Raw genomic sequence first — 217653 nt, 5'->3', positions numbered from 1 at the left:
ATCCAAGAAGCATCACAAACCCCGGGCCCAACTCACTAGGCACGATCCACGTATACGTTTTCCCTGGCTCGATCAGAAATGCGCCGCTGCGCAGCGTCAGGCTCTCGCCTAGCAAGAGTTCGATGGTGCGGGACATCTACGCCCCTTCAGCAGCGGGCGTCGCTTCGGGCATCGGCGCGACATTTGCCACGTCGATGACAGGCCGTCCATCAGGGTGCGGCCAACTCGGATCAGGAACGCGCAGCCACGGAATGTCTGGACGCATCCGCTCCACTGTGATCTCGCCGGCTCGGTGCCGCTCGATCGCCGGACAGTGCTTTTCAGGGATCTGCTTCCATCCGTGGACGGTCGGAGCACGAAGGCCGCAAATCCGAGCAACTTCTGTCGGGCCGCCGAGTTCTTTGACAGTAATCATCCGTCAATCTTAGACATACCTAATAAAATTAGCAAGGACAGCCTAAGAATCCATTGATAGGATTGCCTTATGAGCACACTAAAAGAGCGGTTTGCACTTCTCGCCAGAGCAAACCCGGCAATCACCCAAGCAGACCTCGCACGCGCTACCGGTGCAAAGCCGCCTTCGGTCAACGCCTGGTTCTCGGGCAACACCAAGTCGATGCGCGCAAGTACCGCGGCCCTCGCGGCGAAGCTGTACGGCGCAGATCCGCATTGGCTTGCAACAGGCGAAGGCCGGCCCTGGGCGAACTACAGTACTACAACACTGCCATCGCTTGGCGCGACGTCGGAGGAGCATCATTCCAAGCTGCGCCTTGGACTCCTGGCCGTCGACGAAGCGATACGCCAAGCGTCAACGCAGTCCCGCGAGGAGTTGCAACACCTCTTCAAACTCTATCTGACCGACCCGACTAGGTATGCGCGCCTGCTGGAAGAGATCGAAAGCGTGCTGAGGCAAGGAGGGCCTCAGAAATAGTTAGGTGAGCCTATTGACTTGATAAGTAGGCATGCCTAACATACGCTTCATCAGCCCATCCCGGGCTTTATGGAGCGATAAATGCAAGCCACACTTACACGGTCACAGTCTCTCCCCAGCAAGGCACCGCAGCCCACAGGCGCCAAGCCCCTCCCCTCTACAGCCGACAAGGGCCCAACCCCTATCGAGAACGAGGCCGCCTCTCGCAATCACCTGATCCCGGAATATCGAACACCGTTCGACCCCAAGGAAAGTGCAGCCCTCCAGGCGATCGCACGCATGCGCGCGGTCGCAGTCGCCTGGTGGTCGAAGTTCGAGGTCCTGCGCGAAAACAACGACTGGGGCGTCGACGGAAAGGGGACGCTGCCGCAGTGGGCCCAGGATCTCATCGGCACATACCAGCAGCAGCACGCGGCACACGAGGAGTTGGTCAAGTGGACAGACATGGCGAACCGTGCCACGCGCCTGAGCGAAGGAAAGCATGTTGGGGTGTTCGAGGTCTGGACGAAGCGCGGCCATCGACTCGACGGTCAGCATCCGTTCTGGGCCGAAGCCGAAAGCGCCCGCGAACGGTTGAGCGCTCGCTTTCCCGACGCTTTCGTAACCCGCGTACATCCCAGGAGTCCGGTGTTTTCAGGCAACAACGCTGACCTGCTGGATACGCTGATCGGGCGCGTGTTCTGGTGTGGCGTGGCCTTCGGTAGCGGCGACGGCACGCCGGATCACCACAGCGTGCAGGACAGCACCGGTCGCACTGTTACGGCCACAGCGGCCGAGCTCATCGCGCACCCGGTGTTCCAACAGATGACCGCTGACGGTCAACAACAGATTGCCATGCACGAGGAGCATGCACAACGTCGCCGCGAACGCCATGCCGCGGCAAAGGACGAATGATGGAAACGGCGCTCGCAACCGCTGGGCGCCGGCTCGCGCCGGACAGCCCACTGACACCCGTCAGTGACAGCTTCACCCAGGCCGAAGGCCAACTACGCGGAGTTCACCTGCTGCAGCATCACTGCTGCAGCTACGGCGACAAGATCACGGCCACCGACGTGATCGAGGTCGACTTCGATCAGCGCGTGATTCACGAAGGCCTCTACATCATCGCCCACCCGAACACAGCAATGGACTGCGGCTGGTTCGGCGCTCGCATGTTCCAACGCCTGCCCCAATCGGGCCTGCACATCTTCGAGGGCGATCAGTGGATCAAGATCCACGAAGGCCACCGCGACATGCAGGTGATCGGCCGCATCCTCAATGTCTACCGGAGGACGCGATGAACGCAATTGCCGAACGCATTCAGCGAGCCCCAGCACGGCGAAACCAGATCACGAAGCCGAGTCGTTTGATCGCCGTCGAAACGCGACCTGGCAGTCCGATCGATGTGCGACACGCGGACGACGTTGAACCCGACTTCCGCCAGTTGCATGGGCGCCACCTCATTCGTAGTGAGTGGGGCCAGAACCACCCGACCTATCCCCGCATCGTCGTCGGAGACGTTCTCGATGTTGATTTCGATTGCAAGCGGATCGACTGCGAGGGCTTATTCCTAGTGACAGGTGCCATGAAGGCCGGCCCCATCGATCCGCGCACCGGCAAGGTCTACAGATGGTTCGGCGCGCGGCATTTCTGCTGGCACGGAATGCTGCAGATGAACCCCAACGACTTCCCGACCGAGGCGGCCAGAGCCGAATACGTCAAGGTCACGCCCGAACTCGAGATCGAGGTGGTGGGCTACGTCTATCAGGTATATCGGGCCATAAAGGGCGGGGGCTATCAATGACATTCGCCTTGTGCAATCGAGCCGCCCGTGCGGCCAATCCCCAGGACCGCATCACGCGAAACGCGAACGGCGACTGGATGGTCGACGGCGAGATCTGCCGCTGCAGCTTAGGCGCCCACGAAGACATGGCGCGTGCGCGCCTCATGGCGAAGCAGTTCCAGGAAGCGGATGCCGCTGGCCGTGAGCGGCTATTGAAAGAGTGGTCGTGAGCGCAGTGGCGACCACGATCCCACTCGACGTGCTGATCAGCGCCCAGAGCACACTGGACCTGGTCAGCAGCTCGGCCGATGTGGCACCACTGCTGCGCATGAAGTGCGCTGAGCAGGTCGGCATGCTGCGGCACTACACGAAGGTCGCGCTCAGTGGCCTGACTGTAGCCATCGAGCAGAAGGCGGCCACCTCATGATCGCGCTCACCCTGCTCTACCGGGCTTTTGCCGCAGCACGCCGCGCCAGCGTCAGCGGCCTGCTGTTCGTTCTGTTCTTGCTCGGCCTGATTGCGCGCGCGTTCTGGAGGTGGGCATGAGCACCATTGGCAGTCGCATCAAGGAAGCGAGAGGCGCGCTCGGCTGGAGCCAGGTCCAGTTGGCGGACGAAGTCGGCGTAACCCAGAGCGCGATCGGCAACATCGAATCCGGCCTGCGCCAGCGTCCGCGGGAACTAGTGTCGCTCGCAAAAGCATTGCGCGTCTCACCAGAGTGGCTGGAGACGGGCAAAGGGCCCAGGACAGAGCGCGCCTCGCTCAAGCTCATGGGTGCCGATGCCGAGCCGTCAGTACGGGCGCTGGTGGAGTACCTGGCCGAGATCGCCGCTCAGCAGCGGCCGACTCTTCGAAAGAATTTGGCCAACCTGCTGGTCGATCTGGTCGAGCATCCTGAAGACACAGCGCTCATCGAGCAGACCATCGGGGACATTGAGCGGTTCTTCGGGGAGCAACGTCGGTAGTACCTCAAGCAAGCCCGCACAGGGGGCACGCAGCAGCGGCGGTACTCACGTTGTTGCGCGTCAGGCTTGAGGTATCATGCGCGCATATCATTAACGATATACAATGGCGACGATCTCATTTTGTGACGAGGCCGATGAAGAATTGTCTGCCCTATACGCTACGCACGCTGCTGCGGCAGCGTTGATTGACGTTCTCATTGACGAACTTTCCAACGACGAAAGTGCCCTCACTTCGCTGAGCAGCGACACGCCAAAGTGGCAAGCCTTCTATGAGCCGCCCTATGAGATCAAGCGCTTTCAGGCCTGCTGGGACGCTGGTAAGCGCATCTACCTTCTGAAGGTCTACGACAAGGACGGCCATCTTTGCCCCTTCAGAATTTTGATCGGGCACGACATCGACACCGATGATTACTTCGTACTTGCAACCCCACACCGGAGTGTTAGCTATGACACAACCGCACCTGACTTCTCTGAACTCATCGCCCGCTACAACGGGCTGCGTATTCCTTCCCTCTGGTAGGACAGGAAATTCGATCGCTGGTTTTGTCGTTTTCCCGGTAGTGATCTACACAGAGGATCACTGGATCAAAGATGTACCAAGGCGCGGTGTCAGGGCGGCTGACCGCATGGCGAGGTTGGAAGCAGACCCATTAAAGGCAGAGGCTCTGCGTGGAGCAAGAACGCGCCTAGGGGAATTGGTTGCAGGGGCGAATGAGGGGCAAGAGAGTTTGTCCAGCTTACGACTGCGAGCTGGCTTGTCACAAGCTCAACTCGCAAATTTGATGGGCACCAAGCAGAGCAATATTTCTCGCTGGGAGAAAAACATCTCTGATCTTCGAGGCCGCACCATAAAAAAGCTTGCTTCAGTTTTAGGAGTAAGCAATGAGCAAATACTTGCCTTAATCGATGTTGCCAGTGAGGAGCCAGACGGTGAAGACTGAACGCTTCGTTCTATGCGAATACTGCGATGACGTTCGGAATGAAGTCGACGGCAAGATGTCGCTCATCGGATGCTATCAAGGTGGTGGCCTACAGATCAACGCAGCAGCGCCAGCCGTTATCCCCCGGTTGTTCGTCCTTTGCCATGTGGGCACGCCAAAGCAAAAGCCTTTCGAATCCCTAGTCATCGCGGTTAAGCACGATGGTAGGGAAATCGCACGAGCCGAACTCCCGCGGGACGGCTTGGCAGAAGCGGCCGCGAGATTCGTGTCCGATGAAACCCGACGCGGGTACATGCTGATGGTAGCCCTATCGCTCCCACCGTTGACGGTCGAGAAAGATGGACAGATTGACGTATTCATAATCACTGAAGAAGGCGAGCTTCAAGGCAATAGGCTTGACGTGAGAATTGTGGCGCCTAGCTAATCGCTGTATGAGGCGCTCGCCACTCATGTAGCCGGTCCGCGACACACTACAGAGCCCGCCTCGAGCGGGCTTTTTCATGAGCGCTACCGTCCCGATAATCGCCGCGATGCCATCAAAGCAAACCCCGAAGTCCTGCTCTTGCAAAGCCTGCCGGATGCTTCGTGGCGCTCCGGACACTCAGATCCAGATGAAGCTTGAGGAGCGCGCCTTCCGTCACGAGCAAAACCGTCGCGCGAAGCGAGGCGAGGAGGATGTCTTGCCTGCCGGAGTTCGCACCTTCCAAGGTTAGCCCCTCGCCCTATAGCCGCTTACTGCTGTCGACGGTCGCTGGCATCGCTTTGAACGAAGTCAGGGCTTCGATCTTCAGTTCGAGCCGTTTGATCGTCTCTTCGAGCGCAACTCGCTTGGCGTTTCGAACTTCAAGAGCCTTCTCCAGTTCCGACATGAAGATGATGAAGACTGCCGAGCACAGGTTAAACGCGTGTACCACGAGCATAAGGATCTCGCCCCTTCCGGGTGCTGCCTTGAGCCACCAGAACTGAGTGATACCAAGGACAGAGTTCACGATCATCACGACGACGAACGCCCTGCCCGTCCAGCGCTTCCAAAAGCCAAACAACCAGGCACGCTTTGCCTCATCCAGTGCAGCGATCGAGATAGAGATGCCAACGACGGCGAGGACTGAACTGATGACGAGAGTCGAGACAGAGAGATCCATGGTGGCGCCTGAAAAGTGATTCGACGTCACTATATCGGCAGCTCTCTCAGCCGCTATCGCTACCTACCACCGCCCATCCAGCACGATTTCCGACACCTCCAGTCGCTGCGGCTCAGATTCAAAGCCGAACTGGAACGACACATACTCGGCGCACTTCGCGAGCAGCGCTTCGCCACTGTGGCTGTAGAGGTCTGCACCGACGGTGAGCTGAAGTCGTGCGGAGAAGTCTCGTGGCCACCGCGTTGTTGCCTGAATGTGGTCCACGTGCCGCTTCGTGACGAAAGCAATCGCGATCGCCGCGGTCTCGCCCCAGCGCCGCCTGCGAAAGGCCGGAGCGATCCATGCCTGGTCCAGTTCGACTTCAAGCTCGGCTTCGCCTTTCGGTCGAAGGAAGGCATCGACGACCCATTGCAGGCTGAAAGACACGAAGCCGACGGCATCGCCGCCGGCGCGATCTGTCACGACCGCCAGCAAGTCGGTGGTCACGTATGCACGCACGGCGGACTGCGCGGAGAGGACTACGCCGCCATGTCCCAAGTAGAGGTCGAGGCTGGTCCCGAGTTCGCGCAGGTTCGCCTCTCGTAGAGGAGCGGCGCTGAGTGGGCTGAGCCCCTCCTCCGTCTTGTAGGTCTCATCGGCATCGTGCAGCTTGCGTAGCTGCCGCGCCCAGGTACGCATCCGCGCGCACTGGCGAGTGACGATGTAGACCACACCCTTCGCTTCCTCCAGCGGCTCGTCATCGTCCCAGGCCACGGGCGTCACGGCATCTGGGTAGACAGGATCGATCGGCTTGGTCAGCCGAAGGAACAGAGGGTGGCGACGGCCGCGAGGTTCAGGCATGCGCTTTTCTAGCGCGGATTCTCGGAAAGCTTGAACACGGGCTTTTCGGTTGTGATAACTCAACTCAGGCCGGACTCTCGCCGTCGCCGGTAGCCTTCCAACAAGGGATGACGAGCATACAAATTGTTGCAGTGAGCACGACAATCACCGAAGGAGGGCAACCATGAAAACACGTGAACGTCTAGTCTTTTTCTACGACTTAACAATTTCTTCTAAAAGCAAAAATGCAGCGATTAGTAGACCATCTTGCGTTAGCTTCAAAGAAGCAATTGAAGCGATCAATAAGGGAAAGCCGACTGGAATAAGTCTCCACAGGCGATCAAACGAACTCATCGAGATAACTGACTGGAGGTACGACTCCGCAAGTCATACATATCAGATTCTGGTGAATCGCGCCGATTTAAGCATTGCCGACCCAGCATTTAAGCACTTCAAAACAAAGGCCGTCCGTCCTGGCGGGAAAACCAAGGAAGAAGGCATAGATGTATCGACTCATATCGTAGTGCGGGTTGACAACAATAGCCAGACGGCCTTAGTAATGGTGACCTATGGCGCCGGTATTACAGCGTCCATCATCGAAAAGCTTTTTAAGCAATTAATGAAAGCAGTGAAAACCGTGAAGCGCCACGCAGCTCTCTTCCACTTCGCCGAACCAGGCGGATCTATTGGAAAAGATGGAAATCCAGTGACATATGAAGTCGACTATGAATTCTCTGCTGCGGGCCACCAGAGCCAAACACTAAAGGACGACATTAATGCCGGCCGATTCATTTCGATGGATTTAATAACCGATATTTCCGAAAAATTCGATAACAGCGGAAATCTCCAAGTCAAAAAGCAAGTGCTCAAGATAAAACCCTTCGACGCCTCCAAAGTCTCGTTGGCTGGCTTGGTGAACGCGGTCAAGGAAGCTCGCAAAACCAAAGTACTTCATGCAGCACGAATTCGCTTTAAGGACTCGGATGGAAAGCCTAGAGAGGAGCAGTTTTCAATCGACGCACTTGAAAAATCGTTTACTCGAAAGCAGCATGTAAGTTTTGATTCGGATCTTCCATCGCAATCTACCAAAATTGACAAAACAATTATTGACGGAATGCTGGAGTTAATTTAATATCTCCTGCCTTAAGGACGCAAGGTTATGATTATTGAACTGACGCGGCCATTCTCGTATCTTTGGATACGGCATTCCTCAAAGCGACTAACAGTCGTTAATTGGTTCATCCCCTCCGGGTGCTCATTGGCCGCAATTTTTATTGGCTGGCTGCTTCCCGGAAGCATTGACGTTTTTGGCCCGACAGGCATTCTTTCGAAAATCCTAGCTTTCGTACAGAGCCTGCCTGGTTTTTACATTGCGGCGCTTGCAGCAGTTGCGACGTTCAACAATCCTCACATGGACAGAGCAATGCCAGGAGAAGCTCCAACACTCAGGATTTTGCACAACGGGGAATTAACGCCGCAGCCGATTTCTTTGACGCGCCGTAGGCTGCTGTGCGTGATGTTTGCCTTCCTTACTGTTGCAAGTGTTGTGCTGACGGTTATGGCCATTGGTTCTCTGACGGTTGCCCCCCTCATCAAAGATCTGCTTCCCACCCAACTCTATGCTCCAGCAAAGCTAGTTTTTTCCGGTCTCTATCTGCTGCTTTTCTTTCAGATGCTCTGCGTGACCATGTGGGGGCTGTTCTATATCGGGGAAAGAATGCTCACCCCTGACTGACTTCCCCAAAAGGCCTATCGTCCGCATCGGGTAAGCAGTCGCACTCCAAGCCCTTCTCGGGCGGGCTTTCCTATTGCCGGGACGACATGGCGCCTTTTCGGTCACGACGGAATCTGTCGCCACGCGCTTCGATTCCGGATACGCTCAGCCCCCAGGAAAATATCATGTCGAGGTGAGGATGCTCATTCTTCTCAACACGGGCTGGGTCGCGCACAGGTTCGGACAATGGCGCTGGGTGATCCACGCTGTGGCGGGCGTCGTCTTTCTGGCCATTGGCTGGGCTGCGGCCAACATAGTCCTTGTTGTCCAGTCCCTTGCCCCTCCTGCAGACTCCTCGGCCGCAGGCTGGACCTTTCTCACCTTCGCAGCCGCAGGATTCATCCTCCTTCTCTACAGTATTTGGCTTTCATACATCGATTCGACGCGTCAAGCGTATCGAGTGATCGCGGAGCGTTATCGCCGTGATGGCTGGTGACACGCATCCATTCAAAGCCAAGCCCGTCTCGCGCGGGCTTTTTTATGCTGGCCGAATAGGCACATCCTGCACAGTGCTCTTCATAAGCCAGCCTCGCGACGCAGTCGATCCATTTCCTCTTCGCACGCCGCTCCGGCAAGCCGAATCAGTTCCAGGACTTCAGGCAGTTTTGCCGTGAGCTTTTCATGCGACTGCACTTTAAGTTCAGGAGCATGAATCCGCATGAATGCTGAGGCGGCAGTCCACGCAGAGTGGAGTTCGCTGAGGCCACGGGGCACAGAGGACAGATAGAGAACAACCCTCGCCGATGGAATTTCGAGCACCGGCAACTTGTCGAGCGCATCCTTGCAATCGACCAAATTTTCAAGCTCAGCAGCACTCACCTCGTACAAGCGCCCTTCTTCGTACTCTCGCTGCAGCAGGTTGACCATCGCGATCGCGCGGGCAAGAAGAGTTTTCACTATCGAGAGCCGATCGACTGCGCTGTGCGCAGCACTTTCCCTCTGCGCTTGGACAGCAGCTCGATGCTGCCGATCTGAAATCAAGAATGCGCCAACGATCGCGACTATCGCGCCTACGGCCTGGACCCAAGACGCCATGTTCGGATTTTTGTCCGCCCAGACAACCAGGCTCGTCCAACTGGTGGCGGTCGTGATCGCCAGCGCGACTGCAGACCACAGCGTCAAGACCTGAAACGGAGACATCCGATCCTCCCTCCTCGAGTTTGACCTGATGCTACTGTCCCCGCATCAACGTCAGTCGCCCTTCCCTCGTGTTGCCCGCAACAGCTGGTGCCGGGGCCGGGGTCGAACCGGCAGGCCTTGCGGCATCCGTTTCCCCGGAGACATCACACAGGATCCAAGCTCCGCCAAGCGCGGCGACCGCCCTCAGTAACAAAGACTGAGTAGCGCTTCCCGACCGTATCGGCAGCTTCGCAAGCGATCTCTCGAACCCGCTCGATAGTCACATTGCCCGTGCCGTAGTACTCCGCGGGCGGAAGCCTGTACACCACACCGCTGTCTGCGGTTATCACATCGACAAGGTTGCGCTGCGCCATCGCAGCATGCAAAGCGGCGTAGTCCTCCCAAGTCGCGTTGTCGTGCAAGACCATCCTGACGGTAAATGCGGCCATCACTCCTCCTTCGCTGTGGAGCGATATTGCAACCGGCAGCTCCACGGTTCAGATCGCGGAGAAACCCTCGCCACCGGCGCCTCTCCCTCGTGTTGATGGCAATATCACGGGTGTGATTGACTATCGCATTCGAAAGCACTTCCCCGCTCTACCCGCCGTCAGGTGGCGCGCCGAAAGGATTCTCAAGAATCGAACCGAGGAACAGATTGACCGGGCGGCCGAGGCCGTTGAAGAGTGGATCGGCGAGTTGAGAGCACAACGGCATGCTGAAGCAACCGAGGAATTCATCAAATCCGAGGCAGCTCGCATCTACTACCAGGGAGGTTGGGAACTGCAATACCTTCCCGGTGGAACGGAGGATCCTGACGGCTACCCCATTCCCTACTCTGAGCAGGACATTCGTCATCTTCTGGAGAACTGGCCGAGTTGGGCAGACGACCGCCCTTCATTCCCCAAGGATGACATGGCCGACTTCGACACGCTTGAAGAAGTTCTGAACTCCGAATATCCATACGGTCCAGTGGAGGGGTTCGAGTCTGCGGTCGATGCGGAGTTCTATGCAGTCTTGGCGCTGACGAAAGTCACCGAAGCAGAGTGGCGGCTGCACATCAATGAGAAGCAGACTGAGAATGGAATCCGTATCCATGCGGGTGAACTCCCTTGGAAAGTCTCAGATGCTGTCGCGGTAGGAGCACTCCTCGTAGAGGCGATGGAGATCATTTGCCATGCGGAGCGCAATCTCTCGGACGCGCAACTGAGCAAGATGCGCGCAGACATGCACGCAAAATTAGAAATGCAGATTCGACAAGACGCGCGAACCGAGATTGGTAAAGCTGGCGCAGCCGCCAAGCTTGCAAAAGACCCGAAGCAGTTTGAGAAGGCGGCAGTACGCGAATGCTGGAATGCTTGGCAAGCAGATCCTTCACGATACAAAGGCGTAGCCGCATTCGCGCGCGACATGCTGCAAAAATTCGAGCGCTTAGAAAGCCAGCCAGTAATTGAGCGCTGGTGCCGGGAGTGGAAAAGCGCCGTTATCACTAAGCCCGCAGAGTAACTACCGGGCCGGCAAGCTGCCTACTTAGCTGCCGTAGTGCTATAGATTAAATAGCACCACAACGATCAAATTGCCCCATACCGCAGCACATCGGATGCACCGCGGGTTGTCGAAGAAATCGACCACAAGGACATCGACACGTTCAAGATCTTCAACAAAGGGACCTGTCGTTCACGCAATATGGCTCTACCCCAACGCCGCCCTCTCGATCAAGGACTCGCAGATCTATGGACTTCCCGGCTATTCCAGCCTATGAACAAGATGCTCAGCGCTTATTCACAACCTTGTCCACATGCGCTGGGGGATGAAGCACGATAGCATTCATCGAACCGATTTGGACTACCAGGTGCCCTAACAGCACCCCAAAAGGCAAGGGCCGCGAGCGGTTCACGCAAGCGGCCCTCTTGAGCACCCGAACCCGAAGGAACTGGCACCCGTCTGGCAGGACAGGAAAAGTTTAACCGGGTCCGGGAAATTTTGGCCGCTTGACTTGAAAGCACTTATGACCCGTGATACTGAATCCGTACCGCCAGCCGACAGGCTGCTGCGCCTCCCTGAAGTCCTCACCAAAGTACCGGTCGGCCGGGCGTCTTGGTGGAAGGGCGTCAAGGACGGTCGCTACCCCGCTGCCATCAAGCTCGGCCCGCGCACGAGCGCCTGGCGAGCCTCCGACATCGACAAGCTGATCGCGTCCCTCTAAGCGGGGAAATCAATCATGAGCACAACCATGGCGGGACACCGTCAGCGGAGCGCTGGGCGCCTCAGGCAATCCCTAGTGAAACATTTCACCCTGACTTTGCCGGCGAACACGGGCAACCTGCAGGGCATGAAACCTCTCGCAGTGAATCGGTCAGGGCTTGCTCTCGTTGCCACGCCCGTCCTCGTACAGAACATCGTGGCAGATCCTGGCCAGCGCGAGCATGCCCACGAACAGCAGGCAGCCGAGCAGCAGCATGTCGTTTTCGCTCATCCAAGTTCGAACTGCAGGTCAACCCTTAGAGTTGCGGGTGCGGCGGAGGACCTTCCGAATTGGCAATGGCTCGGTCTCACTGCTCGACTGAGACGATTCGGTCAGCACTTTGCGTTCAATGGGTCCATCGGGACCGAGCAGCACGCGCCGCTTTTCACCAGGCGCCGCCGAGTCTGCTTCGGATTGCTCGGGCTTGCGGGTGCGACTAGCACTTCCTGCTCGCAATCCCTTCAACATCACCTCCGCCGCTTTGATAGTTTCCGGCGATCGCACGCGCTTCGCTTCATCAGCTTCTGGGACAGGCGCATGGCTCAAGGAGTCCTGCCTCTCTTCCGCATCGAGTTCGGAATACAGCGAGCTAAGGTCCAAGGCTGCTTCTTCGGCTTCGCGGTACGCGTCACGCAACTCACTGAACGTGCCTCGGTGCTTTTTCAGAGCATCGTTGGCCAGCGCGATGACGACTTGCAAACCCTTCTGCAATTCCTCAAGAGTCATGTCAGGAGACCTGCGCCCCAACTCTTTGACGGTGTCGCAAATCTCGGTCAGACGGACTTGGACTCGATGCCGATGTACCCGCTCGGCAGCCAGGTCGTACTGCAACTGGCTCATCATCGGCAAGAGAACCTTCGGAACATCAGAAGCGTGCTGAAGGCGCGCAATCAGTTCGCTATTGAGGCTCTTGCCGCTCGCTGTAGCCGCTTCCTGAATCTTCGCATGCAGGTCCCGCGGGAGCCGCAGCGCCGTCTTCATGTAGTCGTCTTGGTAGGAGGTGGCCATTCAGAAATCTTAGCCCTAATTTGAAGTCATCTATTGCCTTCATTTTCAAGGCATCGTACATTTCATCAACGCCTTCATTTTAAAGACATGGCCACTCAAAAAGATTTCGTGAAAACAGCGCTCCGAGTGCCCCGAGATCTCCACGCCGCGCTCCACGAATCGGCCTCGGAGAGCGAGCGCACTTTCAATGCCGAGATCCTGCACCGCCTGCGCTCGACCTTCAAGGGAAAGCGCATCCGGCAACCTAGCGGAGATCGCCTTTCAACTGCTACCTTAGAAGAACGGTCCGACGAGCGGCAACTCGCGGCCGTGCAGTCCAGCAAGTAACCCAGGAACCCTAGCAATGTCCATCAACATCGCCATCAACTCGCGCCAGGTCGGCGACGAACTCACCCCCACCATCAACGGCCGCGAGCTCCACCGAGAGCTCGGCGTCGGCAAGGACTACACCAACTGGGCAAAGGCCCAGATCAAGCGCGGCGGCTTCGTTGAAAACAGCGACTATGTGGTTCTCGCCCAAAAGGGCGTAAACCTCGCCGGTGGCCGCCCCTCCGTGGAATATCACTTCACCGTCGAGGCCGGCAAGCACATTGGCATGCTCTCTGGCACTGCCAAGGGCCGTGAGGTGCGCGAGTACTTCCTGGAGTGCGAGCGCCGCGTGAAATCCGTGGCTGTCCCGGCGGTCCGCGATGCGCGCACCGCCGCGCTGATCGATGCGCTGGTGCGCCAGGATGCGATCGAGCAGGAACAGACGCGCCAGGCCACCGAGCTTGCCCGCCTGCAGGAGAACGTGGCCGTCATCGAGGCTCGCACGCAGCCCGAGAACAAGCACTTCACCGTCCTCGGCTACTCCAACCTGATCGGGCGCCCAATCGACGCCCGCACGGCAGCAAACCTCGGCCGGAAGTGCGCGGCGCTGTCGCGCGAAAAAGGCTTGGTCATCGGCGACGTGCGCGACCCGCGTTTCGGGACTGTGCACAGCTACCACGAGTCCATCCTGCAGGAGGTGCTAGCCCCGTCAACTGCGAACTGAACCCACAAAAGGCGAAGCCCCGACGGCGGCAACCGTTGGGGCTTCTGTGACCCGAGAACCCTAGCAAGGAACCTGAATCATGTCCAAGGTTAGCACGCACCAACCCAAAACAGCAACTCCTGTCACTAAAACCGTGACTGCTGTTGCCACCGCCGGAACAGCCGTCGCCGGCACCACCACCGCCCCTACTACCGAACCAACGGCAGCAACGGCTGTGACCAGCGTTCAAGAGAACACGGCCCTACTCGATCTGCTTGATCAGGCCGAGACCATCGCAAGCCTCCTCGCCCACAACTTCGGCGGTGATGGCTCATTCGACGAACCAGGCGAAGCCCCCGGCTTGGTCGGCATGGTGCAGTGCGTTGCGAGCCTGCTGGTTGCAGCCAATGAAGTGGCTGTTGGCTTCGCGCTCACTGATGCAGCACAGGATGCCATCCTGCAAGCTCGTTCCCTCGCGGAGCATCTGGAAGCTCAGTCGCAAGAAGATCTCTACAACGGGAAGCGTGGATTCCGCCTCGGCGATCGATTCATTTCGATGTGCTACTGGACAGTCGAGAAGCTCGCGAAAAGCGCACATGAGGTGTTGGCATGAGCTCGGCCAACCTCCGCAAGCGCACGTTGCACCTGGTGCCCAAGCCCGCGACGAAGATCGACGCCGACATGGTCGCCTTCACGGTGATGGAGCACATCGACGCAAGCTTTCCAGCAATGTGGAGTGCAGCCCCCGTCGGTGGTCGCGCGAGTATCCGGAACGCCATCGTGCAAGCCGTTGTGGTCGAGGCAACCCGTGGCGGAACGTCGGCATGATGGAGCTCATCCACGAACTGCTGCAGTGCAGGCACAGCGACCCGAACAGAAGTCGCTCTGGAGCCGGCCGGTGGCTGACCGTCAATGTGCCGGCCGAGCTGTGGGCCAAGATTCAGGCCACCGCCGAGTTGGCCGAACTCGGCGAACCTCGATCCTCGGCTCCCGCACACAAGCAACGAACGCCAGCCGCCCAGCCTTTGCAGGCGGCCCTCGTACCAGACGCCCTCTTGCGCATCGGTGTTGTAGAGCAGCTCACCGGGCTTGGCGAATCGACGATCCGCCGGAAAATGGCGGTGGCCGATTTCCCGCAGCCGATCAAGAACGGCACGCGCTGCACCCGCTGGCGCGCCGGCGACGTGACGACCTGGTTGCGCGAACAAGGAATTGCAGCGTGAACATGGCCCAGGCCTCTGTGACAGGAGGTCGCAGCTTGCGGTGAACCTTCGGATGGCCTTGATGGCACTACCCTGCTCGCCTAGGCAAAGCAGCGCGCACAGCAACTCAGCCTGTTCTCGGAGGACGCGTGATGTCAGTAGCCGTTCGCCTTATTCAACGCAACGAGATCAAGCGAATCGATTTCGGCATTCAGCGCCAAGGTCACGGCCTGACCGATGGTGTCGCGGGTCACGTTCGTGAGCACGCCCCCAACCAACTGAAAGCGTTTCCCGCCAAGCAGCAGTACCTCGCCGCCCCAACTGCCGGTGTAAGCCCCGTCTTCCATTCCGTATTCAACCTGGTAGGTCACGATCCGGCCCGTGCCGGCCTGGGTGTGATCTCCGCCGATCTTGAGGGTGCGCATGTCGGTCTCCTCATTGTGAAGCGCGGGGTATCGCGCGCCTCAAGCCTCCAGGTCGAACTGCCCCTGCAGCGTGCGGATGAGCTGAGCAATATCAGCGCGGTGCGTGCCGCGGTCGCTGACCGCGCGCACCGTCCAGCTGGGGCCGTCATCTCCACTGATGCCGGTGCCGACCACGCCACCGCGATGCACATCCGTCTGCTGGCCTCGAAGGCCTGGCAAGGCTTCGATTCGCTGTATCAGCATCTGCTGAAGCTGCTTGGCGGTGCGGGTCGGTTTGGGCATCGCTCAGTCAGTCGTCTCGAGCGCGACGCCGACAAGGTGATCTACCCACTCGAGCGCCTGCACTTCAGTGAGGCCGCCATTGAGCAAAGGCGTGACGTCGACCTTTTGCGGGTGCGACACCTTGCCCGATGGTGCTTTGACGCTGACGGACACAGCGCTTTGTCCTGGCAGAAGGGATACGTGAATCTCGTGCTGATTGACGAGGCTCCGTCTATTCGGTGCAACCACTTTTGTCTCCTCGTTGGAAAGGTCGCATTTTGAACCTCCTCGACACCTCCCCCGACCGCGTGCGCGCACGCGAGATTCAGGCCGTGCAGATGGCCGCCCAGCTGTGGTCGAATCGGGCCGCGCGCGCAGGCAATTGGGTTCCCTCCGTCCAGATCACATTGGGCCCGGTGCTCGCATTCGGAGCGGCCACGTGCCCGCCAGTGCACCCCAAAACAAGTACGATCAAAGCGGGGGAACGGATGGGGGAACATTTTGCATGCCAACCGAGGGAATCGAATGCTGACGCGGCCTGCAGCCTGACCTTCAATCCCCTCCGGGGCCAACTTCCAGTCCCAAGCAACTCCAAATCGTTGTGACTCGAGGCAAACTTTGGCCATTCGAGGTGCGTTAAGAAGATTTTTTCTTGGCCAACCTGACGTAGATTCCAACGGCTAGCCAGTGCCCGGCACAAATTCTGTGCAGTCGGATCACTTTTCTGGAGGCTGCTCAGCCATCTTCAGACTACGCTTCCAGCTCGCTTTGAAGACTTTGCTGCTTCGCGGCAACCGGATTGCTTCGGCGATGCGCCGGCACGAAGGCCGTTGGACCGAACGCTGTAGAACATAGTTGGTGTTGATCAACGTCGCACTCTTGAGAGCTCGGTTGAAATAACAGTTTCCGAACCCTCGACAGACATTGATCGCGAACTGGCGCGGTTGGCTCTGTGACCGCTGTCTGGTCACACTGGAAGATCGATCTGCTGGCACCACTGGTGCTCGAGAGCCTGCTCTAGTCCGCGACACGCAGTGTGCGTTTTCGCTCCCTCTCTTCAGCTCTTGCTCTACAAGGGTTCGGTACGTTCCTCGAGGACGTACCCCTCGCCTCGCACCGTATGCAGCAGCTTCGACTCGAACGGGGCGTCAAGCTTGCTGCGCAGGCGAAGGATGGCTACGTCGACCACGTTGGTCTTGGCATTGAATTCCATATCCCAGACGCGCCTGGCGAGCAGGGACCGTGAAAGTACCTTGCCCTGGTTGCGAAGCAACACCACCAGCAACGTGAACTCCATCCTGGTCAGTTCGAGTTCGGTCCCATCGCGGGAGAACTTTGCGCGCCGCTCGTCGAGCTCCAGATCGGCCAGGCGAAGCACTGGTTGATGGCGTGCACCGGTGCTGCGGGCCAGCGCCTTGACGCGGGCAAGCAGTTCGGAAAACTGGAACGGCTTGACCAGATAGTCGTTCGCTCCAAGCTCCAGGCCCGCTATGCGAGCGGCAACGCTGTCGCGTTCGGTCAGAACCAGGAGAGGTGCATCCGTCTTGCGCCGGATCGTTCGAACGGCATGGACTCCGTCCTGGCCAGGTCGCATCGAGTTCAGGAGGATGAGCGCGTAGTCCTGTGCGATGACCGGGTTCGCGGTTGCGCTTTCGCTGTTCACGATGTCCACGGTGAAACCGTTTCTCTCCAGTCCTTCGTTGAAGGTCTTGCACTGGGTCGATTGATGGTCGATAAGCAAGACCCGCATGGGGTCCATGTCCTCGTCGAGCTCTGCGCTGCGTGCATGGCTGGTGCCGAGAAACGAGCCGCTCAGTGCGGTTTCGAAAGGAAGCGGGGAAACATACAGTCGCACAAGTTCTCCTGTTCCAGCGCCCAGGTGGAGCCGTTGCACTTTTATATGCATCGAGGAGTTATTGATCTAATTCATCATTTCTGCCGATGAGGCGGCGTTGCCTCTCTGCGTTCGCAAAGACGGTGTTCGAATGCCCGACCTGGGCTTACGTGGTCTGTGCGTAGATTTCCAGGCTCGCTTGCCCACCTCTGTTACCCAAGTACATCAAGGTGTTCGACGGCAGCGTCTCGTCCAGCAGCTTGCGCGCCGTCTCGATGCCTGCCACCGGCAGCAGCTTCGCATCGAGCAGACCCACCTGCACCAGCACGCTGGCCTGGTCCCAGTAGATGTGCTCGTGATAGAGCTTGTCGCCGCGGAACTTGATGACCGCGAGCAGCGGCACTTCCACGCGCTTGCCCGTGGGCGCCACGCCCGGGAGCATCCACGGGATCTCGGTGGTGTGCGTGAAGCAGAACAGCATCTCGTCGACCACCTGCGTGGCGCCCACCGTGCGCGAGATCGGCACCAGCGAGGTGTCGGGCGGATTGCTGTTGACGAAATGGTTCGTATAGAACGCGTGCAGCGCCTTGTAGCCCACGCCGCCGGTCATGGTCGGGATGTGGTTGACGTACGGCTCGGCCACCATGGTCGACATGGTGTCGTCGACGTTGCGGGTGGCGAACTCGTATTCGCAGTGCTTGTCCCACAGCGCCGAGAGGTCGTAGTGCGGGCCGATGGCGTCCTTCAGCGTGGCGATGCTGCGCTCGTGCGCCATCAGCGCCGAGGGCTTGTGGAAGTGCTCGCCGCCGGCGCGTGCGAAGGCGTGGTCCATGCCGGGATACACATACAGCGAGACGCCGGGCCGGCCCTGGAGCGTGGCGACGATGCGGTCGCGCGCCTCGGGCGGGCAGAACTTGTCGAGCTCTGCGATGTGCAGTGTGAGCGGGCGCTTGATCTCGTCGGCCTCGTCGAGCGTGGCGTCGATGCCCACGCCGTAGTAGCCGACGGCGACATCAGCATCGGTGCGGCAGGCCGCCAGGTAGGCCAGCTTGCCGCCGAGGCAGAAGCCGAGTACGCCGACTTTGGCGTCCTGCACTTCGGGGCGCTGGCGCAGCGCACTGATCGAGGCCTGCATGTCTTCCATGCCGCGGGCCTCGTCGAAGCCCTTGTAGAGGGCAAAGGCACGCTGCCAGTCGTCCGGCGAGTAGCCAAGCTCCACGTTCGGCTCCTGGCGCCAGAACAAGTCGGGCACGAGCACCACGTAGCCTTCCTCGGCGTAGTAGTCAGCTACCTCGCGCATCGTGGCGTTCACGCCGAAGATTTCCTGCGCGAGCACAAGGCCCGGGCCGGCGCCCGAGCGTGGCACGGCGAGGTAGCCGCTGAAACTGCCGCTGCCGTCGGTGGCCTGGATGCGGATGTGGTGCGTGGCGTCGGGCGCTTTTTCCTGCATGTGAACTGCTCCGTTCAAGGGTTGGATGATGGTGCGGGCCATGCGCTCATTGCACGCATTCCGGATGTCGCGTGGTCACCTGGTAGTAGCCCGAATGAAAGACCAGCGGCTCGCCGTCGAAGCGGTCGTAGCGCTCGACTTCGCCGATGAAGATCAGGTGGTCACCGCCGTCGTACTGCTTCACGTTGCGGCAGATGAACCGGGCGATGACGCCACTCAGCAACGGCACGCCGGCCGTGCCTTCGCAGCAGTCCACCCCCCCGAACTTGTCCGCCTGCGGCGTCGAGAACTGGCGCGACAGGTGGTGTTGATGTGCCGCCAGCACATTGATCGCGAAGTGGCTGGCGCCGGTGAAGTCGGCCACGCTCGGCGCCTGCCGGGCCAGGCTCCACAGCACCAGCGGCGGGTCCAGCGAAACCGAAGAGAACGAATTGGCGGTCATGCCCACGCGACGGCCGTCGAGGGCCCGGGTCGTGATGACGGTCACGCCGGTGGTGAACTGTCCGAGGGCCTTGCGAAAGTCGCGTCGGTCGAAGCGGTCGACAACCGCCTCGCGCGCCCGGGCTTCCAGAAAGCGGTCTGCCTCGACGCCATCGAACCACCAGGGCGCGAAGACGCGCGGATCATCGAAGCCGTTGACGATGGTGCTCGCAACCGCGGGCATGTGGGTGGCGCTCTGCAGCAGCTTCAGCAGGTGCGGCTTCGGCGGCGCGAGCAGGCTGTTCGTCCAGTCGGTGGCCCAGCGGGCATAGCCTTCCCAGTAACGGTCGAAGGTCTCCTGCATCCACGCGGCGTCGAACGGTGCGTCGCCGCGTTCGAGGATCCGCTTCAGGTAGATGTCCGCGCTCTTGGCCGCGTTGTTGGCGCCCTGGCCGGTAATCGGATCGTTGAGCACCACAGCGTCGGCCAGCCCCAGCACCTTGCGCCCCGAAGGCAGCGTCGCCACCGGCTTGCGCACCGTCGGCGCGAAGCGGCCCGTGAGGATGCCGTTGTCGTCGGTCAACTCGATGTCCGTGCAGCGTTCCGCTTCCCACGGCAGGAAGGTGTCGAGAATCCACTTGCTGCGCGCGAGGTGTTCCTGCGGCGTCTTCACATCGGTCCAGCAGTCCATCGGGCCGCCCGGCACGCCTTCGAACACCATGATCTCGCAGGGCCCCGTGGTGGTCAGCGCCGGGAACACGAAGTACTCGCCCACGCCGGGAATGAGGTTGAAGCACACGGCCGAGTGCGGCTCGCGCGGCTTCATCCCCTTCACGTAGGTCAGCGCCAGTGCACGCTGAGGTCGATCGAATAGCGAGCGCTCCGTGTCGCGCTCGAACAATTGCGAGATCTCGCCCTTGCCGCTTGCAACGACCACAAGATCGTGCGTTGCAGCGCAAGCTTCCAACGCATCGAGCCCCACGTCCTGCAGCACGAGCCGGCCGCCGCGCTTCTCGAACTCCGCCATCCAGGCGGGTATCTTGAGCCGCTGGTCGATCGACTGCGCAGCTGCGTCGAGCCTTGCGTTCCATTCGATGGCCTTGCCGCCTTCCGGGTTGCGCACCGTCATGCCGATGCCTTCCACCGGTGGGCACTCGCCCGCCCACCAGTCCAGCGCCAGCTCGCGCTCGGTCTGCAGCGCGGTCTCGAACATGCACTGGCTGGACATCACCGGTCCCTCGAAAATCTCCCGCGCCGCGCGGTTCGAAAAAACCGTCACCTCGTGCCCCGCGCGCTGCAGGCCGAGCGCGAGCTGCATGCCGGACTGTCCGGCGCCGACGATGGCCACGCGTCGCTTCATGCGTTCACTCCAGACTACGCGACGGCCGCGCAGGTTTCGATGTAGCGGTCGGCCTCCGCGGGGTCCGCGAACCACGGGAAGAAGGTGCGCGGGTCGTCGAAGCCGTTGGCGAGGGCACTGGCCAGCGGCGGCATCGCACCGGCGGTGCCGAGCAGCTTGAGCACATGGGGCGGCGGCGGTGCGAGCAGCATGTTGGTCCACTGCGTGACCCACTGCGCGTAGCCAAACCAGTAGCGGTCGAAGGTTTGCTGCATCCACGCGGCATCGGCCACGCCGTCGCCGCGCGCAAGAATGCTCTTCAGATAGGTGTCGGCGCACTTGGCCGCGTTGTTGGAGCCCTGGCCGGTGATCGGATCGTTGAGCACCACCACGTCGGCCAGACCCAGCACCTTGCGGCCCGAAGGCAGCGTCGCCACCGGCTTGCGCACCGTCGGCGCGAAGCGGCCCGCGAGGATACCGTTGTCGTCGGTCAGCTCGATGTCCCTGCAGCGCTCGGCCTCCCATGGCGTGAAGGTGTCCAGGATCCATTGGCTGCGCGCAAGGTGTTCCTGCGGCGTCTTCACGTCCGCCCAGCAGTCCATCGGGCCGCCGGGCACGCCTTCGAACACCATGATCTCGCAGGGCCCCGTCGTCGTCAGCGCCGGGAACACGAAGTACTCGCCCACGCCGGGAATGAGGTTGAAGCACACGGCCGAGTGCGGCTCGCGCGGCTTCATCCCTTTCACGTAGGTCAGGGCCAGTGCACGCTGCGGCTTGTCGAAGCTCGACTTGTGGGCGTCGCGCTCGAAGAGCTTCGAGATCTCGCCCTTGCCGCTGGCCACCAGCGTGAGGTCGTGGCTTTGCGTGCAGGCCTCGAGCTCGTCGATGCCCGCGTCCTTGAAGACGAGTTCGCCGCCCTTCTTCTGGAACGCGTCCATCCAGGCCGGGATCTTGACGCGCTGGTCGACCGACTGGGCGCTCGAATTCAGCCGTGCGACCCAGTCGATGGCCTTGGCGCCACGTTGCTCGGGATGCGGCACGGCCAGCCCGATGCCGTCCACCGTGGGGCAGTCGTGCGCCCAGTGGTCCAGGCCCAGGTCGCGCTCGATCTGCAGCGAGGTGTGAAACATGCACTGGCTCGACATGACCTTGCCTTGGCGGATGTCCTCGCCCGTGCGGTTGCTGAACATCGTGACCTCGTAGCCCGCCGCGAGCAGTCCGAGACCCAGTTGCAGGCCCGACTGGCCCGCGCCGACGATGGCGATTCGCTTCATTGCTTGCTCCTTGATGCTCCGTTCGGAGCTAGTCCATCAACTTGGGAATGGCGGGCACGGCCTGCTCGGGGCCCATGGCGGCATAGCCGCCGTCCACTGCGTAGTCGGCGCCGGTCACGAAGCTCGCGTGGTCCGAACACAGGAACAGCACCACCTGCGCCACCTCATCCGGGTCGCCGACACGCCCGAGCAGATGGAAAGGCGCGGCCACGCGATCGGTCTTGGCGCGGTCGCCGCCGCTAAGGCGCTCCATCACGGCCGACCATGTCCAACCCGGCGACACGCTGTTCACGCGGATGCCGTCCGGCGCCAGGTCCATCGCCATGTTGCGGGTGAGCTGCGCCATGGCGGCCTTGCTCACCGGATAGAGCCAGCGCCCCGTCTGCGCCACGCGCGACGAGATGCTCGTGAAATTGACCACCGCCCCGCCACCGGCCGCCACCATGTGCGGGTGCACGGCCTGCAGCATCGCCACCGCGCTCGCCACGTTCACGTTGAACGACGTGAGCCAGTCGGCGCGCGGCGACTTGAAGCCGTCGTCCACGTAGGAGCACGCGAGGTTGACGAGAAAGTGCACGCCGCCATGCCGTGCCGCGGCCTCCGCCACGCAGGCCTGCACCTGTGCGTCGTCGGTGATGTCGGTGCGCACGAAGCGCGCGCCGGCGCCGAGCGAATCGGCCAGAAGCCGGCCGTTGTCGGCATCGATGTCGGCGATGACGACCTGCACGCCGGCCGCGTGCAGCGCGCGCACCACGCCGGCGCCTATCAGTGTGGAACCACCCGTGACGATGGCGCTCCTGCCTTCGAGTCCCTTGAACATGACGCTTGCTCTCCTCGGTTGATCGGACAGGCCGGCTGGCCTTTGGAGCGAACGTTATGAGCAAGCAGGCGTTCGGCGAGTCCCGCAAACGCAGGCCCTGTCCCTGGCGCGCAGGTTTTTGTCGAGGGGTGATCCGAATTGTGGGTGGGGATGGTTTTTGCTAGGGTGACTTCGCCCCATGGAAACCGCCACGACCCCACCGCTGCCGCTGCAGCGCTACCGGCTTTTCGAGAGCCACGACATGGACGAGGCCCGTGAAAGCGTGGCCCGCGTGTTCTGCCCGCACGGCCTGGTCATGCTGCGACCCCGCACCGAACTCGACGCCTGCCACCACAGCGCGCGGCTGCATCGGGACGTGAGCCTCAATTACGTGCAGTACGGCCCCGGCGTGCAGATCGACCCCGGCTACCTGCAGGATTTCTTCCTGTTGCAGATCCCGTTGCGCGGTGGCGCCGAGATCCGCTGCGGCGCGCAACACGTGGAAGCGACGCCCCGCCTCGCATCGCTGCCCTCCCCCACCGAGCCGCTGTCGATGCGCTGGGCCGACGACAGCCCGCACCTGATCGTGCGGCTGGCCCGCTCGGCGCTGCTGTCCCGGCTCGAGTCCTTGCTCCAGGCGCCCGTCAAGCAAGCTCTGGTGTTCGACCTCGGCGTGCCGCTCGACAACCCCGCGCTGGCGCCGGTGGTGCATTTCATCGACTATCTGCGGCTCACGCTCGACGCCGGCAGCGCGCTGCAGGCCGGCGGCCCCTTGGCCGAGCATGCCGAGGCGTACCTGATGGCAAGCCTGCTGATGTCGGCGGGGCACAACCATTCGCGCGCCCTGGCCGGCGAAGCGCAGCGCAGCCTGCTGCCGCGCGTGGTCCGCAGGGCGCAGGAATACATGGCAGCCCATGCCGATGAGCCGCTGTCGTTGGCCGACGTCTGCAGCGAAGTCTGCTGCAGTGCACGCGCGCTGCAGCTGGCGTTTCGCCAGCACGCGGGCCAGGGGCCGATGGAGTTTCTGCGCGAGATCAGGCTCGACCGGGTGCGGGCCGAGTTGCTGGCATCGACCAGCGTCGCCGCAGTCGGCGTGCGAGAGGTGGCGCAGAAGTACGGCTTTCTTCATTTGGGCCACTTCGCGGCGCAATACCGCGCCCGCTTCGGCGAGCGGCCGTCCGAGACTCGGGCATCGCGCGCCTTCTGATGCGGGTGAGGCGCCGACGCTTGCCCGGTGCCTGCCTCCCCCGCCCTGTTCGATGCCCCCGCTTCGTCGAGGGCCTGAAGCGCCGCATCACCAGTCTGTCCCGAGTTGTGCAACAACGCCTATCCCGATCTCAAATGTCCCATTGACAGAACATTAAAACTGCAAAAACATCAAAGGCATGTCGCAAATGCCTTTGCCCAAATATCACCAGATCTACTTGGTCCTGCGTGAACAGTTGCACGAAGGGCGTTTCGCGGAGGGCCTGCCCGGCGAACTCGCGCTCATGGCGCAATTCGGTGTGGCGCGCGTCACAGTGCGCCGCGCACTCGAACAGCTGTCTTCCGAAGGCCTGATCGCGCGCAACCCCGGCCGCCGCACGCGCGCGCTGCCACCGCCGGTCAGCGGCGAAGGCCCCGGCACCCAAAGCATGGAACGCGCCAATCTGCGCGGCCTGCTCGAGAACCTGGTCACCATGGGCCTGCACACCTCGGTCAAGGTCATCGAGGTCGCGACCATCACCGCCTCCACCCAGGTGGCCGAGGCGCTTCAGCTGCAGCTCGGCGACCCGGTGCAGAAAGCCGTGCGCGTGCGTTCCACCAAGGAAGGCCCGCTCTCGCACATCACCACCTACGTGCCCGACACGATCGCGCGCCGCTTCGGCCGCCGCGAGCTTTCGAAGAAGCCCATCCTCGTGCTGCTCGAGGAGTCGGGCGTCAAGGTGGGCCGCGCGCACCAAACCATCTCCGCGCGCCTGGCCGACAACGTTCTCGCACAGCACCTTCATGTCTCGGTCGGCTCGGCCCTGCTCGCGGTGCGCCGCCTGATCTACGACGAAGACGAGCGGCCCGTGCAGTGGCTGCACGGCCTCTACCGCCCCGACCGCTACACCTACGAAATGCAGCTCTCCCGCGTGGGCAGCATCGACGCCAAGGTGTGGGTCAGCAAAGACGTGTCAGCCCAGTTCAACTGAAGAGAAACAGGAAAGCCCACCATGCAGAACCGCCGCAGTTTCGTGTCGCAGTCCGCCGCCCTGGCGACCGCCGTTGCCTTCCCGCTCGTGGCCGGCGCGCAGCCCAAGACCGTCAAGGTCGGCGTGCTGCATCCGGTCACCGGTGCGCTGGCCTATTCGGGCCAGCAGTGCCGCCTCGGTGCGCTCATGGCCATCGAGGACATCAACGCGGCGGGCGGCATCAAGTCGCTCGGCGGCGCGAAGCTGGAAGCCCTGCTGCGCGATGCGCAATCGCAGCCGCAGGCCGGCTCGGCCGAGGTCGAGAAGATGAACGAGGCCGGCGTCTCGGCCATCGTCGGCGCCTATGCCTCGGCCATCTGCCTCGCGACCACGCAGGCCGCGGCCAAGTACAACCTGCCGCACGTGGTGGACGTGGGCGTGGCCGACCAGATCGTGGAGCGCGGCCTGAAGAACACCTTCCGTTTCGGCCCCGGCTACAAGAAGTCGACCGAGGTGGCCATGGCCAACCTGCTGGTGCTCAACAAGGCCGCGGGCAACCCGGCCAAGACCGTGATGATCATTCACGAGGAGTCGCTCTTCGGCGCCGGCACCGCGCAACTGCTCTCGCGCGAGTTGCCGGGCTACGGCTTCGAGGTGAAGGAGGTGGTCAAGCACGCCAACCCCACGCGCGACTTCAACAACATCGTGCTGCGCATGAAGTCGATCAACCCCGACATCGTGATCCCGGCCAACTACTACAACGAATACGCGCTGCTGGTGCGTACCATGCAGCAGCAGAAGGTGGTGCCCAAGGCGATCTTCTCGGTGCTGGGCGGCGCGGCATCGAGCTACAAGTTCGTGAAGGAATTTCCGGACGCAGCCAACGGCATCATCGACTGCAACCACTGGTTCAACCCGAAGGACAAGCGCGCGCAGGACCTGCGCAAGCGCGTCGAGGCCAAGGGCCAGTTCTTCAGCTACGAGGTCTTCATGACCTACACCGCGATGTGGCTGCTGGCCGATGCGCTGGAGCGCGCCAAGTCGACAGAGCGCGCCGCGATCGTCGACGCGCTCGAGAAGAGCACTTTCGGCAACCACTTCATGCCTTATGGCCCCACGAAGTTCGTCAACGGCCAGAACGAAGGCGCGCAGCCGCTCATGACGCAGGTGGTGAAGAACGACATCAAGGTCATCATTCCGCGCGACTATCGCGAGGTCGATCCGGTGTTTCCGTTGCGCGCTGTCTGATCGGAAGGCGGGATGTTCGATTTCGGCATTCTTTTCCCGTCGGTCCTGAACGGGCTGACGACGGGCGCGGTGTACGCACTGATCGCGCTGGGGCTTACGCTGATCTACGGCGTCCTGCACATCATCAACTTCGCGCACGGCGCCAGCCTGATGCTGGCGCTGTACGCGGTGTACTTCCTCAAGGAGCGCCTGGGCATCGACCCCTACCTTGCGCTGCCCATCGTGGTGCTCGGCATGTTCGCGCTCGGCTACGCGCTGCAGCGCGTGGTCATCAACCGCGCGGGCCACGGCAAGGACGAGAACATCCTGCTCGCCACGCTCGGCATCGCCATCGTCATGGAGAACCTCGCGCTGCTGTTCTTCAAGTCCGACACGCGCAACATCGACACCGCCTACTCGCTGAGCACCGTCGCCATCGGCCCCGCGATGATCGCCGTGCCCAAGCTCGTCGCATTCGCGGGTGCGCTGGTCGTCTCGGGCATCCTGTTCTGGATCATGGGCCACACCGACCTCGGCCGCGCGATCCGCGCCGTCGCCAAGGAGAAAGAGGGCGCCAAGCTCATGGGCATCGACGTCGACCATGTCTACGCGATGAGCTTCGGAATCGGCCTCGCGTGCCTGGGCGCGGCCGCGTGCTTCCTGCTGCCGGCGTATTACGTGAACCCGCAGGTCGGCGGCGGCTTCGTGCTCGTGGCCTTCACCATCGTCGTGCTCGGCGGCATGGGCAGTTTCGTCGGAGCGCTGATCGGCGGCTTCCTCGTCGGCGTGGTCGAGTCGCTCGGCGGGCTGTACCTGGGCGAATCGCTCGGCCAGATCGGCATCTTCGCGATCTTCATCGGCGTGGTGCTCTTCAGGCCACAGGGCATGTTCGGAGCCAAGGCATGAGCGCGGGCCTGAAGCAACTCGCGGGCATTGCGCTTTTTGCCGTGCTGGTCGGCTGCGTGCCGTTCGTCACCACCTCGGGCGTCAGGCTCAACTTCGTGATGATGGCGCTCTACGCCACGCTCATCGCACAGGCCTGGAACATCCTGGGCGGCTTCGGCGGGCAGTTCTCGTTCGGGCATGCGCTGTTCTTCGGCACCGGTGCGTACATCCAGGCGATCGCGCAGCTGCAGGGCGACATCAACGCCTGGGTCGCGCTGCCGCTCGCGGTGATCGGTGCCGCACTCGTCGGCCTCTTCATGGGCGCCCTCACCTTCCGCTACGGCCTCAAGGGCTCGTACTTCGCGCTCGTCACGCTGGCCTTTGCCGAGGTGTTTCGCATCCTTGCACTGTCGGTCGACTTCACCGGCGGCGGCGTCGGTCTCATGGTGCCGCTGCGCGAGTCGGTGGCCAACCTGCAGTTCTCGACGCGCGCTGGCTACCTCTGGGTGGTGCTCGCGATGGTCGTCGCGGCGCTGCTCGTGACCTGGTGGCTGCGAAACGGGCGCTTCGGCGCCTACCTGCAGGCCGTGCGCGACAACGAAGATGCGGCGCGCGCCGTCGGCGTCAATCCGTTCCGCGTCAAGCTGGCGGCCATCGGTTTGTCGGCGGCCTTCATGGGCGCGGCCGGTGCGTTCTACGTGCAGGTGTTCCAGTACATCGATGCCGGGATCGCCTACGGCCCGGCCGTGTCGATCGAGGCGCTGGTCGCGGCCATCGTGGGCGGCATGGGCACGACGTGGGGGCCGGTGCTCGGCGCCGTCGTGCTGCACCTGCTGTCGGACTTCACGCGCAACCTCTTCGGCGAACTGCCGGGCATCAACATGGTGATCTACGGCACGGTGCTGGTGCTCATCGTCATCTTCGTGCCGCGCGGCATTGCGGGCATCGGGCTGTCGGTGCGGCAGCTGTGGAAGGCGAAGGGAGGCCGCAATGACTGAAGCCCTGCTGGCCATCGATGGCCTCTCGCGCTCCTTCGGCGGCCTGAAGGCCGTGCAGAACGTGAGCCTCTCGGTGCGCAAAGGCAGCCTGAGTGCGCTGATCGGCCCGAACGGCGCGGGCAAGACCACGCTGTTCGCGCTGATGTCCGGCTTCCTCAAGCCCGACACCGGCACCGTGCGCTTCGCGGGGCAGGACATCACCGGCCGCGAGCCGCACCGCAACGCCGCGCTCGGCATGACCCGCACCTTCCAGATCGTCAAGCCGTTCGCCGCGCAGACCGTGCGCGAGAACATCGCCGTCGGCGCGCACCTGCATCTGCGCAGCCGCGCCGAGGCGCTGCAGGACGCCGAAGCTGTTGCGCTGCGCGTGGGCCTCGCGCCGCAGCTCGACAAGCCCGCCTCGGACCTCACCGTGGCCGGCCGCAAGCGCCTCGAACTGGCCCGCGCGCTCGCGACACGGCCGCGCCTGCTGCTGCTCGACGAAGTGCTCGCCGGCCTCAACCCGCAGGAGATCGCCGAGATGATGCCGGTGGTGCGCGGCATCGCCGACAGCGGCGTCACCGTGCTGATGATCGAGCACGTCATGCAGGCCGTGATGCACCTGGCCGAGCACGTGTGGGTGCTGGCGCAGGGCCAGTTGATCGCAGAGGGCACCCCGGCGCAGGTGACCTCCGACGACAAGGTCGTCGAAGCCTATCTGGGCCACGGCACCGCGGCGCGGCTGCGCAAGGCCGCATCGGGGGTTGCCGCATGAGCGCACTGCTCGATATTCAGGGCCTGCGCGGCGGCTACGGTCGCGTCGAGGTGCTGCGCGGCGTCGACCTGCACGTGAACGCGGGCGAGATGGTCGCACTGCTCGGCAGCAACGGCGCGGGCAAGTCCACGCTCAACAAGATGGTCTGCGGCCTCTGTCCGGCCTGGGGCGGCACGGTGCGCTTCGACGGCAAGGACCTGAGCGGCGCGCACTACCGCGACGTCGTCAAGGCCGGCCTCATCCAGGTGCCCGAGGGCCGCAAGGTGTTTCCCAACCTGAGCGTGCGCGAGAACCTGGAGCTCGGCTCCTTCACGCGGGCACGCGAGCGCCGTGCGGCGAACCTGGAGAAGTCGTTCCACATCTTCCCGCGGCTGCGCGAGCGCATGGACCAGCACGCCGGCACCATGAGTGGTGGCGAGCAGCAGATGCTGGCCATCGCGCGCGGCCTCATGGCCGAGCCGGTGCTGCTGATCCTCGACGAGCCCTCGCTCGGCCTTTCGCCGCTGCTGGTCGAAGAGATGTTCTCGCTGATCCGCGAACTGCGCGACGGCGGCCTCGCGGTGATGCTGGTCGAGCAGAACGTCGGCCAGTCGCTCGAAATTGCCGACCGCGCCTACGTGCTGGAAAACGGCAGCGTGCGCTTCTCGGGCCTGCCCGGTGATTTGCTCGGCAGCGACGAACTGCGGCGCGCGTACCTGGGGCTCTAAGCCCTCAAAAAAACACCCCCATCTCCCTGGAGACACAACACATGAAAAGACGCGACATCCTCCTCTCGTCGCTGGCCGCGGCATGGGCCGGCGGTGCCTTTGCACAGATCGGCAATGCGCCGGTGCGCATCCTCGTCGGCGCACCCGCGGGCGGCTCGACCGACACGCTGGCGCGCTCGCTCGCCGTCAGCATGGGCCCGGCACTCGGCCGCACGGTCATCGTCGAGAACCGGCCGGGCGCGGGCGGCAACATCGCCGCCGATGCGGTGGCCAAGGCCGCGCCCGACGGCAACACACTGCTGATGAGCTTCACCAGCCACGCGATCAACGCCACGCTCTACCCGACGCTGCCCTTCGACCCGGTGAAGGACTTCACCGCGCTCACCTGCGTGGCGACCTCGCCTTCGATCCTCGTCGCGCACCCGTCGGTGCCTGCGAAGGACGTGCGTGAACTCATCGCACTCGCCAAAGCAAAGCCGGGCCAGCTCAACTTCGCGATCGGCGCGGTGGGCTCGTCGCTGCACATGGCGGGCGAGGCTTTCAAGATGCAATCGGGTGTGGACATCGTGAACATCCCCTACAAGGGCACCGCACCCGCCGTGCAGGACGTGCTCGCCGGCCAGGTGCAGCTGATGTTCGCGGCCGTGGGCAACGTCAAGGCACACATCCAGGCCGGCAAGCTCAAGGCGCTGGGCGTGACCACGGCGAAACGGCTGCCGGCCTTTCCGAATGTACCGGCGATTGCCGAGGCGCTGCCCGGCTACGAATCGAGCGCGTGGTTCGGCCTCTTCGGCCCTGCCCGCATGCCTGCCGACCGCGTGAAGCAGATGGGCGACGCGGCGCGCCATGCGCTGCAGCAGCCCGACATGCGCCAGCGCCTCGATACCGAAGGCGCGATCCCGGTCGGCAACTCGTCCGAACAGTTCTCCGCCTTCGTGCAGAGCGAGATCGTGCGTTGGGCCGAGGTCGTCAGGTTCTCGGGAGCCAAGCCGGAATGACACCGATGGCTCCAACCCGCGCGCCAGCCCTGACCCTGGCCCAGAAGCTCATCGCACGCGCGAGCGGACGCGAGCGGGTGTCCGTGGGCGAGATCGTGACCTGCGGCGTCGACATGGCGATGTTTCACGACTCCTCGGGCCCGCGCCGACTGCAGCCGATGCTGGAAGAGCTCGGCGCGCAGATCTGGGACCGCTCGCGCGTGGTGCTCGTCATGGACCACTACGTGCCCGAGCGCGACGACGATTCGCGCCGCATCGTGCGCATCGCACGCGACTGGGCGCGCGACCAGAAGCTGCCGCACGTGTACGACAGCCAGGGCATCTGCCACGTGGTGGTGCCGCAGCATGGCCACATCCGACCGGGCATGCTGTGCGTGGGCGGCGACTCGCATTCGCCCACGGGTGGCGCTTTCGGCGCCTACATGTTCGGCATCGGCAGCACCGAGATGCTGGGTGTGATGGTCAACGGCGAGATCTGGCTGCGCGTGCCCGAGACCATTCGCATGTGGTGGGACGGCGCGCTGCCCGCGGGCGTGACCGCCAAGGACATGATGCTGCACATGATCGGCCGCTTCGGCATGAACGGCGGGCGCTACCAGGCGGTCGAGTTCGCCGGGCCGGCGGTCGCTGCGCTGTCGATGCAGGAGCGCATGACGCTCTCCAACATGAGCGCCGAACTCGGCGCGCAGGCCGGATTGATCGCGCCCGATGCGACCACGGCGCAATTCCTGGCCGAGGCCGGCGCGCCGCCGGTGGACATGGCGCCCTGGTTCACCGACGACGATGCCGCGCTCACGGACTACCGCTTCGATGCCTCCACGCTCGAACCGTACATTGCCGCACCGCACAGCCCGGCCAACGCCCACGGCGTGAGCCGGTACGCGGGCACGCACGTCGACGTGGCCTACATCGGCGCCTGCACCGGCGCCAAGCTCGACGACCTGCGCGCTGCCGCGCAGGTGCTGCGCGGCCACAAGGTGGCGAGCGGTATCCGTCTCATCGTGGCGCCCGCCAGCCTGCGCGACCAGGAGCAGGCGCGCGAGGAAGGCGTGCTGCAGGTGCTGATGGACGCCGGCGGCGAACTCTTCCCGACGGCCTGCGGCGCTTGCTCGGGCTACGGCGACCCGATGGGCGACGACATCACCGTCATCTCGACCACGGCGCGCAACTTCAAGGGCCGCATGGGATCGCCGACTGCGCAGGTCTATCTGGGCTCGCCCTACACGGTGGCGGCGGCCGCATTGCGCGGCTGCGTGACCGATCCGCGCGAGGTACTTGCATGAGCGTAACCAAAGCGACGCACCGCGTCTGGCGCCTGGGCGCCGACATCGACACCGACCTGCTCGCGCCGGGCCATGCCATGAAGCACGGCATCGACATCATCGCGAAGCACTGCCTGGAGGCCATCCGCCCCGACTTCGCCGCCGGCGTGCAGCGCGGCGACGTGCTGGTGGCAGGGCCGAACTTCGGCATCGGCTCCTCGCGCGAGCAGGCCGCCGCCGTGCTGGTGCACCTGGGGGTGGCCGCCGTCGTCGCGCCTTCGTACAGCGGCCTGTACTTTCGCAATGCCTTCAACGTGGGCCTGCTGCTGCTGACCTGCGCCGAGGCCGAGACCTTGAGCGAAGGCGAGCAGATCGCCCTCGACACCACGGCTCCCGAGATCGTCGCACCCGGCCGCAAGCGCCTGGCCTGCGAGCCGGTGCCCGGATTCCTCATGGACATGGTCCGCGCCGGCGGATTGATGAACCAGTTGCGCCAGCGCTCTGGCCGCCCCGCCTTCAAGAAAGCCCCCGATGCATGATCCTTCTTCCGCCACAACCATCGACCCCGTCACGCTCGCCGTCCTGCGCGGCCGCCTCGAACAGGTGGCCGACGAGATGGACGCCACGCTCTACCGCAGCGCGTTCAACCCCATCATTGCCGAGGCGCACGACGCCTGCCACGGCCTCTACGACGCGGCGAGCGGCGACACGCTGGTGCAGGGCAAGTCGGGCCTGCCGGTGTTCGTGGGCGCCATGGCCTTCGCGGTGCGCGCCACCGCCAAGGCAGCCGAGCCGCGCGGCGGCATGAACGACGGCGACATCTGGATCAGCAACGACGCCTACGACGGCGGCACTCACGCCAACGACTTCAAGCTGGTGAAGCCGTTCTTTCGCAACGGCAAGCTCTACTGCTACATGGCCTCGGCTGCGCACTGGCACGACGTGGGCGGCGCGGTGCCCGGCAACTACAACCCGGCCGCCACCGAGTGCTGGCAGGAGGCGGTGCAGATTCCGCCGGTGCGCATCGTGCAGGGCGGCGTGCTCGATGCGGACGTACTCGCGATCCTGCAGGCCAACACGCGCCTGCCCGACAGTCTTTGGGGCGACCTGAACGGACAGCTCGCCGCACTGGAGCTCGGCGAGAAGCGGCTGAACGGCCTGCTCGACGAGTATGGCGACGACCTGGTGCTCAACGCGCTCGGCGAGCTGCGCAGCCGCGCGCTGCGCCTGATGCGCTCGCACATCGCCTCGCTGCCCGATGGCCGCTACAGCTTCCAGGACGTGCTCGACAACGACGGCATCGTGAACGAGCCGCTGACCATCGCGCTCGACATGACGGTGGCCGGCGACCGGCTGCTGCTCGATTTTTCGCGCACCTCGCCGCAATGCGCGGGGCCTGTGAACATCTCGCGCGCCACGGCGGTGGCCGCCTGCTACGTCGCGCTCAAGCACTTGTTCCCCGATGTCCCCGCCAATGCCGGCGTGCTCGATGCGGTGGACTTCAACATCCCCGACAAGCTCGTGATCAGCTGCGAGCGCCCGCGCCCGGTCGGCGGCTACACCGAAACCATCCTGCGCATGATCGACGTGATCTTCAGCGCGGCGGCGCAGGCCGACCCGACGCGCGCGGTGGCGCAGGCCTACGGCACGATCAATGCCCTGTCGATCGCGGGCCACCGCAGCGACAAGGGTCGCGAAGGCCAGCGCTGGGTGATGTTCAGCTTCTTCGGCGGCGGTCATGGCGGCCACTCGGGCGGCGACGGGCTCTCGCACGGCAATGCGCCGATCTCGACCGCGACGATTCCTCCGCTGGAGATTCTCGAAGCCGCCTACCCGGTGCGCTTCACCGAATGGTCGCTGCGCGCCGATTCGGGCGGCGACGGCCGGCATCGCGGCGGCCTCGGCGCCGTCTACGAAATCGAGCTGCTGGAGAAAGACGCCGAAGTGTTCGTCTTCGGCGAGCGCGGCACCTCGCCGCCCAAGGGCATCGCGGGCGGCGGCGAAGGCGCAGTCAACGTGTTCAGCTACGAGAACGCGGGCGAGTGGCACACGCCGCCCATGGTGTCGAAGATGCGCGGCATCCAGCTCGTGCGCGGCGAACGCGTGCGGCTCGAAACGCCCGGTGGCGGCGGCTGGGGCCACGCGGCCGATCGGCCTGCGCAACAGCGCGAGGCCGACAGCGCGATGGGCTATGTGACAACCGGCACCCCCACCGGCGGCAGCAAGAAGAAGGCGTCCGAATGACTTCCACTGGTAAATCCCTTGTCGTCGGCGTCGATGTCGGCGGCACCTTCACCGACCTCTTCGTGCTCGACGAGACACACGGTACGGCGCGCATCGTCAAGGTGCCCTCCACGCGCGGCGAAGAAGCGCGCGGCTTCATGAACGGCGTGGCGCGCGTGGCCGACTCGGCCGCGGCCATCGCCACCATCGTGCACGGCACCACGGTGGGCACCAACGCGCTGCTCGAACGCAAGGTGGCGCGCACCGGCATCATCACCACGCGCGGTTTTCGCGACGTGCTGGAGATGCGCCGCCGCGACCGGCCCGAGACCTGGGGCCTGCGTGGCAGCTTCACGCCGGTGGTGCCGCGCGACCTGCGCCGCGAAGTCGACGAGCGCGTGCTCGCCGACGGCACGCTGCACACCGCAGTCGATCTGGACCAGGTGCGCGCCGAAGCCCGCTCGCTGCTCGAAGCCGGCTGCGAGGCCGTGTGCGTGTTCTTCATCAACACCTATGCGAACCCCGAGAACGAGCGCCTCGCCGTCGCGGCAGTGCGCGCGCTCTGGCCCAACCCGCACGTCACCTCGGCCAGCGAAGTGCTGCCCGAGATCCGCGAGTTCGAGCGCTGCTCGACCGCCACGCTCAACGCCGCACTGCAGCCCGTGGTGGGCGGCTACCTCGAGCGGCTCGAATCCGACCTGCGCGGCCAGGGCTTTGCCGGCGAGCTGCTGGTGGTGCAGAGCAACGGCGGCGTGATGTCGCGGCAGACCGCGAGCGACCTGCCGGTGCGCACGGCGCTGTCAGGCCCGGCGGCCGGCGTGATCGCCTGCGCGGCCATTGCGCGCGCGGCGGGCTTTCCGAACGCGATTACCGGCGACATGGGCGGCACCTCGTTCGACGTGTCGCTGGTGGCGAACGGCGAAGCCGCATTGGCCGCGCAGACTGCGATCGAGTTTGGCATGGTGATCCGCTCGCCGATGATCCAGATCGAGACCATCGGCGCCGGCGGCGGCTCCATCGCCTCGGTGGATGCGAGCGGCATGCTGCAGGTCGGCCCCGAGTCGGCCGGCAGCGTGCCGGGTCCGGCCTGCTACGGGCGCGGCAACATGCGCCCGACGGTGACCGATGCGAACGTGCTGCTGGGCCGCATCGCCGCCGATCGCCCACTGGGTGGAGGACTGCTCGCGGCACTGGATGCGCAGAAGTCGCGCCAGGCGATCGAGGAGCACGTCGCCCGGCCACTCGGCCTGGGCGTGCACGCGGCCGCGGAAGCCATCCTCACCGTGGCCAATGCGCGCATGGCGGGCGCGATCCGCCTCGTGTCCATCGAACGCGGCCACGACCCGCGTCGCTTCGCCTACATGCCTTTCGGCGGCGGCGGTGCGCTGCATGTGTGCGCGATGATGCGCGAGGTGGGCGTCGCGACCGGCATCGTGCCGCGCTACCCCGGTGTGACCTCGGCCCTCGGCTGCGTGATCGCCGACATGCGCCACGACGCGGTGCAGACCCTCAACAAGCCTTTGACCGAGCTCGATGTGGGTGACCTGCAGCGCCGCATCGACGAACTGGCCGCGAGCTGCCAGCAGCGCCTGGATTCATCGGGCGTGCGCTTCGACCAGGTGCGCGAGGTCATCGCACTCGACATGCTCTACGCGGGCCAGACGCACACTCTGCCCGTGGTGCTCGCCGACGCGGGCAAGGCGCCGATCACGGCCGCATCGATCCGCGCCGCATTCGAGGCCAGCTACACCGCCGCATTCGGCCGGGTGCTCGAAGGCATTCCGATCCGCGTGATGAACCTGCGCTATGCACGCATCGGCGTGCGACCGAAGTTCGACCTGAAGGTGCTGGCACCCGAGGGGCGAGGCAGCATCGTGCCGCTGGGCACGCAGCGCGTGTTCCACCACGGCCAGTGGCACGAGGCGGTGCGCTACGCTCGGCTCGACCTGCCAGTGGCTGCGCGCATCGAAGGCCCTGCAATCCTCGAACAGGCCGACACCACCGTGTGGCTCGAACCCGGATTCCACGCCGAGGTCGACGCGCACGGCAACCTTCTGGTGAGGCTGTCATGAGCACAGGCAAGAAATCCGTTGCAGCGAAGACCGCGCTGGTCGTCATCGACCTGCAGAACGACTTTCTCGATGCCAGCGGTGCCTATGCGCGCGGTGGCGACACCAATCCGCCGGCGCTGCTGCTGCCGGTGCGCGTGGCCGAGGTGGCGCGTGCGCTCAAGGCGGCGGGTGGCCTCGTGGCCGCAAGCCAGTTCACGCTGTGGCCGAACGCGGCCGGCGAACCGATGGTGTCGCCGCACCTCAAGGCGATGCGCCCTTATCTGAAAAAAGGCGACTTCGCGCCCGGCAGCTGGGGCCAGGCGAACGTCGACGCGTTGACCGGGCTGGTCGACGTGACGGTGAGCAAGGTCGCGTACTCGGCCTTCTTCAACACACAGCTCGACTGGGTGCTGCGCCACGCCGGCATCGACACGGTGGCGGTCTGCGGCATCGTCACCAATGGCGGCGTCGCGAGCACCGTGCGCGATGCGCACATGCGCGACTACCGCACGCTGGTGCTGTCCGATGGCTGCGCGGCCTTCGGCGAAGAACGCCACCAGACCTCGCTGGCCGACATGCGCAACGTGGCCGAGGTGACGGACTGCACAACCTTCATCGCATCGCTCGCATGACGACAAAGCCTCCGCGCCACATCCGTCGCGCCGCGCAGGTCGAGGCCGAAGTGCACGTGCCGGTGGCCATCGTCGGCGGCGGCGCCTGCGGGCTCACGACCGCACTGATGCTGAGCGATGCGGGCGTGGCCTCTGTGGTGCTGGAGCGCGACGCGCTGCCGAGCGGATCGACCGCGCTGTCCTCCGGCTTCATCCCCGCGCCCGGCACTCGCGCGCAGCGAGCGCATGGCGTACATGACGACAGCGCCGGGCGCTTCGCCGCCGACATCCAGGCCAAGGCCCATGGCCACGCCGCACCTGCGCTGGTCGAGGCCTATGCGGCGTCCATCGGTCCGGCGCTCGATGCGCTGCAGGAACGGCACGGCCTGCAGTGGATGCTGCTCGACGGCTTTCTCTATCCGGGTCACAGCGTGCATCGCATGCATTCGCTGCCGCAGAAAACCGGTGCGTCGCTGATGGCGGCCTTGCAAGCGGCCGTCGAGGCGGCGGGCATTCCCGTGCTGACGCAAGCGCTGGTCGACACGCTGGTGCTCGATGCCGAAGACCGCATGATCGGCGTCGACTACTTGCGCCCCGATGGCAGCCGCGAAACGCTGGCCTGCGATGCGCTGCTGCTCGCCTGCAATGGCTTCGGCGGCAACGCGGAAATGGTCCGCGCGCTGCTGCCCGAGATGGCCGAAGCCACCTTCGGTGGTCACGTCGGCAACGACGGCAGCGCGATCCTGTGGGGCCAATCGCTGGGCGCACGTCTGCGCGACCTCGGCGGCTACCAGGGCCATGGCTCGTGGGTCACGCCGCAAGGGGCGCTGATGTCGTGGGCCGTGATGATGGAAGGCGGCGTACAGCTCAACTGCGAAGGCCTGCGCTTTCACGACGAGACGCAGGGCTACTCGGAAGCCGCGGTGCACGTGCTCGCGCAACCGGGCGGCATTGCCTGGAACGTGTTCGACACGCCGCTGCTCGCACTGGCGCGGGGCTTCCCCGACTTCTGCGAGGCCGAAGCGGCGGGCGCGTTGCGCCGCTGCGAATCGGTGGCTTCGCTGGCGGATTGCATCGGCTGCGAGCCTTCCGTGCTGCAAGGCACGTTCGACGCCATGCGCGCCAGCACGCCACCGCCCGATGGCCGCGTGTTCGCACGCGCGCTCGAAGCGCCGTACTTCGCAGTGAAGGTTACGGGCGCGCTGTTCCACACCCAAGGCGGCCTCGACACCGCGCCCGACATGCGCGTGCTGCGGCACGACGGCACGCCCTTCACCAACCTGTTCGCCGCCGGTGGCGCGGCGGGCGGTGTTTCTGGCGATGAGGTCTGGGGTTATCTCTCCGGCAACGGCCTGCTGAGTGCGGTGGCCGGAGGCTACATCGCGGCGCACACTGCCGCTGCATTGATCCATTCGACGAAAGCGTCTCCATGACGAACCCTTCCTTCAAGACCCGGCTCGCACGCCACGACATCGTGCTTGCGCCCGGCGTGTACGACGCGCTCAGCGCCCTCGTGGCCGAGCAGGCCGGCTTCGAGGCGCTCTACCTCTCGGGCGCCTCCATCGCCTACACGCGGCTCGGCCGCTCCGACGTCGGCCTCACCACCTACACCGAGGTGGCCGACACCCTGGCCCGCATCACCGAGCGCGTGAGCCTGCCTGTGATCGTCGATGCCGACACCGGTTTCGGCAACGCGCTCAACACCCAGCGCACCGTGCGCGGCTTCGAGCGCGCGGGCGCGGCGATGGTGCAGATCGAAGACCAGACCTTTCCCAAGCGCTGCGGCCACCTCGACGGCAAGGCCGTGGTGCCCGAACGAGAGATGGTCGGCAAGCTCAAGGCCGCGCTGGACGCGCGCACCTCGAGCGACACGCTGATCCTCGCGCGCACCGATGCGGTGGCGGTCGAAGGCCTGGAGGCCGCGCTCGACCGCGCCGAAGCCTACCTCGCCTGCGGCGTGGACGCGCTCTTCATCGAGGCGCTGCGCTCGCCCGAGCAAATGGACGCGGCCTGCCGGCGCTTCGGCGACCGCGTGCCGCTCCTGGCCAACATGGTCGAAGGCGGCAAGACACCGATCCAGGACGCGGACGCGCTGCAGAAGCACGGCTTTCGCATCGCGATCTTTCCAGGCGGCACGGCGCGCGCGGTGGTGCACACGCTGCGGGGCTACTACGCGAGCCTGCATCAGCACCGCACCACGCAGCCGTGGCGCTCGCAAATGCTGGACTTCGATGAGCTCAACGAAGTGGTCGGTACACCAGATTTGATACGCAACGGGCAGAAGTACGAATAAGCTAAGCCGCTGTCATGCATTTCTGAACGTAGCGCGCAATGGCTTCCACGCTACGAAATTCGTCTACGGAGCGTGCTGGCGTATCGGCGTACTGGCCGTTCCACATGCGCGCCAGTGCCCGCCCTGGACCAATCTCGATCACGCATGCCACTCGTCGCCCGGCGACGCTTTCCATGCATTCGTCCCACCGCACTATGTGATCGATCTGCATGGCCAACGCGTGCTTGAGTTCAGGCGGCTCGGCAACGCGGCCCGCCGCATCGCTGAAGAGAGGAACTCCGGCAGCACGAAACGCCAGCGGCGCAATGTGCGCAGCAAAGCCCTGCGCCGCCGCAGCCATCCACCGTGTATGTGATGCCACCTGCACATTGAGAAGCAAAGCGTGCACGCCCTGGCGTTGCGCCGCTTCGATTGCGAGCGGCAGCACGACTTGCAGGCCCCCGAGCACAACGCTGTCGATGCCGTTTCGTATGGCGACGACCAGATCGAATTCTTCGCACAGCCGTTCGAGCAGCGATTCGGTCACCCCGCTGACGCCCATCAGGCCTGTGGAATTCGACTCCCCAGCACAGTCCATCAGCGCTGCGCGGCGATGCGCCAACTCAAGGGCCGTGTTTGCATCGAAAACGCCAGCCGCCGAAAACGCCGCCAGTTCGCCAACACTGTAGCCAGCCGCCGCCGCTGGCGCTGGAAGACATGGGGCAAGCTGGGCCCATGCAGCCAACGCCAGGCCTGTCAGCAGAACCTGGGCATTCGCATTGCGCCCCGCCCAAACGGGATCTTTTACGCATGCTCTCCAGTCATCGATGCCGAGTAACTGCTGCATGGCGTGCACCGTTTCATCATTCGCGAGCCAAGGCAGCATGTCGGGATGCTGCATGCCCTGGCCCGAAAAGACGACGGCGTAGCTCATTCCGCCACGCCGCAGATGCGCTGCATCCAGCACGCCGCGGCCAGGGTATCCGCAGCGCCACCAGGCGACAGACGAAGCGCGACGAAGTCACGGTGAACCGCATGTGCGGCTTCCATGCCCCCCTGCCCTGCTGCACCGCCCTTCGCAAGAAAATCGCGCGCTGCCTGCTGTGCGTCGCGCAGGCCCTGAATTCCGCCGCGGTGCGCCAGGTTGCTGTCGTCCAGTACAGCCATGACGGCGAACAAGGTATCGACACGCGCCTGCTCCGGGCTCAGACCGCGCCGCACCGCACGAAAAAGTGTCGGAACCGCCGTGTCGAACAACACCGGGAATCCAAGCGCGGCCTCTTGCGATGCGCTTCGCAATCCATGGCGGCGGGCCGCGATGCCGCCTGGCAAGGTGGAAACGCGGTCGCTGCGGGCCTGCAACGCATCGCCCCAATGTCGACGCAATGCGATCCGCAGTGCGGCTGGACGCGCCGGCTCCCCATCGCGTCGCGCCGCACCGGCGGCGGCACAGAGCAGGCCCAAGGTAAAGACGGCGCCGCGGTGTGTGTTCACGCCACCCGTCGCCTCCAACATCTGAGCCTCTGCGGCAATTCCACAAGCTTCCAGTGCGTTGAAAGGTGCATGCGCCTCGCCCAACTCAGCGATCTGCACGAAGTAGTGCCGCAGCGCAATGAGGCTTCGCATGAAGGTGTGTGCGTCCATGTCGTCATGACTGCCGTTGTCGACGAAGGACACCAGTCCTGGCTTCGGTGCCAACGCCAGCTCGTCGTACAGCGCCAGCGTTGCCGCGCAACCGATTGCGTGCGATGAAGGCGGTGAAGAGAACGCTGTCGAGACGCGGGCGAGAGGTAACGCAGTGCTCATGCCGCAAGCCCCATCTCTTGACTGTCTTCGGGCACGAAGGCGTTTGTCTCCAGGCGGGCACCGCACACGTGCTTTACGAGCACGCTGCGCGAATGTCCGGCCCGCCAGGCGCTCCACTCGCGCCAATTGACCGCGCTGCCATCGCGAAAGACAAGTTCGCCATCAAGCCGCAACCGCCCGGGCGCCTGGGCCTGCAGACAGGCAGCCACGGAGTCCGCGTGGCGTGCATCGTCGACCGCGATCCACAAGTCCAGATCGGATCCCGGGTGCACGTACCGCAAGCCCGTGAGTTGTTGCCAACCATAGCTGCCGTAGGCGCGCACCTGCACGCGCCCCACTTCGAGCGCTGTCGCCAACCTGTGCCAGGCCGCGCGCGCATCGCGCGGCAGCAAATGCAGCACCTCGTTTGCGCGCGGAAATTCACCGAAGCACAGGATGGCCGAACGCGGCACCTGCAAGCCGAGCCGGCGGCGGCCCCAGTGAGTTGGCGCGGGAAGGCCGAGCGATACAGTTTCCTCCTGCGCGGTCGCAAGCTCGTGTTGGCGTGTCACGACGAGCGGAAGGCCTCGATCTGCCCAGTGCGCGATGCACGCCCTGCCCTCGCAGTCCCATGGGCGGGCCAGCGCTTGCGTCCAGCCCTGGCCGGAAAGGTGAGCGAGGCGATGGCGGCGCAGCAGCTTCATGCCAGCACCTCAGGCAGCATCGAGCACACGTTGCGCCACGTCGGCGGCGAGCTTGCGGCCGCCGCGCAAGGCGCCATCCTTGGCACGTCGGTCTTCACCTGTCGCTTCGGACAATGCAGCACGCAACGCCACCTGCAGATTGCCCTCCCAGAGGGCGCGCACGCCGCCCATGGCCACGTAGTTGCCGACACCGGGTGCAAACACAGGATTCGATTCGGAAAGCTCAGTGAGCATGGCCTCGGGCAACTTGGTCACTCGTGCCATCGCAGGGATGCGCATGACACGGATTTCCGCCTCAGGCAGCGCATCGCAGGCATCGGCGATCAGGCCCGAGGTGATGAAGCCGCCCGACAACGCCTGGTCGTACACCAGTCCAATCACTCGATGCCCATTCCGCCGCGCAAGGTCAATACACATGCCGAGGTGTGCCATGGCACGATTGATACCGAGCAATTCGTCGCGTCGGCGCAGCTGCTGGCCCTGGGTATCGATGAGCAGCAGGATCGGTCGACCCGGATGCTGCGAGATCGTGTCAAGCACCACGCGGGCTTGCGCCAACGCGAGCCGAACGCCGATCGATGCGTGATTCGTTGTCCCGATGACCGTGAGCAACTCGCCCTCGAACAAGACCTCCCCTTGAAGAAAATCGCCGGCCTCACGCATGCCGTGGAAGGGGCCAAAAAGTTGCGTGACCAACGTGTTCCATTTCATCTTTGTGCCTCCGTGGCCACGCGCAAGGCATGCATGGCGGCCACGTCAATGTCGGGAATGCGCTGCGCATCGGCCACGCCCAGGCGCTGCCAGAGCGCCATTGCGTCGTCCAGGTCATCGCTGGGTGGCGGCATATCGCGCAAGCGCGCGCTCAGCAGCGCGTGTTCGGTCTCGAGCAATGCCGACGTGACCGGCTTCGCAGCCGAGAGCGCGCAGATGGCCGCCTCGCGGAAGGCCTGCACATCGTCTTCAACGAGCTCGTCGCAATCGCCTGTCAGCCAACGGTGTTTGCCGCCGGTGGTACGCCACACCAGGGCGCGGTCGCGCGAATCGAACTCCTCCACACCGAAGGAAGCCTCGATCACCTCGGGGCCGGACATGGCCAGCCGGCCGCTGTCGCTCATCACGATGTAGTCAGTGCAGCGCGCGACGATGCCCATGCCACCGAAGCAGCCGTTCGCGCCGCCGATCAGCGTGATCACGGGGATGCCCGCCGCACGCACGTCGAGCACCGAGCGCATCACCTCCGACACTGCAATCAGGCCGGCATTGGCTTCGTGCAGCCGCACTCCACCGGACTCGGCCAGCAGCAGCACGGCCGTTGGCCGGTCGCGCAGTGCGCGCTGCAACAGGCCCACGAGCTTGGCGCCATGCACTTCGCCAACGCCGCCGCCCATGAAGGCGCCCTCCTGCGCGGCAACGAAGACCGTGCGACCGGCCAATGAGGCGCGGCCGATCGCAACGCCATCGTCGAAAGCACAGGGCACACCCAGTTGGGCAAGGTGCGGGCTGGTCAGCCGCTCGGACGGCGGCAGCCACTCGTGGAAGCTGCCCGCATCCAGCAGAAGGGCCAGGCGCTCACGCGCCGTGCATTCGGCATAGCTGAGGCTCATGACGATGCTCCCGGCAGTTCGGCCACTGCCTGGCCGAGCCGCAGGCCCACCACTGCGGGGGTGGCGCCCATGTCATTGATCGAGATGCGGATGCCTCCGAGCGGATGCCGTTCGTGAAAGTCCGCCAGCACTGCCCGCCAGATGGGTTCGAAGCCGCGCGCCGAGGTCTCGATGCGCACGGTGCAGTCATCGCCGGCAGCGCTCTCGAGCATCACCTCGAGGTTGCCCGAGCCGACCACGCCGACCAGGACTGGCGAAAAGGTGTCCGCGATGCGCTGCCCGGGGAAGGAAAAGTCCAGGATTTCGAGTCCTGCTGGAATGCTCATGATGGTTGTTTCCTACCAGTTCCTGAATCGTTGGGGCGGCTGGTACAGCCCGCCCGAGGCGCGCACGATGTCGCGCATGCTGCGCGCGGCCAGAAGGTTGCGCGTGGCGTCACGCGGGTCGATGCCCAGATCCTCCGGCCGGCGAATCACGCCGCGGTCGCGCAGGTTCTCCACCGCGCGCTTGTCGCGCCCCAGCCCGACCGCCGTGTAGCCTGCTACGCCTCGGATCGCCTGCTCGCGCTCTGCATCGTTGCGGCACAACAGCAGGTTGGCGATGCCTTCCTCGGTGAGGATGTGACTCACGTCGTCGCCGTAGATCATGATCGGCGGCAGTTCCATGCCCGACTGTTCCGCCAACTGCCATGCGTCCAGCCGGTCGACGAAGGCGGGCTGCATGTGCTCTCGGAAGGTTTCGACCATCTGCACCACCAGCTTCTGGCCACGCGGCGTGCCGGCCGCGCCGCCGCGGCCCGCGCGCGCTTCCTGGCCCGCCTTGAGCCAGGCCGGGCTCGTGTGGCGTCGACCGCGCGCGTCGGCGCCCATGTTGGGCGCGCCGCCGAAGCCCGCAATGCGTCCCAGCGTGGCGGTCGAGCTGTTGCCGTCGAGGTCGATCTGCAGCGTCGACCCGATGAAGAGGTCGCAGGCGTAGTGCCCTGCGGCCTGGCAGAACGCGCGGTTGCTGCGCAGCGACCCGTCCGGGCCGGTGAAGAACACGTCGGAGCGCGCGCGGATGTAGTCCTCCATGCCCAGCTCGGAGCCGAAGGAATGCACCGATTCGACCCAGCCTGCCTCGATCGCCGGGATCAGCGCGGGATGCGGGTTGAGCGCCCAGTGCTTGCAGATCTTGCCCTTGAGGCCGAGCGACTCGGCATAGGTCGGCAGCAGCAGTTCGATCGCTGCCGTGTCGAAGCCGATGCCGTGGTTCAGGCGCTGAACGCCGTATTCGGCGTAGATGCCCTTGATCGCCATCATGGCCATCAGCACCTGAATCTCGCTGATCTGCGCCGGGTCGCGAGTGAACAAAGGTTCGATGAAATTGGGGCGCGGCGCTTTCACCACGAAGCTCACCCAGTCCGCCGGTATGTCGATGCGCGGCAGCTTGGTGGTGCGGCCATCGACCAGCTCGTTAACCTGCGCGATCACGATGCCACCGGAAAAAGCGGTGGCTTCGACAATGGCGGGAGTGTCCTCGGTGTTGGGGCCGGTGTAGAGGTTGCCCTCGGCGTCCGCGGCATGGGCAGCCACCAACGCCACGCGCGGTGTGAGGTCGACGAAGTAGCGCGCGAAAAGCTCCAGGTAGGTGTGGATCGCGCCGATCTCGATGCGCCCGGCCGACACCAGCTTGGCCAGGCGCGCGCCCTGCGGCCCCGAGAAGCTGAAGTCCAGCCGGCTCGCCACGCCGTTTTCGAACAAGTCCAGGTGCTCGGGCAGCGCGAGCACCGACTGCACCATGTGCAGGCCGTGCACCCGCGCCGTGTCGACCTGCACCAGCGCGCGGGCCAGGAAGTCGGCCTGCTTCTGGTTGTTGCCTTCCAGGCAGACCCGGTCGCCTGGCTCCAGCACGGCCTCCAGCAGCGTGCCGATCGCTTCGGTGGCCACCAGCTTGTCCTGGCGCTGCGTGCCAAGTGCCTGCGCGGCGCGGGCCAACCGGTCCGCGCGGTTTTCGGTCCTGGTGTTCCAGTTCATGCGATCCATTCGTCCATTCCTCAACCCATCACCGCCTTGACGGCAAAAAACAGCACGGACGGGCCCAGGAGGCAGCCCAGTCCGGTATGGAAAGTAGCGACCAGCGCACCGTAGGGCACCAGCTTGCGATCGGTGGCCGCGAGGCCGGCCGACACGCCGCTCACAGTGCCGGCAAGGCCGCCGAAGACCATCGCCGAGCGCGGCGTCTTCAGGCGCAGGAAGCGTGCGGCCATCGGGGTGCCGACCATCACGAGGATGGCCTTGACCAGGCCGGTCGCGATGCTCAGCGCCATCACGTCGGGGCTGGCACCGATGGCCGCCCCCGTGACGGGGCCCACGATGTAGGTGACGGCCCCGGCGCCGATCGTTGTCATGCTGACCGCGTCGGAGTAGCCGAAACTCCAGGCGATCGCCGCGCCCACTACAAAAGGCAGCAGCGTCCCGAGCAACAGCGAGATCACTCCGATGAGCCCCGCCTGGCGAGCTTCGGTCACCTGCACTTCAAAGGCCGTGGCAACAATCGCGAAATCGCGCAGCATGGCCCCGCCCATCAGGCCGATGCCTCCGAACAGCGACATATCGGCCAGGCCTTTGTGGCCCCCGGTCCGGGTGCCGCCCCAATACGCGAAGATGAGCCCGATCACGATGGCGATGGCCGATCCGTGCACGCGCCCGAAGGTCAGGCGGCGCGAGATCTGGCCGGAAAGCAGCACGATCAGCCCCACGACCATGAAGGCGCTGACCAGGCCGTTCTGCAAGGCCGCTTTTTCGAGGATTTCAAGCATGGCGCTCATTCCGCCTCGTTGAGAAGAGGGTTGTCGTTGCGCACCGGCTCGGCCTGCGAGCTGGCGACCGGATGCTCCATGCGATTGATCAGCGAGATCGCCACCGCGCAGACGGCAACGGCCGCCAGCGCCGAAAGTAGTGCGACGGGTCCACCGCGCAACGCGGAAACCATGTCCTGCTGCGCCGCCATGGCGACCACCACCGGGATGTACATGGCACCCCAGTACTCCACGCCCAGTTCGGTCAGCTTGGGCAGGATGCCCTTCCTGTTCATGTAGATGCGCGCCGTGATGAGCAGCAGCATCGCGATGCCCACGCCGCCGACGTTGGTCTTTACACCCAGCGCCTGACCCAGCAGGTCGCCCAGAAAAATGCCCAGCAGATGGCACAAGGCCAGCAGCGCGGTGCCGTAGATGATCATGGGTTATGTCTCCGGAGTGACGGCGCGCGAGGGGCGCTGTTCCTGGAGACGTACGGTATCGGCTTGCCCGGCCGCAATCAATTAACGGCAGTCGACGACAGTTACTCTCAGCGAAACGATCGAGGACGCCAATGCGGTGCCGCGCTCAGGCCAGTTCGGCCCTGGCGCTCCTGCATACCGCGAGCAGCGCAAGCAGGTTCGGGTCGCGCTCGCGTGTACGCAGGAAGCTGACTCCCAAGGTCTGGCGCATCAGGTACTTGGGCGCCAGCGGAATCAGTTGGACCTTCTGCGAGAACAGGTCGCGCACGCGCCCTGGCAGCAGCGTGTAGCCAATGCCACCGCTGACCAGGTTCATCAGTGAGAAGATGTCGCCGGTCTTCATCACCACGTTGGGAGTGAAGTTCGCCACGCGAAAGGCCTCCACGAACCCGTTGTAGGTAGCGAACCCCTCCTTGAGGCTGACGAATTTTTCGTCGGAACATTCGCTCAGGTCGACGCAATCGAGCGCGGCGAAGCGCGATCCCATCGGGGCTGCGAAGTAGATGTCGTCTTCGAACAGCGGCTCCGAAACGATGTCGCCAACCTCTTCCGGGACCGCCATCAGCGCCGCATCGACAGCGCCGTCGCGAATTTTCTGCAGCAGATCCGCGTTGGAGCCGAGCACGAGCTCGGTTTCAAGGCTGGGCTTGCGCACCTTCATGTGGATGAGGACCGCGGGCACAGTGCGGATGGTCAGCGAGTAGAGCGACCCGATACGGATGCGATCGGCCGAGTAGCCGGCGACCTCGCGCGTGGAGCGGATGCCCGCGGACATGGTCTGCAGCACCTCGCGCGCCACTTCGGCCAGCGCATGCGCGGCCTCGGTGGGATGGAGGTTGCGGCCCTCATGGCGAAACAGCGCGCAGCGCACGCCGACTTCCAGAGAGTGCAAGGCACGGTGCACGCTCACCGTGCTGACCTCGAGCCGCTCGGCCGCGCGCGCGAGATTGCCGGTTTCCATGAACGCGATCAGCGTCTCAAGCTTGCGGAAAGTGATTTCTTCGTCGACACGGGCGTGCATGATGGTCTCGCAGATCAGTCCGCATCCTAGCCCTTCGGTGGGCTCGGCCGGCATGGCGCTCTAAGGACGCGGGCGCGCAGTGAACTTTCTGGCCCCCTCGGAGTACGCACCGGAGGCAAAGTTGATGGCATGGCCGCGCCGAGCCGCCGCGCACGCCTTGGCGAACAGTTCGTCGCTCATCTCCTTCCACCATGACTTGGTGATGGCCACCGAGGTGGGTGACCAGGTCGCGACCAGCGCGCAGATCTCCGCGACGCGTGCGTCCAGCCGTTCGTCCTCGACCACCTCGTGGACCAGGCCCAGCGCCAGCGACTGCTGCGCCGGCACGATCTCGGCCAGCAACACCATCCGTTTCATCGCGGCCTCTCCGATGATCGGCCACAGCAACGCGCTGCCCACGATGGCCGCCGAGCCCACCTTGAACTCGGTCATGCCGAAGCGCGCTTGCGTCGATGCGATGCGCAAGTCGGACATGAGCGCGATCTGCAGGCCCGCGCCAGCCGCCACGCCGTTGATGCGCGCGATGACGGGCTTTCTCAGTGCACGAAAAATCTCGTACAGGTCGAGGTAGCTGTCGATGCGCGCCGCGGATCCGGCGGCGTCCATCGCTGCGCTTTCGTATTGGTCCTGGCCTGCGCAAAAGGCCTTGCCGCGACCGGTGATGACGATCGCCCGCACGGCATCGTCGGCATCTGCCGCCACCAGCGCCGCGCGAAAGAGTTCGCGCTGCTCGCGATTGAATGCGTTCATCGCCTGTGGCCGGTCGAGCGTGATCGTCGCAATCGCGTTGTCGATGGCGAGCGTGACGCAGGGCGGCATGGAAATCGTGTTGGTCATTGATCGTCTCGTTGTTGTCTCGGGCTCAACGTGAAGTCGCCCGGATGGGCTGCACCACGCGTTCCCACTTGGTTGATTCCTGCTGCAGCAGTTCGCGCGCCTGCGCCGGCGTGCTGTGCACCACTTGCACGCCCAGCTGCGCAAAGCGGCGCTGGGTTGCCTCGCCATTCAGCACCTGGTTGAGCGCGGCGTTCAGCGCCGCGACAACATCGTCGGGGGTGCCCTTCGGCGCAAGCACGGCGTATACCGACGCGGCCATGAACCGGGGCAGGCCTTGCTCGGCGAACGTCGGCACGTCGGGCATCACGGACAGCCGCTGGGCGCTGGCGACGCCCACGGCCACAACGCGCCCCGTGGCGAGGTTGGTCAGCGCAGTCGGAGAGGTCGTCAGCATGATCTGGATCTCGCCGGCGAACAGGTCGGCCATCGCGGGCGCGGAGCCCCTGTAGGGCACGTGCAGCAGGTCGAGGCCGGCCTGCTGCCTGAACCACTCGGTGACGATGTGTTCGGTGGAGCCATTGCCCGACGAACCGTAGGCGATCTTGCCGGGGGTCTTGCGCGCCTGTGCTCCCAGTTCGGCGTACGAAGTGATTCCGCTCTGCTTCGACACCAGCATCACCAGCGGCAGTTCGCCGACGGTAGCCACTGGCTTGAAGTCCTTGGCGATCTCGTAGCCTGTGGCTTCGGGACCGACCATTTTTTCCGACATGACATACGAGGTGGTGGGCGCCATGAGCAGCGTGTAGCCGTCGGGCGCGGCGCGCTTGACGAACTGTGCGGCGATGGCGCCGGAGGCACCCGTCTTGTTGTCGACGACAACCGATTGCTTCAGCTGAAGTGACAGGCCCTGGGCGATCGCGCGCCCGACCACGTCGACGCCGCCGCCCGCCGAAAAGCCCACGATCAGGCTCAGCGGCTTCTCGGGAAATGCCGCATGGGCGCCGGCGCCAAGCAGCAAGACCGCGCCCACTGCAACCGCGCGACACCAGGAACTCAGATCTGCTCGAATCATGTTCTTCCTCTCGAATGAAAAAGGGCAAGGCGATGGAGATGCGGTAGCCGCCGCAACTGCGAGGCTTCAGTGTTTGGCAGCGCGAAAGTCGGTGGTGGCGGCATCCCAGACACCGGCCACCTGGCGCGAGAGTTCTTTCTTCTGGATGCGCTGCGTGGGCGTCTTGGGGAAAGCGTCGATGAATTCGATGTAGCGTGGAACCTGAAAGTACGGCAAGCGCTGGCTCGACCAGCGGATCAGCTCCAGCGGCTCGATGCGCACGCCATCGCGCAAGCGCACGAAGAGCTTGAGCTCGTCTTCGCCCAGATCGCTGGGCACGCCCACCAGCGCCACTTCGGCGATGGCTTCGTGTTCCGCGAAGACGCGCTCTACATCCCACGCGGAAATGTTGATGCCTCGCCTGCGCAGCATGTCCTTCTTGCGTCCTGCGTAGTAGAGATTGCCATTGGCGTCCGCGTGCGCGAGGTCGCCGGTCATGAAGAGATCGCCGCGGCGCGCGGTGGCGTCGGCTTCGGGGTTCCTGAAGTAGCCCAGAAAGCCGAGCCGGGCATCCCATGCGCGCACTGCAACTTCGCCTTTTTCGCCGGCCGCCACCGGCGCGCCGTCATCGTCGAGCAGGGAAATCTCGTAGTACGAGAGCGGCTTGCCGATCGAGCCGGGCGTGCCGTCCACGTTCGCCGTCACGAAGGTGATCAGTTCGGACAGGCCATAGCCCTCGCGCATCGTGACCCCGAAGCGATCGGCAAATTCGGTCCAGATGTGCGCGGGACAGCCGCCGCCCCAGGCGAAGCGCACGCCGTGCTGGCGGTCGTCGGCGCGCGCGGGCTGCTTCATCAGCATGGGCAGCACGCTGCCCAGGTAGTGGATGTGTGTGGCCCTGTGCCGCCTCGCGTCGTCCCAGAAGCGCGACGCACTGAACCGCTCGAGCATCGCCAGCTGGAAGCGGCCGATCAGGGCCGCGATGGCGACAGCGACGCCGGAGCCGTGGTGCAGGGCCTCCCAGAACAGGAAGACATCACCGGGCCCTGCTTCGGTCAGGCGAAGCACCGCCATCGGCCCGGCGCGCAGATGTCGGTCGGTCTTCAGCACCCCCTTGGGCGCGCCCGTGGTGCCCGAACTCGGGCTCAGCGCAATGACATCGTCGGCTGCCACGGCCAACGCCGAATCGTCCTCGGCCAAGGTGGCATACCCATCGAATTCGCGGTCTGCGCCGTTGCGCCAGATGAGCTGCGGCAGCGGCGCCGCGATGCCCTCCAATGCGGCCTCGAAGGCCGTGTCGACAACCAGGGCTCGAGGGGCGAGCTCCGTGAGCAGGTGTTCGAGTGGCGCGCCGATCAGGTGGACATTGATGGGCACCCTCACTATGCCCAGACGGGCCAGCGCAAAGATCAGGTAAAGGTGGTCCGGATGACTCGCAAGCATGACTGCCACCCGGTCGCCGCGCGCCAGCCCTGCGCGCCTGAGCATTGCGGCGACCTGGCTGACGCGCTGGTCGAGCCGGCGAAAGCTGATCTGCTCGTCCCGGAACGTGCAATAGATCTCGTCCGGGTGATGCCGGGCGCGCCGTGCCAGCAGCGCGCCGATGGTTTCATCGCCGACCTCGTTCATTGCGACATGCGGAAGAAGCTTGTTTTGCACGGACATCCTGTTCCCGGTGGTCACCGCCGGTCGTTATTTAATTGCAATGCAATTTTGTAAATCGACCTGCAATTTTTCAAGGATCTGGCTTTGTCACGCCTTTGTCAAGAAAAATCGCGTACGTGGATGTGCGTACCCAGCCCGGCTGACGGGAGCGCACAAGCCGCCGTGTCAGGCGGCACCAGAAGGAAAAAGGGAGATCAGATCGACGCTTCGCGCGCCGCCTGCTCGAGCTTGGGCAGGATCACTTTGTGCGCCTTCGCGAGATCGAAGCGCGTGTGCACGGTCGACACGTTGATGGCCGCGACGATGCGCCCCGCATCGGTCACAGGAACGGAAACCGAAACGCCGTCTTCCGAAAAATTCTTCTCGGTGAACGAGTACCCGTTCTCGGCCGCCTCGCGGAAGATCGCCAGCACCTCGGCGTTGCTGCGCCTGCCGAAACGCGAGCGCACCGCTGGCGCCAGCGCATCGAGCATGGCCGCCAGCTGCGCCTGCGGTGCGTGCGACAGCAGCACCTGCCCGGACGACGAGGTGAGCGCCGGGAAGCGGCTGCCGACCGGCAGATTGATGGCCGTAATGTGCGCGCCGGGAATGTTCTGCAGCACCACCACGTCATCGCCGTCGAGTTCGACCCATGACACCGTTTCCAGCGTTTGCGCGGCCAGGCTCTGCAGCAGGGGATATGCAAGCTCTCGCTGCGAATGATGGCGGTGCATGCCGCGCACCAGGCTGAGCAGCTTCAACGCGGGAAAGTATCTCTTCGACTCCGCGTCCTTGTTGAGATAGCCGAGCTGATGCAGCGTGTAGACGTAGCGCTGGGCTGCGCTGCGGCCCATCTGCGTGTGGTCGGCGATGTCGCCGATCGACAGTGGCGTGATGCGCTCGTTGAAGAGCTCGAGTACGCGCATGCCCTTGGCCATCGAGCCGATGAACAAGCGAGGATCGGGACCGAGCTGATCCCAGTCGGATTCCGACGATGCCGCACGGGCGCGCGAGGGGGGAATCTGAGGAGTATCCAAGGGGACTCAGCTGCGGAGAACGAAGAAATCCGAGATGCTGAACATGGCGCGCCGAGGCACTGAAGAAGCCGTCGCAATGAATTTGCCGGAAGGTGCATCGTAACTCAAGACAGTCCGCCGGGCGTTCGTTCGAAGGATCGGCATTCACGCTGGAGAGGTCGTGATGTTCATCGAACCGCTGCTTGCTTGCGCCATGCCGTCCGAACCAAAGTACAGGACGCATCGATGCGCAGGGCCAGGTGACTGCCGACATGAATTTCTCGTGCCCACATCGCATCGCGGCTAGCGGACCGCATTCCGATCGGTAATCATCTTCGGGGTGATGAAGATCAGCAATTCGCTCTTCTTGACCTCGCGGGTGCGTGATCGGAACAGCACCCCGACATAGGGCAATTCACCGAGTACCGGTATCCGTGACTCGTCGTTCGTTTCCGACAGCTCGAAGATCCCGCCGATCACGACAGTCCCTCCGTTTTCTACGAGCACTTCGGTCTGAACGTGCTTCGTGTTGATGGCATAGCCGGCAGTGGTCGACTGGCCGACGGAATCCTTGTTCACGTCCAGCGTCAGGATGATGTTTCCTTCAGGCGTGATCTGCGGTGTGACCTCGAGCCTGAGATTCGCCTTCCTGAAGGAGACCGAAGTCGCGCCGCTCGACGTGGCAGACTGGTAAGGAAGTTCGGTCCCTTGCTCGATCAAGGCCTTGGTTTGGTCGGCCGTGACGACCCGAGGGCTTGCCACGACCTTACCCTTGCCGTCTTCTTCCAGCGCGGATATTTCCAGATTCAGGATCTTCGACATGCTGGAGTTGTAGAGCGAAACCGCGAAGGTTCCTGTGGAAGTGCCACTGGAACTGCTGGCCGGCAGGTTGACGAAGTTGCTGCTGGAGGTCGACGAGTACGACACGGTGCCATCGCTGCTCGTCGTCGCCTGGGTGCCGATCGAACTGTTGCTGCCCTTGGACGATCCACCCAGCTTGACGCCCAGCGATTTGCTGAAGGTGTCCGATGCCTCGACGATGCGCGCCTCGATCAGTACCTGTCGCACCGGCACATCGAGCTTCTGGATCAGCTCGGCGACCTGCTGCAGACGCGAGGGGATGTCCGAGACAAAAAGCTGGTTGGTGCGCGCCTCGGCGATCACACTGCCGCGCGGACTCAGGATGCGTGTGGGCGTGCCTGAGCCGCCCCCACCGCCACCACTGCCGCTACCCGTCAGGCCTTGCACGAGGGTCGCGGCCTTGGTGTAGTTCAGCTGAAACGACTGGGTACGAATCGGCTCCAGGCTCTGTATGGTGGCCTGCGCTTCGAATTCGAGCTTTTCCTTGGCGTTGATTTCGTCCTTGGGTGCGATCCACAGCACGCCGCCGTTCTTGCGCACGCCCAGGTTCTTCGCCTGCAAGATGATGTCCAGGGCCTGGTCCCAGGGCACGTCCTTCAGCCGCAGCGTCAGTGCGCCGCTCACCGAGTCCGAGGTCACGATGTTGAAGTTCGTGAAGTCGGCGATCACCTGCAGCAGCGAACGGATGTCGATGTTCTGGAAGTTCAGCGAGAGCTTTTCGCCGCTGTAGCTCACGCCCTGCGTGAGCTTGGTCGGATCGATCTTGCGCGGGCGCACTTCCACGACGAACCGGTTCTCGCTCTGGTAGGCGCTGTGCTCCCAGTCGCCCTTGGGCTCGATGGTCATGCGCACGCGATCATCCGCTTGCTGCACCGTCACCCACTGGACGGGGGTGCCGAAATCCGCCACGTCCATGCGGCGGCGCAAACCTTCGGGCAGCGTGGACTTGGTGAATTCGACGACCAGGTTCTTGCCTTGCTGCCGAATGTCGACGCCCACCTGGCTGTTGGCCAGATCGACGATCACGCGGCCGGCGCCATCCGAGCCCAGGCGGAAGTCAACGTCGCGCAGCGGCAAGGTATCCCTGCTGCGGTTCTCCGCAAAGGTGGAAGACATGGGCGCGTTGAGCGCCGCACCGGCGACAGGATCGAGTGACACGAGCAGCGATTGGCCCTGAACCTGGGTCGTGTAGGTCGTTGCCTGTTTGAGATTCAGCACCAGGCGCGTGCGCTCGCCGGCCTGCGCCACGTTGACTGAGCGCAGATTGCCCTGGTTGATTTCGATGGGCGCGCGGCCAACGCCGTTCGTGACTCCGGGAAAGTCAAGGGCGATGCGTGCAGGCGACTGGATGGTGAAACCCGTCGGCGCCGTGACAAGCGGCCGGGAAAAATCGATGCGGATGACCTCTGCACCGGATTGCACCGAAGACGTGACCGATTCGATCGCGTTTTGCGCCTGGGCTGCCGCGGCGCCTCCCCACACGCACAGCAGCAGACATGCGGTACGCAGCCATCGCGCGATGGCAGATTGTTGTTCGTTCACGTTGGGCCTTTTGTTACTGCAGCGATCGGGACGTCCGGCGCTTTTGCATCGGGTGAGCTCAACCATTCCCGTTCCTCGGGCTGGTTTGAAAGGTTGATCAGCGGACCTGCGCGGTCTTCATTCGGCCGCCTGCAGGGCCTGCTCGGGCGCAGCGCGTGTGGCGCTCCTGCGTGACACGAGGCCACGCCCCCACTGCAAGAGGTCGTCGACGTAAGTGAAGATCACCGGCACGACCAGCAAGCTCAGCGCGGTGGACGTCAGCAGACCTCCGATCACGACGATCGCCATCGGCTGGCGAAAACTGGGCTCCGCACCCAGCCCCAGTGCGTTGGGCAGCATGCCGGCGCCCATTGCGATGGTCGTCATCACGATCGGGCGAGCGCGCTTGTGGCAGGCATCGATCAGCGCGTCGAACCGGCCCATGCCTCGGTCGCGGCGCGCCACGATGGCGTACTCGACGAGCAGGATCGAATTCTTCGTGACGATGCCCATCAGCATCAGAACGCCGATCACCACAGACATCGAAAATGCCTGGTGCGTGAGCCATAGCGCGAACATGGCGCCGCCCATCGCCAGCGGCAAGGCACTGAGGATGGTGCCGGGTTGCAGGAAGTCATGGAACAGCAGCACCAGCACCGCATAGATGCAGAAGATCCCGATCGCCATCGCGACGCCGAAGCTCTGGAACAGTTCGGACATGCGCTGCAATTCGCCTTGTTCCACCTGGTGCACGCCAGCCGGCAAAGACTTCAGTGCGGGCAACGCCACAGCTTCGCGCTGCACCTCGCCGATCGTGCGTCCGTTCAACTCGACACTGAGCGTCACGTTGCGCGAGCGATCCAGTCGGTCGATCTGCGACGGGCCACTGCCCATCACGATCTCGGCCACCGAGCCCAGGTCCACGTTGCCGCCGCTGCCCTTGACTCGCAGCTGCGCGATGGCATCGAGGTTGCCGCGCACCGACGGATCCATGAGCACGCGGATCGCGATCTGGCGCTCCGGCAGGTTGAGTTTGGGCAGCGAGTTCGAATAGTCGCCGTAGGTGGCCAGGCGCACTGCGTCGGCCAGCGCTTCCGACGTGACACCCAGCGCAGCTGCACGAGCGGTGTCGGGGTGCACCTGGATCTCCGGGCGCTGCAACGAAGCGCTGGAGGTCACGTTGCCGATGCCCTTGAGCGTGCGCAGTTGCGACTCTGCCTGCGCCGCCGCGCTGGCAAGGATCTGCGGATCGTCACTCGCCAGCGTGATGTCCAGCGACTCTCCGTTGGCGCCGGCCCCGACTGTGATACGGGCGCCGGGAAGCGCTCGCAGCATCTCGCGCATCTTGGCCTCGACACCCGATTGCTTGAGTTTTCGCTCGCCACGCGGCACCAGATCGACGGTGAGCGTGGCACTGGTCACCTCGGTCGAGGCGTTGGCGCTCATGCCGCCACCGCTCGTGGCCGTGCCGACCGAGGCAAATACGCCTTTCACCTCGGGCAGTGTGCGCAGCATCTGCGACGCACGTTGGCTGGTCGCCGCGGTGTCCTGCAAGGTGCTGCCCGGCGCGAGCTTGATCGTCAGGGTGCTCTGCGCCTTGTCCTGCGCCGGGATGAAGGCGGTCGGAATGAAGGGGATGATGAGCAGTGCCAAGCCAAAGAAGGCCATGGCGGCCAGCACCGTGGCCTTGCGCCGCGACAGGCTGGCTCGGACCCAGCCGAGATAGCGGGTCATGGTCGGACCGTCGGTCGAGATCTCGTGATGCCCCGGCGTCTTCGGCTTGAGCAGATAGGCCGCCATCATCGGCGTCAAAAGCCGCGCCACCAGCAGCGAGGCCAGAACCGCCACCGAGGCGGTCACGCCGAACTGCCGGAAGAACTTGCCGGGGATGCCTCCCATGAAAGCCGTGGGCAGGAAGACCGCGACAAGTGCGAAGGTAGTGGCGATCACGGCCAATCCGATCTCGTCGGCCGCCTCCATTGCCGCTTGATACGGCGTCTTTCCCATCAGCAGGTGGCGTTCGATGTTCTCGATCTCGACAATCGCGTCATCCACCAGGATGCCGACCACCAGCGACAGCGACAGCAGCGTGATGACGTTGAGCGAATAGCCCGCCAGCGCCATGAAGCCGAAGGCCGGAATGATGGACAGCGGCAGTGCGGTGGCCGAGATGAGCGTGGCGCGCCAGTCGCGCAGGAACCACCACACCACCAGGATCGCCAGGAATGCACCTTCGTACAGCAGGTGCATCGAGCCTGTGTAGTTGTCCTCGATCGGCGTCACCGTATTCGAGGCCTCGGTGATGCTCGCCTCGGTGATGCTCGCCTCGGGGTGCGCCTTGGAGAAGCGCTCGATGGCGCTGCGCGCGGCCTCGGCCACGCCCACGTCGGAATAGCCGCGCGAACGCGTGACCTGGAAGCCGATCACCGGCCGGCCATCACGAAAGGCCATGGTCGTGCGGTCGGCATGGATGTCGCTGACCCGCGCGATCTGGTCCAGCCGCACGTAGAGTCCATTCGAGATCGGCACGGTGATCGCGGCAATCTCCTCGGCCGTGCCGGCGGTGACGATGGTGCGCGTGGACTGCTTCTGCCCGCCCACGGCCCCCTCACCGCCCGAGCTTTCTTTCTGCACCGCCTTGAGCTGCGTGGAAACGTCGGACGGCGTCACGCCCAGGCCCGCCATCAGCGTGGGATCGAGGTCCACGTGGACCTCCCGATCAATGCCGCCAACGCGCTCGACCTTCGCGACGCCCTTGACGGCCAGCAACGCCTTGGTCACCGTGTTGTCGACGAGCCAGGACAGATCCTGGTCGTCGAGCTTGGTCGATTCGACGGTGTAGGTCAGCAACGCCGAGCTTGCCGAGGTCTGCTTCGAGACCGTGGGCGAAGCCATGCTGGCAGGCAGATCGGCGCGCGCGCTGTCCACCGCGTTGCGGACCTCGCTCAGCGCTTCTTCGCTGTTCTTGTCGATCTCGAAGCTGACGCTGATGCTCACCGTGCCATCGGTGATCTTGGTGGTGATGTGGTCCAGCCGCGTCAGGGAAGCCAGCTTGTCCTCGATCTTGCGCGCCACCTCGGTCTCCAGCTGCGATGGCGCAGTGCCTTCGAGCGTGGCCGAGACCTGGATGGTCGGCAAATCCGTGTCGGGAAAATCCTGGATCTGCAGGCTCCTGAAGCCAATCAGACCCAAGGCCGTGAGGAGGATGAACAGCAGAACAGAGGGAACCGGATTGCGGATCGACCAGGAGGAAAAGTTCACTGCGAGCCCCCTGTCTGCGCTTTGGCTGCGCCGGCCACCGTGACCTGTACGCCCTCCGACAGGAAAGCGCCTCCGCCGGCAACGACGCGCGCATCGCCGGAGAGCCCGGACAGCACCTCGATGCGGTCGCCCTGGCGACGTCCGGTGGCGACCGGATGGCTGCTCACCTTGTCACCGCTGCCGACCACGTACACATACGAGCGGCCGTCGCGCATCACGATCGCCGACTGCGGCAGCGTGAGCGCGGATTTGGCGTCGAGTTCCAGCGTGCCGTTGGCGAACATGCCCGAGCGCGACGCACTGGCGGCGGGCAGGCTCGCGTAGACCGTGCCACGGCCAGTGGTGGTGCTCAGCGTCGGGCCCACCAGCCGGACCTTGCCCTCCACCTGCTCGCCACTGGGCAATGTGACCCGTGCGATCTGACCCACACGCACGAGAGCAACCTGCCGGGCATCGAGCTCCGGGCGCCATTCGACCTTGGCCTGCCGCACCAGGCGGAACAGCTCCGCGCCCGCACTGACCACATTGCCCAGCACCGCCGACTTCGAGGAAACGATGCCGTCGTCGGCAGCGACGATGCGCGTCTGGATGAGCTTGAGCTTGCTGCTGTCGAGCTCGGCCTGCGCGGAAGCGAGCGAAGCGCGCGAGGTGGCCTCGGTGATCCGGTACTCCTCGATCTTCTGCGCCGACAGCGCGCCGCTGCTTTCGGCGATCTTCGCGCGCCGCGTGTTGGAGACAGCCTGGTCGAGCGAGGCGCGGGCCTGTGCGACAGCAGCCTCCTGCTTGCGCACTTCGGCTTTGACGGTCGCGTCCGCCAGCCGCGCAAGAAGCTGGCCGCGCTTGACGCTCGCCCCCACATCCACCAGCAGTTCAGCGATGCGCAGGCCACCGGTCTCGGGGCTGACGATGACCTCCTGCCAGGCCGAGACCGGCCCACTCGCCTGCAGTGTCTGCGGCCAATTCTGCGTCTGGGGCGCGACCACCTCGACCGTCAGCACGCTGGGGGCCCGGGCGTCGGCACCGGGCACGCGGGCGTCCCCGGCCGGGCGGGCCAGCCAGGCGACGAGCCCCAGCCCGAGCACCACGGCGAGTGCCGCAGTCCCGATAAAGAACTTTCGATTCACGGTAAACCTCATTGATTGTTTGTCTGCTGCGGCGGCAACGCGGGCGAATCGGGCTGCCAGCCGCCGCCCAACGCCTTGTAGAGAGCGATCCAGTACTGGACGCGGTTGCGCTGCAGCGCGATCTCATCGACCTGGGCGGACAGCGCCGAGCGCCGCGCCTCTTCCAACGTGAGCAGGCTTGCGCCGCCGGCACGCCAGTTCACCTCCGTCGCTTCGAAGTAGCGGCGATATTCCTGCGCCGCCTGCCCGGCCTGGTCTGCGCGTCGAGCCGTGCTGTCCAGGCGGACCAGCGCCTGCTCGATCTCCTTCACGGCGTCGCGCACACTTTGCCGGTAGTCGGCCAGCGCCGACCTGTAGCTCGCTTGCGCGCTGTCCACTGCCGCGCGGCGCTTGCCGGCGTCGAAGATCGGAATCGACAGCGACGGGCCCAGGGACCAAGTGGTGACCGACGAAGAGAGGTTGGAGGCCGAGACCGTGATCGATCCAGTCAGCGAAAGGCTCGGGTACAGATCCGCCACTGCGGCGCCAATCTCGGCGCTCGAAGCCGCGAGCTCCCGCTCGCTCGAGGCCAGGTCGGGTCGCTGGCGCAGGGCCTGAGCGGGCACGCTCGGAACTGCCAGCGCGGCCGGCTGCGGCACCTGTGCGCCAGCGTGCGCCATCAGGGCTCGCAGCGCGGCCTCATCGAAGCCAGTGAGATTGACGAGCGACTTCACCAGCAGTTCGCATTCGGCGCGCTGCGACAGCAGCGTGGACGTGGTGCTCGCCAGGCTGGCTCGCGCGAGCGCGCCATCGGAAGGCGCAGTGAACCCGGCGCGCACCGCAACGGCGGTGGCCTTCTCGGTCTCGGTCATCGAGGCCAATTCGCGCTCATAAGCCTGGGTCAGCAGACCGCAGGCGCGGTACTGCACATAGGTGTCGGCCACCTCGGCCGCCAGCGAGACCCGTGCGTCATGCCAATCGTCCACGCGCGCATCGATGCGCGCCTGCGCCGCCTGCGCATTGCGACGCACCTTGCCGAACAGATCCAGTTCCCAGGAGGCATCGAGGTCGGCGCTGCGGCTGGTGGCAAGCACTGGCGCGCCGCCTTCGGTCGTCTGCTGCCTTGCGCGCGATAGCGAACCGCTGCCGCTCAGGCTGGGCAGGCCGCCCGCTCGCGTCGTGGTCAGTGTTGCGCGCGCCTTCTCGATCTTCGTCCAGGCTTTGTCCAGACTCGGACTGTCGGTTTCCGCCTGCACGATCAGCCGGCCAAGGACCGGGTCGTCGAACTGGCGCCACCAGTCGACCATCGCGCTGACACTGCCATCGTGCGGCACCACCGCCTGCCAGGTCGACGCCGCCGAAGGCGTCAGGGGGTGATATTCCGGACCGGCCGCACAGCCGGCCAGCATGACGCCAAGAGCGAAGAGCGCCAGTGTGCGCACCCGCCTTCGGGGAGAGAGAATTTGAGAAGCATGCATAGGGTTCTTCGTTCGAACCCATCGTAGGAAGAGCCTCTGTTGGATGCGGTTCGGGAGAGTTAAGCTGGGTAAAAAATGGCCGTGGTTCGCCATCGACGCAGCATCTGATGCCAAACTGTTGTCTCTTGCCCAGAACCAAGCCATGCACCGAGTCCTGCTGATCGACGACGACGTCGAACTCACCACCATGCTGTCCCAGTACCTGGGGTACGAGGGCTTTGATGTTCGCGCCGTGCACGATGGCGGCACCGGTGCTGGCGAGGCAGCCACCAACCTCTATTCCATCGTGGTGCTGGACATCATGATGCCGCGTCTGTCCGGCATCGAGGTGCTTCGGCGCATCCGGGAGCGCAGCGCAGTGCCCGTCCTCATGCTGACTGCCCGCGGAGACAATGTCGACAAGATCGTCGGGCTGAACATGGGCGCCGACGACTACGTGTCAAAGCCATGCACGCCGGCCGAGCTGGTTGCGCGCATACGCGCAATTTTGCGGCGCACGGAAACAAGAGCTGCCGCCGAGCCATCGTCCGCGCCGCGCGTGCTCAAGGCGGGAGAACTTGTGTTGTGGCCCGGCAGCCGCCGGGCGACGTGGCACGGCGAGCCACTCGAACTCACGGGTACGGAATTCAGCCTGCTGGAGGTGCTTGCAAGCCATGTGGGCAAGCTCGTCAGCAAGCAGGACATTTCGCTGCAAGCCTTCGACCGTTCGCTCGTACGTTTTGACCGTCGTATCGATGTGCACATCAGCGCCATCAGGCAGAAGCTCGGGACCCGCTCGGACGGCCAATCCTGGATTCAGAGCGTGCGCGGCTTGGGCTACCAGTTGCTGGAGGGCTGATGCCACTCAGGCCAACAGTCGGAAGGTTGTTCTGGAAGCTCTTGCTTGCCTTGTCGCTGAGCATGATCCTGTCGATGCTCGGCACTGCCGCCTACCTGACGTTCACCAACCACCCATTCCCTCCGCCGCAGCCGGACGGCATGCCGTCCCTTGGCTACACGCCCATCGTCCCGCTGCTTTCCGGGCTCATTGCCATACTGGTGATCGGCCTCGCGCTTTCCTGGTACCTGTCTCGCCCGCTGCGCCATTTGCGTTGGGCGCTTCACCGCGTTGCTCAGGGTCATCTCGACACCCGCATATCACCGCTGATGGGGCGCCGGCGCGATGAGATCGCCGATCTGGCGCGGGACGTCGACCGGATGGCCGAACAGTTGCAACTGGTCGTGGAATCGCGACGTGTTCTGCTGCACGACATCTCTCATGAACTGCGTTCCCCGTTGACTCGAATTCAAGCCGCCATCGGTCTGTCACGACAAGATCCCGAGCTGACCGAGGCCATGCTTCTTCGCATCAAGAACGAAAGCGAGCGACTTGATGGCCTGATCGAGGAGTTGCTCACACTGCATCGCCTGGAGGCTGGTGCGTCTGTCGCGCCACTTGAGCGGGTGGATCTGATCGAGCTGCTGGACGACATCACGGAAGATGCCGACTTCGAAGCCCGCGCCACGGGTCGCCGCGTGAGCACCGATGCTCACGGAAGTTTCGTCGTTGAAGTGCATGGCGAGTTGATCTATCGCGCTTTCGAGAACGTCATCCGCAACGCCGTCAAGTACAGCCCGCCGTGCGGCATCGTGGAAGTCAATGTGCAGGTCGATTCGCAGACAGGTGCTCTCGTCATCGCGGTGGCTGACCGCGGCCCGGGCGTGTCGCCCTCGTTGTTGGAAAAGATTTTTGAGCCCTTCTTCCGTGCCGAAGAAGGCGAGCAGGTGCACGGCGTGGGCCTCGGCCTGGCCATTGCTCGTCGCGCGATGCAGATGCACAACGGAAGCGTCACGGCATCGCCGCGCGAAGGCGGAGGCCTTTTGGTGAAGCTGATCTTGCCCTCTCCCCAAGGAGCGTCCGCCCCCTTCGAGTGAGGCAGGTGTCACGCGACTCTGCGGTGCCCGCATGGCCATGAAGCTTCGCCGGATGGATGGCACCTCTACATAACTTGTGTCGGCCAAACGGCGGCACGCGGCCCCGGCGGTCAGATCAGGTTGCCCTGGCCGTCAGCCACTTGTCGGAAGTCAGGGGTACGCCGACGATGCGGATTTCGCCAATGCTTCCCAAGAAGCCGGTCGACATGTTCCCGGCCCACTGACCGCAGCCGATGGCAATTTGCTCGGTGGGGCTCACGTATTGAATGCCCTGCATGTTCGTGTTGTTCCGCAGGACGGGCGCTCCTTCCACGTACATGGTGGTCGCATACGACGCGGACGGGTCGTTCACGATGGCAATGTGCAGCCACTGGCCGGCCGACACGCCTCCAGACCAGCAGGTCAGATTGGTCGCCTGGTTCACGGGGACGATTTCCCACTGGAATTCCATCAGGTTTGAAAAGGCGAACATCAGTGCGCAATCGCCCTCGCCCGATCCGAAACCAGGCAGCTGCGACCGCGCGCCCAGGCGGTACAGGATGCCCATCCATCCATTCGTCGTCGCATCGAAACCTGGATCGATATTGACGAATGCCTCGATGGTGTAGCCCGAGGGGAAGGTTTCCACGTTCAGCGCCGAATTCTGGTCGGTGGTGAAGTAGGAAGATCTGGTCTTCGTGGCATTCAGGAAACGCAGGCTTCCGGGCGCGGCCGACAGCGGATGATGGCTTGTCGACCACACCAGATCACCGGGCGAGCCCATCCACGTGTTCACCGAAATCGGGTTCTTTCCTCCAGCCGAACTGTCCTGGATTTGCTGCCCGGGCTGATAGGGAAAAAGATCCCCGTCGGCTGCCGACGCATTGAAGAAACGCCAGTGCGCCAGCGTGCTGCCGACCTTCGGGTAGTCCTCGGTGCTCGACGGAAGACTTGCGGCTTTCTGCGGCGGCTGGCTGTAGTTCGTCAGAATGATTTTCTTGGCCGCGTCTGTCAGGCCGGAGTCCGACGAACCGTCCGCAACGGTGAAGTTCGGATTGAAGGAAGCAAACCTCCGGACAAAATCCAGGTCCAGCGAGAAGGACTGGTTCGAGTCGGACAGCCAGGCGGCGTCGAACTCGTTGAGCGTGGCCGCCGGCTTCAGGGGAACCCATGGAGAGAACGAGCTGGCAATGATCTTCTTGTTGGTGAGATCGAACTCGAACATCCGCATGAGACCGTTGCCGCCCATGTAGGCCATCTGGTAGTCCACCACCATCAGGTAGACATCATTGCCGCGGGAATTCTTCTTCGTGCTCGTGCAGGAGCCGTGGTAATGGCCGCTGACCGCCATGAAGACCTGGTCGTTGTCCTTGATGAGCTTGTCCCACATGTAATTCGAATAGGCGGTATCGGCTGCGGTCTTCCCGTCGCTGCCGATACCGACCAACTGGTGATTCACCAGGATGACGGGGAGCGTCTTGTTCGCCTGGATGACCTGGTTGGCCCAGGCGATTGCATCGTCAGATGCTCGCCACGACATCGACAGCACAAGGAACTTGTTTCCTTCGGCTTCGAAGACGTGATATTCGTGGAAACCGGAAGCGTGCCTTCCGCCGAATGTTGCCTGCCTCTTCGCGCGCTCCGCGGGGAACACCTGCAAGTAGGGCTCGAACAGGCCCACGCGATGACTGCCGCCGTCCTGGTAGCCGTCGTTGTTGGCGAATCCGGTGACGCCGACTCCCCAATCCGGGCCCCATTGCATATCGGAGCCGATGGCTCCTACGTCATGATTTCCCGCGCAGATTGAATAAGGGCATTGGGCCGCCTCGAGCACCTGCATTGCCTGGCTTGCAAGCTCCCATTCCTTCGTGACCTGGCCATTTCCGAGTTGGCCATTGCCAACGAGATCGGTCGAGGCGCTCCAGGGGGTCGATTTTTCCGATGTGTAATACCAGGACTGGTCAACGATATCGCCAAGATGGATGGTGAATGGCATTTTCAGCAGCTTGGCGTTTTGCGCAATCCATTGCGTTTGGGTTTTGAATGGATTGTCGTATTTCGGATCTATTCCCGAATACAGTTTTTGATAGAGCTCGCCCATTTTTTCCGATGCATACCTGGGATAGAACTGGGTATCAGGAAGCACGGAAATGGTGAAGCTTGATATCTTTTGAGCGGCGGTGCCAGGACTGGCTGGGGGCGACGAATTGCCCGGCGACGCACCTGCCGATGTCCCGTTCCCTCCTGTTGCCGGAAAGGCCGTGGCGCCCGCGCCATTGCCGCCGCCGCCGCACCCGGGCAGCGCGATTGCCATGCCGGTAACCGAGCCGGCCAACATGAGCTTCAGCAGTTCCCGGCGCCTGTTTTCCGGAACGGAAGCCAATTGATCGAGGCCGGCATTTTCTTCAGAAGAGTAATTTTCAGTCATGGCATAAAAGTCAGGAACGCATCGAAGCTCTTCCGCGGAATTGCGAACGACTTCGAAAAGCGGAACTTTATTTGCCAAATATGATGTTTTCGTGAATTAATTACCATGCAAAATGAACGAATTCACGAGTCATTGACTCAATTTTCCGTGAAATCGATCTCGGCAATTAACCCGCCAATTGCCGGCAGGAATTAATTCTGACCTGAGCCTGACTCGACAGCCCGGCTTGATCGCGCTCACCGACCATTCATGGTCGATGCATCACTCAAACAAGTGCAGCTCCCGCAGGGTCCGGAGACCGGTCGCAATACTCGATCAGCAGTTCGGTGAGGACCCGTATCTTCCGTGCGGGATGCTGACCTGGCGGTCGGATGACATATGCACCTGCGGCGGGTGGTGGATGACGCGTCATGACCGGCACGAGTGCCCCGGAGGCCACATGTTCATTCAGGAATCGCGCAGCGGGACGCAGCCGCGCTGGAACGGCATGCCCAAGAAATCGCGAACGGACTCGTCAGCGGCCGCAACGTGCTGGCCTGCACCCGCCCCCTCAAGCCGCTGCCGCTCGACAGAGGCATCGATCCCCAAGCCTTGGCGCGCGCTGGCGGCGATCTGCTCGCCAGAGTGCTGGCAATGGTGCCATTGCAACGCGTGGGCATCGCCGGAGGTGACACCTCGAGTCATGCAGTGCAGGCGCTCAACGCCTGGGGGCTTTCCTACGTGGCAGACATGGGCGCCGGCACCTCGTTGTGTCGCCTGCACAGCGACGACGCCGCGCTCGACGGGTTGGAAATCATGCTCAAGGGTGGCCAGATGGGCTCGGACGACGTGTTCGAGCGTCTGGTGCGCGGCTCCGCCTAGACCTGACTCCCGGCGTCCGATGGGCTGTCGCTTTGCGCATCCTATAAATGCGGGATCCCGAAGAAGCTCTCTTCAGGTCAACTGCGCCTTCGGGAAGTTTGACGGAAGCGAAGCAATGCCTAGGCCCCCCATTCACAACGCAACGATCACCTTGAAGCTGCCATCCGACATGGAGACCAACGCCGAGATCAGGGCGTTGCGCGCCGCCGGCATACCGGTCGACGCGCTCGGCAACGCGGAGCGGGGCTTTCTCTTCGTGCGCTTCAGCGACGGATGGAGAAACCGCGCCAACATCTTCCGATGGTTCGCCGGTGACATCGGACAAGACCCTCGCAACAGCGGCATCAAGCCGGGTCCCCGGCGGCGCAGAGCGGCATTCTCAAGCTGCATGCCCAATCATCGCTAGACGCCCACCCGCCGATTGCTGCGGGCGCGCCTCAGACGGCGCCGTGGGCTTCGACGTAGAGCGCATAGAGCGAATGGCTGCTCGCCATGTAGAGGCGATTGCGCTTCGGGCCTCCGAATTCGAGATTCGGGCAGCGTTCGGGCAGGCGGATGAAGCCGATGGGCTTGCCCTGCGAATTGAAGATCTTCACGCCGTCCATCTCTTCCGACTTGCCTGTCGGCAGGTAGGCCTTCATGCCACCACCGATGTCGGTGGGCTCGGATGCAATCGCGCCCGAGTAACCCCAGCCGCACCAGAGATTGCCGTCGCGGTCAACGCGAAAGCCGTCGAGGGAACCCGGCCCGTCGGCGTCGATCAGCTTGGTCTTGTTCGAAACGCCTGTGCCGTCCGGTGATACGTCGTAGCTCCAGATGCTGCGGTTTGGCGTTCCCTTCCATTCGACGACGTAGAGCTTCTTCTCGTCGGGCGAGAACGCCAGGCCATTCGGATTGACGAGATCGGTGATCACCGCGGTGAGCTTGCCGTCCTTCGCGATGCGGTACACGTTGGTCGTCGCCTGCTCCGGCACGGCCTTGAAACCTTCCCACTCGCCATTGATGCCGAAGGTGGGGTCGGTGAACCAGACGGTGTCGTCCGACTTGACGACGACGTCATTCGGCGCGTTGAGGCGTCTGCCTTCGTAGTTGTCGGCCAGCACCGTCATGCGCCCGTCCTTCTCGGTGCGGACCACGCGCCGCGTCACCGAGTGCTCGCAGGTGATCAGCCGCCCCTGGCGGTCGCGGGTGTTGCCATTGGCGTAGTTGGCGTTGGTCTTGTGCACGGTGAACCTGCCGGTCTTCTCGTCGTACTTCATCAACCGGTTGTTCGGGATGTCGCTCAGGAGCAGGTAGCCGTGCTCCGGGAAGTAGACCGGACCCTCGGCCCAACGCATGCCGGTACCGAGTTGCTCCACCGTGCTGCTGTAGATCCGGTACTTGGCGAAGCTCGGGTCGAGGATCATCACGGACGGATCGGGGTAGCGCTGGTTGGGCTTGAAATCGAAGGCTTGCGCGCCGGCCAGGCCGCTGAGCGCGGCGGCACCGGCGCCCGCAGCCGTCCTGAGCAACTGGCGTCGTCGATGGTTGATTTCGTTCTGCATCAGAGAGGTCTCCTCATGTGGTTGCGAAAACTCAATCGGCCACCGCGCCCGACTTCTTCACCAGCTCGGCCCAGCGCGGAATTTCCTTGGCCATGAAGTCGCGCAGTTCTTCGGGCGTGCTGCCCACGATCTCCATCGCCAGCTGGTCCGAGAGCTTGGCCTGCACGTCTGGCTGCCTGAGCGCCTTCACGATCTCGGCATTGAGGCGCTGCACGATCGGCCTGGGCGTGCCTTTGGGCGCATACACCGCCTGCCACGACGACATCTCGAAGCCGGGAATGCCCGACTCGATCATGGTCGGCAGCTCGGGCACCAGCGCGATGCGCTTGCCGGTGGTCACGGCCAGCAGCTTGAGCTTGCCGCTCTTGACCAGTGGCAGCGCGGCTGTCACCTGGTCGAACATGAAGGGCACCTGCCCTGCGGCCACGTCGGTCAGGGCCGGCGGCGTGCCCTTGTACGGCACGTGGGTGAGCTTCACGCCGATGAGGTCGGCGAACATCTCTCCGGCCAGGTGAGTGGAGGTGCCGGCACCGGAAGAGGCAAAGGTGCGCTTGCTCTCGTCCTTCTTCAGCAGGGCCACCAGTTCGGCCACTGAGCTCACGCCGAGTTGGCTGTTGACGATGAGCACGTTGGGCAGGCGCGCGACCAGCGAGACCGGCTCGAAGTCCTTCATCGGGTCGTAGGTCAGCTTCTTGTAGAGGCTGGCGTTGATGGCGTGCGTGCTGATGGTCCCGCCGAAGAGCGTGTAGCCGTCGGGTGCGGCCCTGGCCACGTAGGCGGCGCCGATGCCGCCGGCCTGCCCGGGCTTGTTGTCGACCACCACCGATTGCTTGAGACTCTCGCCCAGCTTCTGGGCCAGCGTGCGGCCCACGATGTCGGTGGAGCCGCCGGGGGTGAAAGGCACGACGTAGACGATGGGCTTGGCAGCCGGCCATTCGGGGGTCTGGGCCAATGCGACAACGGGGGCGAGCGCAGCCGAAAGCAGCGCCGCGGCGAGGCGGATGAAACGCATGTCTTGTCTCCTTGAATTCTTATCGATGGGCTCAGCGGCCCTTGGCCTGGCGCCAGGTTGCGAAGTCAGTGCGGCTTTGCTCTTCAGTGGGCGGATAAAGGCCGAGGATGGAACGGCCTTCGAGCACCTTTTCCTGCACGAAGTCTTCGAAGACCGTCATCTCGGTCGCTTCGGCCGCGACCTCGTCGGCCATATGGGCCGGGATGACGATCACACCTTCCGCATCGCCCACGATCACGTCGCCCGGAAACACCGGTGCATCGCCGCAGCCGATGGGCACGTTGATGTCGATGGCCTGGTGCAGCGTGAGGTTGGTCGGCGCGCTGGGGCGATGGTGGTAGGCCGCAAAGCCGAGCTTCGCGATGTCGGGGCTGTCGCGGAAGCCGCCGTCGGTCACCACGCCGGCCACGCCGCGCTTCATCAGCCGCGTGACCAGGATGCCGCCGGCCGAGGCGGCGCGCGCATCTTTGCGGCTGTCGATGACCAGCACGCCGCCTTCGGGGCACTGCTCCACCGCCTTGCGCTGCGGATGGTCGCGGTCGAGGAAGACGCTGATCGGGTTCAGGTCTTCGCGCGCCGGCATGTAGCGCAGCGTGAAGGCCTCGCCCACCATGTTGGGCAGGCCCGAGTTGAGCGGCCGCACGTCCTGGATGAACTGGTTGCGCAGGCCGCGCTTGAACAGGGCCGTGCACAGGGTGGCGGTGCTCACCTTCATGAGCTGCTCGCGGGTGGCGGGATTCACGTGTCGTCTCCGTTCTCGAAATGAATTGGGGCTGGAAGGCCGATCAGAAGATGTCGGGCTCCGGCACCGGCTTGCCGAAGCTGGTCTCCAGGAAGTCGAAGTCGCAGCCTTCGTTGGCCTGCTTGATGTGGCGGCCGAACATCCATCCATAGCCGCGCTCGTAGCGCGGCGGCGGCGGCGTCCACCGGGCCTTGCGGCGGGTGAGTTCCTCGTCGCTGATGTCGAGGTGGATGCGCCGCGCCGGCACGTCCACGGTGATGCGGTCACCGGTCTGCACCAGCGCGAGCGGCCCGCCGATGGCTGCCTCGGGCGAACAGTGCAGCAGGCAGCCGCCGTAGCTGGTGCCGCTCATGCGTGCATCGGACAGGCGCAGCATGTCTTTCACGCCCTGCTTCAGCAGCTTGGTCGGAATCGGCAACATGCCCCACTCCGGCATGCCGGCGCCGCGCGGGCCGGCGTTGCGCAGCACGAGGATGTCGTCGCCCGTCACGTCCAGCTCGGGGTCTTCCACAGCCTTCTTGAGCGCGGGGTAGTCGTCGAACACCAGCGCACGGCCGGTGTGCTGCAGCAGATGCGGTGCGCAGGCGCTGGGCTTGATCACCACGCCGTCGGGCGCAAGGTTGCCCCGCAGCACGGCCAGCGCGCCTTCGGCATAGATGGGGTTGGCGAGCGGCCGGATGACGTCGTCGTCGTAGACCTCGGCGCCTTCGATGTTCTCGCCGAGCGTGTGGCCATTGACGGTGCGCGCGTCAGTCCGCAGGTGGCCGCGGATGCGCTCCAGCATCGCCGGCAGGCCGCCAGCGTAGAAGAAGTCTTCCATCAGGTAGGTTTCGCCGCTGGGCCGGATGTTGGCGATGACGGGCACGCGGCGGCTGAAGGCATCGAAGTCGTCCAGGCTCACCGCGTGGCCGGCGCGGCGTGACATCGCGATCAGGTGCACGACGGCATTGGTGCTGCAGCCCATGGCCATCGCGCAGGCGATGCCGTTCTCGAAGTTGGCGCGCGTGAGCATCTTCGCGGGCGTGAGGTCTTCCCACACCATCTCGACGATGCGGCGGCCGCAGTCGGCGCTCATGCGGATGTGGTTGGCGTCCGCCGCTGGAATGCTGGAGGCACCCGGCAAGCTCAGCCCCACCGCCTCGGCAATGCCCATCATGGTGGCGGCCGTTCCCATGGTCATGCAGGTGCCGTGGCTGCGGGCGATGCCGGCCTCCATCTCGGCCCAGGCCTGCTCGCCCAACCGGCCGGCGCGGCGCTCGTCCCAGTACTTGAAGGCATCGGAGCCTGAGCCCAGCACCTTGCCCTTCCAGTTGCCACGCAGCATGGGGCCGGCCGGCAGGTAGATGAAAGGAATGTCCATGCTGAGCGCGCCCATCACGAGGCCGGGCGTGGTCTTGTCGCAGCCTCCCATCAGCACCGCGCCGTCTATCGGGTGGCTGCGCAGCAGCTCCTCCGTTTCCATCGCGAGGAAGTTGCGGTAGAGCATGGTGGTGGGCTTGACCATGCTTTCCGAAAGCGAAATGGCCGGGAGCTCGAGCGGGAATCCACCCGCCTGCAGCACGCCGCGCTTGACGTCTTCCACGCGTTGCTTGAAGTGCGCGTGGCACTGGTTGGCGTCGCTCCAGGTGTTGACGATGGCGATCACGGGCTTGCCCATCCAGTCGGCATAGCTGTAGCCCATCTGCAGCACGCGCGAGCGATGGCCGAAGGAGCGGAAGTCGTCGGGCGCGAACCAGCGGGCGCTGCGAAGGGATTCGTAGGGGCGTTTCATCAGGGTTGTCTCCAGGGCGCGCTGCACCATGAGTGCCGCCTTGCCTATCGCAAGCCGGGAATTAAAACATTAATATATCAGTCGGGTCAATGACACAATCGACAGCGATGAGTGCCCCTCCCAAGATTCGACTCGACCGTACCCGCCTGGCCGCGCCCCAGGTGCTGGAAAAACTGCGCGAGGCCATCCTCTCGCTGGAACTCGCGCCCGGTACCGTGCTGGTGCGGCAAGAGCTGGCCGACCGCTTCGGCGTGAGCCAGACGCCGGTACGCGAGGCGCTGCTGCGTCTGAGCGAAGAAGCACTGGTGGATGTGTTTCCGCAGCACGCGACGCTGGTCAGCCGCATCGACATCGCGGCGGCGCGCGAAGCCCACTTCCTGCGGCGGTCCATCGAGCTGGAGCTGGTGCACCAGTTGGCACAGCAGGAGTCCCCTGGGCTGGTCGAGCAGATGAAAGGCGTCATCGCCCAGCAGGCGGCGCTTGCAACGTCGCAGCGCTACGGTGACTTCGTCAACGCCGATCGGGCGTTCCATCGCCTGATGTACGAAGCCGGCGGCGTGCTGGGCCTTTGGGATCTTGTGGGCCGCGTATCCGGACACGTCGACCGGCTGCGCCGCCTGCACTTGCCTACCGCAGGCAAGACCGAGGCGATCCTGCGCGACCACCGAGCCATCGTGCGCGCCATCGAGGCACAGGACCCGGCCGCCGCCCAGGCCGCGCTTCGCAAGCATCTGTCAGGCACGCTCAGCGCGGTGAGCGAGATCTGTCGGCAGTACCCCGACTACGTGCTCGCCTGAACCTTCGGACGCTCGACTTCGGCGAGGCCCCTCCCCCGTTCAGAAGTCGAACCGCAACGCGCTGGATGCGACTACGGCTCGGATCTGTGCAATCGCATCGACACCGAGAACCGGTCGGCCGGATGGACCGACACGGACACTTCGAAGGTCTGCCCGTCCGCATCCATGTAGCGCCGCACGATCTTCAGCGCAGCCGCATCTTGCTCGATGCGCAGGGCCTTCGCCATCGCTGCGTCCCTGACGGTGTCGGCCCGTACATCCTGGTGGATTTCGGCGATCTGCCGGCCGTAGCGCTCGGCGATCAGTGAGCTGACGAGGGTGTCGGGCGACTCCTGGACGAGCGCCCCGATTTCCGAATACGCGGGGTCGACATACACATCGGTCCATCCGATGGGGTCGCTCTCTCCATTGCCGTCCAGGCGCAGGCTCGAGATACGCAGCCAGCGCACACCGGGCGCACACCCCAGGTCCTTCGCCACCGCGGCAGCAACGGCAACCTCTTCGATCGATTGCACCTGCCGCAAGTGCTCGGTGCCGAACTGCACCAGATCGTCCACCGACGCGAGCGAGGGACGAAAGGTGTCGCGCGGCCTGGTCGCCTCGACGCGCGTTCCCACGTTCTTGCGGCGCGACACGAGGCCCAGGCGCTGAAGCTCGGCCAACGCTGCCCGCACGGTGTGCCGACTGGTCTTGTAGTGCTCGCAGAGTTCGAGCTCGGTCGGAAGCAGCGAGCCGACGACGAAATGACCGCTCGTGATGGCGTCGGTCAGGTGGCGCGAGATGTCGCGGTGATGAGGCTTGGATGACGAAGACATGTTGCCCTCAAGGATCGCATTCATGGCGTCGAGGGTAAACCCCGACTCGGCAAATATGTTCGGACATATTAAAGTTGGATATGTCCGAACATATCTGCATTCGCAGCTTCCACCTTCAACGGCTCCCATGAACACCACCCGCACCTCGATTCCGATGGCCAGTACCGTCGTCGACTCCATCCTGTTCCGCGATGCGTTCGGCACGCAGAAGATGCGGCAGCTCTTCTCGGACGGCGCGTTGATCCAGCGCTACATCGATGCCGAGATCGCGCTCGCCAGGGCCGAGGCGCGCGTCGGCGTGATTCCGGTTGAGGCGGCCGAGGTGATCGCGCGCGAATCGAAACTCGAACGCATCGACTTCGAGCACATGCGCGAGGAAACCGACATCGTCGGCTACCCCATCCTGCCGCTGGTGCATCAGCTGGTCGAGATGTGCGGCGAGGCGGGCCACTACGTGCATTGGGGCGCGACCACGCAGGACATCATGGACACCGCCGTGGCGCTCCAGGTGCGCGACGCGCTCAACAGCATCGACGAGGACATCCGCGAACTGCGAGGCATCCTGGCATCGCTCGCGAAAAAGCACCGCGACACGCCGATGGCCGGCCGCACCCACCTGCAGCAGGCGCTGCCCGTGACCTTCGGCTACAAGGTCGCGATCTGGCTGGCCATGTTCGACAGGCACCAGCAGCGCATCGCCGAGCTTCGGCCGCGCGTGGCGGTGGTCGAGTTCGCCGGTGCCGCGGGCACGCTCGCCTCGCTCGGCGACAAGGGCTTCGAAGTGCAGAAGGCGATGGCCGAGGAACTGAAGCTGGGCGTGCCCGCCACCACCTGGCACGTGGCGCGCGACGGCTTCGCGGAGGCTGTGAACCTGCTTGCGCTCGTCACGGGCTCGCTGGGCAAGATCGCACTCGACATCATGATCATGGCGTCGACAGAGTTCGCCGAGGTGTACGAACCCTTCGTCAAGGGGCGCGGTGCATCGAGCACGATGCCGCAGAAGCGCAACCCGATCTCCAGCGAGCTGATGCTGGCGGCCTCCAAGGCGGTGCGGCAGCACGCCGGGCTGATGGTCGATGCCATGGTGCAGGACTTCGAGCGCGCCACGGGCCCCTGGCATGCCGAATGGATCGCCATCCCCGAGAGCTTCATCCTGACTTCGGGCGCCTTGCATCAGGCCAAGTTCGCGCTGGGCGGCCTGATCGTGGACGAGGCACGCATGAAGCACAACCTGGGCATCAGCCGCGGCCTGATCGTGGCCGAGGCCGTGATGATGGGCATGGCCCCGCACATCGGCCGCCAGCAGGCGCACGACGTGGTCTACGACGCCTGCCGCGCCGTCAACGAGAACGGCGGCACGCTGGCCGAAGCCCTGTCCGCGCTGCCCGAGGTCACGAAGCACTTCGACCGCGCGGCCATCGATCGCATGACCGATCCGGCCAACTATCTCGGCCTCGCGCCGCAGATGGTGGACCGCGCCATCGCGCTGTCCGCCGAAGTCGCCGCCTGAGCCGCGACCCATCACCAACCCCGAGGAGACAAGACAGATGATCGACATCAAGAAGCTGGCCGCCCGCGCCCTGCTGGCAGCGACGTTGGCAGTCGGCGCGCACGGCGCCTGCGCCCAGACCTACCCGGCGCGACCCGTGACCTGGATCGTGCCTTTCGCGGCAGGCGGCCCCACCGATGCCCTGGCGCGGGCCATGGCGGAGAGAGTGGCACGCGAACTGGGCCAGCCGATCATCATCGACAACGCACCGGGCGCCGGCGGCACCGTGGGAGCCGCGAAGGCATCGCGCGCCGCGGCCGACGGCTACACCATGCTGGTCGGGCACATGGGCTACATGGGCGCCGCGCCCGCCCTCTACAAGAAGCTCGCCTACGACCCGGTCAAGGACTTCGCGCCGGTGTTCCGCTTTCCTGATACGCCCTTGGTGCTGATGGTGCGCAAGGAGCATCCAGCGAAGGACATCAAGGCGCTGGTCGACTTCGGCAAGGCCAACCCGGACAAGCTCTTCATCAGCAATGCCGGCGTCGGGTCGAGTTCGCACCTCATCGCGGCCTTGTTCGCCGCCTCGGCCGGCATCCGGATCTCGCAGGTTCCGTACAAGGGCGCGGGGCCGGCGCTGATCGACGTGATCGGTGGACAGGTCGACGGCATCTTCGACCAGACCAACACGGCCATGCCGCAGATCAAGGAGGCCAAGGTCCGCGCACTGGCCGTGACGTCCAAGGTCAGGCTTGCCCAACTGAAGGACGTGCCCACGCTGAGCGAAACCGTGCTCCCGGGCTTCGAGGCTTCGACCTGGTACGGCATCTACGCGCCCAAGGGCACGCCGCAGGCGGTGCTCGACAAGGTGCAGCAGGCCTACTTGAAAGTCATGAGCGACAAGGCGTTCACCGACCGCCTGGCCGAGCAGGCCATACAGATGCTGCCGCCGGAGCAGTACACCGGCGCCGCGCTCGGCAAGCACACCGAAGCGGAGGTGGCACGCTGGAAGGCCGTGGCGGCCAAGGCCAGCATCTCGCTGGACTGATGCGATGACTGCCACGCGCATCGAGCACGATGCATTCGGGCCGGTCGAGATTCCGGCTGGCCGGTACTGGGGTGCGCAGACACAACGCGCCGCGGGCGTGTTCGACGTGGGCACCGAGCGGTTTCCCGTCTGCCTGCTGCACGCGTTCGGGCTCCAGAAGATCGCGGCAGCGCGAGCCAATGCACGCTGCGGCGCACTCGATGAGGCACTGGCCGAAAAGATCATTGCCGCCGCTGAAGAGCTGTCGCGCGGCCTGTTCGACGATCACTTCCCGCTCACGATCTGGCAGACCGGTTCGGGGACCCAGACGAACATGAATGCCAACGAGGTCATCGCGAACCGTGCCAACGAGTTGCTCGGGCGGGCACTCGGCACGAAGTCGCCGGTGCATCCCAATGACCATGTGAACGCATCGCAATCGTCGAACGACAGCTTCCCGACCGTGATGCACATCGCAGCCGCAATGGAGTTGACCGGACGCCTGATCCCCTCGCTCGTCGTGCTGAAGGACGCGCTGGCGGAGCGCGCGAGCGCCTTCGCCGATGCGGCCAAAGTTGCGCGCACGCACCTGATGGATGCCGTGCCGATGACGATGGGCCAGGCGTTCGAGGCGTTCGCATGGCAGGTGGGCAATGGAATTGCGCGACTGCAGGACGCCTTGCCGCGGCTCCTGGCTGTTGCCCAGGGCGGTACGGCGGCGGGAACCGGGCTCAACGCGCCACCGGACTTCGACGTGCTGTTCTGTGAAGAGATCGACAAGCTCACGGGCCTCCAGTTCGAGCCTCATCCGTGCAAGTTCGAGGGCATGTCGGGCCACGATGCGCTGGTGGAGCTGTCAGGGGCACTGAATGTGATCGCCACATCGCTGATGAAGATCGCCAACGACATCCGCTGGATGGGATCGGGGCCGCGCTGCGGCATCGGCGAACTGATGGTGCCCGATGACGGGTTGACCTCATCGATCATGCCCGGCAAGCGCAACCCGACCATCGCGGAGGTGGTGGCCCAGGCGGCCATGCAGGTCGTCGGAAATCACGTGACGGTGACGATGGCCGGCGCCTCGGGCAACTTCGAACTCAACGTGGCCAAGCCGGTTCTGATCCACAGCGTGCTTCAGTCCATGCGTGTGCTGGCGGACAGCTCGCGCGTCTTTGCGAACAAGCTGGTGGCCGGCCTGGACATCGATCGCGAGCGCCTCGCATCGAACCTGGGCAATGCGTTGCTGTCCGTGACGGCGCTCAACCCGGTGCTCGGCTACGACAAGGTGGCGCACATCACGCGAACCGCTGTGGAGCGCCGCATTGCTCCACGCGAGGCAGCCATCGAACTGGGCTACTTGAGTGCCGAGGCGTACGACCACCTGGTCGATCCGCTTCGCATGGCCAGAGGAAAAATCTAGCGCATTGGCGCGGGAGCGTGCGAGCCGCGGCCGCATCTTTCGGATGCTGGCTGTCGGACGAGTCCTGCTCACTCGCAGCCCGTTTGGGTTCAAAGTCGGTGTCTCAAAAGTCCGTCGGATCGGAGATCGAGGAGACGTTGATCCGCCACGGAGGAGACACCATGGAAGCGCCAAAGGAACCACCATCGATCTCGCCGCTCGCGGCGATCGCCTATGGCGTCACAAGCCAGCGGCGATTGCCGGTTGCATCGCGGCGCCTGCGGATTCGGCCAGGCGCTGCGCCACGGCATTCAGGAGCGCGCCAGCAAAGCCGCCACGCGCCCGTGCATCGGTGCGGGCGCTGGTCACGACCCGTGGCCGTGAACTCCAGGCAACGCTGCAGCCGGCATCGACCAGCGCATTCACCAGGGCGACGTCCTCGCTGCACGCGAGGTGCCTGAACCCGCCGACGCGAAGATACGCCGCCGCCGAGACGCCAAGGTTTGCGCCATGCACATGGCGATGAGATTCGCAGTCGAAATAGGTCTCCTGGAAATGTGCCTCGAGCAGCGCTGCATGGCGGCCGTGAGGCGACCAGTCCAGCACGGACACCGTTCCGCATACGACGTCTGTCTGAAGAGATAGTTGGGCCGCCAGCCAGTCTTCGGAGACCAGCGTGTCGGCATCGGTGAACGCCAGCCATCTCGCGCCCCTTGCCAGCAGAGCCTTCGCACCCACGGCCCGGGCCATTCCGACATTTCGCGCGCGAATGGTGACGGTCATGGCGCCACAGCTGGACGCCAGGATGCCTGTGGCGTCCGCGCAGTCGTCCAGCGCCACGATCGTCTCCACGGGCTCTCCCATCAGTGCGGGGTGCTGCGATGCGATGCGCACTGAAGACAGGCATCCACGGATGAGTTGCTCTTCGTTGTGCGCCGGGATGACGATACCTAGCATGGTCGAGCCCTCGTGCCGTTGTAGATCGGATTGCCTGCCAAGCACCGAAGATAGAGAGCCGCTCGCACACGCCACGTCAGGAGAAGCGCGGCGGGCCTGTAGGCGACAGACATCCGGGTCCGACGAAGAAAAACAGCCGCTCGAAGCGGGCGGCTGGACTACGTGCGGGCCACTGCACGGGTGCTAGAAGTCGATCTTCCAAATTCAGGAGCGCACCCATGGCAGCATCAAAGAACGGCAAGTCAAAGGCGGCAGGCTCGCCGACTTCGCCAACCCCGGCGTCAGCGAAGGAAGTAAAGCCCAACCTGCATCAGCAGAGCCACGAGACGCAACGGTACGGGGAAATCATCAAGCTCCCCAACGGACTGTCGGAGAAGGTCTGCAAGCAAAGCGTGGCGCTGCTAAACCAGTGCCTGGCCGACACGATCACGCTGCGCGACATGTACAAGAAGCATCACTGGCAGGTAGTGGGCCCGACCTTCAACCAGTTGCACCTCATGTACGACCAGCACTACGAAGGCCAGGTGCTGCTGGTGGACATCGTTGCCGAACGGATTCAGCTGCTTGGCGGCGTTGCGCTCGCCATGGCTCCCGACATCGCCGAAGCCACCAAGATCGCCAGGCCGCCGCGCGGGCGCGAACCGGCTGCCGTGCAATTGCGCCGGCTGGCCGAAGCCCATGAGCAGATCATCATCTCGGCGCGCGACGCGGCCGAGCAGGTCGACAAGTCCGGCGACGCCGGCAGCAACGACGTGTTCGTCAGCAATGTGCTTCGCACCAACGAACTGCAGGTGTGGTTTCTGACCGAGCACCTGGTCGCCGCTTCGCCGGTGACTGCCTGACGCCGACCGGTGGTGCCAAAGGCTCCGTGCGTTAGCCGCTGCTTCACATGTCAGAACCCGCGCTCGCCGATGCCTTGCGGCAACTGCAGCTTCGCTACGGTTGCGACCTCGCGCTGAAGCATCTGGTCGACGCGGGCATCGACGTGCTTCCAAAACCGGGCGCCGGCCGAACCCTGGCGCGCTGGCGTGTGCTGGCCGATGTGGCAGCCCATGACCTTTCGTTGGTGAAGCTGTTCGAAGGGCATACCGATGCTCTCGCCATCCTCGCCGAACTCGGCGCCGCGTCGGCCGCACCCGCGGGTGCGCGCTGGGGCACCTGGTGCGCGGAGCCGCCCGACGCGCGCGTGGTGCTCGACGCGGCAGAGGGCCATCGCGTTCGCCTGACCGGCACCAAGGCCTGGTGCTCGGGCGCCGCAAGCGTGAGCCACGCCGTCGTGAGCTGCTGGAACGCGGCCGGCGAACCGTGCCTTGCGGCTGTGGCCATGGATCAGCCCGACGTACGTGTGACCAGCAATGGCTGGCATGCCGTCGGCATGGCAGCGAGCGCCAGTGTCGATGTGCGGTTCGACCGCGCGGTGGCCACGCAGATCGGGCGGCCCCGCGACTACGTGAACCGCGCCGGCTTCTGGCAGGGTGGCGCCGGCATCGCGGCATGCTGGTTCGGCGGCGCGTTCGGCATTGCGCGCGCGGTTCATCAGCGCGCGGGACCGGCGCCGGACGCCCATCGCCTCGCGCACATTGGCGCCATCGAAGCGGCCTTGACCGCGGCCGCTGCGCAACTGCGAGAGGCCGCAGCCTGGATCGACCGGCACCCTGAAGACAACGCACAGCGCATCGCCTTGCGCGCACGCCTCGCCGTCGAGCAGGCGGCCAACGACGTCATGCACCACGCCGGCCGCGCGGTCGGCGCCGGCCCGCTGTGCCGTGACCCGTACTTCGCCCGTGCGATGGCGGACCTGCCCGTGTTCCTTCGCCAGAGCCACGCCGAGCGCGATCTTGCGGCGCTCGGCCAGCTCGCCGTGAACGAGAAAGAGGAGCCTTCGTCATGGGCGCTGTAGCACGCCGCGCCATTCGGGGCGAGGGCACCACCGAGATCGAGTGGAGCCGCTGGCCCGGCCTTGCACGCCTGCCCGCGATCGCGCCGCAAGAGCTGGTTCCGCAAAGCGCACGCGCCGTGGTCGTCGCGCCCCACCCCGACGACGAGGTGCTCTCGGTCGGTGGCCTGCTCGCGCTATTGGCCGACTGCGGCAGGCACGTTGAAGTGATCGCCGTCACCGACGGCACTGCCAGTCACCACGGCTCGACCGAATGGCCCGTCGAACGGCTCGCGCGGACCCGGCCGCGAGAGAGCCGAAAGGCACTGCACTGCCTGGGCCTGGCCATCGAGCCCGCACGGCTGGGCCTGCCCGACGGCGGCCTGAAGGGGCTGCGCGCCTTGCTCGCGGCCGAGCTCGTGTCCCTGCTCCGGCCCAGTGACGTGGTGTTCACCACATGGCGCCAGGACGGCCATCCCGACCACGAAGCGACTGGCGAGGCCTGCGCACTGGCGGCCGCGAGCACGGGCGCCCGGCTGGTGGAAGTGCCCGTCTGGGGCTGGCACTGGTCCCGTCCCGGCGATGCGCGCGTGCCCTGGCAGCGCGCCTTTCGGCTCCCGCTGAGCGATGAGGCCGTGCGGCGCAAGCGCATGGCAGTCAAGGCTTTCACCAGCCAGTTGCAGCGCGATGCGTCCACCGGCTCGGGCCCGGTGCTTCGCGCCACCACCGTCCAGCGCGCGGCGCGCCCCTTCGAGGTGGTCTTCCTTTGAGCAGCGGCAATGAATGACCAGCGGCCCTATTTCGAATCGCTCTACGCGGCCAGCGAAGACCCCTACGCGCTGCGCCACCGCTGGTACGAGGCTCGCAAGCGGGCGCTGCTGCTGGCCGCCTTGCCGCAGGAGCGCTACCGAAGCGGCTACGAGCCCGGCTGCGGCATCGGCGAACTCACGCTCGCCCTTTCGCAACGCTGCGACCACCTGCTGGCAAGTGACTTTTCGGCGCATGCCGTGGACATTGCGCGCAAGCGCACCGGCGGGCTCGCCAACGTGCACGTCGCGCACCACGTGCTGCCTGCCGACTGGCCGCGCGAGGTCGGCCGCTTCGACCTCATCGTGCTGAGCGAACTGGGCTACTTCCTCGACCACAACGACATGCACCTGCTGGCCGCCCGCTGCCAGGACACTCTGGAGGCCGATGGCACCCTGGTGGCCTGCGACTGGCGGCCTGATTTCGCACAGCGCAGGCTTCCCACGCAGGAAGTACACGGCGCGCTGGCCTCGCTCGGCCTGGCACGCCTGGTGTTCCACGAGGAAGACGATTTCGTGCTCCAGGTCTGGACACGCGATGGCCGCTCGGTAGCTGAGCGGGAGGGCATCCGGTAATCGGCGGCGTCGTTGTCCGGTATCGCAGCCCTCTGCTCCAGCTCGGCGAGTTACCTTTTGCCTGGCAACCGGAAGTGCCGGTGGACGAGGGCTCGAAAACCGAACATCGTCCTTCTCGCTGCTTCGAAGAACACCCGCATTGGCGGCGGAAAGTCATTCGCCCTTTGCCGTTGGCGCGGGCGCTTCCGTGTGCATGACACATCGCCAGGCATCGCCGTCACGGATCCACGTCGACGTGTCCGTCATGTGCTGCTCCACCTTTTCGGACTTTCCTCTCGGCGACAGAATCTGATGGACTTTGTAGCTCAGGACAGCGGCTCCATCGCTGGGGAAGGTGGCCTCCATCTCGCTCAGCGAGAACGATTTGACGACCATGGTTCCTTGCTCTGCCATTTTTCGGTAGCCAGCATGGTCAAACTTCATCGAGCCATGAGAGCTCACCATGAAGGCTGGCTCATGCAACAACTCGATGGCCGTGTCCGTGTCGGTGTCCACCATCGACTGCCAGAATTTCTTTTCAAGAGCGAAGAGCTCGCGGCTGTTGTCTTGCATGGGCGTCTCCTGATGCTTTGGGAAGGCAACGATCGAGTCACCATGGATTCTGCGATGCAGGGTCATCTGCAGAGTTGCGGTCAGCTACTTCCTACGAAATCGCGGTGGTGTTTTCGTCGCCCGGTCGAACAACGCCTGGAGTTCCCGAACCGAATAGGGCTTGTGCAGGAGTTCGAACTCCCGGCCAAGGTCACGACATCCGAAAAGACCAGATCGAAGTTGGCGTTCTGCTGCTCCAGAATCTTCAGCGCCTCGGCTGCGCTTGCTGCACGCGTGCCTGGATGACCCAGATAGCCAGCCTTCGCCGGATTTCCGGGAATTCATTGAAAGTGTTTCGCCGTTTCGCTGCTTTTCATGCGCCTGCTCAGCCATGACACTGACTCGCAGAGAGTCCGCGACACGACGGACTCTGGTAGTTCAAAAACGACTGGAGACTAAAAAATGAGCACGATTTCCCGCAGCCGCATGCGCGCGGTCCTGGTTGGCTGCGCCTGTATCTTTGCTATCGCCATTGCGCCGTCTTCGGCGTTCGCCGAAGCCAATGCGAGCGACGCCCCAGTGGCGAAGCCGGAGCTCTATGCAGAACTGGATGCCGCCGGCGTCGGCGGCATTACCCAGTTGGGCAACGGCCAGATCGTGATCGGCTACCACCCCTTCTACTCACCGACAGTGCAGGTCGCCTTACTGAACAAGGACCGCAAGTCCACAACGCCCTATCCAAGTGCCGAGTGGCAGAGTTGCAAGAACACCGACGGCAGCTGGAAAAAGGAGTTCGACCACTGCCTCGACTGGGTGCTTGGCCTGCACACAGACAGCAAGGGAATCCTCTGGATGCTGGATTCGGCCAAATCGGTCGACAAGGCATCAGGGCGTCCCGCTGGCCTGGTTCCCAAGTTGGTGGGGTGGAACACCCGGCGCAACAAATTAGAGCGCGTCATACGAATCACCGATGAGGCGACGGTCACAGAGTCACAGCACAACGACTTCGTCGTGGACGCAAAGCACAACGTGATTGTTGTGGCAGACGAGGCGATCGGCGAAGATTCCAAAGGTACGGGCGACAAGGCGGCGCTGGTGGTCGTCGATCTTGCGACCGGCAAGAGTCGACGTCTTTTGCAAGGGCACCCGAGCGTTCAGCCCGTCAAGGACCCCATCCGGTGGGACCAAGGCACGTCGACCGCCGGGACCTTCGCGCTCTATGTCGGCGTGGACGGCATCGCACTGGATAGCCGCAGCGAATGGCTCTATTTCGCACCGCTTTCCGGCTACAAGATGTACCGCATTCGCATGAGCGATTTGCTCAATCGCAAGCTCGATGCAACCCAGCTGGGCGCCAAGGTCCAGACCTATGCCGACAAGCCTTTCAACGGCGGCCTGTCGATTGACCGTGACAACAATCTGTACCTCACCGAGGTCGGCGAACGCGCCATTGGCATCATCCCGCCGGACACCCGAAAGTACCGTCGCCTTGTCGCTGATCCCGACATGGTGTGGCCCGATGGCGTGACCTACAACAGTGACGGCCACATGTACACCGGCGCAGCACAACTGACATTGACGAGCGCCTTGCAAGCCGACGGCATTGCGAAGAACAAGGCGCCCTATCGGGTCTACCGCTTCAAGCCACTCGCCGCCGGCCAGCCGGGTTTCTGAGATGGTGCGATACCTTCTCGCCTGCCTGGCTGTCTGTGGGGGCGTCGGAGCCCACGCGGCTTGCCTTGACGATGCGGCCGTTGCTGACTTCGTCGAAAAGTACACCACCCGAACCCCCGTCGCCGCGCCCGAGGGTCTCAGCGATGCCGATGCCGCGTGCACCCGCGCGAAGCTCCATGCGCTTCTCGTTCCGCGGCTTGGCCCGGCGATCGGCTACAAGGCCGGGCTGACCAACGCCGCAGTGCAAAAGCGCTTCAACACCGACAAGCCGGTGTGGGGACGACTCTATGAGGGCATGGTGCTGGCCAATGGGGCGGTCGTGGGTGCCACGTTCGGCGCGCGGCCGCTGTTCGAAGCCGACATGCTGGTGCGCGTACGCAGCGATGCCATCAACGTCGCACAGACTCCGCAGGAAGTTCTCGATGCGATCGATCAGGTGATCCCGTTCATCGAATTGCCCGATCTCATGGTGCAGGCACCGCAACGGCTGGATGGCGCGGGACTCGCTGCAATCAACGTCGCCGCCCGGCTTGGCGTGGCGGGTCAGCCGATCGGCATACCGGCCATGCGCGCCGATCGCTATGCGATGCTGGACGCGCTGCGCGACATGAAGATCCGGGTGACCGATGACAAAGGCACGGCACTCGCGGAGGGCCGCGGCAGCGACCTGCTCGGCCATCCGCTCCAGGCGGTCGTCTGGCTTGCGGGAGCGCTCGCAACCGAGGGATTGAAACTGAAGCCGGGCGATCTCATCAGTCTCGGTTCTTTTTCACCTCTGCTGCCGCCCCGATCGGGATCCGGCATTACCGCGACCTATGAAGGATTGCCGGGCAAGGTCTCTGTCAACGTGAACTTCAAATAGCACGTCCATTCAACCAGGCGACTGCAGTATTGGCACCTGCGCCAGACGAGCGGCAATGAAATCGACAAAGCTCCTCACCCGCTGGGGAATGAAGCGGTTACTGGGAAACACTGCGTTCAACGGATAGCGTTCACCACGCCACTGCGGCAGCAGGCGCACCAGTTGCCCCGATGCCAAAGCGTGCAACAGATCCAACTCCGACTTGTAGAGGATGCCCTCGCCCGCCAGCGCCCACTGGTGGGCAATGGATGCGTCATCGACCTCGCGATCGCCTGCTACTTGCACGCCAACCCATTCGCCATCTCGCTCGAAACGCCAGTCGACATATCGCGCGCTGCGCAGTTCAAAGATCAAGCAGTTGTGGCGATGCAAATCTTCGGGTGTTTGAGGCGTGCCAAAACGTTCGAGATAACGTGGGGACGCGCACAACACGCGGCGCGTCATGGCAAGGCCTCGCACGACGGCGTTGGGGTCGGTAGTCGTGCCGTAGCGCAGGGCGACATCGACAGGGTCGCGCAGCACATCGTGCACCCTGTCACTGACCGACAACCCCAGACGCAAAGCTGGATTGGCAGCAAGAAACTCGTCGAACCAAGGCAGCAACACGCTGCGAGCCAGATCCGACGTCGCCGCGACGCGCACCATCCCCGACAACGTGGAGCTTTCCGACAGCACCTGCGCCTCACCTTCGTCGATCAGCGCTAGCGCGCGGCTGGCGTAGCCCAACAGGTTCTGGCCTTGGCTCGTCAGCCGAATGGAGCGCGTGGATCGCTCGAAGAGCCGTGCCCCCAACTGACCTTCGAGTCGCTTGAGCATGCTGCTGGCAGTTGCGGGTGTCACTTTCAGCACCTGGGCGGCAGCGGTGAGAGAGCCGGTGCGCGCGGTCTCGACCAGGAGACGCAGATCTTCGATGTTCTGAATTTTCATCGATCCATTCAACTTGGCGAGACTACGAACTGCTCTGTAACAACGCCGAATGTTATTCGTCCCAAGGGGGAAAGCAATCGCCTAACCGTCACGCCCGGGCTCTTCCAGCGCGCTCGTGGTCCTGCCACGCCAAGGACCTCATCATTCGTCGAGGGTGTCAGCAACCTTTTCCAGCGTCTCGCGGGTCGCGCGCCACCATGTCAGCACCCTCGCACAGCCGGAGGCAGCAACACGCTCTTGCCGAGCATGCCTCCGCTGTCGAGCAGTTCGTGCACGCGGCGCGCGTCTTCAAGCGCAAAGAGTGCCGCCTTCGGCGCACGAACGCGGCCCGCGGCCATCAGGGCAATGGCCGACTCCATCAGCCCGCGCCGTTGAGCGGCATCGGCGTCGATGGAGTGAATCGAAAAAGTGCGCACCGCCAGGCTCTTGCCCAGCAACTTGCGCAGTTCCTCGAACACGTCACCCGCCGGCGGGCCGGTGACGATGTTGTAGGAGACCGCCATTCCGAACGGCGCCAAGGCGCGCAGGCAGGCAATGAAGTGCGCGCCTCCGAGATGGTCGAAGGCCAGGTCGACGCCCCGCCCGCCGGTGAGCTGCATGACCTTCTCGGTCAGTCCCCGGGGGTCGCTCTCGACGACTTCGTGCGCACCATTGGCCAGTGCGAAGTCTTTCTTCTCCGGCGTCGAGGCCGTCCCGATCACATGCAGGCCGCGATCGCGCGCCACCTGCACCAGTGCCGTGGCCACGCCACCCGCCGCACCGGGAATCAGGACGGAAGCCGCAGGCGAGTTGCCGTTGCTCGACAGCATGGCCAGTGCGAGCTGGAGGTTTCCAAGACTGACGGCATCCTCGAAGCGGATCGCATCGGGAAGAACGAATGGCGCGGCCTCGGGCACGCAGATGGCTTCGGCGTAGCAGCCGCCGCGCTGCTTCAGTTCCCGCGCGCTCACGAACACGCGCTGGCCGACCCGCAAGGCCGTAACGCCGGGTCCGACTGCATCGACGACGCCGGCCATCTCGTTGCCGGGAATCGCCGGCATGGGCGGCATCCACTTGTAGGTGCCGTTGCGGATCAGCACGTCGGGGCCACCGGCACCGATGGCCATCGCCTTGACGCGCACTTCGCCCGCTTGCGGTTGCGGCAGGGGCAGCTCCACCAGTTGCAGAACATCCGGGCCGCCGGGGGCCTCGAGTTGAATCGCCTTCATGGTTGGCATCACCGTTGCCCGTCGTGCACGGCCACCTGCTCCTTGGTGAGCCCGCCCAGGCGTGCGTGCACCCGCCCTCCCGTGCCCATCACCAGTGCGAACAGGATCTCGTTCGGACGCGGCGCATCCTGGATGCCCACCTCCATCGAGTTGTAGTGGCTGCGCACGTACGCGGCATGGATGTAGTGCAGCGGCACCATGAGCCGGTAGCCGGTGGCGGCCACCGCCTTGGCCGAGGGAACGATCGCCTTCGGCTCGCCCAGGATGCTGCGCATGGCCCATCCCCCGGCTTCGTGCCAGACCGCGCCGTGCTCCAGCTCTCCGTTCACGCCGACGATCGCGGCCTTGCTGTAGACCTCGATCTTGTCCCGCCCGAGCACCTCGACCAGTTCGGTGGCAAGCAGCGTGCCGAGCGAGCGCAGCTCGGCCATGAAGGGCATCAGGTCCGGCTCGTACCGTCCCGCGTAGGGGTTGTGAATGACCGCGCAGGCGGCCGCCAGCCTGAGCGGCGTCGCGGCCGGCGGGCCGCCCTCGTGGTAGATCGTTTCAATGGAAAGGCTGCGCTTGCGGATCTCGATCAGTGACATGGAATTGACCTCATTGCTTGGGAATGTGTGCATCGTTCACGACGGCGGTCCACCGCTTCAGCTCGGCGGCCACCATCGTGGTCATTTCTTCCGGCGTGCTGCCGCGCGCTTCGCCGCCCATCTCTTCCAGCCGCGCACGCACGCCCGGCGCCTGCAGGGCTTTGAGCGTCTCGGCTTGCAGGCGATCGACGATCGGGCGCGGCGTGCCGGCCGGTGCCATGAAGCCGGCCCAGGAGCGCACGTCGTAGCCGGGCACGCCCTGCTCGGCCACGGTCGGCAACTCCGGCATCTGGCTCCATCGCTGCGCGCCAGTGGTGGCCAGCGCCCGCAGCTTGCCTGCCTTGATGTTGGCCATCACGGCCGTGGGCGGCGCGATGATCATCGGCACCTCGCCGCCGAGCAGCGCCGTGACCGCGGCCGCATCTCCTCGATAGGGGATGTGCAGCATCTCGGCCTTGGCGCTCTTCACCAGCAGCTCACCGGCTAGGTGGTGCGTGGAGCCGATGCCCGCGGACCCGTACGACACGCTGCGCGCGTCTGCACGCGCCGCAGCCAGCACTTCGGAAAGCCCCCGGTATGGCGAGTCGGCCCGCACCACCAGCAGGAAAGGGAAGTAGGTGATCGTGGAGACCATCTGGAAGTCCGACACCGTCTGGTAGCCGAGCTTGTTGTAGAGGGCGCCGGCCACGGCATGGCCGCCCGTGGCCAGCAGCAGCGTGTACCCGTCGGGCTTGGCACGCGCGACCGTCGCCGCGGCGATGGTGCCCCCTGCCCCGGCCTGCGCCTCCACCACGAAGGGCTGCGCCAGCCCCTTGGTCATTTCCGCGCCGACCACGCGCGCGATGGTGTCGGCGTTGCCGCCGGCTGCAAAGCCCTGGTAGACCTTGATCGGCTTGTCCGGGTAGCCCTGGGCCATGCCGTCAAGGGGAGCCGCGCAGGCCATGGCAAGGCCTGCGGCGACGAGCAATCGTCTGCGCCGCATGAGTTTGTCTCCGAATGGTTCTTGTATGAAGGCCGGTGCCTGTGCCGCCACCGCGCGGCCGAAAGACGTCAGTCCTGCTGCACGATCGGGTTTCGCAGCACACCGATGCCTTCGATCTCGACCTCGCACACGTCGCCCGGCTTCATGAAGCGCGGCGGTTTCTTGCTCCAGCCCACGCCTGCGGGCGTGCCGGTGGCAATCACGTCGCCGGGCGTTAGCGTGAAGATCGTCGAGGCATAGCTGATGAGCTTCGGGATGCTGAAAATCATGTGGCCCGTGTGGCTGCTCTGCACGACTTCGCCGTTGAGCCGGGTCTCGAGCTTGAGCTCGCGGCCGGGCGCGATCTCGTCGGCCGTCACCATCCAGGGACCGAAGCCGCCAGTCGATTCGAAGTTCTTGCCCGAGGCGATCTGCTTGGCGTGGAACTGCCACTCGCGAACGCTGCCGTCGTTGTAGCAAGAGTAGCCCGCCACGTGGTCGAAGGCGTCGGCTTCCGCGATGTTGCGCCCGCCCTTGCCGATGATGACGGCGAGCTCGCCTTCCCAGTCCAGCGATTCCGAGACGTGCGGCCGCACGATCGGCTGGTTGTGCCCGCACTGCGAACGCCACACGCGCAGAAAGATCGGCGGCTGCTCCGACAGTTCGCGATGCATGCCGGCGGCCAGCACCTCCTGGTGATGGTCCATGTAGTTGCGCACGGCGCACACGATCTTCTCGGAGCGCGGGATCACCGGCAGGAAGGTGATGTCGGCCAGCTTCGCCGCCACCGGCAGGCCTTCGACGTGCTGCGCCGCCTGCAGGTACTCGCCCGAGGCGATGTAGTCGGCCAGGCCCGCATGCTGGGGCCGCGCCTTGCCGAGGTCGACAACGCCGTCGCCGACGACTGCGCCCCAGGTTTCGCGGCCTTGATGGACAAATGACAAAAGCTTCATGTGAACTCCGGTTGAAATGGGTGTGCGGAAAAGACGGGATGCGTCAGGCGTCAGGCGTCAGGCGTCAGGCGGCAGGCGGCAGGCGCCGCGGACGCAGCGGGCGAACGCGACTCGAACTGCGCCTGCCACTGCGCAAGCGGCATGAAGGTGGGGTCCTTGCGGCAGGCCTCCTCGGTCTCGCGCATGAGCGTCTCGTCGTCCTTCGAAAGATCGAGCGGATCGCCGTGCGGCTGCGCCACGTAGAACGGCGTGTCGACGTAGATCTCCACCGTGTTGCCCTCCGGGTCGAGCATGTAGACCGAGAGCGCGTTGCCGTGATTCAGGCCGCGGATGCTGGTGGCGCCCCGGGCCTCGGCGCGCGCGGAAATATCGCGCAGGTATTGAATGCTCGGCACCACGAAGGAGATCTGCATCACGGTGCTGAACTTCGCCTCGGCCGGGCGGCCCGAGGCCAGCACCAGCTGGTGATGCTGGTCCGGGCTGGCGCTGGTGAACACCAGCTGGTTCTTGAAGGTGCGGCCTTCGCCGCGATCGGTGATCGTGAGGTCGAAGGTCTCGGTGTAGAAGGCCACCATCCGGTCCAGGTCCGTGACGAAGATTCCGAAATGCGAAGGCGTGGGTCGGGCGACCTTGAGCATGCTGTCTCCTGTGAAGGGGCCGGTGGCCCTACGGTTGCGCGGCCTGGGCGGCCTTGAGCGCGGCCAGCACGTTGCGCTGCGTGCTCAGGATGTGCTCTTCGAGCAAGGCGCAGGCGGTGTCGGCGTCGCGGCGCAAGGTGGCGTCCATGATCTTCCTGTGCTCATTCGACTTGCGGCGAGCGGTCTTCCTGTGGCGGGCGGAAAAGCGCCGGTAGCGCTCCGCCTGGTCGAACAGGCTCGCGCCCCAGACGCGCTGGCGCAAGGAGGGGCATGCAGCCACCAGCGCGAGGTGAAAGGCACGGTGCAGCTGCGACCAGTCGTTGTCGAGAATGACGGGCCCGTCACTCAGGCGAGACTCGACCTTCTCCAGGCGGTGGTACGCAGCCAGGATGTCCGCCTCCCAGGCGTCGTCGCCATGGGCAATGGCTTCCCGCAGCGCCGGCACGTCGAGCATGACGCGCATGCGCGTGATGTCGGCCAGGTCGTCCTCGGAGATCGGCGCCACGCGAAAGCCGCGGCGCTCGTCGGCGCGGATCAGCCCTTCCTGCGCCAGCCGGCTGAGCGCCTCGCGCAGCGGGCTGCTCGAATAGCCGTAGGCCGACTGGAGCTCGTCGAGCTTGAGCTTGGCGCCGGCTTCGAACGTGCCGGCCAGAACGTCTTGCCGCAAGCGGGTGAAGGCCTGCTCGACCAGCGGCGGCTCGTAAGCGGGGGAGGTTTCTTGTTTGTGCATGGAATTAATTTTATGCATGGTCTTTCATCCCTGGCCTCCCGCTCGCCTGGTGCCCACGAGCACGAACAGCATGGTCGCGGGCCGGTCGCCGAGGTTGCGCCATGCATGCCGGTTGCCGTGCTGCACGGCCACCTCGTGCTGGCGCAGCAGCACCTGTGCGCCATCGTCCAGCTCGAGCGTGATCTCGCCTTCGAGCACGATGTCGTAGTCGATGCTGTCGGTGGTGTGCATGCCGGGGTGATCGGGCTCGAAGGTCTCCGCCAGGCCGGGAACCAGGCGGCCGAACTCGGCGCCGAAGGCGGCTGCGTCGAAGTCGGCGCGCATCATCACCGCATCGGGCGGGAACGTGACCATCATGAGCCGCGTCCCGCCAGCGGCAGGCACGAAGCCCGCCTCACCCGTGCGGTCGCCCACGGCGCCGGTGCCCACGCAGTCGGAAGCGTCGGTGGCCCACAGCAGCGCCGCGGCAAAGCCGGGCACGGTCGTGAACAGGGCGCTGCGCGGCGCCGCGCCATCCGAAAGGAACTTCGCCTTGCCGTCGGCACCCGTGCCAGCCACTACCCGTCTGATCTTCATGGCGCGCTTTCAGGGATTGATGACGAAGTTGCTAAAGCCGCCGTTGCGGCTCGCGATGCCCGAGATCGCTTCGTTGATGCGGTCCAGCGGATAGCACACGTGCTCGAACACCGAGAGATCGAGCGTGCCCGCCTCGGCCATGTCGGCCATGTCCTGCCCTTCACCGGCCGTGAACCAGGCCGAGCCCTCGATGCTCTGCTGCTCGTCCATCATGGTGTGCAGGTCCATGCCCACCATGCCTGCGATGGCGCCGATGTTGTAGGCGCGGCCGCCGCGCTTGAGGGCACGCACGCCCTGCTGGAAAGTGTCGTGCGGCGCGCCGGGGCCCAGTGCGTCGATGAAGGTGTCCACGCCCAGCCCGTTCGTGCGGGCCTTGGCCCAGGCGTCGATGGCCTCGCCGTCGGCATTGGAGAAGACCTCGATGCGATCGGGTGCCAGCGCCTTGACGCGCTCCAGCAGTTCGCGGTTGCGCCCGGTGCCCAGGATGCGCGTGGCGCCCATGGCCAGCCCGAAGAGCGCGCCGCCGATGCCGAGCGTGCCGCTGATGCCGTTGATCAGCACGCTCCTGCCGGGGCCGACCTGCGCCTTGCGCATCGCGGAGTACATGGTGCCGAGGTAGCCGAAGCGCGCCGCCTGGTTGAAGCTCACGTTGTCCGGCAGCTTCACCAGCGCGTACTGGGGCGCGATCATGTATTCGCACAGGCCGCCGAACGGATAGTTCTTGTAGAGCTTGAGCGAGTTCTGCGAGAAGCCGAAATAGCCGCTGAACGCGTAGTGCGTGCAGTTGATGAGGTCGCCGTTGCGGCAGGCGCGGCAGCCGCCGCAGTAGAGGCTCGGGTTCACGTAGACGCGGTCGCCCGGCTTCCACGTGTGCACATGGGAGCCGACCGCCGTCACTTCGCCGGCCGGGTCCAGCCCGAAGACCGCGGGCAGCGGCGGCAGCGGCAGCTCCGGGAACCAGGTCGTCCAGTTGGCCAGGATGTTGCCGAGGTTGGGCACGATGCCGCACGCACGCACCCTCACCTGCACATCGTTGGCGGCGGGCTGGGGAATCGGAAGTTGCTCGACCTCCATCGGGGCGCCGACCTGGTGCAGTCGGGCGGCTTTCATCGTCGTCATGGCGTCTCCTGGCTGATTGATGTCTATATGCACAAATCTCGTTTTGTGCATTATTTTCGACCGCGAGGCACGGCGTCATCAGTGATAACCCTTTGCGCACGAAATCATGTTTTATGCATAATTCTTGATTTATGCATTCAACACAGACCATGCTCCAACAGAACCCGGAACCCGTCGACGTGGCGATCATCGGCTTCGGCCCCGTCGGCGCAACGCTCGCCGCGCTGCTCGGCCAACGCGGCTTGCGCGTCGCGGTGTTCGACAAGTCGCAGCAGATCTACCCGCTGCCGCGCGCCTTCGCGCTCGACCACGAAGCGCTGCGCGTGTTCCAGGAGATCGGCATCGCCGGCACGCTGGCGCCGCACATGACGCCCTACCGCCCGACGATCTACCAGGGCAGCGACGGCGAACCCATCCAGCACTTCGACATGGGGCCGTCGCCCTATCCGCTCGCGTGGGCGCCGTCGTACACCTTCAACCAGCCGGCGCTGGAGGCCTCGCTGCGCCAGGCCGTCGGCAAGCTCCCCGGCGTGTCGATCCATCTCGGGCACGAGGTGCTGCAGCTGAGCCAGTCGCAGGCCCATGCACAGCTCGACGTTCGCAGGCCCGACGGCACGCAGGTGCAACTGCGCGCACGCTACGTCGTCGGTTGCGACGGCGGCACCAGCCCCACGCGCAAGCAGATGGGCCTGACGCTCAAGAGCCTCGACTTCGACGAGCCCTGGATCGTGGTCGACATGCATGTCGACGAAGACAAGCTCGACCGGCTGCCCGCCACCAATGTCCAGTACTGCCACCCGTCGCGGCCCTGCACCTACGTCGTGGGTCCGGGCACCCACCGGCGCTGGGAGTTCCTGCTGCTTGCCGACGAGGCCGAGCAGCGCGAGATGCCGCACGAGGCCATCTGGCAGCTGCTCGCCCCCTGGCTCACGCCCGCGGACGCACGCATCTGGCGCGCGGCGGCCTACCGCTTCCATGCGGTGGTGCTCGAGCAATGGCGCAAAGGCCGCGTGCTGCTGGCGGGCGACAGCGCGCACCAGATGCCGCCTTTCCTGGCCCAAGGCATGTGCCAGGGCTTGCGCGATGCCGTCAACCTTGCCTGGAAGCTCCAATGGGTGCTCGAGGGGCGCGCCCCCGAAAGCCTGCTGGACAGCTATGGCGACGAGCGTGGACCCCAGGTGGAGGACGTGACGGCGACCGTCAAGCGGCTGGGCCAGATCATCTGCGAGCGCGACCCGGTGCGCGCCGCCGAACGCGACCTTCGCCTGCGCGAGCAGCAAGGTGGAAAGGTACGGATGCAACTGCGCCAGAGCCTGCTGCCCGGCGTGCACCACGGACTGATCGAACGCGACGAGTTGCCCGCGGGCACGCCCTTTCCTCAGGCGATGGGATGCATCGAGCCCGGCGTTGCGCCGCAAATGATGGACGACCTGCTGCAGCCCGGGTTCCTGCTTGTGCTGCGCCATGCGCCCGATCCCGCGGCGCTTCGGGGCCTGGAGACATCGGCGGCGAGCCTCGGCGCGAAGCTGCTGTGCATCGATGCCACGACGACGGCGCCCGGCGTGGTGAAGCTGGCCGAAGCCGACGGCATTCTGGCGGCCTGGTTCGAGCGCCATGGATGCGAGGCCGCACTGGTGAGGCCGGATCATCTGGTCTATGGCGTGGCACGCACCCTCGAAGACGCCGCGGTTCTGATGCAACGAGCCTCCCGGGACATCGGCATCCAGCCTCCAACCCGAGCGAATCCGAAAACTCCCACTGCCCGGAGCGCAGCATGAACGAAGCCACCCCTCCCCCGTCCTGCGACACTGAACGCCTGTTGCTCGATCTCGAAGCACAGCGATGCAACGCCATGAAGCGCGCAGACTTCACGCGCCTGCGCGAGATTCTTCATCCAGACCTTGTTCACGTTCACGCCAAGGGCCAGACCGACAACTACGAGAGCTACTTCCGCTCGGGCGGTACGCATGTCGACTACAGGCAAATCGACCGCTCGGAACTGAAGGTCCAGGTACTGGGTAGCACGGCCCTCATGACAGGCCGGCAGCTGCTCGTGGCCGTGCGCAAGGACGGCAGCGGCACCGTGCGCATCGACTCGCGCGTGATGCAAGTCTGGGCCCGGGAAGGTGATCGCTGGCGGCAGCTGGCGTTTCAGACGACGCCGCTGGAGATGAGCATCTCGTGATTGACGAGGGCTCGATCAGGTAGACAGCCATGAGCGGGCCAGTGGGACATCGTATGCTGTGGCATTCTTCGATTGCACACAGTTTGTAGACAAATCATATGAAACCCAAAGCCGCGATCAAGCCAACGTCGCACGCGAAGCCCGGGAAGACGGCTTCGCCCGGCAAGGTCGTGCGCGCTCGCAAGCCCACGCAGGTGCCCGTGAAGCGCGCGAAGACCGCGCCGGACGCTTCCGGCGAAGCCTCGACGAACCTGACCGACCGGGCCTACGCGGTCGTGCGGCGGCTCATTCTGCAGCGCGAGCTGACCGGCGGCGAAGTACTGGTGGAGGGGCGCCTGGCCGAGCGGCTCCAGATGTCGCGCACGCCCCTGCGCGAGGCCCTGCTTCGGCTCGAGGGCGAAGGCTTGCTGGTGCGGGCCAACGCGCGCTCCTACGCGGTGCGACGCATCACGGCGTCGCACTACTTCCAGTGCCTGCAGGTGCGCGAACGGCTCGAGTCGCAGGCCGTGTCGCTCTCCATAGGGCATGTGCCCGCGGACCTGGTGCAGCGCCTGCGCGACGACATCCTGTCTCTGGATTCGAGCCAGCAGGGCTCGAGCCACTGGCACGCCGATGACGAGATTCACGGCATGTTCGCGCGTGCATCCGGCAATGCGATGCTGGCCGAGACCATCGCCCATCTGCGCGTGCTGTGCCGCCTCTTCGAGGTGGTCGACCCCTTCAATCGCATCGAAGACGACAGGGCCGAGCATCTGGCGATCCTGGACGCCTACATCGCAGGCAACGAGAAGGCAGCCGAGCAAGCGGTCGTCGCCCATCTGCGCAACCTTGCGCGCTATACGCTCTCAAGGCTCAGCAACGGGCTGGTGACCGAGCTGCCGCAGTAGGCCCGCAGCGGCGCACGAGCCGATCAGTGCCGCAGTATCTTGCCGACGAACTCGCGGGTGCGTGCCTCGCGGGGTTCGTCGAAGATCTGTCGCGGCGCGCCGATCTCGACCACGTGCCCGTCGGCCATGAAAACGACCTTGCTCGATACCTCGCGCACGAAGCCCATCTCGTGCGAGACGATGAACATCGTCATGCCCTCGGCCGCCAGGAGCCGCACAGTGTCCAGCACTTCGTTGACGAGCTCGGGGTCGAGGGCCGCCGTGACTTCGTCGAGCAGCAGGATGCCCGGCTGCAGCGCCAGTGCGCGCGCGATTGCCACGCGTTGCTGCTGGCCGCCCGACAGCTGGTCGGGATATGCCTTCAGCTTGGCACCCATGCCGACCTTCTCGAGCAGCTGGATCGCATAGTCTTCGACCTGCTTGCGCGGCCTTCCCTTGACCTTGATGGGTGCGACGGTCACGTTGTCGAGCACCGTCATGTTCTGGAACAGGTTGTATTGCTGGAACACGATGGCCATCTGCGAACGCAGGCGGCGCAGCTGTTCGCGGTCGTTGTAGTCGAGCGCCTGGCCGTCGATGCGCACCTGGCCCTCGATCGGCGGCAGCAGGCCCATCAGCACGCGCAGCAAGGTGCTCTTGCCCGAGCCTGACGGGCCGATGAGGCTGACGATCTCGCCCTTGTCGACCGACAGGTTGATGCGCTCGAGTACGGTGTGTGAGCCGTAGTTGGCCTTCAGGTCAACGATTTCGAGTTGGGGCAAGCTTTTTCTCCAGGTGTTTTCCGAACCGGGCAAGCGGATAGGACAGCATGAAATAAAGGGCCAGCACCGTGCCGTAGACAAGCGTGGCCGAGAAGCCCTTGTTGTTCATCGTCTTGCCGGCAAAGGCCAGCTCGACAACGCCAATTTGCGAGGCCAGCGCGGTGTCCTTGATGAACAGGACGAAGAAACCGAAGACCGGCGGAAGAATGATCTTCCAGGCCTGCGGGACGATCACGAGGCGCAGCGTCTGCAGGTAGCTGAAGTTCATCGCCGCGGCGGCGTCCCACTGGTTGCGGTGCACCGATTCGAGTCCGCTTCGCACGATTTCGGCGATGAACGCGGTGGCGATCAGGCAGACGCTGATCAAGGCCACGGTGAACATGGCGAGGTCGGCGTTGAGCCCCTGGAAGATGAAGAACACCAGCATCAGGGTAACGAGGAAGGGGATGCGCCTGAATAGCTCGATGAAGACCGTCGAAGCAACGCGCAGGGGCCGGCCTGCCGGTCGGGTGTCCAGCCTCACGGCCGCGAGCAGAAAGCCCAGCGAGAACCCGACGACGCAGCCGATGGCCGACAAGGCAAAGGTCACGCCCAGCGCCTTCGCGAAGAAGAGCAGGTTGTAGTAGCTGAAGAAGCGAGGCAGCTCCTGGATGATCTGGTCGAGCATCAGAACCACCTCATCTTGGCGCGGAAGAATCGCTTTCCGACGAAGGCCAGTGACAGCGTGGCGATCAGCGTGATCACGATGTAGAGCACCGCGGCAACCGAGAACACCTCGATCGAGCGGAAGGTCTCGGAGTTGATGTTGTAGGCCCGTCCGGTGAGTTCCTCGACACCGAATACGGCCGCCATCGACGTGCCGAGGGTCATCAGGATGTACTGGTTGGACAGCGGCGGAAACAGCACGCGCACGATGTGCGGCAGGATCACGTAGCGGATGGTCTGGATGCGCGAGAAGCCCAGCGTTTCGGCGGCCTCCAGTTCAGGCAGGCGCACCGATTCGAAGCCCGCGCGCTGGATCTCGGTGAGATAGGCACCGGCATTGAGCGTCATGCCGATCAGCACGGCCTGGTACGGCGACAGCAGGATGCCAGCATCGGGCAGTGCGAAGAAAATGAAGAAGATCTGAACCAGCTGCGGCGTATTGGTGAAGAACACCACGTAGACGCCGACGACGCGGCGCGCCCAGCGCGGGCCATAGGCGCGCACCGAGGCGCCGCCAAGGCCGAGCAGCATTCCGAAAGCAAACGCGAGGAACGCGATCTGCAGGCTCAGCCAGGCTCCGCCGATCAGATAGGGCAGGCGCTCCAGCACCGGTGAGTAGTCGAATTGCATGCCCTCCCCTCGCGGCCTTATTTGTAGGTCGGTGCGGTGCGCGGATCGTGCAGCATCGGGCCGCCGAACCACTTCTTCCAGCGTTCGTCCACGTAGCCGCTCTTGTGCATTTCCTTGACGGCGGCGCTGAGTTTCTCGCGCAGGGCGTCATTGCCCTTCTGCACGCCGATGCCGCAGAAGTAGACCTCGATCGGTGCGTCCACGATGCGCCAGTCGACCTTGTGCTTGGCCGTGTGCTCGGTCATGAAGTCCATCACGTCGATCATTGCATCGGCCCGGCCCTGTGCGATGGCGCGCACCGCATCGGGGTAGTTGTCGAGCAGCAGCAGTTGGGCCTTCGGCAGTTTTTCCTGCACCAGCTTCACGGGCGTGGCGCCGCGCACCTCGACCAGTCTCACGGCCGGGTCGTTGAGCTCCATCCAGTCCTTGTAGGGCTTGGCCTTGGTGGTCAGCACGCCCAGCACTTCGGTGTGCAGCGGCACGGTGAAGTCGATCACCTTCTGGCGCTCGGCCGTGATCGTCATGGCACCGAGCACCGCATCGATCTTGCCGCTGCTCACGAAGGGAATGCGGTCGGGTGAGCCGACCTGCACGATCTCGGTCTTGACGCCCAGCAGTTCGCCGAGCTTGCGCGCGATGTCCACATCGAAGCCGTCGATTTCATTCTTGTCATTGAAGATGCCCAGCGGAGGCAAGGTCGGATTGACGCCGATCACGAGCTTCTTGCTGGCCACGATTTCATCGAGCGTGCGTGCCGAACTCACGGCCGGCAGGCCCATCAGCGCCGAACCCAGCGCGAGCGATCCGGCAACCAGGAGGGTGCGGCGGATGGTGTTCCTTATCTGCTTCATCGAGAAAAACTCCTAGAGGGTGAGGGTTGAACCAGTCGCCGAAGCGGCCCGGATGTCGGGGAAAACGGATGCAAGACGAATGCCAGATCGCATTTTGTCTTCAAAAAATATAAGATATATATATTGAATGTATACAATAAACTTCGAGCGGTCCAGTCAAGTCTTCCAGTTCGCGTTTACCCGTTCATTCCGTCACTTCCTCTCATGACGAAAAGCTCAACTTCTGCGATGCCATCGCTGCGCACCGACCAGGCGGTACAGCGCGGGCCTGCGGTGCGTTTCATGGCCGACGGCTGTACGGTCGACGCGTTCGAGGGCGAGAGCGTCGCGGCGGCGCTGTTTGCCGCAGGACAGCGCGAACTCCGGCGCAGTCCGCGCGACAACGCGCCGCGCGGAATGTTCTGCCTCATGGGCTCCTGCCAGGAATGCCTCGTATGGGTCGGCGGGCGCAAGCTGCCGGCCTGCCAGGTGCCGGCGGCGGCGGGCCTGGAGATCGAATCGCTCGCCTTTCGGGAGCAGCGTCTTGGCTGAAGCGCTCCCTTCCCCCATCGATCTGCTGGTGATCGGTGCCGGGCCGGCTGGCGCACGCGCCGCGCTGCGCGCGCAGGCCTGCGGCCTCGACGTCCTGCTGGTCGATGAGAACTCCGACGCGGGAGGACAGGTGTGGCGCCCCCTGCCCCTGGGCTTTACGCGGGCGGCGGGCGTTCGGCCCTCGACCGAGGCCGTACAGGGCGACGCCCTGCGCGACGAGCTGAGCCGTTCCGGCATCCGATGCCTGTTCGGCCACAAGGTGTGGAACGTGGGCAGCAGCCTTCGCACTGACCTGATCGGCCCCAAGGGCGTGACGAGCTGGCAGCCGCGCGCATTGCTCGTGGCAACGGGCACGACCGAGCGGGTCGTTCCCTTCGCCGGCTGGACCCTGCCCGGCGTCATCGGGCTGGCCGCTGCCACGATCCTCCTCAAGTCCCAGAACATGCTGCCCGGGCGCCGCACGGTGGTGGCAGGCAGCGGCCCCCTGCTGCTGGCTGTGGCAAGCGGCATCCTCAAGGCCGGCGGTGAGGTCGCTGCCGTGCTGGACCTGGCCAGCCGGGCCGACTGGCTGCAGACCTTGCCTTCGCTGACCGGCCGGCCCGATCTGCTGTGGCAGGGCGTGCAATGGAAGGCGCTCTTGCGCAAGGCGCGTGTACCGCTGCTCTATCGCCACGGCATCGCGTCGGTCGAGGCGCTCGGCAACGGATTCCGCGTTCACGCGCAGCAGGTCGACATGACCGGTGCACCGGTTGCGCATGCCGCGCCTGTGGCTTTCGAGGCGGACGCCGTCGCGGTGGGGCACGGCCTTGTGCCGGGCACCGACGTCACCCGGCTGCTGCGCGCACGCCACCGCTACGAAGCGGCGCGTGGCGGCTGGATTGCCGAGGCCGATGCGCAAGGCCGCACCTCCGTCGCCGGTCTGTACATCGCCGGCGACGGGGCTGGCATTGCCGGCGCCGCCGCGGCCGGCGCCCACGGCGAACTGGCAGCCGTGGCCTGCGCCCACGATCTGGGCCGATTGACGGCCGAAGCCCACTCCCGCGAGCGCGATCGACTGCTCGCGCAATGGCACAAGCCAGCCCGCTTCGGGCGCGCGATGGCGGGTCTGATGGCACTGCGTGCAGGCGCCGTCGCGAGCATCGCACCCGACACGGTGGTTTGCCGCTGCGAAGACGTGACGCGAGCCGAAATCGACGCCGCCGCGCGCGATGGCGCCCGCGACATGAACCAGCTCAAGGCCTGGACACGCTGCGGCATGGGCCCCTGCCAGGGCCGCACCTGCGGGGACATCGCAGGCGCCCTGCTCGCCGCTCACGTGGGCAGCCGCGAAGCCGTGGGCTGCTTCACGGGCCGGGCCCCGCTGCGCCCGGTCTCGCTCGCCGAGGTGGCTGGCGACTACACCTACGCCGACATCCCGATCCCCAAGGCGGCTCCGCTGTGAGCGACAACGCGCACTCATCGGCCGCATACGACGCGGTCGTGATCGGCGGCGGCGTCATGGGCTGCTCGACTGCGCTGCATCTCGCGCAAGGCGGCATGCGGGTCACGCTGGTCGATCGCGGGCCCCTGTGCCGTGAGGCATCCGGCGTCAACGCCGGCACGCTGACGCTGCACATGACGCGTGCTGCGCTCGTGCCCTATGCAATGCGCGCCTGGCAGATGTGGATGGACGCCGAGAAATGGCTGGGCATGGGCGTGCTCGCAACCCATGTGCCGGGCCTCACGCTGGCCTTTACCGAGGCCGAGTGCGAGCTGGTCGAGCTGCGCGCCAAGGCGCGCCGCGAATACGGCGCGCCGATCGAAGTCATTTCTCCGGCGCGCGCGAGAGAGATCGAGCCCGGCGTGCATCCCGGCCTGCTGAAGGCGGGCTACTGCGACATCGACGGCTTCGCGAGCGCCTATCTCACGGGCCGCGCCTTCCGCCACGCGCTAACGGCCGCCGGCGTCGACGTGCTCGAGAACACGCCTGTCGAAGGCATCGACTCCGGGGACGCGGGCCACGTAATCCGATTCGGTGGCGCGGCGAGCCGGCCGCCCTTGCAGGCGACTCGCGTGGTTCTCGCGGGCGGGGTGTGGATCGAGAACATGCTCGCCTGGCTCGGCGTGCAGATCCCGATCAAGGTGCTGATCAACCAGCTCATCATCACCGAGCGCGTGCGGCCAGTGATGCGCACCGTGCTCAGCGTCGCCAACGGGCTGTTGTCGCTCAAACAGTTCGCCAACGGCACGGTGCTGATCGGCGGCGGCTGGCAGGGTGAAGGCGACCGCGAGCGCGGTGGCGTCGAGGCCCGTCCGCAGAATCTCGTGGGCAACATGCGCCTGGCGGCCTATGCACTGCCCGCCCTGGCCGAGGCCCGCATCGCGCGCATCTGGCTCGGCCTGGAGGCCGAGACGGCCGACGCCATGCCGATCATCGGCGACGTGCCCGGCGTGCCGCGGGCCTACGTGGTCGGCAGCGCCCACTCGGGCTACACCAGCGGCCCGTTCATGGGCCGGATCATGGCCCAGCACATCCTCGGACAGCAGCCCGAGCTGCCTCTTTTCGATCCCGCCCGCCTGTTGGGCATGCCGATGCCCGGCGCTTGATAACCCGTTCCCATGATTCCCCAACAATCCGCCCCTTTCCACGGCATCTATGCCGCCACCCTGTGCCCGCTGCTCGACGACGGCCGCATCGACGAAGCGACGCTGGCGCGTCATCTCGAGGCCAACGCCTTTGTGCCGGGCATGAAGGGCCTGCTGATCAACGGCCATGCCGGCGAGAACTTCTCGCTCTCGCGCGAGGAGAAGCGCCGGGTGACCGAGATCGCAATCGAGGTTTGCGGCGAACGATCGCTGCTGGTGTGCGGCATCAATGCCGAAGACAGCCTCGAGGCCCAGCGTCATGTCGACGACGCCAAGGCGGCCCGGGCCGATGCCGTGCTGGTCTTTCCGCCGTTCTCGTGGGCGCTCTCGCAAGATTCGCGCATGGCGGTAACGCACCACCGGATTGCCAATGCCAACGCGCAGATGCCCCTGATGCTCTACCAGGCCGGCGTCAACGCAGGCACCCTCGCCTATCGTCCCGAGGTGCTGGCAGAGCTCGCCCAGATGCCGCATGTGGTCGGCATCAAGGAGGGAAGCTGGGAGGCAGCGGCCTACGAGGCCAACCGCCGCCTGGTGAAGCGGGTGGCGCCGCACGTCGCAATGATGGCCTCGGGCGACGAGCATCTGCTGACCTGCTTCGCGATCGGCAGCGAAGGCAGCCTGGTGAGCCTGGCCGCGGTCGTGCCCGAGCTGGTGATCGACCTCGACCTTGCGATCAAGCGTGGCGATCTCGCGCAGGCACGCAATCTCAACGACCGCATCTACCCGCTCGCCAAGGCGATCTACGGCACCGCGCCCGGCGGGTACGCCACGGCGCGCCTGAAGACCTGCCTCAAGCTGCTGGGCCGCTTTCCGAGCGACGCCATGCGCCCGCCGATAGGACCGCTGCCGCGCGATGAAGTCGCGGCGCTGGAACGTGCGCTGGCCGAGGCCGGCGTGCACGCCTGAACCGAACCGACCAAGGAGAGCCCCGCCCATGACCCGCAAGATCATCCGCAACGGCCGCATCGTCACGGCCGTGGACGACTACACCGCCGACCTGCTGATCGACGATGGCTGCATCGTCGCCATCGGCCGCGCACTCGATGTCGGCGCCGACATCGAGGTCATCGATGCCGCCGGCATGCTGGTGCTGCCCGGCGGGGTGGATTGCCACACCCACATGGACAACACCTTCGGCGACTCGACCACCTGCGACAGCTTCGAGTCGGGCACGCGTTCGGCCGCTTTTGGGGGCACCACGACGATCGTGGACTTCGCCTTCCAGCGCAAGGGCGTGAGCGTGCTCGAGGCCATCGAACGGGCCCGCGCGAAGGGCGCCGACGGGGCCTGCATCGACTACGGCTTCCATGTCATCGTGACCGGCGTGGACGACCAGGCGCTGGCCGACATGCAGCACGCGATCCGGCATGAAGGAGTCTCGAGCTTCAAGATGTTCATGGCCTACCCGGGTTCGGTGATGGTCGACGACGCGGCCATCTTCCAGGCCATGCGCATGGTCGGGCAGCACGGCGGCATGATCGCGTTGCACGCCGAGAACGGGACCATCATCGAGCTCCTCATCAAGGAGGCGCTGGCGCAAGGGCACACCGCACCCAAGTACCACGCGCTCACACGGCCGGCGATCATGGAAGGCGAAGCCACGCACCGCGGCATCAAGCTCGCCGAACTCGCCGACGCACCCGTGTACTTCGTCCATCTCTCGGCCAAAGAGGCGCTCAAGCATGTGGTCGAGGCCCGGGACATGGGGGTGCCGGTGTTTGCCGAAACCTGTCCGCACTACCTGTTCTTCGACGACAGCGCCTACGACAGCGAGGACTTCGATCTGGCGCGCTACGTGATGAGTCCGCCGCTTCGCTCCAAGGAGTCGCAGCAGGCCTTATGGACCGCGCTGCGCACCGACGACCTGCAGTTGGTCTCGACCGACCACTGCCCCTTTTGCATGAAGGAAGGACACCTGGGGCGCGTGAACCAGAAGCCATACGGCCGCAATGATTTCTCGAAGATCCCCAATGGCGTACCCGGCGTGGAAACACGCATGGCGACGCTCTACGACGGCGGTGTGCGCGCGGGCCGCATCTCGCTCAACCGCTTCGTCGAGCTGGTGTCCACAGCGCCGTCGAAGCTGTTCGGACTGTTTCCGCAAAAAGGCACGATCGCCGTTGGCAGCGATGCCGATCTGGTGATCTTCGACCCCGATGCGCCGCACGTCATCTCGGCGAAAACGCAGCACGGCAACTGCGACTTCACGCTGTTCGAAGGCCGGGACGTGACGGGGCAAGTGAAGAAGGTGCTGTTGCGCGGCGAGCTCATCGTCGACGGCGACCGATGGCTCGGCAAGACCGGCAGCGGCCGCTATGTGGCGCGTGGGGAATCGGGCGGCTGGTAGCTCCGTGCCCACCTACGACTACGCCTGCCCGCGCTGCGGACCGTTCGTCGAACGGCGGCCGATGGCCCTGTTCGATCGGCCAGCGCCCTGCCCCGCGTGCGGGTCGGAGTCCGGTCGCGTGCTGAGCATGCCGGCTTCACTGGGCACGCGACGAAGCGCGGAAGAGCCGCGACACGCTGCAGCGCAGAGCGATGGTTCGAACTACCGGCGACTCCAGGCAGGCGGAGTTTGCGCCTGCTGCCCACGGGCCAATGCTTGAGCCCTGACAGCGTCGCAGCGACAGGCGACCATGGCGAGTCGGCCCGACTCTTGCAACCGACTTTCGTTGTCGAACCGGAAGGCAGATGCCTGGATTCGAGAGACTCAATGCAGACCATGCTCACCATGAAAAAACACCTCGTACAAATCTTGAAGGCGGCCCTGTGCGCAACCGCTCTCGGCGTTGCCGCAGCAGCCTCGGCCGCGACGCCGCAACCCTTGCTCGACCGCGCGCTTGCCTTGTCCGATGCCTCCGAGCCCAACGTGATCGCCTGGCGCCGGCACATTCACCAGCATCCCGAACTCGCCTACGAAGAGGTCGAGACCGCCAAATACATTGCCGCGGTGCTGGCCAAGATCCCGGGCATCGAGGTGCAGACCGGCATCGCCGGCACTGGTATCAAGGCCGTATTGCGCGGCGGCAAGCCCGGGCCGGTGATCGCGTTGCGCGCCGACATGGACGCACTTCCTGTCGAAGAGCGCAACGATCTGCCGTTCCGCTCGAAATCCAAGGCGATGTGGCGCGGCCAGGAAGTGTCGGTGGCGCATGTCTGTGGTCACGACACCCATGTGGCCATGCTGCTGGGTGCGGCCCAGGCGCTCTCGGCGATGCGTGCCGAGTTGCCCGGCACGGTGGTCTTCCTGTTCCAGCCGGCCGAGGAGATCGGGCCTGGCGACCGTCCCAGCGGCGCATTGGCCATGGTCAAGGCCGGCGTGCTCGACGACCCGAAGGTCGATGTCGTGCTGGGCCAGCACATCGGGGCGCAGTCGCCCAAGGGCTCGATCTCTTATCGGCCAGGCGCGATGCTGGCCAGCATCGACGTGTTCAACATCAAGCTCAGCGGTGCCGGCGGGCACGGAGCCGCTCCCTGGGCGGCCAACTCGCCGATGCTCGCGGCCGCGGAGATCACGCTGGGCCTGCAGAACATCGTCAGCCATCGCACCAACCCGACCATCGATGGCGGTGCCACCGTGGTCACGGTCGGCATGCTTCAAAGCGGCAATCGCTTCAACATCCTGCCCGAGACAGCTGAACTCTCGGGCACGGTGCGCGCGTTGTCGGCGCAGAACCAGAAGGTCGCTCACGAGCAGATCCGCATGAAGGCAGAGCACATCGCGGCCAGCTACGGCGTGAAGGCCGAAGTGCGCATCGACACCGGCGGCGGCTATGGCGTGCTCGTCAACGACGCGCCCGCCACCCTGGCCCTTGTCGACGCACTGAAGGCCGCGGCGGGCAAGGACAAGGTCGCGGAAATCCTGCCGTCGATGGGCTCGGAAGATTTCGGCGCGTTCGGCGCCACGGGCGTGCCGGTGGTCTTCTGGATCCTCAACGCCTCTCCGTATCCGGATCGCGCCGGCCCGACGAATCACTCGCCGCTGTTCACCATCGACGAATCGGCGATGCGCATCGGGGTGCGTGCACTGACCAGTGCGACGCTTGCGCACATGACGCGCGCGGACCGCAATCAGTAACCCTTGGCCGGAAGGGACAGTCTGCAGGTGGTGGCTCCACGCGCGTCACGTCCAGGGTCGCGCCGGCCAGACAGCACCGCATGGTGAGACTTGCATGACGTGCGTGCAGTAAAAAAACGATCAGGTGCGCGCGATGGCGATACCGTCGGCCAGCAACGCCTCGCGGATCCGCCGGGCGAACACGACGGCGCCGGGCTGGTCGCCGTGAAGGCAAAGGGTGTCGGCGGTCACTGGCACATCGACGCCGTTCACGGAGCGAACGACACCTTCGAGCACCATGCGCCGTACCTGCGCGATGGCCTGTTCGACGTCCTCGATCATGGCGCCCGGCTGCGAGCGCGGTGTGAGCGTGCCGTCGTCCTGATAGCTGCGGTCTGCGAAGACCTCGGAGCACACCGCCAGGCCCTTGTCACGCGCGGCCTGGGCCATGTTCCTGTTCGCCACGAAGAGCTGCAGCGTCGGATCGAAATCGAACACCGCCTGTGCCACCGCTTCGGCGAGCGCCGGCTGCCGCACGGTCATGTTGTAGAGGGCCCCGTGCGTCTTCACGTGGTGCAGCGATGCGCCCTGGGACCGTGCAAAGCCCTGCAGCGCACCGACCTGGTAGATCACCAATGCGTAGACCTCGGCCGGAGACATGTCCATCGCGCGTCGTCCGAAACCCTGGCGATCAGGCAGTCCCGGATGGGCGCCCAGCGCCACGCCGTTGGCAATGGCGGCCCGCACTGTCTTCAGCATGGTGTCGGGGTCGCTCGCATGAAAGCCGCAGGCGATGTTCGCGGAGGTCACGTGCGGGAGGATCTCGAGGTCCTGCCCCATGACCCAGGGGCCGAAGCTCTCGCCCATGTCGCAGTTGATGTCGATCGATGGCATGGCTGTGTTTCCTTGTTCCTTGTGGGTGGGGGCGTGCGGTTCGATGCGGGCTCAGGCGAGCGCGTGCGCGGCCATCTCCCGCACCAGCGCCAGCCGGTCTTCGAGATCGAGCCACGCCTGCTCGGCCGCCCGCTGGGCCACCGGAGTGAAGCGGATGGACGCGCCCGGAAGCGCCTGGGCCAGGCGGGGCAGATCGGCACTCGCGACATAGGCAATCTTGGGATAGCCGCCCGCGCTTTGGCGGTCGGCCATCAGCACGATCGGCTGGCCGTCGGGCGGCACTTGCACCGTGCCGAAACTCGTGGCCTCCGAAATCATCTCCAGCGGCTGCGTGAGCTGCAGGCCGGGGCCTTCGAGCCGGTAGCCCATGCGGTTGGATCGCGACGAGATCGCGAAGGGCTGGCTGACAAAACGCTCCCTCGCCTCGGCAGAGAAGGCGCTCCACTGCGGCCCCGGTATGAAGCGAACGCCTTCGGGCGATCCGTCCGGCAGTTCGGTTCCGATGCGCGCTGCCGCCACGAACGGCAAGCCGCTCTGCACCAGGATGCGCTCGAGCACCAATGTGGGCGCATCCGGGTCCGACGGAGCGAGCGGCACCCGGTCGTTCTTGCGCAGCGCCCGCCCCTCGTGACCGCCGAAGTTTCCGGGCAGGTACGTGCTGCGACTGCCGAGCACGGGCGTCGTCGCGAAGCCGCCGCGCACCGCCAGATACATCCGGGCGCCGCTGCTGCGCTCGCCGAAAGCCAGCGTCACGCCGCGGCGCAGCAGCACGGCGCAACCCATGGGAACGGGCCGGTCCCCCGCGGTGATGCGGACCTGCGCACCGCAGACCGCCAGCAGCGTGTCCCGACTGAACTGAACGGCGGGGCCGGTCAGCGTGCATTCGAGCACGGCCGCATCGTCGGCATTGCCGACCAGCATATTGGCAACCCGGTGCGACCACTCGTCCATGGCACCCGTGACTGGCACGCCATGGTGCTGGTGGCCCAGGCGCCCCAGGTCCTGCACCACCGAGAACATGCCCGGCTGCAGAACCTGCATGTGCGCGAACGGGCCCCGGGTCATGACCGGGGCTCCTGCATCTGCGCGAATTGCGAAGGCGAGATCGGATGGAAGCGCACCCGGGCGCCGGGCTGCATCCGCGTCGGCGGGGTCTTCGTCACATCGAACATGCTCCAAGGGGTGCGGGCGATCACGTTCCAGCCGCCGGGCAGCGCCGTCTGGTAGATGGACGTGATGCCGTTGGCGATGGCGACCGACCCTGCCTCCACGAGCAGGCGCGGCGTCGCGCGGCGCGGAACCTTCAGGCGGGGATCGACCGGACCGAAGAACGGGTTGCCCGGCGAGAAGAAGTAGACGTAGAGCGACATCGGCGTCGCGGAATGCAGCCCCACGACTTCATCAGCCGTGAGGCCGCAGCGCCGGGCCACATCTTCCAGGTCGGGGCCGTATTCGCCGCCATAGCAGGCGGGGATGTCGATCACCTGGTCGTTCACTGGCAGCGCGGGAATGTCAGCGCCCAGCAGCCGCTCGATGCGCCGTGCCAGCTGAAGGGACGCCGCCCCCTGGCGTCGCGCGAATGCGAGCGGCTGATAGTGCAAGGCCACAGTCGTGAACGCGGGCACCACATCGAACACGCCGGGTAATCCTGCCGATGACAGGTACGCAGTGACGTTCTGCACGGTGCGACTGGTCTCGGCGCCGACCTGATCGCCCAGGCGCACCAAGAGGCATCGATCGCCCACCGGTTCGATTTGCCAGCCCGTGAGACGGTGCGCAAACCCGCAGGCCCGACCGGGAGGAATCGTCGGAATCGCATCTTGCATGTTGGTTGAAGGTAGTTTCAAGTTGGGTATGCCAGTCAGCCGAGGTGCTGCACCCACTGGGTGCCGCAACGCCTGCAATACGCCTTGCACGCCTGTCGCGCGATGTCGGCGGTGCGCAGCACGATGGGCGTCGCATTGGGCTGGTGCGAGAGCGCCACGCCGAGTGAGGGTGGCGCGGGCAACGGCAGCACCACGAGTTCGCCACGTTCGATGTGTTCCTTGACCAGCAAGCCGGGGATGATGCCGACACCGACGCCTTCCCGCACCAGCGACACCAATGCCGCCAGCGACGGTGAACCGGAGATGCGCAGATCGCCCTGCGCCATGCCCTGGCGCGCCGCGAGCTGCTGCGCGAGATTGACCGCGGCGATGTGCGGTGTCGTGCCGCGCACCTGCGTCAGCAACTGGTGCGAGAGTGTCTTGCGCAGGGCATCGCGCTTGGGGATGAGCCCGCGCCTGGCGATCCAGTGGATCGGCAGCGACATCAGGTCTTCCATGACCGAATAACTGCTGCCGACCTCGTTGCTCACCCGCAGGATGAAGTCCAGGGTGCCCCGCATCAACTGGTCGGCCAAGTCGACAGTGAGGTCGACCGTGAGATCGACTTCGACCTGCGGCAGTTGGGTCCGCATTGCTTTCATGAAGTCGGGCAACCAGGTGTGCACGGCCGTCTCGAGCACGCCGACGCGGATGCGGCCACCGATCGCGCTGCCGCTTGCCGCAGCAGCCTGGATGGCGCGCGTTGCCTCCAGCACACCTTCGGCATGGCGCAGCAGGCGCGCGCCATCCGGCGTGATGCGCATGGTCTTGTGGTCGTAGTCGAACAGCGTGACGCCCAGTTCCTCCTCGAGACTGCGCACACGCATCGAGATGGTCCCGGGCGTGGCATTGAGGTGCTCCGCCACGCGGCGCACGCTGCAGATGCGGGCCAGCATCACGAAGGTCTCGATGAATTTGGTGTTCACTTGCTCCTGATCCAGTGCGCGAGCGCACTACGTTGCAGCCTCATTCCCCGGTGTGGGGCGCGCGCTGTTCAATTTCTCTGAACAGTGCCCGCGCAAATTCCTCGATGGACGCGGTGCACTGCGATTTCTACAGTAAGCAAATTCCTTGCTCACTTCCCTCGAGAACCCGATGAACTCCACGATCTGGATGAATCCCGCCGATCTGCGCCGCGAGATCCGGGAAGGCCGCTTCAGGGGCCCGACCGCAGGCCACAGCCCTGGCTACACACAGGGCAACCTGGCGATCCTGCCGCGCGAATTCGCCGAAGAGTTCCTGCGCTTTTGCCGCCTCAATCCGAAGGCCTGCCCGGTGATCGGCGTCAGCGAGCCCGGCGACTGGCGCGTGCCCGAGCTTGGCGAGGTAGACCTGCGCACCGATGCGCCGGCGTACTGCGTGTTCCGCGACGGCGAGCCGGCCGGCGAAGTGCTCGACCTGCGCGAACTGTGGACCACCGGCATGGTCGGCTTCGTCATCGGATGCTCGATGTCCTTCGAAGAAGCCTTGCTGGAGGCCGGACTGCCGATACGCCACATCGAGCAGGCCACCACTGTGCCGATGTACGACACCAGCATCGCCAACGTGCCGAGCGGTCGCTTCGGCGGCACGATGGTCGTGAGCATGCGGCCGATGACGCCGCAGCAGGCCATCCGGGCGATCCAGATCACGTCGCGCTTTCCTGGCGTGCACGGCGCGCCGGTGCATTTCGGCGACCCGGCGGCCATCGGCATCCGGGACATCGAGCAGCCCGACTACGGCGAGCGCTCCGAGATCCGACCCGGCGAACTGCCGGTGTTCTGGGCCTGCGGCGTGACGCCGCAACGCGCAATTCGCACAGCGCGCCCGAAACTTGCAATCACCCACAAACCTGGGCAGATGCTGGTCTCGGACATCCGCAACAGCCAGCTCGCGGTTTTCTGACCCTTCATCGCTTTCACGCTTCCTCCCCGATTCACCCCTGCAGTACCGGAGATTCATTCATGAAACGCAGACAAGCCCTCATTGGCATTGCCGGCACCGTGGCATTGAACGGCGCCTTCACCCAGGCCCTGGCCCAGAAAGGCGAGGTCGTCATCGGCGTGATCTACCCGTTGACGGGGTCCAGCGCGCAGGTCGGCGTGGACAGCAAGCACGCGATCGACACCGCACTTGAAATCATCAACACCGCCAGCACGCTCGACCTGCCTGGCGCCAAAAATGCTGGCCTTGCTGGCCTGGGGAACGCAAAGGTACGGGTGGTCTACGCCGACCACCAGGGCGACCCGCAAAAGGGCCGCTCCGAGGCAGAACGCCTGATCACGCAGGAAAACGTCTGCACCATCGTGGGTGCATTCCACTCGGCCGTCTCCGCCACGGTGAGCGCCACCTGCGAACGCTACGAGGTGCCCTATCTCTGTGCCGATTCTTCTTCCCCGAGCCTGAGCCGGCGCGGCCTGAAGTACTTCTTTCGCACCTCCGCGCATGACGAGATGTTCAGCGAGGCCATGTTCGATTTCATGGACGCGATGAAGAGCAAGGGCAAGCCGATCGGCAGCGTCGGCATCTTCTACGAAGACACCATCTTCGGCACCGACTCGTCCGCCGTGCAGCGCAAGCTGGCCAACGAGCGGGGCTACAAGATCGCCTGCGACATCAAGTACCGCGCCAACTCGCCCTCGCTGAGCGCCGAGGCGCAGCAGATCAAGACGGCCAACCCCGACGTCCTGCTGCCCTCCAGCTACACCAGCGACGCAATCCTGCTGACCAATGCGATGGCGTCGATCGGCTACAAGCCGAAGAACCTCGTGACGCAAGCGGCCGGATATATCGAGAAGCCCACGCTCGAATCGGTGGGCGACAAGCTCCAGGGCATGATCTCGCGCGCCAGCTTCTCCGCTGACATGGGCGACAAGCGGCCGTCGGCCAAGGCTGTGAATGACATGTTCAAGGCGCGCGCCGGACGCGACCTCAACGACCAGACCTCGCGGGTATTCACCGCGATGATGGTGCTGGCGGAGGCCATAGACCGCGCCAAATCCGTCGAGCCGAAGAAGATCCGCGAAGCGCTGGTTGCCACCGACATTCCCGGCGAGAAAACCATCATGCCGTGGAAGCGCGTGAAGTTCGACGCCACGGGCCAGAACACATTTGCCAGCCCTGTGCTGATCCAGTTCAAGGCAGGCAAGTTCTCGACGGTGTTTCCGTTCGAAGTCGCAACCGCGACGCCGGTCTGGCCGATGAACCCATGACCGCCTCCGCCCTGCCGCAGATCCTGGCCACCGGCTTGTTGATGGGGCTGATCTACGCCCTCATCGCCGCCGGGCTCTCGCTCATCTTCGGGCTGATGGACGTGGTGAACTTCGCCCACGGCGAGTTCCTCATGCTCGCCATGTACGCGACCTTCGGCTTCGCGGTGTTCGCGCACCTCGATCCGGTGCTTTCGCTGCCGCTGGTGGCGGCCGTCATGTTCATCGTCGGCGCGAGCGTTTATGCGGGCGTGGTGCGGCATGCCATGCGCTCCAAGGTCAACACGGGCATGGTCCAGATCTTCTCGACCTTCGGCCTGGCGACGCTGATCCAGGGCGGTGCGCAATTCTTCTTCACACCGGACTTCCGCAATGTCGACCACACCTGGCTCAGCGCGAAGACGCTCGACCTCGGCGGCATCTTCCTGCCCTGGTCGCAGATCTTCGGCGGCCTCATCTCGCTGGTCGCCTTCGGCGGCCTGTACCTGATGATGACGCGCACCGACTTCGGCCGGGCGCTGGAGGCCACGCGCGAGGACAAGGGCGCGGTGGCGCTGGTCGGCATCGACAGCAACCGCGTGTTCGCGCTCGGCTGGGGCCTGGGTGCGGCGCTGGTCGGCGTGGCGGGCGCGGTGCTCGCGACCTCGTACGCCATTCATCCCCAGGTGGGAGCCGGCTTTGCGACCATTGCCTACATCACCGTCGCGCTCGGCGGCTTCGGCAGCGTGTTCGGCGCGCTTGTCGCAGGCATCGTCGTCGGGCTGGTCGAAGCCCTGACCGCCAACATCCTGCCGCCGGCCATGAAATCGATGGGCATCTACGCGCTCTATCTGGTCGTCATTTTTCTTCGCCCGCAGGGGCTGTTCGGGAAGCTTTGATGTCCATGTCCATCCCATCTTCCCCTGCGGCCGTGTCGCCTTCTTCAACGCCTTCGCTGGCCGGCGTCACCCGGCATCGGCGCCGCCAACTCATCGAGGCAGTGGTGGTGTTCGCACTCATCGCCCTGCTTCCCCTGCTGGTGAAGAACGCCTACCTGCGCAACGTGATCGTGCTGACGCTGATGTACGCCGCCCTCGCCCAGAGCTGGAATATTCTCGGCGGCTACTGCGGCCAGATCTCGCTCGGCCACGCGCTGTACTTCGGCGTTGGCGCGTATGCGGTCAGCAAGCTCTACGTGAGCTACGGCGTACTGCCCTGGTTCGGCATGCTCGCCGGTGGCGGGCTGGCGGTGTTGCTGGCCCTGGCGCTCGGCTACGGCACCTTCCGGCTGAAGGGCCACTACTTCTCGATCGCGACCCTGGTGATCGCCGAGATGGGGCTGCTGATCGTCCACAACTGGGACTGGCTCGGCGGCGCCACGGGCATCCAGTGGCCCTTCGGCCCTGACAGCTGGGCCACGCTGCAGTTTGCGCGCGACAAGACGCCCTACATCTTCTTCGCGCTCGGGCTGCTCGTCGTGACCTGGCTGCTGACCTTCTTCATCGAAGGCTCGAAATGGGGCTACTGGTGGCGCGCCGTGAAGGACCATCCCGAAGCCGCCGAAAGCCTCGGCGTGACCGTGTTCCGATCCAAGATGGCGGCCGCCGCGCTGTCGGCCTTCTTCACCGCGATTGGCGGCGGCTTCTATGCGGCCTTCGTGTCCTATGTCGATCCCGACAGCGTGATGCACTTCCGGTTCTCGCTGCTGATGGTGCTGCCCGTGGTGCTCGGCGGCATCGGCACGCTGTGGGGGCCGATCCTCGGCGCTGCGATCCTCGTGCCGCTCTCGGAGTTCACGCGCAGCTACGTCGGCGGCTCCGGTGGCGGCCTCGACCTGATGCTGTACGGCGGCCTCGTCATGGCTGTGGCGCTGCTCAAGCCCGAAGGGCTGATCAAGCTGTTCGCCAGGAAGACCCGGATCCGGGAGGCTGCACGATGAGCATCGACATTCTTCTGGAGACGATCGACGTCACGCGCCGCTTCGGCGGCCTCGTCGCGAACCGGGACGTGAGCATCCGCGTGCACCGGGGCGAGATCCTCGGGCTGATCGGGCCCAACGGCGCGGGCAAGTCGACCCTGTTCAACCTGATCGCCGGCGCCTATCTGCCGACCTCGGGCAGCATCCGCTTCGACGGCCGCGACATCACCGAACTGCCGGCCACGCGCCGCTGCGCGCTCGGCATTGCGCGCACCTACCAGGTCCCGCGCTCCTTCGATTCCATGACGGTGCTGGAGAACGTGATGGTCGGCGGCTTCGTGCGCCACGCCTCATCGAAGGCGGCTCGCCTGGCGGCACTGCAGGTGCTCGACTTCACCGGCCTTTCGCGCACGGCCGGCACCCTCACCGGCGAACTCACGCCACCCGAGAAGCGTCGCCTGGAGGTTGCACGGGCGCTGGCCACCGAACCCAAGCTGCTGCTGCTCGACGAAGTGCTCACGGGCCTCACGCCGAGCGAGGCGCAATTGGGCGTCGAACTGATCCGGCGCGTGCGCGACGCGGGCATCACCGTGGTCATGGTCGAGCATGTGATGCAGATCGTGATGCCGCTGGTCGACCGCGCCATCGTCCTCAACCTCGGCACCGTCCTCGCCAGCGGTAGCCCCGCTGACGTCGTGCGCGACCCGGCGGTGATCTCCGCCTACCTGGGAACACGCCATGCTGCTTGAAGTCAATGGCCTGACCACGGCTTATGCCGGCATGGTCGCCATCGCCGATATCTCGGTGTCCGTGAACGAAGGCGAGATCGTCGTCGTGGCCGGTGCCAACGGCGCCGGCAAGTCGACCCTGCTCCAGTCGATTGCCGGGCTGGTCAAGACGCAGTCGGGCCAGGTCCGCTTCGCCGGCGAGGCCATCGATGCCCTGCCCGGCCACCAGATCGCCGCACGCGGGCTGGCGTTCGTTCCCGAGAGCCGGCGGCTGTTTCCGCGCCTGTCGGTGGAAGACAACCTGCGCCTGGGCAGCTACCTGCATCGCAAGAAGGCAGACCGCGACGCACCGCTGGCCCAGGTGTTCACGCTGTTTCCGCGGCTGAAGGAGCGCCTGAAGCAACGGGCGGAGACGCTGTCGGGTGGCGAGCAGCAGATGCTGGCCATCGGCCGCGCCTTGATGACGCGACCGCGTCTTCTGATGCTGGACGAACCCTCGCAAGGAATCATGCCCAAGCTGGTCGACGAAATCTTCGAGGCCGTCCTGACGATTCGCAAGGCTGGCGTGACTGTGCTTCTGGTCGAGCAGCGCCTGGCTGAAAGCCTGGAGATCGCGGAGCGTGCCTACGTGCTGCAGACAGGCCGACTGATGCTGTCGGGCAAGGCAGCCGAGGTGCGCGACAACCCCGAAGTACGTCGCGTGTATCTGGGCATGTGACCCTTCTTCGCAGCATCAACCGAGGCCATAAATGAACCATCGAGTCACTCGTCGTACCTTTACCCTGCTGGCGTGCGGCGCGGGGGCTCTTTCCACCGCACGCGGTGCAACTGTTTGGCGGATCGCAACGGGATACCCGTTGGAGAACTTTCACACGGCCAATCTCATTGCGATGGCCAAGGATGTTGAGCTCGCGACGCAGGGGCAGCTTCATATCGACGTCTATCCCAAGAACTCCCTCTATGCGCTGAACGCCATTCAGTCCGCCGTGCAGGACGGAAAAGTCGAAGCTGGCGAAGTCATCATGAGCAGTCTTGTCGCCGACCTTCCGATCGCGGGCGCAGATTCGGTTCCATTCATCACCGACAGCTATGCCGATGCACTTCGGCTCTGGCGAATTCAGCGTCCCCTGATCGAGAAAGCCTTCGCAAGTCGGGGATTGGAAGTTCTTTATGCCGTGCCGTGGCCACCGCAAGGCTTGTACTCGACCCGACCGCTTGGCGGATTGGGGGACATGCGTGGCATGCGAATGCGCACATTCAACGCAAACACCGCAAAGATCGCAACGCTCATGGGCACCGAAGCCGTCGATGTTCCGGCTACCGAACTCAACAAGGCACTCGCTGATGGACGCATCGACTGCATGATGACGTCTGCCGTGACTGGAGTGGAAAGCCGTGCATGGCAGTCCATGCACTACTTCTACGAAATCAATGCGTTCTTTCCCAAGAACATCGTGTTTGCCAACAAGAAGGCATGGGACGCCATTGGCGCCCCATTGCGCGAGGCATTGAAGAACGCGAGCGCAGCGGCAGAACTTCGCGGATGGTCCAACAGCACATCGGTTGCCGCTCAGTCCCTGGAAGAATTGAAGCGAAACGGCATGAAGATCGAATCACCTTCCTATTTGTTCGGTCGAGACGTCAAGCGTCTCGGGGAACGTTTTTCGCTGGATTGGGTGAAGCAAGTGGGCGTATCCGCCAACGATGTCTTCATTCCCTATTTCGACAAGCGATAGATATCTCCCAGATCCGTCTCGCGACGCCGGAAATCCAGCTCCTGAAGAACTTCTGCCGTACCGCGGACGAGACGGGTGGCCGGACGCGCGGTTGGTGTTGCAAGCACCAACGCATTCCAGATGCCGGGCGGCCCGATCGGCGCCCGCGGCAGTGCTTCGCCACCGGGCGCACCCAGGGCGCTCTCCGGAAGAATCGTGCACCCGACCCCGGTTGCAACGAGCGCAAGCACGGTGTGGACAGCCCCCACCTCTGCAAGCACCTGGAGCTCGATGCGACGCGGGCCAAGCACGGAGTCGAGCAGGTGCCGGATTGCGTTTGGCGCGCTGGGCAGCACCATCGGGTAGTTCGCAAGTGCCGCCAGGCCGACGCGTGCCGGCAGCTTGCTCTTGGGCGGCGCGACCAGCAATAGCTTTTCGCGCATCAAGGGCTGAAAGCTCAGCTGGGGCGAAGCGGCGGGATCGAACAGCAGCGCCAGATCCAGCCGCCCCGCGATCAGGGATTCGCGCAGTGCGACGCTCAGGCCTTCGAGGATGGTGATGACTGCGCGCGGAAACCTCTCACGGAACTGCTGGATCAGGGGCGTGCTCAAGCCCAGGGCCACCCGCGGCGGCATGCCGACCACGATACGGCCACCAGGACTCTCGTCCAGTTCCTGCAATTCGTCGCGGGCACGACGGGAGATGTCCAGCATCGCGCGTGCGTGAACGAGCAGCGCAGCGCCTGCATCCGTCGTGGTCACGCCGCGTCCGGTTCTCACCAGCAAGCGTTGCCCGAGATCTGCCTCCAGCAAGGCGATCTGCCTGCTCAGGCTGGGCTGCGCCAGGTTGAGCGCCACGGCGCCCCGGCTGAAGCTCCCCGCATCGGCCACGGTGACGAAATACAGAAGCTGACGTAACTCCATAGGAATTCAGCATAGCTGATATAGGCATGCTGTCCTTACGCCGGTTGCTATCGATGGGGAAACTGCCTGCATGACCTCCCCCCTTCCCCCAGGCGCCTGCAACGCCCACTGTCATGTGTTCGGGCCCGGCGCGCGCTTCCCTTACGCCCCGGATGCCGCCTTCGTTCCCGAAGCAGATGCGCCGAAGGAAGCCCTGTACGCGCTGAACGACCGCCTCGGCCTGCAACGCTGCGTGGTCGTGCAGTCGACCTGCCACGGCTTCGACAACCGCGCCGCCGAGGACGCAGTTGCGTCGCGGCCCTCGAACTACCGCGCGATCGCCCTGCTGCCGACCGACGTCGACGACGCAGAGCTCGAGCGGCTCCACGCCGCGGGCTTTCGTGGCGTCCGCTTCAACTTCATGGGCCACCTCGGCCGGCACGCGGACATGGAGGACGTCCTGTCGTTGGCGGGCCGCTTCGCGCCGCTTGGCTGGCATCTGCAGATTCACGGCGATCCCGCGCTGCTCACGAACCTGGCGCCCGCGCTGCGTCGCTCGCCCACGCCGGTGGTCATCGACCACATCGGGCGCATCGACGCGGCGCTGGGTCTTGACCAACCGGACTTTCGGGCGCTGCTGCGGCTGATGGCGGATGAGCGCTTCTGGGTCAAGGTGAGCGGCATGGACCGCATCACGCGGCTGGGCCCGCCCTACGCCGACGCCCAGCCCTTTGCCCGAACGCTGGTCGCCGAGTTCGGCGACCGGGTCGTATGGGGCAACGATTGGCCTCACCCGAACCACGCCGGCCCCATTCCCGACGAGCAGCAACTCGTCGACCTCATTGCCGAGATCGCCCCGACGGAATCTGCGCGCCACGCGCTGCTGGTCGGCAATCCGGAACGCCTTTATCAGTTTGGAGACAGGCCATGAGCCTTCGATTCGAGAATAAGGTAGCCATCGTGACCGGCGCCGGTTGCGTCGGCGCCGGCTGGGGCAATGGCCGAGCCATCGCCGTGCGCCTCGCCCAGGAGGGCGCCAGGGTCCTGGCGGTCGATCGCGACCGTGCCCGGCTCGACGAGACGCTCGAGTTGGCCGGCGACGTCCGCGCGTCGATCACGCCATGGGTCTGCGACGTCACGAACAGCGAGAGCGTGGCGGCCATGGCGGCCGCGTGTCTGGACACGTACGGGACGATCGACGTCCTCGTCAACAACGTGGGTGGGTCCGCGGCGGGCGGGCCGGTGGAGTTGGCCGAAGAAGCATGGGATCTGCAGGTCGACACCAACCTCAAGAGCGTGTTCCTGACCTGCAAGCATGTGCTTCCCACGATGCTGGCGAAAGGCGCGGGTTCGATCGTCAACATCTCCTCGACTTCCGGCCTGCGCTGGACCGGCAGTGCGCAGGTGGCGTACGCCGCGACCAAGGCCGGCGTCATCCAGATGTCGCGCGTGATCGCGGTCCAGCACGCGGCCAAGGGGGTCCGGGTCAACAGCGTCGTGCCGGGGCAGCTGCACACGCCGATGGTCGAAACACGCCTGGCTAAGCAGCGCGCGGGTGGTGACGTCGACGCACTGCTGGCCCAGCGCCAGAAACGCATTCCACTCGGTTTCATGGGCGACGGCCGGGATACGGCGAGCGCGGTACTGTTCCTGGCCAGCGACGAGGCCCGGTTCATCACCGGCACAGAATTGATCGTCGACGGCGGCATGACCGCGCGCTGCGACTGAGATTCGAGCTACCCCAAAAAAACGGAGACATTCATGACCATCCAACGCATCCTGCTCACGGCAGCATTTGCCATGGCGCTGGCGCCAGCTGTCCATGCACAGCCGAAGACGACGCGGATCGTCGTTTCCTTCACCTCCGGGGGACCTGTCGACTCGGTCGCCCGGATCCTCTCCGAACAGCTCGGCAAGGAGTTGGGCCGCACGGTCATCGTCGACAACAAGCCCGGCGCCAACGGCGCGATCGGCGCCGTCGATGTCATGAAGTCGGCCCCGGACGGCGGCACGCTATGGTTCACCAGCGTCGGCGCGGCTGCGATCAATTCTTCGCTGTACGAGAAGCTCCCCTACGACATGCAGCGCGACTTCTCGCCGGTCTCGCTGGTCGTCAACAACGTCGAGCTGCTGGTGACCCAGCAGAGCAACCCGGCCAAGGACGCGGCCGATTTCGTGGCAGCAACGAAGAAGCGCGCCGAAGCAACGCCGATGGGCTCCTCCGGCACGGGAAGCATTCCGCATCTGGCAATCGAGCAGTTGGCCGATTCGAGCGGCGCCAGGCTGCTTCATGTCCCCTACAAGGGTGCAGCGCCGGCCATCACGGACCTGATGGGAGGCCAGATCGGCGGATTCTTCGGCGACGTGCCCGGGCTGCTTGGACATCTCCAAGGCGGACGGCTTAAGGCGCTGGGTGTGGCTTCGAGCAAGCGACACCCTTCGTTGCCGGACGTGAAGACGCTGGAAGAGCAAGGCATCAGGGGCGTCGACACCAACAACTGGTATGCGCTGTTTGCGCCTGCGAAGACGCCGCCCGAGATCGTCGAGGCGCTCAGCAAGGCGGTGCGCAACACACTGGCCAACCCGGGCGTGCGCGAGAAGTTGCTGAAGACCGGCACTGAGCCTGCCGGATCCACGCCCCAGGAACTGGCAACCATCCAGAAGCGGGACACCGAGAAGTGGGCGAAGCTGATCCACACCAAGAACATCAAGGCCGAGTGATGACGACCACCGCTATCCGCGTACCCCTCGTGCAGCCCGGCACACGCCCCGAGCTGGCAGAGATCGAGTCCCGCATCATGGCGCAGCGCGGCCGCGTGTCGCTGCTCTATCAGGTGCTCCTCAACAGCGAGCCGATCGCCTCGGGCTGGGAGCGCATGCTCACGGCGGTTCGCAACCAGACCGGCGTACCCGCCGATCTTCGCGAGCTGATGATCCTTCGGGTCGCCGTTCTCAACGGCGCCAGCTTCGAGTACGACGCGCACGTGCCGCATGCACAGAAGGCGGGCGTCAGCGCCGAGAAGATCGACGCCATCCGGCAGGAGGCGCTGTCCGGCGTGTTCGCGCCACTGGAGCGCCTGGTGCTCGAACTCACGGATGCCATGACCCGCGAGATCGTGGTTCCGGAAGAGCTCATGGGCCGGATCCAGCAGCACTTCGACCCCAAGGGCGTGGTGGAAGTCGTGGCGACAGTGGCGGCCTACAACATGGTGTCGCGCCTGCTGGTTGCCCTGAATGTCGCGCATTGAACGAGGAGCCCGGAATGCAGGATCTGTGGCTTCTCAAGTCCGACACATCCATGGTCGATCAACCGCTCGCGCCGGTCCGCACGCTGCCGCCTGGAGTTCAGCCATGGCAGGCAATGAATGGCGCTTTGGTCTATTTTTACGCGGCAGGGAACACGCCGCCGATGCTCACGCCCCAGGGTGTTGCCGGCGAGTGGAAACGGCTCGCCTGCTTGCAAGAGGTGCAGGGCGCGTCGGCCGGCCAGGTTGCTTCGCACCACTATGTTGTGGAAACGGACGTGCTTCCCGAGTTCGAGGACGACCTCAACGCCTGGTATGCGCAGGAGCACCTGCCCGGACTGGCCGCCGTGCCGGGAACCATCCGGGCGGCCCGGTACATCGACGCCACAGGCTCGCCACGCTACTACGCCTGCTACGACCTCGCGGGCGCCGAGACCCTGGGCAGCCCCCAGTGGCTGGCTGTGCGTGCAACGCCCTGGAGCTCGCGGGTTCGCCCCGCTTTCCGGAACACGGGGCGAACCATGTTTTGCCGGCTGTCGGCCGCACGCTGAGCATCGCTCGCACGCCGAAGCCTATCGCGCGGATGGCCTGGCCAGCGTAGCCAGCTTCTTCCTGGCCGCCTGCAAGAGACTGTTCCGTTCGACAGGCAGTGCCGCCTTGGTATCCCCGAGCGCGACGACCTCATGCACGGTGGTCGCGGAGAGCTTCGAGGACAACGGATCGCGCGGCGACATGCCATTGAGCCTGGTGATCGGGATGACGTGCACCTTGAGATGACGGCCCATTGTTTTCGACAACTTCTGACAAGCTGCCGTCATGGCGGCTTCGTCAGGGACCAGCCGGCCATGCACGACCAGCAGTTCCACAGTGCCTTGCGCGTCCTCTCCCAGCACGAACGCGCGCACGACCGAGTCCTTGAACCTGGAACGCAGCATGGCGCGGATCGGCTCTGCCGCGGCGAACGATTTCAGCGCGATGTTCCGCAGCTCGTTGTGAAAGACGAACGAGCGATCGACCTGAACGGTATCGGCCTGGTCTGCCTTCGCCGCCTGCCGCTTCACTATGCCGCTGCGGACGAGGTGCTCCACAGTGAGGGTGGTCTCGGCCTCCCCCAGCTTCGCTCGCCTTGCAAGCTCGCTCGTCGAGAACTGTTGATCGGGCGCCGCGTACAGGACCGTGAGGAGCTTCTGTACTTCGGGAGAGAAAAGGAAATCCGCGGCACTCATTCTTGCTTTGCTGCTGACACAAAGACCGCATTATCCAAGCGGCATGGAAGCGGTCGGCATCGGCGCTTCATCTATCGCTGGCGCAGCGCCTGAGCATGAAAAGAAAAGCGACAGCGGTCGGCATCGAGGCGGTTTCCCTGAGCGGCTTTTTTCTCCCTGGCCTCTACCAGCGCCGAACCGCTGTCGAGAGGCAGTGTGCGCGCCCCCATCGAAGCCAACGTGAAGTCTGTGCGGGAGTTCCGCGAAACGATACCAGTCGTCCTGTGAGGTGCGACCTTGAGACCTCTGATGAGGCTTCAAGGAGGTCGAAGTAATTCTTTCGATGAGCAATCACAGAAACCAGAAATGGACATTCGATTGCTTCATTGAACATGTCGTTACGCTCGTTTCCGGGCATTGCCGCACAGCGCAATGCATCCGAATTCAAAAGAATTAACGAGGGTCACGCATGCATTTCGACGCGACTGCCGCGCATGGCAGCTCCAACCATCGCCAGATCAAGCGACTCGCTCTGCAAGGCGCTGCAGTGCTCACGCTGTTGAGCATTTCCGGATGGGCTCAGGCGGCCTGCTCGCTGAGCTTCACATCGCCGAGCAAGGGCGCGAAGGTCACCTCGCCCAACATCACGGTGTTTGGGACCGGCGGCGGCGATGCCACCACCGGTGACGCCGGCACCGTGACCGCCACGCTCAACGGTTCGCCGTTCTTCAGCTACTCCGGTTCCTTCACTGCCGTCGTGTCGTTCCTCGAAGGACGTGGCGTGCCTGTCACGCTGCGTTCCGGCCCAAACTACCTGGCGGTCTCCGGCAGCGTCGGTGGATGCAGTGCGTCGGACTACATGACGGTCTACTACGACACCTCCGACGTCATTCCGCGCAAGAACAAGGGCGACGGCACCGAGCGCAACGGACCGCAGTCGTGCACCGGCAACCCCATCAACTTCGCGATGGGCAACAAGGTGCAGGAGGAAGAAGACTTCCGCAGTGCGTCCACGCACTACCCGCTCAGATTCGCACGTATCTTCAACAGCGCCGACGGCTACTGGCGCTACTCGTACGCCATGCGCCTGAGGATCAGTGCTACCGAGACCGTGCTGCTCCACGCAAATGGGCGTGAGTCGCCGTTCGCGCGCAGCGGCTCGACCATCACGCCCGATGTGGACGAGCTCGGCACGCTCACGCAAACGGGTTCCGGCTGGCTTTATGTCGACGTGGACAACACCCGGTACGAGTTCAACACCACCGGTCGCCTGACGAAGCAGACCCATCCCGATGGCTGGTATCACAGCCTCTCCTACGGCACCAATGGCTCCGTGACCGTGACGGACGGGTTCGGCAACAGCATCGGCTACACGGAAGACGCTCACTTCCAGCCGCGTTCGCTGACCACGCCCAACTTCAGCGTCGCCTACAACTACGACACCGCCAACCGGCTCACCTCCGTCACCAAGACCGCCGGCGCCAACGTGACGAGCCGCACGTACCACTACGAGAACGCCGCCAACCCGCGCTTTCTCACAGGCGTGACCGACGAACTGGGTGTGCGCTTCGCCACCTACGCCTACGACTCGCTGGGTCGCGCGACGAGCACCACGCACGCGGGCAATGCCGGGCTCACGCAGGTGGTCTACAACGCCAACGGCACGACGACCGTGACCGATCCGGTGGGCCGGGCCACGACCTATCACTACACCGTCGTCAATGGCGTGAAGCGCATCTCCCAGATCCAGGGCGAACCGGCACCCGGCTGCCCGGCCAGCAACTCGTCGTTCACCTACGACGCCCGAGGCCTGCTGTCGAGCCAGACCAATGCGACCGGCAGCGTCACCAGCTTCACCTACAACACCCGCGGCCTGGAGGCCTCTCGCACGGAAGCGCTCGGGGCGCCCGAGCAAAGAGCGATCGCCACGACCTGGGATGCCACGCTGCCGGTGCCCACCCTTATCGCCCGGACCGGCCAGGAAACCGCGTACACCTACGACACGAGCGGCAAGCTGCTCACCGAGACGATCACCGATACCGGCGGCACGTCAGGCACCGCTCGCACAAGCCAGCGGACCTACACGACCGAAGGCCTCATCCATACGTACACCGAGCCCAACAGTGCTGTCACCACCTACGCGTACGACACTCGCGGGAACGTGCAGAGCGCGACCAACGCGCTGGGCCATGTCACGACCTACGCCTACGACACGGCCAACCGCCTCACGAGCCAGACGGACCCGAACGGCCTGGTCACCACTTTCACGTGGGATGCGTACGACCGGCTCCTCACGCGCACCATTGGCACAGGACCTGGCCAGACCACGACCCTGACCTATCACCCCACCGGCACGATCGCGACGGTATCGCTGCCCGGCGGGCTGGTCACCGGCTACACATACGACACCGCGCAGCGCCTGACCGGTTGGAGCAACAACCGCGGCGAGAGCGGCACCTACACCCTCGATGCCGCCGGCAACCGGCTGACGGAGCAGACGCTCGACACGTCCGGTTCGATCGCCTGGACGACTGCGCGCACCATCAACAAGCTCAACCGCGTCGCCACCCAGACACAAGGGACCAATCAGAACGAGAGCTTCAGCTACGACGCCAGCGGCGACCGCATCGCTCAGAGCAACGGGCTGAACCAGAGCACCAGCTGGAGCCTGGACTCGCTGGCCCGCGTCAAGACCATCACCGATGCGGCCAACGCCAGTGCCGGCCTCAGCTACAACGCACTCGATGCCGTCACCCAGGCCAGCGACTTCAACGCGGTTGCCACCAGCTACAGCCGTGACGCCCTGGGCAACGCCACGGCCGAAGCCAGCGCTGACAGCGGCCCCCGCAGCAGCCAGTACGATGCGCTCGGCCTGCCCAGCCAGATCATCGATGCGCTCGGCCAGGCCACGAGCATCACGCGCGATGCGCTGGGACGTCCGACCAGCCTCGTCTTCGCCGACGGCAAGACCACGACCCTGCGCTACGACCTGAGCGCCAACAGCAAGGGGTACCTCAGCGAGATCATCGACCGCTCCGGCACCACCGAGTACACCCGCGATGCCCACGGGCGCGTCACTCTCAAGAAGCAAACCCTGGCGACAGGCGCAACTACGGGTAGCGTTCAGCAAGTTGGCTACACCTACAACACCGCCACCGGCCAGCTCGCCAGCGTCACGTACCCGGGCGGCGGCGTGCTCAGCCACTTCTACGACACGACCGGCCGCCTCGTGCAGCTCGGCTGGAACGGTGCCCCGCTGATCGATGCCGTCACCTGGAATGCCTTGGGCCAGCCCACGGGATGGAGCTGGGCCTTCACAAGCACCAGCCCGAAGCTCGCGGCCAACCGCAGCTACGACAGCGCCGCGCGTCTGACCCAGACCGAGTTCAGCAGCTACACCTACGACGCGGCCGGGCGCGTCGGCAGCCTTACGCAGAACCTGTGGGGCCCTGCCGACAGCGATCCGGCTCACAGCACCATTGCAGTGGCCGACAACACCTGGATCGTCGGTTACAGCGCGACGGGCCGCATCGTCAGCTTCACTGGTCCTGGCGACAGCGCCAGCTTCAGTTATGACGCCAACGGCAACCGGATGGCGAACACCCGGGTTCTGGCAGGCCAGACCACCAGCCGCGGCTATACCCTGGGGCCGGGCAGCAACCGCCTCGCCGGCTTCAGCCAGACCATCAACGGCACCAGCAGCACCAGCGTCGCCTATGGCTACAACGCCAACGGCGACCTGACGAGCGATGGCCTCAGAAGCTATGGCTACGACGCGGAAGGCCGCCTGGCCACGGCCACCACGGGCGCCAACGATGTCAGCCCGACCACGCGCTACGCACACAACGCCTTGGGCCAGCGCGTGTTCAAGACCGAGCCTCTGTACCCGCCCAGCCAGGGCGACGAGAACGACCCAGGCTTCTGGAACAGTCTCGTGGCGTTCTTCACCAAGCTGTGGAGCCCGACCACGACACAAGCCGAGCAGCTCGGCTTTGCCTATGTCTACGACGAACAGGGCAGCCTGATTGCGGAGGTGGGCAGCGGCGGCACGAACAGCTCGGGCGAGGCGCAGTACATCTACCTGCCGACAGCCAATGGGCCGATGCCGATCGTCGCCGTGGTCAATGGCGCCACGTATGCGGTGCACAGCGATCACCTGAACACGCCGCGCAAGCTCACCGACGCGAGCGGACAGGCAGTCTGGCAATGGGGCTACAGCGCGTTCGGAGAGGACAAGCCGACGCTGGCGAAGAACCGGTTCGCCAATCTGGAAGTGACACCGAACCCGGGCACGACCAGCATCGCAGAAGTGAAGTTCAACCTGCGGTATCCGGGGCAATACGCGGACGAGGAGTCTGGGCTGTTCTACAACTACTTCCGCAGCTATGACGCGAGGACGGGGCGGTACAGCCAGCCTGATCCGATTGGGCTGGACGGGGGGTGGAATCGGTTCGGGTATGTCGATGCGGACCCACTGAGCTTTGTCGACCCGGAGGGCTTGCGAAACGCACGCCCCGCAACTCAAGGAGGCAATGCATACAACCGGCGCCAATGGGAGCGGCATGGGCCAAAGCCTATCCAGACGCCACGAGGCGGAGGGACTCAATCGGCCTGGGAGGCTGCGGCGCAAATGCCCGTACCCGATCCGGAGGCCGGTGACTACCGATTCAGGTGTGTTCGATGGGAGTGTTCGCAGCGGTCTTGCACGCCCGGGAAGTCACCGACCGATTTCCTGCCACCGGCCTATTTCAAGGACTCGCCTCCGGAAGGTTGCCGGTGCACGCAGACAATGCTGGGGCCCGTCTTCAATCCGCCGAGCTTCGATCCGAAATCGGACTTGCCTGGGTTGGTGGACAAGTACAGAAACAGCGATGGTCAAATCCGGCGCATGCTGGATGCCATGCGCCCCTGAGGAGTGAGTGTTGAAGGTCGAACTCGGAATCGGTGTTGCCGGGGTCCTCATCGGTTTGGCGCTGATGGCGACAGGGCAACGCATGTGCCGCACGACCTGCTGGGTCGACAACGTATTCAAGATGCTCCTGCCGACCTCGTATGAATCCTGGGCAGGTGGACTGCCGGTGCTTCTGATCGGAGTGGGCATCATCGGACACGCGATCTACAGACGATTCAGGAGACCCAATTAGGCACGCCGAGATGCGACTGAAGCGCTCGATCACATTTGTCTCTGCAGCTCTTGCCCTGCTATCTCTGGCGGCAGGATGGTATAGCTGGGAGCGAGGCCAGCAGCCGCGGCAAGCCGCGCAAGAGACTGCCAGCACTGGTGACGGGCACAAATTCATCAAGGTGGTAGTCGACAAGAATGTCGAGTCGTGGACGGTAGTGGAGTTGCAGTAAAGACCCCACCACGCGGCATCTTTCCCAAACCCCAACGCATGCATGCAGACCGCGAAGAAAAACTGGTCGCCGCCCGCAAGGCATACACGGACGGCCTGCTTTATCTGGCCTTTGATCTCTATCAAGTGCAGGCAGACGAAGGGCATGTCGAAAGCCAGGTGTTTGTCGCCTGGATGTTGTCTCAGGGGGTTGGCTGCGAGAAAGACGAGAGCCAAGCTGCTGCCTACTACGAGCGAGCAGCAGTTCACGGGCATCCGCTGGGCTGCTTCTACTTCGCCCGTTGGTTGACGCAAGCTGGCGAACATGCGAAGGCCCATCGCTTCTATGCGATGGGCGCAGAAAAGCGACATCTGCCCTCGATGTTTCGTGTCGGCTATTCGTTGGCTCATGGCAAAGGCGTTTCACGCGATCTTCAGCGGTCCTATGAAGTCCTGAAAGAGGCTGCGATGCATGGTCATGCCTTCGCGCTGCGAGAACTGGGTCTTCAAGATCTGCGCGGCAGACGAGGTCTTGTTTGGCAGCCTGTCGGGCTCGTGGAAATTCTTGCCGCAGTGTGCTGGGGCTTCATGGTCTTCATGGCCAATGACGATTCGGATCTTTTGATCTCCTAGACCTTGCTCTGCCGCACAACAATGCTCGCGCAATCATGATTCGCAACGGAAGCTTCAGGTGAAAATTTCCAGATCCGTGGTCAGGTTGTGGGCGCCCTTTGCCTGTGCCTCCCTGCTCACGTTCGTGGCATACAAGACTCTTTGGGCCACTCAGTGGTATTGGGTTTTCCTGTCCCTGCTCGGACTCCTGAGCTGCGGTCTTTCCGCCTTGGTTCTCCGGAAAAGCGGCTTGAAGTACCGGCCAATTTTGGGAGTGGCCGTTGGCCTTCTGCTTGGTCAATGGTGGCTGGTACAGATGCTGATCCTGGATCTTTTTTTCGCGTCGGTGGGTTTGCTCCATAGTCCGTCCTGAACTGCTCTGCGCCTGTTCCCGGAGCTTGGTAGCCCTTTAGCAATCAACACTCTCGTAGCGTCCGCTGCCGTCCCTGAAAACGGAAACCGACAGATGGCGGGCAATCATCAAGAACAACAACATTACTTCTGACTAGATACGGCCCCCGCTTCGGCCTTGAGTACTGGTCAACCGGCGCCTCTCATCCCATCTCCAAATTTCGGCCCAAGTGGTGGCATAGGCTGAGCCTCCGTTGTTCAAAGGAGCTCAACCAACATGCGATACATCACCCGAAAACTCACCGCAGCCTCCATGGCCGCCATCGTTGCCGCATCCACTCTCAGCGGCTGCGTAGTCGCGCCGACGCCCGTTGCCACCAATGTGATCCTGGCGCCAGGCGCACCACTGCCGCCCGGGTATCAAGGCGAGGTGTATGTCGTGAGCGACTGGCAGTCCAGAGGTCTCTATGCGCCTCCACAGGGCTATGCCTGGCGCTATGTCGACGGGCAGTATGTTCTCGTGGCCGTAGCCACCGGAATCATCGCTGCGACTTTCCTGGCTGCATTTTTTGGGCACGGCGGCCATGGCGGGCCCGGGCCAGGTTTTGGTCCTCGCTGAAACAGCACATCTGTTGAATTGCAGGACGGTGAACTTGCTGGACGCACTCCGGGCTTTATGGGCGGCAATGGTCGCCATCGGTCAATTCTTCAACTGGCTCCTGAGCCTTTTGGCGTGACTCAATCTCCTCCACGCTCCTGCGGCTCGCCCAGCGACAGCATCAGCCGGTTGGCCCAGTTGAAGAACGCCGCGCCGTGGATGACGTCGGCAATCGCAAGGTCATCCAGGCCTTGCGCACGCAGCTGCTCGATGTGCTCCGCGCCAAACGCAGATGGCGTAGCCGACAGCGCAACCGAGGCCGCCACGATCGCATTCCAGCGTTCGCCCAGGTCGGCCTTCACGCCCTCGTCCAGCAGGCGCTGCACATCGTCCGTGCGCTGCGAGAAATGCGAGGCGAAGCGCGCATGCACCGAGGCGCAGTAGATGCAGCCGTTGTAGCGCGAGGCTGCGGCGGCTGAGAGTTCGCGCTCGGCGCGCGGCAGGCCGGCTTCGGGGTTGTAGAAGATGTCCTTGTCGGTGCGCGTGCGTGCGCCCAATATGTCCGGGTCGCGCGCCAGCAGACGGAAGTACGGCGACTTGGCACGCGATGCGTCCACCAGCCCGGCGAAATGCCGCTCGGTCAGTTCGGCCTCCGGCAGCGGTTCGAGCCAGGGCAACCATTCGAGCTGTGCCTGCGTGAAGGCATTCGGGTGCGTGTTGTGGGGATGGCTCAGGGCCGATTCGGCAGTCATGGTGTTCCTCGGGTCAGTTGACAAGGGTGACGGGACGTTGCGCCAGCGCCCTGAGGCCGGTGACGACACGGATCTGGAATGCGAGGAAGGCCACGAGCTGCGACAGAGTCACGATCTCGGTGCTCGACCACCCCGCATCGAGCAGCGACTGCAGCGCGGCCGGGCTCGCATCGCGCGGGTGAAAGACGAGCAGATGCGCATGCGCGAGGCCGGCCGAAAGCCGCTCACCAAGCGCCGGACGCTGCACAGTGCCCACCGTGTAAGAAGGACCGGCCACGTCCTCTGCACTGAGGGGGCCTGCGGGATAGCGGCCATAGGGCCCTTGCGCAGCGCCCTGCTTCGTTTCGATGGCAATGGCCTCCGCCAACCCGGCGCGAGCGCCCTGCCCCGCCAGCGCATCGGCATAGAAGCGCGCCACGTCGAGCTGCCCGTGCAATCCGGCGACGAAGGTAGCAACGGCAAACCGGTCCGCGATCTCGAAATTTCCGAACACAGGCGGCGTCGGCGCGAACAGCGAGAGATAACTCTGCTGCGCATGGGTCCGTGCCTGCTCGCGCTGTGCGCGGATGTGGTCGAGGTGGCTGCCCGGCTCGATGCCGACGAGCCGGTCGATAACGTCGGGCACAGCGGACACAGAAGAAGAAACGGTGGCGTTCATGAAATCCAGCCTAGAGAAGTGCAAGGGATTGAAGGTCCGACACGCTCGCACCGCGCGCCCAGCCCAGGGCCGGCGCAACCACGGTGGCGGTCAGTTCGATGGAGCGCAGGATCGCCTCGTGCGGCGGATCGACCGAATGCACCTGGCAGACCAGGTCGGTCACGCGTGCGAGCGTTCTGTCGGCGCGCAGCGAGGCGATCACGTCGTCGGGCGATCCAACGTGAACGTCGTACGCGGCGATCAATTGTTCGAGCGATGCATCAGGGCCGACGCGGTCCGCGAGGCCGACCTGTCCCGAAGCGGCAAAGCGGGCCGCCGAACGGCGCAGACCGATGTCGGCCAGACGAAGCGCTTCCTTGCGCGTCTCCGCGACAAAGACGCTGCGCGAGCCCACGATGCGCGGCGTGCTGCCGGGCGGCAATGCAGCCAGGTAGGCGTCGACGATCGGGTTCTGGATGTCGGCAAGCGACGCGTCGGGCGCGTGCTCGGGACGCGGCTGCGTGCGCGAGAGCATCAGGCCGTCGCCGGCCTCCCCCGCGCGCGTGCCACCGCTCACCGAGAACGTGGCCTGCCAGATGCGGTCCAGTAGCGGCGAGCCCGCGGGGTACAGCGTGTCGCCGCCCTGCAGCGGCTTGCCGGCCCACGCTGCGCGCACCGCGGCAAGCTGTCTCGCGAAGATGGCCGAACGGTCATTGCCATCCAATCCGAAGGCGGCGAAAGATTCAGGCGTGCCACCCGTTCCCACGCCCACTTCGAGCCGGCCGTGCGAGAGCAGATCCAGCACGACCGCATCCTCCGCAACGCGCACGGCGTTTTCCAGCGGCAGCGTGACGATGCCCGTGCCCAGGCGAATGCGCTTCGTGCGCGAGGCCACATAGGCCAGGAAGACGAACGGCGACGGCAGTCCGCCCTCGTGCTCGTGAAAGTGATGCTGCGCCACCCAGGCCGAATCGAAGCCGAAGGCCTCGGCATGGGCGATCTGCGCGGCGGCGAGGCGATAGCGCTCGGCGGCTGTCGCGTCGTCGAGCAGGCGGCTGAAGAAGCCGAGGCGAAGCTGGCGCGGAGTATGGGAAGTAATACCGGGCATCCGGAGAAGGCTGGGTTGTCGAAAGCCTTCGAGTCTTGCCCGTGATGCGGTTCGCAGGGAAATCCGGATTTCGCGCTTGTTTATGCGGTTTGCATGTATCGCCGCCAGCCTTCGCAGCGGGAGCGCGGAAAGCCGTTCACGCCGTCGTCGGGCGTATCTCCGCTGTGCAAACGCGATTCCGGCCTCCCATCTTGGCCGCGTACAGGGCCTTGTCGGCCGACTGAATCAGCTCCTTCGGCGGTCCGTGGGTGACCGAGGGGCTGAGCGCATCCACGCCAGCGCTCAGCGTCACGAAGCCGTCGGGAGCACCGGCGTGCACGATTGCCAGGTCGCGCACCGCGCTGCGAATTCTTTCCGCCAGCACGGCCGCGCCAGCCACATCGGTATTCGGCAGCAGCACGGCCAGTTCTTCCCCGCCGTAGCGGGCAGCGAGGTCTCCCGGGCGGCGGGATGCGAGGCCTGCGATGGTGCGGCCGATCGTCTGCAGGCACTCGTCCCCGGCCGTATGGCCGTAGATGTCGTTGAACTGCTTGAAGCAATCGACATCGATCAGGATGAGCGCCAGGGTGCTCGCGTCTCGCATGGCCCGGCTGAATTCGTTGTCGAGCGTCACGTCGAACTGCCGGCGATTCGCCAGCCCCGTAAGGCCGTCCTCCATCGCAAGGGTGTTCAGGGTCTTGTTGAGCGTCTCCAGCGCGTCGCGTGCGCGCCGCAGTTCGGCCTCGGTCTTGCTGCGCAGCTCCATCTGCTTCACCAGCCGCCATCCCACGAAACCGACGATCGACGCCAGGAGAATGACGCCCCCCGTATGCCAAAGCGTTTCCCGCCACCAGGCGGCCAGGATCTCATCCTTGGAAAGGGCCGCTGCAACGAACAGCGGGTAGTTGGTGAGGCGCCGGAAGCTGTTCAGCCGCGTGATGCCGTCCTGCGCCGACAGGATTTCGGCCGTCCCGACCGGGCCCTGGGCCACGTATGCACGAAAGAGACCGGTATCCAGCATGCTTCTGCCGACCATGTCGGTGCTGTACGGCCGGCGAGTCATCATCGTCCCGTTCTCGAGGATCAGTGCAACGGCGCCTGCCTGGCCTATGTCGAGGCTGTCGTAGAACTTCGTGAAGAAGTCGACCCTGATCGTTGCAAGCGCCACCCCGGCGAAGCTGCCGTCCGCATGATTGATGCGTCGGGAGACGGGTACGAGCAGTCTGCCGGTGGTCCGACTCCTCACCGGCACACCGACGTGCGGTCCGCGCTCCTCGTGCTCGCGGTGAAAAAGAAAGTACTCGCGGTCCGCGTTGTTCAGGTTTTGCGGCGGCGGTGCTTGCCGGGAGTTTGCGACCCAGTTTCCATCCTTGTCGTAGATGTGAAGCCCATCGAGTTGCGGGAGTTCGGCCACCCGCATCGCGAACACCTTGCGAAGCCGTTCGATGGCCTCCGGCCCCGTGCCGTCGTGTTCGATGCGCTCGACCATGCCGACCAATGCGGTGTCAGCCTGCTTGATCGTGTCGTCCGCCTGCTGCGCCATTGCGCGAGCGAGATTCGACGTAGCAACGCTCATCTGCTGAAGCTGGACCGTTCGCGAATGCCAGCTGTTCAAGCCGTCGAGCGCCACGAGGGCGAGGCAAACCACGGCCACGAAGGCCGTCGTTCGGAAGGTGATGGATGGTCGACGAAACACGATGTGCCTTCGAAGCAGTGATGTCTGAAGCCTTGCCCGACTTTGACACAGCTGCGGCCGAATCGTCACCTTCCGCGCAACCTGCAGGCGCAGCCGTCAGCGCGGCTCAGACCGGCCGCACGTCGAAGAACGCCTCGTCGGTGTCTCCCAGGTCGCGAAAGCCCGCGGTGCGCGCCGCGTCGTAGGCCTTGGCCCAGCGCTTGGCTATCGCGATCTCCGCCTTCGACAGATCGCTTTCGCTCGATTCGCTCGCGTTCTGGAATGCGCGCAACGCCTCGACCACATCGACGCCCAGTTGCCGGTCGATCTCGCGCCGGAAGCGCTGCTCGGCGACCTTCACGGCATCGGCTGCCGGGTGCGGGTAGTCGGCTAGCCGCACGGCATACGTGACACGCGCCTCGATCTCGACGTCTTCGAACTGGAACGGCTCCTCGCGGTCTTCTTGCAGCAATGGCGGCGGTGGCGCTTGCTGCGACAGTGCGATGGGCAATGCCGTTGCTGCGACCCGCGGGAAGAAAAGCTCAAACTGGTTCATGGTTCATCGCCCCCAGCGCGTACCACGCTGATCAAGGCTTGCGGCCAAAGACTGGATAAATATACAGTGTTTTGCTATTGTTAACCAGCCTGCGGCTGGTTGGGCAGTCGATTCAGCAACCGTCGTGTATTCGGTTGCACCGCCGCGGCGACCAAATGGGGCGATCAGTCGGACTTCTTTGAAGGCAAGTCGCCCTCACGCAGCTTGCGGCCCACCCACATCATTCCCGTCGCGTAGTCGGCAGCGCCGACCTGGATGCCGCCCACAGTTCGCAGCGCGCCGGTGCCGTCGTCGGTGGCTGGCCCTTCGCCGGTGTATTCGCCGGGCACCAGCACCCGTCCGTCCTTCAGGAAATCGGCGATGCGCAGTTCGCGCATGGCGCGGCCCCAGTGCCATTGCTTCTTGATGTCGTAGCTGCTGGTCTTCTTCGGTGGGTTGGTTTTCTTCATTTCATTCGGCTGCATCAAACACTGCCGCCGAGCATAGCCGCGCCCTACTCGGCGCAAGGCCTGGCCGCGCCCCCCGGCACCGACGGCTGAAGCTTCACCGGCTCTGTTGCTTCCCCTGCCTCCACATAGTTGAGGTCAACAGGGTGAACAATTGCTGCGGCGAACTCGCCGTCGAACTTGACCAGGACGTGTTCCCCGCTGGCGCCGGTGATGACACCGAATTTGCCGTTGAGCTCGACACGGCTTCCGCGTCGCGCGGGCACTTTGAAACGCACACGGATATAGGGCAGTCCTACCCGGAAATACTCGACCATTTGATTCCCCGACTTTCTTGTGGCTCGCATCAGCGGCTGTCTTGACAGGACACACCCACCGGCCGCGACACCTGCGACATGCAGTAATGCACTGTCTCTGCATGGCCACGGGGATACGTGTCGGTCAGAGCCTACGCTTGCTGACAGCCATTGGACATCCGCCAATTGGCTAACACCACCCATGTTTGTGGGTTCCGCCAATCGGTGTAGATGCGAAGCCGCTAGTCGAGCTCGCCGACAGCGTCGTCTTCTTCAGCGAACGCCGATTCGTCGACCTCTTCGCGCGGGCCGACGTTCAGGTCTTCCGACAGGCCGCGCAGCACGGTGTAGCCCGCCTGCAACGCCTCGGCGTAGGTATGAAAGCCCTTGGCCGCCTCCATCAGCGGTTCGAACTCCATCGAGTTGTCGAAGGATTCCAGCAGTACCCAGAAATAGTCGCCCTCGTCGTGTTGATCCACTGTCAGGGCGATGGAGATAAGTTGACCAGCCATTCGCGCATGGTGGCGCGCCCAAATGACAATCCGAAGAAGCAGGTGTGAACGTTCGGCTTCTACGTTGCCTTCTCCGCCAGCCACCACTCACCGGTCAGCCGGCAGCCTCCAGAAACTCGAAGCCCATCGTCCGCGCGTGGTAGTGCAGCCCGCCGTCCTGCACGATGAGAAAGAGCGCGCCGCGCGCGCCTGCGTTGTGGTGCGAATGCGGCGCACCCGGCGGCGTGACCAGCGTGGACCACGGCGCCCACGGGCACGCCGCACCGCCCACCATCGAATGGCAACCTTCGCCCTGCACCACCAGCGTGATGGCGGCGGAATTGTGGCGGTGCGTGCGCTGGTGGGTGTTCGGCTCGAGCGTGTTGAAGCTCAATGTCAGCGTGGGCGTGAGGTTGCGTGCGGCGGCCTGCCGGTCGGACGAGAAGATCAGCGCGCGGCCCGAGGTCTCGTCGCTCGTGCCGCTCGAGAAAATCAGCGCGAACTGGCGCTCTATCTCCGCGGCCGGATAGTGCACGGCGTCGATGGTTGCCTTGGCCACGGGCGCCGGCTGCGCGCGCTCAAAAGCCAGCTGCGGCTCGTTGCCGACGGTCCACAGCAGCACACCCTCGGCGCCCGCCTCGATCCGGTAGCCCGGCGCGCCGGGCAGCAGGAACACGTCGCCCGTGCCAAAGGTCAACCTGTCGACCGCACCCGTCAGGCTGCCGCTGCCGGAAATCACGTACCAGACCGAACCGGTGGCGCACACGTCCAGCGGCAGCAGCGCATCGCGGGCGGCAATGCGAACGTAGCGCGCAAGCATCAGCGGCGTGGTGGCCGGGAAGCCACAGCCCAGCGCCCGCGACTGGTCGCAATCGAACATGCCATAGCGTCCTTCCGGCGGTGGCGCGAAGAGCCGCGCGGGCACCTCGGGCAGCTTCACGTTGAAGGCGTTGCCGGAATTGAAGAAGCGCGCCCTGGCCTGCGCAACGCTGGCCGGCGCGCGCGGATGCTGCATCGGCAGATCGGCCATGTCGACGATGGCGGCGATGTCAGCGGCAGTCATGCTCAGGTCCTCACATAGGGCAACAGCACGCGCAGCAGCACGTTCGCACCGGCTGCCACATGCGCGGGCTCCGCCCACTCATGTTCCGCATGGCTCACGCCGTCGCGGCAGGGAATGAAGATCATCGCGCTCGGGCACAGCGGTGCCATGTGGCGCGCGTCGTGGCCGGCAGCCGAAAGAATCGGCATGTGCGGCTGTCCGATGCGCTCGGCGGCTTGCGCGATCGCCTGCTGCAAGGCGGGATCGAAGCCGTTGGACGGCGCATCGACCAAGGGGGTCACGCTCGCCTGGCACGGCGCGGCAAGCGAGTCGCACAGCGCGGCCAATCGCTGTCCCAGATGTTCGAGCACCGCGTTGTCGGGATGCCGCAGGTCGATGCGCAGCGTCACCCGCTCGGGCACCACCGAGGGCGCGTTCGGCTCCACCTGCAGCCGGCCGATGGTGAATTTCACCGCGTCGTCGTGGCCACCGATCTCGGCATAGAGCGCCGTTGCGATGCGCGTGAAGGCTGCGAGCGCATCGCGCCGCTCGACCATCGCGAGCGTGCCGGCGTGACCACGCTCACCCTCGATCACGACATCGAATGTCTTCTTGCCCTGGATGCCGGTGACGACACCGATCACGCACTCCTGCGCTTCCAGTATCGGCCCCTGCTCGATGTGCGCCTCTACATAAGCCGCCACCGGAAAGCCCAGCGACCGCCGCCGCAGCGACGGGAACGCAGCGTGCAAGGCATCGAGCGCATCGGCGACAGAGATGCCGCTGGCATCGCGCACCGCACGCACGGCCTCGAGGCTGCGCACGCCGGCAAAGGCCTCCGAGCCCATCATGCCGGGCGCGAAGCGCGAGCCCTCTTCGTTCATCCACGCCACGCAGACGACGTCCACCGGCGGATGCACGCCACGCGCGGCCAGCGTGGTCAGCACTTCCAGCGCGGCCACCACGCCGTACACACCGTCGAAGCGCCCGCCACCGGGCTGGCTGTCGAGATGGCTGCCTGCGAGCACTGGTAGCGCGTCGCGGTCGATACCCGGCAGCGCGATGAAGAGATTGCCGGCCGCATCGGTTGAAGGCTCCAGCCCCGCCGACAAGGCCCAGTCGATCATCGTGCGCCACGACGCGATCTCTTCCGCGCTCAGCGCCTGCCGGTCTACACCGCCGCCCGGCGTGGCGCCGATGCAGGCGAGCGTCATGAGCCGGTTCCACAGACGGTCGGCATCGATGCGCCAGATGCCTTGCTCTCCGGCGACTTCTTCGGTGGCGGTTTCGGCGGTCATCAGTCGGTCTTCATGATCTGGCTGGGCAGCGCACGCGGATCGCGCGGCTTCCACTGGCCGGCCTCGACCTGGGCGAAGAACTCGGCCAGCAAGGCGTTGAACGCAGCGGGCTCTTCCAGGTTGAGCGTGTGGCCGGTCTTGGGCATCACGGCGAGGCCGCAGGCCGGCACGGTCTTCTTCAGGAAGATGCCGGGCTGCAGGCAATGGTCGTCCTCATCGCCGACCACCACGAGCGAGGGCACGTTCATCACGCGCAGATCGCTCTCCAGGTCGTAGATCGACGGGCGCCGCGCCTGCACGCCGCGCATGGTGTTGGCCGCGCCCACTGCATCGTGCTCGCCGAGCCAGGTCGCAAACTCCTGCCAGCCGCGCGGGTCCTTGTTCTGGAACTGCACGCGGCTCGCGCCCAGCGAATAGGTGCGGGCGAATTTCTCGGAGCCCTGCGCTTCGAACTGTTTGGCCACTTCGAGCGAGACGCCGCGGAAATATTCCTCGTGCTCTTTCTCCGCGCCGTAGCCCGCGCCGGCAATCACCAGCGACGACGCCCGCTTCGCATGACGCAGGCCGAAGTGCAGCGTCGCAAAGCCCCCCATCGACAGGCCCACGATGTGCGCGCGCTCCAGCTCCAGCGCGTCCATCACCGCGGCGATGTCGTCGGCTGCGGTGGCTTGCGAATAGCGCTCCATGTCGGCCGGCACGTCCGACGGCGGATAGCCGCGTGCGCCGAAGGTCACGCACTGGTGGCGCCGCGCGAAGTAGCGCATCTGCGGCTCCCAGCTGCGGTGGTCGCCGCCGAACTCGTGCACGAACACGATCGGCGTGCCGCTGCCGGCGGTCTCGTAGTAGAGGCGAACGCCGTCGAGGGTGGTGGCGAAACTCATGGCCGGGCCCTCCTCAGAAAAGCGCCGCCGTGGCCGGCAGGCTGCGCGCGCGCTCGACCGCCTGCGGCAGCACGTCGCACAGCGCCTGCGCCCACGCTTTCGGCACGGTGGTGGAGATCTTCACGAAGCGATGTCCGAAGCGCGGCGTGTGATACGTGCCCTGCCGCACCATGATGTCGTGCTCGCCCAGCGCGGTGACCAGCGCCTCGGGCGTCACACCCGCCTTGCTGCACTCGACCACGATGAAGTTGGCCTGCGACGGGAACACCGGTACCTCGAAGCCCGGCAGCTTGGCGAAGGCGTCGACGATCATTTGCTGGTTCTCGCGCTGCTGCGCGATCACTTCGGCCATCCATTCGTCCTTCACGCTCAGGCCCGCGATGGCCGCGCGCTGCGCCAGCACGCTTGCGCCCAAGGGCGCCTGCGAATGCGGCAGGATGCGCGCGAGCAGTTCGGGCGAGGCCACGAGCGCGCCGAGACGCAGGCCCGCGAGGCCGAGCCACTTCGAAAAGCTCACGATGGTCACCGTGCCTTCCGGGTAGAAGCGCGAAGCCAGCGTGTGGCTGTCGGCAAAGTCGCGGTAGGTGCAGTCGTGAATGAGGATGGCGCCGATCTCGCGCGCGCGGTCCGCGAAGGCGCGGATCTCGTCTTCGGTGTAGGTGGTGCCCAGCGGGTTGTTCGGGTCCACGAGATAGATGACGGCAGTGTTCCCGTCGGTCGACGCGGCCAGCGCCTCGGCCGACAGCTTGAAACCATATTCCTGCCCGTAGATCGGAATCTCGGTGATCACCGAGCCGGCCTTGGCGGCAAACTGCAGCGGCCACTTCCAGCCCGGGTCGGTGGTCACAAAGCCCTTGCCCGCCACGCAGAACGCACGGCAGGCCAGCGCCAGCGCGGACACCGCGCCATCGGTCACCACGGCCGACTGGTCCGGCACGCCCAGGTCGGCCACGATGGCCGAGCGCAGCGCTTCCATGCCGAGCGGTGGCGCATAGGCGTGAAAGCTCTCGTCGTCGATGGCGTCGTGCAGCGCCTTTCGCACGGCCGGGTGCAGGGGAAAGTGGTTGGTGTTCTGGCCCAGCCACATCAGGTCGGGGTTGGTGAACAGGCGGTCGAAATACTGGTTGCGGGTTTCGGCGTCGCTCGTCACGGCCGGCACTGCAGCGGCGGGGTTCAGCGCTGCGTTCATGCCGCGAGCCTCCGGGCCTGTTCGGCCTCGACCACCTTCTTGCTGGTCTTGATGATCGAGCCACGCGCCGCGATGCCGCCGTCGATGGTCACCACCGTGCCGGTGATGTAGCCCGCGCGCGGCGAGGCCAGGAACACCATCAGCTCGGCCACCTCTTCCGGCGTGGCCGGGCGGCCGCCGGGGTAATTGTCGAACAGCTCTTCCCAGCGGCCTTCGTCGCCATGGGTGTCGAAGGCGCGGCGCTTCATGAGCTTGACCATGCGGTCGGTCGCCACGGGGCCGGGGTTCACGCCCACCACGCGGATTCCGTCGTCCAGGCTCACGCCGCCCAGGGCACGCGTGAACGCCATCACCGCCGCATTGCCGGTGGAGCCGGCGATGTAGTTGGCGTCCCAGTTCTCGCCGGAGTTGCCGATGTCGTTCACGATCACGCCGCCGCCCGCGGCCTTCATGCGCGCGTAGTAGATCTGGCTGAGCTCCATGTAGCCCAGCACCTTGAGCTGGAAGCCCCGGCGCACCACGGCGAAGTCGAGCGATTCGATGGGGCCGGCAGGAATGTCGCCCGCATTGTTCACAAGGATGTCGACGTGCCCCACTGCTTCGGCCAGCTGCGCCATCGCGCCGGGTGCGGCCAGGTCCATCGGGTGGATGCGCACGTTGATCGGGTAGATCTTCTCGATCTCTTCCTTGGCGGCCGCCAGTGCGGCACCGTCGCGCGCGGCCAGTTGCAGGTGGCAGCCTTCGGCCGCGAACGAATGGGCGGCCGCAAGGCCGATGCCCTTGGAGGCGCCGGTGATGAGGACGGTCTTGCCTTCGAGTTCGAGTTTCATGGAGTGATGTCCTGGGATGCGATCGAAAAAGGGTGGCGTTGAGTGCGTTGAAAGAAGGGGCTCAGGCAGCCCCGTTGTCCTGCTCGGACAGCGCGGCGATCAGGTCGACGATGTCGTCCTCGAGCAGGCTCACGTGGTCGATGGCGGCGTTGAACGCGGCGCCCGGGTCGTTGCGCCGGATGGCGTCGAGGATGGCGCCGTGCTCGCCGATGGTGGCGGTCATGCGACCGGGCTGGAAGGTCACGTAGCGGCGGTACACGCGCACGCGCTTGCGCAACGCGCGCGTCTGCTCGGCGAGGTAGTGCGTGTTGGAGGCCTCGTAGAGCGCGTCGTGAAAGTCCTGGTTCACGTCGTAGAAGCGCGAGTGGTCGCCCGAGGCGAGGATGCTCGTCAGCTCGTCGTGCAACTGGCTCATGCGCTGCTTCTGCACTTCTGTGGCGCGGCGCGCGGCGAACTTGGCGCACAGGCCTTCCATCACCGCCATCATCTGGAACATCTCGATGAGCATGGGCAGCGAGATGCGCGCCACGCACACGCCCCCCTGGCGGCTGCGCAGGTCGACGAGGCCTGTGGCCGCCAGCGCCTTCAGCGCCTCGCGCACCGGTGTGCGCGACACCTTGAAGCGTTCGGCCAGCTCGGCCTCGTCGAGCCGCGCGCCAGGCTTCATGACGCCGCTGACGATCAGGTCTTCGAGCGTGTCCTTCAGCTCGTCGGACAGCGTGGCGCCCTTGCCGCGCTGGCGCTCGCGTCCGCGCAGCGCCGGAGGTTCTGCTGCCATCTCGGGTTCGTTCGGTTCCATGTTCTTGCCTTCCTTGTTGTGCTTGTCTTTGTCGGTTTTCTTCAAACGTGGGGCCTGCTCATCGGGTCGGAATTTCAGAACGGGCGGTCACCGGCCACGGTGGTGCGATGCATCACGCGGCGGTACACGTTGTCGTCGTACGGCGTGGCGCGGTGCATGGTGCAGCGGTTGTCCCACACCAGCAGGTCACCGGCGAGCCACTTGTGGCGATAGCTGAACTCCGGCGAGATGGCGTGCGCGTTCAGCTCGGCCAGCAGCGCGGTGCTCTCGTCGGCGGGCAGGCCATCGATGTGCTTGACCACGTCTTCGCCCACGTAGAGCGAGAGGCGGCCGGTTTCGGGGTGCGTGCGCACCAGCGGATGCACCACGTCGGGCGTGGCCGCCAGTTGCTCGGGCGTGAGCGGGTTGCGGTCGGCAAAAGCCTTGCCGTAGTAGTTGGCGTAGCTGTGCGTGGCCGTCATGTGGCGGATGCGCGCCTTCATGTCGTCGTCCAGCGCTTCGTAGGCGGCGTGCATCGAGGCGAAGAAGGTGTCGCCTTCCACCGGCGGCACTTCGAGCGCGTAGAGCAGCGCGCCCATCGAGGGCTCGGCCTTGTACGAGAGGTCGGAGTGCCAGTTCCAGCCCTCCTTGTGGTTGCCGATGGGCTTGCCGTTTTCCGACACGTTCGACAGCACGTAGACCTCGGGGTGCTCCTTCTTCAGGAACTGCGTGAGCACGTGGCCCAGCAACGTGCCGAAGCGGCGCGAGAAGGCCACGTGCTGCGATTCGTTGATGCTTTGGCCGCGAAACAGCAGCACCGAGCGCTGGTTGAGCGTGTCGCGCAGCACCGCGAAGTCGGCGTCGCTCACGGACTCGCGCAGGTCGATGCCTTTGACTTCGGTGCCGATGAAGGAGGTGAGGTTCTCGAGTTGCATGGTCGAAATGTGTCTCTGGGAATGAAGAGGAAAGTGCCGGCGTTCAGAGCCGGTAGTCGGGCTGGGTGCGCTCCAGCATGCGCAAGAACGCAGGCCATTCGCGCGTGCCGGGCGGCAGGATGTCGCCGGCGAATTCGGTGAACTGGCGCGCGGCCAGATCGCTCACTTCGGGCTGCGGGTACACCAGCGATTCGCCGGGCGCCACACCGCCCTGCGCGAGCAGTTGCACCTTGGCCGCCTTCTCGAAGTAGTACATGAGGATGAAGGCCTCAGGGATGGTGCGGCCCACCGTCAGGATGCCGTGGTTGCGCAGCACCAGCGTGTGGTGCGGGCCCAGGTCGCGCACCAGCCGCTCGCGCTCGCCGGTTTCCAGCGCCACGCCTTCGTAGTCGTGGAAGGCGGTGTGGCCCTGGTAGCGCATCGCGAATTGGCTCAGCGGCGTCAGGCCGTTGGGCATGGCGGCAATGGCGGTGCCGGCCTCGGAGTGGGTGTGCAGCACGCACAGCGCATCGGGCCGACCCGCATGGATCGCGCTGTGGATCACGAAGCCGGCCTGATTGACCTCGGCGTCCGTGTCGTCCACCTTGTTGCCGTCCAGATCGATCTTCACCAGCGACGAAGCCGTCACTTCAGAGAACAGCAGCCCGTACGGGTTGATGAGGAAGTGATGCTCCGGCCCCGGCACGCGTGCCGAGATGTGGTTGTAGATCAGGTCGTCCATGCCGAAGTGCGCCACCAGCCGGTAGCAGGCGGCGAGCTGCACGCGCAGCTCGGCTTCGGTGTCGGGGTATGCCGCGGGATTCGTCTTTGCCATCAGCGCCACCACACCAGTTTCTGGTCGATCCACACCAGCAGGCCGTAGAAGACCATGCTCGCAATCGATGCAACAAGCACCGCCGACCACACGCTCAGCAAGTCGACCTGCTGGGTCGATTCATAGATCATTCGCCCGAGCCCTGCATAGGCGCCCAGCATCTCGCCGACGATCGCGACGATCATGCTGCGCGGCACGCCGATGCGCAGCGCGGTGACCACCGAAGGCATCGCCACCGGCAGGCGCAGGCGCCACACGATCTTCAGCTGCCCTGCCCCGAAGCTGCGCATCAGGTTCACGGCCGCAATGTCGGCCTGCTTCAGGCCGTGCAGCGCGTTCACCAGCATGGTGAAGCCGACAGCCAGCGCCACCAGCGCGATCTTCGAAGCGGCACCGAGGCCGAACCAGATCAGGAACAGCGGCGCATAGGCCACGGTCGGCACGGCATTCACCGCAACCGCCAGCGGCATCACGATGCGCTCCAGCGGCGGCGCCAGCAGCAGCACCACGGCCAGCAGCAGCCCGAGCACGCTGCCCAATGCATAGCCACCGAGCGCCTCGCCCAAAGTGGCCAGCAGCGCGGCCATCAGGCGCCCGGTGTCGGTGAACGCATGCTGCACGATCGTGCCCAGGCTGGGCAGCACGAACGGCGGAATATTGAAGAGCCATATCGCGCCCTCCCACACCGCAAGCAGCACGACGATGCCCAGCACCACCGGCACGACGGGCGATTCCATCAGCTTTCGCTGCGCCACCATACGAGCCTCCTTTCCACGAAGGTGAGCAGCCCGTAGAGCAGCGCACCCATCAGCCCGCAGGCAAACATCACCACCCACAGGCGCACCACGAGGTCGGCGTTCATCGCCTCCATGAGCATCACGCCCAGGCCCACGGTTTCGCCGAACCATTCGCCCACCACCGAGCCGATCAGGCTGAGGCCAATGGCCACGCGCAGCCCGACCATGATCTGCGGCAGCGCCGAAGGCACGGCCAGCTTGAAGAACATCACCAGGCGGTTGGCGCCGAAGCTCTTCATCAGCGCGATGCGCTGCGGGTCGCACGACTTCAGGCCACGCAGCGTGTTCACCGTGACGGGGAAGAAGGTCAGGAAGAACGCCGTCATCACCTTGGCCAGCAGCGAGTTGCCGAACCAGATGACGATGAGCGCGCCGAAGGCCACCACCGGCACCGTCTGCGACACCACGAACAGCGGGAACACCGAGCGCTCCATCCAGCGCGAATAGGTGAACACCGTGCCGCAGGCGCAGCCGAACACCGCGCCCATTGCGAAGCCGAGCACGGTTTCGAGCAGCGTGCGGCCGAAGCCGCGCATGAGCTGCGGCCACACCGACCACGCGTCCTGCGCGATGGCGCTCAGCGCCGGCAGGTAACGCGGCGACGGCGCGAAAGCGTGCACGCAGATCTCCCACACCAGCGCCAAGCCCACGAAGGCCAGCGCGGGCGAGCGCACTGCGCGCTGCAAGAGGGCGTTCACGAGGCGGTGCCCTCCTGCGCGAAGGTCTTCTGGCTTTCTTCCTCGATCTCGGCCAGCAGGCGCTGCTTGATGCGAATGAACTCAGGCGACAACACCACCGACGGGTCGCGCGGGCGCGGCAGGTCGATCACGGTCTCGCTCTTCACCGTGCCGGGGCGCGCCGTCATCACCAGCACCTTGTCGCCGAGCAGGATCGCCTCGTCGATGTCGTGCGTAATGAAGAGCACCGTGCGGCGGTGCCTGGCCCAGAGCTCCAGCAGCCAGTGCTGCATGCGAGTGCGCGTGAGCGCGTCGAGCGCGCCGAAGGGCTCGTCGAGCAGCATCAGGTCGCGCTCGAACAAGAAGGTGCGCATCAGCGCCACGCGCTGGCGCATGCCGCCCGAGAGCTGGTGCGGATAGTGGTTGGCGAAACCCGCCAGGCCGAACTCGGGCAGCATGGCGCGGGCCCGTTCGCGCGCTTCCTTGCGCGGCACGCCTTCCACCTCGAGCGCGAGGATGGCGTTGTCGAGCACGGTGCGCCACGGAAACAGCAAGTCGCGCTGCGGCATGAACGACACCTTGCCGAGCAGTTGGCCGTCGCGCTGCGGTGCGCCACCGAACAGCAGCGAGCCGTCGTCGTCGGGCGGCAGCAGGCCCGCGATCATGTTGAAGAGGGTCGACTTGCCGCAACCCGAGGGGCCCACGAGCGTGACGAATTCGCTCTTCGCGATCCGCAGGTTGACGCCCGACACCGCGACGGTCTGTGCCTGCGCTTCGCCGAAGCGCTTCCACACGTTGACCAGTTCGAGCATGGGCGGCGCCGTGTCGCTCACGGCGGGCGGCATCACTTCGTGAGGCATGAATTTCATGGCTGCGGCGATGCGGCTCAGAACTTCTTGTCGGCGGCGGGCACCTGCGTCCAGAAGCTGGCGTCGTAGGCCTTCGACAGATCGGCCGGCGCCTTCAGCGCCTTGTAGCCGACGAGCTGCGCCTGCATCTTCTCCACCGTGGGCAGGTCGATGGCGAGGATGCCGTCGGTGGTGCCCTTGCCGGCCTTCACGAGCTTCTCGAACTCGTCGAGCATGGCTTCCTGGTGCGCGCGGTTCAGGCTGGGGGCGGCGGCCATGACGATGTCGATGGCTTCCTTCTTGTTCTGCAGCGCGTACTTCCAGCCCTTGATGGTGGCGGTCAGGAAGGCCTGCACCTGCTGCGGCTTCTCGTTGCGGTACTTCTCCGACACGAGCACGGTGTCCTGCTGCACGACCACGCCGTAGTCGTCGGGCTTGATGAGCGTGAGCTTGTCGCCCAGGCCCTGTTCCTTCAGCGTGTTGAGCTCGTTGTAGTAGGTGGCGGCGGCCACGTCGAACTGCTTCTCGACGAAGGGCGCCATGGAGCCCGACTGGGGAACGATGGTGAGGTCGCTCTGCTTCACGCCGGCCGAGGCGAGCATCGAGTACAGCGTGTACTGCGTGCCGGTGAACCAGGTCGCGACCTTCTTGCCCGCGAAGTCCTTCACCTTGGTGATGCCGGAGTCCTTGTATGTCACGTAAGTGAAGGGCGTGTTCTGCACGGTCACGCCGATGCAGACCAGCGGCAGGCCTTTCTCGCGGGCGAGCAGCACGGTCTCGGTGCCGCCGGCCAGGCCGAAGGTGTCGTTGCCCGAGGCGACCAGCGTCTCGACGTTCAGGTTGGGGCCGCCCGGGTTGATCGTCAGGTCGAGGCCGGCCTGGTCATAGAAGCCCTTGGCCTTGGCTACATAGAAGCCGGCGAACTGCGCCTGCGCCAGCCACTTGAGGCGCAACGAGACCTTCTCGGCGGCAGACGCGGGCATGCCCGCCAGAAGAGCCATCGACGTTGCGACGGCGGCCAGGATACGCAAGGACTTGAAAGACATTGGACGGCCTCATGGATACAAAAAACTCTTTAAGCAGTATCCATGCCATGCAGTTTCAGCCTGTTTTCTGGCGCCAGAAGCGCGAATTGGCCCGAAACATGCACCGGAGTGCAGCTTCCGCCCCACTTCGAGCCTTCATGAACCGAATCCATGCGCTGACCGATCTTTCCGCCCGCGAGGCCGCCGGGCAGATGGCGCGCGGTGAACTGCGCGCCGCTGACTACGCGCAGGCGCTGCTGGAACGCGCCAGCGCAATCGCACCCTTCGGCGCCCTGCTCCACCAGGACCCCGCGGCGCTTCGCGCAGCCGCCGCCGCGCTCGATGCCGCACCGCGCCCCGCGCCGGGAACGCTGCCTCTATATGGCGTGCCGCTGGCCTTCAAGGACAACATCGACGTTGCCGGCATGCCGACCACGGCCGGCAGCCCGTGGATGGCGGACCATCGGCCGCGTGTGCACGCCGGCGTGACCCGCCGGCTGATCGACGCGGGTGCGCTGGTGCTCGGCAAGACGAACCTGCACGAGTGGTCGCAGGGCGTTACCGGCAACAACCACGGCTTCGGGCCATCGCGCAATCCGTTCGACGCCACGCGCGTCACAGGTGGCTCCAGCGGCGGCAACGCGGCGCTGCTGGGGCTGCGCGCCGCGCCGGTAGCCATCGGCACCGACACGGGCGGCTCGGTGCGCGTGCCGGCCGCGCTGTGCGGCTTGGTGGGTTTCCGGCCGACGGTGCACCGCTGGCCGGACGAAGGACTGGTGCCGATTTCGCCGACCTTCGACGCCGCCGGCGTCATGGCCCGCTGCGTGGACGATTGCGTGCTGGTCGACCACGCGGTGGCCGGCGGACCGCTGCAGATTGCCCCGACACCGCTCACAGGCGTGCGCCTTGGCGTGCCCGAGGCCTACTTCTGGGAAGAAGTCGATCCGCCCGTGGTCGAGTTGGCCCGCGAGCGCCTCGAGCTGCTGTGCGCAGCCGGCGCCGTGCTGGTGCCTTGCGACCTGGCCGAAGCCGGCGCGTTGTTTCAAGAAGGATCGATGACGATCTCACTGCACGAGATCCTGCCCGCGCTGGCCGCCTACTTCGCGCGACACGACCGCCCCTTCGACGCGCGCGCACTCACCGACGCCGTGGTCAGCCCCGACGTGCACCCGCTGTTCGAGCGCCTCTTCGGCGCAACCGCCATCACACCCGAGGCCTACGCCCACGCACTGCACACCCTGCGCCCGCGCATGCAGGCGGCGTACCGCGATTGCTTTGCGCGGCACGACCTGGCCGCCCTCGTCTTCCCGACCAGCCCGCTGACCGCCGCGCGCATCGGCGAAGACGTGGAAGTGACGCTGTGCGGCCGCCCCACTTCGGCTTTTTCGGCCTACATCCGCAACACCGGCCCGGCCGGCATGGCGGGCTTGCCGGCGGTGAGCCTGCCGATGGGCCTCACCTCCAACGGCCTGCCCGCCGGGCTGGAATTGACCGGCGCGCAAGGCGCCGACACGCCGCTGCTGGCACTGGCGCTCGGCGTCGAAGCCGCGCTGCCCGAAGCACCAATCGCCCCAAGCGTGCAGAAGTTGGCAAGCCACTGAACACGGCGTCGCCAAAACACTACGCCCCTTCGCGTAACAGGCCTTCACGGCTTGATGCGGGATCGGCGATGCTCAAGGCATGCCCGCAAATTCACGACCGCCCCACCGCCCGGGATGGCGCGCCGCCGCACTGATCTACACGGTCACCGGCGCCGTCTGCATCCTGGCCTGTGCCGTCGTGCCCGACAGCGAGGCCGGCATGCTGGTCGCCATCGCAGGCGGGTTGCCGTGGTCGCTGAGCCTGCTGACGCTCGACCTCTCGCCCGGCGTCGCGAACACGGCGCTGATGATGTTGGCCGGCAGCTGGGCGATCAATGCCGCGCTGCTGTGGTGGCTGGCGCTGCGGCGGCCCGGGCACCATGGGCCGTCGCACCCGGCATAGCGCCCCCCTCTGAGGCATCGGCATCCAGCCCCAGGTAGGCGCGCCGCAGCTCCGGACGCGCCATCAGTTCGTCCGGCCGGCCCAGCGCGACGATGCGGCCTTCCTCCAGCACCGCGGCGCGCTCGGCCACGTCGAGCGCCATGCCCACGTTCTGCTCCACCAGCAGCACCGCGATGCCGTCGGCATGAATTCGCCGGATGGCGGTGAACATGTCGAGCACGATGCTCGGCGCCAGCCCCAGCGAAGGCTCGTCGAGCAGCAGCAGCTTGGGGCGCGCCATCAACGCGCGGCCGATGGCCACCATCTGCTGCTGGCCGCCTGAGAGCGAGCCAGCCGGCTGCTCCAGCTTTTCCGTCAGCGCCGGGAACAGCGTGCAGACGTGTTCCATCGAGCGAGCGCGTTCGAGGCGCGCCGCGCGCAGGTAGCTGCCGAGCTCCAGGTTCTCGCGCACCGTCATCTCGGTGAACAGGCGCCGCCCCTCGGGCACCAGTGCGATGCCCTGCGCGCAGAAGCGATGCGGCGCCAGGCGCGAGATGTCCTGCCCCTCGAAGCGCATGCGGCCGGCGCTGATGCGGTGCAGCCCCGCCACCGCATTGATGAGCGTGCTCTTGCCCGCGCTGTTCGGCCCGACGATGCACAGCAGCTCGCCCTTGCCGATGGAAAGCGACACATCCCACAGCGCGGTGGCCTGCCCGTAGGCGACGCGGATGGATTCGAGTTCAAGCATGGGCCAGCTCCCTTTCGACACCCGCCACGGACGACGCGGCAGCAGGCGCGGCAGGCGCCTCCGGCTCCATGGCCTGGCCCAGGTAGGCCGACACCACTTCGGGCCGCTGCATCACGTCATGCGGCGAGCCTTCGGCCAGCACCTCGCCGCGGTTGAACACCACGATGCGATCGCACAGCGCCATCACCGCGCGCATCACGTGCTCGACGAAGACGATGGTCGCGCCCTGGTCGCGAATGCGGCGGATGAGCGCCACGGCCTCGTCGATTTCCGAAGGCGTGAGACCCGACAGCACCTCGTCGAGCATCAGCACCTGCGGCCGCGAGGCCAGTGCGCGCGCGAACTCCAGGAACTTGCGCTGGTGCAGATTCAGTTCCGCCGGCAAAGCGTGCGCGCGCTCGGTGAGTCCGGTGAAGGCCAGCCATTGCCACGCCTCGCCTTCCGCCGTCTGACGGTCGAGCGCGGCGGCGCCGAACATCGCCGGCAGCGCCACGTTCTCCAGCACCGTCAGGTGCGCGAAGGGACGCGGGATCTGATACGTGCGCGCAATGCCGCCCTGCGCAATGCGGTGCGCCGGCACGCCCGAGATGCGTCGCCCCCCGAACTCGATGACCCCGGCGGTCACCGCATAGTGCCCACTCGCAACATTGATGAAGGTCGACTTGCCAGAGCCGTTGGGCCCGAGCAGGCCGAGGATCTCTCCACGCCGCACCTCGAGGCTCACGCCGCGCAGCGCATGCACGCCCTTGAAGGACTTGCGCACGCCCTCGGCACGCAGCAGCACTTCGCCGGTAATGCCGACGGGTTTCTTCACTTCATCAGCCACGGCCACATGCACCGGCGCGGACGAAGCAGCAGGCGCACCGCGCCGCGCGTTCCACCACTTCAGCGCCTGCCCCAGCAGGCCTTCGGGCATGAAGAGGATCACCACGATCAGCACCAGCCCCGTCAGGCCCTTGCCGATGATCGCGCTGTCGCCGCCCGTGAAGGCATACAGCAGCAGCGTGATCGCCGTCGCGCCGACGATCGGTCCGGCCCAGTGGCGCGTGCCACCGAGCACCGACATCAGCACCACCGTGAGCGGCATCGCGATGGTGAAGGTGTCGCCCGTGGTCACGTACGACACGAAGAGCGCATGCACGCCGCCCACCACACCTGCCAGCCCGCACGAGAGCGCGAAGGCGCCGAGCTTGAAGCGGTACGTGGGCACGCCCATCACCTCGGCCACGTCCTCGTCGTCATGAATGGCGAACAGCCCGGTGCCGAAGCGCGAGTGGTACACGGCCAGCGAAGCCAGCACCGTCAACACCGCCACGCCCAGCGCCAGCAGGTAGAAGGTGCCCGAGGCCGTCGGCCCGATCTGCGGCACCGCCACCGCGCTCATGTACACGCCCGGCCCACCGTCGATGGGCGTGTTGAGGATGATGGTCGCCACCACGAAGGTGGCGGCCAGCGTGAGCAGCGAGAACAGCTCCGCGCGCACCGCCTGCACGCGGAACGCCACGGCGCCCAGCAGCGTGCCGAACAGCGCGGCCACCACGGCGGCGGCCGGCAGCGTCCAGAGAAACGGAATGTCGAAGCGCGTCGCCAGCGTGGCCGTGGTGTACATGCCGATGCCGAAGAACGCGCCGTGCCCGAACGAGAAATACCCCGAGTAGCCCGACAGCAGGTTCCACGAGGTGGCCAGCGCGACCCAGTGCAGCACCAGGTACAGAATCGATTCGTAGAACGCCGGCAGTCCGAGCCACGGCACCACGGCAAGCCCCGCGCCGGCCGCAAGAATCAGCAGGAACGAGCGCTTCATGCCACCCTCCCCGGCCGCACCAGCAGCACGAACATCAGCAGCGAGAACGACACCAGCGGCGCCCACGAAGGCGCGGTGACGGTCATGGTCACGGCCTCGGTCACGCCGATGATGCAGCCCGCGATCAGCGGCCCGAGCGGGCGGCCCAGCCCACCCAGCATCACGGCCGCGAACACCACGCCGATCCACGCATAGATCTGCGAGGGCGACAGCGTGTACGCCAGCGCAATGCACACGCCCGCCACGCCGGCCAGCGCCGCGTTGAGACCCGAGAGCATCAGCGCCAGCGCGTTCTGGTTCACGCCGAAGGCCGCGGCGATGGGCGCGTCTTCGGCCGCCGCGCGCATCGCCTTGCCCAGGTCGGTGCGGCGCAGCGCGAACCACACCGCCAGCGAGATGCCCACGCCCAGCGCCAGCGTGATGAGCTCAGGCACCGGCAGATAGAGCGGGCCGATCTGCAGCTTGTGTTCCGCGTAGCTCGATTCGAGCTTGCGGTAGTCGGCCGTCCAGGTCCACTGCAGGAGCGCTTCGATGATCACGGTAATGCCGAAGGTCACGAGCAGCGAGTTGAAGGGGCTCACCCGAAAGCGCGTCAGCACCCAGTGCAGTGCAACGCCCAGCACGAAGAACAGCGGCACGATCACCACCAGCGTGAGCAGCGGATCGACGCCATGGTGGCTCGACAGTTCGTACGTGAGATAGGCACCCAGAAAGGCGAGCGCGAAGTGCGCCAGGTTGATCTGCCGCAGCATCCCCCACGACAGGCTGAGGCCGAGCCCCAGCAGGCCGTAGAGCGCCCCGGTGAACAGGCCCGCCAGGATCGACTGGGCCAGCAGCGTGGCACTGGGGAAGCTCATCAGCTGGTCACCCCGCGCGTCTGCAGCTTCACGCCGGGGGCGGCCCACTCCTTCGGCCACACCACTACCCACTTGCCGTTCTGCACCTGCTTCACCTTGCCCAGGTCGTCGCCGAAGTTGCCGCGCTCGTTGAAGCGCAGCTTGCCCTGGATGGTGTCGACCTTGTTGGCGCGAAGCCAGGTGGCCATGGCCTTGTCGTCGATGCCCTTGGTGGCGACCACGGCGGCTTCGATGATCTGCCAGGCCGAGAACGACGCGGCCGCCTGCGTCTCCACCGCCGTGTCGGGCATGCCGGCCTTGGCCGCGCGTTCGCGGTAGACCTTCACGAACTCGGCGGCCGTCGGGTTGTCGGTGAACGGCGGATGGTCTTCGAAGATGGTGGTGGCCAGCGCGCCGTTGGCCTCGGGCGCCTTGAGCATCGGCGCGGGCGCGGGCACGTGATAGAAGTGATGCAGCGGCGCGTAGTCGATCTTCTTCATTGCGTCGAGCAGCTGGCTGCCCTCCAGGCCGATGGCGCCGTTCCAGATGAAGTCGGGGTTGGCCTCCTTCAGCCGGCCGGCGATGGGGCCGAAGTCGCGGTTGCCGAAGTCCCACTCGAGAAACAGCACTTCCTTCAGGCCCCGCTGCTTCGCCACCTCGCGCGCGCCCAGCGCCACGAAGTGCACCGAGGGGAACTTGCTGGTGACGATGGCGATGGTCTTCGGCGGCTTGGGCGAGGTGGCCAGCGCATCCATCACCATGGCGGGCATCGTCTTCTCGGGGTCGGGGCCGAGCGACCACGCCGGAAACTGCTGGTCGTACTTGGCCAGGCTCGGAATGCCGAAGGTGTGGTGCACCAGCGTCTTGTTGTAGCGCTGGGCCACGCCCATGGCCGAAAGAATCGCGCCCGTGGCATACGGGCCGATGAGCAGGTCGACCTTGTCGGCCGTCACGAGCTGCTCGTACAGCGTGCGCGCGAGGTCGGGCTTGGACTGGTCGTCCTTCAGCACCCACTCCACCGGCCGGCCCAGCAGGCCGCCGCGCTGGTTGAGCGACTCCACGTAGATCTCGCCCGTGAGCTTGTGCACGAGCCCCGTGGCCGAGAGCGGCCCGGTGAGCGCCAGCGTGCCGCCCACGCGGATGGGCTTGCCCGAAGGCTGCTGCGCGGCGGCGGTGCCGCTGAACAGCGCGCTGGTGCCGAGAGCACCGAAAGCGCTGGCAGCCGCGACGAAGGAACGACGATCGATGCTCATTTTTTGTCTCCGTAATTGTTTTGGTTTTGGTCAGCGCGGCATTGGTGCTGCTGCTGCCGCTGCTCAGTCGCCGTCGACGACGGGGTTCGAAAGAAGGCCCACGCCTTCGATCTCCACTTCGCACACGTCGCCGGCCTTCATGAAGATCTGCGGCTTGCGCGCCAGGCCCACGCCCGAGGGCGTGCCGGCGATGATGATGTCGCCCGGCTGCAGCGCGAAGGGCTCGGAGCACACCGACACCAGCGTGGCGACGTCGAAGATCATGTCGCGCGTGTTGGCGTCCTGCAGCACGGTGCCGTTCAGTCGCGTCTGCAGCTTCAGGCCGGTGGCGCCCGCGGGCAGTTCGTCGGCGGTGACGAACTCGGGGCCGAAGGAACCCGAGCGATCGAAGTTCTTGCCCATCATCCATTGCGCCGACTTGAACTGGTAGTCGCGGATGGAGCCGTCGTTGAACACCGAGTAGCCCGCCACATGGTTCAGCGCATCGCCCTTCTTGATGTAGCGCCCGGCCTTGCCGATGACCACCAGCAGTTCGCCTTCGTAGTCGAACTGCGTCGACACGTGCGGTCGCACGATGGGCTGGTTATGGCCGACCCACGACGATGGAAAGCGATGGAACAGCACCGGGTAGGTCGGCGGGTCGAACTTGCTTTCGGCGGCGTGGTCGATGTAGTTGAGGCCCACCGCAATGGCCTTGGAAGGCGACTGCACTGGCGGCAGCCAGTCGATGTCGGACAGCGGCAGGCGCGCGCGGGCCGCGTCGCCGGCCTTCTTCGCGGCGGCCATGGCTTCGGGGCCGGCGCGCAGAAGTTCGTCTAGCGTGGCGGGCAGGCCAGCGGCTGTGAGGTCGACGACCTCCTGGCCGAGGCGCAGGCCGAGGGCCGGCTTGCCGTTGTGGTTGAAGGCGAGGAGACGCATGGAATTCCTTTGTGATTCGGATGCAGAGAAGAAACGGTCTCAGGCCTTGGTGGCCTCGACCTCGAAATTGGTGACGAAGTCCTCGGGCACTTTCGGGCCCCAGGCGTAGAACGAGTCTTCGGGCGGGTGGTCGGCGGCGCGCCAGTCGTAGTCGCCGGGCACGAAGTCCATGTCGCAGGAGTACTCCGAGTAGCTGCCCCACGGGTCGCGCACGTAGTGGAAGTAGTTCGAGCCCAGCACGTGGCGCCCCACGCCCCAGCCGCGCACGTGGCCGGCCGCATACATCTGCTCCATGCCCCGGCCGACTTCGTCGATGTTCGCGACGTCCCAGCTCAGGTGGTGCAGGCCCGGGCCGTTCGAATGCGCCATCGCAATCAGGTGGTGGTCGCTGCCGTGCGCGCCGTGCATGAAGACGATGAGGTCGCCCGAGCGGTCGGTAACGCGCAAGCCCAGCGCGTCTTCATAGAAACGCAAGGCCTCGGGCACCTTGGCGCAGAACATCAGGATGTGCGAGAGCCGGCGCGGATGCACCTTCGGAATGCGCGCGCGGTTCGGCGAGGCGCCCGTGCCCACCGGCGGGCGCGGCGCGACGACAGGCTCGCTGCCCGCATCCGGCGCGCTCTTCGCGGCCACGACGACCTGCACCGGAAAACCCTCCGGGTGCAGCACCCACAGGCCGCGGTCGTCGCCCAGCGGATGCGGCGAGCAGCGCGGCACGCCCAGGCGCTCGATGCGCGCGGCAATGGCGTCGAAGTCTTCCGCGAAGCAGGCGAAGCGCAAGTACTGCAGCTTCTTCACCCCGGGCGCCTGGTACAGCGAGCCCCAGGCATGCGGGTGGCCTGCGGTGTACAGGTCGAGCCGGTCGCCCTCTCTTCGGGGCTCCAGCCCGAAGGCGTCGTAGAAGCGCGTGGCCTCGTCGAGATCGGGCACGGTGAAGACGAAGGCATCGAGCGAATGCACGCTGTGCAACGCCGCGCGCTCGGGGCTTTTCTGGGTGCGAAGCTGGATATCGGCCATGTCGTATGTCTCCAATCGGCTATCCATGTTGGAACAAATAATATATTCTTTCAACGTTAGTCTATTGTTTAGCCATCCATGGATCATTAGGGTTAACAAGTAACATCAGGCCGTTTTTCGCGGTGACGGGAGTGCAATGAACGAAAAAACGAAGGGCATGAGCCAGACACGCCAGGTGTTCACCGAGTTGCGCACGGCCATCGTGGGCGGGCGGCTGCTGCCGGGGTCGAAGCTCAACATCGCCGCGCTGGCCGAAGAGCTGGACGTGAGCGCCGGCGCGGTGCGCGAAGGCCTCGCCATGCTGGAAGCCGAGGCGCTGGTGGTGTCGGAGCCGGCGCGCGGCTACCGCGTGAGCCCTATTTCGGCGACCGACCTCGAAGAGCTGGTGAAGGCGCGCATAGAGATCGAAAAGCTGTGCCTGGCCGAAGCCATCCGCCACGGCGACCTCGCCTGGGAAGGCAGCGTGGTCTCGGCGCACCACCGCCTCTCGCGGCTGGCCGAGCGCGACGCGGCCATGCCCACGATGCTGAGCGCCGAATGGACGGCGAGCCACGCGGAGTTCCACAACGCGCTGGTTGCAGGCTGCCCGAACGGCTGGCTGCTGCGCATGCACCAGATGCTCTACCAGCAGAGCGAACGCTACCGGCAGCTGTCGGCGCCGCTGTCGAAGCAGGCGCGAGACGTGGGAGCCGAGCACCAGGCGCTGCTCGATGCAGTGCTCAACCGCGACATCCAGGCCGCGCAGACACTCATCGCCGAGCACCTGCAGACCACCGGGCGCCTGTTGATGACGGCGCTGAAGGCGAACCCGCCGGCCGACAGATAGGAGGCAGGCATTTCGGTGCGATCATCTCGCCCCGATCTCCTCCACAAAACGCCTCCACGAAGGCTTTTTCCCGATGCCCCAAGACCTGCTGCAAGTCAACGCGCCGCTGATCGGCGTTCCCGGCGGACGCCATCTTCTGGACACCCCGGCCCTGCTGATCGAGCTGCCCGCGATGACCCGCAACATCGAACGAATGGCTGCCTTTGCCAAGGCCCGCGGCGTCAACCTGCGCCCGCACGTGAAGACGCACAAGTCGGTCGAGATCGCGCGGCGCCAGGTGGCAGCCGGTGCCGTCGGCGTGAGCTGCGTCACGCTGGGCGAGGCGGAGGTGATGGTCCAGGGCGGCATTCCGGGCGTGCTCATCACTTCGCCCGCCGTCACGCCGAGCAAGATCGCGCGGCTCATCAAGCTGGCGCAACGCGCGCGTCCGGGCGACGTGATGGTGGTGGTCGACAACCCGCAGAACCTGGCCGACCTGGCGCGCGCCGCAAGCGAACTCACGCACCCGCTCGACGTGCTGGTGGACTACGGCGCCGGCTACAACCGCACCGGCGCCGCCACGCAGGCGAAGGTGCTCGAACTGGCGGCGCTGGCCGCCGCCGAGCCGCGCCTGCGGTTGCGCGGGCTGCAGTCGTATGCGGGCAACCTGCAGCACATCGTGTCTCGCGAAGAGCGCAGCGCGGCGGCCGCCGGCCTGCGCGAAACCGTGGCGGGCATCGTCGCGGCGGCAAAGCGGCAGGGCTTGAACTTCGACATCGTGACGGGCGCCGGTACCGGCACGCACGACCTCGATTCGCAGGAGAACGCGTTCACCGAACTGCAGGCGGGCTCGTATGTGTTCATGGACGCCGAATACACGAGCGTGCTGGCCAGCGGCGAAGAGCCCTCGCCCTTCGACGTCTCGCTGTTCGTGCAGACGGCGGTGGTCAGCACGAATGCGCCCGACTGGGTAACGGTGGACGGCGGCACCAAGTGCTTCTCGACCGACAGCGGCGTGCCGCTGGTGGCCAAAGGCGCCGACGCATCGAGCCGCTACGCCTTCTTCGGCGACGAGCACGGCAAGCTGATGCTGCCCCCGGGCTCGCAGGCGCAGCGGCCCGCGCTGGGCGCGCGCGTGGAGTTCATCACGCCGCACTGCGACCCGACAGTCAATCTGCATGACGCGTACCACGTGGTCGAAGGCGGCACGCTGGTCGCCATCTGGCCGGTGGACGCGCGCGGCAGGCGGTAAGGGATAGGAACGGGCGGCATAAGAAAACTCGAAAAGCGTATTTCACAAGGGCCCCGCCGCGGGGGACAGTCGGGCGCCTGTCCCTTTCTTTCCGGGCGCCCTTCCAGAAGCGCCCCGCCTCCATGGAATCCATCCAAGCAACGACGCGGCCCGCAACGTATACCCCGGGCGTGCAAGCGCCTTCCTCGCAGCAGCTCGCAGCCCGCTTCCGCCCCGTTTTCCAGCGCATCGCCGAGCGTGCGGCACAGCGCGAGAACGAACGCGAGCTCGCCTACGAACCCGTGGCCTGGCTCAACGCAGAGCGCTTCGGCGCGCTGCGCGTGCCGCTCGAACATGGCGGCCTGGGCGGCTCGGTCGAACAGCTCTACGACCTGCTCATCGAACTCGGCGAGGCCGACTCCAACCTGCCGCAGATCCTGCGCGCGCACTTCGGCTTCATCGAGCGGCTGTTCGCGGAGATCGACCCCGCCCTGCACGGCCCGTGGATGCGCCTTGCGGCCGAGGGTGTGATCTTCGGCAACGCCACCACCGAGCTTGGCGAAGGCCCGCTCGGGACGCTGCAGACCACGCTGAAGCGCGACGGCGACGCGTGGCGGCTCGATGGCGACAAGTACTACAGCACCGGCACGCTGTACGCCGACTGGATCTCGGTTTCGGCCCAGCGGCTGAACGACGACGGCAGCAGCGATCGCGTGATTGCGCTCGTGCCGGCCGAAGCACAGGGCGTGGAGCGCGTGGACGACTGGCGCGGCTTCGGCCAGCGGCTGAGTGCATCGGGCACCACGCGCTTTCGCAACGTGCGGGTGAAAGCCGAGAACGTGCTGCTGTACGTGCGCGACCAGCCCACGCCGCTGACCGCGCATTTCCAGCTCACGCACCTTGCCACGCTGGCGGGCATTGCGCGCGCCATCGTGCGCGATGCCGTGGCCTTCGTGCAGCCGCGCAAGCGCGTCTACAGCCACGGCAGCGGCGACACGCCGCGCGAAGATCCGCTGGTGCAGCAGGTCATCGGCCAGCTCGCTAGCACGGCCTTCGTCGCAGCCTCGACCGTGCAGGCCGTGGCGCGCGGGCTGGGCGAAGTCGATCGTTTCCGCCAGCGTGGCGAAGCCGTGCCCGAGAGCCTGCTGTTCGAGGTGGAACTGAACACAGCCAAGGCGCAGGCCGGCATCGTCGACGCGGTGCTGCAAGCGGGTACGCGGCTGTTCGACATCGGCGGCGCCTCGGCGCTGCAGGAAGACCGGCGGCTCGACCGGCACTGGCGCAATGCGCGCACGCTGGCCTCGCACAACCCGACCATCTACAAGGGGCGCGTGGTGGGCGACTACCTGCTCAACGGGGCAAGGCCGACTTTCTATTGGGCGGTGGGAAGCAGCAGCGCTTAAAGTCGCGGGTCTTTCACCGGACCCGTCTTCTTTCATGCGCCGATTGCTGCTCGCCCTTTTCCCCCTCGCCACCGCCATTGCCGGCTGTACCACTCCGGTGACCGGCGTGGTGCGTCTCTACGATGGGATCCTGCGGGCGGCGAGCCAGCAGGAAGCGGAAGCCTACTGCCGCAAGGACGGAAACCCGATCCGCTTTCTGGAGCAGGCCGATGCGCCGAACACGCCGGGCAGCGGCGTGCTCTTCAGGTGCGACTGAAGGGAGTGCGTCAGACGCGCGGAAGCGCCGCCAGGAAGGTGGACACGACAATCGCGGCGGCGCGGTCGAGCTGCAGGATGTCTCCCACTTCGAAAGCGTGCGGCGCTGTGCGTCCACTCGAACCGAGTGGTTTGCGGATCTCGACAAGAACTTCGGCCGCCAGCTCGCGGTCACTGCGCGGCTGGCCGTCGGGGTGCATCACCCATTCATCGACTTGATCGAATGGAATGCTGCGAAAGACCCCCACGATGGGGATGTACTTGTAGCGATCCTCGCCCACCAGAATGGGCACGCTGAGGTTGCAAAAAAACGTGGTCGTCGACATGCAGGATCGCCGTCGCTAAGCAAAGCTTTCAATTGTTAATGAGTGCGCTGTCAGGGGCCATCCTCCATGGATGCCATCAGAGGGAAGACGTGACCTTCTGCACACAAATTGCCTCCATCCTCACCCATTCTCCCTTTAAAACAACTACTTAATTCTTACACAAAGACACCAAAAAAGCACTTTGAATTGCTTTTCGGTTGTTTACACACGAATTGAAGGGCCCGACCAGGGCAAAGGCGGTGCAGCCGCACCTGGAGAAGGCGGGGGGATGCGAGGGTGCGCGAAGAACGGCGTCTGCGGGCTGGGGGATTACCCGGCCGCCCGCGCGCAGGCAAACGAGTCGCGGGGCCTGAAGCCCGAGGGAGCAGGATCAGGCCGGAGCGCTGAAACTCGGCGCGCGCCGCTCGATGTTGGCCTTCACGGCCTCGGCCTGGTTCGGGCTGCCGATCAGGGCCTTCTGCTCGACCGACTCGGCCAGCAGCATCTCGGCCGCACTGTGCGACGCCGACGCATTGAGCAACCGCTTGCCGGCGCGGATCGCGTCGGGGCTCTTGCCCGCAATCTCGTGTGCCATCTGCAGCGCCTCGGCCAGCGGATCGGCTGCGACACGGGTGGCGAAGCCGATGCGCAAGGCTTCTTCGCCCGAAAAGATGCGGCCCGTGAAGGTGAGTTCGCGCACCACGTCGCTGCGGGCGAGTTCGCGCATCAGCACCATGCCGGCCATGTCGGGCACCAGGCCCCACTTGATTTCCATCACCGAAAGCTTGGTGTCGGGCGCGACGATGCGGATGTCCGCACCCAGCGCTACCTGCAAGCCGCCGCCGAAGGCCACGCCATGCACGGCAGCAATGACCGGCACCGGCACCTCGCGCCAGACCATCGCCACCTGCTGCGCGGCATTCGAGATGCCGTGCGTGCGCACCAGCAGGTCGGCGCCGGCAGCGCCCTCGCCCAGCACTCCGGAGCCCGCGCCTTGCTGCTGCATGCGCTCGAAAGACGCCATGTCGAGCCCCGCGCAGAAAGCCTTGCCGCGGCCGGAGATCACCACGGCCCGCACCGCCCTGTCGTCGCGCAGCGCCTCGCCGGCTTCGATCAGCGCGTCGAACATCGCGGGGTCGAGCGCGTTCATCTTGTCGGCGCGTGCGAGCTGCAGTTCCACCACGCCATCGGTGTGGCGGGTCCATTCGATGCGGTCGGTCATTCGATGTCTCCTGGGCGGTTTGCCGCGCCAGTATCGCCGGGTGCGGTGCTCGGCGATGATCGCGGCTGTCGCCTACACAACACCCCTGCCATGCCCCTGGACCGCCGTCACTTTCTTCTTCAATCGGGCTCCGCCGCCGCCGTGGTGGCGCTCTTCGGCCAAGGTTGCGCCGTGCCTTCCTCGCCCACGGGCCGCGGCAACGTGCTGGGCTTCACGGGCGTGCCGGCCTCGTTGCGCGACGGCATCGTCGTGCCGCCCGAATACGAGTGGCAATTGCTCTATCCCTGGGGCACGCCCACCGGCGTCGCGGGCAGCATGCCGGCCTTCGCGCCCGATGCAGGCAACAGCGCCGACGACCAGGCCGTGCAGGCCGGCATGCATCACGACGGCATGCACTTCTTCGCGCTCGACGCAAGCGGCGACCGCGGCCTGCTCGTGATGAACCACGAATACACCGACGAGCAACTGCTGCACACCGACGGCGTCAAGGCGTGGACTGCCGAGAAGGTGCGCAAGTCGCTGCACGCCATGGGTGTCTCGGTGATCGAGATCCGGCGCACCGGCCAGGGGTGGCAGCAGGTGCGGCCCTCGCCCTTTGCGCGTCGCGTGCACGGCAACACGCCGATGCGCATCACCGGCCCCGCCGCGGGCACGCCGCTGATGCGCACTGCCACCAACCCGGCGGGCGACGCGGTGTTCGGCACCTTCGCCAACTGCGCCATGGGCGTCACGCCCTGGGGCACCTACCTTACCTGCGAGGAAAACTTCCATGGCTATTTCGGCGGCCCGAAGGAAGCGGCCCAGGGCGCGACGGCGGCGCAGCGCCGCTACGGCACGGTGGCCGGCTCGCAGTGGGTCGAGTACTGGCGCTTCGACGAGCGCTTCGACCTGAGCCGGCATCCGAACGAGCCGCACCGCTTCGGCTGGGTGGTCGAGATCGACCCCTTCGATCCGACCGCCCCGCCCATCAAGCGCACCGCGCTCGGCCGCAAGCGGCAAGAGAGCGCCACCTGCACCGTCGCCAGGGACGGCCGGCTGGTGGTCTACATGGGCGACGACTCGCGCTTCGAATACATCTACAAGTTCATCAGCCGCGAGAAGGTGCGTCCCGGCATCGATGCCGCCGCTCGTGCCGCCAACCGCCACCTGCTCGACGACGGCACCCTCCACGTGGCGCGCTACGACGCCGGCGGCCGCGGCCGATGGCTCGAGCTCGTGCACGGTCGCGATGGCCTCGACGCGGCGCACGGCTTCGCCGACCAGGCCGAGGTGCTGATCCATGCGCGGCTGGCGGGCGACGTCGTAGGCGGCACGAAGATGGACCGTCCCGAGTGGATTGCCATTCACCCGCAAAGCGGCGAGGTCTACGTCACCCTCACCAACAACAGCCAGCGCGGCGACGCCGGCAAGCCCGGCCCCGACGCGGCCAACCCGCGTGCCAACAATCTCTTCGGCGGCATCCTGCGCTGGCGCGAGGACGGTGGCGACGCTGCCAGCACCGGCTTTGCCTGGGACCACTTCGCGCTCGCCGGCGATCCCGCACAGCCCGGCAGCGGCGCACGCTATCCGTCGGGCGATGCCGACATGTTCGGTGCTCCCGACGGCCTGCACTTCGACCGGGGCGGCCTGCTCTGGATCCAGACCGACCTGAGCGGCCAGGTGCTCGGCAAGCCGCCCTACACCTCGCTGGGCAACAACCAGATGCTGTGCGCCGACCCGGCTTCGGGCCGCATCAAGCGCTTTCTTACCGGGCCCAACGGCTGCGAGATCACGGGCTGCGTGGTCACGCCCGACCGGCACACGCTGTTCGTCAACATCCAGCATCCGGGCGAGGCGCGCGACGACGGCGACACCAGGCACAACAGCGCCTGGCCCGATGGCACCGAGCCGGGCAGCGCGCGGCCGCGCTCGGCAACGCTGGCAATACGCCGGCGCGACGGCGGTATCGTCGGCACCTGAGACATCGGCCAAAGCCCAAGGGAAAAGGAAAAACACCATGAGCATCCGCATCGTCCGCCTCGGCACCCCGCGCGCCACCGGCGAAGGCCTGCGCGTCGGCACCGTGCGCCGCCCGCCGCGCGGCGTTCCGAAGACCGAGTTCGCCTCGCAGGACTGGTACGACGTGTGGTACCCGAACCTCGCTCCTTCCGTCGAGACGATGAAGCAGGCGCAGGAGGCCCAGAAAGCGAACTCGCCTGCGCAATGGAACGCCTTCGTGCGCAAGTTCAAGGCCGAGATGGCCGAGTCCGATGCGAGCCGCAGCCTCGACCTGCTGGCCGCGCTGTCGCACGGCACGGCCCTGTCGGTGGGCTGCTACTGCGAGGACGAAGCGCACTGCCACCGCTCCGTGCTGCGCAGCCTGCTGGCCGAGCGCGGTGCAGACATTGCGGACTGAGCAGGGGCAAGGCGAAGCTCGCATGAACATCGACAAGAAAGACCGGCAGATCCTCGAAGCGCTGCAGGCCGACGCGCGCCAGAGCCTGGCCGCCTTGGGCAAGCGCATCGGCCTGTCGCAGCCGGCCATGAGCGAGCGCGTGCGCAAGCTCGAAGAAGCCGGCGTGATCGAGGGCTACGGCGCGCGCGTCAACCTGCGCGCGCTGGGCGTGGGCCTGCAGGCCATCATCCGCATCGACACCACGCATGCGGGCATCGCCAAATACCTGAAGCTGTTCGACGCCATGCCCGAGGTGCTGAGCGCCGACCGCGTGACCGGCGAAAGCTGCTTCATCGTGCGCTGCGCGATCGCCGAGCCGGCCGACCTGGAGCGCGTGGTGGACGCGCTCGCGGTCGACGGCTCGGTGACAACGTCGCTGGTGCTGTCGAGCCCGGTGAACAAGCACGTCACCGTGCAGGCGGTGAAGCCACCGCGCAAGTAAGGCGTCAGCGCTGCGCCTTGTCCTTCTGGTTCTGCGCCTCGATGCGTTCGCGCGCGGCCAGCCAGTCGGCATCGCTCCACTGGCGCAGCTCGTAGAAGTTGCCGCCGGTGGCCAGCGCATTGCCGCCGTCCATCATGATGCTCTGGCCCGTGAGCCAGTCGCACTGCCCCGGCGCCATCAGGAAGGAGGCGAGGTTCTGCAGCTCGCTCATGCGGCCGGTGCGCGCCATCGGGTTGCTCTGCTTGCTGCGCGCGCCGGGCTCCTCGCCGGGGTTCAGGCGCTTGCTCATGCCTTCGGTCGGAATCTCGCCGGGGCCGACGGCATTCAGGCGGATGCCGTGCCGCGCCCACTCCACCGCGAGCGACTTGGTCATCACCTCGATGCCGGCCTTGCTCATGGCCGAGGGCACGACGTAGGGGCTGCCGTTATCGACCCAGGTGACGATGATGCTCATCACGCTGCGGAAGGCATCGCCCTGCTTCCACTGGCCCGACTTGGCCTGCGCCACCCAGCGCTTGCCCACGGCCTGCGTCACGTAGAAGCTGCCGTGGAACACGATGTTGGCGATGGCGTCGAAGGCGCGCGGCGAGAGATTCTCGGTCGGAGAGACGAAGTTGCCCGCCGCGTTGTTGACGAGCCCCGTGAGGCCGCCGCTCTGGAACAGGCTCTCGACCATCTCGTCGACCTGCTGCGCGATGCGGATGTCCACGCCGAACGTGTCGATGCGCCGGCCCGGAAACTGCTGCCGCCACTCGGCCGCGGTCTCTTCGCAGATCGACTGGCGCCGGCCGCAGATGGCCACGTCGGCGCCAAGGCTCAGGAAGCACTCGGCCATCGCGCGGCCGAGACCCGTGCCGCCGCCGGTCACGAGGATGCGCTGGCCGTTCATCAGGGAAGCTTCGAACATGCTTTGTCTCCTTGGTCGTTGCGGCAGCGGCAAGGACGAGCGCTGCCATGGCGCATGCTACGCGCGCCGCCCCGACGGCGGCTTGCGGAATCTGGCTTCCCGTGCCGCACGGGTGAGAATGGCCGCTGGCCTGTTTTCCGGATCGACGACCCATGTCCAGCCCTGCCCCCACCTCCTCCTTCCTGCCGCTGGAAGGCGTACGCGTGCTGAGCCTTGCACTCAACCTGCCCGGGCCGGCCGCGCTGCTGCGCTGTCGTGGCATGGGTGCCACCTGCCTGAAGTTCGAGCCGCCGGGCGGCGACCCGATGGCGCTCTACAACAAGCCCGCGTATGCCGCGCTGCACGAAGGCGTCGCCATCAAAACAGCCGATCTGAAGACGGACGCGGGCCAGCAGCAGTTGCACGCCGAACTCGCGAAGACGGACGTGCTGCTCACCTCGTTCCGCCCTTCCGCGCTGCGCAAGCTCGGCCTCGACTGGCCCGCACTGCAGGCGCGCCATCCGTCGCTGTCGCAAGTGGCCATCGTCGGCGCACCGGGCGAACGCGCCGAGGAGCCAGGCCACGACCTGACCTACCTCGCCGAAAGCGGGCTCGTCACCGGCACCGAACTGCCGCCGACGCTCTACGCCGACATGGGCGGCGCCCTGCTCGCCAGCGAGGCGGTGCTGAAGGCCATGCTGCTGCAGTCGCGCAAGGCGGGCGGCGTGTACTTCGAAGTGGCGCTGAACGCCTCGGCCGACTGGCTCGCCCTGCCCCGCACCTGGGGCCTGACGCAGCCCTCGGGCGCGGTCGGCGGCGCGCATGCAGGCTACCGCGTCTACCCCTGCGCCGATGGCCGCGTGGCCGTGGCAGCGCTTGAACCGCATTTCGCCAGCCGGCTCTGCGAGGCGGCGCAGATTGCCTCGCGCGACATGCTGGCGCTGGCCACGCACGAGGCGCTGGCCGCATGGCTGGCGACGCGCACGCGCGCCGAACTCGAAGCCATGAGCCGCGAGCGCGACGTGCCCCTGCTCACGCTGGCCGATTGATGATTCAGCGACCGGCGCCGTCGCGCTGACGGTCTTCGCGCTTGAGCGCGAGGTAAGTGTCGAGGTCGACCTCGTGCAGCTGGCGCGGGTACTGCTCGGCCGCCGCGAACCAGCGGCGCTGGCGGCGGTCAGCCTGTTCAGGCCCCGGAGCCGCCAGGTAGGCATCCAGCGTCAAGAAATAGCGCATCGCATTGCGCTCGACCAGCCCGCGCAGGCCGCGGATGTAGTCGGGCTGGCCTTCAGGCGTCTTGCCCAGCACGGTGAAGCCCACCTTGTCGCTGCCGAAGGTCGCCAGGTAGGCCATGGTGCCCAGGCGCACCATGGTGTTGTGGTCATAGCTGTAGCTGAAGTGCAGGAAGCTCTTGCGCTCGTCGAGCGCCACGGCTTCGAGCGTGACGCGATAGTTGCTGGTGCCCAGCGGCCCGGTCTCGGCCGACAGCTCGACCATCAGGTGCTCGGGCGTGGCACTCGCTACCCGGTAGACGAACGGCAGTTCGAAGGCTTGGTCGATCGGCTTGTCGTAGCGCCGCACCACGTAGAGCGTCAACATCTCGCGCCCCTGCGGGCCGCTGGCCGTGCTGCAGCGCCGGTTGTTGATGTGCAGGGTCAGCACTTCGCACCAGTGGGCCGATCCCTTCAGCGCGGTGCTGATTTCCGCGAGCGGATGCTCGACCACGGCGTAGACGTCGCCCTGCAGGCCGTCGGCCGTCTCCATGGAATCGAGCTGCACGGGCCGCCCGAAACTGCTCTTGTCGAGCCTGTCGCTCAAGCGCTGGTGGGTGGCGCGCAGCGCCTGGGCAGAAGAATTCTCCGGTGCGGCGGCAAGCGCCTGCTGCGCCGAGGCTGCGAGCAGTAGCAGTAGCAGCAGCGCTCCCGCCAGGGTGCGCATCGTCCATGAAGCTGACGGGTAGTACGAACTGCTCATGGACCACACCATACAGCGGACCGCTCCACCCTCGCCTTCAGTCGGACTGCGCGGGCTTGCTGCGCCGCACCAACATCAGCATTGCGCCCGCCATGGCCGATCGATACGGGATGTACCTTAGGCTCCTACTCTTTTTCGAGGAACCACAGATGCCACTCGTCCGGATCGATCTTTCCAATGACAGCCCCGAAACCCTGGGCCCGGCCATCGGGGATCTCATTTATCAGGCCATGCGGGACACCATCAACGTGCCGGAGGATGACAAGTTCCAGGTCATCACGCGGCACGACGCCCGCGAGCTGGTCCATCCGGCAAGCTACCTCGGGGTTGTCTACTCGCCGGGCTTCGTGCTGATCCAGATCACGCTGAATCACGGAAGAACGACGGAGATGAAGAAGGCCTTCTACAAGCGAGTGGCCGACGACCTGCACGCCCGGCTGGGCATCCGGCGCGAGGACGTGTTCATCAACCTCGTCGAGGTGGCGAAGGAGAACTGGTCGTTCGGCAACGGCGAGATGCAGTACGCATAGCGACGAGAATCCCGCCGATGAAACGCCAGGGCACGCTCGTTCGATGGGAGAAAGACCGGGGCTTCGGCTTCATCCGCTGCCCAGACATCTCCGCCGATGTGTTCGTGCACCTGCGCGACTTCACCGACCGGGGCACCGCGCCGCAGGTCGGCATGAGGGTGAACTTCGAGGAGATCCACGTGGGCGGCAAGGGGCCGCGTGCGATGTCGGTACAGGCAGCCGGTGCAGCACGGCAGCCGCAATCACAGCCGCAGCGAAGGTCCGCGCCGCCTCGCCGGCAACCTGATCGCCCGATGCGTTCTTCGACAGCTTCTTCTTCGTCTCCTTTGCCGATGGCTCTGCTGCTCGTGGCGTACTGCGCGCTGCTCGGCTACGGCGTATGGACCGCACGCCTTCCACTGATCGCGCTTGGCGTACTGGCGCTGCTCAGCCTGCTGACTTTCTTCATCTACGGCTTCGACAAGAACGCGGCCGAAACAGGCCGCTGGCGCACTGCGGAGAACACGCTGCACCTGCTCTCGCTGATCGGGGGCTGGCCGGGCGCCTGGGTCGCGCAGCGGCTGTTCCACCACAAGGTGCGCAAGACGAGCTTCATGGCGGGCTACTGGGCCACGGTGCTGGCACACATGGCGGCCATGGGTGCCTGGGTCGGCAAGCTGCTGCCAGCGGGTCTGCTGGCGTTCTGAAACTCAGCGCGGCTTGCGGATGCTGCCGCGCACCGGGCCGGCAGCCTTGCGCGGCGCCGCGCCCGAGCCGTTGTCGCGCGGCGGCAGGCCGGTGTGCTGCGTGAGGATGCGGCCCTTCGAGGGCTTCACCGGCGCCAGCTTGACCGGCGCGGACTTGCCGACCGCCGGTGCGACGGTCGAGTTCTTGCGCCGCGCGCTCGTGTAGCCGCCGTCGGTCAGCGGCTGCCACGTCGGGATGAGGTGGTGCTTGCCGTTGCCGATCAGGTCGGCGCGGCCCATGCTCTTGAGCGCCTCGCGCAGCAGCGGCCAGTTGTTGGCGTCGTGGTAGCGCAGGAAGGCCTTGTGCAGGCGGCGGCGCTTGTCGCCGCGCACGATGTCCACCGTCTCGCTCTCGCGCGTGATCTTGCGCAGCGGGTTCTTGTTGGTGTGGTACATCGTCGTGGCCGTGGCCATCGGGCTCGGGTAGAACGTTTGCACCTGGTCGGCGCGGAAGCCATTCTTCTTGAGCCAGATCGCGAGGTTCATCATGTCCTCGTCGCTGGTGCCCGGGTGCGCGGCAATGAAGTACGGAATGAGGTACTGCTTCTTGCCCGCCTCGGCCGAGTACTTCTCGAACATCTGCTTGAACTTGTCATAGCTGCCGATGCCGGGCTTCATCATCTTCGTGAGCGGGCCCTGCTCGGTGTGCTCCGGCGCGATCTTCAGGTAGCCGCCGACGTGGTGCTGCACCAACTCCTTCACGTACTCCGGCGACTGCACGGCCAGGTCGTAGCGCAGGCCCGAGCCGATGAGAATTTTCTTGATGCCCTTCAACGCACGCGCCCGACGGTAGATCTTGATCAGCGGGTCGTGGTTGGTGTTGAGGTTCGGGCAGATGCCCGGGTACACGCAGCTGGGCTTGCGGCAGGCCGATTCGATTTCGGGCGACTTGCAGCCGATGCGGTACATGTTGGCCGTGGGGCCGCCGAGGTCGGAGATGGTGCCGGTGAAGCCCTTCACCGAGTCGCGGATGGCCTCGACCTCCTTGATGATCGAATCTTCCGAGCGGCTCTGGATGATGCGGCCCTCGTGCTCGGTGATCGAGCAGAACGTGCAGCCGCCGAAGCAGCCGCGCATGATGTTCACGCTGAAGCGGATCATTTCCCACGCGGGGATCTTGGTCGCGCCGTCGTGGCTGCCGTTTTCGTCGGCGTAGCTCGGATGCGGGCTGCGCGCATACGGCAGGTCGAACACGTGGTCCATCTCGGCCGTGGTGAGCGGAATGGGCGGCGGGTTGATCCACACGTCGCGCGCCGTGGCCCCCTCGCCGTGCGCCTGCACCAGCGCGCGGGCGTTGCCGGGGTTGGTCTCGAGGTGCAGCACGCGATTGGCGTGCGCGTAGAGCACCGGGTCGCTGCGCACCTGCTCGTAGGCCGGCAGGCGGATCACCGAGCGGTCGCGCGGGGGAACGGCGATCTTTCCGCGGGGCTGCAGCGCCGGGTTGGGCACGAAGGTCAGCGGCTTGATGGCGGGGTTGACCACCGAGCCGGCGGCTGACCCAGCGGCTTCTGCAGCCTTGGCGACGGCGTCGGCCTCGTCTTCCTTCGCGCAGGTGGCGCCGTTGGCCTTGGCCTGGTCGGACACCATCAGGTACGGGTTGACGTGCGCCTCGACGCGGCCGGGTTCGTCGACGCTGGTGGAGTTGATCTCGAACCAGCCCTCGGGCGTTTCGCGCCGCACATAGGCTGTGCCACGCACGTCGGTGATCTGTTGCACCGGCTCCTTGGCGGCCAGGCGGTGCGCGATCTCGACGATGGCGCGCTCGGCGTTGCCGTACAGCAGCAGGTCGCACTTCGAGTCGACGACGATGGAGCGGCGCACCTTGTCCGACCAGTAGTCGTAGTGGGCGATGCGGCGCAGGCTGCCTTCGATGCCGCCGAGGATGATCGGCACGTCGTTCCAGGCTTCCTTGCAGCGCTGCGAATACACGATGGCCGCGCGGTCGGGGCGCGAGCCGCCGACGTCGCCGGGGGTGTAGGCGTCGTCGCTGCGGATCTTCCGGTCGGCCGTGTAGCGGTTGATCATCGAATCCATGTTGCCGGCGGTCACGCCGAAGAACAGGTTCGGTTTGCCCAGCGCCTTGAAGGGCTCGGCGCTCTGCCAGTCGGGCTGGGCGATGATGCCGACGCGGAAACCTTGCGCCTCCAGCATGCGGCCGATGACCGACATGCCGAAGCTGGGGTGGTCGACGTAGGCGTCGCCCGTGACCACGATGATGTCGCAGCTGTCCCAGCCGAGCGCTTCCATTTCCTTGCGCGAAGTCGGCAGGAACTTGGCCGTGCCGAAACGGGCCGCCCAGTACTTGCGGTAGCTGGTCAGCGGCTTGGCGGCGCGCGCGAAAAAGGAGACGTCGACGGGGGCGTTCATCGGTGGGAGTAGACAGCGCCGCGGGAGCGCCGTTGTGGGCAACCCTCGATTTTAGGGTTTTCCATCATGTCTGTCGCGGCAAACATCCTGTGACCGGGCCTCTTTGAAGTCTCAATTGATTGCCAAAGTCAACCTTCTAAATGACAATGGCAACCATGTCAGCGACTTTACCCCCCATCGATCCCGCCGCCGTCAAGGCGATCCGCCAATTCAACCGCTTCTACACGCGCCGCATCGGCGCCCTCGACCCCTACCTCGGCAGCGCCATGTCGTTGACCGACGTGCGCGTGCTGTACGAGCTGGCGCACCGCGAGGTGGCGGTCGCGAGCGAAATCGGGCGCGACCTTGGGCTGGACGCGGGCTACATGAGCCGCATCCTGCGCCGCTTCGAAAACGAAGGCTGGCTCACGCGCGAGCCGCATCCGCGCGATGCGCGCCAGAGCGTCCTGCGCCTGACCGAAGCTGGCCACGCCGCATTCGCACCGTTGCAACAGAAATCGCGCGAAGAAGCCACCGCCCTGCTCGCCTCGCTAGCGCCGCCGCAGCGCCAACAACTGGTGCAGGCCATGGGCACGGTGCAGTCGCTACTCGACCCCGAAGCCGCCCCGGCCAAGACCCAGGCCGCCATCCTGCGCGACCCGGCGCCCGGCGACATCGGCTGGGTGGTTCAGCAGCATGGCGAGGTCTACGCGCGCGAGTACGGCTGGAACAGCAGCTTCGAGGCGCTGGTGGCCGGCATCGCGGGTGAGTTTTTGCTCAAGTTCCAGCCCGAGTGGGAGCGCTGCTGGATCGCCGAACTCAACGGAGAGCGTGTGGGTGCGATCTTCGTGGTCCGCAAGTCGGCTGCGGTGGCGCAACTGCGCCTGCTGATCCTCGCGCCCGCTGCGCGCGGGCTGGGCCTGGGCGGCAAGCTGGTGGACGAATGCATCGCCTTCGCGCGCCTCAAGGGCTACAAGAAGATGGTGCTGTGGACCAACAGCTGCCTAGTGGCCGCACGCGGCATCTACGCCAAGCGCGGCTTCCAGCTCACCAAGTCGGAGCCGCACGAGGGCTACGGCTCGCCGCAGGTTGGCGAGACCTGGGAGCTGAAGCTGTAGCGTCTGCTTATTGCATGAACCAGCCGTGGCTCACGACGAGCGACTGGCCGGTGAGTGCATTGGTCGGGAAGCCCGCGAACAGCAGCGCGACGCGTGCCACGTCTTCCGTGGTCGTGAACTCACCGTCGACCGTTTCCTTCAGCATCACGTTCTTGATGACTTCCTGCTCGCTGATGCCCAGGGTCTTGGCCTGCTCGGGAATCTGCTTTTCGACGAGCGGCGTGCGCACGAAGCCCGGGCAGATCACGTTGGCGCGCACGCCGTGCTTGGCGCCTTCCTTAGCGACCGTCTTGGCCAGGCCGATGAGGCCGTGCTTGGCCGTGACGTAAGGGGCCTTCAGCAGCGAGGCTTCCTTCGAGTGCACCGAGCCCATGTAGATCACGCTGCCGCCACGGCCTTGTGCATACATGTGCTTCAGGCAAGCTTTCGTGGTGAGGAAGGCGCCGTCGAGGTGAATGGCGAGCATCTTCTTCCAGTCGGCGAAGCTGAACTCTTCCACCGGGTGCACGATCTGGATGCCGGCGTTGCTGATGAGGATGTCGATGCCGCCAAAGGCTGCAGCGCCCTCCTCGACCGAGGCGTTGACCTGGTCTTCGTTCGTCACGTCGACGCCCACGCCAATGGCCTGCGCGCCCGCGGCCTTGAGCTCGGCCGCTGTGGCGTCGGCCGCTTCCTTGTTGAGGTCGGCAATGATGATCTTGGCGCCTTCCTGCGCGAACAGGATGGCGATTTCCTTGCCGATGCCGCTGGCCGAGCCAGTGATGTAGGCGACCTTGTCCTTGAGTTGCATGGTGATGTTCCTTGGTAAGAGTCGGGTTTGAAAAGGGCAGCAAGAATCAGGCGAGATAGTCGTGCTCGACCGTGCCGAGTGCGAGCGTCATGTCTGCGATGTAGTGCACGGCCGATTCGACCTTGAGCACCGGCAGGTCGGCCACGGGCGCCAGCGCGTGCGGGTGCAGTTCGAGCGAGCCGGGCCCGCCCCATGCGCCGTGCAGCGTCACGTCGACCATGTGATAGCGCACCAGTTCGCAAATGCGGGCCGTGCCGTCGACGTGCGGAATGATCTTCAGCAGAAAGTTGGGTTGCGCAATGCCCGCAAGGATGGGCTCGGGATCGAGCGCGCGGTGCTTGAAGCCCATCGTGGCCTTGGCCACGCGCACCTTGCCGTAGTCGAGCGTGCCGACCACCACGTCGGTCTCGTAGTCGAGCACCGGCGAGGCCAGCTTCTTAGGAAAGCCCCAGAGCTCGCGGCCGCCGGCAATGGGCGGATGGTCGTTGAGGTACATCGCGTGCACGTACGCGCCCTTCTCCACCCCCTTGGCGGTGCGCAGCTGCACCGGAATGACCTGGCCCGACTCGGTGTAGTCGCCGAAGCCGGTCGAGTCGGGCATGCGAATGAATTCGTACTTGACCAGCGGCTCGACCACTTCGAGCGGCTCGGGCACCACGGCGCGCAGGGCGTCCATGTCGGTGCGGTACGTGAGGATGAGAAATTCGCGCCGCACGAACCGGTACGGGCCGGGCGGAAAAGCAGGACTGGTCAGCGGCATCGCGAATGCCGTTCGTCGCACATCTTCAATTTTCATGAAAACATTTCCTCCTGTTGAAGTGACGGCCCAGTCTCGCGCTGGTTTCTTAGTTGAGGCTGAATCGCACGCGTCAGCGCGACAGGCCCGGCCGCTTGACGCGCCCCGAGCCATGCTCGCCAAGGTCGAAGGTGGTCACGCCGTTGACCGTTGCGTCGGCACGCAGCGTCTCGGGATGGGCCAGCGTGTTGCGCATGTCGCGCGCACCCGAATCCCAGTGCTCTTCCACGGCAGCGCGCGAGAACTCGTAGTCCTTCGATTCCAGTTCGTAGGGCTTGTCGCGGTAGATCAGGTGGAAGATGTCGATGGGCTCGTGCGTGAGCTGCGACTGCACCGCGAGCACACTCGGGTCGCTGCGCAGGCCAGCCGGCAGCTTGGAGATCAGGTCGGCAATCGCCTGCTGCAGATTCATGTTGGCGGCCAGCGCGTCGGTGTTCATGCGGGTGCGGCTGGAGTAGGTGATGTCCTTCTGCCGCTCCATCACGCCCGCCATGGTGCGCGGCATCTCGCCGCGCGCATTGAACAGGTCGACCTGCAACACCACCAGTGGCTCGTTGCGCGGATGCGTGTCAAGCACGTACTGCAGCGGTGTGTTCGACACGATGCCACCGTCCCAGTAGTCATCGCCGTCGATGCTGATCGGCGCGAAGCCCGGCGGCAGCGCGCCGCTGGCCATGATGTGCTCGGGACCGATGAGCTGGCGCGTGTTGTCGAAGTACACCGAGTTGCCGGTGCGCACATTGACCGCGCCCACGCTGAAGCGTGCCTCGCAGGCATTGATGCGGTCGAAGTCGACGAGGCGCTCCAGCGTGGACTTGAGCGCGGAGGTGTCGTAGTAGCTCAGCAGCGGCGCCGCCCCGCCCATCAGGAAGGCCGGCGAATACCGCGGCTCGAAGAAGCCCGGAATGCCCACCAGCGAGGCCATGGTGGCGCTGTACTGGTTCTGCAGTGCCCGGTCGCCCAGCCACGAAGGCAGGCGCTGCGAAGGCCCCGAAGACACAAGGTGCCAGAACTCGCGCAGCCGATCGACGCGCGTTTCCGGTGCATTGCCCGCAATCAGTGCCGCATTGATGGCGCCGATGGAGACGCCGGCAATCCAGTGCGGCTGCAGTTCGGTTTCGCTGAGCGCCGCATACACGCCGGCCTGGTAGGCGCCGAGCGCGCCCCCACCCTGCAGCACCAGCGCCTTGCGAGCGGTGCGCATGTCTTCGCGGCGCGAAGCAAAAGGGTTGAGGGGTTTGGAGGAGGCGGCACGGGGTTTTTTCTTCGGTGGTGTCGTCGTCATGCGTTCATTTGACACCAGCCCCGCGACACCAACCTGACCAGGGGTTGTTGCCCCCGGGACGATGTCACATCTTCGGCAGCATCTGTCCGCGGATCTCGCCGCCCGGGTTGGCGGCGGTATGCACGTTGGCGTACCACTTGCCCGCGGACAGGTCGGCGGCCTGCGCCGGCGTGAGCGTGGCCTGGCCTTCGATCGGGCTTGCCGGGTTGGCAAAGGGCAGCACCACGCCCGCATTGGCGCCCGCGGCGGCCGGGCCGTGGAAGTGCGCCATGGTGGCCGGGCCGCTCAGGCCGGTGTAGGTGATCTTGTACTTGAGCACGTTGGTGTCGCGGTCGAGCCAAGCCTCGGCCATGCCGCTGCCGCGCGTCATGTTGGGCGGGACTTCGCTGGCTGCGTTCATCGCGCCGCTGAAGCTCGCGACGTTCGACTTCGACATCATTCCGCAGCCGACCAGCGCGGCACTGGCCACCCCGGTGATGAGGGCTGCGCGCAAAAAGGTGCCATATTTGGTCATGAGCTTGATCTCCTGAGTTATGAAAGCCTCCACAGCATAGGCAGCACGGCGGGCTTGGCTTGTCGGCCACCACCCCGACTTCGATGGCCGCCAAATGGCTGAAAAGGGCTGCAAAAGGCTGAAAGAAAATGCAACGATGACCCTCAACGCCCTCCCCACCGCCCGCGATGTGGTCGATTTCTGGCGCGAAGCCGGCCCGGACCGCTGGTTTGCCAAGAACGACGCCTTCGACGCCGAATTCGCCACCCGCTTCTCGCATGCCCATCAGGCCGCAGCCCGCGGCGAACTCGACCACTGGGCATCCGATGCCGAAGGCGCTTTGGCCTTGCTGGTGCTGTTCGACCAGTTTCCCCGCAACACCTGGCGCGGCAGCCCGCACATGCTGGCCACCGACGGCAAGGCGCTGGCCGTGGCGAAGCAGGCAGTCGAATCAGGCTTCGACCGGCAGTGCGAACCAGTGCTGCGACGCTTCTTCTACCTGCCCTTCATGCATTCCGAAGTGCTGGCCGAGCAGGAGCGCTCGGTCGAGCTCAACGCCGCGCTCGACGCCAATACGCAGCGCTACGCGGTGCTGCACCGGGACATCATTGCGCGCTTCGGCCGCTTTCCGCATCGCAACAGGATGCTGGGGCGCAGCACCACGGCGGAAGAGCAGAAGTATCTCGACGAAGGCGGCTTCGCCGGCTGAAGCGAGGTTCAGGTGTCGTTGTGCGGCAGCGGCACGTCGCGCGTCGGCGACGGGTTCAGGTCGGCGATGCCCTTCGTGTCCTTCATCGAGCCGTAGGTGCGCGCATAGACCCAGGTGAACTCGGCCCCCAGCAGGAAGATCTGCGCCGAGTAGTAAACCCACACTAGCACCACCACCAGCGAGCCCGCGGCCCCGTAGCCCGAGGCCACGCTGCTCTTGCCGATGTACAGCCCGATCAGGTGCTTGCCCACGGTGAAGAGCAGCGCCGTGACAGCCGCCCCCACCCACACGTCGCGCCACTGCACCTTGGCGCGCGGCATGATCTTGTAGATCATCGCGAAGATCGCTGTCACCATCGCGAAGCTGAAGACGAAGTTGACGGCCTGCGCAGTGGTTTCCCACGCGCCGAACACCGGCGACCACCACTTTCCCAGGGCCGCGAGCGCGGCGCTCGCCACCAGCGACACCATGAGCAAAAAACCGATGCCCATGATCATGCTGAACGACAGCATCCGCACGCGCAGCATGTTGAACAGCCCCTTGTTCTTGGCGCGGGCCGGCGCGCGCCAGATGCGGTCGAGCGCATCTTGCAGTTCGCCGAAGACGGTGGTGGCGCCCAGCACCAGCAGCCCGATGCCGATCACCGTGGCGACGATGCCTTCGGCCGGCTTGTTGACGGCCTTCAGCATGCCCTGCACCGCCGCCGCGCCCTGCTCGCCCATCAGGCCCGAGAGCTGCGCGAAGATCTCGCCGCGCGCGGCCTCCTGCCCGAAGACCAGGCCGGCCACAGCGATCACGATCAGCAGCAGCGGAGCAATGGAGAACACTGTGTAGTAGGCCAGCGCAGCACCCATGCTCGGGGCGTAATCGTTCGACCAGGAGTTGAAGGCCCGCTGGCAGAGATCGAAGAGTGCGCGCAGTTGCTTGAGCATGCTGAAGTGTCCCTGTGGAATCGCCCGGCGCCATGTCGATCCGGCGCCCGGCATGTTGAAAGCGTGCCTACGATAATCGCTCCACATGCACCCGTCTCCCCCCGCTGCTCAGCCCCAGTCGCCACGCGACCTTTTTGTTTCATTCACCTGGCTCGCATTGCAGGGCTTCGGCGGTGTGCTCGCCATCGTCCAGCGCGAGATGGTCGAGAAGAAGAAATGGCTCACGCCCGAGCAGTTCCTCGAAGACTGGGCCGTGGCGCAGGTGATGCCGGGGCCCAACGTGATCAACCTCGCGCTGATGATCGGCGACCGCTACTTCGGCTTGCGCGGCGCGCTCGCCGCCCTGGCGGGCATGTTGACCATTCCGCTGGTCGTCATCCTTGCGCTGGCCGTGCTGTATGCACACTTCGCCGGCAACCCGCAGGTGGCGGCCGCGCTGCGCGGCATGGGCGCGGTGTCGGGCGGACTGATTGCCGCGACCGGCATCAAGCTGGTGCCGCAGCTGCGCAAGCATCCGCTGGGCTTTGCAACCTGCCTCTCCTTCATGGCGCTGGTGTTCGTGGCCATTGCGGTGTTCAAGATCCCGCTCGGATGGGTGCTGCTGGTGGTCGGTGGCGTCGCCTGCGTGTGGACCTGGAAGAAGATCGCGCCATGACCATCACGATGCAATGGCACGACTGGCTGGCCCTGTTCGGGCAATACGCGCTGCTGTCGCTGCTGTCGATCAGCGGCGCCATCACCACAGTGCCCGACATGCACCGCTACCTCGTAGTCCAGCACAGCTGGCTCACCGATGCGCAGTTCAGCTCCTCCATTGCCATCGCGCAAGCAGCGCCCGGCCCCAACGTGCTGTTCGTGGCGCTGATGGGCTGGAACGTCGGGCTCAACGCGGGCGGCGGCATCAGTGCCGGGCCCTCGGCCTGGCTGCTCGGCTTCTTCGGGCTGATGCTCACCATGGTCGGCATCATGCTGCCGAGCACCACCCTCACCTACTTCGCCACGCGCTGGGGCCACCGCAACCGCACGCGCCGCGAGGTGCGCGCCTTCAAGCAGGGCATGGCGCCCGTGGTGGTGGGCCTGCTGATCGCCACCGGCTGGGTGCTGGCGGCGGGAAACCATGCCGGCAATGCGCCTGCCTGGCACCTGTGGCTGCTGACCGGTGTGTCCGCGCTTATCGTCTGGCGCACGCGCATTCACCTGCTCTGGCTGCTCGGCGCCGGAGCGGTGCTGGGCGCAGTGGGCTTCGTCTGATCCTTCGTCTCATCCCTTTCTTCTTCAGGAACACTCGACATGTCGCAACTTCGCCCGCTCGGCCGCTCCGGCCTCCTGGTTTCCCCGCTCGCCTTCGGCGGCAACGTGTTCGGCTGGACCGTCGACGAAGCGGCCTCGTTCAAGCTGCTCGATGCCTGGCTGGATGCGGGTTTCAACTTCGTCGACACCGCTGACGTGTATTCGGCATGGGTGCCGGGCCACACCGGCGGCGAGTCGGAGACGATCATCGGCAAGTGGCTCAAGCACAGCGGCAAGCGCAACCGCGTGGTGCTGGCCACCAAGGTCGGCAAGCCGATGGGCGAAGGCAAGGTGGGCCTGGCGCCCAAGTACATCCGCGAAGCCGTCGAGGCCTCGCTCAAGCGCCTGCAGACGGACTACATCGACCTCTACCAGTCGCACGATGACGATGCCAACACGCCGCTCGAAGAATCGCTCGGCGCCTTCGACGACCTGATCAAGGAAGGCAAGGTCCGCGCCATCGGCGCCTCGAACTACAGTGCACCGCGGCTGGCCGAGGCGCTCGACGTGTCGGAACGCCTGGGCATCGCCCGCTACGAAAGCCTGCAGCCGCTGTACAACCTGTACGACCGCGCCGTGTTCGAAGATGCGCTGGAGCCGCTGTGCATCAAGCGCGAAGTGGGTGTGATCAACTTCTACGCCCTGGCCGCCGGCTTCCTCACGGGCAAGTACCGCACCGAGGCCGATGCCGCCAAGAGCGCGCGCGGCGCCAACACCACGAAGAAATATCTCAACGAGCGCGGCCTGCGCATCCTCGATGCACTCGACAAGGTGGCCCAGCAGTACAACGCCAAGCCGGGCCAGGTCGCCATCGCCTGGCAGATCGCGCGACCGGGCGTGACGGCGCCCATTGCCAGCGCCACCTCCATCGCGCAGCTCGAAGAGCTCGTGGTCGCGACGCAGCTGAAGCTCGACGCGGGCACCATCGAGATGCTCGACCGCGCCAGCGCTGAAGCAAAACCCGCTGCCTGAGCGGCTCCCGGCGATGAGCATGTTCGACACCATCGCAGCGCCCGCATTCGAGCACTTCGTCGACCTGCGCGTCGAGGTGGGCACGCCGCAGGTGCTGGGCAACAGCCCGCGCGGACTGCGCCGCGTGGTGCCGATCACGGGCGGCGACGCCATCGGCCACGGCTGGCGGGCGCGCGTGCTGCCGGGCGGCAGCGACTTTCAGTTGATCGTGAGCGACACGCTTTCCGAACTCGACGCGCGCTACGGCCTGGAGACCGATGCGGGCGATCTGGTCTACGTGCAGAACCATGCGGTGCGTTCGGCCTCGCCCGAGGTAATGGGCAAGCTGCTGCGCGGCGAGCCGGTCGATCCGTCGCAGGTGTACTTTCGCTGCAGCCCGCGCTTCGAGACTGCCTCGCCTTCGCTGAAGTGGATCAACGAACGCATGTTCGTCGGCGCCGGGGTACGCCACCCGGCCGAGGTGGTGATGCGCTTCTTCGCGCTGATCTAGCTGCTAGCCGTCGACCGGATTCAGCGGCGTCGCAAGAATGCGCTGGTAGAAGGCCACATCCAGCCAGCGGCCGAACTTGAAGCCGGCCTGCCGCACGGTGCCCGAATGCTCGAAGCCCAGGCGCTCGTGCAGCGCGATGCTGCCGGCGTTGGCGGCATCGATGGCGCCGACCATCACATGCACGTCGCGCGCGATGGCCTCGGCAATGATCGCCTCCATCAGCGTGCGGCCCAGGCCCTCGCCGCGGTGCGCGCTGTCGACGTAGACCGAGTGCTCCACCGTGTACTTGTAGGCGGGAAAGGCGCGGAACGTGCCGTAGCTCGCGAAACCCAGCAGCTTGCCGGCATCGTCCACGGCGCCGATCACGGGGAAGCCGTTGGCACGCTTGGTGGCGAACCACGCGACCATGTTCTCGGGCGTGCGCGGCTTGTAGTCGTACAGCGCGGTGGAAGTGACGATGGCCTCGTTGAGGATGGCCAGGATCGCGGCGGCGTGCGCTTCTTCGGTGCAGGAGATGAGACGCATGGTGTCCTCGTTGAAATATCGTTCAATATAGGAGAATAATAATCTCATATGAGAAACGATTCATCTCGAGACGACACGCCCGGCCAGAACATCGACATGCTCATCGCCACCCGGCTGCTGGCGCTGCGGCAGGCGCAAGCGCTGAGCCTCGCGGAGTTGGCCGAGCGCTCGGGCGTGAGCAAGGCCATGATCTCCAAGGTGGAGCGCGCGCAGAGCAGCCCCACGGCCGTGCTGCTGGGGCGGCTGGCGGCCGGGCTCGGCGTGCCGCTAGCGCAGCTCCTGACGGAAGAGAAGGAGCAACCGCAGCGCCTGCGCACGCGTGCCGAGCAGGAGGTCTGGCGCGACCCGAAGGCAGGCTACCTGCGGCGGCAGGTCGCGGAGCGGCACGCGGGCAGCGGCATCGAACTGGTCGAGGTCGAGCTGCCGCGCTCGGCGCAGGTCGACTACCCGCGCTGGAGCGGCAAGCCCTATCGGCAATGCCTGTGGATGCTCGAAGGCGCTCTGCGGGTGGACTACGGCGACGAGCGCTTCGAGCTCGCACCGGGCGACTGCCTCGACTTCGGCGTGGACCGGCCGCTGGTCTTCAAGGCACTGGGGCGCACCGCCTGCCGCTATCTGCTGGTGGCGAACCCGGAGTAGCCGCACGCGCAGGGTAGGCAAGCTCCGACACGCACTGGCGGCCGATGCCTGTGCGGCACCTGCCACTGCTCCGGATACTGCAAGGCATCTCAGCTTCCAGAGGAACGACGATGTCATTCGCGCTCTACATGATCGGTTTCGTGATCTTCCTGGGCGGCCTCATCTGGGGCGCCTCCGTCGCCGGCGTGCCGACGCTCTACATCGGCATCGGCGCGGTGATCCTGCTGGGGATCGGCATCTTCAGCGCGGTCGGTCGCACGCGTGGCAAGGACCCGTCCTGAGCGGCCGGGTGCATCACCGGGTACATCAATCGGGTTCACACAGGCTTCACGCCGCGCGCACATGGCGTAGCTAACTTCGCATGCGCACCGCAGACCGCGGTGCGCATCGAATCCAGTTGGCTGCCCCATGCACACTTCTTCCAGCTTCTTTTCTCCCCTCGCCTCCTCATCCTGCGCAGCGCCCCAGCCGGCTCCGGCAGCAAACCCCGGCAGCATCAAGGTCGACCTTCTCGTCGTGGGCGCGAGCTTTGCGGGCCTGGCCTGTGCCCGGGCCGCGGCCCTGGCAGGCCTCAGCGTGATGGTGCTGGAGAAGAAGAGCAGTGCCGGCGCCAAGCTGCACACCACCGGCATCATCGTGAAGGACGCGGTCGACAGCGTGCCGTGGCTGGCCGAAGTGCCTGCGGCACTCGTGCGCCGTATCGAAGGGGTGCGGCTCTATGCGCCCAACATGCGCCATGTCGACCTGCATGCGCCGGGCTACTGGTTCTGGGCCACCGACGCGCCCGCCCTGCTCGACTGGATGGTCGGCTCTGCCTGCGCCAGCGGCGTCGACGTGCGGCTGGGCACGCTGTTCGAGCAGGCGCTGTGGCTCAACGGCCGGTGGGAGGTGCCTGTGACGCAAGGACCCTGCATCACGGCCACCTACCTCGTGGGCGCTGACGGCCCCCACTCGCGCGTTGCCAAGGCGCTGGGCCTGTCGCGCAACACGCGCTTCCTCTACGGCATCGAGCACGAATATCACGGCGCGCGGATGGCGCCCGGCCTGCTGCATTGCTTCATCGACCGCAAGCTCGCGCCCGGCTACATCGGCTGGGCGCTCGACGGCGTCGGCGTTAGCCAGATCGGGCTGGCGCGCCGCATGGTGCACAACAGCGCGGGCGCGCTGAAGCTCGATCCGCTGCTGCGCAAGATTGCTTCGGTGGTCACGCCCGGCGACGCTCCGCCGGTCGCGGTACGCGCGGGAATGATCCCGTGCGGCGGCGTGCTGCCGGTGGTAGCGCGCGAACGGGCCCTGCTGGTGGGTGATGCGGCGGGCATGGTGTCGCCGGTGACGGCCGGCGGCATCCACACGGCGCTGCTGCACGGGGAGCGCGCGGGCGAGGCGGTGGCGAGCTTCGTGCGTGGCGAGGCCGGCGACCCGGCCACGTGGTTCGTTCGTGGCTACCCGGGCTTCCGGCTCAAGCGCGCGCTGCGCTTGGCCTTCGACCATTTCCAGACCGACTGGATGTTCAACCACCTGCTGGGCACGCCGCAGATGCGGCGGGTGGCGGAGCTCATCTACTTCCACCGCAAGGGTGGATCGTTGCCCAAGAGCTAGAAAAAGACGCTCAGGCGCCGCGCTGCCGCATCGCCTCGTAGAGGCACACGCCGCTGGCCACCGAGACATTCAGGCTCTCGACCGCGCCGGCCATCGGAATGCTCACCAGCTCGTCGCAAGTCTTTCGCGTGAGCTGCCGCATGCCTTCGCCTTCGGCGCCCAGCACCAGCGCCAGGGGGCGCTTGAAGTCGCTCTGGTAGATGGTGCCCGGCGCGTCGTCGCTGGTGCCCACGCACCAGATGTTGCGTTCCTTGAGTTCGTTCAGGGTGCGCGCGAGGTTGGTGACCATGAAGTACGGCACAGTCTCGGCCGCGCCGCTCGCCACCTTGGCCACGGTGGCGTTGATGCCGGCCGCGTGGTCCTTGGGGGCGATGACCGCATGCGCGCCGGCACCGTCGGCCACGCGCAGGCAGGCACCGAGGTTGTGCGGGTCGGTCACGCCGTCGAGCACCAGCAGCAGGGGCACGGTGCCGGCCTCTTCGAGGCCTTCGAGCAGTTCGTCGAGCGAGCGGACCTGGGCCACGGGTTCGACCCGTGCCACCACGCCCTGATGGCCGTGGCTGCCGCTGAGCTTGGACAGCCGCAGGCCGTCGGCCTCGACCAGCCGCACACCGGCTTCCTGCGCACGCGCGATGAACTGTTTCATGCGCGCATCGCGCCGGCTGGCGTCGAACATCACTTCGAGCACCGATTTCGGCGCGGTCTTGATGCGCACGCCCACGGCATGGAAGCCGAAGATCACTTTGGGGGAAGACATCCGGCGATTATCCCTACCCCCGGGACCTGGCCATTTCGCGTGGTCAGGCGATCGGCAAACCACTGAGCGCGCGGGTGCGCTCATCGTGCAGTTCCTGCACAGCCAACGCGCTCGGATGCACCTTCGCGCCGTTGCCCACGCTCTCCAGGTACTGGCAGGCCGCATGGCCCTCGGCTGCCTTTTCGTAGCGCGCGATCCAGGCGTCGCGCGCAGGCAGCTTCTCGGGCGACACCGGCCATATGCCCGGCTGGGGCCGCATGTGTTCGCCGATGCCGATGCGCCAGGGCTTGGCGCTCACCCGGGCACGAAAGCATTTCTGGTTGCGGCACATGCGTGCGTAGACCTTGTCGACGCCCATTGCATGAAAGCAGTCGGCCACCGCGGTGTCGGCCGGATCGAAGACATCGTGCATCGCCAGCACCCGGAAGCCCGCGGGCGTGCGATAGATGCGCAGATGCCAGTCGGGGTGCTGCTGCATGAAGCGCCCGATGCGCTCGGCCGCCCGCTTCTCGGGCGCAGGGTTGCCGCTGTGCTCGCCACGCTTCTTGCGCTGGCCGATGACCCAGGCCACGACGAAGACCACGATGCCCGCGATCAGCCCGCCCAGCCAGGTCTTGGCAGCCCAGCCGCCGACCACCCCGGCGATCAGCGCCGGCACCAGCGCAAAGCCGAACACGCTGCCGCGCAAGGGCTCCTCGAAGTCGATGTCGACGAACAGCACGTCGGGCGTGTTGAGGCAGCGCGCGCCGTAGGTGTTGCGCGTGATGACGGTGTCGCCCTGGCGCTCGACGATTTCCTCGCGGATCGGCATGCCGTCGGCGCCGTTGTAGGGCATCTTGCGTTCGCGGCGCTCGAGCTTCTCGCCCTTGTGGACGATGCGGTCGAAGGCATCGCGCGTGCGCTGGTCGGCGTGCGCCTGCGCGGCCAGTGGGCTCTCGTCGGACCAGCCGAAGCGGCGCACGGTGAACTGCTTGCCGCCCACGCTCTCCTGGATACGGCCTTCGGCCCAGAACTGGGGAACGATCATCGACTCAAGCCTTTCCGGCAATCAACAACCAGGCCATGACCGCCGCCAGCACGATGATCAACGCCGGCAGCCATTTGTAGCCGTCGCCATGTACGCGGCCCGGTTCGTCCATCGGGCGGCGGGGCATGTGCTGGGTCAGGGGGCTGAAACTTCCGAGCGCCGGGTCGTCATGGTTGTCGACCAGCCGCTTGGCCGCAGACAGGCTCAGGCCCGTGGCTTCGCGCGTGAGGCGGATGGCCTCGATCTTGTTGCCCTGCGCCAGGGCTGCGAGTGCGATGGAGGGCATGGAGGCGAAGCCGCGGTCCTGCATGGCGGCGGCAGGCGCACCGCGTCCGCGGGCATCGCCTTCCCCTCGCTCCAGCCTGTCGGCGTAGCGATCGACAGCGTCCTTGGCCGACTTGAGGTCCACGCCCGTGCGGTCGCGCACGATCTTGATGGCCTCGATCATCCTGCCGCGCTGCAGCGCCAGGGCGGCGTCGGGCGGAAGCTCCTCCATGAATATCTCCTGTGTGGCTGGCTATTTACTTATGTTTAATAGCTTATTGCGCTTGTCAGGCGGGCGCCAGAGCCACTTTTTCATTAAGTGCGACACGACCGGCCTCGATGGTGATGCGTCGCTCGCATCGGGCTGCGATGCCCCGGTCGTGGGTAACGAGCACGAGCGTGGTGCCGAGCTCGCGATTGAGGTCGAACATCAGCCGCATCACCTGCTCACCGGTGGCGAAGTCGAGGCTGCCGGTGGGCTCGTCGGCCAGCAGCAGCGCCGGTTGCACCACGAAGGCACGGGCCAGCGCCACACGCTGCTGCTCGCCGCCCGAGAGCACCTTGGGGTAGTGCCCGAGCCGCTGGCCGAGGCCGACGCGGCCGAGCATTTCGGTGGCCGCCTTGCGCGCATCTTTTCGGTTGGCCAGCTCCAGCGGGAGCATCACGTTTTCGAGCGCGCTCAGGTTGCCCAACAGCTGGAAGCTCTGGAACACGAAGCCCACGCGCTGCGCGCGCACGGCGGCGCGCTCGTCCTCGTCGATGGCGAAGATGTCTTCGCCGGCGATGCGCACCGTGCCGCGCGTTGGTGTGTCTAGCCCCGCGATGATCGACAGCAGGGTGCTCTTGCCGGAGCCCGAGGCGCCGACGATGGCCGCGGTTTCCCGCGCGCCGAGGGTGAAATCGATGTCCTGCAGAATGTCCAGCGTGCCGGCCGAATCGGTGACGGACTTGAAGACATGCTCGACGGCGACAATTGCATCAGACGGGGGTTGGGACATGGAAAGGCTTTGGTTTTGAATCGACGTGACTTTATCTTGACCACCGCCGCGCTCGGCAGCGCGGGGCTATGGACGACCGCGGCGCAGGCCCAGGCTCAGGCCCAGGTACCGATGGCTGGCAAGCCGGTGATCCTGGTGCTCGGCGATTCGCTGAGCGCAGAGTACGGCCTCAAGCGCGGCGAAGGCTGGGTACCCTTGCTGGAAAAAAGGCTTGCGCAGCAGAAGATCGCGGCCACCGTGGTCAACGCCAGCATCAGCGGCGACACCAGCTCCGGCGGGCGCTCGCGCCTTGCCTCGCTGCTCGCACAGCACAAGCCCAGCCACGTGGTGCTGGAGCTCGGCGCCAACGACGCGCTGCGCGGCCTGCCACTCTCGGACACCGAAAGCAACCTGATGCAGATCACCAAGGCCGCGCAGGCTGCGGGCGCAAAGGTGCTGATCGTCGGCATCCAGGTGCCGCCGAACTACGGCGGCGACTACACGCGGCGCTTCGAGGCGGTGTTCTCCAAGGTAGCGGGCGCGACCAAGTCCGCGCTCGTGCCCTTCCTGCTCAAGGGCGTGGCCGATACGCCCGATGCGCTCTCGCTGTTCCAGGCCGACCGCATCCACCCGACCGCCGCGGCACAGCCTCAACTGCTGGACAACGTCTGGCCCGAGCTGCGCAAGCTGCTGCCGAAATAAAAAAACCGCCGCAGGCGCAGGCCTGCGGCGGCTTCTTGATGGGTACGCCAGGAGCGGATCAACCGTTCTTGGTGGGCAACTCGGGCACCGTGGGTGGATCGCGTTCGAGCGAGGCCACGTCGGTTTCCGGGTCTCCGGGGGCCAAGCCGTCGCTGCTCGGATTGAGTTTGCGGTTCGCCTTTTCCCGGAGCTTTTCTTCCTTCTTCTTCTTCTTGGCCAGCTCTTTCTGGCGCTTCTCGTAGCCGTAATTGGGTGTTGCCACTGCTTCTCCTTGGGCGAGGCAGTCAGGGTGACTGCGCGTGGCCTACTGTAAGCGATAACGGTGCAGTCCCAAGACGGTACCCAATGACGCTCCCAGAGAGCGAGAAGCGATTTTTTACATCCGTGCCAGCGCCTGCTGCAAGTCGGCGCGCAGGTCCTCCACGTCTTCAAGGCCGATCGAAAAACGAACGAGCGTTCCCTTGTAAGGCCAGCACGCCACGGAGGCATCGCGCATCAAGCCGATGTCGTACGGCACCACCAGGCTGATGGGGCCGCCCCACGAGTAGCCGAGGCGAAAAAGCTGCAGGCTGTCGCAGAAGCGGTCGACCTGCTCGGTGCTGTAGCGCTCGTCGAACACGACCGAGAACAGGCCTGCGGCCAGGTTGGTCTCGCCACACAGCGCGCGCCAGTGCACGTGCCCGGGCGAGTCTTCGAGCGCGGGGTGCAGCACCTGCGCGATCTCGTCGCAGCCGTTGAGCCAGCCGGCCAGTTCGCGCGCCGCACGGTCGTGCGCGGCATAGCGCAGCGCGATGCTGGGCAGCGAACGCAGCAGCGTCTCGACATCGCCCACGCCGATGCCGAAGCCCATGCGCATGTGCGTGAGCTTGAGCGCGCGATGCAGCCGCTCGTCGCGCGTGATCACGCTGCCCATGAGCACGTCGCCGCCGCCGCTCGGGTACTTGGTGAGCGCGTGCACCGAGATGTCGACGCCCTGCCCGCTGTCGTTGAAATCGAAAGGCGCAAAGGCCAGGCCCGCGCCCCAGGTGTTGTCAAGCGCGGTCATCACACCCCGCGCGCGGCAGACGTTGACGAGGGCGGGCAGGTCGGGAAACTCCATCGTCACCGAGCCCGCCGCCTCGACCCAGACCAGCCGCGTGCGATCCGACAGCTTGGCCGCGAGGTCGGCCGGATTCATCGCGTCGTACATGCGGTGTGTGATGCCGAAGTTCGCCAGCTCACCGGTGGCCAGCGCCTTGTTGGGGCCGTAGGCGTTGTCGGGAATCAGCACCTCGTCGCCGGTCTTGAGAAAGGCGAACGACACCAGCGAGATGGCCGCCAGCCCGCTGGGCACGAGCAGGCATTCGGTGCCGCCTTCGAGCGTGGCCAGGCGCTCTTCCAGCGTGAAGGTGGTGGGAGTGCCGTGCAGGCCGTAGGTGTAGCCGGCCTTGGTGCGCCAGTCGCGCGCGCGCATGGCGGCCACGTCGGCGAAGAACACGGTCGATGCCTTGAACACGCCGGGCTGCGGCGCGGCGAAGGTGGCGGGCGGGACGTAGGGGTGGTGGATCAGGGTCGTGGAAGGCTTGCTCATGGAGCGATGCTAGCGCGAGCGTCGCATCCGGGGATTTCGCGGGCGCGGTGATTGCGTCGCGTGGCGGCTCGGCAGACACTTCCCGCGTCATGCAGCTGACCCGACCACCCTCCCCCCATCTGCGCCCCTTCGTGCGGCTGCTGTGGGCCTCCGCGCCCGATGGGCCGCACGAGGGGCGGCCGGGCGCGCGCGAACACGTGCTCCCCACAGGTGGGATGCATCTCGTGTTCCGGCTTTCGGGGCCGCCGCTGCGCCTGTTCCAGGACGATGCCGATGCGCGGGGCTTCACGGTGGGCCATGCCATGGTGGGCGGAGCCCGCTCGGCGTTCTTCGTGCGCGACGTGTCGGTGCAAACGCGCTCGGTGGGCGCCATGCTGCAGCCTGGCGCGGCCAAGGCGCTGCTCGGTGTACCCGAGGACGCGCTGGCCGACCGCCACACATCGCTGGACGCGCTCTGGGGCGCGGACGCTGACTTCGCGTTGGAGCAACTCCACGGCACCGACTCGCTGACGCGGCAACTCGCGATCGCCGATGCCCTGCTGGGCGCACGCCTTGCCGCCTCCGCCATGCACGGACTGCATCCCGCAGTGGCGCAGGCGCTGGCGCGCATGTCCGACGCCAGCGCCAATAGCGACGATGCGCAAGCCGGCGCCATCCGCGAGCTGGTGAAGCAAAGCGGCTACAGCCACCGGCGCTTCATCGCGCTGTTCCGCGGCATGACCGGCCTGGCACCCAAGCAGTACGCGCGGATGCTGCGCTTCGACCGCGTGATCGGGCAGTTCGCCATGGACCCCACCCAGCCCTGGGTCGATCTGGCGCTGCAGGCCGGCTACAGCGACCAGGCGCACTTCAACCGCGACTTCCTGGCCATCGCCGGTATGTCACCGCAGGCGTATCGGCGGGCAGCACCAGCATCGTCCCGGCATGTGCGAATCTGACTACTCACCCGCAGGTCAAATTTGTTCAAGACCTGGAAAGCACCGGCCACCAGAATCGCGCCTATCTCATCAAACAGACCGGACAAAACCATGGCCATCCACGAGCTGTTTCCGTACCTCTGCGTCCACGATGCCGGCGCAGCCATCGAGTTCTATTGCAAGGTCTTCGAGGTGAAGGAAATCTTTCGCCTGACCGAGCCGAGCGGCCGCATCGGCCATGCGGAGCTGGACTTCAACAATGGCGCGATCCTGATGATCTCGGACGAATTCGCCGAGTTCAACATCCACAGCGCGAAGACGCTGGGCGGCACGGCCGTCACGCTGCACCTGCACGTGGACGATGCCGACGCGGTGGTGGCGCGCGCGGTCGCCGCGGGCGCCACGCTGAACATGGCGCCGCAGGATCAGTTTTATGGGGAACGTTCCGGCGTCTTTCACGACCCCTTCGGCCATCGCTGGAACGTGGGGCACAGCATCGAGAAGCTGACGCCGGAAGAAATGCAGCGGCGCTACACCGCGATGCTCAGCGACGCAGGGTGAGCCGGCGGCGCTGCTTATTGCCGAAGGGTCGGCCGATGGATCAGACCGACCACTTCTCGATCAGCTTCTCGGCGCCCATGGAGTCGTAGCCTTCGAAGGGCTGATGGATCCACGGGTTGGTGGCAAGAAATTCCACCTGGTAGTCGGGCGTGAAGGTCGACAGCGCTTTGGTCCAGATCACTGCGCTGCGCAGTTCGGTGATGGGCGGGTAGTTGTTGCGCAGCATGTCCATGACGGCATGCAGCGTGTGGCCCGAGTCGGCCAGGTCGTCCACCAGCAGCACGCGGCCTGCGATCTCGCCCTTGGGCGTGGTGATGAAGCGGGCGATGTCGAGGTGGCCCTGCACCGTGCCGGCGTCGGCGCGGTACGAACTGGTCGACATGATCGCCAGCGGCTTGTCGAAGATGCGCGAGAGCACGTCGCCGGGGCGCATGCCGCCGCGCGCCAGGCACAGGATGGTGTCGAACTGCCAGCCCGACTGGTGCACCTTGATCGCGAGCTTTTCGATCAGGTTGTGGTACTCGTCGTAGCTGACGTAGAGATGCTTGCCGTCTTCGGTCAACATGGTTCTTCTTTTCCTCTTCAGTCGGCCAGATAGGGGTGACGCATCATGATCGTGTGGTCGCGGTCGGGGCTGGTCGACACCATGTGGATCGGCACGCCGGTGACCTGCTCGATGCGCTGCAGGTACAGGCGCGCATTGATCGGAAGCTTGTCGTACTGCGTGACGCCGACGGTGCTTTCGCTCCAGCCTTCGAGGGTTTCGTAGATCGGCGTGCAGCGCTCGATCTCGTCAGCGCCCATCGGCAGGATGTCGGTGATTTCGCCGTCGAGTTCGTAGCCGGTGCACAGCTCGAGCTTTTCGAGGCCGTCCAGCACGTCGAGCTTGGTGATGCACAGGCCCGACAGGCCGTTGACCTGCGCCGAGCGCTTGAGCAGCGCGGCGTCGAACCAGCCGCAACGGCGGCTGCGGCCGGTGGTCACACCCTTTTCGGCACCCACGGTGCTCATGTGGTAGCCCGGGGTGCCGGGCGTGGCCCAATCGAGCTCGGTTGGGAACGGACCGCCGCCCACGCGCGTGCAGTAGGCCTTGGTGATGCCGAGGATGTAGTGCAGCATGCCCGGGCCCACGCCCGAACCGGCGGCGGCATTGCCGGCCACGCAGTTGCTGGAGGTGACGTACGGGTAGGTGCCGTGGTCGACGTCGAGCAGCGTGCCCTGCGCGCCTTCGAACAGCAGGTTGGCGCCGTTCTTGTGCGCGTCGTTCAGTTCGCGTGAGACGTCGGCCATCATGGGCTTGAGCAGCTCGGCGTGCCTCATGGCCTCGTTGAAGACTTCGTCGAAGTCGATGGCCGGGGCGCTCAGCACCTGCGTCAGCACGTGGTTGTGCAGGTCGAGCAGCACGCGCAGCTTGGCCGCGAAACGCTCGGGGTGCTTCAGGTCCTGCACGCGCAGCGCGCGGCGCGCGATCTTGTCTTCGTAGGCCGGGCCGATGCCGCGGCCGGTGGTGCCGATCTTCTCGATGCCGCCCTTCTCGCGGTAGGCCTCGCGCGCGATGTCCAGCGCGGCGTGGAACGGCAGGATCAGCGGGCAGGCCTCGCTGATGCGCAGGCGCGAACGCACCTCGACACCGGCCTTCTCCAGCCCTTCGATTTCCTCGAAGAGCTTGGCGGCCGACAGCACCACGCCGTTGCCGATGTAGCACTTGACGCCGGGCCGCATGATGCCGCTCGGGATCAGGTGCAACGCGGTTTTCACACCGTTGATGACCAGCGTGTGGCCCGCGTTGTGGCCGCCCTGGAAACGGACCACGCCCTGGGCGCTTTCCGTCAGCCAGTCGACCAGCTTGCCTTTGCCCTCGTCGCCCCATTGGGTGCCGACGACGACCACGTTTCTTCCGGTGGTTACGCTCATGCTCGTTCCATTACTTCAAAAATTCAGATCGCTCGGACAGTCCACTGGCCAGCTTGCTCGATGAGCTCGCGATCGCAGTGGAATTCATCGATTTCGCTGCCATGGCCCGGCAGCACGCAGACTACCGTTTCGCCGGCCTTGCGCAATTGGGCAATTGCCTGACGCAGGCCGGCCGCATCGCTCCAGGGTGCGCGGATGGCGGCGCGCAGCGGGCGGGCCGGCAGCACGCCGACCAGTTCGCGCACGTCGAGGCTGAAGCCGACGGCCGGACGGTTGCGGCCGAACACGGCCCCCACTTCGTCGTAGCGGCCACCGCGCACCAGCGAGTCGGCCGCGCCGGGCACGTAGATGCCGAAGCGCATGCCGCTGTAGTACGCATAGCCGCGCAGGTCGGCCAGGTCGAAGCTGATCTGGCGGCCGGCCACGCCCTGCAGACCGGCGGCGAGCTGCTTCAGGTCGGCCAGGGCAGCGCCCACGGCGGGCGTGCCTTTCAGGGCCTTGGCGGCCTCGTCGAGCACCGACGCATCGCCGTACAGCTGAACCAGCGCACGCAGCCCCTCGCGCGAAGCAGCGGGGAAATCCTTGGTGAGCGATTCGAGCTCGCTCGCGTCCTTGGCGGCCAGCGCTGCATGCACCCGGGCCAGCGCGGCCGCATCGACCGGCACGCCGGCGAACAGGGCACGCACGATGCGGGCATCGGCCAGGTCGACAATCACGCCGTCGCGCAGGCCGGCGGCATCGAGGCAGTCGAGCGCCAGCAACAGGGTTTCAGTGTCGGCTTCGAGCCCGGCATGGCCGTAGATCTCGGCGCCGAACTGCAGGGGCTCGCGGGTGGCGTGTGGGCGGTCGGGCCGAGTGTGGAGCACCGGGCCGCAGTAGCACAGGCGGGCCACACCGTCACGGTTCAGCAGATGGGCATCGATGCGCGCCACCTGGGGAGTGGTGTCGGCACGCAGGCCCATGCTGCGGCCGGAAAGCTGGTCGACGAGCTTGAAGGTTTGGAGGTCGAGCGCCTCGCCGGTGCCCGAGAGCAGCGATTCGAGGTGCTCGAGCAGCGGCGGCATCACCAGCTCGTAGCCATAGCCACGGGCGGTATCGAGCAGCTGGCGTCGAAGTTCTTCGATGTGGCGCGCCTCGGAGGGCAGCACATCGGCAATGTGATCCGGGAGGACCCAGGCGGACATGGGGATCGGGGGCGTGGTTAAACCGGGATTCTACCGGGACCGCGACCAGCCCAAGACTAGGCCAGGATCCAGAGCAGTAGCAAACCCAGCAGGATGCTGCAAAGTCCGAAGAAACGAAGCTGGCCGTCGCGCAGCTGCATGAGCTGCCCGAAGCCGCGCCGCCACCCTCCTGGTGAGACAAAAGGCAGGATGCCTTCGATCACCAGGACGAGCGCCAATGCGCTCCAGAAAGTGTCGGCGCTCACGGCTCCTGGCGAAGAATCAACGACGAGGGGCGTTGGTGGTAGAGCCCGAGCCTTGCATGGCGCGGAAGAAGTCCGACGATGGGTCAAGCACCATCACGTCGCTCTTCTTGTTGAAGCTCTGCTTGTAGGCATCGAGGCTTCGGTAGAACTGCGCAAATTGCGGATCGCGGCCGAAGGCCTCGCTGTAAGCGGAAGCGGCCTGGGCATCGCCCTCGCCCTTGATCTTCTGGGCGTCGCGGTAGGCGTTCGCCACGATCACCTCGCGTTGGCGATCGGCATCGGCGCGAATCTTTTCGCCTTCGGCCGTACCGGTCGAACGCAGCTCGTTGGCCACGCGTTTGCGCTCGGCTTCCATGCGGCGATAGACCGATTCGGTGATGGCCTCCACGTAGTCGACACGCGTGATGCGCACGTCGACCACGTCCACGCCCCAGGGCTTTGCACCCTTGACCACCGACAGCACTTCGCGCTGCACGTCGGCCATCAGGGCCTCGCGGCGCACCGAGATCAGGTCGCGCACGGTGCGCTTGTTGATGTTTTCCTGGAACGCATTGCGCACCACGCGGTTGAGCTGCATTGCACCGGCGTTCTCGTCGAGACCGACGTTGCGGATATAGGCCTGCGGGTCGCTGATGCGCCAGCGCACGTACCAGTCGATCACCACGCGCTGCTTCTCGGCGGTAAGCATGGGCTCGGTGTCCACGCTCGACAGCGTCAGCAGGCGCTTGTCGATGTACGACACGTTCTGGAACGGCGGCGGCAGCTTGAAGTTGAGGCCGGGCTCGGTAATGACCTGCTTGATCTGGCCGAGGGCATAGACCACGCCGAACTGGCGCTGGTCGACCACGAAGAGGGTCGAGCTTGCCAGCACGAGCAGCACGAGGATCGAGGTGGCGATGAATCCGATTCTGTTCATATTCTTTCGGGCCTTTCTCAACGCACGTCGCGGTCACGCGAGCGGCCATCGCGGCCACGCACATCGGTCGTCGCGGGGGCCACCGGGATCACCGAGGACTGGGCCGGCGCGGTGCCGGCAACGTTGGGACTGGCCGCATCGACCGGGGTGGCGGTGGCGCCGCTGTTGCCGCCCATCTGCATGAGCTTGTCGAGCGGCAGGTACAGCAGGTTCGAGCCCTGCTTGCTGTCGACCAGTACCTTGGTCGTGCTGGCGTAGATCTGCTGCATGGCGTCGGTGTACATGCGGTCGCGCGTCACCTGCGGGGCCTTCTGGTATTCAGCCAGCACCGCGCTGAAGCGGCCTGCATCACCCTGGGCCTGCGCCACGATCCGCGCCTTATAGGCTTCGGACTCTTCCTTCAGGCGCGAAGCCGTACCAGTGGCAAGCGGCACCACGTTATTGGCGTAGGCCTGTGCATCGTTCTTGGTGCGCTCGCGCTCCTGGCCAGCTTTGAGCACGTCGTCGAACGCGGCCTGCACCTGCTCGGGCGGACGCACGCCGCCCTGCTGCAGGTTGATGCCGACGACTTCGACGCCGATCTTGTAGCGGTCGAGGATAGTCTGCATCAGCGCGCGCACGCGCGGTGCGATCTGGTCGCGCTCTTCGGCCAGCGCGGCGTCCATCTTCATCTTGCCGACCACCTCGCGCACGGAGGTCTCGGCCACCTGCACGACGGTGTCGGCAGGCGACTTGCTCTCGTAGAGCCATGCGCGCGGGTCGCTCAGGCGGTACTGCACGGCAAACTTGATCTCGACGATGTTCTCGTCTTCGGTCAGCATGGCCGATTCGCGCAGTCCGGTGGAGCGCACGATGGCATCGCGGCCCACGTCTGCGGAGCGGATCTGCGTGGTCACCACCACTTCGTGGCGCTGAATGGGGTACGGCAGGCGCCAGTTGAAGCCTGCGCCCACGGTGCTCTTGTAGCTGCCGAACTGCGTGACGACGGCCTGCTGGCCTTCGTTCACGATGAAGAAGCCGGTGCCGAGCCAGATCAGGACCGCCACCGCGGCCACGAGGCCGAGGCCGAATCCTGCGTTTTTCATGTCGGGCCTGTAGCCGTTGCCACCACCGCCGCTACTGCCGCCGTTGGGGCGGTTGCCGCCGCCCTTGCCACCGAAGAAGCCACCGAGCTTGCGATTGAGGTCGCGCCAGAGTTCGTCGAGGTCAGGCGGGCCCTGGTTCGGACCTTGTCCACGGGGACGGTTGTCGTTGCTGTTGTTGTTGCCCGAAGGCGGAGGCGTCGGTGCGCCGGGGGGATTGGCATCGGGGGGGCGGTTGCCGGCTGGGCGGTCGCCGTTGGAGGACGACGGCTCGTCGCCGCGACCCCATCGGCCATCGTTCAGGTTGAACATGCCCAGAAACCCTCTCCGCGCTGGCTTTGAATTCATTCGCTTCGTTCTCTTGTCAGTGGCGGGATTGTGCCCAATCAATCGGCTGCATCGTGCAATTCAGCGTTTGCCCCAGGGGTCATCGTATCGGCTACGGAGCCCGACTGCCGGGCGAGCTCGGCCCGCAACAGCGGCACGCCCTCGCCGCTCTTGGCGCTGAGGAAGATGCGGGGAACCTGCACGCCATCGATTTCCATCTCGTCCTGCAGATGCAGCGGATGTTGCGCGCTTTCAAGGGCATCGAGCTTGTTGAATACCAAAAGCTGCGGAACGGTGTCGGCACCGATCTCGCGCAGCACCGCCTGCACCTCGGCCATCTGCTCGGGGTAATGCGGGTTGGAGGCATCGATCACGTGCAGCAGCAGGTCGGCATCGACCGCCTCCTGCAGCGTGGCCTTGAAGGCATCGACAAGGCCGTGCGGCAGGTCGCGGATGAAGCCTACGGTGTCGGAGATCGATACCTGCCGCCTAGCATCGCCCAGGTAGAGGTTGCGTGTGGTGGTATCGAGCGTGGCGAACAGCTGGTCGGCCGCATAGGCGCGGGCCTTGACCAGCGCATTGAACAGCGACGACTTGCCCGCGTTGGTGTAGCCCACCAGGGAGATGTTGAAGGTCTCGCGGCGCTCGCGCTGGCGGCGCTGCGTGCCGCGCTGCTTCTGCACCTTGGCGAGACGCTCGCGCGTGCGCTTGATCGACTCGCTGATCATCCGGCGGTCGAGCTCGATCTGCTTTTCACCCGGGCCGCCGCGCACACCGGCACCGCCGGTCTGGCGCTCCAAGTGGGACCAGCGGCGGACCAGCCGCGTGCTGAGGTACTGCAGGCGAGCCAGCTCGACCTGCAGCTTGCCTTCGTGCGAACGCGCACGCTGGGCGAAGATCTCGAGGATGAGAAAGGTCCGGTCGTAGACGGCAACGTCGAGCTGGCGTTCGAGGTTGCGCTGCTGCGCGGGGCTCAGGGCCTGATCAAAGATGACCTCGCTCGCCCTGTACAGGGCAGCCAGCTCCTTGATTTCTTCGGCCTTGCCGCTACCAACGAACAATGCCGCATCGGGCGCCTTGCGCTTGCACGCAAGACGGGCGACGGGCGTCAGGCCTGCGGTCTGCGCAAGCAGGCCGAGCTCCTCGAGTTCGCTGTCGAAATGGGGCAGCCCGAAATCGACGCCGACGAGAACGGCGGCGCCTTCCTGGCGGGGGATCAGTTCAGACAAGCGGGATCAGAAATTGGGAAAAAGCGCGGCAGCAGGGCTGCCGCGCTCCGCGCGATCAGGCTGCGGCGTCGTCGTTCTCGGCAGCCGAGAAGTTGACGGCACGACCCGGCACGATGGTGGAAATGGCGTGCTTGTAGACCATTTGCGTCACCGTATTGCGAAGCAACACGACGTACTGGTCAAAAGACTCGATCTGGCCCTGCAGCTTGATGCCGTTCACCAAATAAATGGAAACCGGCACGTGCTCACGACGCAGGGTGTTCAGAAACGGGTCTTGCAGAAGTTGCCCTTTATTGCTCACGATATTCTCCGTGTTCAAGAGTAGTTGTTGGAGAGATGACCTTAACACAGGGTTTCTGCGCTGCAGCAATCGGGGTCAAAAGCCTTGAGAAAATAACGGTTCTCAAAAGGCGGAACTTCCACTCCTGCTGCAGCTCATTGGCCGCCATCGGCGGCCAAGCTCCCTCAATCGTCCTTGTCGGCAAATGGATTGTGCGAGCTCTTGAACTCGATGCGCAAGGGGGTACCCACAAGGTCGAATTCCTTGCGGAAGCGCCCCTCGAGGAAGCGCTTGTAGGCATCAGTAACATGCTCCAGCGAATTGCCATGGATCACGATCACCGGCGGGTTCATGCCCCCCTGATGCGCATAGCGCAGCTTGGGGCGGTACATGCCGCCCCGCTTGGGCGCCTGGAACTGCACCGCCTCCAGCAGCAGGCGTGTCAGCACCGGGGTCGACATCTTGCGCGTGGCCGACTTGTGGGCCTGCGCGATCGCCTGCCACACCGGGCCCAGACCCTGGCGCTTGATGGCCGAGATGAAATGCAGCGCCGCAAACTTCAGGAACGGCAACCGGGTCTCGATCTGCCGCTGGATCTGCTCGCGCTGGTAGCTGTCGACCGCGTCCCACTTGTTGATGGCGATCACTACCGCGCGACCGCTCTCGAGGATGTAGCCCGCAATGTGCGCGTCCTGGTCGGTCACGCCTTGCGTGGCATCGAGCAGCAGCAGCACGACATTGGCCGACTCGATGGCCTGCAGCGTCTTGACCACCGAGAACTTCTCGATCGCCTCGAACACCCTGCCCTTGCGGCGCAGGCCGGCCGTGTCGATCAGCTCGAAGCGCTGGCCGTTTCGCTCGAAGGGCACGGAGATTGCGTCGCGCGTGGTGCCCGGCATGTCGAAGGCCACCAGGCGCTCTTCACCCAGCCAGGTGTTGATCAGCGTGGACTTGCCCACATTGGGCCGGCCGGCCACGGCCAGCTTGATCGGCTTATTGACCTCGTCCTCGTCCGTCTCGTCGTCTGGATCAGGCAGGTTCAGCGGCTCGAGAGCAAGCTCGACCAGGTCGCGCATACCCTGCCCGTGCGCTGCCGACACACCATGCACATCGCCGAAGCCCAGCTCGTAGAAGTCGACCAGCTTGGTGCCGTCGTGCATGCCCTCGGCCTTGTTGGCCGCCAAGACGCAGGGTTTGCCAAGGCGGCGCAGCTCGTTGGCGATGTCGTGGTCTTGCGCCGAGAGTCCCTCGCGGGCGTCGACCACGAAGATCACCACGTCGGCCTCGGCCACGGCCTGCCGCGTCTGCTTGGCCATTTCCTTGTAGATGCCGCTGCCCGCGTCGGGCTCGAAGCCGCCGGTGTCAATCACGATGAACTCGTGCTTGCCCAGGCGGCCGTTGCCGTAATGGCGGTCGCGCGTGAGTCCGGCGAAGTCGGCGACGATGGCGTCGCGCGTCTGGGTCAGGCGGTTGAAGAGGGTCGATTTGCCGACGTTGGGCCGCCCGACCAGGGCCACGACCGGCTTCATGGCCGGCCTTTCGATGGCTCGGTATTCATGGTCGGGCCTTGGAAAAAGAAAGAAAAGTTATTCAGGGCGATAGCCAAAAACGCCACCCTTGGCAGTCACCACCACGACCGTGTTGCCGGCCAGTACCGGCGTAATGGTGATGGCCGAGCCATCGGGCGTGATGCGATTGAGCAGCGCACCGTCTTCGCGCGAGACGAAATGCAGCGTGCCGGTGTCTTCGCCGACGATCAGCGAGCGGCCCACGGCCAGCGGTGCGGTGAGGTTGCGATTCTTGAAGCGGCTCATCTGCCAGGCGCGTTCACCGTCGGCACGGCGCCAGGCCACGACGCTGCCGTCGGACTCGGTGCCGTAGACAAAACCGCTGTCGCCGCTCACACCGTCCGCGCCCGAGGCCGGCTTGCTCCAGACCAGCGAGCCGCGCACGGTTTCGACGCAGCCGACGCTGGCGTAGTAGGCGCGGGCGCAGACCGTGTCGCCGAAGCGGCTCACGCTGCCGGTCAGGTCGACCAGGCGTTCCACGTCGTTGGTGCCGCGCGGAGCCGCAATGGGCGATTCCCAGCGCGAGGTGCCGTTGGCGGGGTTGATGCCGACCAACCGGCCGCCGATGCCGGCCACCAGCGTGTCGCCCACGGCGATGAGCACGCCCGACTTGCGCAGCACCAGGTTTTCACCTGCGCGCTGCTGGATCCAGAGGCGACGGCCGCTCTGGCCGTCCCAGGCACTGATGCTGCGGTCGGCGGTCTGCACGAACACGCGGCGGCCTGCCACCAGCGGCGCGGTGAACGCCTGGGCCGAGAGCTTCTGCTTCCACAGCACCTTGCCGTTCTCGATGGCGACCAGTTCGTTGCTGGTGGTGACGACCGCGGCCATCGACCCGTCGCTGCCGACACCGGCTGCCAGCGGGGCACCGGCGCTGGCGCGCCAGCTTTCGCGGCCGGCGCGGGCATCGATGGCGACCACCGTGCCGTCGCTGCCGGCCACGGTAACCGTGTCGCCGCTGACATCGGTGGTGAGCGGGAACTGGACTTCGGGGATGCGCACAGTCCAGGCCTGGCGCACGCTCATCAGGGCCGGGTTCGCGGGCAGTTCAGCCGGCTTCGGCTTGCTGGTGCCCGAACAGGCGGCGAGAAACGCTACCAAAACAAGAGCTGATCCCGCGCGCAGGGCGGTCGATTCAGGCATGAAACGCTTGAAATTCATGATGCGGTCAGGGAGTTTTGGGGGCTGCGGGTGTGACGGTGACGACAGGCGCCAGGCTCTTCGGATCGACACCGACCGCGTTGAGCTTGATTTCAACCAGACGGCGGTAGTCCGAGGTGGCGCCAAGGCCGGTCCACGCCTTGCGGTATTCGGTCTGCGCTTCAGTGCGCTTGCCTTGAGCCAGATAGATGTCGCCCTTGCGGTCGGCTACCAGAGGTTCGAATTCCTTGGGCACGCTGCCGTCGAGCTGCTTGAGGGCATCGTCGTAAGACTTGCTGTCGAGCAATTCGGCCGCAAGCCGCAGTCGGGCGATGGCCTTGTAGCCGGGGTCGATGGCGTTCTGCGCGACCCATTCGAGCTCGGCGCGCGAGCCCGCGGCATTGCCCTTCTCGTACAGCGTCTTGGCGACCAGCAGGCCGGCCTGTTGCGCATAGGCGGTGCCGGCGAAGCGCTTCTTCATGTCGTCGAGCACGAGAGCGATGCGTGCCGGGTCGCCCGCCTGCGCCGTCTTCTCGACCTCGTCGTAGAGCGACGAGGCCTGCGCCGCCTTGTTGCGGCCATACCATTGCCAGCCGTTCCAGGCCACGAAGGCGCCAGCGACGAGCAGCACGACCGAAGTGATCAGGGTGCCGTAGGTATTCCAGAAATGCTTGAGCTGGTCGAGCTGTTCCTGTTCTTCGAGGTCGAGATGGGTTGCCATGCGCTGTCAGTTGTTGGGAGCCGGCGATTGTAGGGTGGCGGCCCAGGCGGCCACTTCAGCAAGTGGCCGGGAGGTTTGCGCGCCGCTTCCGTCGCGCAGCGCCTTGAGAGTCACTTCGCCGCGTGCAAGTTCATCGGCACCGAAGATCAGGGCGTAGGTGGCGCCGCTGGCATCGGCTTTTCTCAGCTGCGCCTTGAAGCTGGCGAGGCCCTCAGCCGTCGTCGCATGCATCTGCACGCTGATGCCCGACTCGCGCAACTGCTGGAGGGTGCGCAGCGCAACGGGCATCGACGCGGCATCCGGCACGACGGCGTAAGCGTCGGGCGCGGGCGCGCCAATTTCAGCGCCCTGCTCTTTCAGCAGATCGAGCACGCGCTCGATGCCGAGCGCCCAGCCAACGGCTGGCGCGGGCTTGCCACCGATTTGCGCGATCAGATCGTCATAGCGCCCGCCTGCGCACACCGTGCCCTGCGAGCCAAGGCGATCGGTCACGAACTCGAAGACGGTCAGGTTGTAGTAGTCAAGACCGCGCACGAGGCGAGGATTGATCGTGAAGCCGATATCGTTGGCCTTCAGGATGGCTTGCAGCCCCTCGAAGTGGGCCAGCGACTCCGCACCAAGGAAGTCGATCAGCTTCGGCGCCGACTCGACCACTTCCTTCATCGCAGGGTTCTTCGTATCGAGGATCCGCAGCGGATTGCTGTGCAGGCGGCGCTTGCCGTCTTCGTCGAGCTTGTCGGCGTGCTTCTCGAAGTGCGCGATGAGCTGAGCGCGGTGCAATGCGCGTTCGGCCGGCTGCCCGAGGCTGTTGAGCTCGAGGCGAACGTCGGTCAGTCCGATGGCTTTCCAGAGTGCACTCGCCAGCAGGATCAGCTCGGCATCGACGTCAGGCCCGGCAAAGCCCAAGGCCTCGGCACCGATCTGATGGAACTGGCGGAAGCGTCCGCGCTGCACGTTCTCGCGGCGAAACATCGGTCCGGTGTACCAGAGGCGCTTGGGGCCTTCGTACAGCATGTTGTGCTCGATCACCGCGCGCACCAGGCCGGCAGTGTTCTCGGGGCGCATGGTCAGGTGCTCGAACTTGCCATGCTTGTCCGCGCGATCCTCGAAGGAGTACATCTCCTTCTCGACAATGTCCGTGACTTCACCGATGCCACGCACAAACAGCGCCGTGCGCTCGAGAATCGGTGTGCGGACATTGCGGTACGCATAGCGCCCCATCAGGTCGCGCACGGTGGCCTCGAGCCATTCCCAGCGCGCCGATTCGGGCGGCAATATGTCGTTCATGCCTTTGACGGCATTCAATTTTTCAGCCATGAGTCTGCGGAGGTGTCAGGCCGCGACAGCGTGTTCGCCGCCGAAGCGCTTTTCGATGTAGGTTTCGACGAGTTGGTGAAACTCGTTGGCGATATTGTCGCCGCGCAGCGTGAGTGCCTTTTCGCCGTCGATGAAGACCGGCGCGGCAGGTGCCTCGCCGGTGCCGGGCAGGCTGATGCCGATGTCGGCATGCTTGCTCTCGCCAGGGCCGTTGACGATGCAGCCCATGACGGCCACCTTCATCGTCTCGACGCCCGGATATTTCTTGCGCCAGACCGGCATCTGCATGCGCAGATAGTCGTCGATCTGCTTGGCCAGTTCCTGGAAGGTAGTGCTGGTGGTGCGGCCGCAGCCTGGGCAGGCCGTAACGCTGGGCACGAACACGCGCAGGCCCAGAGCCTGCAGGATTTCGGAGGCGATCACCACCTCCTGCGTGCGCGACTCGCCCGGCTGCGGCGTGAGCGACACGCGAATGGTGTCGCCGATGCCCTCCTGCAGCAGGATCGACAGCGCCGTGGCCGAGGCCACCGTGCCCTTGGTGCCCATGCCGGCCTCGGTGAGGCCCAGGTGCAGCGCATAGTCGCAGCGGCGGGCCAACTCGCGATAGACCGAGATCAGGTCCTGCACGCCGCTCACCTTGCACGACAGGATGACCTGGTTGCCGGCCATGCCCATCGATTCAGCGAGCTTTGCGGACTCGATGGCCGAGGTGATCAGCGCCTCGTACATCACCTGCTTGGCGTCCCACGGCTCGGCGCGCTGGCTGTTGGTGTCCATCAGGCTGGCGAGCAGTTCCTGGTCGAGGCTGCCCCAGTTGACGCCGATGCGCACGGGCTTGTTCCAGCGCATGGCCGCGTCGATCATCTGGCCGAACTGGCGGTCGCGCTTGTCGCCCTTGCCCACGTTGCCGGGGTTGATGCGGTACTTGCTCAGCGCCTCGGCGCAGGCCGGATAGTCGGTGAGCAGACGGTGGCCGTTGTAGTGGAAGTCGCCGATCAGCGGCACGTCGATGCCCATGCGGTCGAGCTGCTCGCGGATGTAGGGCACCTGCGCCGCAGCTTCGGGCGTGTTGACGGTGATGCGGACCATTTCCGAGCCGGCGATGGCCAGCTCCTTCACCTGGATCGCGGTGCCGATGGCGTCCACGGTGTCGGTGTTGGTCATGGACTGCACGCGCACGGGGGCGTCGCCGCCCACCGTGACCACACGCGAGCCCCAGGTTACGCTGGACTGGCGCGAGCGGCGCGCCTTGGGCGCCGCCGATGGAATGGGATCGGGATAGCAGTCGGTCACGATTTCACCTCGAAGCGCGCCACGCCACCGCCGCGCGTGACAGGCGTCAGATCGTAAGGCTTGCCGCTTACCTGCACATCGACCGCCGACGCACGGCCCACCACCACCGACAGTGGCAGCGCGCCCGACAGGCCGACCGTTTCGCCGGCCTGCAGGCTGCGACGCAGCAACTGCTTGCCGCCGGCTTCGGTCACGGTGATCCAGCACTCTTCACGTGCCACGAAAACGAGTTGCTGGCTACTTGCGCTTGCGGCAGTCGCCACGGGCGCGGCGGGGGCAACCGCAACCGCTGCGGGGGCAGATGGCGCATTGGCAGCGACTGCGGCGGGCGCTTGGCCCACCGGAGCGCTCGGTGCCACAGCCTGCGAGGGCACCGTTTCGGCCACGGCGCCAGTTGCGCTGGCCGAAGCCGGTCCGTTCGCGGGCGCCGATTCGGTATCAGTCTCGCTGCGCGCCGTCAGGCGCGACACGGAAGCACTGATCTGGTCGAACACCGATTGCGGCAACCAGAACAACGCAGCCGCGCCAACCAGCAGCACCAGCACCACGATCAGCAATCCGCGCGAAGGCAGCCCGCTGGAGCGTCCGCTGCTGTTCCAGCGCGGCGTGCCCGAGGTGATGTTCGTCCGAAGGGTTCGGTCGGCCTCGGCCAGCGACACCCTTTGCGTGCTGGGCAGCTTCGCAAGCACGGGCGCCGGGTCGATGCGCAAAGCACGGCAGACACTGCTCGCCAGGGCGCGAGCGAAGACCGGGTCCGGCAACGAGGCAATGTCGTCCGCTTCAAGCGCCATGAGCTTCTGCGGCGGCACCTTGAGGGCGGCCGCCACCATCTCGATGTGCAGGCCATGGGCCTCGCGCGCTTCGCGCAGCAGGTCGCCGGCGGTCTTGTGCGTGATGTCGCCTTCTTCCAGCGGCAGCGCTGCGGAAGTGCCGAACTCCGAAACCCGATCAGTCATTGAAATTCCCGCGCTCGTACGCTGTTGCCTCCCGCGACTGGGGGAAGCGTCGTTGCAGTTGGCCTCCCAACTGCGCGACTGCCTCGCGGTTGTTCAGCTTTCGTTCGATCTTGATGCCGAGCCAGAGCGTCTCGGCGCTGGCCGAGGCACTGTTGTTGACGCGGCGAATGTAGAACTGCGCGCGCGACCATTCCTCGCGCTGCGCCAACACCGAAGCAAGGTTGAAGCCAACCACCGGATTGCCGGCGTCGATCTCGTAGGCCTGCATGAGGCTGCGCTCGGCTTGCACGCGCTGCCCTGCCTTGAGTTCGCACACGCCCTGCGTCATGAGCGTCTTGGCGCGGTCGGCATAGCTCGGCACTGCCAGTGCCTCGGTGAACTGCGCGGCCGCGTCGCCATAGCGGTTCTGCTGGCACAGCAGCCAGCCGTAGTTGTGGCGTGCGTTGGGGTCGCGCGGATTGATGGCGATGGCGCGGCGGAAGCTGTCTTCGGCCATGCCGGCGTCGTCCAGCCGCATGTAGACCAGGCCGCGCAGGTTGTAGGCGTCGGCGTTGTTGGGGTCGGCGACCAGCGCCTGCTTGAGCTCGTCAAGCGCAACAGTGGTCTGGCCATGCTCGAAATAGCCGGCAGCCAGTTCCATGCGCAGGCGCGCGCGGCGTTGCCGGCTGGACTCGTCGGACTCGGTGACCACCTCGGTGCCCTTGCCTGAGCTGGTATCGGCCAGACTGGTGGTGGTGGTGCGCGTGTTCACGCAGCCCGCAAGCAGCAACGCCACGGCGACACCCGCGAAACCTGTAGTCAGCATCCGCTGCACGTTCGCGGTTGTCGTCGAAATGACCATGCTCATCGGTTCAATGCTCCTGGGGGGCGGCCTTGCGGACCGGATGCAAAACAACGGGGCGCTCGGTTGCACGGCGCTGGGCCATGCGCTCGGCCGCGCGGGTGCGGTCCTTGACGTCGCCGGCGAGCTGACCGCAGGCGGCATCGATGTCGTCGCCGCGCGTCTTGCGCACGGTGGTCACAAGACCGGCTTCGCTCAGCGTCCTGGCGAATGCCAACACACGCGGCTGCGGCGAGCGCAGCAGGCCCGAGGCCGGAAACGGGTTGAAAGGAATCAGGTTGAACTTGCACGAGATGCCGTGCGTGCGCACCAGTTCGACGAGCTGCCGCGCATGCTCGGGCTGGTCGTTCACGCCATCCAGCATGCAATATTCGAAGGTGATGAAATCGCGCGGCGCATGCGCCAGGTAGCGCTTGCAGGCCTCGATGAGTTCAGCAATCGGGTACTTGCGGTTGAGGGGCACGAGGTCGTCGCGCAGCGCGTCGTTGGGCGCATGCAGCGAAACGGCCATGGCCACCGGGCAATCGGCGCCCAGGCGATCGATCATCGGCACCACGCCGGAAGTCGACACCGTCACGCGACGGCGCGACAGCCCGTAGGCGTTGTCGTCGAGCATGGTGCGCAGCGCGGGCACCAGCGCCGAGTAGTTCTGCAGCGGCTCGCCCATGCCCATCATCACCACGTTGGAGATGACGCGTTCGTCGCGCTTGAGGTGCTTGCGCAGGAAGTGTTCGGCAAACCAGAGCTGGGCGACGATTTCGCCCGTGCTCAGGTTGCGGCTGAAGCCCTGATGCCCGGTCGAGCAAAAGCGGCAACCGACCGCACAGCCGGCCTGGGACGACACGCACAAGGTGCCACGGTCGTCCTCGGGAATGAATACGGCTTCGACGGCATTGCCGTCACCGACGTCGAACAGCCACTTGATCGTGCCGTCCTTGGATTCGTGCTGCGTGATGACCGGCAGGGCCTCCACGCGCGCGGTAGTCGCGAGCTTCTCGCGCAACGACTTCGCCAGATCGGTCATCTGGGTGAAGTCGCTGGCGCCACGCTGGTGAATCCAGCGGAACAGCTGCGTGGCGCGGAATTTTTTCTCGCCGAGTTTTTCGCAGAACGCAGCCAACCCCTCGAGATCGAAGTCGAGCAGATTGGCCGTGGTCATGGAATCGGTCGAGATACGGCTTCAGCGTGCGTAGACGTTGAGGCCGGCGAAGAAGAAAGCGACTTCGTTCGCTGCGGTTTCAGCAGCGTCCGAACCGTGCACGGCGTTGGCGTCGATGCTGTCGGCGAAGTCGGCGCGGATGGTGCCGGCGGCTGCCTTCTTGGGGTCGGTGGCGCCCATCAGGTCGCGGTTCTTGGCGATGGCGTTTTCGCCTTCGAGCACTTGCACGAACACGGGGCCCGAGATCATGAACTCGACGAGGTCCTTGAAGAAGGGACGTTCCTTGTGCACGGCGTAGAACTGTTCGGCTTCGTTGCGCGACAGATGCACCAGCTTGGCGGCGACGATCTTGAGGCCAGCAGCTTCAAAACGGGAAACGATCTTGCCGATGACGTTCTTGGCAACTGCGTCGGGCTTGATGATGGAAAGGGTACGTTCGATAGCCATTGAAATGCTTCCTGGAGCTTTGATTTTGAAGTGTTTTGTCACAACTGCAACGAATTTGTTGCGTCACATGTCGACAAAGCCTCTGATTTTAACCGGCGCAGCCTTGCGGATTGGTGAAAACCCCGCGAAAGGCCGCGCTCCGACGGCTGGCTTTCAGCGCCCGCGGCGGCGTCCGCCACCTTGGCCGCCCTGACCGCCGAAGCCGCCACTACCGCCCCCGCCTCCACCACCGCGACGCGGACCTCCGCGCTGCTCCTTGCGCTGGCGCGAGAAGCTGTCTGCGCCGATATATCCCAACGAGGTCTTCATCGGATCGGGCTGGTTGGCGCCGCTCGGCTGACGGTCGTCGCCCTGCTGGCGATTGCCGCCGCCCTGGCGGTTGCCACTATTGCCGCTGTTGCCGCGGCGTCCCTGCCCCTGGGGCGGACCGCCGTTGCCACCGCCACGATTGGGGCGGGCACCCCGGTCGCCGCGCGGCGGACGGCCGTCGCCCAGCGGGTTCGGAATCGGCGCTTCACGCCCGCCATCTTCGCGTGCATCGCGCATGTCGCGCGGCGGCTGGCCGCCACCGCCGCCATTGCGGTTGCCCCGGCGCTTCTTGTTGCGCCCGTTGCGGCCATTGCCACCACCGCCCTCCTGCCCCGGGCCGCGCTGCTGCTGTTGTGGACCGGGCCGGGCAGCTGCGCCGCCGGAGGCCTGGAACAGCGCACGGATGTCGCGCTCGTCGAGCTCCATCCAGGCACCGCGCTTCAGGCCGCGCGGCAGCACCATGGCACCGTAGCGGATGCGGATCAGCCGGCTGACCGCATGGCCCACCGACTCGAACAGGCGGCGCACTTCGCGGTTGCGGCCTTCGGAAATGGTCACGCGGTACCAGCAATTCGAGCCCTCGCCACCGCCGTCTTCGATGGTGCCGAACTGCGCCATGCCGTCGTCGAGGCGTACGCCGTCGAGCAGCTTCTGCTTTTCTTCGCTGGTGAGTGCACCCAGCACGCGCACCGCGTACTCGCGCTCCAGGCCGAAGCGCGGGTGCATGAGCTGATTGGCCAGGTCGCCGGAGCTGCTGAACAGCAGCAGGCCTTCGGTATTCAGGTCGAGACGGCCGACCGACTGCCACTTGCCCTGTTGCAGGCGCGGCAGCTTGCGGAACACGGTCGGGCGGTTCTGCGGATCGTCATGCGTCACCACCTCGCCCACAGGCTTGTGATACGCGATCACGCGGGGCGGCGGGGGCGCGATGCGGTAGCGGATCGGCTTGCCGTTGATCTTGACCTGGTCGCCGAACTGGATGCGCTGGCCGATGTGGGCCGGCTCGTTGTTGACAGAAATACGGCCCTGGAGAATCAGCTGCTCCATTTCTAGCCGCGAGCCGAGGCCAGCCTGCGCCAGCACCTTGTGAAGCTTGGGCGAATCGGCCTCGGGCAGCAGCACGCGCTTGAGCGGCGGGACCTCCGGGCTTTCTTCGTCGGCATCGAACTGGCCGGAGATGACGTCCGCGAAGCGGATCGGCTCGGGCGGCAAGGCATTGCGCTGCTCGCGCTCGGCGGCACGGCGGGCGCGGTCGAGGTCGTCTTCCTCCTCGTCGGGCTCCTCTTCGTCTTCGTCCTCGTCCCGTTCTTCGTCGTCACGGTCGTGGATGCGATCGGCTTGTTCGGGCTGGGGCGCTTGGCGGGCGGCCTCGACTGGCGCTGGATTGCGAGCCTCTTCTTCAACTGCAGCGGAGACAACTGATGCTTCCTCTGCACCAACAGCTGCCGGCACGGCCATCTCGGACGCCTCCGCGGCAGGCGACGCCGCTACTTCATCCGCCACAGCTTGCTCCACCGGCTTCTTCTTGCGGGGCGCGCGCGGCTTCTTGGGTGCTTCAGCCTCCGCCGGTGCGGCGGCTTCCTGCGCCGCGACCTCGGACGCTACCGATTCAATAGCATCACCTGCAGCCTTCTTGGGCGCGGCCGCCCTCTTCTTCTTTTTGACTTCGGGCTCGGCCGGCAGCATCGCCGCGTCTTCGGTGTCGGTTGTGCTCATGAGGTTTTTCCGGGAGAGGGAGCGTGAGGGTCGACCTCGTCCTGGGACGGGGCTTCGGGTTCTGGCGACGGCGCCTGGGCGGGCTCGGCGGGGGATTCGGTGTCTGCCGCGTTCTCGGCAAACTGCGCTTCGGCGGCTTCGACCGCCTCTTCGGCGACTTCTGGCGCCATGTCGATGACGGCGGGCTCGGCGGGCTCTTCTGCCGGCTCTTCTTCATCTTGCCGCGAGGCAGCGACTTCCTGCTCCGCTTCGGTCGCTTCGGCTTCGGCGGCGGCTGGCTCCAGCTCCGCCATCGCCGACGCATCCGCATCGCCCTCGGCCAGTGCTTCAGCCTCCGGCGCGGCATCGATAGGCAGCCCCTGCTGCTCACCCGACGCCCGTTCGAGCGCATCGACCAGCGCGGCCTGCTGCGCGGGCGTTTCGATCAATGGCAGCTGATCGAGCGAAGCCAGGCCCAGGTCGTCGAGGAACTGGCGCGTGGTTGCATACAGCGCCGGTCGGCCGACCGTTTCGCGGTGGCCGATGACTTCGACCCAGCCGCGATCTTCCAGCTGCTTGAGGATCAACGAATTGATCGTCACGCCGCGGATGTCTTCCATGTCGCCGCGCGTGGCCGGCTGCCGGTAGGCGATGATGGCCAGCGTCTCGAGTGCGGCCCGCGTGTAGCGCGGCGGCTTCTCGGGGTGCAGGCGGTCGAGGTGGTCGCGCATTTCCGGCCGGCTCTGGAAGCGCCAGCCGCTGCCGACGCTCACAAGCTCCAGGCCGCGTTGCGCCCAGTCTTCCTGCAGTTCAAGCAACAGCACCTTGATGGTGTCCACACCCAGTTCGTCGTCGAACAGCACGCGCATATCGCGCACCGGCAACGGCTGGCTCGAACAGATCAAGGCGGTTTCGAGAATGCGCTTGGCATCCGCCGTATTCATGGTTCGCGTTATCCGGGAAAAGGCGCCTCAGGGACGCTTGTTCAGAAGGATGAAAGGAGTAGGCGCTGCAGGCACGCGGCAAATGCAACGCAAGGCCGGCCTCGGGTGACCGGCGCGGCCCTCGGGCCGTCAGGCGCGATTGTAATCCAGCCCCCAGGACTGCAAAGCCTGAACGAGATCCGGCGGCGGCGGCGAGCGGAACTCCATCGCCTCTTGCGTGACGGGATGCACAAAGGCCAGCCTGAATGCATGCAGCGCCTGGCGCGACAGCCCGGCAGCCGGCGCGCCGCCATAAAGCGCATCGCCCACCAACGGATGACCGATCGACGCCATGTGCACGCGAATCTGATGGGTGCGCCCGGTTTCGAGCGTGCAGCGCACGGCGCAGCCTTCGGCGTTGCTGTCGAGCCGCTCGATCAGCGTGCGCGCCGTCTTGCCCGCATGCCGTTCGAGGTCGACCACGGCCATGCGCAGCCGGTTGCGCGGGTCACGGCCGATGGGGGCGTCGACCTGGCGAGCCGCGGCGCCCTCCCACGGCTTGTGGCCGACGGCCAGGTACTGCCGCTTGACCTCGCGGGCGGCGATCAGCGCCACCATCGCATCCATGGCGGCGCGGGTGCGCGCCACCACCATCAGGCCGCTGGTGTCGCGGTCGAGCCGGTGCACGATGCCGGCGCGCGGTAGCAGCACGGCCTTCGGGTCCAGCGCCAGCAGGCCGTTCAGCAGCGTGCCGCTCCAGTGCCCAGGCGCCGGGTGCACCACCAGGCCAGCCGGCTTGTCGACGATGCGCAGGTGCTCGTCCTCGTGCACGGTGACGATATCCATCGCCTCGGGCCGGAAAGCCTGGCTCTGGGGCGTGGGGCGCAACTCGATGCGGCCGGCCTGCCCCGCCTTCACTGTGGCCGAGACTTTGGTGAGCGTGCGGCCCTGCAGCTCCACAGCCCCAGCCTCGATCAGTTGCTGCAGGTAACTGCGGGAAAACTCGGGTACCAGCGCGGCAAGCGCGCGGTCCAGCCGCTGGCCGTGTTGGGCCGGGTCGATGACGAAAGGCCGCTGCTCGCTGGGCTCGATCGGATCGGCGCCCTCTTCGAGTTCGGCCACCTCGGCGGTCTCGGGGGTATTGCCCAAAGGGTCGGTCGATATAATTGAGGGCAACTGTTTCACGAAAGCCGTATGTGATGTTTCGCGCCAAATTATCGGTCCCCAGCTGGATCGCGCTCAGCGCGGCGGCTCTGCTGGCAGCTGGCTGCTCGTCTACCTCCGTCGACAAGACCGCCAACTGGAGTCCCAACCGCATCTACTCTGAAGCCAAGGAAGAGGCCGGATCGGGCGCCTACGACAAGGCCGTTCCGCTCTACGAGAAGCTCGAAGGCCGCGCCGCCGGCACACCACTCGCGCAGCAGGCGCAGCTGGAAAAGGCCTACGCCCAGTACAAGTCGGGCGAAAAGGCAAGCGCCATCGCCACCATCGACCGCTTCATGAAGTTGCATCCGGCGAGCACGGCTCTCGACTATGCGCTGTACCTCAAGGGCGTGATCAACTTCAACGACGACCTCGGCATGTTCGCGTTCATGACGCGCCAGGACCTGTCCGAGCGCGACCAGAAGGCCGCCAAGGAATCGTTCGAGTCGTTCAAGGACCTCGTCACGCGCTTCCCCGATTCGCGCTACGCCCCTGACGCGCGCCAGCGCATGAACTACATCGTGAACTCGCTCGCGCAGTACGAAGTTCACGTGGCACGCTACTACTACTCGCGCGGCGCCTACCTGGCCGCCATCAATCGGGCCCAGATCGCGCTGGCCGACTACCGCGAAGTGCCGGCACTCGAAGAAGCCCTGTTCATCATGGTGAAGTCGTACGACGCTCTCGGCATGAAGGACCTGCGCGACGACGCCCAGCGCGTGCTGACCACCAACTATCCGCAGAGCACCTACCTCGCGAACGGCTTCAAGGGCAAGGACGACCCTTGGTGGAAGCTCTGGTAAGCCACCAGAGCACGCGCGCTCACGACGCGCTCTTCCTAGTCAGAAACTAGGTCTTGAGCGCGTCCAGCGCGGCCTCGAAATCCGATTCGTTTTCGAGCCGCCGCATCGGCGGCAGCGCCGACAGCAACCGGCGGCCATAGCCCATGGCCACCAGCCGCGTATCGCAGATCGCCAGCACGCCGCTGTCGGTTTCCCGCCGAATCAACCGCCCCGCCCCCTGCTTGAGCGCCACGGCCGCCTCGGGCAGCGAATAGTCGGCAAACGAACTGCGTCCTTGTGATTCCAGGCGCTGTGAACGCGCCTCGACCAGCGGATCGTTGGGCGGCGGGAATGGCAGCTTGTCGATCACCACCAGCTGCAGTGCATCGCCCGGTGCATCGAAGCCCTCCCAGAACGAGGCCGATGCCACCAGCACGCAACCCGCGCGCCCGGCGCTCGCGCCTTCGCGGAAGCGGTCCATCAGCACGCGCTTGGGCAACTCGCCCTGCACCAGCACTTCGGGCCGCACTTGCGCGTCGAGCAGTTCGAACTGCTGCTTCATCGCGTCGCCAATGGTGCGCAGTGCTCGCAGCGTGGTCGTCAGCACCAGCGTGCGACCGCCGAGCTCCGTCGCGCCGCGCGCAGCCAATTCCGCGACGCGCTGGCTGTGCGACGGATCATTGGGCTTGGGAAACGCGCGCGGCACATAGAGCGCGGCCTGCGAGGCATAGTCGAACGGGCTCTGTACGCGCAGCACTTCCGCGTCCTGCAGTCCGCAGGGCTCGGTAAACCAGCGCAGCGTGGGCTCATCGCCCAGCGTGGCCGAGGTGAAGACCCAGGCACGGCCGCTGTCTTCCTGCGCCGCCGCTGCCTCGAGCGCCGGCCGCTCACCGTAACCGTCGAGTTCTTCGTCGTCGTCATCGTCGCCAACATCAGCGTCTGCATCGACGATCTTGAGCACCCGCTTGCGCATGGCATCGGCGATGTCCAGCGGCGACTCGATGAGCCGCAACTGCGTGCCCACATCGACCCAGCGCACCGAATCGACCTCGCACGGCAAGGCGAAGCGTGCGGTGCGTTTCGCGAGTTGACGGGCTCGCTCGTGCAGCCGCACAAAGTCGGGCGAAATTTCGCTGACGGTGGCAAGCCCCTCTGCAGCCAGCTCGAACGCGTGGAGCAGATCATCCAGCGCGCGCTGCCATGCATCGGGATCGATACCCTCGGGCGACGCGCCCAGCCAGCGCAGCTTGGCGCCCGGCCATTGCTTGCCGACCACCAACCGCAGTTCGCGCGCAGCCCGTTCGAGCGCGCCGACCAATTGCTGCCAATCGACAAGGCCTCGCGCATGCTGCAAGCCGGCCGCCAACATGTCGCGTGCGAAATCGAGCGCCTGGCCGCTGCCGAGCTGGGCACCGAGAAACTGCACGCCGGTTTCGTTGAGCTGATGGGCTTCGTCGAACACCACCACGCTCACGGTCGGCAGCAGCTCGGCCATGCCGGTCTCGCGCACTGCGAGGTCGGCAAAGAAAAGATGGTGGTTGATGACCACGATGTCAGCCGCCAGCGCCTCGCGTCGCGCCAAGTTGACATGGCAGGGCTTGAACTGCGGGCATTGCGCGCCCAGGCAGTTCTCTCGCGTGGACGTGATCAGAGGAATGAGTGGCGAGCGCTCGTCGAGCCCGGGCAACTCGGCCAGGTCGCCCGTGCGCGTGGCCTTCGACCATTGCTCGATCTTGGCAAGCGTGCGCAGGCTGCCTCGCTCCGGCAATGAGGCGTCATGCCGCGCCTGGTCGAGCCGGTGCAGGCACAGGTAGCTGGCGCGCCCCTTGAGCAGCGCCGTGCGCACCGGCAGGCCGAAAGCTTCGACAAGACGCGGCAGGTCACGGCCGAACAGCTGGTCCTGCAATGTCTTGGTGGCGGTCGACAGCAGCACGCGTTCGCCACTCAGCAGGGCCGGCACGAGGTACGAAAAGGTCTTGCCCACCCCGGTGCCTGCCTCGACCACCAGCACGCCGCCCTGGTCGATGGTGCGGGCCACGGCCATTGCCATTTCGGTCTGCCCCGAGCGTTCGCGGAACTGGTCGGCGGCACGCGACAGCGCGCCGTCCTGCGCGAAGGCGTCGCGCACCTTGTCTTCGAGCGCACCTGTCACGCCGGCTCTTTCGGATCGAGGTCGTTTTCGAGGCGCGTGATCTGGTCACGCAACGCGAGGCGGCGCTTTTTCAGGCGCCGCAGCAGCAGCTCGTCTTGCGGCGAGCCTTCGGCCAACCGGTCGATGGTGGCGTCGAGATCGGCGTGCTCGATGCGCAGTTCGATCAGCTGACGGGAAAGGGAGTGAAGATTGGAGTCCAACGGTGGGGAGCGCACGCGAAGTTTTTGCGGCGCATGTTCATTCGATAATACGTCCTGACACGAATCTCCGAGCAGACAGAAACACGCGCTTCAGGCGCATATGCCTCATGACCCAAGGCTTTCGACTCGCCGCGGCCACCGGACTCCACAAGGGAGACCGCCCGTACCAACAAGACCAGGTGCTGCTGATGAGCCATCCGCGCGTGCCTGGCTGCGTGCTGGGCATCGTGGCCGACGGCATGGGCGGCCGCAGCGGTGGCCGCAAGGCCTCTGACCAGGTGCTGATGACGGCACGCCAGCTCTTCACCCGCTACCAGCCCGGGCGCGACGACCCGGAAGCCGTGCTGAAGCAGATCCTCGAAGACTCGCACACGGTCATCAAGCTCACCGCCGTTTCCAGCGAACAGGAGCCGCACAGCACGCTGGCGGCCTTCCTCATGACCCCCAAGGGTGACTGCGCCTGGATCCATGCCGGCGACTCGCGCATCTATCACTTCCACGACGGCCAGCTCATCAGGCGCACGCGCGACCATTCGTACGTGCAGGTGCTGATCGACCGCGGCCAGATCACCGAGGCCGAAGCCAACATCCATCCGCAGGGCAACATCCTGCTCGGCTGCCTGGGCATGACGACCACGCCGCCGCCCGTCGACCCCTACTACATCCCGAAGCTGGCGGCGGGCGACCTGCTGATGGCTTGCAGCGACGGGCTCTGGCACTACTTCAGCCCAGAAGAACTGGCGAGCGTGCTGTATGCGCAGCCGCCGCGCGATGCGGTCGAAATCCTGGTGGGTGAAGCGCGCCGCCGGGCCCGGGGCACCGGCGACAACATCTCGATTGCTGTTCTGAGGCTCGATCCGCTACCGGTCGCCGCCTGAGCGGTGCCCGGTCAGGGCGTGGGCGACGAAGCTGCCGGTGCCGGCAGCGGAGCTCCGCGCGGCTTGCTGCGGTTGGCGTTCTGCCGGTCGCGGCTGGCCCTGTGCTCTTCGGCGCGTTTCTGCTTGTCTTCAAAACGCTTGGCGGCCGTAGGCGCCTCGGCTTGACGCTGGGCCGCCTTGGCCTGCTCGTCGGCGTGCGCCTGCTGCTTGGACTGGAACTGACGCTCGCGCTCGGCTGTCTCGGCCGCTGTAGCTGCGCGGCTGGCCGCATGGTCGGCTGCGCGTTGTTCGCGCTCCTTCTGGCCCTGGATCGACTGTTCCTGCTTCTCGCGAGTGTCCTGCGGGCGCTGAGTGCCTGCTTTCTGGTCGAGCTTCTGCAGCTCGGCCGCGCCGCTTCGCTGTCGCAGGATGTCGTTTATGGCGGTTTCCTGCCGCTTGATGTTGTCGGTTTCCTTGCGGCGACGGCTGCGACTCTCGCGCAGGCAGTCTTCCACCGCGAACTTCTTGTAGCAGGCGGCCCGCTCTTCGACGAAGCGCTTCTCGATGGCCTCACGCTCGGTGGAAAGCCGGCGCTTTTCGCCCTCGAGGTCGGCATTGCCCGCGGCGGCGTTGGACTGCGCCCACAGCGGCAGGCTGGCCAACGTCATGAGCAGGGCAAGAGCGAATTTTTTCATGTGAGTCGGGTGTCGACGATGCGGCGTTCCAGGGCGAGAAACTCGCTCGATTGCATTTCGGTGAGCCGGGAGACCGTGCGCGGAAACTCGTGCGACAGCGGCCCCTCGGTGTACAACGCCTCGGGCGGAACCTCAGCCGACATGATGAGCTTGCAGCGCCGGTCGTACAAGACGTCGACCAGCCACGTGAAACGGCGTGCTTCCGAAGCCATGCGCACCGGCATGTGCGGCACATCGGACAACAGCACGGTGTGGAACTGGCTCGCAATTTCGAGGTAGTCGTTCTGCGAGCGCGGACCGCCGCACAGCGTCTTGAAATCGAACCAGACCACGCCGCCGGCCTTGCGCCGAGCACGGATCTCGCGCTGCTCGATGTGCAGCACGGGGTTTTCGTCGGCCGTCTCGGCCAGCTTGTCGAAAGCCTTGCGCATTTCCTTCTCGGCCGCCGCGTCGTTCGGCGTGAGGTACATGCGCAGTTGTTCGAGCGTGCGGCGCCGGTAGTCGGTGCCGTTGTCGACGCTCAGCACTTCGAGCTTTTCGTTCAGCAGCGCGATGGCGGGCAGGATGCGGTCGCGGTGCAAGCCACCGGGGTACAGATCGTCCGGCTTGAAATTGGAGGTGGTGACGAAACCCACGCCGTTCTCGAACAGCGACACCAGCAGCCGATGAAGAATCATCGCGTCGGTGATGTCCGCCACGTGGAACTCGTCGAAGCAGATCAGCTTGTAGCGCTTGGAAATGCGCAGCCCAAGCTCGTCGAGCGGATTGACCGTGCCCTGCAACTCGCGCAGTTCGCGGTGCACCTCGCGCATGAACTCGTGAAAGTGCAGGCGCGTCTTGCGCCGCAGCGGCACGGCGTTGAAGAACAGGTCCATCAGGAAGCTCTTGCCCCGCCCGACGCCACCGTACATGTAGACGCCGCGCGGAAGCTCCGGCCGGTTGATGAACTTCTTCAGCGCATTCGAGCGCTGGGCCTTGTACTCGGCCCATTCGTTGGCGCAGCGATCCAACGCCTCCACGGCGTGCAGCTGCGCTGGATCGCTGTGGAACCCGCGCGCTGCGAGTTCCGCCTCATAGGCCTGTTTGACGCTGGTCAAAAGAAAGATCGCGAGATCAGAAGTTCAGCGTGCGCTTGTCCACGGCGAGTGCCGCTTCCTTCGTTGCTTCCGACAGCGACGGATGAGCGTGGCAGATGCGCGCGATGTCTTCGGCGCTGGCCTTGAACTCCATCGCCACGACGGCTTCGGAGATCAGTTCGCTGGCCTGCGGGCCCACGATGTGCACGCCCAGGATCTCGTCGGTGGCAGCGTCGGCCAGGAACTTGACCATGCCGGTCGTGTCGCCCAGAGCACGCGCGCGGCCGTTCGCAAGGAACGGGAAGGTGCCGGCCTTGTAGGCGCGGCCCGCTGCCTTGAGCTGCTGCTCGGTCTGGCCGACCCACGCGATCTCGGGGTTGGTGTAGATCACCCACGGGATCGTGTTGAAGTTGACGTGACCGTGCTGGCCCGCAATGCGCTCCGCCACGGCAACGCCCTCTTCCTCGGCCTTGTGCGCCAGCATCGGGCCGCGCACCACGTCGCCGATGGCCCAGACATTGGGCAGGCTGGTCTTGCACTCGTCGTCCACGGCGATGGCGCCGCGCTCGTCGAGCTTCAGGCCCACGGCTTCGGCGTTCAGGCCGATGGTGTTGGGCACGCGGCCGATCGACACGATCAGCTTGTCGACTTCCAGCGTCTGGGCTTCGCCCTTGGCATTGGTCCACGCAACGCTCACGCCCTTCTTCGACGACTTGATCTCGCCGACCTTGACGCCGAGTTCGATCTTGAGCTTCTGCTTGTCGAAGGCCTTCTTGGCTTCCTTGGCGATTTGCTCGTCCACTGCGCCGAGGAAGGTCGGCAGTGCTTCGAGCACCGTGACTTCCGCGCCGAGGCGACGCCACACCGAACCCATTTCGAGGCCGATGACGCCCGAGCCGATCAGGCCCAGCTTCTTCGGCACCGCGCCGATGCGCAGCGCGCCGTCGTTCGAGAGGATGTTTTCCTCGTCGAACGGTGCGCCCGGCAGTGCGCGGGCATTGGAGCCCGTGGCCACGATGATGTGCTTGCCGCTGATCGACTCTTCGGCGGCGCCCGCCACCTTGATCTCATAGCCGGTTTCGTCAGTCTTCACGAACGAGGCGCGGCCATGGAAAAACGTGATCTTGTTCTTCTTGAACAGGTACAGGATGCCGTCGTTGTTCTGCTTCACGACCTGGTCCTTGCGGGCCAGCATCTTGTCGAGGTCGAGGCCCAGGCCTTCGACCTTGATGCCGTGGTCCGCGAAGTGGTGGCCGGCCTGGTCGAAATGCTCCGACGATTGCAGCAGCGCCTTCGACGGGATGCAGCCGACGTTGGTGCAGGTGCCGCCCGGTGCGGGGCCGCCCTTGCCGTTCTTCCACTCGTCGATGCAGGCCACGTTGAAGCCGAGTTGCGCGGCACGAATGGCCGCGATGTAGCCGCCAGGGCCGCCGCCGATGACGACGACGTCGAATTGCTTGTTTGCCATCTGATTTTTTCTCCTCAGATGTCGAACAGCAGGCGCGACGGGTCTTCCAGCGCTTCCTTCATGGCAACCAGGCCCAGCACGGCTTCGCGGCCGTCGATGATGCGGTGGTCGTAGCTCATGGCGAGGTAGTTCATCGGACGGATCACGATCTGGCCGTTTTCAACCACGGCGCGGTCCTTCGTGGCGTGCACGCCGAGGATGGCCGACTGGGGCGGGTTGATGATCGGGGTCGAGAGCATCGAGCCGAAGGTGCCGCCGTTCGAGATGGAGAACGTGCCGCCGGTCATGTCTTCGATGCCCAGCTTGCCGTCTTGCGCCTTCTTGCCGAACTCGGCGATCTTCTTCTCGATGTCGGCAAAGCTCATCTGGTCGGCATTGCGCAGGATCGGCACCACCAGGCCGCGCGGCGAACCGACGGCAATGCCGATGTCGAAGTAGCCGTGGTACAGGATGTCATTGCCGTCGACCGATGCGTTGATCACCGGGTACTTCTTCAGCGCATGCACAGCGGCCTTCACGAAGAAGGACATGAAGCCGAGCTTCACGCCGTGTTCCTTGGTGAAGTTGTCCTGGAAACGCTTGCGCAGTTCCATGACGGGCGCCATGTTGACTTCGTTGAACGTGGTCAGGATGGCGTTGGTCGACTGCGATTGCAGCAGGCGCTCGGCGATGCGGGCGCGCAGGCGGCTCATCGGCACGCGCTGCTCCGGACGCTCACCCAGGTCGGGCGCGCCGGTCGGTGCTGCGACCTGCGGCAGCGCCGGCTTGGCGGCCGGTGCCGCGACGGTGGCGGCAGCCGCAGCAGGCTTGGCGCCCGAGGCAACCGCGCCGAGCACGTCACCCTTGGTGACGCGGCCGTCCTTGCCGGTGCCTGCGACGTCGCTGGTCTTCAGGTTGTTGTCTGCCAGCAGCTTGGCGGCGGCGGGCATGGCCACGTCGGACTTCGAACCACCGGTGGCGGCTGCAGCTGCTGCCGGGGCAGGCGCGGCGGCAGCCGGAGCTGCTGCTGCGGGCGCTGCCGCCGGGGTGGCGGCCGAAGCCTTGCCTTCGGTGTCGATCTTGGCGATCAGCTGATCGGCCACCACGGTGGCGCCGTCGGGCTGCACGATTTCTGCCAGCACGCCAGCCGAAGGCGCGGGCACTTCGAGCACGACCTTGTCGGTCTCGATCTCGATCAGGATTTCATCGACGGCGACGGCTTCGCCGGCCTTCTTCTTCCACGTGAGCATGGTGGCTTCGGCCACGGATTCGGAAAGCTGGGGGACTTTGACTTCTACGATAGACATTTGGAGTGAGCTCCGTTTTGTTCTTCAGGGTATTCGTGTGAAAAGAAACTGGTTTTACTTGGTCAGCACGAAGCCCTTGAGCTTGCCAAACGCGCCATCGACGAGCGCCTTCTGCTGTTCCTGGTGCAGGTGCGAGTAGCCCACCGCCGGCGATGCCGAAGCGGCACGGCCGGAGTAGCCGAGCTTCTGGCCGTCCTGCATGTTTTCGTGGATGTAGTGCTGCACGAAGAACCAGGCGCCCTGGTTCTGCGGCTCGTCCTGGCACCAGACCACGTCGACGAGGTTGGGGTACTTCTTGATCTCGGCGGCGAATGCCTTGTGCGGGAACGGATAGAGCTGCTCGACGCGGATGATCGCCACGTCTTCGTCGCCACGTTCTTCGCGCTTCTTGGCCAGGTCGTAGTACACCTTGCCCGAGCAGGCGATCAGGCGCTTGACCTTCTCGGCCTTCAGGCCCTTGCTGTCGGGAATGACGGTCTGGAAGCTGCCCTTGGTGAACTCGGACAGCGGCGAGGTCGCATCCTTGTTACGCAGCAGCGACTTCGGCGTCATGATGATCAGCGGCTTGCGCAGGTTGCGCACCATCTGGCGGCGCAGCACGTGGAAGATCTGGCTGGCCGTGGTCGGCTGCACCACCTGCATGTTGGTGTCGGCGCTCAGCTGCATGAAGCGCTCCAGGCGTGCCGAGCTGTGCTCGGGGCCCTGGCCTTCGTAGCCGTGCGGCAGCATCATCGTGATGCCGTTGACGCGGCCCCACTTCACTTCGCCCGAGGCGATGAACTGGTCGATCACCACTTGCGCGCCGTTCACGAAGTCGCCGAACTGGGCTTCCCAGATCACGAGCGTGTTCGGGTCGTTCGAGGCGTAGCCGTATTCGAACGCGAGCACGGCTTCTTCCGACAGGATCGAGTCGATCACGACGAAGGGAGCCTGGTTGTCGGCCACGTTCTGCAGCGGCGTGTAGGTGCCGGTGTCGAACTTCTCGCGGTTCTGGTCGTGCAGCACGGCGTGGCGGTGCGTGAACGTGCCGCGGCCCGAGTCTTCACCCGACAGGCGCACCGGGTAGCCGCTGGCCACCAGCGAGGCGAAGGCCATGTGCTCGCCCATGCCCCAGTCGACGTTGACGTCGCCGCGGCCCATGGCGGCGCGGTCGTCCAGCACCTTCTTCACGAGCGGATGCACGGTGAAGCCTTGCGGCGGCGTGGTGATCTTCTCGGCCAGGCGCTTCCACTCGGACGAGGGAATGGCGGTGTCGCCGGCGTCGGTCCACTTCTTGTTGAGGTACGGGCTCCAGTCGACGGCGTACTTGCTCTTGAAGTTGGTGAGCACGGGGTCGACCGTGTTCTTGCCTTCGTCGAAAGCCGCGCGCTGCGCCTTGACCATGTCGTCGCCGAGCGTGTCGCCCAGGCCTTGAGCGGCCAGCTTGTCGGCGTACAGCTTGCGCGTGCCGGGGTGCTGGGCGATCTTCTTGTACATCAGCGGCTGGGTGAGCGAAGGCGTGTCCTGCTCGTTGTGGCCCAGCTTGCGGAAGCAGATGATGTCGACGACCACGTCCTTCTGGAATTCCATGCGGAAGTCCAGCGCGAGCTGGGTGGCGAGCACCACGGCTTCGGGGTCGTCACCGTTCACGTGCAGCACCGGTGCTTCGATCATCTTGACGATGTCGGTGCAGTACAGCGTCGAGCGGCTGTCGCGCGGGTCGCTGGTGGTGAAGCCGATCTGGTTGTTGATGACGATGTGCACCGTGCCGCCGGTGGAGTAGCCACGGGTTTCGGCCAGCGCCAGCGTTTCCATCACGACGCCCTGGCCTGCGAAGGCAGCGTCACCGTGCACGATCACGGGCAGCACCTGCTTGCCCAGCGGATCGGCGCGGCGGTCCATGCGGGCACGCACCGAGCCTTCGACCACGGGGTTCACGATTTCAAGGTGCGAGGGGTTGAACGCAAGGCTCAGGTGCACCGGGCCGCCGGGGGTGGTCACGTCCGAGCTGAAGCCCTGGTGGTACTTGACGTCGCCGCTGGGCAGGTCTTCGGGGGCGGTGTGATCGAACTCGGCGAACAGGTCGGCCGGCATCTTGCCGAGCGAGTTGACCAGCACGTTCAGGCGGCCGCGGTGGGCCATGCCGATCACGATTTCCTGCACGCCCTTGATGCCGGCCTGGTTGATCAGCTCGTCCATCGAGACGATGAAGCTTTCGCCGCCTTCGAGCGAGAAGCGCTTCTGGCCGACGTACTTGGTGTGCAGGAAGCGCTCGAGGCCTTCGGCCGCGGTCAGGCGGTTGAGCACGTGCTTCTTCTGCTCGGCGCTGAGCTTGGGATTGGTGCGGGCGCCTTCGAGCCGCTGCTGCCACCAGCGCTTGTGGTTCTGGTCGGTGGTGTACATGTACTCGGCACCCATCGTGCCGCAGTACGTTTCGCGCAAGGCGTTGAGCAGGTCGCGCAGCGACATGGTCTCCTTGCCGAAGAAGGTGTTGCTGGTGTTGAACACCGTCTCGAGGTCGGCGTCGGTGAAGCCGTAGAACGAGGGCTCGAGTTCCGGAATGGCGGGACGCTCGGCGCGCTTGAGCGGGTCGAGGTCGGCCCAGCGGGCGCCGACATTGCGGTAGGCGGCAATCAGCTGCTGGACGGAAGTGCGCTTGCGGCCGAGTTCGGAATCAGCGCCGCTGGCCTGCACGACCTTGGTCGTGCCCTGCTTCGCGCGTTCGGCGAAAGCGTTGATGACCGGCAGGTGCGGGACGTCGCGGGTGTTGGTGCCGTCGGCGGCGGGAACGTTCTGCAACGCGTCGAAATACGAACGCCAGTTGTCAGGCACGCTGCCGGGGTTGGAGAGGTAGTTCTCGTACATCTCCTCGACATAGGGCGCATTGCCGCCGAAGAGGTACGTGTTGCCTTGATAGGCGGTATACGCCGATGGCGTCGATGAATCGCTCATGATCCGCTGACCTTCGCTTCCCTGAAGGAAGCACTAGCTGGTTAAGAAACCTTCCGCGACACGGCTGAACCGATTGGCGGATGCGACTGTGGCTGGGGAAGGGCCTGAGTACCTTGGCATTGTGCCACGTCAACCATATGACGGTTCGACGGGGCTTCGCAACCCCTGACCCGCTCACTCAGCCCGAAGAAAGTAACTGTTTGATCTGCTGCAGCGTGGCGGGGTCGTCGATGGTGGTCAGGTCGCCGGGGTCGCGCTGCTCGCACACGGCCTGGATGGCGCGGCGCAGCAACTTGCCGCTGCGGGTCTTCGGCAGGCCGCTGACGAAGCGCACGCGGGCCGGCCGCGCCAGGGCGCCGAGCTGGTCGGCGACCACCTTCATGATCTCGCCTTCGAGCTTCAGAGCCACGTCGGCGTCGG

232 protein-coding genes and 1 pseudogene (2 of these 233 only partly in view) are annotated in these 217653 nt (G+C 65.5%); 103 read left to right on the top strand and 130 right to left on the bottom strand.

Going from position 1 to position 217653, the window contains the following annotated elements:
- Positions 1 to 39, top strand: the final stretch of a protein-coding gene (locus ACSFCA_RS12435) for a hypothetical protein (protein WP_435459730.1). Its footprint begins 330 nt before the window's first position; 39 of the gene's 369 nt are visible here — the last part of the coding sequence; the start codon falls outside the window, past its left edge; it ends in the stop codon at positions 37 to 39.
- A 97-nt stretch (positions 40 to 136) separates the two neighbouring features.
- Here ACSFCA_RS12435 and ACSFCA_RS12430 read toward each other — a convergent pair whose 3' ends face one another.
- Positions 137 to 415 (bottom strand): YdaS family helix-turn-helix protein, encoded by a 279-nt coding sequence (locus ACSFCA_RS12430; RefSeq protein WP_435459729.1) that lies wholly within the window; start codon positions 413 to 415, stop codon positions 137 to 139.
- A gap of 69 nt (positions 416 to 484) precedes the next feature.
- Between ACSFCA_RS12430 and ACSFCA_RS12425 the strand changes: the two genes are divergently transcribed.
- The 11 genes from ACSFCA_RS12425 (at position 485) to ACSFCA_RS12375 (ending at position 5023) form a co-directional block, all read left to right on the top strand.
- Positions 485 to 931, top strand: coding sequence for a helix-turn-helix domain-containing protein (locus ACSFCA_RS12425; RefSeq protein ID WP_435459728.1), 447 nt, complete (start codon positions 485 to 487; stop codon positions 929 to 931).
- A gap of 81 nt (positions 932 to 1012) precedes the next feature.
- On the top strand, positions 1013 to 1825 hold the full coding sequence (locus ACSFCA_RS12420; RefSeq protein WP_435459727.1) for a hypothetical protein: 813 nt from the start codon (positions 1013 to 1015) through the stop codon (positions 1823 to 1825).
- Entirely contained in the window at positions 1825 to 2211 is a 387-nt protein-coding gene (locus ACSFCA_RS12415; protein WP_435459726.1) for a hypothetical protein, read from the top strand. Before ACSFCA_RS12420 ends, ACSFCA_RS12415 begins: the two co-directional genes overlap by 1 nt.
- Positions 2208 to 2714 carry a hypothetical protein gene (locus ACSFCA_RS12410; RefSeq protein WP_435459725.1) on the top strand — a complete coding sequence of 169 codons (507 nt, stop codon included), beginning with the start codon at positions 2208 to 2210 and terminating at the stop codon, positions 2712 to 2714. Before ACSFCA_RS12415 ends, ACSFCA_RS12410 begins: the two co-directional genes overlap by 4 nt.
- Entirely contained in the window at positions 2711 to 2923 is a 213-nt protein-coding gene (locus ACSFCA_RS12405) for a hypothetical protein (protein ID WP_435459724.1), read from the top strand. The genes ACSFCA_RS12410 and ACSFCA_RS12405 overlap by 4 nt, the downstream gene beginning before the upstream one ends.
- A 5-nt stretch (positions 2924 to 2928) precedes the next feature.
- A complete protein-coding gene (locus ACSFCA_RS12400) occupies positions 2929 to 3120 on the top strand; it encodes a hypothetical protein (RefSeq protein WP_435459723.1) in 192 nt (63 codons plus the stop codon).
- Entirely contained in the window at positions 3117 to 3239 is a 123-nt protein-coding gene (locus ACSFCA_RS12395) for a hypothetical protein (protein ID WP_435459722.1), read from the top strand. The genes ACSFCA_RS12400 and ACSFCA_RS12395 overlap by 4 nt, the downstream gene beginning before the upstream one ends.
- Entirely contained in the window at positions 3236 to 3658 is a 423-nt protein-coding gene (locus ACSFCA_RS12390) for a helix-turn-helix domain-containing protein (protein ID WP_435459721.1), read from the top strand. Before ACSFCA_RS12395 ends, ACSFCA_RS12390 begins: the two co-directional genes overlap by 4 nt.
- A gap of 103 nt (positions 3659 to 3761) precedes the next feature.
- Positions 3762 to 4178: a hypothetical protein gene (locus ACSFCA_RS12385; RefSeq protein WP_435459720.1), complete on the top strand. Its 417-nt coding sequence runs from the start codon at positions 3762 to 3764 to the stop codon at positions 4176 to 4178.
- Positions 4063 to 4599: a helix-turn-helix domain-containing protein gene (locus tag ACSFCA_RS12380; RefSeq protein WP_435459719.1), complete on the top strand. Its 537-nt coding sequence runs from the start codon at positions 4063 to 4065 to the stop codon at positions 4597 to 4599. The genes ACSFCA_RS12385 and ACSFCA_RS12380 overlap by 116 nt, the downstream gene beginning before the upstream one ends.
- Entirely contained in the window at positions 4589 to 5023 is a 435-nt protein-coding gene (locus ACSFCA_RS12375; protein WP_435459718.1) for a hypothetical protein, read from the top strand. Before ACSFCA_RS12380 ends, ACSFCA_RS12375 begins: the two co-directional genes overlap by 11 nt.
- 298 nt (positions 5024 to 5321) lie before the next feature.
- Here the strand turns inward: ACSFCA_RS12375 and ACSFCA_RS12370 are convergent, their stop codons facing one another.
- Together ACSFCA_RS12370 and ACSFCA_RS12365 are read right to left on the bottom strand one after the other, a co-directional pair.
- The gene (locus tag ACSFCA_RS12370; protein ID WP_435459717.1) at positions 5322 to 5741 is read right to left on the bottom strand and encodes a hypothetical protein; all 420 of its coding nucleotides are present in this window, start codon (positions 5739 to 5741) and stop codon (positions 5322 to 5324) included.
- Positions 5742 to 5804: 63 nt separating this feature from the next.
- Positions 5805 to 6581, bottom strand: a complete 777-nt coding sequence (locus ACSFCA_RS12365) for a hypothetical protein (protein WP_435459716.1) — start codon at positions 6579 to 6581, stop codon at positions 5805 to 5807.
- Positions 6582 to 6744: 163 nt separating this feature from the next.
- Between ACSFCA_RS12365 and ACSFCA_RS12360 the strand changes: the two genes are divergently transcribed.
- The 3 genes from ACSFCA_RS12360 (at position 6745) to ACSFCA_RS12350 (ending at position 8770) form a co-directional block, all read left to right on the top strand.
- A complete protein-coding gene (locus tag ACSFCA_RS12360) occupies positions 6745 to 7692 on the top strand; it encodes a hypothetical protein (RefSeq protein ID WP_435459715.1) in 948 nt (315 codons plus the stop codon).
- A gap of 126 nt (positions 7693 to 7818) precedes the next feature.
- Complete coding sequence (locus tag ACSFCA_RS12355) at positions 7819 to 8295, top strand: hypothetical protein (RefSeq protein WP_435459714.1); 477 nt, start codon at positions 7819 to 7821, stop codon at positions 8293 to 8295.
- 178 nt (positions 8296 to 8473) lie between these two features.
- Positions 8474 to 8770, top strand: coding sequence for a hypothetical protein (locus ACSFCA_RS12350; RefSeq protein WP_435459713.1), 297 nt, complete (start codon positions 8474 to 8476; stop codon positions 8768 to 8770).
- An 80-nt stretch (positions 8771 to 8850) separates the two neighbouring features.
- On the opposite strand, the gene ACSFCA_RS12345 is transcribed toward ACSFCA_RS12350, so the two are convergent.
- The gene (locus tag ACSFCA_RS12345) at positions 8851 to 9474 is read right to left on the bottom strand and encodes a hypothetical protein (protein WP_435459712.1); all 624 of its coding nucleotides are present in this window, start codon (positions 9472 to 9474) and stop codon (positions 8851 to 8853) included.
- Between the two features lie 390 nt (positions 9475 to 9864).
- On the opposite strand from ACSFCA_RS12345, the gene ACSFCA_RS12340 reads away from it, so the two are divergent.
- Positions 9865 to 10956: a hypothetical protein gene (locus tag ACSFCA_RS12340; RefSeq protein ID WP_435476785.1), complete on the top strand. Its 1092-nt coding sequence runs from the start codon at positions 9865 to 9867 to the stop codon at positions 10954 to 10956.
- 502 nt (positions 10957 to 11458) lie between these two features.
- Positions 11459 to 11656, top strand: a complete 198-nt coding sequence (locus tag ACSFCA_RS12335; protein WP_435459709.1) for a helix-turn-helix transcriptional regulator — start codon at positions 11459 to 11461, stop codon at positions 11654 to 11656.
- A gap of 288 nt (positions 11657 to 11944) precedes the next feature.
- Here ACSFCA_RS12335 and ACSFCA_RS12330 read toward each other — a convergent pair whose 3' ends face one another.
- Positions 11945 to 12703 carry an Arc family DNA-binding protein gene (locus ACSFCA_RS12330; RefSeq protein ID WP_435459708.1) on the bottom strand — a complete coding sequence of 253 codons (759 nt, stop codon included), beginning with the start codon at positions 12701 to 12703 and terminating at the stop codon, positions 11945 to 11947.
- An 87-nt stretch (positions 12704 to 12790) separates the two neighbouring features.
- On the opposite strand from ACSFCA_RS12330, the gene ACSFCA_RS12325 reads away from it, so the two are divergent.
- From ACSFCA_RS12325 to ACSFCA_RS12305, 5 genes are all read left to right on the top strand, one after another.
- The gene (locus tag ACSFCA_RS12325) at positions 12791 to 13030 is read left to right on the top strand and encodes an Arc family DNA-binding protein (protein ID WP_435459707.1); all 240 of its coding nucleotides are present in this window, start codon (positions 12791 to 12793) and stop codon (positions 13028 to 13030) included.
- Between the two features lie 16 nt (positions 13031 to 13046).
- Positions 13047 to 13736: an antA/AntB antirepressor family protein gene (locus ACSFCA_RS12320; protein WP_435459706.1), complete on the top strand. Its 690-nt coding sequence runs from the start codon at positions 13047 to 13049 to the stop codon at positions 13734 to 13736.
- 79 nt (positions 13737 to 13815) lie between these two features.
- Complete coding sequence (locus ACSFCA_RS12315; protein WP_435459705.1) at positions 13816 to 14328, top strand: hypothetical protein; 513 nt, start codon at positions 13816 to 13818, stop codon at positions 14326 to 14328.
- Positions 14325 to 14543 (top strand): hypothetical protein, encoded by a 219-nt coding sequence (locus tag ACSFCA_RS12310; RefSeq protein ID WP_435459704.1) that lies wholly within the window; start codon positions 14325 to 14327, stop codon positions 14541 to 14543. The genes ACSFCA_RS12315 and ACSFCA_RS12310 overlap by 4 nt, the downstream gene beginning before the upstream one ends.
- On the top strand, positions 14540 to 14938 hold the full coding sequence (locus tag ACSFCA_RS12305) for a helix-turn-helix transcriptional regulator (protein ID WP_435459703.1): 399 nt from the start codon (positions 14540 to 14542) through the stop codon (positions 14936 to 14938). The genes ACSFCA_RS12310 and ACSFCA_RS12305 overlap by 4 nt, the downstream gene beginning before the upstream one ends.
- 134 nt (positions 14939 to 15072) lie before the next feature.
- Here ACSFCA_RS12305 and ACSFCA_RS12300 read toward each other — a convergent pair whose 3' ends face one another.
- From ACSFCA_RS12300 to ACSFCA_RS12260, 9 genes and pseudogenes are all read right to left on the bottom strand, one after another.
- The gene (locus ACSFCA_RS12300; protein ID WP_435459702.1) at positions 15073 to 15342 is read right to left on the bottom strand and encodes a hypothetical protein; all 270 of its coding nucleotides are present in this window, start codon (positions 15340 to 15342) and stop codon (positions 15073 to 15075) included.
- Between the two features lie 39 nt (positions 15343 to 15381).
- On the bottom strand, positions 15382 to 15624 hold the full coding sequence (locus ACSFCA_RS12295) for a hypothetical protein (RefSeq protein WP_435459701.1): 243 nt from the start codon (positions 15622 to 15624) through the stop codon (positions 15382 to 15384).
- Positions 15625 to 15627: 3 nt separating this feature from the next.
- Positions 15628 to 15777 carry a hypothetical protein gene (locus tag ACSFCA_RS12290; protein WP_435459700.1) on the bottom strand — a complete coding sequence of 50 codons (150 nt, stop codon included), beginning with the start codon at positions 15775 to 15777 and terminating at the stop codon, positions 15628 to 15630.
- A gap of 895 nt (positions 15778 to 16672) precedes the next feature.
- On the bottom strand, positions 16673 to 17458 hold the full coding sequence (locus ACSFCA_RS12285) for a winged helix-turn-helix domain-containing protein (protein ID WP_258349695.1): 786 nt from the start codon (positions 17456 to 17458) through the stop codon (positions 16673 to 16675).
- A gap of 145 nt (positions 17459 to 17603) precedes the next feature.
- Positions 17604 to 18887, bottom strand: coding sequence for a dienelactone hydrolase family protein (locus ACSFCA_RS12280; RefSeq protein WP_435459699.1), 1284 nt, complete (start codon positions 18885 to 18887; stop codon positions 17604 to 17606).
- 46 nt (positions 18888 to 18933) lie between these two features.
- Positions 18934 to 19458, bottom strand: coding sequence for a flavin reductase family protein (locus tag ACSFCA_RS12275; protein WP_258355311.1), 525 nt, complete (start codon positions 19456 to 19458; stop codon positions 18934 to 18936).
- A pseudogene (locus ACSFCA_RS12270) lies at positions 19432 to 20667 on the bottom strand (styrene monooxygenase/indole monooxygenase family protein); the annotation flags it as partial. The gene ACSFCA_RS12275 and the pseudogene ACSFCA_RS12270, both read right to left, overlap by 27 nt.
- A 14-nt stretch (positions 20668 to 20681) precedes the next feature.
- Positions 20682 to 21920, bottom strand: coding sequence for a styrene monooxygenase/indole monooxygenase family protein (locus ACSFCA_RS12265; RefSeq protein WP_435459698.1), 1239 nt, complete (start codon positions 21918 to 21920; stop codon positions 20682 to 20684).
- 28 nt (positions 21921 to 21948) lie between these two features.
- Positions 21949 to 22740 (bottom strand): SDR family oxidoreductase, encoded by a 792-nt coding sequence (locus ACSFCA_RS12260; protein WP_435459697.1) that lies wholly within the window; start codon positions 22738 to 22740, stop codon positions 21949 to 21951.
- 178 nt (positions 22741 to 22918) lie between these two features.
- Between ACSFCA_RS12260 and ACSFCA_RS12255 the strand changes: the two genes are divergently transcribed.
- The 15 genes from ACSFCA_RS12255 to ACSFCA_RS12185 all read left to right on the top strand — a co-directional run bounded on the left by ACSFCA_RS12255 (position 22919) and on the right by ACSFCA_RS12185 (position 38884).
- A complete protein-coding gene (locus ACSFCA_RS12255; RefSeq protein ID WP_258349698.1) occupies positions 22919 to 23926 on the top strand; it encodes an AraC family transcriptional regulator in 1008 nt (335 codons plus the stop codon).
- A 187-nt stretch (positions 23927 to 24113) separates the two neighbouring features.
- Positions 24114 to 24896, top strand: coding sequence for a GntR family transcriptional regulator (locus tag ACSFCA_RS12250; protein ID WP_258349699.1), 783 nt, complete (start codon positions 24114 to 24116; stop codon positions 24894 to 24896).
- A gap of 21 nt (positions 24897 to 24917) precedes the next feature.
- Positions 24918 to 26123 carry an ABC transporter substrate-binding protein gene (locus ACSFCA_RS12245; RefSeq protein ID WP_435459696.1) on the top strand — a complete coding sequence of 402 codons (1206 nt, stop codon included), beginning with the start codon at positions 24918 to 24920 and terminating at the stop codon, positions 26121 to 26123.
- A 12-nt stretch (positions 26124 to 26135) separates the two neighbouring features.
- Complete coding sequence (locus ACSFCA_RS12240; protein ID WP_258349701.1) at positions 26136 to 27008, top strand: branched-chain amino acid ABC transporter permease; 873 nt, start codon at positions 26136 to 26138, stop codon at positions 27006 to 27008.
- Positions 27005 to 27985 (top strand): branched-chain amino acid ABC transporter permease, encoded by a 981-nt coding sequence (locus tag ACSFCA_RS12235; protein ID WP_435459695.1) that lies wholly within the window; start codon positions 27005 to 27007, stop codon positions 27983 to 27985. The genes ACSFCA_RS12240 and ACSFCA_RS12235 overlap by 4 nt, the downstream gene beginning before the upstream one ends.
- Positions 27978 to 28739: an ABC transporter ATP-binding protein gene (locus ACSFCA_RS12230; RefSeq protein WP_435459694.1), complete on the top strand. Its 762-nt coding sequence runs from the start codon at positions 27978 to 27980 to the stop codon at positions 28737 to 28739. The genes ACSFCA_RS12235 and ACSFCA_RS12230 overlap by 8 nt, the downstream gene beginning before the upstream one ends.
- Positions 28736 to 29446: an ABC transporter ATP-binding protein gene (locus ACSFCA_RS12225; RefSeq protein WP_435459693.1), complete on the top strand. Its 711-nt coding sequence runs from the start codon at positions 28736 to 28738 to the stop codon at positions 29444 to 29446. Before ACSFCA_RS12230 ends, ACSFCA_RS12225 begins: the two co-directional genes overlap by 4 nt.
- 41 nt (positions 29447 to 29487) lie before the next feature.
- Positions 29488 to 30444 carry a tripartite tricarboxylate transporter substrate binding protein gene (locus ACSFCA_RS12220; protein WP_435459692.1) on the top strand — a complete coding sequence of 319 codons (957 nt, stop codon included), beginning with the start codon at positions 29488 to 29490 and terminating at the stop codon, positions 30442 to 30444.
- Positions 30441 to 31727, top strand: a complete 1287-nt coding sequence (locus tag ACSFCA_RS12215) for a 3-isopropylmalate dehydratase large subunit (RefSeq protein ID WP_435459691.1) — start codon at positions 30441 to 30443, stop codon at positions 31725 to 31727. Before ACSFCA_RS12220 ends, ACSFCA_RS12215 begins: the two co-directional genes overlap by 4 nt.
- On the top strand, positions 31724 to 32245 hold the full coding sequence (locus tag ACSFCA_RS12210) for a LeuD/DmdB family oxidoreductase small subunit (RefSeq protein WP_435459690.1): 522 nt from the start codon (positions 31724 to 31726) through the stop codon (positions 32243 to 32245). The genes ACSFCA_RS12215 and ACSFCA_RS12210 overlap by 4 nt, the downstream gene beginning before the upstream one ends.
- The gene (locus ACSFCA_RS12205) at positions 32238 to 33950 is read left to right on the top strand and encodes a hydantoinase B/oxoprolinase family protein (RefSeq protein WP_435459689.1); all 1713 of its coding nucleotides are present in this window, start codon (positions 32238 to 32240) and stop codon (positions 33948 to 33950) included. The genes ACSFCA_RS12210 and ACSFCA_RS12205 overlap by 8 nt, the downstream gene beginning before the upstream one ends.
- Positions 33947 to 36001: a hydantoinase/oxoprolinase family protein gene (locus ACSFCA_RS12200; protein ID WP_435459688.1), complete on the top strand. Its 2055-nt coding sequence runs from the start codon at positions 33947 to 33949 to the stop codon at positions 35999 to 36001. The genes ACSFCA_RS12205 and ACSFCA_RS12200 overlap by 4 nt, the downstream gene beginning before the upstream one ends.
- Positions 35998 to 36612, top strand: coding sequence for a cysteine hydrolase family protein (locus ACSFCA_RS12195; RefSeq protein ID WP_258349710.1), 615 nt, complete (start codon positions 35998 to 36000; stop codon positions 36610 to 36612). Before ACSFCA_RS12200 ends, ACSFCA_RS12195 begins: the two co-directional genes overlap by 4 nt.
- On the top strand, positions 36609 to 38024 hold the full coding sequence (locus tag ACSFCA_RS12190; protein WP_435459687.1) for an FAD-dependent oxidoreductase: 1416 nt from the start codon (positions 36609 to 36611) through the stop codon (positions 38022 to 38024). Before ACSFCA_RS12195 ends, ACSFCA_RS12190 begins: the two co-directional genes overlap by 4 nt.
- Positions 38021 to 38884 carry an isocitrate lyase/PEP mutase family protein gene (locus ACSFCA_RS12185; RefSeq protein ID WP_435459686.1) on the top strand — a complete coding sequence of 288 codons (864 nt, stop codon included), beginning with the start codon at positions 38021 to 38023 and terminating at the stop codon, positions 38882 to 38884. Before ACSFCA_RS12190 ends, ACSFCA_RS12185 begins: the two co-directional genes overlap by 4 nt.
- Position 38885: 1 nt before the next feature.
- Here ACSFCA_RS12185 and ACSFCA_RS12180 read toward each other — a convergent pair whose 3' ends face one another.
- The 18 genes from ACSFCA_RS12180 to ACSFCA_RS12095 form a co-directional block, all read right to left on the bottom strand.
- Entirely contained in the window at positions 38886 to 39797 is a 912-nt protein-coding gene (locus tag ACSFCA_RS12180) for an acyltransferase domain-containing protein (protein WP_435459685.1), read from the bottom strand.
- Entirely contained in the window at positions 39794 to 40669 is an 876-nt protein-coding gene (gene mdcB / locus ACSFCA_RS12175; RefSeq protein WP_435459684.1) for a triphosphoribosyl-dephospho-CoA synthase MdcB, read from the bottom strand. The genes ACSFCA_RS12180 and mdcB overlap by 4 nt, the downstream gene beginning before the upstream one ends.
- Positions 40666 to 41352 (bottom strand): malonate decarboxylase holo-[acyl-carrier-protein] synthase, encoded by a 687-nt coding sequence (gene mdcG, locus ACSFCA_RS12170; protein WP_435459683.1) that lies wholly within the window; start codon positions 41350 to 41352, stop codon positions 40666 to 40668. The genes mdcB and mdcG overlap by 4 nt, the downstream gene beginning before the upstream one ends.
- A gap of 9 nt (positions 41353 to 41361) precedes the next feature.
- Complete coding sequence (locus ACSFCA_RS12165) at positions 41362 to 42063, bottom strand: biotin-independent malonate decarboxylase subunit gamma (RefSeq protein WP_258349716.1); 702 nt, start codon at positions 42061 to 42063, stop codon at positions 41362 to 41364.
- Complete coding sequence (locus tag ACSFCA_RS12160; RefSeq protein WP_258349717.1) at positions 42060 to 42956, bottom strand: biotin-independent malonate decarboxylase subunit beta; 897 nt, start codon at positions 42954 to 42956, stop codon at positions 42060 to 42062. Before ACSFCA_RS12160 ends, ACSFCA_RS12165 begins: the two co-directional genes overlap by 4 nt.
- Complete coding sequence (gene mdcC / locus ACSFCA_RS12155; RefSeq protein ID WP_435459682.1) at positions 42953 to 43282, bottom strand: malonate decarboxylase acyl carrier protein; 330 nt, start codon at positions 43280 to 43282, stop codon at positions 42953 to 42955. The genes ACSFCA_RS12160 and mdcC overlap by 4 nt, the downstream gene beginning before the upstream one ends.
- 12 nt (positions 43283 to 43294) lie before the next feature.
- On the bottom strand, positions 43295 to 44977 hold the full coding sequence (gene mdcA, locus ACSFCA_RS12150; RefSeq protein ID WP_435459681.1) for a malonate decarboxylase subunit alpha: 1683 nt from the start codon (positions 44975 to 44977) through the stop codon (positions 43295 to 43297).
- An 11-nt stretch (positions 44978 to 44988) separates the two neighbouring features.
- Positions 44989 to 45753, bottom strand: a complete 765-nt coding sequence (gene madM / locus ACSFCA_RS12145; RefSeq protein ID WP_435459835.1) for a malonate transporter subunit MadM — start codon at positions 45751 to 45753, stop codon at positions 44989 to 44991.
- A 5-nt stretch (positions 45754 to 45758) separates the two neighbouring features.
- A complete protein-coding gene (madL, locus tag ACSFCA_RS12140; protein WP_435459680.1) occupies positions 45759 to 46175 on the bottom strand; it encodes a malonate transporter subunit MadL in 417 nt (138 codons plus the stop codon).
- 145 nt (positions 46176 to 46320) lie between these two features.
- A complete protein-coding gene (locus ACSFCA_RS12135) occupies positions 46321 to 47235 on the bottom strand; it encodes a LysR family transcriptional regulator (protein ID WP_435459679.1) in 915 nt (304 codons plus the stop codon).
- 60 nt (positions 47236 to 47295) lie between these two features.
- Complete coding sequence (locus tag ACSFCA_RS12130) at positions 47296 to 48072, bottom strand: enoyl-CoA hydratase/isomerase family protein (RefSeq protein ID WP_435459678.1); 777 nt, start codon at positions 48070 to 48072, stop codon at positions 47296 to 47298.
- A 25-nt stretch (positions 48073 to 48097) separates the two neighbouring features.
- Positions 48098 to 49084, bottom strand: a complete 987-nt coding sequence (locus tag ACSFCA_RS12125; RefSeq protein ID WP_435459677.1) for a Bug family tripartite tricarboxylate transporter substrate binding protein — start codon at positions 49082 to 49084, stop codon at positions 48098 to 48100.
- A gap of 66 nt (positions 49085 to 49150) precedes the next feature.
- Entirely contained in the window at positions 49151 to 50722 is a 1572-nt protein-coding gene (locus ACSFCA_RS12120) for an AMP-binding protein (RefSeq protein ID WP_435459676.1), read from the bottom strand.
- Positions 50723 to 50922: 200 nt separating this feature from the next.
- Positions 50923 to 51744 (bottom strand): IclR family transcriptional regulator, encoded by an 822-nt coding sequence (locus tag ACSFCA_RS12115; protein ID WP_435459675.1) that lies wholly within the window; start codon positions 51742 to 51744, stop codon positions 50923 to 50925.
- 282 nt (positions 51745 to 52026) lie between these two features.
- The gene (locus ACSFCA_RS12110) at positions 52027 to 54126 is read right to left on the bottom strand and encodes a type IV pilus secretin PilQ (RefSeq protein ID WP_435459674.1); all 2100 of its coding nucleotides are present in this window, start codon (positions 54124 to 54126) and stop codon (positions 52027 to 52029) included.
- Between the two features lie 117 nt (positions 54127 to 54243).
- Complete coding sequence (locus tag ACSFCA_RS12105) at positions 54244 to 57366, bottom strand: efflux RND transporter permease subunit (protein WP_435459673.1); 3123 nt, start codon at positions 57364 to 57366, stop codon at positions 54244 to 54246.
- Positions 57363 to 58490: an efflux RND transporter periplasmic adaptor subunit gene (locus tag ACSFCA_RS12100; protein WP_435459672.1), complete on the bottom strand. Its 1128-nt coding sequence runs from the start codon at positions 58488 to 58490 to the stop codon at positions 57363 to 57365. The genes ACSFCA_RS12105 and ACSFCA_RS12100 overlap by 4 nt, the downstream gene beginning before the upstream one ends.
- Positions 58491 to 58498: 8 nt before the next feature.
- Positions 58499 to 59947: an efflux transporter outer membrane subunit gene (locus ACSFCA_RS12095; RefSeq protein ID WP_435459671.1), complete on the bottom strand. Its 1449-nt coding sequence runs from the start codon at positions 59945 to 59947 to the stop codon at positions 58499 to 58501.
- A gap of 142 nt (positions 59948 to 60089) precedes the next feature.
- Here ACSFCA_RS12095 and ACSFCA_RS12090 point away from each other — a divergent pair, with 142 nt between their 5' ends.
- Both ACSFCA_RS12090 and ACSFCA_RS12085 read left to right on the top strand, forming a co-directional pair.
- On the top strand, positions 60090 to 60785 hold the full coding sequence (locus ACSFCA_RS12090; RefSeq protein ID WP_093176767.1) for a response regulator transcription factor: 696 nt from the start codon (positions 60090 to 60092) through the stop codon (positions 60783 to 60785).
- A 26-nt stretch (positions 60786 to 60811) separates the two neighbouring features.
- Positions 60812 to 61861 carry a HAMP domain-containing sensor histidine kinase gene (locus tag ACSFCA_RS12085; protein WP_258349725.1) on the top strand — a complete coding sequence of 350 codons (1050 nt, stop codon included), beginning with the start codon at positions 60812 to 60814 and terminating at the stop codon, positions 61859 to 61861.
- Between the two features lie 115 nt (positions 61862 to 61976).
- Here ACSFCA_RS12085 and ACSFCA_RS12080 read toward each other — a convergent pair whose 3' ends face one another.
- On the bottom strand, positions 61977 to 64268 hold the full coding sequence (locus tag ACSFCA_RS12080; protein ID WP_435459670.1) for a LamG-like jellyroll fold domain-containing protein: 2292 nt from the start codon (positions 64266 to 64268) through the stop codon (positions 61977 to 61979).
- Positions 64269 to 64691: 423 nt separating this feature from the next.
- Here ACSFCA_RS12080 and ACSFCA_RS12075 point away from each other — a divergent pair, with 423 nt between their 5' ends.
- Positions 64692 to 65129 carry a nucleotide-binding domain containing protein gene (locus ACSFCA_RS12075; RefSeq protein ID WP_435459669.1) on the top strand — a complete coding sequence of 146 codons (438 nt, stop codon included), beginning with the start codon at positions 64692 to 64694 and terminating at the stop codon, positions 65127 to 65129.
- 169 nt (positions 65130 to 65298) lie between these two features.
- A complete protein-coding gene (locus ACSFCA_RS12070) occupies positions 65299 to 65535 on the top strand; it encodes a hypothetical protein (RefSeq protein WP_435476765.1) in 237 nt (78 codons plus the stop codon).
- A gap of 31 nt (positions 65536 to 65566) precedes the next feature.
- Here ACSFCA_RS12070 and ACSFCA_RS12065 read toward each other — a convergent pair whose 3' ends face one another.
- From ACSFCA_RS12065 to araD, 4 genes are read right to left on the bottom strand one after another with little or no spacing between them, the layout of a single operon-like run.
- On the bottom strand, positions 65567 to 66673 hold the full coding sequence (locus ACSFCA_RS12065) for an SMP-30/gluconolactonase/LRE family protein (RefSeq protein ID WP_435459667.1): 1107 nt from the start codon (positions 66671 to 66673) through the stop codon (positions 65567 to 65569).
- A 31-nt stretch (positions 66674 to 66704) separates the two neighbouring features.
- Positions 66705 to 67685: a Bug family tripartite tricarboxylate transporter substrate binding protein gene (locus ACSFCA_RS12060; RefSeq protein WP_435459666.1), complete on the bottom strand. Its 981-nt coding sequence runs from the start codon at positions 67683 to 67685 to the stop codon at positions 66705 to 66707.
- A gap of 31 nt (positions 67686 to 67716) precedes the next feature.
- The gene (locus ACSFCA_RS12055; RefSeq protein WP_435459665.1) at positions 67717 to 68427 is read right to left on the bottom strand and encodes a ribonuclease activity regulator RraA; all 711 of its coding nucleotides are present in this window, start codon (positions 68425 to 68427) and stop codon (positions 67717 to 67719) included.
- Between the two features lie 43 nt (positions 68428 to 68470).
- Complete coding sequence (gene araD, locus ACSFCA_RS12050; protein WP_435459664.1) at positions 68471 to 70198, bottom strand: L-arabinonate dehydratase; 1728 nt, start codon at positions 70196 to 70198, stop codon at positions 68471 to 68473.
- Between the two features lie 107 nt (positions 70199 to 70305).
- On the opposite strand from araD, the gene ACSFCA_RS12045 reads away from it, so the two are divergent.
- Positions 70306 to 70995 carry a GntR family transcriptional regulator gene (locus ACSFCA_RS12045; protein ID WP_435459663.1) on the top strand — a complete coding sequence of 230 codons (690 nt, stop codon included), beginning with the start codon at positions 70306 to 70308 and terminating at the stop codon, positions 70993 to 70995.
- 71 nt (positions 70996 to 71066) lie between these two features.
- On the opposite strand, the gene ACSFCA_RS12040 is transcribed toward ACSFCA_RS12045, so the two are convergent.
- On the bottom strand, positions 71067 to 71834 hold the full coding sequence (locus ACSFCA_RS12040) for a GntR family transcriptional regulator (RefSeq protein ID WP_435476761.1): 768 nt from the start codon (positions 71832 to 71834) through the stop codon (positions 71067 to 71069).
- Positions 71835 to 71937: 103 nt separating this feature from the next.
- On the opposite strand from ACSFCA_RS12040, the gene ACSFCA_RS12035 reads away from it, so the two are divergent.
- The 3 genes from ACSFCA_RS12035 to ACSFCA_RS12025 are packed head-to-tail and all read left to right on the top strand — an operon-like array spanning position 71938 to position 75746.
- A complete protein-coding gene (locus ACSFCA_RS12035; RefSeq protein ID WP_435459661.1) occupies positions 71938 to 73320 on the top strand; it encodes a class-II fumarase/aspartase family protein in 1383 nt (460 codons plus the stop codon).
- Between the two features lie 37 nt (positions 73321 to 73357).
- Positions 73358 to 74347 carry a tripartite tricarboxylate transporter substrate binding protein BugD gene (locus ACSFCA_RS12030; protein WP_258349734.1) on the top strand — a complete coding sequence of 330 codons (990 nt, stop codon included), beginning with the start codon at positions 73358 to 73360 and terminating at the stop codon, positions 74345 to 74347.
- 4 nt (positions 74348 to 74351) lie between these two features.
- Positions 74352 to 75746, top strand: a complete 1395-nt coding sequence (locus ACSFCA_RS12025) for a class II fumarate hydratase (protein ID WP_435459660.1) — start codon at positions 74352 to 74354, stop codon at positions 75744 to 75746.
- A 219-nt stretch (positions 75747 to 75965) separates the two neighbouring features.
- Here ACSFCA_RS12025 and ACSFCA_RS12020 read toward each other — a convergent pair whose 3' ends face one another.
- A complete protein-coding gene (locus ACSFCA_RS12020) occupies positions 75966 to 76682 on the bottom strand; it encodes a glycosyltransferase family 2 protein (protein ID WP_258349736.1) in 717 nt (238 codons plus the stop codon).
- Positions 76683 to 76900: 218 nt separating this feature from the next.
- On the opposite strand from ACSFCA_RS12020, the gene ACSFCA_RS12015 reads away from it, so the two are divergent.
- The 4 genes from ACSFCA_RS12015 to ACSFCA_RS12000 are packed head-to-tail and all read left to right on the top strand — an operon-like array spanning position 76901 to position 79940.
- Positions 76901 to 77524, top strand: a complete 624-nt coding sequence (locus tag ACSFCA_RS12015; protein WP_093172770.1) for a Dps family protein — start codon at positions 76901 to 76903, stop codon at positions 77522 to 77524.
- 47 nt (positions 77525 to 77571) lie between these two features.
- Positions 77572 to 78582, top strand: coding sequence for an acyl-CoA dehydrogenase family protein (locus tag ACSFCA_RS12010; RefSeq protein ID WP_435459659.1), 1011 nt, complete (start codon positions 77572 to 77574; stop codon positions 78580 to 78582).
- The gene (locus ACSFCA_RS12005; RefSeq protein ID WP_435459658.1) at positions 78570 to 79328 is read left to right on the top strand and encodes a PIG-L deacetylase family protein; all 759 of its coding nucleotides are present in this window, start codon (positions 78570 to 78572) and stop codon (positions 79326 to 79328) included. Before ACSFCA_RS12010 ends, ACSFCA_RS12005 begins: the two co-directional genes overlap by 13 nt.
- Positions 79329 to 79337: 9 nt before the next feature.
- The gene (locus ACSFCA_RS12000) at positions 79338 to 79940 is read left to right on the top strand and encodes a class I SAM-dependent methyltransferase (protein ID WP_435459657.1); all 603 of its coding nucleotides are present in this window, start codon (positions 79338 to 79340) and stop codon (positions 79938 to 79940) included.
- Between the two features lie 153 nt (positions 79941 to 80093).
- Here ACSFCA_RS12000 and ACSFCA_RS11995 read toward each other — a convergent pair whose 3' ends face one another.
- Positions 80094 to 80492, bottom strand: coding sequence for a nuclear transport factor 2 family protein (locus tag ACSFCA_RS11995; RefSeq protein WP_258349740.1), 399 nt, complete (start codon positions 80490 to 80492; stop codon positions 80094 to 80096).
- Between the two features lie 441 nt (positions 80493 to 80933).
- On the opposite strand from ACSFCA_RS11995, the gene ACSFCA_RS11990 reads away from it, so the two are divergent.
- Together ACSFCA_RS11990 and ACSFCA_RS11985 are read left to right on the top strand one after the other, a co-directional pair.
- Positions 80934 to 82145, top strand: coding sequence for an L-dopachrome tautomerase-related protein (locus ACSFCA_RS11990; RefSeq protein ID WP_435459656.1), 1212 nt, complete (start codon positions 80934 to 80936; stop codon positions 82143 to 82145).
- A gap of 1 nt (position 82146) precedes the next feature.
- Positions 82147 to 83007 carry a 2-keto-4-pentenoate hydratase gene (locus ACSFCA_RS11985; RefSeq protein ID WP_435459655.1) on the top strand — a complete coding sequence of 287 codons (861 nt, stop codon included), beginning with the start codon at positions 82147 to 82149 and terminating at the stop codon, positions 83005 to 83007.
- Between the two features lie 9 nt (positions 83008 to 83016).
- On the opposite strand, the gene ACSFCA_RS11980 is transcribed toward ACSFCA_RS11985, so the two are convergent.
- From ACSFCA_RS11980 to ACSFCA_RS11940, 9 genes are all read right to left on the bottom strand, one after another.
- Positions 83017 to 83934, bottom strand: a complete 918-nt coding sequence (locus tag ACSFCA_RS11980; protein ID WP_435459654.1) for a LysR family transcriptional regulator — start codon at positions 83932 to 83934, stop codon at positions 83017 to 83019.
- Positions 83935 to 84134: 200 nt separating this feature from the next.
- Complete coding sequence (locus ACSFCA_RS11975; RefSeq protein ID WP_435459653.1) at positions 84135 to 85151, bottom strand: zinc-dependent alcohol dehydrogenase family protein; 1017 nt, start codon at positions 85149 to 85151, stop codon at positions 84135 to 84137.
- Positions 85151 to 85729, bottom strand: a complete 579-nt coding sequence (locus ACSFCA_RS11970) for an amino acid synthesis family protein (RefSeq protein ID WP_435459652.1) — start codon at positions 85727 to 85729, stop codon at positions 85151 to 85153. Before ACSFCA_RS11970 ends, ACSFCA_RS11975 begins: the two co-directional genes overlap by 1 nt.
- A gap of 10 nt (positions 85730 to 85739) precedes the next feature.
- On the bottom strand, positions 85740 to 86711 hold the full coding sequence (locus tag ACSFCA_RS11965; protein WP_435459651.1) for a tripartite tricarboxylate transporter substrate binding protein: 972 nt from the start codon (positions 86709 to 86711) through the stop codon (positions 85740 to 85742).
- Between the two features lie 68 nt (positions 86712 to 86779).
- Positions 86780 to 87643 carry a fumarylacetoacetate hydrolase family protein gene (locus ACSFCA_RS11960; RefSeq protein WP_435459650.1) on the bottom strand — a complete coding sequence of 288 codons (864 nt, stop codon included), beginning with the start codon at positions 87641 to 87643 and terminating at the stop codon, positions 86780 to 86782.
- A 50-nt stretch (positions 87644 to 87693) separates the two neighbouring features.
- Complete coding sequence (locus tag ACSFCA_RS11955; RefSeq protein WP_435459649.1) at positions 87694 to 88281, bottom strand: VOC family protein; 588 nt, start codon at positions 88279 to 88281, stop codon at positions 87694 to 87696.
- Between the two features lie 28 nt (positions 88282 to 88309).
- Positions 88310 to 89029 (bottom strand): FCD domain-containing protein, encoded by a 720-nt coding sequence (locus ACSFCA_RS11950; RefSeq protein ID WP_435459648.1) that lies wholly within the window; start codon positions 89027 to 89029, stop codon positions 88310 to 88312.
- Between the two features lie 6 nt (positions 89030 to 89035).
- Entirely contained in the window at positions 89036 to 89587 is a 552-nt protein-coding gene (locus tag ACSFCA_RS11945) for a cupin domain-containing protein (protein ID WP_435459647.1), read from the bottom strand.
- Positions 89588 to 89596: 9 nt separating this feature from the next.
- Positions 89597 to 90706: an alcohol dehydrogenase catalytic domain-containing protein gene (locus tag ACSFCA_RS11940; RefSeq protein ID WP_258349751.1), complete on the bottom strand. Its 1110-nt coding sequence runs from the start codon at positions 90704 to 90706 to the stop codon at positions 89597 to 89599.
- Between the two features lie 149 nt (positions 90707 to 90855).
- On the opposite strand from ACSFCA_RS11940, the gene ACSFCA_RS11935 reads away from it, so the two are divergent.
- The 3 genes from ACSFCA_RS11935 to ACSFCA_RS11925 all read left to right on the top strand — a co-directional run bounded on the left by ACSFCA_RS11935 (position 90856) and on the right by ACSFCA_RS11925 (position 93778).
- On the top strand, positions 90856 to 92484 hold the full coding sequence (locus ACSFCA_RS11935) for a bifunctional 3-(3-hydroxy-phenyl)propionate/3-hydroxycinnamic acid hydroxylase (protein ID WP_435459646.1): 1629 nt from the start codon (positions 90856 to 90858) through the stop codon (positions 92482 to 92484).
- Complete coding sequence (locus tag ACSFCA_RS11930; RefSeq protein ID WP_258349753.1) at positions 92481 to 92891, top strand: nuclear transport factor 2 family protein; 411 nt, start codon at positions 92481 to 92483, stop codon at positions 92889 to 92891. Before ACSFCA_RS11935 ends, ACSFCA_RS11930 begins: the two co-directional genes overlap by 4 nt.
- 98 nt (positions 92892 to 92989) lie before the next feature.
- Positions 92990 to 93778: a GntR family transcriptional regulator gene (locus ACSFCA_RS11925; protein WP_435459645.1), complete on the top strand. Its 789-nt coding sequence runs from the start codon at positions 92990 to 92992 to the stop codon at positions 93776 to 93778.
- A gap of 23 nt (positions 93779 to 93801) precedes the next feature.
- Here the strand turns inward: ACSFCA_RS11925 and ACSFCA_RS11920 are convergent, their stop codons facing one another.
- The 4 genes from ACSFCA_RS11920 to ACSFCA_RS11905 are packed head-to-tail and all read right to left on the bottom strand — an operon-like array spanning position 93802 to position 96725.
- Complete coding sequence (locus ACSFCA_RS11920; protein ID WP_309148836.1) at positions 93802 to 94539, bottom strand: amino acid ABC transporter ATP-binding protein; 738 nt, start codon at positions 94537 to 94539, stop codon at positions 93802 to 93804.
- On the bottom strand, positions 94517 to 95206 hold the full coding sequence (locus tag ACSFCA_RS11915) for an amino acid ABC transporter permease (RefSeq protein WP_258349755.1): 690 nt from the start codon (positions 95204 to 95206) through the stop codon (positions 94517 to 94519). The genes ACSFCA_RS11920 and ACSFCA_RS11915 overlap by 23 nt, the downstream gene beginning before the upstream one ends.
- Positions 95206 to 95874 carry an amino acid ABC transporter permease gene (locus ACSFCA_RS11910; protein WP_435459644.1) on the bottom strand — a complete coding sequence of 223 codons (669 nt, stop codon included), beginning with the start codon at positions 95872 to 95874 and terminating at the stop codon, positions 95206 to 95208. Before ACSFCA_RS11910 ends, ACSFCA_RS11915 begins: the two co-directional genes overlap by 1 nt.
- Positions 95875 to 95891: 17 nt before the next feature.
- Complete coding sequence (locus ACSFCA_RS11905; RefSeq protein WP_093078201.1) at positions 95892 to 96725, bottom strand: transporter substrate-binding domain-containing protein; 834 nt, start codon at positions 96723 to 96725, stop codon at positions 95892 to 95894.
- 204 nt (positions 96726 to 96929) lie between these two features.
- Between ACSFCA_RS11905 and ACSFCA_RS11900 the strand changes: the two genes are divergently transcribed.
- From ACSFCA_RS11900 to ACSFCA_RS11870, 7 genes are all read left to right on the top strand, one after another.
- Positions 96930 to 97256: a (2Fe-2S)-binding protein gene (locus ACSFCA_RS11900; RefSeq protein ID WP_435459643.1), complete on the top strand. Its 327-nt coding sequence runs from the start codon at positions 96930 to 96932 to the stop codon at positions 97254 to 97256.
- A complete protein-coding gene (locus tag ACSFCA_RS11895; RefSeq protein WP_435459642.1) occupies positions 97249 to 98697 on the top strand; it encodes an FAD-dependent oxidoreductase in 1449 nt (482 codons plus the stop codon). The genes ACSFCA_RS11900 and ACSFCA_RS11895 overlap by 8 nt, the downstream gene beginning before the upstream one ends.
- Positions 98694 to 99842 (top strand): NAD(P)/FAD-dependent oxidoreductase, encoded by a 1149-nt coding sequence (locus tag ACSFCA_RS11890; RefSeq protein ID WP_435459641.1) that lies wholly within the window; start codon positions 98694 to 98696, stop codon positions 99840 to 99842. The genes ACSFCA_RS11895 and ACSFCA_RS11890 overlap by 4 nt, the downstream gene beginning before the upstream one ends.
- A gap of 12 nt (positions 99843 to 99854) precedes the next feature.
- Complete coding sequence (locus ACSFCA_RS11885; protein ID WP_435459640.1) at positions 99855 to 100790, top strand: dihydrodipicolinate synthase family protein; 936 nt, start codon at positions 99855 to 99857, stop codon at positions 100788 to 100790.
- A 28-nt stretch (positions 100791 to 100818) separates the two neighbouring features.
- Entirely contained in the window at positions 100819 to 102231 is a 1413-nt protein-coding gene (gene hydA / locus ACSFCA_RS11880) for a dihydropyrimidinase (RefSeq protein WP_435459639.1), read from the top strand.
- Positions 102200 to 102490: an FmdB family zinc ribbon protein gene (locus ACSFCA_RS11875; RefSeq protein WP_435459638.1), complete on the top strand. Its 291-nt coding sequence runs from the start codon at positions 102200 to 102202 to the stop codon at positions 102488 to 102490. Before hydA ends, ACSFCA_RS11875 begins: the two co-directional genes overlap by 32 nt.
- 107 nt (positions 102491 to 102597) lie before the next feature.
- Positions 102598 to 103962, top strand: a complete 1365-nt coding sequence (locus ACSFCA_RS11870; RefSeq protein ID WP_435459637.1) for a M20 metallopeptidase family protein — start codon at positions 102598 to 102600, stop codon at positions 103960 to 103962.
- Between the two features lie 120 nt (positions 103963 to 104082).
- On the opposite strand, the gene ACSFCA_RS11865 is transcribed toward ACSFCA_RS11870, so the two are convergent.
- From ACSFCA_RS11865 to ACSFCA_RS11850, 4 genes are read right to left on the bottom strand one after another with little or no spacing between them, the layout of a single operon-like run.
- The gene (locus ACSFCA_RS11865; RefSeq protein WP_258349764.1) at positions 104083 to 104835 is read right to left on the bottom strand and encodes a LamB/YcsF family protein; all 753 of its coding nucleotides are present in this window, start codon (positions 104833 to 104835) and stop codon (positions 104083 to 104085) included.
- Between the two features lie 51 nt (positions 104836 to 104886).
- Positions 104887 to 105900 (bottom strand): 5-oxoprolinase subunit C family protein, encoded by a 1014-nt coding sequence (locus ACSFCA_RS11860; protein ID WP_435459636.1) that lies wholly within the window; start codon positions 105898 to 105900, stop codon positions 104887 to 104889.
- A complete protein-coding gene (gene pxpB, locus ACSFCA_RS11855) occupies positions 105897 to 106661 on the bottom strand; it encodes a 5-oxoprolinase subunit PxpB (RefSeq protein WP_435459635.1) in 765 nt (254 codons plus the stop codon). The genes ACSFCA_RS11860 and pxpB overlap by 4 nt, the downstream gene beginning before the upstream one ends.
- Before the next feature lie 35 nt (positions 106662 to 106696).
- Positions 106697 to 107626: a LysR family transcriptional regulator gene (locus tag ACSFCA_RS11850; protein ID WP_435459634.1), complete on the bottom strand. Its 930-nt coding sequence runs from the start codon at positions 107624 to 107626 to the stop codon at positions 106697 to 106699.
- 169 nt (positions 107627 to 107795) lie between these two features.
- Between ACSFCA_RS11850 and ACSFCA_RS11845 the strand changes: the two genes are divergently transcribed.
- Genes ACSFCA_RS11845 through ACSFCA_RS11815 form a run of 7 tightly spaced genes read left to right on the top strand, consistent with a single transcriptional unit; the run spans position 107796 to position 114249 of the window.
- Entirely contained in the window at positions 107796 to 108584 is a 789-nt protein-coding gene (locus ACSFCA_RS11845; RefSeq protein WP_435459633.1) for a putative hydro-lyase, read from the top strand.
- A 59-nt stretch (positions 108585 to 108643) separates the two neighbouring features.
- A complete protein-coding gene (locus tag ACSFCA_RS11840) occupies positions 108644 to 109891 on the top strand; it encodes an ABC transporter substrate-binding protein (protein WP_258349768.1) in 1248 nt (415 codons plus the stop codon).
- A complete protein-coding gene (locus ACSFCA_RS11835; protein ID WP_093051966.1) occupies positions 109888 to 110766 on the top strand; it encodes a branched-chain amino acid ABC transporter permease in 879 nt (292 codons plus the stop codon). Before ACSFCA_RS11840 ends, ACSFCA_RS11835 begins: the two co-directional genes overlap by 4 nt.
- A 5-nt stretch (positions 110767 to 110771) precedes the next feature.
- Positions 110772 to 111806: a branched-chain amino acid ABC transporter permease gene (locus tag ACSFCA_RS11830; RefSeq protein WP_258349770.1), complete on the top strand. Its 1035-nt coding sequence runs from the start codon at positions 110772 to 110774 to the stop codon at positions 111804 to 111806.
- Positions 111803 to 112534, top strand: coding sequence for an ABC transporter ATP-binding protein (locus ACSFCA_RS11825; RefSeq protein ID WP_258349771.1), 732 nt, complete (start codon positions 111803 to 111805; stop codon positions 112532 to 112534). Before ACSFCA_RS11830 ends, ACSFCA_RS11825 begins: the two co-directional genes overlap by 4 nt.
- Positions 112524 to 113231 (top strand): ABC transporter ATP-binding protein, encoded by a 708-nt coding sequence (locus tag ACSFCA_RS11820; protein ID WP_093051974.1) that lies wholly within the window; start codon positions 112524 to 112526, stop codon positions 113229 to 113231. Before ACSFCA_RS11825 ends, ACSFCA_RS11820 begins: the two co-directional genes overlap by 11 nt.
- Positions 113232 to 113262: 31 nt before the next feature.
- Positions 113263 to 114249, top strand: coding sequence for a TRAP transporter substrate-binding protein (locus ACSFCA_RS11815; protein WP_258349773.1), 987 nt, complete (start codon positions 113263 to 113265; stop codon positions 114247 to 114249).
- On the opposite strand, the gene ACSFCA_RS11810 is transcribed toward ACSFCA_RS11815, so the two are convergent.
- On the bottom strand, positions 114231 to 115151 hold the full coding sequence (locus tag ACSFCA_RS11810) for a LysR substrate-binding domain-containing protein (protein ID WP_435459632.1): 921 nt from the start codon (positions 115149 to 115151) through the stop codon (positions 114231 to 114233). The two genes, ACSFCA_RS11815 and ACSFCA_RS11810, sit on opposite strands and share 19 nt — an antisense overlap.
- A 70-nt stretch (positions 115152 to 115221) precedes the next feature.
- Between ACSFCA_RS11810 and ACSFCA_RS11805 the strand changes: the two genes are divergently transcribed.
- From ACSFCA_RS11805 to ACSFCA_RS11785, 5 genes are read left to right on the top strand one after another with little or no spacing between them, the layout of a single operon-like run.
- Positions 115222 to 116061: an amidohydrolase family protein gene (locus ACSFCA_RS11805; RefSeq protein WP_435459631.1), complete on the top strand. Its 840-nt coding sequence runs from the start codon at positions 115222 to 115224 to the stop codon at positions 116059 to 116061.
- Positions 116058 to 116858, top strand: a complete 801-nt coding sequence (locus tag ACSFCA_RS11800) for an SDR family NAD(P)-dependent oxidoreductase (protein WP_435459630.1) — start codon at positions 116058 to 116060, stop codon at positions 116856 to 116858. The genes ACSFCA_RS11805 and ACSFCA_RS11800 overlap by 4 nt, the downstream gene beginning before the upstream one ends.
- Before the next feature lie 33 nt (positions 116859 to 116891).
- On the top strand, positions 116892 to 117851 hold the full coding sequence (locus ACSFCA_RS11795; RefSeq protein WP_435459629.1) for a Bug family tripartite tricarboxylate transporter substrate binding protein: 960 nt from the start codon (positions 116892 to 116894) through the stop codon (positions 117849 to 117851).
- The gene (locus ACSFCA_RS11790) at positions 117851 to 118378 is read left to right on the top strand and encodes a carboxymuconolactone decarboxylase family protein (RefSeq protein ID WP_435459628.1); all 528 of its coding nucleotides are present in this window, start codon (positions 117851 to 117853) and stop codon (positions 118376 to 118378) included. The genes ACSFCA_RS11795 and ACSFCA_RS11790 overlap by 1 nt, the downstream gene beginning before the upstream one ends.
- A gap of 14 nt (positions 118379 to 118392) precedes the next feature.
- Positions 118393 to 118926 (top strand): hypothetical protein, encoded by a 534-nt coding sequence (locus ACSFCA_RS11785; protein ID WP_435459627.1) that lies wholly within the window; start codon positions 118393 to 118395, stop codon positions 118924 to 118926.
- A gap of 21 nt (positions 118927 to 118947) precedes the next feature.
- Here the strand turns inward: ACSFCA_RS11785 and ACSFCA_RS11780 are convergent, their stop codons facing one another.
- Positions 118948 to 119601 (bottom strand): hypothetical protein, encoded by a 654-nt coding sequence (locus ACSFCA_RS11780; RefSeq protein WP_435459626.1) that lies wholly within the window; start codon positions 119599 to 119601, stop codon positions 118948 to 118950.
- Positions 119602 to 120049: 448 nt separating this feature from the next.
- Here ACSFCA_RS11780 and ACSFCA_RS11775 point away from each other — a divergent pair, with 448 nt between their 5' ends.
- The 4 genes from ACSFCA_RS11775 (at position 120050) to ACSFCA_RS11760 (ending at position 126495) form a co-directional block, all read left to right on the top strand.
- On the top strand, positions 120050 to 124492 hold the full coding sequence (locus tag ACSFCA_RS11775; protein WP_435459625.1) for an RHS repeat-associated core domain-containing protein: 4443 nt from the start codon (positions 120050 to 120052) through the stop codon (positions 124490 to 124492).
- A gap of 10 nt (positions 124493 to 124502) precedes the next feature.
- On the top strand, positions 124503 to 124724 hold the full coding sequence (locus tag ACSFCA_RS11770; RefSeq protein WP_258349782.1) for a hypothetical protein: 222 nt from the start codon (positions 124503 to 124505) through the stop codon (positions 124722 to 124724).
- Between the two features lie 249 nt (positions 124725 to 124973).
- Positions 124974 to 125546 (top strand): tetratricopeptide repeat protein, encoded by a 573-nt coding sequence (locus ACSFCA_RS11765; protein WP_435459624.1) that lies wholly within the window; start codon positions 124974 to 124976, stop codon positions 125544 to 125546.
- A 607-nt stretch (positions 125547 to 126153) separates the two neighbouring features.
- Complete coding sequence (locus tag ACSFCA_RS11760) at positions 126154 to 126495, top strand: RcnB family protein (RefSeq protein ID WP_258349784.1); 342 nt, start codon at positions 126154 to 126156, stop codon at positions 126493 to 126495.
- Between the two features lie 119 nt (positions 126496 to 126614).
- Here ACSFCA_RS11760 and ACSFCA_RS11755 read toward each other — a convergent pair whose 3' ends face one another.
- From ACSFCA_RS11755 to ACSFCA_RS11660, 20 genes are all read right to left on the bottom strand, one after another.
- Positions 126615 to 127226, bottom strand: a complete 612-nt coding sequence (locus tag ACSFCA_RS11755) for an alkylhydroperoxidase domain protein (RefSeq protein ID WP_093052006.1) — start codon at positions 127224 to 127226, stop codon at positions 126615 to 126617.
- A gap of 13 nt (positions 127227 to 127239) precedes the next feature.
- Positions 127240 to 127884 (bottom strand): CMD domain protein, encoded by a 645-nt coding sequence (locus ACSFCA_RS11750; protein WP_435459623.1) that lies wholly within the window; start codon positions 127882 to 127884, stop codon positions 127240 to 127242.
- A 10-nt stretch (positions 127885 to 127894) separates the two neighbouring features.
- Positions 127895 to 128971, bottom strand: a complete 1077-nt coding sequence (locus tag ACSFCA_RS11745; RefSeq protein ID WP_435459622.1) for a putative FMN-dependent luciferase-like monooxygenase — start codon at positions 128969 to 128971, stop codon at positions 127895 to 127897.
- 136 nt (positions 128972 to 129107) lie between these two features.
- Entirely contained in the window at positions 129108 to 130646 is a 1539-nt protein-coding gene (locus tag ACSFCA_RS11740) for a GGDEF domain-containing protein (protein WP_435459621.1), read from the bottom strand.
- 106 nt (positions 130647 to 130752) lie between these two features.
- Positions 130753 to 131181 (bottom strand): hypothetical protein, encoded by a 429-nt coding sequence (locus tag ACSFCA_RS11735; RefSeq protein ID WP_435459620.1) that lies wholly within the window; start codon positions 131179 to 131181, stop codon positions 130753 to 130755.
- Between the two features lie 164 nt (positions 131182 to 131345).
- Positions 131346 to 131630, bottom strand: coding sequence for a hypothetical protein (locus tag ACSFCA_RS11730; protein ID WP_435459619.1), 285 nt, complete (start codon positions 131628 to 131630; stop codon positions 131346 to 131348).
- Between the two features lie 44 nt (positions 131631 to 131674).
- Positions 131675 to 131944, bottom strand: coding sequence for a hypothetical protein (locus tag ACSFCA_RS11725; protein WP_435459618.1), 270 nt, complete (start codon positions 131942 to 131944; stop codon positions 131675 to 131677).
- A 221-nt stretch (positions 131945 to 132165) separates the two neighbouring features.
- Positions 132166 to 132435, bottom strand: a complete 270-nt coding sequence (locus ACSFCA_RS11720) for a hypothetical protein (protein ID WP_258349791.1) — start codon at positions 132433 to 132435, stop codon at positions 132166 to 132168.
- A 94-nt stretch (positions 132436 to 132529) separates the two neighbouring features.
- On the bottom strand, positions 132530 to 133477 hold the full coding sequence (locus ACSFCA_RS11715; protein WP_435459617.1) for a cupin domain-containing protein: 948 nt from the start codon (positions 133475 to 133477) through the stop codon (positions 132530 to 132532).
- Between the two features lie 2 nt (positions 133478 to 133479).
- Positions 133480 to 134754: a hydantoinase/carbamoylase family amidase gene (locus ACSFCA_RS11710; RefSeq protein ID WP_435459616.1), complete on the bottom strand. Its 1275-nt coding sequence runs from the start codon at positions 134752 to 134754 to the stop codon at positions 133480 to 133482.
- A complete protein-coding gene (locus tag ACSFCA_RS11705) occupies positions 134754 to 135635 on the bottom strand; it encodes an alpha/beta fold hydrolase (RefSeq protein WP_435459615.1) in 882 nt (293 codons plus the stop codon). The genes ACSFCA_RS11710 and ACSFCA_RS11705 overlap by 1 nt, the downstream gene beginning before the upstream one ends.
- Positions 135636 to 135648: 13 nt before the next feature.
- Positions 135649 to 136824, bottom strand: coding sequence for a pyridoxal phosphate-dependent aminotransferase (locus tag ACSFCA_RS11700; RefSeq protein ID WP_435459614.1), 1176 nt, complete (start codon positions 136822 to 136824; stop codon positions 135649 to 135651).
- Positions 136821 to 137654, bottom strand: a complete 834-nt coding sequence (locus tag ACSFCA_RS11695; RefSeq protein ID WP_093176710.1) for an SDR family oxidoreductase — start codon at positions 137652 to 137654, stop codon at positions 136821 to 136823. Before ACSFCA_RS11695 ends, ACSFCA_RS11700 begins: the two co-directional genes overlap by 4 nt.
- 61 nt (positions 137655 to 137715) lie before the next feature.
- Positions 137716 to 138453: a GntR family transcriptional regulator gene (locus ACSFCA_RS11690; RefSeq protein WP_258349797.1), complete on the bottom strand. Its 738-nt coding sequence runs from the start codon at positions 138451 to 138453 to the stop codon at positions 137716 to 137718.
- Between the two features lie 74 nt (positions 138454 to 138527).
- A complete protein-coding gene (locus ACSFCA_RS11685) occupies positions 138528 to 139367 on the bottom strand; it encodes a TauD/TfdA dioxygenase family protein (RefSeq protein ID WP_435459613.1) in 840 nt (279 codons plus the stop codon).
- Positions 139368 to 139410: 43 nt separating this feature from the next.
- A complete protein-coding gene (locus ACSFCA_RS11680) occupies positions 139411 to 140181 on the bottom strand; it encodes a class II aldolase/adducin family protein (protein ID WP_093176833.1) in 771 nt (256 codons plus the stop codon).
- Entirely contained in the window at positions 140181 to 140939 is a 759-nt protein-coding gene (locus tag ACSFCA_RS11675; RefSeq protein WP_435459612.1) for an ABC transporter permease, read from the bottom strand. Before ACSFCA_RS11675 ends, ACSFCA_RS11680 begins: the two co-directional genes overlap by 1 nt.
- Complete coding sequence (locus ACSFCA_RS11670) at positions 140918 to 141676, bottom strand: ABC transporter permease (protein WP_093052050.1); 759 nt, start codon at positions 141674 to 141676, stop codon at positions 140918 to 140920. Before ACSFCA_RS11670 ends, ACSFCA_RS11675 begins: the two co-directional genes overlap by 22 nt.
- Positions 141673 to 142524 carry an ABC transporter ATP-binding protein gene (locus tag ACSFCA_RS11665; RefSeq protein ID WP_435459611.1) on the bottom strand — a complete coding sequence of 284 codons (852 nt, stop codon included), beginning with the start codon at positions 142522 to 142524 and terminating at the stop codon, positions 141673 to 141675. Before ACSFCA_RS11665 ends, ACSFCA_RS11670 begins: the two co-directional genes overlap by 4 nt.
- A 17-nt stretch (positions 142525 to 142541) precedes the next feature.
- Positions 142542 to 143549 carry an ABC transporter substrate-binding protein gene (locus ACSFCA_RS11660; RefSeq protein ID WP_435459610.1) on the bottom strand — a complete coding sequence of 336 codons (1008 nt, stop codon included), beginning with the start codon at positions 143547 to 143549 and terminating at the stop codon, positions 142542 to 142544.
- Positions 143550 to 143686: 137 nt separating this feature from the next.
- Here ACSFCA_RS11660 and ACSFCA_RS11655 point away from each other — a divergent pair, with 137 nt between their 5' ends.
- Both ACSFCA_RS11655 and ACSFCA_RS11650 read left to right on the top strand, forming a co-directional pair.
- Entirely contained in the window at positions 143687 to 145129 is a 1443-nt protein-coding gene (locus ACSFCA_RS11655; protein ID WP_435459609.1) for an amidase family protein, read from the top strand.
- 79 nt (positions 145130 to 145208) lie between these two features.
- A complete protein-coding gene (locus ACSFCA_RS11650; protein ID WP_258349803.1) occupies positions 145209 to 145511 on the top strand; it encodes a hypothetical protein in 303 nt (100 codons plus the stop codon).
- Here the strand turns inward: ACSFCA_RS11650 and ACSFCA_RS11645 are convergent.
- From ACSFCA_RS11645 to ACSFCA_RS11620, 6 genes are all read right to left on the bottom strand, one after another.
- Complete coding sequence (locus tag ACSFCA_RS11645; protein ID WP_435459608.1) at positions 145441 to 146238, bottom strand: ABC transporter ATP-binding protein; 798 nt, start codon at positions 146236 to 146238, stop codon at positions 145441 to 145443. The genes ACSFCA_RS11650 and ACSFCA_RS11645 overlap by 71 nt on opposite strands.
- Positions 146231 to 148042, bottom strand: a complete 1812-nt coding sequence (locus tag ACSFCA_RS11640) for a branched-chain amino acid ABC transporter ATP-binding protein/permease (RefSeq protein ID WP_435459607.1) — start codon at positions 148040 to 148042, stop codon at positions 146231 to 146233. The genes ACSFCA_RS11645 and ACSFCA_RS11640 overlap by 8 nt, the downstream gene beginning before the upstream one ends.
- Positions 148039 to 148899, bottom strand: a complete 861-nt coding sequence (locus ACSFCA_RS11635) for a branched-chain amino acid ABC transporter permease (protein ID WP_176928731.1) — start codon at positions 148897 to 148899, stop codon at positions 148039 to 148041. Before ACSFCA_RS11635 ends, ACSFCA_RS11640 begins: the two co-directional genes overlap by 4 nt.
- Positions 148899 to 150131, bottom strand: coding sequence for an amino acid ABC transporter substrate-binding protein (locus ACSFCA_RS11630; protein WP_435459606.1), 1233 nt, complete (start codon positions 150129 to 150131; stop codon positions 148899 to 148901). Before ACSFCA_RS11630 ends, ACSFCA_RS11635 begins: the two co-directional genes overlap by 1 nt.
- A 63-nt stretch (positions 150132 to 150194) precedes the next feature.
- Complete coding sequence (locus ACSFCA_RS11625) at positions 150195 to 151049, bottom strand: fumarylacetoacetate hydrolase family protein (protein ID WP_258349808.1); 855 nt, start codon at positions 151047 to 151049, stop codon at positions 150195 to 150197.
- 39 nt (positions 151050 to 151088) lie between these two features.
- Positions 151089 to 152066 carry a VOC family protein gene (locus ACSFCA_RS11620; RefSeq protein WP_258349809.1) on the bottom strand — a complete coding sequence of 326 codons (978 nt, stop codon included), beginning with the start codon at positions 152064 to 152066 and terminating at the stop codon, positions 151089 to 151091.
- Between the two features lie 157 nt (positions 152067 to 152223).
- On the opposite strand from ACSFCA_RS11620, the gene ACSFCA_RS11615 reads away from it, so the two are divergent.
- From ACSFCA_RS11615 to ACSFCA_RS11600, 4 genes are all read left to right on the top strand, one after another.
- Positions 152224 to 152892: a GntR family transcriptional regulator gene (locus ACSFCA_RS11615; protein ID WP_176928732.1), complete on the top strand. Its 669-nt coding sequence runs from the start codon at positions 152224 to 152226 to the stop codon at positions 152890 to 152892.
- Positions 152893 to 152965: 73 nt separating this feature from the next.
- Positions 152966 to 154123, top strand: a complete 1158-nt coding sequence (locus ACSFCA_RS11610; RefSeq protein ID WP_435459605.1) for a DSD1 family PLP-dependent enzyme — start codon at positions 152966 to 152968, stop codon at positions 154121 to 154123.
- A 122-nt stretch (positions 154124 to 154245) separates the two neighbouring features.
- Entirely contained in the window at positions 154246 to 155505 is a 1260-nt protein-coding gene (locus ACSFCA_RS11605; protein WP_435459604.1) for an acyl-CoA dehydrogenase family protein, read from the top strand.
- A 34-nt stretch (positions 155506 to 155539) separates the two neighbouring features.
- On the top strand, positions 155540 to 155761 hold the full coding sequence (locus tag ACSFCA_RS11600; protein ID WP_258349812.1) for a hypothetical protein: 222 nt from the start codon (positions 155540 to 155542) through the stop codon (positions 155759 to 155761).
- Positions 155762 to 155771: 10 nt separating this feature from the next.
- Here ACSFCA_RS11600 and ACSFCA_RS11595 read toward each other — a convergent pair whose 3' ends face one another.
- Together ACSFCA_RS11595 and ACSFCA_RS11590 are read right to left on the bottom strand one after the other, a co-directional pair.
- Positions 155772 to 156086 (bottom strand): hypothetical protein, encoded by a 315-nt coding sequence (locus ACSFCA_RS11595; RefSeq protein ID WP_093052086.1) that lies wholly within the window; start codon positions 156084 to 156086, stop codon positions 155772 to 155774.
- Between the two features lie 370 nt (positions 156087 to 156456).
- The gene (locus tag ACSFCA_RS11590) at positions 156457 to 157287 is read right to left on the bottom strand and encodes a crotonase/enoyl-CoA hydratase family protein (protein ID WP_435459603.1); all 831 of its coding nucleotides are present in this window, start codon (positions 157285 to 157287) and stop codon (positions 156457 to 156459) included.
- A gap of 90 nt (positions 157288 to 157377) precedes the next feature.
- Between ACSFCA_RS11590 and ACSFCA_RS11585 the strand changes: the two genes are divergently transcribed.
- Genes ACSFCA_RS11585 through ACSFCA_RS11575 form a run of 3 tightly spaced genes read left to right on the top strand, consistent with a single transcriptional unit; the run spans position 157378 to position 160163 of the window.
- Positions 157378 to 159246 (top strand): PhoX family protein, encoded by a 1869-nt coding sequence (locus ACSFCA_RS11585; RefSeq protein WP_435459602.1) that lies wholly within the window; start codon positions 157378 to 157380, stop codon positions 159244 to 159246.
- A 37-nt stretch (positions 159247 to 159283) separates the two neighbouring features.
- Entirely contained in the window at positions 159284 to 159682 is a 399-nt protein-coding gene (locus ACSFCA_RS11580) for a DUF488 domain-containing protein (RefSeq protein WP_258349815.1), read from the top strand.
- Between the two features lie 22 nt (positions 159683 to 159704).
- On the top strand, positions 159705 to 160163 hold the full coding sequence (locus tag ACSFCA_RS11575; RefSeq protein WP_258349816.1) for an Lrp/AsnC family transcriptional regulator: 459 nt from the start codon (positions 159705 to 159707) through the stop codon (positions 160161 to 160163).
- A 4-nt stretch (positions 160164 to 160167) separates the two neighbouring features.
- Here ACSFCA_RS11575 and ACSFCA_RS11570 read toward each other — a convergent pair whose 3' ends face one another.
- Complete coding sequence (locus ACSFCA_RS11570; RefSeq protein ID WP_435459601.1) at positions 160168 to 161070, bottom strand: SDR family oxidoreductase; 903 nt, start codon at positions 161068 to 161070, stop codon at positions 160168 to 160170.
- A gap of 152 nt (positions 161071 to 161222) precedes the next feature.
- On the opposite strand from ACSFCA_RS11570, the gene ACSFCA_RS11565 reads away from it, so the two are divergent.
- Positions 161223 to 162098 (top strand): CoA transferase, encoded by an 876-nt coding sequence (locus ACSFCA_RS11565; protein WP_435459600.1) that lies wholly within the window; start codon positions 161223 to 161225, stop codon positions 162096 to 162098.
- Positions 162099 to 162102: 4 nt separating this feature from the next.
- Here ACSFCA_RS11565 and ACSFCA_RS11560 read toward each other — a convergent pair whose 3' ends face one another.
- Positions 162103 to 163023, bottom strand: a complete 921-nt coding sequence (locus ACSFCA_RS11560; protein WP_435459599.1) for a hypothetical protein — start codon at positions 163021 to 163023, stop codon at positions 162103 to 162105.
- A 149-nt stretch (positions 163024 to 163172) separates the two neighbouring features.
- Between ACSFCA_RS11560 and ACSFCA_RS11555 the strand changes: the two genes are divergently transcribed.
- Entirely contained in the window at positions 163173 to 163553 is a 381-nt protein-coding gene (locus tag ACSFCA_RS11555) for a tautomerase family protein (protein ID WP_093176684.1), read from the top strand.
- 17 nt (positions 163554 to 163570) lie between these two features.
- Positions 163571 to 164239 (top strand): DUF1294 domain-containing protein, encoded by a 669-nt coding sequence (locus tag ACSFCA_RS11550; RefSeq protein ID WP_435459598.1) that lies wholly within the window; start codon positions 163571 to 163573, stop codon positions 164237 to 164239.
- A 3-nt stretch (positions 164240 to 164242) separates the two neighbouring features.
- Here ACSFCA_RS11550 and ACSFCA_RS11545 read toward each other — a convergent pair whose 3' ends face one another.
- On the bottom strand, positions 164243 to 166645 hold the full coding sequence (locus tag ACSFCA_RS11545) for a YgiQ family radical SAM protein (RefSeq protein WP_435459597.1): 2403 nt from the start codon (positions 166643 to 166645) through the stop codon (positions 164243 to 164245).
- 146 nt (positions 166646 to 166791) lie between these two features.
- Between ACSFCA_RS11545 and ACSFCA_RS11540 the strand changes: the two genes are divergently transcribed.
- Positions 166792 to 167742, top strand: coding sequence for a bifunctional helix-turn-helix transcriptional regulator/GNAT family N-acetyltransferase (locus ACSFCA_RS11540; RefSeq protein WP_435459596.1), 951 nt, complete (start codon positions 166792 to 166794; stop codon positions 167740 to 167742).
- 7 nt (positions 167743 to 167749) lie between these two features.
- Here the strand turns inward: ACSFCA_RS11540 and ACSFCA_RS11535 are convergent, their stop codons facing one another.
- The 4 genes from ACSFCA_RS11535 to ACSFCA_RS11520 all read right to left on the bottom strand — a co-directional run bounded on the left by ACSFCA_RS11535 (position 167750) and on the right by ACSFCA_RS11520 (position 171127).
- Complete coding sequence (locus tag ACSFCA_RS11535; RefSeq protein WP_258349825.1) at positions 167750 to 168532, bottom strand: 3-hydroxybutyrate dehydrogenase; 783 nt, start codon at positions 168530 to 168532, stop codon at positions 167750 to 167752.
- Positions 168533 to 168578: 46 nt separating this feature from the next.
- The gene (locus ACSFCA_RS11530; RefSeq protein WP_435459595.1) at positions 168579 to 169328 is read right to left on the bottom strand and encodes an acetoacetate decarboxylase; all 750 of its coding nucleotides are present in this window, start codon (positions 169326 to 169328) and stop codon (positions 168579 to 168581) included.
- Positions 169329 to 169401: 73 nt separating this feature from the next.
- Complete coding sequence (locus ACSFCA_RS11525) at positions 169402 to 170532, bottom strand: patatin-like phospholipase family protein (RefSeq protein WP_435459594.1); 1131 nt, start codon at positions 170530 to 170532, stop codon at positions 169402 to 169404.
- 145 nt (positions 170533 to 170677) lie between these two features.
- Positions 170678 to 171127: a CHRD domain-containing protein gene (locus tag ACSFCA_RS11520; RefSeq protein WP_081269127.1), complete on the bottom strand. Its 450-nt coding sequence runs from the start codon at positions 171125 to 171127 to the stop codon at positions 170678 to 170680.
- A gap of 136 nt (positions 171128 to 171263) precedes the next feature.
- Between ACSFCA_RS11520 and ACSFCA_RS11515 the strand changes: the two genes are divergently transcribed.
- Positions 171264 to 171815, top strand: a complete 552-nt coding sequence (locus ACSFCA_RS11515; protein WP_435459593.1) for a DUF924 family protein — start codon at positions 171264 to 171266, stop codon at positions 171813 to 171815.
- 8 nt (positions 171816 to 171823) lie between these two features.
- Here ACSFCA_RS11515 and ACSFCA_RS11510 read toward each other — a convergent pair whose 3' ends face one another.
- On the bottom strand, positions 171824 to 172747 hold the full coding sequence (locus tag ACSFCA_RS11510; protein WP_258349829.1) for a YihY/virulence factor BrkB family protein: 924 nt from the start codon (positions 172745 to 172747) through the stop codon (positions 171824 to 171826).
- Positions 172748 to 172832: 85 nt separating this feature from the next.
- On the opposite strand from ACSFCA_RS11510, the gene ACSFCA_RS11505 reads away from it, so the two are divergent.
- Genes ACSFCA_RS11505 through ACSFCA_RS11490 form a run of 4 tightly spaced genes read left to right on the top strand, consistent with a single transcriptional unit; the run spans position 172833 to position 175499 of the window.
- A complete protein-coding gene (locus ACSFCA_RS11505) occupies positions 172833 to 173402 on the top strand; it encodes a chromate transporter (protein ID WP_093078117.1) in 570 nt (189 codons plus the stop codon).
- On the top strand, positions 173399 to 173998 hold the full coding sequence (locus ACSFCA_RS11500) for a chromate transporter (RefSeq protein ID WP_435459592.1): 600 nt from the start codon (positions 173399 to 173401) through the stop codon (positions 173996 to 173998). Before ACSFCA_RS11505 ends, ACSFCA_RS11500 begins: the two co-directional genes overlap by 4 nt.
- A gap of 39 nt (positions 173999 to 174037) precedes the next feature.
- Positions 174038 to 175009 (top strand): aldo/keto reductase, encoded by a 972-nt coding sequence (locus ACSFCA_RS11495; RefSeq protein WP_258349830.1) that lies wholly within the window; start codon positions 174038 to 174040, stop codon positions 175007 to 175009.
- Between the two features lie 13 nt (positions 175010 to 175022).
- Positions 175023 to 175499: a DUF3237 domain-containing protein gene (locus tag ACSFCA_RS11490; protein WP_435459591.1), complete on the top strand. Its 477-nt coding sequence runs from the start codon at positions 175023 to 175025 to the stop codon at positions 175497 to 175499.
- Positions 175500 to 175502: 3 nt separating this feature from the next.
- On the opposite strand, the gene ACSFCA_RS11485 is transcribed toward ACSFCA_RS11490, so the two are convergent.
- Positions 175503 to 176024, bottom strand: a complete 522-nt coding sequence (locus tag ACSFCA_RS11485) for a GNAT family N-acetyltransferase (RefSeq protein ID WP_435459590.1) — start codon at positions 176022 to 176024, stop codon at positions 175503 to 175505.
- Positions 176025 to 176072: 48 nt separating this feature from the next.
- Between ACSFCA_RS11485 and ACSFCA_RS11480 the strand changes: the two genes are divergently transcribed.
- The 3 genes from ACSFCA_RS11480 (at position 176073) to ACSFCA_RS11470 (ending at position 178262) form a co-directional block, all read left to right on the top strand.
- On the top strand, positions 176073 to 176663 hold the full coding sequence (locus ACSFCA_RS11480; protein WP_435459589.1) for a helix-turn-helix domain-containing protein: 591 nt from the start codon (positions 176073 to 176075) through the stop codon (positions 176661 to 176663).
- 110 nt (positions 176664 to 176773) lie between these two features.
- A complete protein-coding gene (locus ACSFCA_RS11475; RefSeq protein WP_177206563.1) occupies positions 176774 to 176944 on the top strand; it encodes a hypothetical protein in 171 nt (56 codons plus the stop codon).
- 127 nt (positions 176945 to 177071) lie between these two features.
- Entirely contained in the window at positions 177072 to 178262 is a 1191-nt protein-coding gene (locus tag ACSFCA_RS11470) for an NAD(P)/FAD-dependent oxidoreductase (RefSeq protein WP_435459588.1), read from the top strand.
- A 10-nt stretch (positions 178263 to 178272) separates the two neighbouring features.
- On the opposite strand, the gene rlmB is transcribed toward ACSFCA_RS11470, so the two are convergent.
- The 4 genes from rlmB to ACSFCA_RS11450 are packed head-to-tail and all read right to left on the bottom strand — an operon-like array spanning position 178273 to position 181308.
- Positions 178273 to 179019 (bottom strand): 23S rRNA (guanosine(2251)-2'-O)-methyltransferase RlmB, encoded by a 747-nt coding sequence (gene rlmB, locus ACSFCA_RS11465; protein WP_007828317.1) that lies wholly within the window; start codon positions 179017 to 179019, stop codon positions 178273 to 178275.
- 43 nt (positions 179020 to 179062) lie between these two features.
- Positions 179063 to 180046, bottom strand: a complete 984-nt coding sequence (locus ACSFCA_RS11460; RefSeq protein WP_258349836.1) for an inorganic phosphate transporter — start codon at positions 180044 to 180046, stop codon at positions 179063 to 179065.
- Between the two features lie 4 nt (positions 180047 to 180050).
- Positions 180051 to 180542, bottom strand: coding sequence for a hypothetical protein (locus ACSFCA_RS11455; RefSeq protein WP_435459587.1), 492 nt, complete (start codon positions 180540 to 180542; stop codon positions 180051 to 180053).
- A gap of 55 nt (positions 180543 to 180597) precedes the next feature.
- Positions 180598 to 181308 carry an ABC transporter ATP-binding protein gene (locus tag ACSFCA_RS11450; RefSeq protein ID WP_093052161.1) on the bottom strand — a complete coding sequence of 237 codons (711 nt, stop codon included), beginning with the start codon at positions 181306 to 181308 and terminating at the stop codon, positions 180598 to 180600.
- A 36-nt stretch (positions 181309 to 181344) separates the two neighbouring features.
- On the opposite strand from ACSFCA_RS11450, the gene ACSFCA_RS11445 reads away from it, so the two are divergent.
- On the top strand, positions 181345 to 181989 hold the full coding sequence (locus tag ACSFCA_RS11445; RefSeq protein WP_435459586.1) for an arylesterase: 645 nt from the start codon (positions 181345 to 181347) through the stop codon (positions 181987 to 181989).
- Between the two features lie 58 nt (positions 181990 to 182047).
- Here the strand turns inward: ACSFCA_RS11445 and ACSFCA_RS11440 are convergent, their stop codons facing one another.
- Together ACSFCA_RS11440 and ACSFCA_RS11435 are read right to left on the bottom strand one after the other, a co-directional pair.
- Positions 182048 to 182251: a hypothetical protein gene (locus ACSFCA_RS11440; protein WP_093052173.1), complete on the bottom strand. Its 204-nt coding sequence runs from the start codon at positions 182249 to 182251 to the stop codon at positions 182048 to 182050.
- Between the two features lie 114 nt (positions 182252 to 182365).
- Entirely contained in the window at positions 182366 to 183559 is a 1194-nt protein-coding gene (locus tag ACSFCA_RS11435) for a PLP-dependent transferase (protein WP_435459585.1), read from the bottom strand.
- Positions 183560 to 183648: 89 nt separating this feature from the next.
- On the opposite strand from ACSFCA_RS11435, the gene ACSFCA_RS11430 reads away from it, so the two are divergent.
- Together ACSFCA_RS11430 and ACSFCA_RS11425 are read left to right on the top strand one after the other, a co-directional pair.
- Positions 183649 to 184497 (top strand): AraC family transcriptional regulator, encoded by an 849-nt coding sequence (locus tag ACSFCA_RS11430; RefSeq protein WP_258349841.1) that lies wholly within the window; start codon positions 183649 to 183651, stop codon positions 184495 to 184497.
- 90 nt (positions 184498 to 184587) lie between these two features.
- Positions 184588 to 185037 (top strand): VOC family protein, encoded by a 450-nt coding sequence (locus tag ACSFCA_RS11425; RefSeq protein ID WP_093052182.1) that lies wholly within the window; start codon positions 184588 to 184590, stop codon positions 185035 to 185037.
- Positions 185038 to 185077: 40 nt separating this feature from the next.
- On the opposite strand, the gene ACSFCA_RS11420 is transcribed toward ACSFCA_RS11425, so the two are convergent.
- The 20 genes from ACSFCA_RS11420 to ACSFCA_RS11325 form a co-directional block, all read right to left on the bottom strand.
- Positions 185078 to 185602 carry a phosphoribosyltransferase gene (locus tag ACSFCA_RS11420; protein WP_081269111.1) on the bottom strand — a complete coding sequence of 175 codons (525 nt, stop codon included), beginning with the start codon at positions 185600 to 185602 and terminating at the stop codon, positions 185078 to 185080.
- Positions 185603 to 185619: 17 nt separating this feature from the next.
- Positions 185620 to 186951: an adenylosuccinate synthase gene (locus ACSFCA_RS11415; RefSeq protein ID WP_258349843.1), complete on the bottom strand. Its 1332-nt coding sequence runs from the start codon at positions 186949 to 186951 to the stop codon at positions 185620 to 185622.
- Between the two features lie 23 nt (positions 186952 to 186974).
- Positions 186975 to 188135: an ATP phosphoribosyltransferase regulatory subunit gene (locus ACSFCA_RS11410; RefSeq protein ID WP_435459584.1), complete on the bottom strand. Its 1161-nt coding sequence runs from the start codon at positions 188133 to 188135 to the stop codon at positions 186975 to 186977.
- A 56-nt stretch (positions 188136 to 188191) separates the two neighbouring features.
- Entirely contained in the window at positions 188192 to 188380 is a 189-nt protein-coding gene (locus ACSFCA_RS11405; RefSeq protein ID WP_435459583.1) for a DUF2065 domain-containing protein, read from the bottom strand.
- A 16-nt stretch (positions 188381 to 188396) separates the two neighbouring features.
- Positions 188397 to 189296, bottom strand: coding sequence for a protease modulator HflC (hflC, locus tag ACSFCA_RS11400; RefSeq protein WP_093176659.1), 900 nt, complete (start codon positions 189294 to 189296; stop codon positions 188397 to 188399).
- Between the two features lie 17 nt (positions 189297 to 189313).
- Positions 189314 to 190690: an FtsH protease activity modulator HflK gene (hflK, locus tag ACSFCA_RS11395; RefSeq protein ID WP_435459582.1), complete on the bottom strand. Its 1377-nt coding sequence runs from the start codon at positions 190688 to 190690 to the stop codon at positions 189314 to 189316.
- Positions 190691 to 190764: 74 nt separating this feature from the next.
- Positions 190765 to 191934, bottom strand: coding sequence for a GTPase HflX (gene hflX, locus ACSFCA_RS11390; protein WP_258349846.1), 1170 nt, complete (start codon positions 191932 to 191934; stop codon positions 190765 to 190767).
- A gap of 55 nt (positions 191935 to 191989) precedes the next feature.
- Positions 191990 to 192235 (bottom strand): RNA chaperone Hfq, encoded by a 246-nt coding sequence (hfq, locus tag ACSFCA_RS11385; protein WP_012747311.1) that lies wholly within the window; start codon positions 192233 to 192235, stop codon positions 191990 to 191992.
- A 164-nt stretch (positions 192236 to 192399) separates the two neighbouring features.
- A complete protein-coding gene (gene der, locus ACSFCA_RS11380) occupies positions 192400 to 193743 on the bottom strand; it encodes a ribosome biogenesis GTPase Der (protein ID WP_056598124.1) in 1344 nt (447 codons plus the stop codon).
- A gap of 57 nt (positions 193744 to 193800) precedes the next feature.
- The gene (bamB, locus tag ACSFCA_RS11375; protein WP_435459581.1) at positions 193801 to 194943 is read right to left on the bottom strand and encodes an outer membrane protein assembly factor BamB; all 1143 of its coding nucleotides are present in this window, start codon (positions 194941 to 194943) and stop codon (positions 193801 to 193803) included.
- Positions 194944 to 194950: 7 nt separating this feature from the next.
- Positions 194951 to 195643: a YfgM family protein gene (locus ACSFCA_RS11370; protein WP_435459580.1), complete on the bottom strand. Its 693-nt coding sequence runs from the start codon at positions 195641 to 195643 to the stop codon at positions 194951 to 194953.
- A 6-nt stretch (positions 195644 to 195649) separates the two neighbouring features.
- Positions 195650 to 196960, bottom strand: a complete 1311-nt coding sequence (gene hisS / locus ACSFCA_RS11365) for a histidine--tRNA ligase (protein WP_435459579.1) — start codon at positions 196958 to 196960, stop codon at positions 195650 to 195652.
- Between the two features lie 15 nt (positions 196961 to 196975).
- On the bottom strand, positions 196976 to 198253 hold the full coding sequence (gene ispG, locus ACSFCA_RS11360; RefSeq protein ID WP_093052209.1) for a flavodoxin-dependent (E)-4-hydroxy-3-methylbut-2-enyl-diphosphate synthase: 1278 nt from the start codon (positions 198251 to 198253) through the stop codon (positions 196976 to 196978).
- Entirely contained in the window at positions 198250 to 199209 is a 960-nt protein-coding gene (locus ACSFCA_RS11355) for a helix-turn-helix domain-containing protein (protein ID WP_426392633.1), read from the bottom strand. Before ACSFCA_RS11355 ends, ispG begins: the two co-directional genes overlap by 4 nt.
- Entirely contained in the window at positions 199202 to 200056 is an 855-nt protein-coding gene (gene pilW / locus ACSFCA_RS11350; RefSeq protein WP_258349852.1) for a type IV pilus biogenesis/stability protein PilW, read from the bottom strand. Before pilW ends, ACSFCA_RS11355 begins: the two co-directional genes overlap by 8 nt.
- Positions 200057 to 200060: 4 nt before the next feature.
- Positions 200061 to 201209, bottom strand: coding sequence for a dual-specificity RNA methyltransferase RlmN (rlmN, locus tag ACSFCA_RS11345; protein ID WP_093052217.1), 1149 nt, complete (start codon positions 201207 to 201209; stop codon positions 200061 to 200063).
- 21 nt (positions 201210 to 201230) lie between these two features.
- The gene (ndk, locus tag ACSFCA_RS11340; protein ID WP_093052220.1) at positions 201231 to 201656 is read right to left on the bottom strand and encodes a nucleoside-diphosphate kinase; all 426 of its coding nucleotides are present in this window, start codon (positions 201654 to 201656) and stop codon (positions 201231 to 201233) included.
- Between the two features lie 153 nt (positions 201657 to 201809).
- Positions 201810 to 203681, bottom strand: coding sequence for a pseudouridine synthase (locus ACSFCA_RS11335; RefSeq protein WP_435459578.1), 1872 nt, complete (start codon positions 203679 to 203681; stop codon positions 201810 to 201812).
- Positions 203678 to 204604, bottom strand: coding sequence for an SMC-Scp complex subunit ScpB (gene scpB / locus ACSFCA_RS11330; protein ID WP_258349854.1), 927 nt, complete (start codon positions 204602 to 204604; stop codon positions 203678 to 203680). The genes ACSFCA_RS11335 and scpB overlap by 4 nt, the downstream gene beginning before the upstream one ends.
- Positions 204605 to 204733: 129 nt before the next feature.
- Positions 204734 to 205732 (bottom strand): RluA family pseudouridine synthase, encoded by a 999-nt coding sequence (locus ACSFCA_RS11325; protein ID WP_435459577.1) that lies wholly within the window; start codon positions 205730 to 205732, stop codon positions 204734 to 204736.
- A 50-nt stretch (positions 205733 to 205782) separates the two neighbouring features.
- Between ACSFCA_RS11325 and ACSFCA_RS11320 the strand changes: the two genes are divergently transcribed.
- Positions 205783 to 206589 (top strand): outer membrane protein assembly factor BamD, encoded by an 807-nt coding sequence (locus tag ACSFCA_RS11320; RefSeq protein ID WP_093052233.1) that lies wholly within the window; start codon positions 205783 to 205785, stop codon positions 206587 to 206589.
- A gap of 46 nt (positions 206590 to 206635) precedes the next feature.
- Here the strand turns inward: ACSFCA_RS11320 and ACSFCA_RS11315 are convergent, their stop codons facing one another.
- The gene (locus tag ACSFCA_RS11315; RefSeq protein ID WP_435459576.1) at positions 206636 to 208720 is read right to left on the bottom strand and encodes an ATP-dependent DNA helicase; all 2085 of its coding nucleotides are present in this window, start codon (positions 208718 to 208720) and stop codon (positions 206636 to 206638) included.
- Complete coding sequence (locus ACSFCA_RS11310) at positions 208717 to 208920, bottom strand: YdcH family protein (RefSeq protein WP_093052238.1); 204 nt, start codon at positions 208918 to 208920, stop codon at positions 208717 to 208719. Before ACSFCA_RS11310 ends, ACSFCA_RS11315 begins: the two co-directional genes overlap by 4 nt.
- Positions 208921 to 209027: 107 nt before the next feature.
- Between ACSFCA_RS11310 and ACSFCA_RS11305 the strand changes: the two genes are divergently transcribed.
- Complete coding sequence (locus tag ACSFCA_RS11305) at positions 209028 to 209798, top strand: PP2C family protein-serine/threonine phosphatase (protein ID WP_435459575.1); 771 nt, start codon at positions 209028 to 209030, stop codon at positions 209796 to 209798.
- An 11-nt stretch (positions 209799 to 209809) separates the two neighbouring features.
- Here ACSFCA_RS11305 and ACSFCA_RS11300 read toward each other — a convergent pair whose 3' ends face one another.
- The 6 genes from ACSFCA_RS11300 to ACSFCA_RS11275 all read right to left on the bottom strand — a co-directional run.
- Entirely contained in the window at positions 209810 to 210472 is a 663-nt protein-coding gene (locus ACSFCA_RS11300) for a hypothetical protein (RefSeq protein ID WP_435459574.1), read from the bottom strand.
- Positions 210469 to 211569, bottom strand: coding sequence for a cell division protein ZapE (gene zapE, locus ACSFCA_RS11295; RefSeq protein ID WP_097199423.1), 1101 nt, complete (start codon positions 211567 to 211569; stop codon positions 210469 to 210471). Before zapE ends, ACSFCA_RS11300 begins: the two co-directional genes overlap by 4 nt.
- Positions 211570 to 211585: 16 nt before the next feature.
- Positions 211586 to 213016: a dihydrolipoyl dehydrogenase gene (lpdA, locus tag ACSFCA_RS11290; protein WP_435459573.1), complete on the bottom strand. Its 1431-nt coding sequence runs from the start codon at positions 213014 to 213016 to the stop codon at positions 211586 to 211588.
- Between the two features lie 14 nt (positions 213017 to 213030).
- Positions 213031 to 214302, bottom strand: a complete 1272-nt coding sequence (odhB, locus tag ACSFCA_RS11285) for a 2-oxoglutarate dehydrogenase complex dihydrolipoyllysine-residue succinyltransferase (RefSeq protein ID WP_435459572.1) — start codon at positions 214300 to 214302, stop codon at positions 213031 to 213033.
- A gap of 54 nt (positions 214303 to 214356) precedes the next feature.
- Entirely contained in the window at positions 214357 to 217233 is a 2877-nt protein-coding gene (locus ACSFCA_RS11280) for a 2-oxoglutarate dehydrogenase E1 component (RefSeq protein WP_258349860.1), read from the bottom strand.
- Positions 217234 to 217411: 178 nt separating this feature from the next.
- Positions 217412 to 217653, bottom strand: partial view of a propionate--CoA ligase gene (locus ACSFCA_RS11275; protein ID WP_435459834.1) — the 3' portion only. The gene runs 1696 nt beyond the window's last position; the window shows 242 of its 1938 coding nt (coding positions 1697–1938); its start codon lies off the right edge, out of view; its stop codon occupies positions 217412 to 217414.

It is taken from the genome of Variovorax multivorans (genome assembly GCF_051216835.1).
Classification (GTDB): Bacteria; Pseudomonadota; Gammaproteobacteria; order Burkholderiales; family Burkholderiaceae_C; genus Variovorax.
Note: the sequence above shows the minus strand (reverse complement) of the source record. Positions and strands in the feature narration are given on the sequence as shown.

Bases quoted from the DNA above. Each gene is read 5' to 3' on its own strand.
- ACSFCA_RS12240 (WP_258349701.1), top strand. From the start codon at position 26,136: ATGTTCGATTTCGGCATTCTTTTCCCGTCGGTCCTGAACGGGCTGACG.
- ACSFCA_RS12390 (WP_435459721.1), top strand. From the start codon at position 3,236: ATGAGCACCATTGGCAGTCGCATCAAGGAAGCGAGAGGCGCGCTCGGC.
- ACSFCA_RS11280 (WP_258349860.1), bottom strand. From the start codon at position 217,233: ATGAGCGATTCATCGACGCCATCGGCGTATACCGCCTATCAAGGCAAC.
- ACSFCA_RS12405 (WP_435459724.1), top strand. From the start codon at position 2,711: ATGACATTCGCCTTGTGCAATCGAGCCGCCCGTGCGGCCAATCCCCAG.
- ACSFCA_RS12010 (WP_435459659.1), top strand. From the start codon at position 77,572: ATGTCAGAACCCGCGCTCGCCGATGCCTTGCGGCAACTGCAGCTTCGC.
- ACSFCA_RS11565 (WP_435459600.1), top strand. From the start codon at position 161,223: ATGTCCAGCCCTGCCCCCACCTCCTCCTTCCTGCCGCTGGAAGGCGTA.
- araD (WP_435459664.1), bottom strand. From the start codon at position 70,198: ATGAAACGCCCCTACGAATCCCTTCGCAGCGCCCGCTGGTTCGCGCCC.
- ACSFCA_RS11750 (WP_435459623.1), bottom strand. From the start codon at position 127,884: ATGAACGCCACCGTTTCTTCTTCTGTGTCCGCTGTGCCCGACGTTATC.
- ACSFCA_RS11775 (WP_435459625.1), top strand. From the start codon at position 120,050: ATGCATTTCGACGCGACTGCCGCGCATGGCAGCTCCAACCATCGCCAG.
- ACSFCA_RS11730 (WP_435459619.1), bottom strand. From the start codon at position 131,630: ATGAAGAAAACCAACCCACCGAAGAAGACCAGCAGCTACGACATCAAG.
- ACSFCA_RS11720 (WP_258349791.1), bottom strand. From the start codon at position 132,435: ATGGCTGGTCAACTTATCTCCATCGCCCTGACAGTGGATCAACACGAC.
- ACSFCA_RS11410 (WP_435459584.1), bottom strand. From the start codon at position 188,135: ATGTCCGCCTGGGTCCTCCCGGATCACATTGCCGATGTGCTGCCCTCC.
- mdcA (WP_435459681.1), bottom strand. From the start codon at position 44,977: ATGGATCGCATGAACTGGAACACCAGGACCGAAAACCGCGCGGACCGG.
- ACSFCA_RS11780 (WP_435459626.1), bottom strand. From the start codon at position 119,601: ATGAGTGCCGCGGATTTCCTTTTCTCTCCCGAAGTACAGAAGCTCCTC.
- odhB (WP_435459572.1), bottom strand. From the start codon at position 214,302: ATGTCTATCGTAGAAGTCAAAGTCCCCCAGCTTTCCGAATCCGTGGCC.
- ACSFCA_RS12415 (WP_435459726.1), top strand. From the start codon at position 1,825: ATGGAAACGGCGCTCGCAACCGCTGGGCGCCGGCTCGCGCCGGACAGC.
- ACSFCA_RS12265 (WP_435459698.1), bottom strand. From the start codon at position 21,920: ATGAAGCGAATCGCCATCGTCGGCGCGGGCCAGTCGGGCCTGCAACTG.
- ACSFCA_RS11615 (WP_176928732.1), top strand. From the start codon at position 152,224: ATGAGCCAGACACGCCAGGTGTTCACCGAGTTGCGCACGGCCATCGTG.
- pilW (WP_258349852.1), bottom strand. From the start codon at position 200,056: ATGAGCATGGTCATTTCGACGACAACCGCGAACGTGCAGCGGATGCTG.
- ACSFCA_RS11830 (WP_258349770.1), top strand. From the start codon at position 110,772: ATGTCCATCCCATCTTCCCCTGCGGCCGTGTCGCCTTCTTCAACGCCT.
- ACSFCA_RS11755 (WP_093052006.1), bottom strand. From the start codon at position 127,226: ATGACTGCCGAATCGGCCCTGAGCCATCCCCACAACACGCACCCGAAT.
- ACSFCA_RS12300 (WP_435459702.1), bottom strand. From the start codon at position 15,342: ATGCGCACCCTCAAGATCGGCGGAGATCACACCCAGGCCGGCACGGGC.
- ACSFCA_RS11650 (WP_258349803.1), top strand. From the start codon at position 145,209: ATGCCCGCAAATTCACGACCGCCCCACCGCCCGGGATGGCGCGCCGCC.
- ACSFCA_RS12060 (WP_435459666.1), bottom strand. From the start codon at position 67,685: ATGCGTTTCATCCGCCTCGCCGCGGCGCTGCTTTCGGCTGCGCTCGCC.
- ACSFCA_RS11710 (WP_435459616.1), bottom strand. From the start codon at position 134,754: ATGACCGCCGAAACCGCCACCGAAGAAGTCGCCGGAGAGCAAGGCATC.
- ACSFCA_RS11990 (WP_435459656.1), top strand. From the start codon at position 80,934: ATGAGCACGATTTCCCGCAGCCGCATGCGCGCGGTCCTGGTTGGCTGC.
- ACSFCA_RS11600 (WP_258349812.1), top strand. From the start codon at position 155,540: ATGCGCCGATTGCTGCTCGCCCTTTTCCCCCTCGCCACCGCCATTGCC.
- ACSFCA_RS11550 (WP_435459598.1), top strand. From the start codon at position 163,571: ATGAAACGCCAGGGCACGCTCGTTCGATGGGAGAAAGACCGGGGCTTC.
- mdcB (WP_435459684.1), bottom strand. From the start codon at position 40,669: ATGAGCACTGCGTTACCTCTCGCCCGCGTCTCGACAGCGTTCTCTTCA.
- ACSFCA_RS11515 (WP_435459593.1), top strand. From the start codon at position 171,264: ATGACCCTCAACGCCCTCCCCACCGCCCGCGATGTGGTCGATTTCTGG.
- ACSFCA_RS11535 (WP_258349825.1), bottom strand. From the start codon at position 168,532: ATGCAACTCAAGGACAAGGTCGCCTACATCACTGGCTCGGCCAGCGGC.
- ACSFCA_RS11595 (WP_093052086.1), bottom strand. From the start codon at position 156,086: ATGTCGACGACCACGTTTTTTTGCAACCTCAGCGTGCCCATTCTGGTG.
- hflC (WP_093176659.1), bottom strand. From the start codon at position 189,296: ATGAACAGAATCGGATTCATCGCCACCTCGATCCTCGTGCTGCTCGTG.
- ACSFCA_RS11815 (WP_258349773.1), top strand. From the start codon at position 113,263: ATGAACCATCGAGTCACTCGTCGTACCTTTACCCTGCTGGCGTGCGGC.
- ACSFCA_RS11790 (WP_435459628.1), top strand. From the start codon at position 117,851: ATGACGACCACCGCTATCCGCGTACCCCTCGTGCAGCCCGGCACACGC.
- lpdA (WP_435459573.1), bottom strand. From the start codon at position 213,016: ATGGCAAACAAGCAATTCGACGTCGTCGTCATCGGCGGCGGCCCTGGC.
- ACSFCA_RS11635 (WP_176928731.1), bottom strand. From the start codon at position 148,899: ATGAGCTTCCCCAGTGCCACGCTGCTGGCCCAGTCGATCCTGGCGGGC.
- ACSFCA_RS12430 (WP_435459729.1), bottom strand. From the start codon at position 415: ATGATTACTGTCAAAGAACTCGGCGGCCCGACAGAAGTTGCTCGGATT.
- ACSFCA_RS11430 (WP_258349841.1), top strand. From the start codon at position 183,649: ATGCAGCTGACCCGACCACCCTCCCCCCATCTGCGCCCCTTCGTGCGG.
- ACSFCA_RS11655 (WP_435459609.1), top strand. From the start codon at position 143,687: ATGAACCGAATCCATGCGCTGACCGATCTTTCCGCCCGCGAGGCCGCC.
- ACSFCA_RS11885 (WP_435459640.1), top strand. From the start codon at position 99,855: ATGATTCCCCAACAATCCGCCCCTTTCCACGGCATCTATGCCGCCACC.
- ACSFCA_RS11570 (WP_435459601.1), bottom strand. From the start codon at position 161,070: ATGTTCGAAGCTTCCCTGATGAACGGCCAGCGCATCCTCGTGACCGGC.
- ACSFCA_RS12070 (WP_435476765.1), top strand. From the start codon at position 65,299: ATGGAGACCAACGCCGAGATCAGGGCGTTGCGCGCCGCCGGCATACCG.
- ACSFCA_RS11940 (WP_258349751.1), bottom strand. From the start codon at position 90,706: ATGACGACGATGAAAGCCGCCCGACTGCACCAGGTCGGCGCCCCGATG.
- mdcC (WP_435459682.1), bottom strand. From the start codon at position 43,282: ATGAGCATTCCAGCAGGACTCGAAATCCTGGACTTTTCCTTCCCCGGG.
- ACSFCA_RS11945 (WP_435459647.1), bottom strand. From the start codon at position 89,587: ATGAAGATCAGACGGGTAGTGGCTGGCACGGGTGCCGACGGCAAGGCG.
- ACSFCA_RS12025 (WP_435459660.1), top strand. From the start codon at position 74,352: ATGACTGCCACGCGCATCGAGCACGATGCATTCGGGCCGGTCGAGATT.
- ACSFCA_RS12220 (WP_435459692.1), top strand. From the start codon at position 29,488: ATGAAAAGACGCGACATCCTCCTCTCGTCGCTGGCCGCGGCATGGGCC.
- ACSFCA_RS12040 (WP_435476761.1), bottom strand. From the start codon at position 71,834: ATGAATGCGATCCTTGAGGGCAACATGTCTTCGTCATCCAAGCCTCAT.
- ACSFCA_RS11625 (WP_258349808.1), bottom strand. From the start codon at position 151,049: ATGCGTCTCCTCGCCTTCAACCACAACGGCAAGCCGGCCCTCGGCCTG.
- madL (WP_435459680.1), bottom strand. From the start codon at position 46,175: ATGATCATCTACGGCACCGCGCTGCTGGCCTTGTGCCATCTGCTGGGC.
- madM (WP_435459835.1), bottom strand. From the start codon at position 45,753: ATGCTTGAAATCCTCGAAAAAGCGGCCTTGCAGAACGGCCTGGTCAGC.
- ACSFCA_RS11955 (WP_435459649.1), bottom strand. From the start codon at position 88,281: ATGCTCAAGGTCGCCCGACCCACGCCTTCGCATTTCGGAATCTTCGTC.
- ACSFCA_RS11845 (WP_435459633.1), top strand. From the start codon at position 107,796: ATGAACTCCACGATCTGGATGAATCCCGCCGATCTGCGCCGCGAGATC.
- ACSFCA_RS12000 (WP_435459657.1), top strand. From the start codon at position 79,338: ATGAATGACCAGCGGCCCTATTTCGAATCGCTCTACGCGGCCAGCGAA.
- ACSFCA_RS12370 (WP_435459717.1), bottom strand. From the start codon at position 5,741: ATGGATCTCTCTGTCTCGACTCTCGTCATCAGTTCAGTCCTCGCCGTC.
- ACSFCA_RS11320 (WP_093052233.1), top strand. From the start codon at position 205,783: ATGTTTCGCGCCAAATTATCGGTCCCCAGCTGGATCGCGCTCAGCGCG.
- ACSFCA_RS11300 (WP_435459574.1), bottom strand. From the start codon at position 210,472: ATGAAAAAATTCGCTCTTGCCCTGCTCATGACGTTGGCCAGCCTGCCG.
- bamB (WP_435459581.1), bottom strand. From the start codon at position 194,943: ATGAATTTCAAGCGTTTCATGCCTGAATCGACCGCCCTGCGCGCGGGA.
- ACSFCA_RS11705 (WP_435459615.1), bottom strand. From the start codon at position 135,635: ATGAGTTTCGCCACCACCCTCGACGGCGTTCGCCTCTACTACGAGACC.
- ACSFCA_RS11870 (WP_435459637.1), top strand. From the start codon at position 102,598: ATGCAGACCATGCTCACCATGAAAAAACACCTCGTACAAATCTTGAAG.
- ACSFCA_RS11715 (WP_435459617.1), bottom strand. From the start codon at position 133,477: ATGACTGCCGCTGACATCGCCGCCATCGTCGACATGGCCGATCTGCCG.
- ACSFCA_RS11725 (WP_435459618.1), bottom strand. From the start codon at position 131,944: ATGGTCGAGTATTTCCGGGTAGGACTGCCCTATATCCGTGTGCGTTTC.
- ACSFCA_RS11905 (WP_093078201.1), bottom strand. From the start codon at position 96,725: ATGAAGCAGATAAGGAACACCATCCGCCGCACCCTCCTGGTTGCCGGA.
- ACSFCA_RS12225 (WP_435459693.1), top strand. From the start codon at position 28,736: ATGAGCGCACTGCTCGATATTCAGGGCCTGCGCGGCGGCTACGGTCGC.
- ACSFCA_RS12345 (WP_435459712.1), bottom strand. From the start codon at position 9,474: ATGTCTCCGTTTCAGGTCTTGACGCTGTGGTCTGCAGTCGCGCTGGCG.
- ACSFCA_RS11415 (WP_258349843.1), bottom strand. From the start codon at position 186,951: ATGAGCGTAACCACCGGAAGAAACGTGGTCGTCGTCGGCACCCAATGG.
- ACSFCA_RS12325 (WP_435459707.1), top strand. From the start codon at position 12,791: ATGGCCACTCAAAAAGATTTCGTGAAAACAGCGCTCCGAGTGCCCCGA.
- ACSFCA_RS11840 (WP_258349768.1), top strand. From the start codon at position 108,644: ATGAAACGCAGACAAGCCCTCATTGGCATTGCCGGCACCGTGGCATTG.
- ACSFCA_RS12020 (WP_258349736.1), bottom strand. From the start codon at position 76,682: ATGCTAGGTATCGTCATCCCGGCGCACAACGAAGAGCAACTCATCCGT.
- ACSFCA_RS12330 (WP_435459708.1), bottom strand. From the start codon at position 12,703: ATGGCCACCTCCTACCAAGACGACTACATGAAGACGGCGCTGCGGCTC.
- ACSFCA_RS11580 (WP_258349815.1), top strand. From the start codon at position 159,284: ATGAGCATCCGCATCGTCCGCCTCGGCACCCCGCGCGCCACCGGCGAA.
- ACSFCA_RS12230 (WP_435459694.1), top strand. From the start codon at position 27,978: ATGACTGAAGCCCTGCTGGCCATCGATGGCCTCTCGCGCTCCTTCGGC.
- ACSFCA_RS11975 (WP_435459653.1), bottom strand. From the start codon at position 85,151: ATGCCAACCATGAAGGCGATTCAACTCGAGGCCCCCGGCGGCCCGGAT.
- ACSFCA_RS11925 (WP_435459645.1), top strand. From the start codon at position 92,990: ATGAAACCCAAAGCCGCGATCAAGCCAACGTCGCACGCGAAGCCCGGG.
- ACSFCA_RS11950 (WP_435459648.1), bottom strand. From the start codon at position 89,029: ATGCATAAAATTAATTCCATGCACAAACAAGAAACCTCCCCCGCTTAC.
- ACSFCA_RS12165 (WP_258349716.1), bottom strand. From the start codon at position 42,063: ATGAAATGGAACACGTTGGTCACGCAACTTTTTGGCCCCTTCCACGGC.
- ACSFCA_RS11760 (WP_258349784.1), top strand. From the start codon at position 126,154: ATGCGATACATCACCCGAAAACTCACCGCAGCCTCCATGGCCGCCATC.
- ACSFCA_RS11630 (WP_435459606.1), bottom strand. From the start codon at position 150,131: ATGAGCATCGATCGTCGTTCCTTCGTCGCGGCTGCCAGCGCTTTCGGT.
- ACSFCA_RS11450 (WP_093052161.1), bottom strand. From the start codon at position 181,308: ATGTCCCAACCCCCGTCTGATGCAATTGTCGCCGTCGAGCATGTCTTC.
- ACSFCA_RS12125 (WP_435459677.1), bottom strand. From the start codon at position 49,084: ATGATTCGAGCAGATCTGAGTTCCTGGTGTCGCGCGGTTGCAGTGGGC.
- ACSFCA_RS12255 (WP_258349698.1), top strand. From the start codon at position 22,919: ATGGAAACCGCCACGACCCCACCGCTGCCGCTGCAGCGCTACCGGCTT.
- ACSFCA_RS11500 (WP_435459592.1), top strand. From the start codon at position 173,399: ATGACCATCACGATGCAATGGCACGACTGGCTGGCCCTGTTCGGGCAA.
- ACSFCA_RS11910 (WP_435459644.1), bottom strand. From the start codon at position 95,874: ATGCAATTCGACTACTCACCGGTGCTGGAGCGCCTGCCCTATCTGATC.
- ACSFCA_RS12425 (WP_435459728.1), top strand. From the start codon at position 485: ATGAGCACACTAAAAGAGCGGTTTGCACTTCTCGCCAGAGCAAACCCG.
- ACSFCA_RS11690 (WP_258349797.1), bottom strand. From the start codon at position 138,453: ATGGAACCGAACGAACCCGAGATGGCAGCAGAACCTCCGGCGCTGCGC.
- ACSFCA_RS11985 (WP_435459655.1), top strand. From the start codon at position 82,147: ATGGTGCGATACCTTCTCGCCTGCCTGGCTGTCTGTGGGGGCGTCGGA.
- ACSFCA_RS11640 (WP_435459607.1), bottom strand. From the start codon at position 148,042: ATGAAGCGCTCGTTCCTGCTGATTCTTGCGGCCGGCGCGGGGCTTGCC.
- ACSFCA_RS11875 (WP_435459638.1), top strand. From the start codon at position 102,200: ATGTGGCGCGTGGGGAATCGGGCGGCTGGTAGCTCCGTGCCCACCTAC.
- ACSFCA_RS12310 (WP_435459704.1), top strand. From the start codon at position 14,325: ATGAGCTCGGCCAACCTCCGCAAGCGCACGTTGCACCTGGTGCCCAAG.
- ACSFCA_RS12005 (WP_435459658.1), top strand. From the start codon at position 78,570: ATGGGCGCTGTAGCACGCCGCGCCATTCGGGGCGAGGGCACCACCGAG.
- ACSFCA_RS11335 (WP_435459578.1), bottom strand. From the start codon at position 203,681: ATGAGCACAACCGACACCGAAGACGCGGCGATGCTGCCGGCCGAGCCC.
- ACSFCA_RS12045 (WP_435459663.1), top strand. From the start codon at position 70,306: ATGAGTGCCCCTCCCAAGATTCGACTCGACCGTACCCGCCTGGCCGCG.
- ACSFCA_RS11645 (WP_435459608.1), bottom strand. From the start codon at position 146,238: ATGCTTGAACTCGAATCCATCCGCGTCGCCTACGGGCAGGCCACCGCG.
- ACSFCA_RS11585 (WP_435459602.1), top strand. From the start codon at position 157,378: ATGCCCCTGGACCGCCGTCACTTTCTTCTTCAATCGGGCTCCGCCGCC.
- ACSFCA_RS11825 (WP_258349771.1), top strand. From the start codon at position 111,803: ATGAGCATCGACATTCTTCTGGAGACGATCGACGTCACGCGCCGCTTC.
- ACSFCA_RS11545 (WP_435459597.1), bottom strand. From the start codon at position 166,645: ATGAACGCCCCCGTCGACGTCTCCTTTTTCGCGCGCGCCGCCAAGCCG.
- ACSFCA_RS12305 (WP_435459703.1), top strand. From the start codon at position 14,540: ATGATGGAGCTCATCCACGAACTGCTGCAGTGCAGGCACAGCGACCCG.
- ACSFCA_RS12360 (WP_435459715.1), top strand. From the start codon at position 6,745: ATGAAAACACGTGAACGTCTAGTCTTTTTCTACGACTTAACAATTTCT.
- ACSFCA_RS11735 (WP_435459620.1), bottom strand. From the start codon at position 131,181: ATGAACCAGTTTGAGCTTTTCTTCCCGCGGGTCGCAGCAACGGCATTG.
- scpB (WP_258349854.1), bottom strand. From the start codon at position 204,604: ATGAATACGGCGGATGCCAAGCGCATTCTCGAAACCGCCTTGATCTGT.
- ACSFCA_RS11605 (WP_435459604.1), top strand. From the start codon at position 154,246: ATGGAATCCATCCAAGCAACGACGCGGCCCGCAACGTATACCCCGGGC.
- ACSFCA_RS11965 (WP_435459651.1), bottom strand. From the start codon at position 86,711: ATGCGGCGCAGACGATTGCTCGTCGCCGCAGGCCTTGCCATGGCCTGC.
- ACSFCA_RS12395 (WP_435459722.1), top strand. From the start codon at position 3,117: ATGATCGCGCTCACCCTGCTCTACCGGGCTTTTGCCGCAGCACGCCGC.
- ACSFCA_RS12130 (WP_435459678.1), bottom strand. From the start codon at position 48,072: ATGACCAACACGATTTCCATGCCGCCCTGCGTCACGCTCGCCATCGAC.
- ACSFCA_RS12080 (WP_435459670.1), bottom strand. From the start codon at position 64,268: ATGACTGAAAATTACTCTTCTGAAGAAAATGCCGGCCTCGATCAATTG.
- ACSFCA_RS11785 (WP_435459627.1), top strand. From the start codon at position 118,393: ATGCAGGATCTGTGGCTTCTCAAGTCCGACACATCCATGGTCGATCAA.
- ACSFCA_RS12135 (WP_435459679.1), bottom strand. From the start codon at position 47,235: ATGCACGCCCGTGTCGACGAAGAAATCACTTTCCGCAAGCTTGAGACG.
- ACSFCA_RS11305 (WP_435459575.1), top strand. From the start codon at position 209,028: ATGACCCAAGGCTTTCGACTCGCCGCGGCCACCGGACTCCACAAGGGA.
- ACSFCA_RS11555 (WP_093176684.1), top strand. From the start codon at position 163,173: ATGCCACTCGTCCGGATCGATCTTTCCAATGACAGCCCCGAAACCCTG.
- ACSFCA_RS12250 (WP_258349699.1), top strand. From the start codon at position 24,114: ATGCCTTTGCCCAAATATCACCAGATCTACTTGGTCCTGCGTGAACAG.
- ACSFCA_RS12350 (WP_435459713.1), top strand. From the start codon at position 8,474: ATGCTCATTCTTCTCAACACGGGCTGGGTCGCGCACAGGTTCGGACAA.
- ACSFCA_RS12095 (WP_435459671.1), bottom strand. From the start codon at position 59,947: ATGCATGCTTCTCAAATTCTCTCTCCCCGAAGGCGGGTGCGCACACTG.
- ACSFCA_RS12215 (WP_435459691.1), top strand. From the start codon at position 30,441: ATGACACCGATGGCTCCAACCCGCGCGCCAGCCCTGACCCTGGCCCAG.
- hflK (WP_435459582.1), bottom strand. From the start codon at position 190,690: ATGTTCAACCTGAACGATGGCCGATGGGGTCGCGGCGACGAGCCGTCG.
- ACSFCA_RS11805 (WP_435459631.1), top strand. From the start codon at position 115,222: ATGACCTCCCCCCTTCCCCCAGGCGCCTGCAACGCCCACTGTCATGTG.
- ACSFCA_RS11865 (WP_258349764.1), bottom strand. From the start codon at position 104,835: ATGCCATCGATCGACATCAACTGCGACATGGGCGAGAGCTTCGGCCCC.
- ACSFCA_RS12385 (WP_435459720.1), top strand. From the start codon at position 3,762: ATGGCGACGATCTCATTTTGTGACGAGGCCGATGAAGAATTGTCTGCC.
- ACSFCA_RS12315 (WP_435459705.1), top strand. From the start codon at position 13,816: ATGTCCAAGGTTAGCACGCACCAACCCAAAACAGCAACTCCTGTCACT.
- ACSFCA_RS12245 (WP_435459696.1), top strand. From the start codon at position 24,918: ATGCAGAACCGCCGCAGTTTCGTGTCGCAGTCCGCCGCCCTGGCGACC.
- ACSFCA_RS12235 (WP_435459695.1), top strand. From the start codon at position 27,005: ATGAGCGCGGGCCTGAAGCAACTCGCGGGCATTGCGCTTTTTGCCGTG.
- hisS (WP_435459579.1), bottom strand. From the start codon at position 196,960: ATGGCTGAAAAATTGAATGCCGTCAAAGGCATGAACGACATATTGCCG.
- ACSFCA_RS12035 (WP_435459661.1), top strand. From the start codon at position 71,938: ATGAACACCACCCGCACCTCGATTCCGATGGCCAGTACCGTCGTCGAC.
- ACSFCA_RS11610 (WP_435459605.1), top strand. From the start codon at position 152,966: ATGCCCCAAGACCTGCTGCAAGTCAACGCGCCGCTGATCGGCGTTCCC.
- ACSFCA_RS11980 (WP_435459654.1), bottom strand. From the start codon at position 83,934: ATGAAAATTCAGAACATCGAAGATCTGCGTCTCCTGGTCGAGACCGCG.
- ACSFCA_RS11530 (WP_435459595.1), bottom strand. From the start codon at position 169,328: ATGAAAATTGAAGATGTGCGACGAACGGCATTCGCGATGCCGCTGACC.
- ACSFCA_RS11695 (WP_093176710.1), bottom strand. From the start codon at position 137,654: ATGAAACTCGAACTCGAAGGCAAGACCGTCCTCATCACCGGCGCCTCC.
- ACSFCA_RS11900 (WP_435459643.1), top strand. From the start codon at position 96,930: ATGACGAAAAGCTCAACTTCTGCGATGCCATCGCTGCGCACCGACCAG.
- der (WP_056598124.1), bottom strand. From the start codon at position 193,743: ATGAAGCCGGTCGTGGCCCTGGTCGGGCGGCCCAACGTCGGCAAATCG.
- ACSFCA_RS11820 (WP_093051974.1), top strand. From the start codon at position 112,524: ATGCTGCTTGAAGTCAATGGCCTGACCACGGCTTATGCCGGCATGGTC.
- ACSFCA_RS11510 (WP_258349829.1), bottom strand. From the start codon at position 172,747: ATGCTCAAGCAACTGCGCGCACTCTTCGATCTCTGCCAGCGGGCCTTC.
- ACSFCA_RS11525 (WP_435459594.1), bottom strand. From the start codon at position 170,532: ATGCGCACCGCTCGCAAGGCGCTGGTGCTGCAGGGTGGGGGCGCGCTC.
- ACSFCA_RS12090 (WP_093176767.1), top strand. From the start codon at position 60,090: ATGCACCGAGTCCTGCTGATCGACGACGACGTCGAACTCACCACCATG.
- ACSFCA_RS11425 (WP_093052182.1), top strand. From the start codon at position 184,588: ATGGCCATCCACGAGCTGTTTCCGTACCTCTGCGTCCACGATGCCGGC.
- ACSFCA_RS11835 (WP_093051966.1), top strand. From the start codon at position 109,888: ATGACCGCCTCCGCCCTGCCGCAGATCCTGGCCACCGGCTTGTTGATG.
- ACSFCA_RS12365 (WP_435459716.1), bottom strand. From the start codon at position 6,581: ATGCCTGAACCTCGCGGCCGTCGCCACCCTCTGTTCCTTCGGCTGACC.
- ACSFCA_RS11675 (WP_435459612.1), bottom strand. From the start codon at position 140,939: ATGGTGGCGCAGCGAAAGCTGATGGAATCGCCCGTCGTGCCGGTGGTG.
- ACSFCA_RS11795 (WP_435459629.1), top strand. From the start codon at position 116,892: ATGACCATCCAACGCATCCTGCTCACGGCAGCATTTGCCATGGCGCTG.
- ACSFCA_RS11470 (WP_435459588.1), top strand. From the start codon at position 177,072: ATGCACACTTCTTCCAGCTTCTTTTCTCCCCTCGCCTCCTCATCCTGC.
- ACSFCA_RS12260 (WP_435459697.1), bottom strand. From the start codon at position 22,740: ATGTTCAAGGGACTCGAAGGCAGGAGCGCCATCGTCACGGGTGGTTCC.
- ACSFCA_RS12210 (WP_435459690.1), top strand. From the start codon at position 31,724: ATGAGCGTAACCAAAGCGACGCACCGCGTCTGGCGCCTGGGCGCCGAC.
- ACSFCA_RS12160 (WP_258349717.1), bottom strand. From the start codon at position 42,956: ATGAGCCTCAGCTATGCCGAATGCACGGCGCGTGAGCGCCTGGCCCTT.
- ACSFCA_RS12015 (WP_093172770.1), top strand. From the start codon at position 76,901: ATGGCAGCATCAAAGAACGGCAAGTCAAAGGCGGCAGGCTCGCCGACT.
- ACSFCA_RS12380 (WP_435459719.1), top strand. From the start codon at position 4,063: ATGATTACTTCGTACTTGCAACCCCACACCGGAGTGTTAGCTATGACA.
- ACSFCA_RS11660 (WP_435459610.1), bottom strand. From the start codon at position 143,549: ATGTCTTTCAAGTCCTTGCGTATCCTGGCCGCCGTCGCAACGTCGATG.
- ACSFCA_RS11485 (WP_435459590.1), bottom strand. From the start codon at position 176,024: ATGCGTCTCATCTCCTGCACCGAAGAAGCGCACGCCGCCGCGATCCTG.
- ACSFCA_RS12320 (WP_435459706.1), top strand. From the start codon at position 13,047: ATGTCCATCAACATCGCCATCAACTCGCGCCAGGTCGGCGACGAACTC.
- ACSFCA_RS11685 (WP_435459613.1), bottom strand. From the start codon at position 139,367: ATGCAACTCGAGAACCTCACCTCCTTCATCGGCACCGAAGTCAAAGGC.
- ACSFCA_RS12205 (WP_435459689.1), top strand. From the start codon at position 32,238: ATGCATGATCCTTCTTCCGCCACAACCATCGACCCCGTCACGCTCGCC.
- ACSFCA_RS12420 (WP_435459727.1), top strand. From the start codon at position 1,013: ATGCAAGCCACACTTACACGGTCACAGTCTCTCCCCAGCAAGGCACCG.
- ACSFCA_RS11355 (WP_426392633.1), bottom strand. From the start codon at position 199,209: ATGACTGATCGGGTTTCGGAGTTCGGCACTTCCGCAGCGCTGCCGCTG.
- ACSFCA_RS11930 (WP_258349753.1), top strand. From the start codon at position 92,481: ATGAACGAAGCCACCCCTCCCCCGTCCTGCGACACTGAACGCCTGTTG.
- hydA (WP_435459639.1), top strand. From the start codon at position 100,819: ATGACCCGCAAGATCATCCGCAACGGCCGCATCGTCACGGCCGTGGAC.
- ACSFCA_RS12065 (WP_435459667.1), bottom strand. From the start codon at position 66,673: ATGCAGAACGAAATCAACCATCGACGACGCCAGTTGCTCAGGACGGCT.
- mdcG (WP_435459683.1), bottom strand. From the start codon at position 41,352: ATGAAGCTGCTGCGCCGCCATCGCCTCGCTCACCTTTCCGGCCAGGGC.
- ACSFCA_RS11665 (WP_435459611.1), bottom strand. From the start codon at position 142,524: ATGAAATTCATGCCTCACGAAGTGATGCCGCCCGCCGTGAGCGACACG.
- ACSFCA_RS11435 (WP_435459585.1), bottom strand. From the start codon at position 183,559: ATGAGCAAGCCTTCCACGACCCTGATCCACCACCCCTACGTCCCGCCC.
- ACSFCA_RS11370 (WP_435459580.1), bottom strand. From the start codon at position 195,643: ATGGCAACCCATCTCGACCTCGAAGAACAGGAACAGCTCGACCAGCTC.
- ACSFCA_RS11520 (WP_081269127.1), bottom strand. From the start codon at position 171,127: ATGACCAAATATGGCACCTTTTTGCGCGCAGCCCTCATCACCGGGGTG.
- ACSFCA_RS12200 (WP_435459688.1), top strand. From the start codon at position 33,947: ATGACTTCCACTGGTAAATCCCTTGTCGTCGGCGTCGATGTCGGCGGC.
- ACSFCA_RS11745 (WP_435459622.1), bottom strand. From the start codon at position 128,971: ATGCCCGGTATTACTTCCCATACTCCGCGCCAGCTTCGCCTCGGCTTC.
- rlmN (WP_093052217.1), bottom strand. From the start codon at position 201,209: ATGACCACGGCCAATCTGCTCGACTTCGATCTCGAGGGGTTGGCTGCG.
- ACSFCA_RS11505 (WP_093078117.1), top strand. From the start codon at position 172,833: ATGCACCCGTCTCCCCCCGCTGCTCAGCCCCAGTCGCCACGCGACCTT.
- ACSFCA_RS11590 (WP_435459603.1), bottom strand. From the start codon at position 157,287: ATGACCGACCGCATCGAATGGACCCGCCACACCGATGGCGTGGTGGAA.
- ACSFCA_RS12185 (WP_435459686.1), top strand. From the start codon at position 38,021: ATGACGAACCCTTCCTTCAAGACCCGGCTCGCACGCCACGACATCGTG.
- ACSFCA_RS11540 (WP_435459596.1), top strand. From the start codon at position 166,792: ATGGCAACCATGTCAGCGACTTTACCCCCCATCGATCCCGCCGCCGTC.
- ACSFCA_RS11810 (WP_435459632.1), bottom strand. From the start codon at position 115,151: ATGGAGTTACGTCAGCTTCTGTATTTCGTCACCGTGGCCGATGCGGGG.
- ACSFCA_RS11560 (WP_435459599.1), bottom strand. From the start codon at position 163,023: ATGAGCAGTTCGTACTACCCGTCAGCTTCATGGACGATGCGCACCCTG.
- ndk (WP_093052220.1), bottom strand. From the start codon at position 201,656: ATGGCTATCGAACGTACCCTTTCCATCATCAAGCCCGACGCAGTTGCC.
- ACSFCA_RS11960 (WP_435459650.1), bottom strand. From the start codon at position 87,643: ATGAAGCTTTTGTCATTTGTCCATCAAGGCCGCGAAACCTGGGGCGCA.
- ACSFCA_RS11700 (WP_435459614.1), bottom strand. From the start codon at position 136,824: ATGAACGCAGCGCTGAACCCCGCCGCTGCAGTGCCGGCCGTGACGAGC.
- ACSFCA_RS12190 (WP_435459687.1), top strand. From the start codon at position 36,609: ATGACGACAAAGCCTCCGCGCCACATCCGTCGCGCCGCGCAGGTCGAG.
- ACSFCA_RS12195 (WP_258349710.1), top strand. From the start codon at position 35,998: ATGAGCACAGGCAAGAAATCCGTTGCAGCGAAGACCGCGCTGGTCGTC.
- ACSFCA_RS11490 (WP_435459591.1), top strand. From the start codon at position 175,023: ATGAGCATGTTCGACACCATCGCAGCGCCCGCATTCGAGCACTTCGTC.
- rlmB (WP_007828317.1), bottom strand. From the start codon at position 179,019: ATGTCTTCCCCCAAAGTGATCTTCGGCTTCCATGCCGTGGGCGTGCGC.
- ACSFCA_RS12030 (WP_258349734.1), top strand. From the start codon at position 73,358: ATGATCGACATCAAGAAGCTGGCCGCCCGCGCCCTGCTGGCAGCGACG.
- pxpB (WP_435459635.1), bottom strand. From the start codon at position 106,661: ATGCAAGATGCGATTCCGACGATTCCTCCCGGTCGGGCCTGCGGGTTT.
- ACSFCA_RS11800 (WP_435459630.1), top strand. From the start codon at position 116,058: ATGAGCCTTCGATTCGAGAATAAGGTAGCCATCGTGACCGGCGCCGGT.
- ACSFCA_RS12180 (WP_435459685.1), bottom strand. From the start codon at position 39,797: ATGAGCTACGCCGTCGTCTTTTCGGGCCAGGGCATGCAGCATCCCGAC.
- ACSFCA_RS11765 (WP_435459624.1), top strand. From the start codon at position 124,974: ATGCATGCAGACCGCGAAGAAAAACTGGTCGCCGCCCGCAAGGCATAC.
- ACSFCA_RS11460 (WP_258349836.1), bottom strand. From the start codon at position 180,046: ATGATCGTTCCCCAGTTCTGGGCCGAAGGCCGTATCCAGGAGAGCGTG.
- ACSFCA_RS11575 (WP_258349816.1), top strand. From the start codon at position 159,705: ATGAACATCGACAAGAAAGACCGGCAGATCCTCGAAGCGCTGCAGGCC.
- ACSFCA_RS11620 (WP_258349809.1), bottom strand. From the start codon at position 152,066: ATGGCCGATATCCAGCTTCGCACCCAGAAAAGCCCCGAGCGCGCGGCG.
- ACSFCA_RS11680 (WP_093176833.1), bottom strand. From the start codon at position 140,181: ATGGCAAAGACGAATCCCGCGGCATACCCCGACACCGAAGCCGAGCTG.
- ACSFCA_RS11935 (WP_435459646.1), top strand. From the start codon at position 90,856: ATGCTCCAACAGAACCCGGAACCCGTCGACGTGGCGATCATCGGCTTC.
- ACSFCA_RS11495 (WP_258349830.1), top strand. From the start codon at position 174,038: ATGTCGCAACTTCGCCCGCTCGGCCGCTCCGGCCTCCTGGTTTCCCCG.
- ACSFCA_RS11475 (WP_177206563.1), top strand. From the start codon at position 176,774: ATGTCATTCGCGCTCTACATGATCGGTTTCGTGATCTTCCTGGGCGGC.
- ACSFCA_RS11995 (WP_258349740.1), bottom strand. From the start codon at position 80,492: ATGCAAGACAACAGCCGCGAGCTCTTCGCTCTTGAAAAGAAATTCTGG.
- ACSFCA_RS12280 (WP_435459699.1), bottom strand. From the start codon at position 18,887: ATGCAGGAAAAAGCGCCCGACGCCACGCACCACATCCGCATCCAGGCC.
- ACSFCA_RS11970 (WP_435459652.1), bottom strand. From the start codon at position 85,729: ATGTCACTGATCGAGATCCGCAAGCGCAGCCTTTCCATTGAAACGATC.
- ACSFCA_RS11420 (WP_081269111.1), bottom strand. From the start codon at position 185,602: ATGTTGACCGAAGACGGCAAGCATCTCTACGTCAGCTACGACGAGTAC.
- ACSFCA_RS12295 (WP_435459701.1), bottom strand. From the start codon at position 15,624: ATGCCCAAACCGACCCGCACCGCCAAGCAGCTTCAGCAGATGCTGATA.
- ACSFCA_RS11480 (WP_435459589.1), top strand. From the start codon at position 176,073: ATGAGAAACGATTCATCTCGAGACGACACGCCCGGCCAGAACATCGAC.
- ACSFCA_RS12335 (WP_435459709.1), top strand. From the start codon at position 11,459: ATGACCCGTGATACTGAATCCGTACCGCCAGCCGACAGGCTGCTGCGC.
- ACSFCA_RS12410 (WP_435459725.1), top strand. From the start codon at position 2,208: ATGAACGCAATTGCCGAACGCATTCAGCGAGCCCCAGCACGGCGAAAC.
- ACSFCA_RS11860 (WP_435459636.1), bottom strand. From the start codon at position 105,900: ATGACCCGGGGCCCGTTCGCGCACATGCAGGTTCTGCAGCCGGGCATG.
- ACSFCA_RS11915 (WP_258349755.1), bottom strand. From the start codon at position 95,206: ATGCTCGACCAGATCATCCAGGAGCTGCCTCGCTTCTTCAGCTACTAC.
- ACSFCA_RS11455 (WP_435459587.1), bottom strand. From the start codon at position 180,542: ATGGAGGAGCTTCCGCCCGACGCCGCCCTGGCGCTGCAGCGCGGCAGG.